General features: G+C 46.6%; 178 protein-coding genes and 1 tRNA gene (2 of these 179 running past the window's edge). 116 read left to right on the top strand and 63 right to left on the bottom strand.

From position 1 onward, the window contains the following. Together B5Z18_RS03270 and B5Z18_RS03265 are read left to right on the top strand one after the other, a co-directional pair. On the top strand, window positions 1–310 hold the 3' portion of the coding sequence (locus B5Z18_RS03270) for a VOC family protein (protein ID WP_079467959.1). The gene continues 62 nt to the left of window position 1, outside the view; only the last 310 of its 372 coding nucleotides appear in the window; the start codon falls outside the window, past its left edge; the stop codon is at window positions 308–310. Window positions 311–391: 81 nt separating this feature from the next. Further along, the gene (locus tag B5Z18_RS03265) at window positions 392–991 is read left to right on the top strand and encodes a DNA alkylation repair protein (protein WP_200817190.1); all 600 of its coding nucleotides are present in this window, start codon (window positions 392–394) and stop codon (window positions 989–991) included. A gap of 35 nt (window positions 992–1,026) precedes the next feature. On the opposite strand, the gene B5Z18_RS03260 is transcribed toward B5Z18_RS03265, so the two are convergent. Beyond that, window positions 1,027–2,256, bottom strand: coding sequence for a thioredoxin family protein (locus B5Z18_RS03260; protein ID WP_143313480.1), 1,230 nt, complete (start codon window positions 2,254–2,256; stop codon window positions 1,027–1,029). Window positions 2,257–2,601: 345 nt separating this feature from the next. Between B5Z18_RS03260 and B5Z18_RS03255 the strand changes: the two genes are divergently transcribed. Further along, the gene (locus B5Z18_RS03255) at window positions 2,602–3,528 is read left to right on the top strand and encodes an AraC family transcriptional regulator (RefSeq protein ID WP_079467957.1); all 927 of its coding nucleotides are present in this window, start codon (window positions 2,602–2,604) and stop codon (window positions 3,526–3,528) included. A 75-nt stretch (window positions 3,529–3,603) separates the two neighbouring features. Here the strand turns inward: B5Z18_RS03255 and B5Z18_RS03250 are convergent, their stop codons facing one another. Further along, window positions 3,604–4,641, bottom strand: a complete 1,038-nt coding sequence (locus B5Z18_RS03250) for an aldo/keto reductase (RefSeq protein WP_079467956.1) — start codon at window positions 4,639–4,641, stop codon at window positions 3,604–3,606. 99 nt (window positions 4,642–4,740) lie between these two features. Here B5Z18_RS03250 and B5Z18_RS03245 point away from each other — a divergent pair, with 99 nt between their 5' ends. From B5Z18_RS03245 to cfa, 5 genes are all read left to right on the top strand, one after another. Further along, window positions 4,741–5,583 carry an AraC family transcriptional regulator gene (locus tag B5Z18_RS03245; RefSeq protein WP_079467955.1) on the top strand — a complete coding sequence of 281 codons (843 nt, stop codon included), beginning with the start codon at window positions 4,741–4,743 and terminating at the stop codon, window positions 5,581–5,583. A gap of 126 nt (window positions 5,584–5,709) precedes the next feature. Continuing rightward, the gene (locus B5Z18_RS03240; RefSeq protein ID WP_079467954.1) at window positions 5,710–6,666 is read left to right on the top strand and encodes a bifunctional helix-turn-helix transcriptional regulator/GNAT family N-acetyltransferase; all 957 of its coding nucleotides are present in this window, start codon (window positions 5,710–5,712) and stop codon (window positions 6,664–6,666) included. Window positions 6,667–6,776: 110 nt separating this feature from the next. Beyond that, entirely contained in the window at window positions 6,777–8,057 is a 1,281-nt protein-coding gene (fucP, locus tag B5Z18_RS03235) for an L-fucose:H+ symporter permease (RefSeq protein WP_079469954.1), read from the top strand. Window positions 8,058–8,075: 18 nt separating this feature from the next. Next, entirely contained in the window at window positions 8,076–8,528 is a 453-nt protein-coding gene (locus B5Z18_RS03230; protein ID WP_079467953.1) for a family 43 glycosylhydrolase, read from the top strand. Between the two features lie 177 nt (window positions 8,529–8,705). Next, window positions 8,706–9,830: a cyclopropane fatty acyl phospholipid synthase gene (gene cfa / locus B5Z18_RS03225; protein WP_079467952.1), complete on the top strand. Its 1,125-nt coding sequence runs from the start codon at window positions 8,706–8,708 to the stop codon at window positions 9,828–9,830. A 3-nt stretch (window positions 9,831–9,833) separates the two neighbouring features. Here the strand turns inward: cfa and B5Z18_RS03220 are convergent, their stop codons facing one another. The 6 genes from B5Z18_RS03220 to B5Z18_RS03195 all read right to left on the bottom strand — a co-directional run bounded on the left by B5Z18_RS03220 (window position 9,834) and on the right by B5Z18_RS03195 (window position 18,260). Next, entirely contained in the window at window positions 9,834–10,289 is a 456-nt protein-coding gene (locus tag B5Z18_RS03220; protein ID WP_079467951.1) for an SRPBCC domain-containing protein, read from the bottom strand. Between the two features lie 96 nt (window positions 10,290–10,385). Then, window positions 10,386–11,654 carry a DUF5689 domain-containing protein gene (locus B5Z18_RS03215; protein WP_079467950.1) on the bottom strand — a complete coding sequence of 423 codons (1,269 nt, stop codon included), beginning with the start codon at window positions 11,652–11,654 and terminating at the stop codon, window positions 10,386–10,388. Window positions 11,655–11,682: 28 nt separating this feature from the next. After that, the gene (locus B5Z18_RS03210; protein WP_079467949.1) at window positions 11,683–13,134 is read right to left on the bottom strand and encodes a SusD/RagB family nutrient-binding outer membrane lipoprotein; all 1,452 of its coding nucleotides are present in this window, start codon (window positions 13,132–13,134) and stop codon (window positions 11,683–11,685) included. A gap of 24 nt (window positions 13,135–13,158) precedes the next feature. Then, window positions 13,159–16,572 (bottom strand): SusC/RagA family TonB-linked outer membrane protein, encoded by a 3,414-nt coding sequence (locus B5Z18_RS03205; protein ID WP_079467948.1) that lies wholly within the window; start codon window positions 16,570–16,572, stop codon window positions 13,159–13,161. Window positions 16,573–16,581: 9 nt separating this feature from the next. Next, window positions 16,582–17,553, bottom strand: a complete 972-nt coding sequence (locus B5Z18_RS03200) for a FecR family protein (protein WP_079467947.1) — start codon at window positions 17,551–17,553, stop codon at window positions 16,582–16,584. 116 nt (window positions 17,554–17,669) lie between these two features. Then, window positions 17,670–18,260 carry an RNA polymerase sigma factor gene (locus tag B5Z18_RS03195; RefSeq protein WP_079467946.1) on the bottom strand — a complete coding sequence of 197 codons (591 nt, stop codon included), beginning with the start codon at window positions 18,258–18,260 and terminating at the stop codon, window positions 17,670–17,672. Window positions 18,261–18,657: 397 nt separating this feature from the next. Between B5Z18_RS03195 and B5Z18_RS03190 the strand changes: the two genes are divergently transcribed. After that, window positions 18,658–19,605 (top strand): terpene synthase family protein, encoded by a 948-nt coding sequence (locus B5Z18_RS03190; RefSeq protein WP_079467945.1) that lies wholly within the window; start codon window positions 18,658–18,660, stop codon window positions 19,603–19,605. On the opposite strand, the gene B5Z18_RS03185 is transcribed toward B5Z18_RS03190, so the two are convergent. Beyond that, the gene (locus tag B5Z18_RS03185; protein ID WP_079467944.1) at window positions 19,590–21,350 is read right to left on the bottom strand and encodes a hybrid sensor histidine kinase/response regulator; all 1,761 of its coding nucleotides are present in this window, start codon (window positions 21,348–21,350) and stop codon (window positions 19,590–19,592) included. The genes B5Z18_RS03190 and B5Z18_RS03185 overlap by 16 nt on opposite strands. Window positions 21,351–21,652: 302 nt before the next feature. Continuing rightward, entirely contained in the window at window positions 21,653–22,402 is a 750-nt protein-coding gene (locus B5Z18_RS03180; RefSeq protein ID WP_079467943.1) for a GNAT family N-acetyltransferase, read from the bottom strand. Between the two features lie 240 nt (window positions 22,403–22,642). Between B5Z18_RS03180 and B5Z18_RS03175 the strand changes: the two genes are divergently transcribed. Continuing rightward, the gene (locus B5Z18_RS03175) at window positions 22,643–23,596 is read left to right on the top strand and encodes a terpene synthase family protein (protein ID WP_079467942.1); all 954 of its coding nucleotides are present in this window, start codon (window positions 22,643–22,645) and stop codon (window positions 23,594–23,596) included. Here the strand turns inward: B5Z18_RS03175 and B5Z18_RS03170 are convergent. Continuing rightward, window positions 23,593–25,329: a hybrid sensor histidine kinase/response regulator gene (locus tag B5Z18_RS03170; RefSeq protein WP_079467941.1), complete on the bottom strand. Its 1,737-nt coding sequence runs from the start codon at window positions 25,327–25,329 to the stop codon at window positions 23,593–23,595. The two genes, B5Z18_RS03175 and B5Z18_RS03170, sit on opposite strands and share 4 nt — an antisense overlap. 224 nt (window positions 25,330–25,553) lie before the next feature. Between B5Z18_RS03170 and B5Z18_RS03165 the strand changes: the two genes are divergently transcribed. The 3 genes from B5Z18_RS03165 to B5Z18_RS03155 all read left to right on the top strand — a co-directional run bounded on the left by B5Z18_RS03165 (window position 25,554) and on the right by B5Z18_RS03155 (window position 27,541). Beyond that, window positions 25,554–26,057 carry a low affinity iron permease family protein gene (locus B5Z18_RS03165; RefSeq protein WP_079467940.1) on the top strand — a complete coding sequence of 168 codons (504 nt, stop codon included), beginning with the start codon at window positions 25,554–25,556 and terminating at the stop codon, window positions 26,055–26,057. A 49-nt stretch (window positions 26,058–26,106) separates the two neighbouring features. Further along, complete coding sequence (locus B5Z18_RS03160; RefSeq protein ID WP_079467939.1) at window positions 26,107–26,364, top strand: hypothetical protein; 258 nt, start codon at window positions 26,107–26,109, stop codon at window positions 26,362–26,364. 97 nt (window positions 26,365–26,461) lie between these two features. Continuing rightward, the gene (locus tag B5Z18_RS03155; RefSeq protein ID WP_143313479.1) at window positions 26,462–27,541 is read left to right on the top strand and encodes a glycosyltransferase family 9 protein; all 1,080 of its coding nucleotides are present in this window, start codon (window positions 26,462–26,464) and stop codon (window positions 27,539–27,541) included. Window positions 27,542–27,567: 26 nt separating this feature from the next. On the opposite strand, the gene ligD is transcribed toward B5Z18_RS03155, so the two are convergent. Both ligD and B5Z18_RS03145 read right to left on the bottom strand, forming a co-directional pair. Further along, window positions 27,568–30,165 carry a DNA ligase D gene (gene ligD, locus B5Z18_RS03150; RefSeq protein ID WP_079467937.1) on the bottom strand — a complete coding sequence of 866 codons (2,598 nt, stop codon included), beginning with the start codon at window positions 30,163–30,165 and terminating at the stop codon, window positions 27,568–27,570. Between the two features lie 33 nt (window positions 30,166–30,198). Then, window positions 30,199–31,719 (bottom strand): FAD-dependent oxidoreductase, encoded by a 1,521-nt coding sequence (locus B5Z18_RS03145; RefSeq protein WP_079467936.1) that lies wholly within the window; start codon window positions 31,717–31,719, stop codon window positions 30,199–30,201. A 220-nt stretch (window positions 31,720–31,939) separates the two neighbouring features. On the opposite strand from B5Z18_RS03145, the gene B5Z18_RS03140 reads away from it, so the two are divergent. Next, complete coding sequence (locus B5Z18_RS03140; protein WP_079467935.1) at window positions 31,940–32,140, top strand: hypothetical protein; 201 nt, start codon at window positions 31,940–31,942, stop codon at window positions 32,138–32,140. A 68-nt stretch (window positions 32,141–32,208) separates the two neighbouring features. Here B5Z18_RS03140 and B5Z18_RS03135 read toward each other — a convergent pair whose 3' ends face one another. Next, the gene (locus B5Z18_RS03135; protein WP_079467934.1) at window positions 32,209–32,682 is read right to left on the bottom strand and encodes an RDD family protein; all 474 of its coding nucleotides are present in this window, start codon (window positions 32,680–32,682) and stop codon (window positions 32,209–32,211) included. 167 nt (window positions 32,683–32,849) lie between these two features. Here B5Z18_RS03135 and B5Z18_RS03130 point away from each other — a divergent pair, with 167 nt between their 5' ends. The 4 genes from B5Z18_RS03130 (at window position 32,850) to B5Z18_RS03115 (ending at window position 36,132) form a co-directional block, all read left to right on the top strand. Next, the gene (locus B5Z18_RS03130; RefSeq protein ID WP_143313478.1) at window positions 32,850–33,245 is read left to right on the top strand and encodes a hypothetical protein; all 396 of its coding nucleotides are present in this window, start codon (window positions 32,850–32,852) and stop codon (window positions 33,243–33,245) included. Between the two features lie 77 nt (window positions 33,246–33,322). Continuing rightward, window positions 33,323–34,141 carry an MbnP family protein gene (locus B5Z18_RS03125; protein ID WP_079467932.1) on the top strand — a complete coding sequence of 273 codons (819 nt, stop codon included), beginning with the start codon at window positions 33,323–33,325 and terminating at the stop codon, window positions 34,139–34,141. Between the two features lie 11 nt (window positions 34,142–34,152). After that, complete coding sequence (locus tag B5Z18_RS03120) at window positions 34,153–35,193, top strand: cytochrome-c peroxidase (RefSeq protein WP_079467931.1); 1,041 nt, start codon at window positions 34,153–34,155, stop codon at window positions 35,191–35,193. Window positions 35,194–35,205: 12 nt separating this feature from the next. Then, window positions 35,206–36,132, top strand: a complete 927-nt coding sequence (locus B5Z18_RS03115) for a transporter family protein (RefSeq protein ID WP_200817189.1) — start codon at window positions 35,206–35,208, stop codon at window positions 36,130–36,132. 11 nt (window positions 36,133–36,143) lie between these two features. Here the strand turns inward: B5Z18_RS03115 and B5Z18_RS03110 are convergent, their stop codons facing one another. Both B5Z18_RS03110 and B5Z18_RS03105 read right to left on the bottom strand, forming a co-directional pair. After that, entirely contained in the window at window positions 36,144–37,427 is a 1,284-nt protein-coding gene (locus tag B5Z18_RS03110) for a sensor histidine kinase (RefSeq protein ID WP_079467929.1), read from the bottom strand. Window positions 37,428–37,462: 35 nt separating this feature from the next. Next, window positions 37,463–38,137, bottom strand: coding sequence for a response regulator transcription factor (locus tag B5Z18_RS03105; RefSeq protein ID WP_079467928.1), 675 nt, complete (start codon window positions 38,135–38,137; stop codon window positions 37,463–37,465). Window positions 38,138–38,426: 289 nt separating this feature from the next. Between B5Z18_RS03105 and B5Z18_RS03100 the strand changes: the two genes are divergently transcribed. From B5Z18_RS03100 to B5Z18_RS03065, 7 genes are all read left to right on the top strand, one after another. Next, entirely contained in the window at window positions 38,427–40,820 is a 2,394-nt protein-coding gene (locus tag B5Z18_RS03100; protein WP_235015866.1) for a TonB-dependent receptor, read from the top strand. Between the two features lie 164 nt (window positions 40,821–40,984). Beyond that, a complete protein-coding gene (locus B5Z18_RS03095) occupies window positions 40,985–42,415 on the top strand; it encodes a hypothetical protein (RefSeq protein WP_159454172.1) in 1,431 nt (476 codons plus the stop codon). 98 nt (window positions 42,416–42,513) lie between these two features. After that, window positions 42,514–43,044 (top strand): GNAT family N-acetyltransferase, encoded by a 531-nt coding sequence (locus tag B5Z18_RS03090; RefSeq protein ID WP_079467925.1) that lies wholly within the window; start codon window positions 42,514–42,516, stop codon window positions 43,042–43,044. Continuing rightward, entirely contained in the window at window positions 43,041–43,568 is a 528-nt protein-coding gene (locus B5Z18_RS03085) for a GNAT family N-acetyltransferase (RefSeq protein WP_079467924.1), read from the top strand. The genes B5Z18_RS03090 and B5Z18_RS03085 overlap by 4 nt, the downstream gene beginning before the upstream one ends. Before the next feature lie 268 nt (window positions 43,569–43,836). Further along, complete coding sequence (locus B5Z18_RS03075; protein ID WP_079467923.1) at window positions 43,837–44,352, top strand: hypothetical protein; 516 nt, start codon at window positions 43,837–43,839, stop codon at window positions 44,350–44,352. Window positions 44,353–44,422: 70 nt separating this feature from the next. Beyond that, complete coding sequence (locus tag B5Z18_RS03070; protein WP_079467922.1) at window positions 44,423–45,196, top strand: hypothetical protein; 774 nt, start codon at window positions 44,423–44,425, stop codon at window positions 45,194–45,196. 363 nt (window positions 45,197–45,559) lie between these two features. Next, window positions 45,560–46,279 (top strand): DUF4386 domain-containing protein, encoded by a 720-nt coding sequence (locus B5Z18_RS03065; protein WP_079467921.1) that lies wholly within the window; start codon window positions 45,560–45,562, stop codon window positions 46,277–46,279. Between the two features lie 57 nt (window positions 46,280–46,336). Here the strand turns inward: B5Z18_RS03065 and B5Z18_RS03060 are convergent, their stop codons facing one another. Continuing rightward, entirely contained in the window at window positions 46,337–46,708 is a 372-nt protein-coding gene (locus tag B5Z18_RS03060; protein WP_079467920.1) for a response regulator, read from the bottom strand. Between the two features lie 152 nt (window positions 46,709–46,860). After that, the gene (locus B5Z18_RS03055; protein ID WP_079467919.1) at window positions 46,861–47,529 is read right to left on the bottom strand and encodes a 4'-phosphopantetheinyl transferase family protein; all 669 of its coding nucleotides are present in this window, start codon (window positions 47,527–47,529) and stop codon (window positions 46,861–46,863) included. Window positions 47,530–47,742: 213 nt separating this feature from the next. On the opposite strand from B5Z18_RS03055, the gene B5Z18_RS03050 reads away from it, so the two are divergent. From B5Z18_RS03050 to B5Z18_RS03000, 11 genes are all read left to right on the top strand, one after another. Further along, window positions 47,743–48,600, top strand: a complete 858-nt coding sequence (locus tag B5Z18_RS03050; RefSeq protein WP_143313476.1) for a COG1470 family protein — start codon at window positions 47,743–47,745, stop codon at window positions 48,598–48,600. A 6-nt stretch (window positions 48,601–48,606) separates the two neighbouring features. Continuing rightward, window positions 48,607–49,626: an ABC transporter ATP-binding protein gene (locus B5Z18_RS03045; protein WP_079467917.1), complete on the top strand. Its 1,020-nt coding sequence runs from the start codon at window positions 48,607–48,609 to the stop codon at window positions 49,624–49,626. Beyond that, entirely contained in the window at window positions 49,568–50,593 is a 1,026-nt protein-coding gene (locus B5Z18_RS03040) for an ABC transporter permease (RefSeq protein ID WP_079467916.1), read from the top strand. Before B5Z18_RS03045 ends, B5Z18_RS03040 begins: the two co-directional genes overlap by 59 nt. A gap of 126 nt (window positions 50,594–50,719) precedes the next feature. Then, complete coding sequence (locus B5Z18_RS03035; protein ID WP_079467915.1) at window positions 50,720–51,049, top strand: ArsR/SmtB family transcription factor; 330 nt, start codon at window positions 50,720–50,722, stop codon at window positions 51,047–51,049. A gap of 90 nt (window positions 51,050–51,139) precedes the next feature. Further along, a complete protein-coding gene (locus tag B5Z18_RS03030) occupies window positions 51,140–51,628 on the top strand; it encodes a GNAT family N-acetyltransferase (protein WP_079467914.1) in 489 nt (162 codons plus the stop codon). 24 nt (window positions 51,629–51,652) lie between these two features. Further along, a complete protein-coding gene (gene arsB, locus B5Z18_RS03025) occupies window positions 51,653–52,747 on the top strand; it encodes an ACR3 family arsenite efflux transporter (RefSeq protein WP_079467913.1) in 1,095 nt (364 codons plus the stop codon). An 11-nt stretch (window positions 52,748–52,758) separates the two neighbouring features. After that, the gene (locus B5Z18_RS03020; protein ID WP_079467912.1) at window positions 52,759–53,286 is read left to right on the top strand and encodes a DUF6428 family protein; all 528 of its coding nucleotides are present in this window, start codon (window positions 52,759–52,761) and stop codon (window positions 53,284–53,286) included. A gap of 16 nt (window positions 53,287–53,302) precedes the next feature. Further along, on the top strand, window positions 53,303–53,716 hold the full coding sequence (locus B5Z18_RS03015; RefSeq protein WP_079467911.1) for an arsenate reductase ArsC: 414 nt from the start codon (window positions 53,303–53,305) through the stop codon (window positions 53,714–53,716). 120 nt (window positions 53,717–53,836) lie between these two features. Continuing rightward, on the top strand, window positions 53,837–54,526 hold the full coding sequence (locus tag B5Z18_RS03010) for a potassium channel family protein (protein ID WP_079467910.1): 690 nt from the start codon (window positions 53,837–53,839) through the stop codon (window positions 54,524–54,526). Beyond that, entirely contained in the window at window positions 54,504–55,520 is a 1,017-nt protein-coding gene (locus B5Z18_RS03005; protein ID WP_079467909.1) for a bestrophin family protein, read from the top strand. The genes B5Z18_RS03010 and B5Z18_RS03005 overlap by 23 nt, the downstream gene beginning before the upstream one ends. A 5-nt stretch (window positions 55,521–55,525) precedes the next feature. Continuing rightward, window positions 55,526–56,269: a hypothetical protein gene (locus tag B5Z18_RS03000; RefSeq protein ID WP_079467908.1), complete on the top strand. Its 744-nt coding sequence runs from the start codon at window positions 55,526–55,528 to the stop codon at window positions 56,267–56,269. Between the two features lie 9 nt (window positions 56,270–56,278). On the opposite strand, the gene B5Z18_RS02995 is transcribed toward B5Z18_RS03000, so the two are convergent. From B5Z18_RS02995 to B5Z18_RS02980, 5 genes are all read right to left on the bottom strand, one after another. Further along, window positions 56,279–58,198 carry a sialate O-acetylesterase gene (locus tag B5Z18_RS02995; RefSeq protein ID WP_079467907.1) on the bottom strand — a complete coding sequence of 640 codons (1,920 nt, stop codon included), beginning with the start codon at window positions 58,196–58,198 and terminating at the stop codon, window positions 56,279–56,281. 10 nt (window positions 58,199–58,208) lie between these two features. After that, window positions 58,209–58,328, bottom strand: a complete 120-nt coding sequence (locus B5Z18_RS33030; RefSeq protein WP_394333861.1) for a hypothetical protein — start codon at window positions 58,326–58,328, stop codon at window positions 58,209–58,211. Between the two features lie 32 nt (window positions 58,329–58,360). Then, on the bottom strand, window positions 58,361–59,110 hold the full coding sequence (locus B5Z18_RS02990) for an SDR family NAD(P)-dependent oxidoreductase (protein ID WP_079467906.1): 750 nt from the start codon (window positions 59,108–59,110) through the stop codon (window positions 58,361–58,363). A gap of 28 nt (window positions 59,111–59,138) precedes the next feature. Continuing rightward, on the bottom strand, window positions 59,139–61,289 hold the full coding sequence (locus B5Z18_RS02985; protein WP_079467905.1) for an alpha-glucuronidase family glycosyl hydrolase: 2,151 nt from the start codon (window positions 61,287–61,289) through the stop codon (window positions 59,139–59,141). Window positions 61,290–61,456: 167 nt separating this feature from the next. Continuing rightward, a complete protein-coding gene (locus B5Z18_RS02980) occupies window positions 61,457–62,518 on the bottom strand; it encodes a LacI family DNA-binding transcriptional regulator (RefSeq protein WP_235015865.1) in 1,062 nt (353 codons plus the stop codon). A 324-nt stretch (window positions 62,519–62,842) separates the two neighbouring features. Here B5Z18_RS02980 and uxuA point away from each other — a divergent pair, with 324 nt between their 5' ends. Further along, entirely contained in the window at window positions 62,843–64,000 is a 1,158-nt protein-coding gene (gene uxuA / locus B5Z18_RS02975; protein ID WP_079469952.1) for a mannonate dehydratase, read from the top strand. Between the two features lie 139 nt (window positions 64,001–64,139). Next, entirely contained in the window at window positions 64,140–65,105 is a 966-nt protein-coding gene (locus B5Z18_RS02970) for a pectinesterase family protein (protein WP_079467904.1), read from the top strand. A 285-nt stretch (window positions 65,106–65,390) separates the two neighbouring features. On the opposite strand, the gene B5Z18_RS02965 is transcribed toward B5Z18_RS02970, so the two are convergent. The 5 genes from B5Z18_RS02965 to B5Z18_RS02945 all read right to left on the bottom strand — a co-directional run bounded on the left by B5Z18_RS02965 (window position 65,391) and on the right by B5Z18_RS02945 (window position 72,810). Then, the gene (locus B5Z18_RS02965; RefSeq protein WP_079467903.1) at window positions 65,391–66,776 is read right to left on the bottom strand and encodes a RagB/SusD family nutrient uptake outer membrane protein; all 1,386 of its coding nucleotides are present in this window, start codon (window positions 66,774–66,776) and stop codon (window positions 65,391–65,393) included. An 11-nt stretch (window positions 66,777–66,787) separates the two neighbouring features. Further along, window positions 66,788–69,979 (bottom strand): SusC/RagA family TonB-linked outer membrane protein, encoded by a 3,192-nt coding sequence (locus B5Z18_RS02960; protein WP_159454170.1) that lies wholly within the window; start codon window positions 69,977–69,979, stop codon window positions 66,788–66,790. A gap of 126 nt (window positions 69,980–70,105) precedes the next feature. Next, window positions 70,106–71,152 carry a FecR family protein gene (locus tag B5Z18_RS02955; RefSeq protein WP_079467901.1) on the bottom strand — a complete coding sequence of 349 codons (1,047 nt, stop codon included), beginning with the start codon at window positions 71,150–71,152 and terminating at the stop codon, window positions 70,106–70,108. Between the two features lie 88 nt (window positions 71,153–71,240). After that, on the bottom strand, window positions 71,241–71,801 hold the full coding sequence (locus B5Z18_RS02950; RefSeq protein ID WP_079467900.1) for an RNA polymerase sigma factor: 561 nt from the start codon (window positions 71,799–71,801) through the stop codon (window positions 71,241–71,243). A 40-nt stretch (window positions 71,802–71,841) separates the two neighbouring features. Further along, complete coding sequence (locus tag B5Z18_RS02945) at window positions 71,842–72,810, bottom strand: hypothetical protein (protein ID WP_079467899.1); 969 nt, start codon at window positions 72,808–72,810, stop codon at window positions 71,842–71,844. A 722-nt stretch (window positions 72,811–73,532) separates the two neighbouring features. Between B5Z18_RS02945 and B5Z18_RS02940 the strand changes: the two genes are divergently transcribed. The 8 genes from B5Z18_RS02940 (at window position 73,533) to B5Z18_RS02905 (ending at window position 86,549) form a co-directional block, all read left to right on the top strand. Then, window positions 73,533–74,138: an RNA polymerase sigma factor gene (locus B5Z18_RS02940; RefSeq protein ID WP_079467898.1), complete on the top strand. Its 606-nt coding sequence runs from the start codon at window positions 73,533–73,535 to the stop codon at window positions 74,136–74,138. Window positions 74,139–74,204: 66 nt separating this feature from the next. Then, window positions 74,205–75,422: a FecR family protein gene (locus tag B5Z18_RS02935; RefSeq protein ID WP_079467897.1), complete on the top strand. Its 1,218-nt coding sequence runs from the start codon at window positions 74,205–74,207 to the stop codon at window positions 75,420–75,422. A gap of 211 nt (window positions 75,423–75,633) precedes the next feature. Continuing rightward, window positions 75,634–79,170 carry a SusC/RagA family TonB-linked outer membrane protein gene (locus B5Z18_RS02930; RefSeq protein WP_159454169.1) on the top strand — a complete coding sequence of 1,179 codons (3,537 nt, stop codon included), beginning with the start codon at window positions 75,634–75,636 and terminating at the stop codon, window positions 79,168–79,170. A gap of 18 nt (window positions 79,171–79,188) precedes the next feature. Further along, entirely contained in the window at window positions 79,189–80,571 is a 1,383-nt protein-coding gene (locus tag B5Z18_RS02925; protein WP_079467895.1) for a RagB/SusD family nutrient uptake outer membrane protein, read from the top strand. A gap of 33 nt (window positions 80,572–80,604) precedes the next feature. Then, the gene (locus B5Z18_RS02920) at window positions 80,605–81,537 is read left to right on the top strand and encodes an ABC transporter ATP-binding protein (RefSeq protein ID WP_079467894.1); all 933 of its coding nucleotides are present in this window, start codon (window positions 80,605–80,607) and stop codon (window positions 81,535–81,537) included. A 7-nt stretch (window positions 81,538–81,544) separates the two neighbouring features. Further along, window positions 81,545–83,845, top strand: a complete 2,301-nt coding sequence (locus tag B5Z18_RS02915; RefSeq protein WP_079467893.1) for a Gldg family protein — start codon at window positions 81,545–81,547, stop codon at window positions 83,843–83,845. 26 nt (window positions 83,846–83,871) lie between these two features. Next, window positions 83,872–85,221 (top strand): MutS-related protein, encoded by a 1,350-nt coding sequence (locus B5Z18_RS02910; protein ID WP_079467892.1) that lies wholly within the window; start codon window positions 83,872–83,874, stop codon window positions 85,219–85,221. Then, entirely contained in the window at window positions 85,218–86,549 is a 1,332-nt protein-coding gene (locus tag B5Z18_RS02905; RefSeq protein ID WP_079467891.1) for a MutS-related protein, read from the top strand. The genes B5Z18_RS02910 and B5Z18_RS02905 overlap by 4 nt, the downstream gene beginning before the upstream one ends. A 56-nt stretch (window positions 86,550–86,605) precedes the next feature. Here B5Z18_RS02905 and B5Z18_RS02900 read toward each other — a convergent pair whose 3' ends face one another. Beyond that, complete coding sequence (locus B5Z18_RS02900) at window positions 86,606–87,052, bottom strand: hypothetical protein (RefSeq protein ID WP_079467890.1); 447 nt, start codon at window positions 87,050–87,052, stop codon at window positions 86,606–86,608. A gap of 225 nt (window positions 87,053–87,277) precedes the next feature. On the opposite strand from B5Z18_RS02900, the gene B5Z18_RS02895 reads away from it, so the two are divergent. The 12 genes from B5Z18_RS02895 to B5Z18_RS02840 all read left to right on the top strand — a co-directional run bounded on the left by B5Z18_RS02895 (window position 87,278) and on the right by B5Z18_RS02840 (window position 99,891). After that, the gene (locus B5Z18_RS02895; protein WP_079467889.1) at window positions 87,278–88,345 is read left to right on the top strand and encodes a sensor histidine kinase; all 1,068 of its coding nucleotides are present in this window, start codon (window positions 87,278–87,280) and stop codon (window positions 88,343–88,345) included. A gap of 9 nt (window positions 88,346–88,354) precedes the next feature. Continuing rightward, window positions 88,355–89,068 (top strand): LytR/AlgR family response regulator transcription factor, encoded by a 714-nt coding sequence (locus B5Z18_RS02890; RefSeq protein ID WP_079467888.1) that lies wholly within the window; start codon window positions 88,355–88,357, stop codon window positions 89,066–89,068. Window positions 89,069–89,222: 154 nt separating this feature from the next. Beyond that, entirely contained in the window at window positions 89,223–89,855 is a 633-nt protein-coding gene (locus B5Z18_RS02885; RefSeq protein WP_079467887.1) for a hydrolase, read from the top strand. Between the two features lie 67 nt (window positions 89,856–89,922). Beyond that, window positions 89,923–91,272 carry an alginate export family protein gene (locus tag B5Z18_RS02880; RefSeq protein ID WP_079467886.1) on the top strand — a complete coding sequence of 450 codons (1,350 nt, stop codon included), beginning with the start codon at window positions 89,923–89,925 and terminating at the stop codon, window positions 91,270–91,272. 21 nt (window positions 91,273–91,293) lie between these two features. Further along, on the top strand, window positions 91,294–92,058 hold the full coding sequence (locus tag B5Z18_RS02875) for a M17 family peptidase N-terminal domain-containing protein (RefSeq protein WP_235015864.1): 765 nt from the start codon (window positions 91,294–91,296) through the stop codon (window positions 92,056–92,058). 11 nt (window positions 92,059–92,069) lie between these two features. Continuing rightward, on the top strand, window positions 92,070–93,950 hold the full coding sequence (locus B5Z18_RS02870) for an amidohydrolase (protein ID WP_079467885.1): 1,881 nt from the start codon (window positions 92,070–92,072) through the stop codon (window positions 93,948–93,950). Window positions 93,951–93,960: 10 nt separating this feature from the next. Then, window positions 93,961–94,395: a DoxX family protein gene (locus B5Z18_RS02865; RefSeq protein ID WP_079467884.1), complete on the top strand. Its 435-nt coding sequence runs from the start codon at window positions 93,961–93,963 to the stop codon at window positions 94,393–94,395. A 5-nt stretch (window positions 94,396–94,400) separates the two neighbouring features. Continuing rightward, window positions 94,401–94,874, top strand: a complete 474-nt coding sequence (locus B5Z18_RS02860) for a Dps family protein (protein ID WP_079467883.1) — start codon at window positions 94,401–94,403, stop codon at window positions 94,872–94,874. A gap of 43 nt (window positions 94,875–94,917) precedes the next feature. Beyond that, window positions 94,918–95,613 (top strand): YoaK family protein, encoded by a 696-nt coding sequence (locus B5Z18_RS02855; protein WP_079467882.1) that lies wholly within the window; start codon window positions 94,918–94,920, stop codon window positions 95,611–95,613. Further along, window positions 95,610–97,889 (top strand): histidine kinase dimerization/phosphoacceptor domain -containing protein, encoded by a 2,280-nt coding sequence (locus tag B5Z18_RS02850; RefSeq protein ID WP_079467881.1) that lies wholly within the window; start codon window positions 95,610–95,612, stop codon window positions 97,887–97,889. The genes B5Z18_RS02855 and B5Z18_RS02850 overlap by 4 nt, the downstream gene beginning before the upstream one ends. Then, window positions 97,886–99,250: a sigma-54-dependent transcriptional regulator gene (locus B5Z18_RS02845; protein ID WP_079467880.1), complete on the top strand. Its 1,365-nt coding sequence runs from the start codon at window positions 97,886–97,888 to the stop codon at window positions 99,248–99,250. The genes B5Z18_RS02850 and B5Z18_RS02845 overlap by 4 nt, the downstream gene beginning before the upstream one ends. Before the next feature lie 23 nt (window positions 99,251–99,273). Further along, window positions 99,274–99,891 (top strand): TMEM175 family protein, encoded by a 618-nt coding sequence (locus tag B5Z18_RS02840; RefSeq protein ID WP_079467879.1) that lies wholly within the window; start codon window positions 99,274–99,276, stop codon window positions 99,889–99,891. 2 nt (window positions 99,892–99,893) lie between these two features. On the opposite strand, the gene B5Z18_RS02835 is transcribed toward B5Z18_RS02840, so the two are convergent. Continuing rightward, the gene (locus B5Z18_RS02835) at window positions 99,894–101,573 is read right to left on the bottom strand and encodes a sigma-54-dependent Fis family transcriptional regulator (protein ID WP_079467878.1); all 1,680 of its coding nucleotides are present in this window, start codon (window positions 101,571–101,573) and stop codon (window positions 99,894–99,896) included. Window positions 101,574–101,736: 163 nt separating this feature from the next. On the opposite strand from B5Z18_RS02835, the gene B5Z18_RS02830 reads away from it, so the two are divergent. The 12 genes from B5Z18_RS02830 (at window position 101,737) to B5Z18_RS02775 (ending at window position 117,136) form a co-directional block, all read left to right on the top strand. Further along, the gene (locus tag B5Z18_RS02830; protein WP_079467877.1) at window positions 101,737–102,735 is read left to right on the top strand and encodes an alpha/beta hydrolase; all 999 of its coding nucleotides are present in this window, start codon (window positions 101,737–101,739) and stop codon (window positions 102,733–102,735) included. Between the two features lie 44 nt (window positions 102,736–102,779). Beyond that, a complete protein-coding gene (locus tag B5Z18_RS02825) occupies window positions 102,780–103,472 on the top strand; it encodes an alpha/beta hydrolase (protein ID WP_079467876.1) in 693 nt (230 codons plus the stop codon). 38 nt (window positions 103,473–103,510) lie between these two features. After that, window positions 103,511–104,410 (top strand): alpha/beta fold hydrolase, encoded by a 900-nt coding sequence (locus B5Z18_RS02820; protein WP_079467875.1) that lies wholly within the window; start codon window positions 103,511–103,513, stop codon window positions 104,408–104,410. A 137-nt stretch (window positions 104,411–104,547) separates the two neighbouring features. Then, window positions 104,548–105,132: an RNA polymerase sigma factor gene (locus tag B5Z18_RS02815; RefSeq protein ID WP_079467874.1), complete on the top strand. Its 585-nt coding sequence runs from the start codon at window positions 104,548–104,550 to the stop codon at window positions 105,130–105,132. 107 nt (window positions 105,133–105,239) lie between these two features. Further along, window positions 105,240–106,166, top strand: a complete 927-nt coding sequence (locus B5Z18_RS02810; RefSeq protein ID WP_079467873.1) for an ABC transporter ATP-binding protein — start codon at window positions 105,240–105,242, stop codon at window positions 106,164–106,166. Between the two features lie 7 nt (window positions 106,167–106,173). Then, complete coding sequence (locus B5Z18_RS02805) at window positions 106,174–108,450, top strand: Gldg family protein (protein WP_079467872.1); 2,277 nt, start codon at window positions 106,174–106,176, stop codon at window positions 108,448–108,450. A gap of 55 nt (window positions 108,451–108,505) precedes the next feature. Then, window positions 108,506–109,621: a FecR family protein gene (locus B5Z18_RS02800; RefSeq protein ID WP_079467871.1), complete on the top strand. Its 1,116-nt coding sequence runs from the start codon at window positions 108,506–108,508 to the stop codon at window positions 109,619–109,621. Between the two features lie 31 nt (window positions 109,622–109,652). Continuing rightward, entirely contained in the window at window positions 109,653–113,423 is a 3,771-nt protein-coding gene (locus B5Z18_RS02795) for a SusC/RagA family TonB-linked outer membrane protein (RefSeq protein ID WP_235015863.1), read from the top strand. 11 nt (window positions 113,424–113,434) lie between these two features. Beyond that, entirely contained in the window at window positions 113,435–114,823 is a 1,389-nt protein-coding gene (locus tag B5Z18_RS02790; protein ID WP_079467870.1) for a RagB/SusD family nutrient uptake outer membrane protein, read from the top strand. A 142-nt stretch (window positions 114,824–114,965) separates the two neighbouring features. Further along, on the top strand, window positions 114,966–115,901 hold the full coding sequence (locus B5Z18_RS02785; RefSeq protein WP_079467869.1) for a ring-cleaving dioxygenase: 936 nt from the start codon (window positions 114,966–114,968) through the stop codon (window positions 115,899–115,901). A gap of 10 nt (window positions 115,902–115,911) precedes the next feature. Then, on the top strand, window positions 115,912–116,526 hold the full coding sequence (locus tag B5Z18_RS02780; RefSeq protein ID WP_079467868.1) for an alpha/beta hydrolase: 615 nt from the start codon (window positions 115,912–115,914) through the stop codon (window positions 116,524–116,526). 133 nt (window positions 116,527–116,659) lie between these two features. Further along, window positions 116,660–117,136 (top strand): hypothetical protein, encoded by a 477-nt coding sequence (locus B5Z18_RS02775; RefSeq protein ID WP_079467867.1) that lies wholly within the window; start codon window positions 116,660–116,662, stop codon window positions 117,134–117,136. A 69-nt stretch (window positions 117,137–117,205) separates the two neighbouring features. Here B5Z18_RS02775 and B5Z18_RS02770 read toward each other — a convergent pair whose 3' ends face one another. The 6 genes from B5Z18_RS02770 to B5Z18_RS02745 all read right to left on the bottom strand — a co-directional run bounded on the left by B5Z18_RS02770 (window position 117,206) and on the right by B5Z18_RS02745 (window position 126,332). Beyond that, window positions 117,206–118,618 carry a TlpA family protein disulfide reductase gene (locus B5Z18_RS02770; RefSeq protein ID WP_079467866.1) on the bottom strand — a complete coding sequence of 471 codons (1,413 nt, stop codon included), beginning with the start codon at window positions 118,616–118,618 and terminating at the stop codon, window positions 117,206–117,208. Between the two features lie 15 nt (window positions 118,619–118,633). Then, entirely contained in the window at window positions 118,634–119,668 is a 1,035-nt protein-coding gene (locus B5Z18_RS02765) for a TlpA disulfide reductase family protein (RefSeq protein WP_079467865.1), read from the bottom strand. Between the two features lie 10 nt (window positions 119,669–119,678). After that, the gene (locus tag B5Z18_RS02760) at window positions 119,679–121,067 is read right to left on the bottom strand and encodes a RagB/SusD family nutrient uptake outer membrane protein (protein WP_159454168.1); all 1,389 of its coding nucleotides are present in this window, start codon (window positions 121,065–121,067) and stop codon (window positions 119,679–119,681) included. A 19-nt stretch (window positions 121,068–121,086) separates the two neighbouring features. Beyond that, the gene (locus tag B5Z18_RS02755; RefSeq protein WP_159454167.1) at window positions 121,087–124,344 is read right to left on the bottom strand and encodes a SusC/RagA family TonB-linked outer membrane protein; all 3,258 of its coding nucleotides are present in this window, start codon (window positions 124,342–124,344) and stop codon (window positions 121,087–121,089) included. A 304-nt stretch (window positions 124,345–124,648) separates the two neighbouring features. Further along, complete coding sequence (locus B5Z18_RS02750; RefSeq protein ID WP_079467862.1) at window positions 124,649–125,647, bottom strand: FecR family protein; 999 nt, start codon at window positions 125,645–125,647, stop codon at window positions 124,649–124,651. A gap of 88 nt (window positions 125,648–125,735) precedes the next feature. Then, on the bottom strand, window positions 125,736–126,332 hold the full coding sequence (locus B5Z18_RS02745) for an RNA polymerase sigma factor (RefSeq protein ID WP_159454166.1): 597 nt from the start codon (window positions 126,330–126,332) through the stop codon (window positions 125,736–125,738). A gap of 119 nt (window positions 126,333–126,451) precedes the next feature. Here B5Z18_RS02745 and B5Z18_RS02740 point away from each other — a divergent pair, with 119 nt between their 5' ends. Further along, window positions 126,452–128,512: a tetratricopeptide repeat-containing sensor histidine kinase gene (locus tag B5Z18_RS02740; RefSeq protein WP_079467860.1), complete on the top strand. Its 2,061-nt coding sequence runs from the start codon at window positions 126,452–126,454 to the stop codon at window positions 128,510–128,512. A gap of 39 nt (window positions 128,513–128,551) precedes the next feature. Here B5Z18_RS02740 and B5Z18_RS32430 read toward each other — a convergent pair whose 3' ends face one another. Together B5Z18_RS32430 and B5Z18_RS02735 are read right to left on the bottom strand one after the other, a co-directional pair. After that, entirely contained in the window at window positions 128,552–128,719 is a 168-nt protein-coding gene (locus B5Z18_RS32430) for a hypothetical protein (protein ID WP_159454165.1), read from the bottom strand. A 238-nt stretch (window positions 128,720–128,957) separates the two neighbouring features. After that, window positions 128,958–130,445: a hypothetical protein gene (locus tag B5Z18_RS02735; RefSeq protein ID WP_079467859.1), complete on the bottom strand. Its 1,488-nt coding sequence runs from the start codon at window positions 130,443–130,445 to the stop codon at window positions 128,958–128,960. 126 nt (window positions 130,446–130,571) lie between these two features. Between B5Z18_RS02735 and B5Z18_RS02730 the strand changes: the two genes are divergently transcribed. Then, complete coding sequence (locus B5Z18_RS02730; protein ID WP_079467858.1) at window positions 130,572–130,952, top strand: helix-turn-helix domain-containing protein; 381 nt, start codon at window positions 130,572–130,574, stop codon at window positions 130,950–130,952. 70 nt (window positions 130,953–131,022) lie between these two features. Continuing rightward, a complete protein-coding gene (locus B5Z18_RS02725; RefSeq protein ID WP_079467857.1) occupies window positions 131,023–131,778 on the top strand; it encodes an SDR family oxidoreductase in 756 nt (251 codons plus the stop codon). 245 nt (window positions 131,779–132,023) lie between these two features. Here B5Z18_RS02725 and B5Z18_RS02720 read toward each other — a convergent pair whose 3' ends face one another. The 3 genes from B5Z18_RS02720 to B5Z18_RS02710 are packed head-to-tail and all read right to left on the bottom strand — an operon-like array spanning window position 132,024 to window position 133,998. Next, a complete protein-coding gene (locus tag B5Z18_RS02720; protein ID WP_079467856.1) occupies window positions 132,024–132,614 on the bottom strand; it encodes a hypothetical protein in 591 nt (196 codons plus the stop codon). Further along, complete coding sequence (locus B5Z18_RS02715) at window positions 132,614–133,147, bottom strand: RNA polymerase sigma factor (protein WP_079467855.1); 534 nt, start codon at window positions 133,145–133,147, stop codon at window positions 132,614–132,616. The genes B5Z18_RS02720 and B5Z18_RS02715 overlap by 1 nt, the downstream gene beginning before the upstream one ends. 29 nt (window positions 133,148–133,176) lie before the next feature. Continuing rightward, a complete protein-coding gene (locus B5Z18_RS02710; RefSeq protein ID WP_079467854.1) occupies window positions 133,177–133,998 on the bottom strand; it encodes a hypothetical protein in 822 nt (273 codons plus the stop codon). Window positions 133,999–134,157: 159 nt separating this feature from the next. Between B5Z18_RS02710 and B5Z18_RS02705 the strand changes: the two genes are divergently transcribed. After that, window positions 134,158–134,583: a lipocalin-like domain-containing protein gene (locus tag B5Z18_RS02705; protein ID WP_159454164.1), complete on the top strand. Its 426-nt coding sequence runs from the start codon at window positions 134,158–134,160 to the stop codon at window positions 134,581–134,583. Window positions 134,584–134,685: 102 nt separating this feature from the next. On the opposite strand, the gene B5Z18_RS02700 is transcribed toward B5Z18_RS02705, so the two are convergent. Further along, the gene (locus B5Z18_RS02700; protein WP_079467852.1) at window positions 134,686–136,047 is read right to left on the bottom strand and encodes a DNA/RNA non-specific endonuclease; all 1,362 of its coding nucleotides are present in this window, start codon (window positions 136,045–136,047) and stop codon (window positions 134,686–134,688) included. A gap of 30 nt (window positions 136,048–136,077) precedes the next feature. Then, complete coding sequence (locus tag B5Z18_RS02695) at window positions 136,078–136,479, bottom strand: nuclease A inhibitor family protein (RefSeq protein ID WP_079467851.1); 402 nt, start codon at window positions 136,477–136,479, stop codon at window positions 136,078–136,080. A 230-nt stretch (window positions 136,480–136,709) separates the two neighbouring features. Between B5Z18_RS02695 and B5Z18_RS02690 the strand changes: the two genes are divergently transcribed. Then, window positions 136,710–137,372 (top strand): 3-keto-alpha-glucoside-1,2-lyase-like domain-containing protein, encoded by a 663-nt coding sequence (locus B5Z18_RS02690; RefSeq protein WP_143313474.1) that lies wholly within the window; start codon window positions 136,710–136,712, stop codon window positions 137,370–137,372. Between the two features lie 72 nt (window positions 137,373–137,444). Here the strand turns inward: B5Z18_RS02690 and B5Z18_RS02685 are convergent, their stop codons facing one another. Together B5Z18_RS02685 and B5Z18_RS02680 are read right to left on the bottom strand one after the other, a co-directional pair. Then, the gene (locus B5Z18_RS02685) at window positions 137,445–138,170 is read right to left on the bottom strand and encodes a LytR/AlgR family response regulator transcription factor (protein WP_079467849.1); all 726 of its coding nucleotides are present in this window, start codon (window positions 138,168–138,170) and stop codon (window positions 137,445–137,447) included. Next, window positions 138,167–139,246, bottom strand: a complete 1,080-nt coding sequence (locus B5Z18_RS02680; protein WP_079467848.1) for a sensor histidine kinase — start codon at window positions 139,244–139,246, stop codon at window positions 138,167–138,169. Before B5Z18_RS02680 ends, B5Z18_RS02685 begins: the two co-directional genes overlap by 4 nt. A 238-nt stretch (window positions 139,247–139,484) precedes the next feature. Here B5Z18_RS02680 and B5Z18_RS02675 point away from each other — a divergent pair, with 238 nt between their 5' ends. Together B5Z18_RS02675 and B5Z18_RS02670 are read left to right on the top strand one after the other, a co-directional pair. Beyond that, window positions 139,485–140,510, top strand: a complete 1,026-nt coding sequence (locus B5Z18_RS02675) for a hypothetical protein (RefSeq protein WP_079467847.1) — start codon at window positions 139,485–139,487, stop codon at window positions 140,508–140,510. Window positions 140,511–140,519: 9 nt separating this feature from the next. Further along, on the top strand, window positions 140,520–140,744 hold the full coding sequence (locus B5Z18_RS02670) for a hypothetical protein (RefSeq protein WP_079467846.1): 225 nt from the start codon (window positions 140,520–140,522) through the stop codon (window positions 140,742–140,744). A gap of 2 nt (window positions 140,745–140,746) precedes the next feature. On the opposite strand, the gene B5Z18_RS02665 is transcribed toward B5Z18_RS02670, so the two are convergent. Further along, window positions 140,747–141,589 carry an AraC family transcriptional regulator gene (locus B5Z18_RS02665; protein ID WP_079467845.1) on the bottom strand — a complete coding sequence of 281 codons (843 nt, stop codon included), beginning with the start codon at window positions 141,587–141,589 and terminating at the stop codon, window positions 140,747–140,749. A gap of 138 nt (window positions 141,590–141,727) precedes the next feature. Between B5Z18_RS02665 and xylA the strand changes: the two genes are divergently transcribed. The 8 genes from xylA (at window position 141,728) to B5Z18_RS02625 (ending at window position 158,499) form a co-directional block, all read left to right on the top strand. Beyond that, window positions 141,728–143,056, top strand: coding sequence for a xylose isomerase (xylA, locus tag B5Z18_RS02660; protein ID WP_079467844.1), 1,329 nt, complete (start codon window positions 141,728–141,730; stop codon window positions 143,054–143,056). Window positions 143,057–143,284: 228 nt separating this feature from the next. Next, window positions 143,285–145,210, top strand: a complete 1,926-nt coding sequence (locus B5Z18_RS02655; protein WP_143313473.1) for a family 43 glycosylhydrolase — start codon at window positions 143,285–143,287, stop codon at window positions 145,208–145,210. 404 nt (window positions 145,211–145,614) lie between these two features. Continuing rightward, on the top strand, window positions 145,615–148,752 hold the full coding sequence (locus B5Z18_RS02650; RefSeq protein WP_200817188.1) for a SusC/RagA family TonB-linked outer membrane protein: 3,138 nt from the start codon (window positions 145,615–145,617) through the stop codon (window positions 148,750–148,752). An 11-nt stretch (window positions 148,753–148,763) separates the two neighbouring features. Beyond that, entirely contained in the window at window positions 148,764–150,641 is a 1,878-nt protein-coding gene (locus B5Z18_RS02645) for a RagB/SusD family nutrient uptake outer membrane protein (RefSeq protein WP_079467842.1), read from the top strand. A 47-nt stretch (window positions 150,642–150,688) separates the two neighbouring features. Next, window positions 150,689–153,508, top strand: a complete 2,820-nt coding sequence (locus B5Z18_RS02640) for a SusC/RagA family TonB-linked outer membrane protein (RefSeq protein WP_079467841.1) — start codon at window positions 150,689–150,691, stop codon at window positions 153,506–153,508. 21 nt (window positions 153,509–153,529) lie between these two features. Next, window positions 153,530–155,302, top strand: coding sequence for a RagB/SusD family nutrient uptake outer membrane protein (locus B5Z18_RS02635; protein WP_079467840.1), 1,773 nt, complete (start codon window positions 153,530–153,532; stop codon window positions 155,300–155,302). Between the two features lie 54 nt (window positions 155,303–155,356). Beyond that, complete coding sequence (locus B5Z18_RS02630) at window positions 155,357–156,310, top strand: DUF5627 domain-containing protein (protein WP_079467839.1); 954 nt, start codon at window positions 155,357–155,359, stop codon at window positions 156,308–156,310. Between the two features lie 32 nt (window positions 156,311–156,342). Beyond that, the gene (locus B5Z18_RS02625; protein ID WP_079467838.1) at window positions 156,343–158,499 is read left to right on the top strand and encodes an endo-1,4-beta-xylanase; all 2,157 of its coding nucleotides are present in this window, start codon (window positions 156,343–156,345) and stop codon (window positions 158,497–158,499) included. 61 nt (window positions 158,500–158,560) lie between these two features. On the opposite strand, the gene B5Z18_RS02620 is transcribed toward B5Z18_RS02625, so the two are convergent. Further along, window positions 158,561–162,664 carry a two-component regulator propeller domain-containing protein gene (locus tag B5Z18_RS02620; RefSeq protein WP_079467837.1) on the bottom strand — a complete coding sequence of 1,368 codons (4,104 nt, stop codon included), beginning with the start codon at window positions 162,662–162,664 and terminating at the stop codon, window positions 158,561–158,563. Window positions 162,665–162,983: 319 nt separating this feature from the next. Here B5Z18_RS02620 and B5Z18_RS02615 point away from each other — a divergent pair, with 319 nt between their 5' ends. From B5Z18_RS02615 to B5Z18_RS02565, 11 genes are all read left to right on the top strand, one after another. Next, a complete protein-coding gene (locus B5Z18_RS02615; RefSeq protein WP_079467836.1) occupies window positions 162,984–164,960 on the top strand; it encodes a family 43 glycosylhydrolase in 1,977 nt (658 codons plus the stop codon). 30 nt (window positions 164,961–164,990) lie between these two features. Then, entirely contained in the window at window positions 164,991–166,064 is a 1,074-nt protein-coding gene (locus B5Z18_RS02610) for a glycoside hydrolase family 43 protein (protein ID WP_143313472.1), read from the top strand. A gap of 23 nt (window positions 166,065–166,087) precedes the next feature. Continuing rightward, window positions 166,088–167,188, top strand: coding sequence for an endo-1,4-beta-xylanase (locus B5Z18_RS02605; protein WP_079467835.1), 1,101 nt, complete (start codon window positions 166,088–166,090; stop codon window positions 167,186–167,188). A 355-nt stretch (window positions 167,189–167,543) separates the two neighbouring features. Continuing rightward, window positions 167,544–168,881, top strand: a complete 1,338-nt coding sequence (locus B5Z18_RS02600; RefSeq protein ID WP_079467834.1) for a hypothetical protein — start codon at window positions 167,544–167,546, stop codon at window positions 168,879–168,881. Further along, window positions 168,880–168,952 (top strand) — tRNA-Thr (locus B5Z18_RS02595). Before B5Z18_RS02600 ends, B5Z18_RS02595 begins: the two co-directional genes overlap by 2 nt. A gap of 156 nt (window positions 168,953–169,108) precedes the next feature. Beyond that, the gene (locus tag B5Z18_RS02590; protein ID WP_143313471.1) at window positions 169,109–169,726 is read left to right on the top strand and encodes an RNA polymerase sigma factor; all 618 of its coding nucleotides are present in this window, start codon (window positions 169,109–169,111) and stop codon (window positions 169,724–169,726) included. A 48-nt stretch (window positions 169,727–169,774) separates the two neighbouring features. After that, the gene (locus B5Z18_RS02585) at window positions 169,775–170,743 is read left to right on the top strand and encodes a FecR family protein (protein WP_079467832.1); all 969 of its coding nucleotides are present in this window, start codon (window positions 169,775–169,777) and stop codon (window positions 170,741–170,743) included. A gap of 165 nt (window positions 170,744–170,908) precedes the next feature. Next, window positions 170,909–174,046, top strand: coding sequence for a TonB-dependent receptor domain-containing protein (locus B5Z18_RS02580; RefSeq protein WP_200817187.1), 3,138 nt, complete (start codon window positions 170,909–170,911; stop codon window positions 174,044–174,046). Between the two features lie 11 nt (window positions 174,047–174,057). Beyond that, the gene (locus B5Z18_RS02575) at window positions 174,058–175,473 is read left to right on the top strand and encodes a helix-turn-helix domain-containing protein (RefSeq protein ID WP_079469947.1); all 1,416 of its coding nucleotides are present in this window, start codon (window positions 174,058–174,060) and stop codon (window positions 175,471–175,473) included. Window positions 175,474–175,490: 17 nt separating this feature from the next. Next, entirely contained in the window at window positions 175,491–176,831 is a 1,341-nt protein-coding gene (locus tag B5Z18_RS02570) for an alkaline phosphatase family protein (RefSeq protein WP_079467830.1), read from the top strand. Window positions 176,832–176,994: 163 nt separating this feature from the next. After that, window positions 176,995–177,375 (top strand): hypothetical protein, encoded by a 381-nt coding sequence (locus tag B5Z18_RS02565; protein ID WP_079467829.1) that lies wholly within the window; start codon window positions 176,995–176,997, stop codon window positions 177,373–177,375. Between the two features lie 47 nt (window positions 177,376–177,422). Here the strand turns inward: B5Z18_RS02565 and B5Z18_RS02560 are convergent, their stop codons facing one another. The 4 genes from B5Z18_RS02560 to B5Z18_RS33025 form a co-directional block, all read right to left on the bottom strand. Further along, window positions 177,423–177,767 carry a carboxymuconolactone decarboxylase family protein gene (locus tag B5Z18_RS02560; protein ID WP_079467828.1) on the bottom strand — a complete coding sequence of 115 codons (345 nt, stop codon included), beginning with the start codon at window positions 177,765–177,767 and terminating at the stop codon, window positions 177,423–177,425. Between the two features lie 150 nt (window positions 177,768–177,917). After that, window positions 177,918–178,610 (bottom strand): hypothetical protein, encoded by a 693-nt coding sequence (locus B5Z18_RS02555; protein WP_079467827.1) that lies wholly within the window; start codon window positions 178,608–178,610, stop codon window positions 177,918–177,920. Window positions 178,611–178,660: 50 nt separating this feature from the next. Further along, entirely contained in the window at window positions 178,661–179,806 is a 1,146-nt protein-coding gene (locus B5Z18_RS02550) for a serine hydrolase domain-containing protein (protein ID WP_159454163.1), read from the bottom strand. Between the two features lie 156 nt (window positions 179,807–179,962). Further along, window positions 179,963–180,166 carry a serine hydrolase gene (locus tag B5Z18_RS33025; RefSeq protein WP_394333860.1) on the bottom strand — a complete coding sequence of 68 codons (204 nt, stop codon included), beginning with the start codon at window positions 180,164–180,166 and terminating at the stop codon, window positions 179,963–179,965. Window positions 180,167–180,313: 147 nt separating this feature from the next. On the opposite strand from B5Z18_RS33025, the gene B5Z18_RS02540 reads away from it, so the two are divergent. Beyond that, window positions 180,314–180,901, top strand: coding sequence for a class I SAM-dependent methyltransferase (locus B5Z18_RS02540; RefSeq protein ID WP_079467824.1), 588 nt, complete (start codon window positions 180,314–180,316; stop codon window positions 180,899–180,901). Window positions 180,902–180,979: 78 nt separating this feature from the next. Here B5Z18_RS02540 and B5Z18_RS02535 read toward each other — a convergent pair whose 3' ends face one another. From B5Z18_RS02535 to B5Z18_RS02515, 5 genes are all read right to left on the bottom strand, one after another. Next, entirely contained in the window at window positions 180,980–181,594 is a 615-nt protein-coding gene (locus B5Z18_RS02535) for a DUF7151 family protein (protein ID WP_143313470.1), read from the bottom strand. A gap of 110 nt (window positions 181,595–181,704) precedes the next feature. After that, window positions 181,705–183,792: a xanthine dehydrogenase family protein molybdopterin-binding subunit gene (locus B5Z18_RS02530; RefSeq protein ID WP_079467822.1), complete on the bottom strand. Its 2,088-nt coding sequence runs from the start codon at window positions 183,790–183,792 to the stop codon at window positions 181,705–181,707. 18 nt (window positions 183,793–183,810) lie between these two features. After that, a complete protein-coding gene (locus B5Z18_RS02525; RefSeq protein WP_079467821.1) occupies window positions 183,811–184,251 on the bottom strand; it encodes a (2Fe-2S)-binding protein in 441 nt (146 codons plus the stop codon). 229 nt (window positions 184,252–184,480) lie between these two features. Further along, window positions 184,481–185,518 carry a LacI family DNA-binding transcriptional regulator gene (locus tag B5Z18_RS02520; RefSeq protein WP_079467820.1) on the bottom strand — a complete coding sequence of 346 codons (1,038 nt, stop codon included), beginning with the start codon at window positions 185,516–185,518 and terminating at the stop codon, window positions 184,481–184,483. A 286-nt stretch (window positions 185,519–185,804) separates the two neighbouring features. Beyond that, entirely contained in the window at window positions 185,805–186,272 is a 468-nt protein-coding gene (locus B5Z18_RS02515; RefSeq protein WP_143313469.1) for a hypothetical protein, read from the bottom strand. A 381-nt stretch (window positions 186,273–186,653) separates the two neighbouring features. On the opposite strand from B5Z18_RS02515, the gene B5Z18_RS02510 reads away from it, so the two are divergent. The 17 genes from B5Z18_RS02510 (at window position 186,654) to B5Z18_RS02430 (ending at window position 212,754) form a co-directional block, all read left to right on the top strand. Then, a complete protein-coding gene (locus B5Z18_RS02510) occupies window positions 186,654–187,268 on the top strand; it encodes an RNA polymerase sigma factor (RefSeq protein WP_159454162.1) in 615 nt (204 codons plus the stop codon). Window positions 187,269–187,511: 243 nt separating this feature from the next. Then, window positions 187,512–188,717 carry a FecR family protein gene (locus tag B5Z18_RS02505; RefSeq protein ID WP_079467817.1) on the top strand — a complete coding sequence of 402 codons (1,206 nt, stop codon included), beginning with the start codon at window positions 187,512–187,514 and terminating at the stop codon, window positions 188,715–188,717. Between the two features lie 132 nt (window positions 188,718–188,849). Beyond that, entirely contained in the window at window positions 188,850–192,488 is a 3,639-nt protein-coding gene (locus tag B5Z18_RS02500; protein WP_079467816.1) for a SusC/RagA family TonB-linked outer membrane protein, read from the top strand. 17 nt (window positions 192,489–192,505) lie between these two features. Next, window positions 192,506–193,957 carry a RagB/SusD family nutrient uptake outer membrane protein gene (locus tag B5Z18_RS02495; RefSeq protein WP_079467815.1) on the top strand — a complete coding sequence of 484 codons (1,452 nt, stop codon included), beginning with the start codon at window positions 192,506–192,508 and terminating at the stop codon, window positions 193,955–193,957. A gap of 24 nt (window positions 193,958–193,981) precedes the next feature. Further along, window positions 193,982–195,148 (top strand): DUF4369 domain-containing protein, encoded by a 1,167-nt coding sequence (locus B5Z18_RS02490; protein WP_079467814.1) that lies wholly within the window; start codon window positions 193,982–193,984, stop codon window positions 195,146–195,148. A gap of 2 nt (window positions 195,149–195,150) precedes the next feature. Beyond that, window positions 195,151–195,717 carry a TlpA disulfide reductase family protein gene (locus B5Z18_RS02485; RefSeq protein WP_079467813.1) on the top strand — a complete coding sequence of 189 codons (567 nt, stop codon included), beginning with the start codon at window positions 195,151–195,153 and terminating at the stop codon, window positions 195,715–195,717. Continuing rightward, entirely contained in the window at window positions 195,714–197,273 is a 1,560-nt protein-coding gene (locus B5Z18_RS02480) for a S8 family peptidase (protein ID WP_079467812.1), read from the top strand. Before B5Z18_RS02485 ends, B5Z18_RS02480 begins: the two co-directional genes overlap by 4 nt. 331 nt (window positions 197,274–197,604) lie before the next feature. Further along, window positions 197,605–198,183 (top strand): Crp/Fnr family transcriptional regulator, encoded by a 579-nt coding sequence (locus B5Z18_RS02475; protein ID WP_079467811.1) that lies wholly within the window; start codon window positions 197,605–197,607, stop codon window positions 198,181–198,183. Window positions 198,184–198,330: 147 nt separating this feature from the next. Continuing rightward, window positions 198,331–199,491, top strand: a complete 1,161-nt coding sequence (locus B5Z18_RS02470; protein WP_079467810.1) for an iron-containing alcohol dehydrogenase — start codon at window positions 198,331–198,333, stop codon at window positions 199,489–199,491. Window positions 199,492–199,535: 44 nt separating this feature from the next. Then, entirely contained in the window at window positions 199,536–200,459 is a 924-nt protein-coding gene (locus tag B5Z18_RS02465; RefSeq protein WP_079467809.1) for an NAD-dependent epimerase/dehydratase family protein, read from the top strand. Further along, a complete protein-coding gene (locus tag B5Z18_RS02460) occupies window positions 200,459–201,583 on the top strand; it encodes an L-dopachrome tautomerase-related protein (RefSeq protein ID WP_079467808.1) in 1,125 nt (374 codons plus the stop codon). Before B5Z18_RS02465 ends, B5Z18_RS02460 begins: the two co-directional genes overlap by 1 nt. A gap of 289 nt (window positions 201,584–201,872) precedes the next feature. After that, window positions 201,873–202,454: an RNA polymerase sigma factor gene (locus B5Z18_RS02455; protein ID WP_159454161.1), complete on the top strand. Its 582-nt coding sequence runs from the start codon at window positions 201,873–201,875 to the stop codon at window positions 202,452–202,454. Between the two features lie 103 nt (window positions 202,455–202,557). Beyond that, window positions 202,558–203,760 (top strand): FecR family protein, encoded by a 1,203-nt coding sequence (locus tag B5Z18_RS02450; protein ID WP_079467806.1) that lies wholly within the window; start codon window positions 202,558–202,560, stop codon window positions 203,758–203,760. 161 nt (window positions 203,761–203,921) lie between these two features. Further along, the gene (locus B5Z18_RS02445; protein WP_079467805.1) at window positions 203,922–207,566 is read left to right on the top strand and encodes a SusC/RagA family TonB-linked outer membrane protein; all 3,645 of its coding nucleotides are present in this window, start codon (window positions 203,922–203,924) and stop codon (window positions 207,564–207,566) included. Between the two features lie 24 nt (window positions 207,567–207,590). Continuing rightward, the gene (locus B5Z18_RS02440; protein ID WP_079467804.1) at window positions 207,591–209,021 is read left to right on the top strand and encodes a RagB/SusD family nutrient uptake outer membrane protein; all 1,431 of its coding nucleotides are present in this window, start codon (window positions 207,591–207,593) and stop codon (window positions 209,019–209,021) included. A 138-nt stretch (window positions 209,022–209,159) separates the two neighbouring features. Next, entirely contained in the window at window positions 209,160–210,329 is a 1,170-nt protein-coding gene (locus B5Z18_RS02435) for an AhpC/TSA family protein (protein WP_079467803.1), read from the top strand. A 49-nt stretch (window positions 210,330–210,378) separates the two neighbouring features. Continuing rightward, complete coding sequence (locus B5Z18_RS02430) at window positions 210,379–212,754, top strand: redoxin domain-containing protein (RefSeq protein ID WP_159454160.1); 2,376 nt, start codon at window positions 210,379–210,381, stop codon at window positions 212,752–212,754. A 108-nt stretch (window positions 212,755–212,862) separates the two neighbouring features. Here B5Z18_RS02430 and B5Z18_RS02425 read toward each other — a convergent pair whose 3' ends face one another. The 6 genes from B5Z18_RS02425 to B5Z18_RS02400 form a co-directional block, all read right to left on the bottom strand. After that, window positions 212,863–216,996 carry an insulinase family protein gene (locus B5Z18_RS02425; RefSeq protein WP_079467801.1) on the bottom strand — a complete coding sequence of 1,378 codons (4,134 nt, stop codon included), beginning with the start codon at window positions 216,994–216,996 and terminating at the stop codon, window positions 212,863–212,865. Then, complete coding sequence (locus B5Z18_RS02420; RefSeq protein WP_079467800.1) at window positions 216,993–218,174, bottom strand: TlpA disulfide reductase family protein; 1,182 nt, start codon at window positions 218,172–218,174, stop codon at window positions 216,993–216,995. The genes B5Z18_RS02425 and B5Z18_RS02420 overlap by 4 nt, the downstream gene beginning before the upstream one ends. 22 nt (window positions 218,175–218,196) lie before the next feature. Further along, the gene (locus B5Z18_RS02415; protein ID WP_079467799.1) at window positions 218,197–219,651 is read right to left on the bottom strand and encodes a RagB/SusD family nutrient uptake outer membrane protein; all 1,455 of its coding nucleotides are present in this window, start codon (window positions 219,649–219,651) and stop codon (window positions 218,197–218,199) included. Between the two features lie 19 nt (window positions 219,652–219,670). After that, on the bottom strand, window positions 219,671–223,264 hold the full coding sequence (locus tag B5Z18_RS02410; RefSeq protein ID WP_159454159.1) for a SusC/RagA family TonB-linked outer membrane protein: 3,594 nt from the start codon (window positions 223,262–223,264) through the stop codon (window positions 219,671–219,673). A 116-nt stretch (window positions 223,265–223,380) separates the two neighbouring features. Next, window positions 223,381–224,586: a FecR family protein gene (locus tag B5Z18_RS02405; RefSeq protein ID WP_079467797.1), complete on the bottom strand. Its 1,206-nt coding sequence runs from the start codon at window positions 224,584–224,586 to the stop codon at window positions 223,381–223,383. Between the two features lie 63 nt (window positions 224,587–224,649). Then, the gene (locus tag B5Z18_RS02400; RefSeq protein WP_159454158.1) at window positions 224,650–225,258 is read right to left on the bottom strand and encodes an RNA polymerase sigma factor; all 609 of its coding nucleotides are present in this window, start codon (window positions 225,256–225,258) and stop codon (window positions 224,650–224,652) included. A 289-nt stretch (window positions 225,259–225,547) separates the two neighbouring features. On the opposite strand from B5Z18_RS02400, the gene B5Z18_RS02395 reads away from it, so the two are divergent. Together B5Z18_RS02395 and B5Z18_RS02390 are read left to right on the top strand one after the other, a co-directional pair. Beyond that, window positions 225,548–228,733 carry a ligand-binding sensor domain-containing protein gene (locus tag B5Z18_RS02395; protein WP_079469946.1) on the top strand — a complete coding sequence of 1,062 codons (3,186 nt, stop codon included), beginning with the start codon at window positions 225,548–225,550 and terminating at the stop codon, window positions 228,731–228,733. Between the two features lies 1 nt (window position 228,734). Then, window positions 228,735–229,499 (top strand): response regulator transcription factor, encoded by a 765-nt coding sequence (locus tag B5Z18_RS02390; RefSeq protein ID WP_079467795.1) that lies wholly within the window; start codon window positions 228,735–228,737, stop codon window positions 229,497–229,499. 20 nt (window positions 229,500–229,519) lie between these two features. On the opposite strand, the gene B5Z18_RS02385 is transcribed toward B5Z18_RS02390, so the two are convergent. Beyond that, on the bottom strand, window positions 229,520–230,686 hold the 3' portion of the coding sequence (locus tag B5Z18_RS02385) for a RagB/SusD family nutrient uptake outer membrane protein (protein ID WP_079467794.1). Its footprint extends 756 nt past the window's final position; 1,167 of the gene's 1,923 nt are visible here — the last part of the coding sequence; the start codon falls outside the window, past its right edge; it ends in the stop codon at window positions 229,520–229,522.

Here is a 230,686-nt window from a genome sequence, read left to right as displayed (position 1 = left end):
TTTTTTTGATTTTACCGGTAAGGTATTTGGCGCAAAGGAGAATCACCGCAGCTACAGAGAGGGTACCAAAGAACTCATGCATGGCGAAATCAGTATCGGTGGCAATGTTATTATGTTTGGCCAGTCGAACCCCAATTGGGGTACTGACAATGCAGGATTGTTCATTTACGTGGAAGATGCAGATGCTACTTTTAAAAAGGCCCTGGCAGAAGGCGCTACAGAAGTAATGCCGGTAACAAAGCAGTCGTACGGTAAATCCGGCGGTGTAAAAGATCCGTTTGGAAACACCTGGTGGATTACCACGCCATAAAGGATAATTTTTTACATGGAAAGGACTGGCGTTATGCCGGTCCTTTTTATATTTGGTATCAGAACACAAATCATTTCAATCATGTTATCTGCTGTTATTACAGAAATAAAAAAAGTAGAACATGGCTTTAAGCATATCCTGGAAGCAGGTGATAGCTTACTAAAAGACACCAGCCAGGATCACCTGAAAACAGCCGCCACACTGATAGCCGGGGAAAGCTACCAGGAACGTATGCTGGGCACCTGGTTGCTCGGACTCCTCTCTCCGGCAAATAATAAGGCATTAACATGGCTGAAAACAAAAGTAGTGGCAGATGATAACTGGCGTGTACAGGAAATGCTGGCCAAAGCCTTTGATCACTATTGCAGCAGCATCGGCTATGAAAAAGCACTCCCGGAAATCAGGCTGTGGCTGAATGATCCGCATCCCAACCTGAACAGGGCCGTAGTGGAGGGGCTCCGTATCTGGACGGCACGTCCTTATTTTAAGGAACATCCGGAAACGGCCATCCGCATGATCAGTAAACTGAAGTCAAAGGAAAGTGAATACCTGCGTAAATCTGTGGGAAATGCTTTAAGGGATATCAGCAAAAAGCACCGGGAGCTGGTGCGGGAAGAAGTGGGAGGGTGGAACCTGGAGCAACCGCGTATCGCATTTGTTTATAAACTTGTTATGAAGTGAATAAGCGGAGGGAATTCCCTCCGCTTATGTTTTTGCTATTCCCAGTATTTTTCACCCTTCTTCATTTTCTCCAGGGTAGTTTCGTAGTTTTTCTTTTCGTCGCCGCTGGCTTTGTTCAGGGCTTTTTCTTCCCATGCAAGGGCGTCTTCTTTTTTACCGGCTTTATACAGCAGGTTGGCGTAAGTGTCCATGAATGCAGGCACTTCGTTGTCTTTGAATGAGCGTTTGCTCCATTCCAGGGCCTGTTCAATGCATTGCATGTCGTTGCATTTTTCGAAGATGGTCCATGCATATTCGTTTAATGACTGGGGATCAGCTTTGTGGCCATATTTTTTCATATAGGCAACAATGTTAGCCACCGCATTATCAGCATCTTTTACATAGCTGAAGTATTGTACTTTGGTTTTCAGGAGCAGTTCTTCCGCGAAGGCAGGATATTTTTTGGTCAGGCTGCTTTCAAGGGTAGCCCAGTCGGGTTTGCTGCCGTCTTTCTTCATCAGCTGCGGATACACTTCTTCCTGCGCTACGATGCCCATTACTTTTTCTTCTGCCTTACCGGGTCCCAGTACTTTATTTACTTTATCGGCATGGTGCAGGAACATATCAAATCCTACATCTTTGCTGCTGTTGGTAAATTTAGCGATGAAGTTGAGGTTTACAGGAGTGTAAAGATCTTTCTGCTGGGCAAGATATTCTTTGGAAATGATGGAGGCATTTTCCTGGTCATATTTATTCAATGCCAGCAGTGCCATCTGGCGAAGGAAGGCGGTATCTTTCTTTCCTTTTTTATAAAGGTCCAGCTGTGTGTAATATTGTGTGGCCGGATTCAGGGATGCAGCGCATCTTTCAATGAACTGATCTGCTTCGGCGCCGCCTACCTGGCGGTCAACAATGTGCCCGTCGGGTGCAAACACCAGGAAGGTGGGATATGCACGGATGGCGTAGTCTGTCTCAATTTGTTTGGCGGCAGCGTACCAGCTTTTTACTTCTTCATTGTCTTTGTCTGTTTGATCCATCTGTACCTTTACGCTGATGTATTTATCATTCATAAAGCTGCCTACTTTTTCCTGCGGGAAAATATTGGCCGACATAAACTTGCAGGGACCACACCAGGTAGTGAAACAGTCCATGAAAATGTATTTGTTTTCAGCTTTGGCTTTGGCCTGCACATCGGCCCAGCTGCTGCCATGCTCGAAATGGATGCCTTTGTCCTGCGCTGCTGCCAGTAACGGCAACAGGAAGGCGAGGAGGAGTAGTTTTTTCATAATGCTGTTTGTTGGTTTTGATTTGTAGGCCACTAATTTAACGTAGTTCAGGAAGAAAACCGGGAGGGAAGCCAATTAATTTGACAGGATAAGTTGGCGTACGGTTGTTAACCGGCGGCGTTTGCACCAAAAAGTCATCCGGCAGGACGACTTTTTGGTGCAAACCAATATTACCCCCGGTGGATGTTATTTGAGGAAAAAAAGATGGTTTCCGTCCATGTACGCTCAATATGAGGAAGATTTGACATTCAATTGCAAAATTTCGTACTTATCTTTAGCACATTCGTACCCTTTTTCTGAGTTCGGTTAAATTAAACTAACTTGTTGTAGCTAAAAACATTAGCCATGCCGGTAAAACATTTTGTGCAGCCGATAGACCTGACACATCCCAAGCAACTGCAACGCCTGGTCGAGAACAGGCGGGTCTATAATCTGAATAATTGTGAACTGAATATATTTGAAAGTTATCAGCAGGATTACCGGGTGCCGCTTACTTTTGGAGATTTTGTCATTACAAGCATGGTGCAGGGCAAAAAGATCATGCATCTTTTCGATCAGCCTTCATTTGAATATCAGCCGGGAGAAACCGTGATTGTACCGGCCAACGAAACAATGGTGATTGATTTCCCGGAAGCCTCGGCAGAAAATCCTACGCAGTGTATTGCCCTTTCGGTGGATGAAGCCTATATCCGCAGCACCCTGCAATATCTCAACGAATATTATAACGGCGAGTATGCCGACAAAAACGACTGGCGCCTGCAATTCAACCAGTATCACTTTAATAATGATGTGGACCTTACAGACCTGATCAATAAATTAGTCCGTATTTGCAGCAGCTCCGACCTGTCCAGGGATATTTACGCCGATCTCAATATGAAAGAACTGCTGATCCGTATCCTGCAGAGCCAGCACCTGCAGCTGATTTCAGATGAAAGAGATACCAGCAGCAACAACAGCAGGCTCCATTTTGTGCTGCATTATATCAATGAACATCTCACAGAAAACATCTCTGTAGATACGCTTTGCCGGAAGGCTTACCTGAGCCGCAATGTCTTTTTCAAATGGTTTAAAGACCAGTTCGGAATTACTCCCCTTCAGTACATCAACAGGGAAAGACTAAAGCTGGCAAAACAACTGCTGGCCGACCGCAACAACAGCGTGGGCCAGGTAAGTATGCTGTGCGGTTTTAATGATACCAACTACTTCATCCGCCTCTTCAGAAGTGCGGAAGGTATTACGCCCGGCACCTATCAGCTGATCTGCACCCGCTGATATTTCCCCTTTTTATGTAAAGGATTCTCTCTGCGTATTAAATGCGGAGGGAAACACTCCCTCCGCTGAAAAATATTAGTAGAAAACCGGCGGCGGATTCAGCGTAAGGTTTTGCCGCTGATGCCAGTAAGGATAAATGGTAGGTACTTCACTGGCCGCATCCAGTTTTTTAAGCTGGTCAGTAGTCAGGTTCCAGCCGGTGGCGCCGAGGTTTTGGATCAGTTGCTCTTCATTACGCGCTCCAATAATAATGCTGGATACAGTAGGGCGCTGCAGCAACCAGTTCAGCGAGATCTGTGCTACCGTTTTGCCTGTTTCCGCAGCTATTTCATCGAGTGCATCAATGATGTTGTAAAAAACTTCTTCATTTACTACGGCCTCCGGTACAGGGCTGCCTCCCTGTGCTATGCGGCCGTTCTGTGGCGGCGGACTGTTACGGCGGTATTTACCTCCCAGTCTGCCTGCAGCCAGCGGCGACCATACAATGGCGCCCACCTGCTGGTCGAGGCCCAGCGGCATCAGCTCCCATTCGTATTCGCGGTTGGCAAGTGAATAGTACACCTGGTGTGCCACATAACGGTTCCATCCATACTTTTCCGCGATGGCCTGCGATTTCATCAGGTGCCAGCCGGAGAAGTTGGATGCGGCAATGTAACGTACCTTGCCGCTCTGCACGAGGTCGTCCAATGTGCGCATGGTTTCCTCCACAGGCGTGTTGCCGTCAAATCCATGCATGTGGTAAATATCGATATAGTCTGTTTGCAGCCGCTTCAAACTTCCTTCAATCTGCCGCAGCAAATGAAACCGCGATGAACCCTGGTTATTGGGCCCCTTTCCGAAAGTGAAGGTGGCCTTGGTAGAGATCAGCAGCTGATCCCTTTTGCCGGCAATGGCTTTGCCCAGGATCTCTTCCGAAAGCCCATCGGAGTAGATGTCGGCGGTGTCGAAGAGGTTTACGCCTGCATCAAGACAAAGATTCACCATGCGGGTCGCTTCATCCGCCAGCGTGCTGCCCCAGGCTTTGAAGAAATCATTACCGCCGCCAAAAGTGGCAGTGCCGAAACTCAGCACCGGTACCTGTAAACCGGATGCGCCTAATTGTCTGTATTCCATCAGATACGTTTTATTATAGGTGTTATGAAAGTGTAAATATCGGGGAAAAGCAGCAGGACTGATTTGTATATTCAGAGTATAAAATTGTATTTTTGTGAGATGAGGAAGTTGAAACAGTTTGACACACTGGTTATTCATGAATTTGAAGAAAAGGTGTTTCACCTGCCGGTGCATAGTCACACTTATTACGAGATCATCTACATCTTTAAAGGTGCCGGTATTCATCACCTGAATAATAATCAGCTGTCTTATAAGGCGGGCGACCTGTTTCTGATTTGCCCGGAAGATGAGCACTATTTTGAAATTAAGAAGACCACCCGCTTTGTCTTCATCAAGTTCACCGACAGCTATTTCACCAACAAAAGCCACCTGGCGCCCGATGCTTTCCTGATGAGCAAACCGGAAACCATGATGCGCCATAAACTACTGAAAGAAGTAAAGCTGGTGCTGGATGAACCCTGCAAAACAATCCTGCGCAATACGATGGAAAACATTGTTGCCTACAATTGCCGCAAGGATGCCGCTACTTCCCCGCTGGTGTATTACCAGGTGTTGTCGGTATTCGGACTGGTCAAAGAAGCCGTAGCCAAACTGGATATCCGGATCGACAATGGCGCTCCCGATAAAGAAGCGCTGATCTCCTTTATTCATCAGCATATTTATGAACCCGACAAGATCCAGGTAAAACAGATTGCCGAACATTTCAATATCGCCGCCAATTATTTCAGCGCCTACTTTAAAAGGAATTTCAATATCAGCTACCGCGAATATGTAAACAGTTATCGCACCAAGCTCATCGAAAAAAGGATCACCACCGGGCAACTGACCCTCAAACAGATCTCCGCGGAGTTTGGCTTCACCGACGAAAGCCACCTGTCGCACTTTTTCAGGAAACGTCACCAGGTAAGTCCTACTTCTTTCCGTAACCGTCCGGCTGAATAATTATAGACTGTGGCGTAACCCATCGCCACAACCCCCCCTTTAGCTATACCCCGTCCCAAATAAAAAATTTGCTGCTTTTAAACTACTTCCTATATTTGCGTAACTGATTACGTAATTTATTACAATATGGAATTCTTCAACAAAACAGGCAAGGTAGCGCTCGGAAGCCGGCTACGTATGCTCACAGAAAAGATCACAGAAGATGCCGCACAGATCTACCAGTTGTATAATATCGAAATGCAGCCGAAATGGTTCCCGGTATTTTATGTACTATCGGTAGGAGAAGAAAAAACAATCACCGCTATTGCAAAAGAAATTGGCCATTCCCACCCGTCGGTGAGCAAAATTATCGGCGAAATGGGGAAGAAGGGACTGGTAGTGGAAAAGAAAGATAAAACAGATGGCCGGCGTAATATGGTAAGTCTTACCAAAAAAGGACTGGAAATCACCGTCAAAATACAGGACCAGCTCACAGACGTAAACACCGCGATAGAAGCCATTTCCGCCCAAACCACGTACGACCTGTGGAAGGCAATGGAAGAATGGGAATACCTGCTGGAGCAGCAATCGCTACTCAGCCGCGTAGCGGAAGCACACAAAAAAAGAGAAGCGGGTAAAGTAACGATAGTAGACTATCAACCTAAATACAAAGCAGCCTTCAAAGCACTGAATGAAGAATGGATTGCCAGGTGGTTTAAGCTGGAAGCGGCAGACCATAAATCACTCGATCACCCCGAAGAAAATATCCTTAAAAAAGGCGGACATATTTTTGTGGCGCTTTATAACGATGAACCGGTAGGGGTTTGTGCATTAGTAAAAATGGACGACCCGGACTACGATTACGAACTGGCTAAAATGGCGGTATCTCCCAAAGCCCAGGGAAAAAGCATTGGATTCTTACTAGGACAGGCGATCATCGCAAAAGCAACAGCACTCGGGGCCAGGAATATTTACCTCGAAAGTAATACCATCCTGAAACCGGCTATCAGCCTGTATAATAAGCTGGGCTTTAAAAAGATAGCCGGCAGAGCTACGCCATATGAGCGTTGCAATATCCAGATGGAACTGATATTGCCGGTTTGATTTTACCGGCAGATGATTGGAGTTTATAAAAATGGAAATGTATATTAGAGCTTCGGATGCATGCTCAAACCATCATTCCACGTTATAAAAAAAAATTAAAAACTCTGATCATGATATCACCCGACTCCCTGGAACAGGAAGCCTTAGAAACCGCTAAAAATTCCAAATCATCTGCCGCGTCCTTACCCGCAAAATTCACGGAGAATAAATATGTCATCACCCTCATATTCGTTACCTCCCTGTTCATGTGCTGGGGAATCGCATTAACAATGGGAGATGTACTGAATAAACATTTCCAGAATGTGCTCGGATTATCCAAATCCCAGTCCGGCCTCGTGCAGTTTTCTATCTTCGGCGCCTACGCGCTGATGGGCATCCCGGCAGGATTGTTTATTAAAAAGATGGGATATAAAAACGGCGTGCTACTCGGGCTCACACTTTATGCCCTGGGCGCCTTCCTGTTTGTGCCCGCAGCCAATGCAGCCTCGTTTGGTATTTTCCGCGTAGCCCTCTTTGTGCTGGCCTGTGGAATGGCCACACTGGAAACCGTAGCTCATCCCTTTATGGCTGCTTTGGGCGATCAGCGCACCAGCGATCAGCGTATCAACTTTGCACAATCGTTTAACGCAGTAGGCGCTATAGTAGGACCAACGCTCGGTTCCTATTTTCTCCTCAGCGCAGGACACAATGCCGGTGAGGAATTGCTGTCTGTAAAACAATTATACATCTATATCGGGGCAGTTATCGCAGCCATTGCCATTGCGTTTGCAATGGTGAAAGTACCGGCACTTACAGATCCGCACGACGGCCCTTCAGATGCAGGCGGTGTAACAGGCGTGCGCAAAAAATTATTCCAGCAGAAACATTTTGTATTTGCAGTCATCGCACAGTTCTTTAATGTGGCTGCACAGGCAGGCACCTGGGCCTTCTTCATCAACTACGGACATGAAGTGATGCGGTTTTCTGATCAGAAAGCCGGTTATTTTATGACGGTATTTATGGGCATGATGCTGGCCGGAAGATTTGTAGGCACTGCACTGATGCGTTACATCGCACCTAATAAACTGCTCGCCGCTTTTGCACTTGGCAACATCCTCATGTGCATCCTTGTGGCGCAGGGCTGGGGCTGGACTTCCTTCATCGCTTTGCTGATGATCAACTTCTTCTTCAGTATTATGTATCCCACAATTTTCAGTCTTGGTTTAAAAGACCTGGGGCCGCAAACACAACAGGCTTCCTCTTTTATCGTAATGGGAATGTTTGGCGGCGCCATTTTCCCTTTTATCATGGGACGTATTGCAGATACCAATATCGCTACTGCCTATTACCTGCCCATTGTATGCTACCTCGTTATTTTCCTGTTTGGTTATAAATTATATAAACTCAGATAATGGGTATCCGTTACCGTTATACCTACCAAACGCAAAGGTTATTCCGAAGGGCCGGTAGCGTTTAAACGTAAAGGTGTGTATTATTATCTCTATACCTTATCAGGTCATGAGCATTATGAATACGCCTATGGCTACAGCCGTCAATCGCCGCTGGGGCCGTACACCTGGCCGGAGCAGGATATTATCCTCATCACCGATAAGGAGGCAAAAATTTATGGTCCAGGGCACGGTAACGTGTTCCATGAACCGGGTACAGATAATTATTATTTCATCTACCTGGAATTTGGTAACGGAGGCACCACCCGGCAGATATGGGTGGATAAAATGGAGTTTAATGAAGATGGAACCATCCGGCAGGTAAAGCTTACCGCCTGGAGTCTTCTGCAGATGGCAGGCAGTGGACGCCATGCTGAGGTCACAAAAACAGCATCATGCAATCACCACATACAGATCATCTCTCCGGAAAAATAAGATACCTGCGGGTAACAATACTAAGCGGTACCCCCGGACTATGGGAGTTTAAAATATACTGATAAACGCGGGTGGCTCCATATAAGAGCCACCTTTTTTATATTATTACCGGACCCGGAATCTGCTAAACAATGGCATGCCATTGGGTGTTAAATCTCTGGACCAAAACCGGTTGCGATGTTCCGTAAACCTGAATATATGGTCACCCGTTTGCTGGCAGCCGCAGGTGTTGCAGTAAACGGCCCTCATTCGTGGGATATAACGGTTTATGATCCTTCCTTTTACGCAGATGTATTGGGCCGCGGCTCATTAGGACTGGGAGAATCATACATGCAGGGATGCTGGGACAGCCCGCAGCTGGATGAGTTTTTCTACCGCGTATTGCGCGCGGGCATCGACCACCAGCTCCCTGAAAGCATTGGTTTTAAAACAGATGTCCTGCTGGCACGCCTGCTCAATTTCCAGTCGCGGAAAAAAGCGTATCACAACTGCCATAGTCATTATGATACCGGCAACGACCTGTTTGAGGCGATGCTCGACAAAAGAATGACATACACCTGCGCCTTCTGGGAAAATGCCGCTACACTTGATCAGGCACAGGAAGATAAACTGGACCTTACCTGCCGCAAATTAAACCTGCAGCCAGGCATGCAGGTGCTCGACATTGGCTGTGGCTGGGGAAGCTTTGCAAAATTTGCCGCAGAAAAATACGGGGTGCAGGTAACCGGTATTACTATTTCCATCGAACAAGCGGAGCTGGCGCGGGAACGCTGTAAGGGGTGGCCAATAGAAATCAGGCTGGCAGATTACCGCACACTGAATGAACAGTATGATGCCATCGTTTCACTGGGTATGTTTGAACACGTTGGGTATAAAAACTACCGGTGCTATATGCAGGTGGTGCATCGCTGCCTGAACGAAAAAGGGCTGTTTCTCCTGCATACCATTGGTGGCAACAGCGCTCACGCCTTTACCGACCGGTGGCTGAATAAATATATCTTCCCCGGCGCCATGATCCCAACCATACAGTTGATAGGGAAGTATATAGAAAGATTGTTTGTGATGGAACACTGGCAGAATTTCAGCGTTGATTACGACAAAACGCTAATGGCCTGGTACAGTAATATCTTCAAAAATTATGATCAGCTGAAAGCAAAATATGACAACACCTTTTTCCGCATGTGGAAATATTACCTGTTGTCCTGCGCAGGGTCTTTCCGCGCCAGACAAAGCCAGTTGTGGCAGGTAGTGTTGTCTAAAAATGGTGTGCCGGGCGGTTATCACATTGCTAAACCAGCCTGATTATTATTCCGCTTTCATATAATCAAACGCTCCCTTTCTCAGGTTAATATTATACTCGAGGTAAGCCTTCAAACAGGCAAGAAAATTAGCCCAGCCTTCGGTATTTCCCTTCAGCCACTTAATCCCTTCTTCATTATTTTCCATACTACCTTCGGTAACCTTTACCAGGGTGGCGTTTCCAAATCTTTCGGAAAACAGGATGTCTACCTGCAGCTGATGATCTTTAGCCCCTTCCCACTGAAAGGAGATGAGTGCATCCTTCTTCACCTGCAATACCTGCACCGGAACAATCACATCAAATTCGGGAAATTTCCAGATCACCTGCTTTCCTTCTTCCATTGGTCCCGATCCGTTGGCAATAAAATAGTTGGACATCTTTTTAGGATCTATAACAGCATCAAAAACTTCGGAGATGGGTTTGGCAATCTGTATCGTTGCAGTCGTTTGTAATGGTGCCATAAAATACAGTTTTTGAGTGAACGGAATGAATGATAAATATACAAAAAAAAGAGGCCACCAGGGGCCTCTTCTCTCATGATCTGTAACCTGTGCCGGTTAGTAATTCAATTGCTGGAATACGGCAATATCTTCAATGCTCAGGCGGCCATTCAGAATATCCACGCCATTGGTAGTACCTAAGCCGAGCTTGCAAACGCGGAAGCGTACCGGCCCTTTGATATCCATTAAAAAAGTAGCGGTTTTTGCCGATGGCCCTGCATCTTTAATGTTATTACCAATCACAGTCCAGCTTGCTCCCTGGTTGGTGGAATACTGTAAATTCCAGGTGCTGCTGGCATCTGTATAATACGAGCCATACGACAACGTTACTTTGGAAGCGCCATTGGGCAAATCATAATTCATCTGCACATACGCGGGCTTAGCCAGGTTTTGCTGCATACGGATACATTGTTTGCCGGTAGGATTAAAACGGTCACGGTCTTTGGTAGTGGCCAGTATGGCCTGGTCCAGCAGCCATAAACCTGTTTTCAGGTTCACGGTGGCGGCGGCATAACTGCCCTTCGCTGCTGCATCCGGTGATTCAAAATCTTCCGGGTAACCATTGTATAACGGACCGCTGGCATTGCTTACATCACTGCTGTTGCGCAGGTATAACTGTTTAACAACGGCCGCACCGTTGCCGCTGTTGTATAACGGTATGCCGGTAAAGGTAGCGCTGGCGGGCATTTTATCGTTCGCAAAGGTGGCGCTGGTTTCGGTATGCAATACAATGGAAGAATCCAGCCCGTCGTACAACAACTTATCGCCGGCATACACATCGGTAGGGGCAGGCAATTGTTTAAAGTCGGCGTTTACCTTTACCAGCGTGCCTTCATAGCTGGCAAAGTTAGCCGAGAGATCGGAGAGGGAAGTAGATTTTACTACTATCTTAACGCCTTTCTTTAACAGCGTAATTTTATCAGTTCCAATGCCTGTAAGCTGAAGCGAACCTTTATTGCTCAACAGCGTACTACCGATAACGTTAACCGCCACAGAATCGCCTGCACTCACCGGTACCGCCGCATTCCCGCTCAGCGCAATGGTAATACCCCGTATATTTCCCCTGCCAATATCCTGTATCACAAAATTGCCCGCCGGCAGGTTATGGGAGCTGGTATCAGAAATCACCACACCGGTGATCCGTTCTGCCCCCATCAGCTCACTGGTGGTAAGCTGTAAAGCTGCTCCGCGGTAGGTGCTGCGCAATACTTCCACGGAAGCTACCGGACTAGGAGTGCCATGCGCATAGTCAATATCTTTTTTTAAACAACCACCCAGGGCCAGGCATGCTAACAATGCCACCACCGGAAAATGTATATGTTTCATTCGTTGTTATACTTATCTGCTTAAAAAATCAGTTCTTGTTCCACCACACTTTTATATTCAGATCATCACCACCCATCGCTTCTACCGCTTTCTGGTAGTTGGTGCGGTTCAGCGACTGCACATATACCGGGTATTTGAAGCGGGAAGGCATCTCCCCGTTATTCTGCAGGCCCGGGCCTTTGGGCAGCACAGGATGGCCGGTACGGCGGTATTCATGCCACTGCTGGAAATCGGTAAAGAAGAGGGCATAATATTTCTGCAGCATAATCATCTCCATCTTATTGTCTGCTGTGAGCGCATTATTCCATTTGATACCGTCTTTATCAAGATAGCCTGCCGGCATAGCCACGCCCCATAGTGTAATACCTGCTTCCACGCCTTTGTCGTAATAGGTTTTAGGATCTGTGGAGATATAACCCTTCATCGCTGCTTCTGCCAGTATAAACTGTAATTCTGCGTAGTTGATGATGTTACCCAGCAACGGTTCATTTTTCAAAGCGGCCAGGTAAAAGGACTGGCGTACCGGGATATCGCCGGGCGCATAGCCACTGGGGATGCCTTCATAGGTACCATTAACCGTGGAGGCCCATTTGGCAATACGTGGATCACCCCATTCTTTCAGGTTGTTGATGAAAAAAGTAGACAGGCCATTGTCGCCGTTAAAGTCAAAGTCGCGGTAAGAATTGAAAGCCGAAGTATACGGCGGCACCGTTGTAAACCGCAGTATCGCCGACTCCTCATTGTTGCTGAAGATGGGATAGTTGGCGGCGTTGGTTTCTACGATCTCTTTGATTTTGGCGGCTGCATTCATTTCCGTTTTACCGGATACGCGCATTAACAAACGCAGGTAGAGCGAGTTGCCAAATTTTCTCCATTTAGCCGGATCGCCATTGTACAGCGGGTCCATCGGCTTGTCGTCGGCATTCACTGCCTGGCCGGCAGCCAGCAGTGTATTGGCATCTTCCAGTTTACGGAACAGGTCTGTATAGATATCTTTTTGCGGATCAAATTTAGGCTGATAGATAGTGTCGCGTCCACGGTTGGCTTCCGAGTAAGGCACATCGCCAAACATATCGGTGAGCAGCGAGATGGTCCATACATCCAGTATCTCACCAATACCCATATACGTAGATGACTTTATCACCTGTCCGCCTTTATACATATCCAGGAAGTTGGTGCGCTCCTGGTACCAGTTGTTCCACATGTTATCGGATTCACCCGGACGGATCACATAGCGGTGAATTTCATCCGAGTTGGTAGTGGTAACATGATCCTGCATCAGCTCATTGGTGAGGCGCAGGGCACGTGTCTGGTTATTGTTCACTACATTATACAAGGCAGGTGCCAGCAAGGTTTCAGGTGTTGCCACCGGCGCTGTATTGGGATTGTCGTTGATTTTTATGAAATCTTTTTTACAGGCAACAGTGCTTATACTGATGGCTGCAAGAAGAGAAAAAGTATTGATCCGGATATTTTTCATGATACATCTTTTTGCGGTGAAATATTAGAACGAAGCAGTGAGGTTAATCCCAAAGCTTCGGGTGGAGGGGAACTGACCGATTTCAAAACCGGCGCTGATATCTCCATCTCCCAGGGTACCAAATTCCGGATCAAACGATGGCCAGTTGGTAATTACCAGCAGGTCGCGTCCATAAATACCGATGGTGCCTTTGGTGAATCCTATCTTCCGCAGGAAGGCAGGCGTCAGCGAGTAGTCGAACCGCGCTTCCCGCAATTTGATAAAGTCGGTGCTGAAAAGATTGGACTCAATATTATCACGCTTGAAATGCTCTGAATAATAGGTTTGAATATTGGCTGCTACTACATCGTTCGGGCGATAGGTGCCATCTTTGTTCACCTGTACGCCATCACCGATAATACCGTTGTAACGGCCGGGGATGGTCTTTTTCAGCTTGCCTTCTTCTGCCAGCACGGAGTGCGTGAGGGAATAGGCCTTACCACCTGTTTGACCGTCAAACAAAAAGCTGAAGCGGAATTGCTTGTACTGGAAAGCATTGTTGATGCTGGCCTTCCAGTCGGGGTTGGTATTTCCCAGGTATTGGGCTGTTTCTGTCAGCAACGGGTATCCCTGCGAATTGTAGATGATCTGACCATCCGGGGAGCGTTGGTAGCCAAGTCCGTAGATATCGCCCATGCGGCCGCCGGGACGTGCTTCAATAGAGCCACGGCCCGCAGGACCGGTAGACATCACAAATGTTTCAATACCATCCGGCAGGGAGCTGATACGGCTGCGGTTAGCAGCAAATGTACCGGTGGCAATCCAGGTAAGCCCGTTGGCCTTTTTCACCGGGGTACCGTTGGCTTCAATTTCAATACCCTTGTTAATAACCGTACCCGCGTTCACGATAGTGCCCTTAAAGCCGGTAGCTTTATCTAATGGCGCCTGGATGATCTGGTTATTGGTGTTGTTCTGATACAGGGTAACGCCAAAGCCTATACGGTTTCTGAAGAAGCTCGCATCCACGCCGGCTTCTACGCTGACGGTTTTCATTGGCTTCAGATCCGGGTTGGCAATATAGTCCGGGTTGGAAAGACCACTCAGGAACAATTCTTTCAGGTAACCAAAACGGGTAAAGTAAGGCGTAGTGCCGCCACTGCCTACACCGGAAACGGATGTACGAAGTTTCAGCAGGGAAACTTCTGCGGGCAGCTTCAACATATCCGACAGGATGGCGGAAGCATTCACAGAAGGATAGAAGAAAGAGGTATTATCGGTAGATGTTTCTGAGGCCAATGTACTGCTCCAGTCGTTACGCGCCGTGATATCCAGGAACAGGTAGTTATTGTAGCTGAACTGTGCCAGGCCATAGAAGCTGTTCACGGCATATTGAGAACTGTAGGGAAGTGTGATCAGCGTGTTCTTACTGTTGGCAAAATTATATACGCCAGGGTATCTCAGCTTATCCGCGCGCACTTCATCACGGTTGTAAAAGTTGCGCATCTGGCTGCCACCTACGGATACGGTAGCATTAAATTTACTACCCAGTGTACGGTTGTAGCGTAACAGGAAATCACTGTTCAGCTCACGGGAATAAATGTTCTGGGTTCTGTACATCCCGTCTATAAATTTCTGTGTATTTTTCGGACGTTGCTGCGAACGGCTTTCAGTGCTGTAATCCAGGGAGGTACGCACCATCAGGCTGAGGTCTTTTGTGAAATTATAAGTAGCGGAAACATTACCTATCACACCATTGCGGTTCACTTTATTCAGCATTTCATACGCCTGCAGGTAAGGGTTGTCGAGCAAGCTGCTGAAGGGCCGGTTCTGCGCCAGCTGCTCCTGTCCGGGCAGCCAGTATTCCTTGAACCAGTCGAGGTTGGCGTTAGGCACCATTCCCCGGATAAAATACATGATGGTTTGGTTATTATAACCGGAAGAAGGCAGGTTATCGCTTTTTTTGTTGGTGTAGTTCACCTTTGTGGAAATCTGCAGCTTATCGGATACTTTATGATTTACGGATAGCGCTACGGTATTCCTGTTGTAACCGGTATTGGGGACAATCCAGTTGTTATTAAGATTGGTATAAGATAAACGTATATTGGTTTTATCATTGCCGCCTTCCAGCGTTACGCTGTTGGTAAATGTTTTGGCGGTTTCAAAGAAGTCTTTACGGTTGTTTTTATAGGGAACCCATGGTGTTCTTTCCGTGCCGCCGGTATGTGTAACCGGGTCGTATTGATAGTACATTTGCCCGTTGAACTTTGGTCCCCAGGCGGAGCTGGTGCTCCGGGTGCTGCTGCCGTCGGCGGTGGCGCCATAGGAATACCAGGTATCCTGACCGGAGGCTCCCTGGCCGTATTCATACTGGTAATCGGGCCAGCGGTTAATGGTTTCAAAGGTAGCATTGGAGTTAACGGTAACGCCTAAACCCTTTTTAATTTTACCGGTTTTGGTGGTAATGATGATAGCGCCATTAGCGCCGCGTGCACCGTACAATGCTGCTGCCCCCGGGCCTTTCAGCACCGACACACTTTCAATATCATCGGGGTTAATATCATTGAGGCTGGTACCGAAGTCGGTAGGGGAGTCGCTGTCCAGGTACGAACCGCTGCCGTTGCCCGTTTGCTTACCGCTGCTGCCGTTGATGATTACGCCATCCACTACAATCAGCGCTTCGCTGCTGCCGGTGATTGTGTTTTCACCACGCAGGATAATTTTGGTAGAACCTGCCGGTCCGCCATTGGATTTCAGCATATTCAAACCGGCTACTTTACCAGTGAGAGCATTGGTCCAGTTATTACTCATAGCATCTGTGAGCTGTTCATTGCTCACTTTGCTCACAGCATAACCCAGTGCTTTTTCATCGCGTTTAATGCCCAGCGCTGTTACCACTACGCCTTCCAGCTGGGTAACATTCTGCTGCATATTAACTTTCAGGTTAGTGGCGTTGCCGGCTACCGGGAGTGTATAAGGATCAAGACCGATGGCGCGGAAAACCACTTTACTGCCGGTGGGTACTTTCAGGTCAAAAAGACCGTCTTCCGCCGTCACTGCTACCATCCTGCCATTTACGCTGATGCTCACACCGGGTAAAGCACCATCGTTGCCGGCGCCCATTACTACGCCTTTTACGGTGACCGTTTCTGCTGCGGTGGTATTTTTATTTCTTATGTAGATGTTATTATTCTGCCACTTTACTTCCAGGCCGGTTTGCGCTGCGATGAGCGACAGCAGCTTTTCGAGCGGTACATTTTCTTCCGGCAACTGTAACGGGTGTGGTTCCCCGAGGATGTTATCGTCGTACATCACAGCAATCTTTTCTTTTTGCTGTAGTGTGGTGATCAGTTCTTTCAGGGAAATGTTTTTCCTGTTTAACCGGATCATGCGGGTGGCCGTTTGTGCCCAGAGGGAACCGGTTAGTAACAGGCAGCAAAGTCCGCCAATAATTTTTTTCATATTGGTTGTTTATTTTTTGTGATTGCGTTTTAAAGAGAGAATGATAGTATCTGCCGTAATTTTATATTCCACGCCAGCCAGGAAACTTAAACCTTCCAGTACAGGCTGGATGCCGTTATCCTGTACACTACCGGTAAAGGATACACGATGCGGTGTTCCGTGGATAATCACGTCGCGGTTGTACCATTGTGATAGTTTGCGGGCGATGCTGGGCAGGTCATCGTTTTCAAATACCAGCAGGTTATCTCTCACCGCAGTTATACGATCCAGTGAGGTGCTGTCGCTTAGCAACGCATGCGTTACCGGGTCATATTTAATCCGCTGCATCGGCAGCAGGTTGATGTTGAGTTGTGCTGCCTGCACATTGATTTTCCCGGAGGCCACGGCTATTTCCTGCATTTCATGTTCGCGTGCATGGATACTGAAAGAGGTGCCAAGTACGGTTACTGTGGTTTGATGGGTACTGACCCGGAAAGGCTTATCCGGACTGCCGTTTACATTAAAGAAGGCCGCCCCGTTCAGGATCACCTGCCTGTTGGAATTATTAAAAGCGCGTGCATCATACTCCAGGGAAGAGTTGTATTGCAGCCACACCCGGGTGCCGTCGGGCAGCGTGATTACCTGTTTGTTTTTGCCGGTGGTAGATAATTTTACCGGTTGCGCGGCAGGCGTATGTTGGTGTTGCCACAGCCAGCCTATACCCATGGACACTGTTACCAATGCTGCGGCAGCACTGTACAGCCACCACGGGCGGATATTTTTTACAGCAGGCACTTCTTCATTCATCGCTGCCTGTACCCGTTCCCAATGGGTATCTGCCGCCTGCTGATCAGCAGCGCCTTCCAGCTGTTGCTTTCTTTTTACCAAAGCTACCAGGATGTCCCGGTTCCTTTCCGATTGCTGCAGCCAGGCAGTTACCATCTCCCGCTCTGCGGCGTTTGATAACTCATAGATGTAGCGGAATAATATTTTTTCGTTCAATGTGGGCCGTTTATTACAGAGGAGGCGGCCGCCCGGGGAAATTCCTGTGAATGTGTGTTAAGGAATTATTAACAAGGGGAAATGCAGGCTGGGTAAGTTTTTCAGGGGAGATGTGATTATGCAGGCAGCATCAGTACCAGGGTGCCTATTATCAAACCCGCTTCGCAGTCGTGTACCGTTAACCGCCGGGTTTTAATTTCTTCCTGTAATAAGCGGATCGCGGTGTTCAGCTGGTATTCCACTTTTTTGGGTGTGATGTGTAAGATATGGGCTATCTCTTTATTGGTGAGCCCCAGCAGTTTCAGGTCTATAATTTCCTTCTTTACCGGGTCCAGCAGGGATAAGAGCTGATGCAGCTTTTCCCTGGATTCCTTCCCTGCCAGGGCGGCATCGGGCGTATGGGTGGAGAGCGCCTGGTCCAGGTGGTCGTCGCTGATAGTGAAGGTACGTTGTAGTTTATCGGTGTGTTTTTTACAGCTTCGCCGGGCGGCTACCAGCAGGTAGTTCTTCATACTGGTATTAACCCGGATGCCTGCACGCTGCCGCCACAGGTTGGCAAACAGTTCAGCCGCGATGTCCCGTGCGGCTTCATAATCTCCCGTAAATGAATAACAATAGCGGCTCACCAATACAAAATACTCATCATACAGCACCTTAAAGGTTTGCTGATCCCATGCCGCGCCATTTATTACAGATACCGGTTCCATATAAGGCCGCAAAACTAGAGAAGCTCCTTTTGAATTACGAAGGAACGGCGGGAAATTAATATAAACTTCACATAGCACCCCGCCCGTTTTCCCACTTCTTCCCGGCACATGTCCCGCTGCGCCGGACTACCCCCATTTGTGCTATTCCTCCCGTCCCAAAATCCAATCTGCCAAATGGGTGCTTTTTTCGTAATATTAGTTTGTCCAATTTAGCTTTTTTGGATAATCTTCAATATCAGATAACATTATTATTCTATATAATACAGTTCTGAGCTTTGTCTGTAGGATCAGGTGCACAGGAATATCAGCAAATAGATCGTTGCATCCGCACTGAATAACCATTACTACATCTATACATTAGTTATCAATCTTTTATTCACTTTAAAAATTAACATTTATGTCAAATGCTTTAACTTCCTGCGTCACTATCCCGGGAAAGTCTAAGATTAATTCCTGTTATCAGGATACTCAGAATGATACCTTGAAGTGGGTACAAAAATTTGATATTGCCCCAAAATTCAAACCTCTCAGTTGGTACTCCAAAGCCCGTTTCGGGTTCCAGGCAGCCAGGGAATACCCTGATGCCACCTATGCACAGGTAAGCCTCGCCGGAGATTTGCTATCCTGGCTATTCACAGTAGATGACAGCTGCGACCGCGGTTCCTCCGACGCAGTAACCGCATTGGAAATGAGACGTCAGCTGGAAATATTTATTTCCATTCTCGATGATAAATATATCGAGGACGATCATAGCCTCAGTATCGCCCTGAAAGATATCCTGCGTCGTTTCAGCGCCATCAGCAGTCCCTTTTTATACCGCAAATACTGCATGCATATGACCGACTATCTCAATGAGTGTTTCTTTGAGATCGACATGCAGATCGATGGCCTCATGCCCTCTATCGACCGGTATTACAAGGAAAGGCCCTACACCGGGTTTTATATCATGTTCCCGCTGGTGGCCATTTTTGAAAAACTGAACCTGCCGGATGAAGTGTATGACCACAGCAGCATCCAGGAAATAGAGCTTATCTTAAACCTGCTCGGCTGCCTTTCCAATGATTTGCATTCGATTGTCCGCGAAGCAAAACTGGAGAAGCCAGGTTTTAACCTGATCTTTATTGCGCAAAAGGAACTGGATCTGGCCAGGGATGAGGCGGTGCAATATGTGATCAATGAGCACAGGACACACCTGCGCCGGTTTAAACAACTCCGTAAGGAACTTCCTTATTGGGGCAAGGCTGTTAATATGCAGGTAGACCGCTACATACAGGGCTTATATACCATCGTGAGAGGGTATGATGACTGGGCGGTAATTGATACCGGTCGTTACGAAAATATATGATGAGGTAAATATTTTGCTAATTCAAGGTGTAAGTCGCTGATGAAAACCGGTTTCGTTATGAAGCCGCAGGCGCCTGTCGCCAATAGCTCATCTTTCAAAAAGGCATCTCCTGAAATGATCAGTACGGGGGTGCCTTTTAATTCAGGATCATTTTTTACGTACTGCAATAAATCCCTGCCGTTAAAGCCGGGCATATTCAGATCTGAAATGATCAGGTTGGGTTTTTCTGTATGGATCACATCAATTATCGATGCATGGTCCTTGCATAATACCGGGTCTATCCCCATTTCTTTCAGGAACTTTATCAGTAACTCAGCACTCAGCAGGTCATCTTCTATGATCACTACTTTTCCGCCCATAAAGCAACCCTTCATAAATTTAGGCGGTAACTGCTGCCTGGTTTTTCCTACGCCCGCTTCATAAGGAATATTAAAGGTAATGGTAGTGGTAAAAGGAGAGGAGGGATCCACCGGGTCCAGTGCAATTTGTCCGCCGAAAAGGCCGATCAGGTGTTTGGTAATAGATAAGCCCAATCCCGTTCCTTCAAACTGCTCACGCTTTGATACAAACCGGTCGAACATCTTGGTAGCAATATCCGGATCTACCACTCCCTGGTTCTTTACCTTAAAAATGATCTGGTCCGCTTCTTTTATGCAGCTGAGAGAGATCATGGAATTACCACTGGCAAACTTCACCGCATTGGACAGGATATTATTCAGGATCTTGGTTAACAGTAAACTGTCGCTGTTGATGGGTTCACCCAGCTGCCTGTCGAACTGCAGGTCAATTTTTATACCCCTGGATGCCGCCAGGTAACTGTTAACCGCTATGCAATGGGATACGCAATCCTTTAAACTGATGGACTCCTTCATCACAGGATAAAAATTCCCCGACTCAATCCTCGACATTTCCAGCACATGATTAATGATGTTGCGGGCCAGGTAACAGGAGGCAAACAACTGGTTAATTTCCTTTCTTTCTGCCACCGAATATTTGGACTTCCGTAATTCAAACAACTGGCCAATAGAAAAAATAGCATTCATCGGCGTCCGGATCTCGTGAAATACCTCCCGCAAAAAAATACTTTTCTTTTCAGATGCCTCCCGGAGTTTCTGGGCGGAAGCAAGCAAACTTCTGATCTGCGCCACATAGGACATCATCACACATAATATAAATACCAGCAGCGCAATAGTAGTAGACCATTTCATGGTTAACGATATATCAGGCGAAAGCTCTATCGGCTGGATAAAATTATAATGGGCGTTGGCTACCATCCACGCGGCAAATACCACTGTTGCCCCTATGCAGGCCAGCAGGGCCCCGCTTCTTTTGTACAGGAAAAAAGCAGAACTTAAATGGAATATGATGATGGTATTGAATGCCAGCAGTAACTCCAGGGAAATACTTGATCCCAGTACGGTGGACCAGTAAGCAATAAAAATAGCATTGGTACTCAGCATGAGTAAGTTTGCATTAAAATATTGCCTCACCTGGTTTAACCGGATAACAGTAAAAAAACTAAGCGTTTCCAGTGGAATACCGATTAAAAAAAATACCGAATTCTTAAGAAAATAAAAATAGCTGCCAACCCCAATCACCAGGGCGCTTAACACAAGGGCCATCGCATTGATAATAATAACAGGACGTTTTTCTTCCGCTTTTTCAAAATGCTGGGTTCCGGCAAAAATAGGTTTGATGAGTGTGGTTGTAATGGCCGCAGTTGTAGGATAGTTACCAGTTCTCATGTAATAATTATTTAGAGGGTTAGGCAAGTTCGGGCTGTAAAAAGATCATAGTTAATTTGCTTTACCGTCATCCGATCCGCCACCCGCAGAAATACTGTTATGGAATCCGGATATGTATTCGGGCATGGTCTGCAGGTTCTTCGAATCATATCAGGCATGTAGATTTTCTTTGGGCTCGGGTAAATCTAACCAGATATGCATCGGCATGAGTTAATTGAATGTTAATATAAGCATATTTTTTTTTGAAAAAAAGAATATTACATGATTTAAAATGAAAATATGTTAGGTGTGCACCCTAACTTTTACAGCTTCCCTGTTAAGATATATCCGCACACCTTCATCCCCGCTTTTAGCAATGTTGCCTTCGATGCGGCATTGTCGATATTACACCTCGCACCCGGCACCCGGCCCATCAGGTAACAAGCTTTTTTTAATTCCTGGATCATAAAACTTCCCAACCCCTGTTTCCGGAAACCATCTTTTACTTCCATATACAAATCAGCAAAGGGCTCATTGTAATTTAGCATTAACCCGCCAGTTGCTACCACTACTTCCTCTTCTTCATCTTCATCCTCCTGTTTCAGGTAATATTTAAACTCATCGCGGCGGTCATTTTCTTTTGCTTCCTGTTGATGGAAAGAGATGCCTGGTAAAATGATTTGGGTTTGAAAGTGATCGTCGAAAAGAAGGTTCTCCGCATTAATGTTTTTGGAATACTGGTACAGCATGGCCGTCAATAACACATCGTTGCTCTGGCACTCCACGCAAACAGCCCCCGATGCCTCCCATAGTTTTAAAAAACATTCACCGGCAAATTTCCGGTAAGGCTTCACTACATAAAACTCAAAAATAGCATCCCGGTCGCTGCGGTTATTTTGCCCCCATACCGCCCCATAGCCCACAGCCGTCCCATCCAGCATGAAGAGGTAGGTATCTGCCCAGCCATAGGCATGACACTTGTTGTAAACAAACTGAAAGTTGCTTTCCTGGAGAAACAGGGAACGGAAAGCCCGGATCTTCCTTAACGTCGTTTTTATTGCCTGCACTTTCATAGCCTTATTTGAATACCCGGTATGAAGGTATATAAAATGTAAAGCCCCATAAACTCTTCCCGGCTAAAACATTTTTATAGACTTTTGTTGAAGTGTATTTCGCTCATCCTTGCCGGCTGACCAGCGTATTATGCTCAATGTCTGAATGTCAACCATTTATCCATTTTGATGCCCTTTATCCCGGTAAAACCCGGCTGATCCCTTATGCAGATTCTTTTCACTTAATAAACACTAAAAAACATGGAAACACAAACCCTTCACATTCCAGCCCTGGAATTTCCAACCCCTTCTGCCATAAGCCCGCTTGCAGAAGAGGTACAGGTACACACTTTTAAATGGGCCCATGAGTTCCGTCTGGAGTCGCCCGAAAAACTCAAACGGTTTAACAAAGGCAAATTTGGCTGGTACGCCGCCCGGGAATATCCCGCCGCAAACTATGAAGAACTATGCCTGGTGGGCGACCTGATCACCTGGCTGTTTACCATCGACGACAAATGCGACCGTTTTTCCTCCGGTACCCTGGAAGGCGCCTGGCTGCGCAATATGCTGAACGGCTTTATCGCTATCATGGAACACCGGGAAAGCGCCGTGGAAACACCCCTGAATGATGCGCTGATCAACATCCGCTCCCGCTTTCAACGCCTCAGCCCCCCGTTCCTGTATTCCCTGTTCTGTAAAGAAATGGTGTCTTATTTTGAAGAATGCCTATGGGAAACAGAAATGCAGGAAGGAGAGTATAGCCCCAGCATCCGGGAATATCTCCAATGGAGGCCCAAAACCGGCTTCTATATTATGTTCCCGCTGGTAAGCATCTTCGGGAAAATTGACCTGCCGGAAGAAGTATACGAACACTGGCTGGTGAAGAAAATAGAACTGTTGCTGAACCTGACGGCCAACCTGGCCAACGACCTCCACTCCCTGGAGCGGGAAAGGGAACTGAAAACGAAAGGACTAAACCTGGTACTGATCTATGAACAGGAACTGGGCATTTCCCTGGAAGAAGCCATTCAGCAGATCTCGGACGAATACCACCGCAATTTGCTCACGCTGGAAGAACACCGCGCCAGCCTTCCCTTCTGGAGCCCGGACATCAATGCACAGCTGGATGTGTATATCGACGGACTGTACATCGCTATCAAGGCTTATTTCGACTGGGCGCTCATCGATACCGAGCGATACAAAAGTAAAGTTTAGGCTTTTATAGATTTAGACGGGAGATGCTTTATCATTTCAGTATACAGATCCTCAAAAGAAAAAGGCTTATTAAAGAAAGCGTTCGCACCTGCCTTTAAAAGCTCCTCGGATTCATTACTGTATTTGTTGAAAGCATCTCCCGATATAACGATAAACGGGGTATCGGAAAACGCAGGAATAGCCCGCAACTGCAGCAGAAATTCCCGGCCATTCATCACCGGCATCTGCGAATCAGTAATAATGATATCCGGCTTCTCCGCCAGCACGGCTTCCATTGCCTCCTGACCGTTACTGCACAACAGGGCCGTTGCGCCGCCTTTGGTCACAAATTTTTCTATCACGTACCGGTTCATCTGGTTATCATCCACAATCAATACCTTCATCCCCTCAAACTCATCTTTCCTGATCTCAAATTTCTTTTCGGCTGTAGTTTCCGGATGCGCGGACCGGTAGGGAATAAAAAACTCAAAAATGGTATGATGATCTTCATTGATCACCCGGATCCTGCCCTCCAGCAATGTAACCAACTGCTGCGTCAGATGCAGGCCGATGCCCGTGCCGGATGTAATATGGTTCCGTTCCGATTCATAGGGAAGAAATAGTTTCTCCTGCCGCTCAGGCGCTATTTCACCTTCATTTTTAACACGGAAATAAATGTGGCTGCCCTCCCGGTAAACACTGATCACCACCTGGCCGCCCGCAGGAGAAAATTTAACGGCATTGGATGTCAGGTTATTGATGATTTTAATGAGAACGATTTCATCACTTTCTATAAATTGCTGGGGCAACTGGTAGTTCAATACGATGCTAACGTTCTGCAAAGCGCCGGTATACTGGTTCATCGCCATACACTGCTCAATACAGTTCCGCAGGTGAACAGTACCCATCCTGATTTCGAAGAACTTGCCGGCCTCAATCCGTTTCAGATCCAGTACGTTGTTTACAATTTCCCGCGATAGCTGGGCGGCGCCCGATAAGTTCTTCAGGTCTGCGCTTATTTCCTGCATGAGAGGCGCCTGCTTATTTTCCTTCCGCACCATATCCAGCAGCTGTGCGATGCCGTAAATACTGTTCAAAGGCGTTTTCAACTCGTGAAATGTTTCCCGCAGGAAAGCAGCATTGGTAGATAATACCTTGTTCGATTTGCTAAGATCATCCATCAGCCGGGTGATCTCCTTTATAAACTCGAAGATGACGAACAATATAAAAGTAAGCATACCACCGGTGGTGCAAAGCCGCATAATATAAGCAGAAGTAGGGTGGATGTCTATCGGTTTGATAAAACCAAAAAAGGTATTCAGCTGTGTTGCCACCAGCAATAAGGCAATGGCCAGCAATAATCCTATTCTTGCCTTGTGCCGTTTATATACCAGGAAAGAGCCGCAAATGAGGAAGATCAGTAAAAAGACAATAACCACTTCAATAGGGATGGCATTGCCCAATAAAATTGTCCAGTAACCCGCGGCTACATAGTGTATGGCAAACATGCTGAAATTGGCGCTGTCCTTCTTACCCAAACCATTTAAAACAATCACGCCAAGCATCCCGATACCCTCCAGTAATAACGGTAACAGGATCAGTAAACTGTGTACCAGCAGGTAAAAAACTCCTCCAAGGATGAAAACGAGCATACTGGTCAGAAATGCCAGGGAATTGATAATAATGATGGTACGTTTCTCTGACTCCGTGGAATATTGGGTGCCAGCGTTTTTAATAATATTCAAAATATGCATGCGTCATTTTTGAGGGCTGTAGGCGTAGAAAACGTATACATTCTGGTGTGTCTTTCCTGATAAATTAAAACCAATATACGAATTCCTGATAACATACGGGAAAGCGGGGTGTATCCTGTGGCGCACCCGGGTCAGATTGGGGAGGAAACACCGTTTTATCCCCCCGGAAAGCGCTGGTGTAAAAGTTGTATGAGAGAAAGTAAAAAAACAAACAGCCCGATGTTATGAAAGCGCTAACCGACAGTAAACCCAAAAGCAACTTCTTTGAATTAATGGCCACAAAAGTTATCGCCGCCACCGGCAGTCCCTGGGCTTTTTTTGTAGCCCTGGCGGTGATCATTATATGGGCTGTCACCGGCCCGGTTTTCGGCTACTCCGATACCTGGCAGCTCGTTATCAACACCGGTACTACTATCATCACTTTCCTCATGGTGTTCATTATCCAGAAGTCACAGAACAAGGACGCCAAATCAGTTCAACTGAAACTCAATGAACTCATTGCCGCCAACAAAGCGGCCAGCAACCGGCTGATAGACGTGGAAAATTTATCGGAAGAAGAACTGGATGTGCTGCATAAATACTATGCGGTGATGGTGGAAGAAACAAAGAAAAGAATGAGCATGACAGAATCCCACTCCGTGGAAGAAGCCATAGGAGATGCGATGAGTAAACATGAGGAAGACCTGCTGACCCGTAAAACGCCAAAAGAGAAAGGCCAGCGGAAATAACCGCTGTTTTGGTGTTATTCTTGATGCCTTTCCTGAAAAACCTTCTGTTATGATACAGCACCTGAATGCCAATGTGAATGGTCAGTCGTACTCCCTGGATATCCAGCCGGATACCTACAACGGCCGTTCTGTGTATTATTTACTGAACAATAACATAGGAGAACTGTTCCATCATGCAGTACCTGATAACCTTATGCTGATGGAGAACGGTGATGGATTTACCTGCTCCCCGCGGCTTACGGAAATGGAAGGCGGCTACATTGTGCAACAGATCTGGGAGGCCATTCAACACAGTAAGAAACCGTAGTTCAACGGTAAAGAAAAATGGATGCATCAACATGTATCCATTTTTTATGAACGTAAAGTATTGTAGAGATTAATACTTGTTGTGTGAATTTTATTCTATGAATATACTTTGGAACGATTGCAGGAAAATACTTTGTGTCCGCCTGGATAATATGGGCGATCTGCTGATGAGTACACCGGCTTTCCGGGCATTGAAAGAATCCTTTCAATGCCACCTTACCCTCCTGACCTCTGCCGCTGCCGCACCGGTAGCAGCGGATATTCCGGAAATAGATGAGGTGATTATATTTAATGCGCCCTGGGTAAAGCATGATCACGTAGTGATGCCGGAAACCTACCAGCAACTGGTGGAAACCCTGCGTAAAGAACACTTCGATGCGGCTATTATATTCACCGTATACAGCCAGAACCCGTTGCCCACCGCCATGTTGGCTTTCGAGGCGGGCATCCCCCTGCGGCTTGCCTATTGCCGGGAAAATCCTTACCAGCTGCTTACCCACTGGATTCCGGATGAAGAGCCGCTGCATGCCACGCATCACCAGGTGGAAAGGGATATCAACCTGGTGGCGTACACCGGCGCCAAAGCAGGGAGTACAAAGCTTTCGCTGCGAACGCATGAAACGCATTGGCCGGGTATCATTAAAAAAATGAGACTGTACGGCGCCGATCACCAGCGTCCCTGGATCGTTATGCATCCGATGGTGCAGGACGTTAAACGGCAGTACAACTTTCATAAATGGGTGGAAATCGGTCAGCAGGTGATTGCACATCACCGCTGCCAGTTGCTGATCACCGGCAACACCGGCGAAGAAGCCGCCGCAGAAACCCTGAAAGAAGCGATCGGCCCCGGCGCTATCAATCTTGCGGGGGCTTTATCTGTTGCGGAGTTCGCCCTGCTGATCCGCAAAAGCCCGTTGGTGATTTCAGTGAATACCGGCACCATTCATATTGCCGCTGCTACGGCTACACCGGTAGTGGTGTTATACGCACTAACAAATATACGGCACACCCCGTGGCGGGTAAGGAGCGAAGTATTATATTTTGATATTCCCCCTGCACTCCAGAGCAAAAATGTATTGCTACAATATTCCTATCACCAGATCCCTAAAAATCAACTGAAGAAAGCCACCGTGGAAAACGTACTGAAAGCCGTGGACAAACTGATGCAGCCTGTGTAGACGCCCCTGTGCAAGGCCACCTTATCTTATAACAAATGCTGCAGTTTGTTCAGCACCGTTTTCATGTTAATACCTTTTCCCAGCAAACCTTTCAGCAGGTCGCCTTCCTCCGCGATCCGCTGCGGCATGTTGTAAATATTGAAGTCAGTTGCCTTTAATCCCTTCTTCACTTCTTCCCACCGCAAGGGTGCGGACACGGTTGCTCCCGGCTTTGGCCGCAGGGAGTAAGCCACCGCCATCGTTTGTATTTGCCGGTTCTGCATAAAATCGAGATAGATCCGGCCTTTCCTTTTGGCCGGTGTTCTCAGCACGCTGGTGCTGTCCGGTAATCGTTTATTGGCAATGTTTACAATCAGCTCGGCCAGCATTCTCGATTGCGCGAAGCTGTATTTCGCTCCCAGCGGAATGAGTATATGCATGCCCGTAGCCCCGGAGGTTTTTACAAAAGAGGACGCGCCAATCTCATCTAAAATATCTTTGATCACCAATGCGGTTTCAATCACTTCGTTAAAAGAGTTGGTGTCAGGATCAAGGTCTATCAGGCAATAATCCGGTTCATCGGGATGCTGTATCCTGCTGTGCCAGGGATTTAATTCAATACATCCCAGGTTGGCCATGTACAACAGGGTAGCCCTGTCTTTACAAACAAGAAATGATTTTGTTTCCCCATCCGATTCGCTGGTATAAGGAAAGGTCGGGATCCACGGAGCCACCTTGTCTTCCACATTCTTCTGATAAAAATTAAAACCCCTGATGCCTTCCGGGAACCTGTTGAGCGACTGTGGCCGGTCTTTCAGATAAGGCAGTATATAATCGGCAATGGCCGCGTAGTAGTTGATCATATCCCGCTTGGTAATGCCTTCATCTGGCCAGTATAATTTATCAAGATTGGTAAATTTCAGCAGCTTCCCGTCTACCTTTATTTCTACCTGTTTCTCTTCCTCCGGTAAAAATATGCCCGGCTCTTTTTTCCGGGAAGATGCTTTTTTACCGGCGGGAGGGGAAACAACTTTTATTCCCTTTTCATCTGCTGCTTTTTTATCTTCCCGTAATCCCATAAATACCGGCTGACGAAGAATTCCTTCCCGCGTTACCTCCGCAAACTTCACTTCGCACACCAGTACCGGCTTTAGCCAGGTAGCCGGCATGTTTGTCTGCGGCTTTGTTTTAAACGGATGCTCTGGCGCGAGGAGCGACTGGAACTTTGCAAAAAGTTCTTTTAGCAGTTTATCATTAAACCCGCCACCGGTATGACCAATATATTTCAGTTCTTTCCCTTCATACCTGCCCAGTATAATTGCCCCGAAATGCTTGCGGCTGTTCCTGCCGGCGGTATATCCGCAGATGATGGCTTCCATCCGGTGGCTGTTTTTTATTTTCAGCCAGCTCTCTGTTCTGCGGCCCATAATGTAGTGGCTGCCGGCTGCTTTGGCCATTATACCTTCCAGTCCTTTATTAATGGCGGCGTTATAAAACGCAGTGCCTTGTCCGCTGATATGGTTGCTGTACCGGATGATATCATGATCCGCCGGTATGATCTCCGCCAGGATAGCCTTTCGTTCTTCCAGTGGCAAATGCGTAAGGTCTTTACCATTGTACCAGGGCAAATCGAAAAGGTAGTAAACAAGATGCGCACTTTTGCCGTGTTTGAAATAGTTTTGCAAAGCCTGGAAGTCGGGGTTGCCTTTTTCATCTATTGCCACAATTTCACCGTCTGTTACGGCCTTTACTTTCCATTGCTGCAACGCTGCTGTGATCACACTGAATTTTTCATTGAAGGAAAGCTGGTTACGGGAAAACAGGTCTGCTTTACCGTTGTTAAGATACCCGATGGCGCGGTAACCATCCCACTTTATTTCATAGAGCCAGTCTTCTTTATCAAATGGCCTGGAAGTAACCGCTGCCAGCATAGGTTTTATGCCTTTAGGCATCGGAGCAGTTTTGCCCTTTTTCAACAGCGCAGTATGATTATCTGCTGGTGCAGCTGCTTTTTTTGCAGTGGTTTTAGTAACGGTTTGTTTCCGGTTGCTTTTCCAAACCTTCTCCGGATTTTTTGCTATCTGTTCAATTGTTTTTCCTGAAATGACCGATTTGTTTTTAGTGGTGATATCTGTTTTCAAGGCGTAACGGTCTTTTACTTTCATCAGCAGCCAGGCATTGTCGCCTCTGCCGGCAGCTTTTACCAATGCAAACGCGCCTTTGAGTTTTTTCCCTTTGAGTATCAGTTTCAACTTGCCGCTGTGCAGCTGGTGCAGCAGGTTTTTTGTTTGCTGTTTTTTATCGGCGCCACCGGCATCTGCCATTTCATAGGCGCCTTCATCCCATACGATTACAGTGCCGGCGCCATAGTTGCCTTCCGGAATAATACCTTCAAAACCCTTGTAGTTATACGGATGATCTTCTACCATCATGGCCAGCCGTTTTACTTCCGGGTCCATAGAAGGCCCTTTGGGCACTGCCCAGCTTTTCAGTACCCCCCGCATTTCCAGGCGGAAATCGTAGTGCAGGTGGGAAGCATCGTGCTTTTGTACAACAAAGTGTAGCAGCTGATCCTCACCTTTCCCGCCGGTGGGTTCAGGTGTTTTACTAAAGGTTCTTTTCTGCCGGTATTTTTCCAGGCTCATAGCCAGCATATTTTAGATACTATATATACGCTTTCAGGAGATATCCAGTTGTTCCAGTCCCTGATCTGCCGGGGTATTCAGCACCCGGCCTTCGATATCATAACGGGCGCCGTGACAGGGGCAGTCCCACGACCGCTCCGCATTATTCCAACTCACATCACATTTCAGATGGGTGCAGGTGGGTTTCAACGCATATAACTTACCCGCTTCATCTTTATACAAAGCTATTTTCTGATCTTCATATTCCACTACTTTACCTTCACCGGGAGCTATACCTGCCAGCACTTCCAGCTGTTCGCCGGAAAAGAATTTCCCCATAAATTGTTTCACTGCATCCGCATTATGGGAAACAAACTGGCTGAATCCTGCCACAGGTTTAATCCGGTTGGGATCAAACAGCGCTTCGTTTCTGGGCTTCTGTCCCAACAGGATCCGCTTTAGTAACAAAGCCGCCACACTGCTGTATACCATGCCGTTTCCACCATAACCTGCTGCCACAAAAATATTATCTTCCACACCGGGAAGATGCCCGATATAAGGTAGCCCGTCAACCGGTTCATAATACTGCGATGACCACTGGTATTTTATTGCTTTCACTTTAAAGTGCTGTCTGATATAGCTTTCCAGCCGGAGAAAACACTGTGCGGTATTTTCTTCCTGCCCGGTTTTATGATCTTCCCCGCCTGCAATCAGGTATTTTTGTCCGTCTACTTCCTGTGTCCGGTAATAGTGATAGGGATCATACATATCATAGATCAGTTCTTCGGGGTACTTGTCATCTTCGAGGACAACGGCCATTGCATAGCTGCGGTAAGGGGTGCATCGCAGGTGCAACAGGTTGATGCCGGGCGGAATATGTGTGGCATAGATCACCGACCTGGCCCTAAAGGTGCCGGCATTGGTGGTAACCGTAACGATATCGTTATTATCTACACCCGTTACGCGGCATTGCTGCCGGATGGTACCGCCTGCTGTTTCAAAGGCACGGGCCAGGCCCTGTATATATTGCAGGGGATTGAACTTTGCCTGTTCGCCGGCTTTCATGGCTTTGGTAAAAGGAATGGATACCGGGATGGTATCAATGGGCGTCATTTCCAGCCCGGCTTCGGCAGAGGCGTCTGCAATCTGCTGCAGTTCTTTTTCCTGTTCCTCATTTTGTGCAAACAGGATAGCATTTGCGTCATTGAATCCACACTCAATTTCCCATCTGCTGATATTATGTTTTATCAGCGCAATGGCTTCTGTAACGCTGGCATACACCTGTTGGGCGGCTTCCCTGCCAAAGTTTTTCCGGATCACATAATAGGGTACATCCAGTAACGTGTTCAGATGCGCGGTAGTACCGCCGGAGGTGCCATAGCCGATATTCTCTGCCTCCAGCAACAGGCAGTTTTTTCCTTCATCCTGTAAGAGAAAGGCCGTGCTGACGCCGGTAATGCCTCCGCCGATAATGATTACATCATATAATGCTGCGGGTTCAGCGGTGTTAGTTCCTGCAAAGGGCGTTATGTGGTCCTGCCAGAGGCTGATGGAATAAGTATCTCGTGCTATCATAGCTATTGGTTTAATATTGCATACACATGTAAATACTATGCCACGGAAGAGAAGACGGCTTGTTTACGGTTCATGTTGCTGTTCATACTGGCATGATTTTGCCGAAATTTTCAGAGGAAGCATTTCTTTTTTATTGTTTTAAAAAGATGTGTTATGGAACAGCATGATCAAAATATAGCCGCTAAGTAATTAATTTTCTAAACTTTTAAAACGGAATGTTATGCCACTAAAAGATAAAACGATCGGCGGACATGGAGAAACCAGTCCGGATCTGGGAAATGACTACAGCCGCGATATTACCCGCGAAGTAACATCGGACGACACACTGAAAAATGTAATACCCGATAAAGACAAAAAAAAAGAAGAAAAGTTGAAGGAAGAAGAAAAGCATACAAAAGACACGGATAACGTATCAGAGTAGTTACATGGTAAAGAAAAGCCCCGGTACGTCGATGCGTACCAGGGCTTTTCTTGGTATAAGCGCGAAAATTATTTCCCCAACGGTAAAATCGATTTCTTCACATCAACTACATACGTATCTGTCCACCGGTCGTGCCACGGATGACACCAGGCGCCAAATGCACTGAAGGCATTGAACGGAACCGCACGGCTCAATCCCCGCAGGAAAGCAGTTTTAGCCGATATCTCCGTACCATCTTCGTTTACTGCACGGGTGCCTGTGATAAGTTTGCCGAGCGACTTCCCCTTGAATACCGCTTCCACTACACCCATATAGATACCATATGCCAGCATGGCGAACAACCGGTCCAGTAAGTTTCCGCCAGGTGAATCTGCATAGTCCAGCAGGTCCGGGTATACAATAGTAATAGGTACCGTTACAGCTATCAGAACAATATAAAAGCTAATCAGGTCTATGACATAATTAGCAAGACGCCGGCCATGACCAGCCATTTCAAGCGATGTTTCATCGGTGAATATGGATTCTTGTGTTTGTAATTCCATAGGTTAAAAGGATTTGACAGTAAAATATGAAATAATAATCTGATTTTATTTCTCCGGAAGACGTTTTTATTTAAAAAGTCCCTTTATCTAAATGATTGTCCCGTTCATTTTCAGGCAAACATTTATGAAAGAAATAACTTTGCCCCGGAATTTAACCCACGTAAGGAATGCGGAAACAAATAATAACGGTACTTCTAATGCTGATCTGGCTTTGCCAGCTATCAGGCCGTTATGTGGTAATGCTTGGGTTTTATGTAAACCAGGAATACATCGCCAAAAATTTATGCGTTAACCGCAATCAACCACAACTGCATTGTAACGGTAAATGCCACCTTACCAAACAACTCCGCGAAGAAGACAGGAAAGAACACGAAAGCCCCTGGAGTAAAACAGATAACAAGAGCGAAATATTCTATGCCCATCTCCCTGATAATAATATTTTCAAACCCGCATTCACTGCTGTGCGTACAAACTATCCGCTGTGTTTTAATATAGGCGTTCCCGTTGACCAGCCATCAGCCGTTTTCCGCCCACCCATCGCGGGAGTTCCGCATATGCTTTAAAAGCCCTGTATTCCTTACAGGCAGGGCCATCTATTGCCCGCACCATTCATAATTATTTCTTCCTAACACCATTTAACATGTATCGTATCCCGCAAATTATACTCACTATCCTGGTGATCAGCAGCGGCATATCCGCCTGCAAAAAAGACGACACCACGCCAGTAGCAGATGAAACCGTGAAAGCCACGTTATCCATTCAGTTTGATAATATCGCCGGCGATAAAAACCTCCAGCTCAATACCGGCACTTATGTCAACGCGGCAGGAGAGGCTTTTAAAGTAGACCGCCTGAAATATTTCATCACCAATATTAAAGTGAGAAATGCAGGCGGACAGGAATATATTGTTCCCAAAGACAGCAGCTATTTCCTCGTATCAGAATCAGAAGCAGCGTCACAGTTTGTAAAGGTGCGCGTACCGGAAGGAGAATATACGTCCCTGAGTTTTATCCTGGGGGTAGACAGCCTGAGCAGCGTAATGGACGTGAGTAAGCGCACCGGCGTGCTGGACCCTTCCGCCGGAATGGACGACGGCATGTACTGGGGCTGGAACATGGGATACATCTTCTTTAAAATGGAAGGCATCTCAGATGCGGCGCCAACAGATCCCAGCGGGCAACATAAATTCCGCTACCACATCGGCGGCTTCGGCGGATACAGCGCGCCTACCTTAAACAATAACAGGACCATTACCATCAACCTCAGCGCCGGCGGCGCAGCAAAGGTGCGGCGGGGCAGGGAAGCGAACATCCATCTCATGGTAGACATCCTGAAAATGTTCAACGGCGCTACTACCGTCAGTATTTTAACCAATCCCACGGTGATGTTTGGCGACTTCAGCGCAAAGATCGCGGATAACTATACCCACATGTTCCACCACGATCATACGGAGAACTAAAACTAACGGTCATGACTAAACTAAGATGGAGTATCTTTCTGATACTCCTTTTACCGGCATGCAGTAAAAGCAATGAATTAAAAGATGAGATGGATGCCTTTACCGGTTTTCAACAGCCCGCAGGGTTCCCGGCGCCGGTGTATAAACTGGTCAGCAACCCCGTCACCAAAGAAGGATTTGAACTGGGGCGCAAGCTGTTCTACGAACCACGGCTTTCCCGTAATAACACCATCTCATGCGGCAGCTGTCATATCCAAACCGCGGCCTTCACCCATCACGGGCATGATGTAAGTCATGGTATCGACGACCGCCTGGGCAGCCGCAATTCCCCGCCCATCATGAACCTGGCGTGGAATACCACCTTCATGTGGGATGGCGGTGTTTTTGACCTTGACCTGCAACCGGTAGCGCCCATTACCAACTTCGTGGAAATGGATGAAACGGTGGGCAACGTGCTGAATAAACTGCGTCAAACATCGCCTTACCCGGCGCTGTTTAAAAAAGTATTCGGCACAGAAGAAATCACCACTGCCCGGATGATGAAAGCACTCTCGCAATTTATGGTAATGGTGGTGAGCGATCAGTCGAAATACGATAGCGTATCCCGTAAACAGGCCACCTTCACACCGGCGGAACAACAAGGCTATGCCTTGTTTCAACAGAAATGCAGCAGCTGCCACCAGGAGCCGCTGTTCACCGATCATTCCTTCCGGAATAATGGTATCGGCGCCGGTCCCAACAACGACGAAGGCCGGTACCCGATCACGCTGAACCCTGCCGACCGGTATAAGTTCAAAGTGCCCAGTTTGCGTAACCTCGCTTACACCGCCCCTTATATGCATGATGGCCGCTTTTATACGCTCCAGGGCGTATTAAATCACTACGCATTAGAAGTACAGGACGGTCCAACGCTTGATCCGTTACTGAAAATAAACGCGAAGCCGGGCATCCCGCTCAGTGCAGCAGAACAGCAATTACTGCTGGTATTCCTCAACACACTGAACGACCGGGTTTTTGTTAAAGACAAACGCTTCTCGGAAGAATCACAATAAAATATGCAACGAATGAAAAAGATACTACTGTTGCTGATGGGTATCATCACGGGCATCTATGAAGCCAGGGCCTGTGATATCTGCGGCTGTGGCGTAGGAAGCTACTATATCGGCCTGCTGCCGGATTTTAAAAAGAAGTTCATCGGTGTGCGGTACCAGTATAAAACACTGCGTTCCCACCTGGGTCCTGGCGGTACAACTTCCTATCTTACTACCAACGAAACCTACCAAACAGCGGAGCTCTGGGGAGGATGGAACATCGGCAAACGCTTCCGCGTGCTGGGGTTCATACCGGTTAATTTCAACAGCCGCGAAAACCAGGGCGCTACCCTGCGTAAATCCGGTATCGGCGATATCGCGCTGGTGGGCTACTACCAGTTGCTGGATAAACAACACACCACCGGCAACGGTAAGCTGTTGGTACAATCGCTATGGATAGGAGGGGGCATAAAAGCACCCACCGGGAAATATGAGCCCACAGAGCATAAGGAAAATGAAGACACACCCAATAATTTCCAGCTCGGCACCGCCAGCACCGACTTCACTTTAAATGCCATGTACGATGTGCGGCTGATGGACTTCGGTGTAAATGCCAACGTTAGCTATAAGATCAACACCGCTAATAAATACGACTACCAGTATGGAAATAAATTCACGGCAAACATACTGGGTTATTATAAAATAAGAGCAGCGGAAAAAGTAACGCTGGCGCCCAATGCAGGCATACTGTACGAGACAGCGGAAAAGGATACAGAAGCAAAAAAGTATACAGTGGATATTTCCGGAGGGCACTCGCTGTTGACCACCGTGGGACTGGAAGCCACGATGGGCGTTGTTTCCGTGGGAGGTAATTTCCAACCCGTTATTTCACAGCAGCTGGCCGATAGCAAGATTAAAGCCGGAAATCGTGTAATGGTACACGTTACTTATCTGTTTTAGTCCGCATACTGTTATGCCCATGCGATGCTAAACAGGTGAAAGCCATTTTCAAAACGATAGCTTTCCTGCCAGCCATGCAACTGACAGATCTGGCGCACAATAGCCAGCCCCAAACCGGTGCCGGTTGTATTGGGGGAGGAAGTGCCGAAACGCCGGAAAAGCATTTTCTCCTCCAGTGGCATGGCGCCTGTATTGGATATCTCCAGCAGGTGTGTCTTCAGCGTAATGGTAACCGTATCTTTCGGCTGACTGTGCCGCACCGCATTCATGATCAGGTTGGTGAGCAGGATCTCTGTCAGTGTTTTATTGCCTGATAACACCACGTCCGGTGCAATATGTTTTATTACCTGCAGTTGCTTGTCTTCCAGGAAATCGTCCAGTAGCGAAATATGTTTTTCCAGCAACGCAGATAAATTGATGGCTTCTTTCCCCGAAAACTGGCTGTTCTCAATTTTAGCCAGCAGCAGCAGGTTTTTATTGATCCGCGTTACTTTCGACAACGACTGATGCGCTTCATCAATGAGTGCAGATTGTTCGTCGGTAATCGGTTTGCTCTGGTGCAGCAGGTCCAGCTTAAACCTCACAATAGATAGCGGTGTTTGCAATTCATGTGAAGCATTTTGGGTAAACTCCTTTTGTTGTTTATACACTGCAATATTACCAGCAATAAGTTTCTCGAGATGATGATTGAGCGTCTCAAATTCTTCAATCCCGGTTTTTTCAAATTCAATGGCGTATTGCCTGTGCAGGTCAAAGGCCTGGATCTTTTGCAGGCTGCTGTAAAAAGGACGCCACAGTTTTTCCGATGTTCGTTTGTTGATAAAAATAAGACCACCCAACAGGATCAGGAAGAAAAGGAATGCCACGCCAGCAATGGCGATAATGGTTTCATGCGATTCTTCCATATTAACTTCCTGCGTAAGCCGGAATACTTTGCCGTTGATCGTAAAGTAGGTAACCAGCCCCTGGAACCTGTCCCAACCCTTGGCGGGGATGTATTTATTTTTCCGGTAGATGTTATACGTGGAGTCTGGCCGTAGCGCAGCAACAGGTTGTAATTGTGTTTCCGGCTGCAGTTTATTCCAGAGTGCTACAGTTTCGGAAAGTTCTTTATCAGTAAGAGAAAGGGCTTGTAAGTTTTGCCGCGTGGTAGCGCTTACAATGCGGTTATGTTCTTTTAATTCATGTGCCCATATGAAATCTATAATGGCGTAATAGGCGGGAATGCTGCATGCCAGCACAATTCCGGCGTATAGCACAAATGCCCTCATCGATTTATTAAGCAACTTATTCATAGCCTTACAGGATGCTTTAAGGCTGCTAAGATAAACTATACTTCCCACCTGTAACCGGTGCCGTAAATAGTTTTCAGGTAATGACCGCACCCGGCCTCACCCAGTTTCTTTTTCAGGTTTTTGATGTGGGCGTAAATGAAGTTGTGATCATCGAGCATCCCGGCAATATCGCCCGACAGGTGTTCTGCCAGTGCATTTTTAGAGATGACCTTATTTTTGTTGCCGATGAAATAGAGTAAGAGATCAAATTCTTTTTTGGTGAGAATTACCGGCGCATTATTGATGAGCACTGTTTTCGACAACAGGTTAATGGTGAGTTCATTTTGCCGGATAATATTGCTGTTATTGAATTTTCTTCTTCTGATAATAGAAAAGATCCTGGCCGATAGTTCCGGTAAATGAAAGGGTTTGGCCAGGTAATCATCTGCCCCGGTTTGTAGTCCCAGTATTTTATCTTCATAGGAGTCTTTCGCAGAAATGATAATAATGCCTTCTTCTTTATCCCTTTTCTTTATTTCTTCCAGCAACCTGATACCATCGCCGCCGGGCAACATCAGGTCCAGCAGGATACATTCGTATTCAAACATTTCTATTTTTGCCAATGCCTGTTGGTAGGTACCGGCATATTCACATACATAATTTTCGCCTGACAAATAAGAGATAATGCTTTGTGCCAGCTGTATCTCGTCTTCTATAATCAGTAATTTCATGGCACTAAATTATACTTCAATTCTGAATAAATTCTGAATTTATCTGCTGCCAGCAAGGGTTTAATGTGGGGTAGTCATCTCGTTTGTCTTTCTTTGTAATTCTTAATTAGCTGTGTAATAGTTGTTTATGAATTATATTGTGTTTTCATTTAGCTTTCAGGAGATGAATAACGGCTGGATCACCGCGGTTATAGGAACAAAGCACGGTACACAAGGGGGAATGGAACTTTTCCCGATCCGTCTTAGCTAATCGATGGGATTGATTTTTCTTTGCACAAAAGAAATCTCGTTGAAACATTTATACTTTATTCTCGGCCTCATTTTTATCAACCTTACTGTACTGGCACAAACCGGTGTTATCAAAGGAAAGATCAGCTCCGCCGACGGGCAGCCTGCAGCATTTGTAACTATTGGATTGAAAGATACAAAAAAGGGTACCCTGACAGATGAAGCGGGTCAGTTTACATTGAAGAATGTAAAGCCCGGTAACTACACACTGGTTATCTCTTACACCGGTGCTAAAACATTGCACCAATCAGTAACTATCGGCGCAGATGAAGTAACCGCCGTAAACATAGCACTGGAAGCTACCGCCAGCCAGTTGAACGAGGTAGTGGTAGATGGTACTAAAACAAGAACGATTAATAAAAGACCGGTAAGCATCGGGAAATTACCGGTGCCGGTAATGGACCTCCCGCAAAGCGTGGCGATTATCGGTCATGAAGTATTGGAAAACCAGCAGGCGCAACGCCTCAGCGATGTGGTAAAAAACATCAACGGCGTATACATGGCCTCCATGAGAGCCGGTACACAGGAAACATTTAACGCCCGTGGCTACGGATTTTCCAGCACCAATACCTTCAAGAACGGCGCCCGCGTTAACTCCGGCGCTATGCCCGAAATGAGCTCCCTCGAAAGGGTAGAAGTGCTGAAAGGCAGCGCTGCCATCCTGTATGGCAACGTATCTCCCGGCGCTGTTATGAACATGGTAACGAAACAACCCAAATTCAATTTCGGTGGGGAAGTAAATCTCCGTGCCGGCAGCTACGGACTGCTGAAACCCGCCTTTGACATTTACGGTCCCTTGTCGTCCAAAGTAGCCTACCGCGTAAACGGCACGTTCGAAACCGCCGACAGCTACCGCGACCAGGTACACTCCAAACGCTACTATGTAAATCCCTCCCTGTTGTTCAAACTGAGCGACCGCACGGAATTAGTGGTGCAGGCAGATTACCTGAAACACGACTTCACACCGGACTTCGGTACCGGTTCTATCGGCGATACAGCATTGATCAAAACATCACGCAATACTTTCTATGGCGCACCGTGGCAGTATGCACATACACAACAAACCACTGCATCTGCCAACATCAAACATAAACTGAACGATAACTGGGCAATCACCGGCAACGTTGCTTACTCTAAATATTACAGGGACTATTATTCCATAGAAAGGATCCAGGCAAAAGGCGACAGCACCTGGGCCCGCCCGCTGGGAAGAAATGGCACCAATGAAGACTACTACGCCGCACAGGTGGATTTAACCGGTAAAGTAAGAACCGGCGCTATAGAGCATACAGTCCTCGCCGGTGTGGATGCCGACAGGTACCTCACAGGTACTTATGGATACACCGTACCATCTATCAACAAAACCACCGGTATCTATGATATCATCAATGTATACGAACCCAATAAGTTCCCACGCCGTACCGATATGCCGGTAGATACGCTGAAAACGATTCTCAATGCACCGGTTAACAGGTTAGGCGCTTATGTACAGGATCTGATCAGCATCTCTGAAAAGATCAAAGTACTGGCGGGTGTGCGTTTCTCTTACCTGCAAACAGAAGCTCCGGTTACCTACGACTTCAAAGGCGGTAAAACCTCCGGTAAATCTAAATACGATCACGCATTTTCGCCCCGCTTCGGCCTGGTGTATAAGCCTATCGCTTCCACAGCTGTATTTGCAAGCTACTCCACTTCGTTTACCCCTAACAGTGGTCAGGATATCTATGGTGCAAACCTGGAACCATCCATCATTGAACAGTACGAGCTGGGCGTGAAAAATGATATCCTGAAAGGTCGTTTGTCCGTTAACGTTACAGGCTACCGCATCCGGAATAATAACTACGCACAAATGGCCGCGTTTAAGAGCGATGGAACAGTTAACAGCAACACCAACGTAAAAACCCTGATCGGTGAAACCCTCAGCCAGGGCGTGGAACTGGATATCGCAGGTCATCCTGTAGCAGGCCTGGATCTCGTGGCAGGTTATAGCTATAACAGCATGACAATCGAAAAAACACCTGGTCTTACCGGCAGCTCCATAGCAGGAGAACGCCTGGTAGGTAACCCGAACCATACCGCCAATGCAAGCGCATTCTATACTTTACAGGAAACAAAACTAAAGGGACTGAAAGTGGGCGTTGGTTATTACTACCTCGGTCAGCGCTACGCAGGCTGGAACAACACCGTCAATCAAACACAAAAATACAACCGCCTGATTTCTGTTCCCGGCTTCTCTACCCTCGACCTGAGCGCGGGATATGCTTTCAAACGTTTCGCAGTAATGGGTAAAGTATCCAACGTTACCAATACTTACAGCTACTACGTACACGAAAACTACAGCATCAACCCAATACCGCCTACCCAGTTTACCGGAACGGTATCTTACAAATTCTAGTGTAATAAATTATATATACTAAAAAGGGGCTTTCTCGTTAAGAGAGAGCCCCTTTTTTATGAAGAAAAACCACCCCTAAACAATTTCCCCCTTTAATTGTTCAGTAAAATATCTTTTGTAGCTCAACCTAAGTCAAACCGTCTTATTCACCCATTAAGTGCAACATGATGATCAGAGTAATACTCACGTCTATTCTTTTTTTATGTATAAGCCAATTGTTGTTTGCCCAGGATGCCAATTATTGGTCCGGTAACTATGGTCCCGGTGGCTTTTTTACACCCGGCGCCGTTATTGCCAACAACAAGGACAGTGGCGTTCTTTTTTATAATCCCGCGTTGCAGGCGCTTACCAAAAAGAAAACTGCCTCTATTTCAGGAACAGTGTACCAGGTGGAGTCCATCAAGATTAAGAATGGCGCCGGTACCGGGAAAAACCTGCATTCACGTATTACCTCCAGTGTACCGCAGATGTTATCCGGCATCGTATCAGTGGGCCGCCGGAAACCCATTTATGTCGGCTACGCGCTTACCCACACTTCTGTGCTGAATTACAATGTATCCCAGCAACAGGATACAAAGCTCAATGTGGTTGGCGGCAATGGCAACCCTGCGTTGGAATATTATATCGGCCAGTATAATTTTCAGAACGTTACCCGGGAAACATCTGCCCTTATCAGCTCGGGATTTAAACTTTCCAACCGCTGGGCAATTGGCTTTATGGCAGAAGGACAATCCCGCTCCCAGCACTACAGCGAAAGTTTCACCGCACGTGCGCTGGTGGGCGACAATACCTCCAGCACCATGCCGCTGGCCAGTAACGAAGGCGCCTACCAGGTGGATTATCATCACATCGGTTTGAAATTAAAGATGGGTTTCAGCTATGAAGTAACGAAACATCATTTCGGACTATTGCTATCTTCCCCCCTTATTCACCTGCGCGGAAAAGGAACTTTACTGAGTAATAACGCTATCGCAAATGTCCGTTTCCTGGATCAGGAAGCCATTAACCTGCTGGCAAGCACCCGGCAAACAGGCCTGAAAACAAACTATAAAACGCCCGCCAGCGTGGCGTTGGGCTATGCATACGACTATCACAAGGGCCAGGTGTATATGGCAGCAGAATACTTCCTCAAAATAAAAGATTATAATATCCTTACCCCGCGCCCTGAAATTTTTGAAAGACCCGATACCGGGAGTAACAATTCATCTACCATCGCATTACTGGAAATGCGGGAAGGCAGAAAAGCTATTTTTAATATGTCCGTTGGCGTTAGCTACCAGCTGAAACCGCAATTAACGGGCTATTGCTCCATTAGAACCGATTTCAATTATGCGGATAGAAAAGATACCGATGGATTTTTACCCAATACATCTACCTGGGATAACTACTATTGCCAGCTGGGCGTAAACATCAAAAGACGCCAATACAATCTCCGCACAGGCATCTTATTAGGCTATGGCCATACCGGCAACTACCAGCAACCTATTAACTTCGATGATCCGAAAGAGTCTAACCTGCTGACTGGTACCATTGGTACGGTGCCGGCTACACGAATGACCGCCGCTTTGATGATCGCCTTTATTCATAACCTGTAAAAAAGCTGCGCTAAAACTGGACTACCCATTTTATTTAAACTGGACTACAAGTGTAATCCAATTTAAAAGTAATTTCGACGCCAAAATGAACAGGTAATATGGGAGATATAGTAATCAAAAAAGTAACGCTGAACGACATTGCGGCATTACAGGAAATAGGCCGGCGAACTTTTTACGAAACATTTTCGGCAGGAAACACCGAAGAAAATATGACTAAATATTTGGAAGAAGGTTTTACCTCAGAAAAACTGACTGCCGAATTGAATAATGAAGGCTCCTCCTTTTATTTTGCCATATTTGATAATAACGTAATCGGGTATTTGAAACTGAATGCAGGACAATCACAAACAGAACTACAGGACGATAAAGCGCTTGAAATTGAACGGATTTATGTGTTACAGGCGTTTCATGGTAAAAAAGTCGGACAATTACTTTATGAAAAGGCGATGCAAATTGCCACGCAGATAAATGCGCACTATGTTTGGTTAGGTGTTTGGGAAGAAAATCAAAGAGCAATAAATTTTTACACGAAAAATGGTTTCGTGGAGTTTGATAAGCATATTTTCAAACTGGGAGATGATGAGCAGACAGATATCATGATGAAAAAAATTCTAAATTCCGACAAATGATTTTCAATACACAGCCCATACTTGAAAACGACAAAGTAATTCTTTACCCGTTGGAAGAAAAAGATTTTGAAGCTTTATATGCCGTAGCATCGGACCCGGAAATATGGCGGCAGCACCCTAATCAGGATCGTTGGAAAAGAGAAGTATTCCAGGTATTCTTTGATGGGGCAATGCAAAGCAAAGGAGCATTTAAAATAGTGGACAAAGCCACCGGGAACATTATAGGAAGTACACGGATTTATAACTATAATGAACAGGATAACAGCTTATTTATAGGTTATACGTTTTACGCTACCTCATGTTGGGGAAAGGGGATTAACCAATCAGTAAAAGCGATCATGCTGGATTATGTTTTTCAATTCGTATCAAAGGTTTATTTCCATATCGGCGCAAACAACATCCGTTCACAAATTGCCATTGGCCGTATTGGTGCAGAAAAAATTGCCGAGGAAGAGGTGACTTATTTTGGAGAAGCACCCAGGCTAAATTTTGTCTATGAAATCAGTAAAGAGAATTGGAGATGAAGTGAATTAAAAAAATACCCGATAGAAGGAAACAGTAAGTCATATATTGTTAATGTTAATCATATAGCTTCATCTGATAATAATACCGTATATACCGGCAAACACGAAATCCCTATTGGCAACGCCTTCAGAGACCACTTCTTCAAAGAATTTGTAAACAAAAAACGCTTCCGGCGATAGCCGCTTCATCCGTAAAAACCGCCTGTGAATAGCGGATTCTGCAAATTGGCATTCCATTTGGACCTACACGGTTATAAATAACAAGGTCATGAAAAAGATATTAATAGTCACTTGTTTGGCCATAGCTGGTTTGTTCTTCGGAAATAACAGCTATGCGCAGGTAAGGGTAAATGTAAACGTTAACATCGGCAACCAGCCTTTGTGGGGCCCTGTAGGTTACGATTATGCAGAATACTACTATCTGCCCGATGTGGATGCCTATTATTATGTGCCTGAACGACGCTTTATATACCTCAACGGCGGACGATGGATCTTTGCGCCATCATTACCCGCCAGCTACCATTACGATTTAAACAGGGGGTATAAAGTGGTAGTCAATGAACCTAAGCCATACCTTCATCCGGATGTGTACCGCAGCAAATACGGAAAGTATAAAGGTAACTATGGCAAGCAAGAGATCATCCGTTACAGCAACGATGAAAAATATTACGTGGTAAAAGGACACCCAAAGAATGGTAAATACAAAGAAGGAAAAGATAACAAGGGCTATAAAGACAAAGGCAACAAGGGCAATAACGGGAAAGGACATGGCAGGAAAGACTAATTTTTCTGCATTCCTCCCGCATCCATTGTTGTTGTTTATTTCATCATTTTAAAAACAAAAGTTAACCCCTATGGCAAAACAAATCGGGTTGCTCCGCTTTACCGGTAAGCTGGGCAATATCATCGGATACCGGAGGAACGGAAATTATTTCGTTCGCACCATGCCGGAAGCAGTAAGGCAAACCGCCGCTACCCGGCAGGCTTCAAGGAATTTTGGCGTCGCCAGCAGGAAAGGAAAACTGATCCGGCGGGCCATCGTCCCGGAGTTGCATATTCACCACGACGGTTCGCTCGTTAACCGCCTGAACAAAGCGCTGATCCAAACAAACAGCGAATCGCTCCGCGGCATAGAAGGGTTCCGCATAAACCGCTATACCGGTACAGAGCAGTTCTTCTGTCAGCAGCCGGTGGTGTCACAACGGGGAGTGGTACGCATACCGGCGCAAACGTTGCCGTCGCAGGAAAATTTCTCCCACCTGGAAATCACGGTTACGGCAGTACGCATTAGTTTCAAAGAGCGCCGGATCACAGGCCGCAGCAGCACAACAGCCACTATCAACTTAAACCAGCCTTTCAGTGGCATGGAGCTGGATACCGCCACCCCGGGAAAAGGAATGCTGCTCATCATCTTACAGGTAAGAAGCATTAAAGGAACAGATGCAACAGCAAACCGCCGTTTCTTCGCCGCGGATATAATGGCAGTGTTGCCGCCGGCTTCCACCAAACAAAAGCGTTTGAAGAAAAACAGCGTTCCGGATGTAAGAAAGCTGTTGTCTCTTCAGCCGGAAACACACAACGGTATTCCCCGCCCCAAACACCCGGAGGTTCAACGGCAGCGGGAGTGAGGCAGCTTTTTCTCCTGATTGAAAATGATTTTTTTTGACAACGAAGTATCTTTCTTCGTGAACCGTTATGCGCATAAGTGCCAAATCACCCGGTTCCCCATAAACGAATGCACTATATCTGCATAAATTCTCCCCGGAAACTACATTTTAAGTCTTCTTTTTACCGTTTTATCGAAAGCATCTTATCTAAAACACAACTCCTGATCAAGTCCACCTTGAAGGCACGGTAAAGCTATGCCTACTGCCATCGTACCGCCATCTCCCGGTATATCCCCGGTTATTCCAATAAAGAGTTATCCTCAATTGGCAGGATTTTGTATATTTATTTACCAGTGGAAATCCCGCTGAATATTCTCTGACCTGATGAACAAACAAGCATCCTTTTCTAATAAGAAAACCGCAAGAATAGCCGGCTTACTGTATTTGGTCGTTGTATTGACCGGGATCTTCAGTTTAGCCTATGTTCCCTCCAAACTCATTGTATGGGATAATGCGCCTGCTACGGTCCTGAATATAAAGACCGCTGAATTTTTATTCCGGCTTGGTATAGTAAGCAGCCTGGTTTGCTACACCTTCTTCCTGTTTTTACCACTGGCCCTGTACCGGTTACTCAAAACGGTTAACGGCAACTGGGCCAAACTGATGGTTATCCTGGCAGTGATAAGTGTACCGGTGTCTTTTGTCAATGTCCTGAACAAATTTGCGGTCCTCAACCTGGTAGGGGACGACAGCTACCTGAAGGTGTTTACCAATGATCAGTTGCAGGCACAGGTCATGTTTTACCTCAACCTGTACAACTCCGGAATTCTGATTCTGAAGATCTTCTGGGGGCTTTGGCTGTTTCCTTTTGGTTACCTGGTATTTAAATCGGGTTTTCTGCCTAAAATACTGGGAATACTGCTGATGGCCGGTTGCGTGGGGTACCTGCTGGATTTTTCCGGAGCGATGCTTTTGCCTCATTATGATGCAATGGGTATCTCCTCTTTTATAAGATTACCCGCCAGTATTGCTGAAATAGGAACTTGTTTCTGGCTGCTGATAATGGGTGCAAAGGAAAGTCCCACCGGAAAGATCAGCGCATAAAAAAGAGCTATAAAGCTAATGGTTCGTTAGCTTTATAGCTCATACAAAACAGCGCAATTATTTGCTGGTAATATTTGTATTAATAGCACTGTGTACCTTCGCCAGTAATTCAGACCCTGAAAATGGTTTCCTGATAAAATCATCGCCCGGACATGCTTCCATAAGAGAGTCAATATCTTCTGATGCGGAAATGATCAGTATCGGTATTTCTTTGGTGTTAATATCTGATTTCAGGCGTCTGCATACTTCCAGTATATTATGGTCCGGTAGCTGACTGTTTAAAATAAACAGGTCTGGTTTCTCAAATGCTCCTTCCAATAATAGCTTTGCATCATTCACAAAGGATATCTGGTAATGCTTTTTAAGCAATGATGATAAAAGCAGTTTTATATCAACTTCGCTTTCTGTGATGAGGATTTTCCTGGTCATAGTAATACGATTTGATGTGCAGGTGTGGAAACCAATACCGCACCAAAAAAAGCGGCCTGTTCCCTTGTCGCTTGAATATCAATTATTTAAAGGGGGTGATAAAGGAATGTCTTTAAGTGTTTTATGGAGATGATACGCTACACACCGGGGTGTTATACGTACATCGATACCAGTTCACTGATACTCACGGCATGGGTATTAATAACGGTATCCATTTCGTTCGATGCCAGGTGACATATATAGCCGGGAATGATGGTTACCGGGTTCAGTTGCCAGGTGTGCTGATGATAGGAAACGGTATCATCTATGGTATTCAGCTCATGCAGCGCTTCATTCAAACCGGTGCCGGCAGCTTTTAATACCGCCTCTTTCCGGGTCCAGTACCGGTAGAATATTTCAGGCGCCGCCGGATCATTACGGATGGCGTCCCATTCTTCCGGGGTAAACTGCTGGCGGAAATCTTCAACATGCAGTGGAACGGGCTTTTCAATATCAATACCCACATATCCTTTGCCGGCAATGGCACATACTGCAATATTACCGGAATGGGAAATATTGAAATCGGGCGCCCCCTTAATATACGGGCGTTTATAAGGAGTGTATCGGATATCAGCAAGTGTATAGTCAAGGTGCAGGCGCCGGAATGCGTATAGCAACAAATGTTTTCCCAGCAAAGCGGCATGCGCATCTTCCCAACGTCTGTACCTGTATATACCGGGCCTTGCATCTTCAGGCAGCACGGACACCAGCCGGCTGAAAGTGTCTGCGGGCAAGGGGGTATCATAACAACTGTAATAAACAGAGATGTGGGTCTTCGGCATTTTTTTATCAGGTTTAAAAAGAAGGCCTGCAGGTGCAGCACCCGCAATCTACCCCGGAATTTTCACATTTTTTTTGCAATTGCATTTAATATTTCTTGTTAAATTGGCCGCCGTTTAGAAACATCGGATCATTATTCTCCACAGCTGTATGGGGAAGTAAATAGCTATTATTTCATCAGAATATAATTATTATTTATTAATCTAATGTTAGCAATGTCAGCACGGAACAACCACCATCGCAGGCGGATTAAGCTGAATCCGCATTCTCTCTTTTGTTTTCTTCTTGTATCCATGTTATGCAGTAAACAGGGATCTGCCCAGGTAAACAATCATTCGTCGCCACCTTTTACGGCAAGGCTCATCAACATGGAAGCTGCCACCAACACCACGTTTACCTACAACACCAGGCTTCATAACGGAGCTGCTGCATCCCGTGTCTATCAACTTTCTGCAAGCCTGCCCCCGGGATGGAGTTCCTCCTTCAAAGTGGAAGGCGTACAGGTAACATCACTGAATATCGATTCAGAAAAGACCCAGGACATCTCCCTGGAAATTAATCCTGCTATAGAAACAAAACCCGGTAAATACAATATCCCGGTGCTGGCTGTTACCGGAACAGATTCTGCCCGGTTAAACCTCGAGGCAGTAGTGAAGGGCACCTACACGGTTACACTCACCACGCCATCCGGGCGGCTCAGCGACGAAGTGACCGAAGGAAACCGGAAAGAGATTCACCTGCTGGTGAAGAATACGGGCACTATTACGCTCGATAATCTGGACCTCTCCGGGCAGGCGCCCCCGCAATGGGAAGCCGCTTTTGTTCCTTCCACTATTACCCGCCTGGAACCCGGAAAAGATGCAGAGGTAATCGCCACACTGAGCGTACCCGATAAAACGCTGGCAGGAGATTATGTTACAAACTTCTCTGTTAAAAACCCGAATGCCTCTTCTACGGCAGCTTTCCGCATGACGGTAAAAACATCTGCACTCACAGGATGGCTGGGTATACTGGTGATAGTAGCTGCGCTTGGCGCCGTTTATTACCTTATCCGTAAATATGGCAGGAGATAGCAGCTTATGGAACATCCAATTATTGAAATGAATGGGCTGACCAAATACTACGGCTCTTTAAAAGCAGTGGACAACCTGCATCTGTCCATCGGGAAAGGCGAAATATTCGGGCTGCTCGGACCCAATGGTGCGGGCAAGTCAACCACCATATTAATGCTCCTCGGCCTCACAGAACCCTCGGCCGGAGAGGCGCGTATCTGCGGTATCAATGCCTCCAGGAATCCGATCCCGGTAAAACGCAAAGTTGGCTATATGCCGGACAGCGTTGGTTTTTACAATGAATTAACCGCATTGGAAAACCTTACCTACATAGGGCGGCTCAATGGTATTCCTGAAACAACAGTGGCAGACGTTGCGCGGAATATGCTGGAGGAAGTGGGCCTCGGTGCAGCCATACATAAAAAAACAGGCGTCTTCTCCCGCGGTATGAAACAGCGGCTCGGCCTGGCGGAAGTACTGATCAAACAGCCCGAAGTGATTATCCTCGATGAACCCACGCTGGGTATTGATCCTACCGGCGTGAGGGATTTCCTGGAACTCATCAGGCAATTAAACGAACGTCAGGGCCTCACCATATTGCTGTCGTCCCACCATCTCCACCAGGTGCAACAGGTGTGTAATCGTGTAGGCATCTTCGTTGGTGGACGGCTACTGGCAGAAGGCAATATTGAAACGCTGGCGGCCAACTTATTCCAGGCAGCGCCCTATGTGGTGCAGGTAACCGTAAAAACACCGGTGGGCGATACCGGCGCATTGGAAAAGGATCTCCTGCAAATGCAGGCGGTGAGTAAAGTAACCGTCGATGGGGCAGTAGTGGAGATCTCCGGCCAGGAAGATATCACGCCCGGCATTGTACGTTTCTTTGTAGGCAAAGGCTTTGATGTTACCGGTGTGCAACAGAAAAGCTATGGCCTCGATGAAATCTATCAACAATATTTTGAAAATAATTTAAAGGAAAATACATCCAATGAAAAGTCAGGTGGCTTATTTCAACGGTCTTTTTTCGGCAGGTTCAAAAAGCGTTGAGAAAAAACAAAGCAGCGTACCCAATCCATTTTCTGTGATGGTGCGCAAGGAAGTAGCCGACCAGGTACGCAGCTGGCGGTTTATCATTTTAGCTTTGCTGATACTGCTTACTTTCCTGGGCTCCATGTATGTGTCTATGACCAATATCAGCAAGGCGGTGGCCAATGCGGGCGATCCCGACAGGTTGTTTTTATACCTGAAGCTACTCACCACAACGGATGGCACACTTCCTCCTTTCCACGTATTTATTGGTTTCCTGGGACCGTTGCTGGGTATCAGTCTTGGCTTCGACGCCATTAACTCCGAGCAATCCAACGGTACCCTCATCCGGCTGATGGCGCAACCGGTTTACCGCGATTCGGTGATCAATGCAAAATTTGTGGCCTCGCTGATTGTTGTCAGCACCCTTTTCCTGTCGCTGAACTTACTGATGATAGGCGGCGGCCTCATTATTACCGGGGTAAGGATAGAACCTTCGGAAGTGATGCGTATCCTGTGTTTTGTGGTGTTAAGTGTTATCTATGTATCGTTCTGGCTTAACCTTTCCATCCTGTTGTCTGTAAAGTTCCGGCAAACGGCTACTTCCGCATTAACGGCTATCGCCATCTGGCTGTTCTTTACGGTCTTTTACCAGGTGTTGCTGAATATCATCGTAAAAGCATTCCTGCCCGATCCCGATGTGCTGAGCCAGGATCAGTTGCTGGCCTACAACAGGATTATTTTAACCTTCCTGCGCTTTATACCAAGCCAGCTTTATACCGATGCCACCACCACGTTGCTGATGCCTTCCGTCCGCAGCCTGGGGCCTCTCACGATGGAGCAGATGGCCGGCGCCATTCCTTCGCCGCTTTCTGTGCGGGAAAGCCTGCTGGTAGTATGGCCGCAGGTAAGCGGTTTAATTGCCGCCACCGTGGTGTGCTTTGCGCTTTCCTACTATCTTTTTATGCGAAGGGAAATACGTACCTGAGTACAGTAAAGGGCTACCGCTCTATTTTTGAGAGGTAGCCCTTTACGTATTTTTTTTAAGACAACAACTTTTTTTGGAGAATCAGAAAGTAATCGTAATATTGCGATGTGCTAATGAGATAATATTATGGGAGCTACCAAATCGGATTTATTCACCAAACAGCAGAACGACGTTGCCAACATGGCTAAAGCACTGGCGCATCCCGCCAGGATAGCCATTTTGCAATACCTCGTGAAAAAGAATGCCTGCGTGTGCGGCGACCTGGTAGAGGAACTTGGCCTCGCACAGGCTACCACTTCCCAGCATCTGAAGGAGCTGAAAACTGCAGGATTGATCCAGGGAACCATTGAAGGAGCCAGCGTATGCTATTGTATCAATCCAAAAGTATGGAACCAGTATCGTGAAATATTTGGCGCCTTTTTCAAAGAAGTAGCGGAACTGAAATCCTGCTGCTAAAAAAATTTGCTTATATATATCGCAATATTGCAATGATACAATGAGTTGCCTGCAAACAACCGTTTCGTAAAAATCAATGCACAAATAGCTATGACCATTTACCCAATGACAGCCGATCATGCAGCAAGTGTACTCGCTATTTACCAGGAAGGAATATCCACTGGTAACGCCACCTTTCAGACTGCAGCTCCCACCTGGGAAGAGTGGGATAAATCCCATCTTTCCAAGTGCCGCCTCGTTGCAATGGAAAACGACCAGGTGATCGGATGGGCGGCGCTTACACCGGTTTCAGGCAGGTGCGTTTACGCAGGCGTAGCCGAAGTAAGTGTATACGTTGCTTTAAACGCAGGAGGCAAAGGTGTTGGGAAAGCCCTCCTGAAAAAGCTGGTGGAAGTAAGTGAAGAGAATGGCATCTGGACATTGCAGGCAGGCATCTTCCCGGAAAATACCGCCAGCATACAGATCCACGAAGCAAATGGTTTCCGCCTGGTAGGCCGGCGGGAAAAGATCGGCAAAATGGGCGACCGGTGGCGCGATACCCTGCTGCTGGAAAAGCGAAGCACCAAAACCGGTATTTAACAAACGAACTTATTTCTTATTGATATGCAAAACTGTAATCCGGCACAACGCAAAAAACTGGGCTTTTTAGACAGGTATCTTACCTTATGGATCTTCCTGGCAATGGCCATTGGCGTGGGCATAGGATATTTCTTTCCTTCTTCATCCGGCTTCATCAACTCCTTTTCAACCGGCACCACCAACATTCCGCTGGCAATAGGATTAATACTGATGATGTACCCGCCCCTGGCAAAAGTGAAGTACGATAAAATGAACGAGGTATTCCGCAATACAAAGGTACTATCCCTGTCGCTGTTGCTCAACTGGGTGATTGGCCCGGTGCTGATGTTTGGCCTCGCAGTATTGTTCCTGCACGGATACCCGGAATATATGACCGGACTTATCCTGATCGGTCTTGCCCGGTGTATCGCCATGGTGATCGTTTGGAACGAACTGGCAGACGGGAGCCGTGAGTACGCAGCCGGACTGGTAGCACTCAACAGTATTTTCCAGGTGCTGCTCTACAGCGTTTATGCATATGTATTTATTACCTGGCTGCCAACGGTTTTTGGTATGAAAGGCATAACGGTAGCCGTTTCCATCGGTGAAATTGCAAAAAGCGTTGGCATCTATCTCGGCATTCCATTCGCCGCAGGCGTAATCAGCAGGTACGGCCTGATCGCGTTAAAAGGCGAAGCATGGTTCCGGGAAAAATTCATTCCGTTCATATCGCCCATTACCCTGATTGCGCTGCTGTTTACCATTGTGGTTATGTTCAGCCTGAAAGGAGAACTCATCGTACAAATCCCGATGGACGTGGTACGAATAGCCATCCCGCTGATGATCTATTTTGCCATCATGTTCCTGGTGAGCTTTGCATTAGGAAAAGCCGCCGGTGCCGATTATGCTAAAAATGCTTCTATTGCCTTCACCGCTGCCGGCAACAATTTTGAACTGGCCATCGCGGTAGCCATCGGCGTATTTGGCATCAACTCCGGGCAAGCCTTTGTAGGCGTAATCGGACCGCTGGTGGAAGTGCCGGCGCTCATTGCCCTCGTAAATGTTGCCTTCTGGCTCCGTAAACGCTGGTATGGCGGCGGAGTAGAAGCGCCCGTTAATACAATATCAACAACTACTTAAATTTTTATACCATGAGTAATTCAAAAATGACCTGGCAAAGTTTTAAGGACCAGTTGCAACAACATCCTGAACAAATCCTGCAGTTTCAATATGCAGCCAACAAACTGGTAGCTCCTTCTTACCATATTACCGAAATTAAACAGGCGCCCATTACTTCTGTTGATTGCGGCGGTAAGGTAAATGCCTGGACAGAGATCATCGTGCAGTTATGGGAACCGGAAGAAGCACAAACAGACCGCGCAATGGCAGTTAACAAAGCCATGAAAATAGTGGATCTCGTGGAACGGAACCTCGATCTGAATCCTAAAGCCATCGTAAAGATTGAATTTGGCAACGCTGCATTTGATACCCGCCAGATGTATCCGAAAGAATTGCTGCTGGAAGGAGAGAACCTGGTCGTAAACCTGCAACCGGATGCCACCCAATGCAAAGCAACGGATCGTGGCGCCACCTGCGGATCACCAAAAACAAAAACGCTGGAAATACCGGTAACAATGGAAGCCGGCCAATCCTGCACACCAGGAAGCGGTTGCTGCTAATTTATAAAATGTACCCATGAAAAAAGTATTAGTGCTTTGCACCGGCAACAGTTGCCGCAGCCAGATAGCAGAAGGCTACCTGAGACATTTTGCAGGAGATAAAGCGGAGATCTACAGCGCAGGCGTGGAAACGCATGGCGTAAATCCCCGCGCAATAGCCACTATGGCGGAAGATGGAATTGATATCTCCACACATACTTCCAATAACATCAATGAATACAAGGGCATCGATTTCGATTACGTGATCACCGTATGCGATAATGCAAAAGAAAGATGCCCGTTCTTCCCATCCTCTGCCATCAAGCTACACGAGAACTTTCCTGATCCGGCCAAAGCTACCGGCAGCGAAGACCAGATCATGTCTGAGTTCAGAAGCGTGCGCCAAATAATCAAGGATTATACAAAAGGTTTTGTAGAGCAGTACCTGTAATATCTCTTCTTCAATTCCCCCGGCTGTTAAATAAGTTGGGGGACTTTGATTTTTAATTTATATTTATCATCAGTAGCAAGTAAACAGCCGTCATCCGGACATTAGACAAGCATCACGCTGATGATCGTAAAACAATTCTTACAGCAATATAAATATGAAGTGTTGCTCATTGCCCTGATGCAGCATTTGTTTATCGGGATCTTTTTAAAAGATCTGCCTTTTTACACAGAAGTAATCTGGCCAATCAATATGCTTATCCTGGGCCTGGCAAGCGTGGGTGTTTTTATTGGAAAAGGCGAATGGAAAAACATCACCCGGAACGCCCTGTTCCTGCTTGTACTGGCCTTACCCATCGGCCTGCGTTTTTGGGGGCGCTATCCCGGCTATTTCCTTTTTCTGAATGTGGCCTATGTGGTATTCTTTATTTTTATCTTCTGGCAGATAGTAGGATTTCTGATCAGGCCGGGCTATATCAATGCCGACATCATTTCTGCTTCCGCCTGCGGTTACCTGTTGCTGATTGAAATATCTACTTTCCTGTTGCAGTATTTCCTCTATCAGAACCCTGCTTCGTTCAAGGGCATTGATATGTCAAACCCCGCTGCCACCTATGTGGACCTGGTATATTTCAGCAGTATTACATTAACCAGTATAGGTTTTGGCGACATCACACCCAGTGCGCATTACACAAAGCTGATCACCTCCGTTTTTGGTATTGCCGGACAGTTTTATACCGTGGTACTGGTAGGAATCATCATCAGTAAATTTTCTTCAAAAAACAGCACAGATGAACACAGCAAGCCGTTATAGATTACAACACTTCATTCCGTGGACGCAAACGAAGATTTACACCATGCTGGTTTTAAGCATGGTTCCTACGCTGTTGTTTTATTTTTTTAACTGGAAATGGCTCGCTATTCCCTGGGTGCCGGTGGCATTGCTGGGTACCGCCGCAGCCTTCATCTCCGGATTCAGAAACACACAAACCTATAACCGTACCTGGGAAGCCCGGCAAATCTACGGCGCTATCATAAACAGCAGCCGCGCGTTTGGCATTATGGTCAGGGATTTTATAAGAGTAACAGATAAAAACCAGGAGGCCGCATTACATCAGCAAATCATCTATCGCCACTTTGCATGGCTTACAGCGCTTCGTTTCCAGTTACGGGAAATAAAAAGCTGGGAGAATGTAAAAACAAGAAGTTACAACCGTGCATACCTGAAATACTATAAAGTACCCGAATGGGAAAGTAGTTTGGAAGAAGAACTGAAAGCGTTTTTACCGGAAGAAGAGCGGCAGCAGATACTATCTGCCAAAAACAGGGCCACCCAGCTCATTGCCCTTCAGTCAGCACAATTAAGAAGTTTGAATGAAGCCGCCAATATATCGGATTATAATTATGTAGCGCTGGAAAATCAGTTGAAGGACTTATACGACAACCAGGGTAAAGCAGAACGCATCAAAAACTTCCCCTATCCACGGCAGTTTTCCAGCATCAACCTCTACTTTACGTTTGCCTTTTGTGCCCTGTTGCCTTTAGGTTTTATCGGTGAGTTTTCCAAGCTGGGAGAGAAGTTTGGAGATGGTATCATCTGGCTCACCATCCCCTTCAGTATATTGATTGGCTGGGTATTCCTGGTATTGGAACAGATAGGAGAAAGCACAGAAAATCCTTTTGAAGGAAATGCCAACGACGTCCCCATTACACAGATCAGCCGGAATATTGAAATAGATGTAAGAGAGATATTAGGCCAGAAAGATTTACCCGCACCCATCACTGCTATTAACAACATCTTAATGTAATAAACATGAGTAACGAGCATCTTACTACCGTGAGAAAATGGTATCCCCGGGCGCTGACTTCCATTGATACAGTTAACCGTTTACTGGATACCATTGAAAAGCACCTGGACTTAAAGCCGCATCAGCTGATGCATGCCGATAGTATGTGTTGCGATGATGTGAATGCGATACAATATCCCCCACGGGCATACGAAATGCTTGGGCCCTTTCACCTCGGCGGATTGAATGGCTTTCCTTTTGCAGGCATCACAGGAATGAACGCATTTGCCCACCATGTACCGGAAAACGGCGCCGTCATCATCTTCTACGCGCCGCACATCGGCATCACCAAAGATGGCACCATTGGTGAAATCAGCCGTATCGGCCAATCCGGCAACTCCGCCTGCTGCGGCGCGGCCAAAGGAGCGCTGAACAAACTGTTAAACAACGAAATCATCGATGGCAATATCAGTTCCCTGGATTTCCAGATGAACACCATTGAACAGATTTTTCTGCATAACAAATACCGCATCACAGCTGCAAAGAACCAGATATTTGAGGCCACGGAAGTAATGTACGAAGCCATCGACCGGCGCATGGAAGTGCTGGTGAAAGAAACGAGCTATCCATGTAAATACGTGATACTCGCAGGCGCTATCTTTATTAATGGCGACAAAGAGATGGGCTCCTTCTGTCAATACAAAAGATTTGACTACATCAACCTTGAAACAAAAGAAAGAAAAAGCCTGCTGAAAGAATACTACGAATAATCCCCGCCCTTACTCATCCGTTCTGAAGGGTGATGCGGGCAGCAGCTCCCGGTTATACAAATTAGGGTTCACCGGGTTGTCGGACCACGCATAACGAACGTACCTGGGTACACTGATTTCATCGCTCCACACTATCACTTTGTTCCCTTCTACTTTCGCACTGGCGCATACAAATTTCTTATCAGCGCCCGCAATCTCAAAGGTGGCGGGCATTTCGCCATCATTGGTGATCAATCCACTGCCGGCATCGGTGAAGCTGACAACGATTTTATTCCCTTCCACTACAGATGATTGATAAAGCGGACCGCTGGAAGTAATATTTTCTTTATAAGCTACTTTCATAGCAGCAAGGGCCAGGCGTTCGCCTGCTTCTTTTTTATTATCCGGATGAATGTCGTTCCACTCGCCGAGGTCAATCGCTACCGCCATTCCCGTATTTGGAACAGACAACGCTTTGAATTGCGATTCCCTGAACATGGCCCAGCTGCTTTCAGTTGGCAGATAGGTATAATCCATAAACCCCGGCAGCTGTACATAGAGAAAGGGGAGCGGCCCCTGGTTCCATTTAGCTCTCCAGTCGCTGATCAGGGCCGGTAGCAGCTTAGCATACTGTTTGGGTTCACCGGCATTGCTCTCGCCCTGGTACCAGCAAAATCCTTTTATGGTATAATTGAGTTCCGGAAACACCATCGCGTTATACAACGCCGCCGGTTGATTTTGCAGGTTGATGCCCGCAGTAAAGTTTTCGCGGGGCAATGGAGGAAAAGCCGCGCCCACTTTATAGTGCCAGTCGCCTTTTAAATCAATGGTATCTGTGCCTGAAAAAATACAGTAAGGTTTATCCGGTACAAAACCGCCTTTGCCGCTGTTATTGGTAACCCTTACCACAAACAGGTTTTTACCCGCTTTCAGCAGCTCCGCAGGCACCTGGTACCTGCGTTGCGGATACAGGTAAGTAGTGCGCCCCACCTGTTGACCGTTGATGTAAAGTTCATCTGCATCTACGATCCGCCCGAGGAACACTTTGGCGGGTTTGCCGGCCATCGCAGCGGGGATCTCTATTTCCCTGCGGTACCACACCACACCATTCAGGTCTTTGATGCCCTGGTCTTCCCAGTAACCGGGAATATTGATCCTGCGCCATCCTTTGGGGATATAGGCGGCATCGTACCATTTGTAGCTTCCCGTCAATCCTGCGTCTGCCGGAGGTTTGATGGTGTTTGCCGGGGCTCGTTTGAAGCTATTGAGATAAGCGGTGTCTTTATTTTTTTGGATCGTTGCAGTTGGCGCCGGGAAGGCTTTCAAACCTTCTTCACTCATCCATGCTTCAATTGGCGTGCCGCCCACGCTGGCATTAATGATGCCTATAGGTACTTTATATTTTTCGTAGAGTTTTTTTGCAAAGAAATAAGCTACCGCTGAAAACGGCCTGACATCTTCCCCGATAGCAGGTTTCCAGGAACCGCCAGGCAGGTCGGACTGAGGACCGGATAAGCTGGTACCTCCGGGTACCAGGAACTGCCGGATCTCCGGGTAATTCGCGGCGGCAATTTCGCTGGCATAGGTGACGTCGTGAATATTCAATTGATGCACCATGTTCGACTGCCCGCTGCAAAACCATACATCTCCAAACAAAATATCATGCAGGGTAATTTTATTACCTGCAGTAATCTCCATGTTGTACGGGCCGCCGGCTTTGGTAGGTGGTAAATGCACCGCCCAGTTACCGTCTGCATCCGCTTTGGTCTGGTATGTTTTACCATTGAAACGGATCTGCACCTTTTCATTGCCGGTGGCCCATCCCCACAATTTTATTTTTTCATCCCTTTGAAGGATCATACTGTCGCGGATAAGCCGGGGTAACTTCAACTGTGCGGACCCGCTGAATACAGCGAGAAGGAATAACTGGAGGAGTATTAATTTTTTCATATCAGGAACTTTATAAAAAAAAAAGGGAGATGCTGATCATTTGCGGCGCTTCATCGTCAACGGATATCGCATACTGCAAGCCGTTTTCCAGGCCGTGGAAATTCAATGTTGGAGAGCAATAAGTATGGATGGTGAAATCTCCTTTTCATCGGTGAAGGGTTACTAAAAACCAATACTGTTTCCGCCATCTACAGGCAATACTACGCCCGTAACAAATTTGGCCGCATCACTGGCAAGGAACCAGGCCGCCTCGCCGATGTCGGCAGGTTGCCCCATTGTTCCCATCGGTGTTCTGCCAAATACTTTTGCTTTTCTTTCCGGGTCACTGTCCAATGCCTTTGCGGTCATATCGGAATAAATAAACCCCGGGGCAATGGCATTTACGCGTATACCTTTGGGCGACAGCTCCACGGCCATCGCCCGGGTCATCCCGTCAATAGCAGATTTGCTGGCGGAATAGGCAATCACTTTTGGGATGCCATACTGCGCAGCCATAGAGCTGATATGGATGATGCAACCCGCCTGTTGCTGCAGCATGTTTTTTACCACTTCACGGCTCATCGCAAAAACGGCCGTAAGATTGGTAAGGATTATCTGCTGAAAATCTTCGTCCGTTACTTCCGTAAAATCCTTTTTCATATTGGCGCCGGCGTTGTTCACCAGTATATCTACAGGACCGTAGCGGTCAATTACTCCCTGTACAAAACCCGGGATGGCGGCAAGATCAGTTACGTCACACGCTATCGCATGACACAGCGCTCCCAGCTTTTGTTGGGCCGCATCCAGTCTTTCCTGGTTTCTTCCGGCAATCACCACTTCAATACCCTGCTCCACAAACTTTTCAGCGATGGCCAGGCCAATGCCTGAACCGCCGCCTGTTACAATAGCTAATTTTCTTTTTGTTGCTGTCATCGTCCTTCGTTGGTTTAATATGCTGTGGTTAAATACCCGGTGCAAACGGGAACCGCAGACTTTTATAGTACTCCAATGTTTTGCCTGGTTGTTCGTATGATGCCGGAATAGGCATTTTGCTGAAAGTCTGGAAATACAAGATACATGCATTTCTCCACCAGATGGCTTCTGTATGTTGAATTTTCAGCAGCATGTTTACCTGTTCAAATCTTTGTTTATCTACAAAGGGCTGTAAGCTTTTCCAGGTATCCTGCATCTTTCCTGCACGTTCAGCGCCTGTGTAATATTGATAACATAATTCTTCCCATAAGCTCTTCCCGCTTTTCATCCGGAAATTCCAGGGCACATGATGAAACCACAACAAGTATTTTTCGTCGCAGGTCTGCATGTTTTCCCATTGTTCTCTTGCAGCCGGCTGGTATTGCGCCAGCGCATTGCTGCCGGTTGCGGTGCGGTTAAAGCCGATGCCGCCGCTGTCGGCTTTGTGATAATAAACCGGATTCCATTCAGGGCGTTGCTGGTTATTTACCCAGGGCGCGGGGCCGTAGTGGTGACTGGTACCCATGATATGATGCAACCCTATTGGGTTGGAATATTGTACAATGATATCGCGGCTTTCCAGCATTAGCCGGGAGGCCGCTTTCAGGAACCGGGGGTTGTTGGAATACGTCATCCGCAGCCATTCATCCGCGATTTGTTCACTGGAAATAGTGTGGTCCCACGCAAGGCGGCCAAGCGCATACCAGTTTGCCTGCGCAAATGGATGGCCGCACCAGTTGATGTCGTTGCCAATATTAGCCACGCCGGCCATGCCGGTTAAAGGATGATGCTCCAAACTTCCATCGATTACTTTTGCTACGGTGCTGCCTTTGCCTTTGCTGTATGTATCGCTTTCCAGCGTTTCTTTAAACAACGGCGCGAGGAATACAAGGCTTGTACCCTGACCGAGATATTCCTGCGTTACCTGGAACTCCATCATCAGCGGTGTTTTAGGCATGGCGCCAAACAACGGGTGAAAGGGTTCTCTTGGCATGAAGTCAATGGCCCCGTTTTTCACCTGTACCAATACGTTCGGTCTGAATGTACCATCAAGGGGAACAAAGTCGTCGTAGGCTTGCTTATGGCGGTCCAGCGGGTTCTCGTTGCTGTAAACAAATGCCCGCCATATCACTATGCCTTTAAAAGGAGCAATAGCATCTGCGAGCATATTGGCGCCATCGGCATGTGTGCGTTTATAGTCCTGCGGGCCGGGTTGCCCTTCGCTATTGGCTTTCACCAGGAAGCCGCCGAAGTCAGGCACATAGGTATATATTTCTTTTATTTTTTCCTGCCACCAGTGCTGTACGGAGGCATCCAGCGGGTCAGCGGTTTTTAGTCCGCCTATTTCCATAGGAGCGCTGAACCTTGCGGTGAGATAGATTTTGATCCCGTAGGGTCGCAGCACATCCGCCAGTGCTTTTACTTTTTCCAGGTAGGGTTGGGTGAGCACAACAGCGTTTGCATTTACATTGGTTACTACCGTGCCGTTGATGCCTATAGATGCATTCGCCCTTGCGTAGTCGATATAGCGCTGATCAATATAACCGGGCAGCGTATGCCAGTTCCAGATAGAAAAGCCGGCGTAGCCTCTTTCTACGGTTCTGTCGGGGTTATCCCAGTGATCCAGCATCCGGAGGCGGATCTTTGGCGCGGAAATAATATTTAGCTGTTGAATGGATTGCTCCGTTTGCAGGAGCCGCAGAAAATGGAAGGTACCATACAGCACACCTTTTTCTGTGTTACCGCTGATGAGGATACACCGTTTGCCGTTGAGTATTTTAGAAAGAATAACAAACCCTTCTTCACCGGCTTGTTGCAGTGGTATGGCTATCCCGGCGTTGCTGATCAGTGGGGAGGAGCGGGGAGTGCCTGCAATGATGGCGCCGTGGCGGTTAACAGCGGCGCCGTGATCTATGGTTGTTTGCAATAAACCCTGCAGGCCTGTTGATAGTTCATTCTTTACAATATCCATCGTTGCAGATGATCCGCTTGTAATGATCGTGGTAATATTTTCGCGGTAGGATTGCAGAAGTGTTTTATTTCCTACGGGTTTATATCTCAGCCAGAGATCATAACCGTTTTCTCCTTTTGCTATCAGCACGCAGCAGAGGCATAAAATCAATAACGTGTGTTTTTTCATACAGACAACAAACTATTTTATGGAATTAGTGTCTTTCTGACAATGATGCCGGAACAAGGTATTATAATCGTGGAATAATTCTTTAGTGCCGGGCTCCGAAAGGTGGCAAATTGCCTCATTTTACGCATTATTTTCGCAATCGGTTGCGTAAATATCGCAAAAAAAACCTATTCCGGTAATTTTTTCAGGGAAGAAGCCCTGATCACCATTTCCGCACGGAGCGTAATGGCATCGGTGGTATACAGGTTGCTGATCCCTTTAAGATGATTGATTAAATTGGTAGCGGCGGTATCGCCTATACTGTTGCCGGAATAGTCCATCGTAGTAAGATTGGGCTCAATCACCCTGCTGATGGGGTCATTGTTAAAACCGGCAAAGGCAATATCCTCCGGAATGCGCAGGCCTGCCGCTTTAAGCGCCAGCATGCAATACACGGCGGCCGTGTCGTTGGCAGAAAATACGGCATCCGGGCGCTCACCGGGAGCTAAGTCCAGGATATACCTGGCGGCATCTGTGCCGGCCTGCTCAGAAAGCGTACTGGATAAATAAAGCTTTTTGGAAAAGGACAGGTGATGGTCCTGCAGCGCTTTCTTGTAGCCGTTAAGCCTTTCCTGGTATACATTCCGCAGTAAATTTCCTCCCAGGTGCATGATCCGTTTGCAGCCTTGCCCTATCAGGTGTTTGGTAATATTATAGGCCGCCTCGTGGTTATTGATGCCAACAGAAGTGCTTTCCTCATGGGGAAACACGCGGTCGAAGAATACTACGGGTATTTTCCGTTTAAAGAAAGGTTCCAGGTGGTTGATGTCCTGCGCATTGGACGACAGGGAGATGAGGAGTCCGTCTACTCTTTTATTAAACATGGTGGCCGCGTTGCGCTTTTCCTTCTCCACATCTTCGAGCGATTGCGCAATAATCAGGTTGTAACCATGCCGGTTGGCGGCATTTTCCATGCCGGCCAGGGCGGACGACATAAAGTGACTGTTCAATCGCGGCACCAGCACACCCAGTGTGTGGGTATGCCTGCTCCTTAAACTACTGGCAAATGTATTGGATTGATAACCAAGCGTTTTTGCAGCCTCCACAATCTTTTTCCGGGTGTTTTTGCTGATCATAGGGTTGTTTTTCAACCCCCTGCTCACCGTGGCGGCCGAAACATTCAGGTATTTGGCTATGTCGTATATCGTGGCTTCCCGGTCTTCTGGCATTTTAGTACAGCTGTTTCTCAAAGGAAATGAACTTTTTCTGAATAAAAAAATGCAATCGGTTACGTAAATCTGATTTTTTCTTATATTCGTTTCACAGGACGAGCCCTGACCCATCAGCCAGCAATCCATTTTTTCACGTAAAAAGCCCGTTATGAAACAACTTATTGATCAACCAAAATCCGGTAGCGCTCATCTTTTTACGGCGTCTCTGACCCGGGCATTGTCAGGCTGTCCATCAGCCGGATATTGACCATGGCTTTTTACAGCCTTCTTTTCCTGGCGCAGATCGTATTAAAGATGCCATAGTATTCAAAGCATCTTCAGAAAAATATAACATTTATGTTAATGCATGAAACCATGCGCTGGTTTGGGCCGCATGATATTGTTAGTTTAAAGGACATCCGCCAATCCGGTTGCGCAGGTGTGGTTACTGCGCTGCATCATATCCCGGTGGGAGACGTTTGGCCCGTAGCGGAAATTCAACAACGGAAGTCCCTCATAGAAGCCGAAGGTATGAGCTGGACAGTAGTAGAGAGCCTGCCCGTAAGCGAGGATATAAAACGGCGCAGTGGTAATTACCCCGCGCATATAGAAAATTACAAGAAGAGTTTGCAACACCTCGCCGCCTGCGGCATAAAGGTGGTTACGTATAATTTCATGCCGGTGCTGGATTGGGTCCGCACGGATATTAGTCACACCATGCCCGACGGCAGTAAGGCGCTCTATTATGAACGCGCCGCCTTTGTAGCGTTTGATCTCTTCATGCTAAAAAGACCGCATGCAGAGAAGGACTATAGTACAGCTGAAATTGAAACAGCAGAAAAATGGCTGCATACACATACGGACGAACAAAAAAACGAAGTATTCCGGAACGCGCTGCTGGGGCTGCCAGGCAGCACTGGTCGCTTTACGCCGGAAGAAATTCTGGCAGCACTGGAAACATATAAAGGGATAGATGCTTCAACATTAAGGGAGCACTTATTTTATTTTTTGAAAGAAGTGGTGCCCGTGGCGGAACAACTGGGGTTGAAAATGGCCATACACCCTGATGATCCGCCTTATGCGGTGTTGGGATTGCCCCGTGTTGTCAGTTCAGAATCCGACTTGTTTGCAATCGTGAACGCCGTTCCTTCGCCGGCAAACGGACTGTGTTACTGTACCGGTTCACTGGGCGTACGGCCCGGTAATGATCTTACCGGCATCATTCAGCGATTGGGTGCGCACATTCATTTTCTTCACCTGCGCAACACCCGGCGCGATGCATCCGGGAACTTTTTTGAGGCCGGTCATTTAGATGGAGATGCAGATATGGTGGCTATCGTACGTGCGTTACTGTTACTGATGAAACAACGGAATGTTTCCCTGCCGGTACGGCCGGATCATGGTCACCAGATGCTCGATGATTTGGCTAAAACCACTTACCCGGGCTATTCCTGTATAGGGCGGCTGAAGGGACTTGCTGAACTCCGGGGACTGCAAATTGGTCTTGCCAGCGTGCTATAGGATAAAGTTGCAGTGCATTTCCTGTAATGCTATGCCACGGCGTTCCGGCAACGATTGCGTAAAAAAATACTTTTTTGCATGTATATTTCTGTAGCTTGATTCTGCTAACGGAGACCCAGAATTCCATATCAGCATCAACATGAAGCAACTATTTTACCTGTTACTCGTTATATTCTCTGCCACAGGCGTAATGGCACAGCAAACATATCCCTCGCGCTTAACAGTGGCTAAAGATGGCAGCGGGGATTATACCACCATCCAGGAAGCAGTGAATGCCGTAAGGGCCTATTCTCCCGTACCACTTACCATTACTGTTAAGAATGGGATATATCCTGAAAAACTGGTGATCCCTTCATGGGTAACGAATATCACCTTCATTGGCGAAAGCCGTGATAGTACTATTATTACCAACGATGATTATTCCGGTAAGCTGGTGGGTGATAAGAAGCTCAGCACTTTTAATTCCTACACCGTATGGGTACAAGGCAACGACGTGAAAATAGAAAACCTGACTATACGGAATACGGCAGGACGTGTAGGCCAGGCCGTTGCCCTGCATGTGGACGGCGATCATTTCGTGATCCGCAACTGTAAGCTGCTTGGCAACCAGGATACGCTGCTAACAGCCAACAGTAATAGCCGCCAGTATTATGAGAATTGCGTCATTGAAGGGACTACCGATTTCATTTTTGGTCCTGCTACGGCGTTGTTCCATCATTGTACTATCCGGAGTCTTTCGGATTCCTATATCACTGCTGCTGCTACCACAAAAGAGCAGGCATATGGATATGTGTTCCTGGAATGTAACATCACCGCAAACAAAGAAGCGGGTAAGGTATACCTCGGCAGACCGTGGCGCGCCTATGCCCGTACCGTTTTTATCCGTTGCGAATTGGGAAAGCATATCCTGCCGGTTGGCTGGCACAACTGGGATAAAACAGAGAATGAACAAACTGCTTTTTACGCAGAATATAATAACAGGGGAGAAGGGGCTGTTGTTACAGGAAGGGTGCCGTGGAGCAAACAGCTGAGCGGCAAACAGGCAAAAGAATATACGCCGGTAAAAATATTAGGTGGATGGAATCCCGTTTACAACGAAAAATAACTGGTATGAATATACGAAAGATAGGCATTGTATTGACTGTAGGCATGGGAGTGGCTGTACAGGCCTTTTCGCAGTATTCCTGGAAGCGGTTACCTGAAATAAGCCCATGAGCTGCCGGATACGCCGCACCCCGTTCTGGTTTTTCGACCCGTGGTTTGATAAAACGATGGACTACTCCAGCGCCTTCTTACAAAAAGTTTTCAGGTAAACCGGTGCTAAAAAATACGACACCGGTTACTTCTCCAGGAAATAACCGGTGCCGCTTATAAAAACTCTTCTGCTTTATCAATCATATCCCGGGTTCTGCGGGAAGGTAGCTTTGTTATTCATGATATCTAGTTCCTGCTGTGGTATGGGGTAAATGAGACGGAAGGCCGGCAGACTTACCTTTTTATTAGCCAGTATTTCGGAAACGGCGCGGTTGGTACGTAGCAGGTCAAACCAGCGGTCGCATTCAAATGACAGCTCCAGGCGGCGTTGCCGGTATATTTCATTCCGGAAGCTGGCCTGGTCCGGCAGGTTGGCGGCCGTTAGCTGCGGAAGACCAGCGCGGGTACGTATCATATTCAGGTAAGTAAACGCATTGCCCGCGGCGCTGTATCCCTGCTCATTGAGGATCTCTGCCTGCATCAGCAGCACATCTGCAAAGCGTAATACCGGGAAGTCGTTGCCAGCGTTTCCGTTAATGGGTTCGTCCACGAACTTACGCGGCATCATGTTGGCATTGCCGCTTGGCTTAACGGATTCCGACAGCGGTTTGCGCAGATCTGCGTCGTCATAGGCTTTCAGCAGTGTGGTATCTACTGTGATCGTTTGTGAATTGGCGTACCAGAAGCCATGATCCTGGCCGGCTACACCTTTTGCATAGCGTACGGCGAACAGTATTTCCGCATTGTACTTATTGGTAGTGCTGAATACATCCGCTACTTTAGGCAGCAGTGTAAATACGTTACTGTTTATTACATCCTGCAGTACGGTTTGAGCAGCGGCATATTTTTTCTGGTAGAGATATACCTTGCCCAGTAATCCTTTTGCTGCGCCGCTTGTAACACGCCCTGACTCTGTAGCAGCGTATGTTGCAGGTAAGTTGGCGGCGGCGAAAGTAAGATCTTCTTCTACCTGTTTGTAGATGGAGACTACATCATCGCGTTTAAGGTTTACAGCATTAACCGGATCTGTGGTAGTAGTCAGCAACGGTACTGCTCCCCACAACCTTACCAGGTTAAAATAATCCAGCGCCCTGATAAAACGCGCTTCCCCCTTAATACGGTTTTTCAATGTTTCATCCATGCTGATGCCATCAATAGCAGCCAACAGCGTGTTGCACCGGAAGATGCCGTTATATACGCCTACCCATGCATTGTAAAAGTTGGTATTGCCGGGATTATCTGAATAGCGGTTGATCTGGTAGTTTTGACCGGCATTGGAAGAAGGGTCCTGGTCTGTAAAATTGTCCGCGCGGGCTTCCATCAGTATTTCAAAGGTGGCGCCGTATTGACTGCTCTGCGCAAGTGAAGCATAACAGCCATTTACCGCAGTTACCGCATCGCCGGCGGTTTTAAAGAACTGGCCGGGTGCTATGGTAGACACGGGGTTGAGATCCAGGAACTCTTTATTACAGGAGGCAAAAGTTAATACCAGTACCGGAAGATAAAGTTTATATTTTTTCATGGTTTGCTGTATTAAAAAGTGACGTTAAGACCAATCATGTAAGTACGTGCCAGCGGGTAGGAACCATAGTCCTCTCCGGCTGTAAGTGCGTTTTCCGTACGGTTGCTGATCTCTGGGTTAAATAAAGAATATTTGGAGAAGGTGAACGGGTTTTGAACGGCGCCATAGATCCTCGCAGATGAAATGCCTGCCCTGCCCAGCATAGCGGTGGGGAAGTTATAGCCAAGCGCAATGTTCCTGATCCGTACATACGATCCGTCTTCCACATGCCAGGATGAAGTGATACCGTTACCGCCTGTAGCCAGCCTGTTGGCGCGGTTTACTTTACCATTCCCCGGATCTTCCGGAGAAACATAATGATCCTTTACCTCGCTGAGGTTATTGAAATTACCCTCTACATTGGCGATATAACGTCTGAAGAGATTGAGGATCTTGTTACCCTGGCTGCCCTGGATAGAAATACTCAGATCTACATTCTTATAACGCACCGTATTGCTGAATCCAAAAATGTATTTCGGCTGGAAACTGCCCACAATAGCCCTGTCGTTGGCATCTATCTTACCATCGCCGTTGATATCCTTAAATTTCAGATCGCCTACGTGTGTAGGATTGCTGGTTTTAGCGGATGTGTCCAGGTCGCGCTGATCCTTGTAAATACCATCTGCCACGTAGAGGTAGTAAGAACCGATGGTTTCACCAATTTTAGTAATGAAGTAAGTATTGCCGGTGCCGCCTGTGGCAATGATCGGAGCGCCTGAAGCACCTAACCTGGTTACCTTATTGGTGTTAAAGGCAATGTTGGCATTTCCTTCGAGTTGCCAGTCTTTCCCGATTTTTTTGTTATAAGACAGTGATATTTCCAGCCCTTTATTGTTTACTGCGCCGATATTCTGCAGATAGGTACTAAACCCGGATGCGCCGGGAACAGGCAGGTTGAGCAGCAGCTTGGTGGTTTTCGCATTATAGTAGTCAACCGTAAAGTTCAACATCTCGTTAAACAAACCTATTTCCAACCCGAGGTCAAAGCTGGCCATACTTTCCCAGGTGAGGTTGGGGTTAGCCGGACTGGTAACAGACACGCCGTTTACCAGCGTCTGGTTCCCCAGGATGTAGTTACTGTTAGCATTACTCATCTGTGCCAGCGATCCATAGTTCGGGATCTGGAAGTTACCGGTAAGACCATAGCTGCTCCTGATCTTTAAAGAACTGATTTGTTTTATGCTGCGGAAAAATGGTTCGTTGGAAACCTGCCATGCGCCTGATACCGCGGGGAAAGATGCCCACTTACGGTTGATACCGAAACGGGAAGATCCGTCGCGCCTGATAGAGGCAGTCAGGTAATATTTGTTGGCGTAGCTGTATTGCGCCCTGCCCAGCCAGGAGTTAAGGCTCCATTGTTCCAGGCTGGAACCGCCTGCATTTACCTGTCCCGCGTTCAGGGTAGTAACGATGTCCGTGGGAAAGTTGTTGGCAGTAAGGGTATTGTGTTCCTGGTTTTCTTTCTGCACCGTAAACCCGGTGAGTACATCTAATTTATGTTTACCAAAAGTTTTATTGTAGGTAAGCGTATGCTCGGTAAGCCAGTTGGTGTACATATCCGTGTTGGAGAAACCTGTGGCTACAGATGGCAGCGTACCGGAAGGAAGCGGTAAGTTGGACGGCCGGTAATAATCCCTGCGGAAACTGTTCAGGTCTGTGCCTGCAACAATGCGGTACTTCAGATTTTTAATGAATTCATATTCCATATAGGCATTCGCCGTTAAACGGAAGTTTTTGATCCGGTCTTTCACCAGGGAAGCTACTGCTACGGGATTCAGCTGGTTGGTTTGTCCGTATCCCCATACATTCACCGAGTCCGCAAAGGTACCATCAGGGTTACGCACCGGGAAAATAGGAGCATAGCCCAGTGCCAGTGCAATTACGCCGGAATTAGGCGCAAACCAGGGGCCTTCCGCATTCACCAAACGGTTGTCGGTATAGGAAGGCGTCATGTTCACACCAAAGTGGAATTTACCGGAGCCGCCATCAACACGGAAGCGGCTGGAATAGCGCTTGTAGTTGTTGTTGATCACGATACCATCCTGGTTAAAGTAGTTGGCGGAGAAATAGTAGGAAAGATCTTCGTTGCCGCCGGATACGCTAACCGTATGACTTTGCATGGGTGCCTGCCGGAAAATTTCTTTTTGCCAGTCGGTATTGGTGAGCCCGGGTTTACCTTCCAGGTAAGGAAGTATCTGTGGCGGAATCCGGGTAGAAGGATTTTGTGGTCTTACACTGTTTGGATCTGTTGGTTTGCCGGTAGGCACAGCATCCAGGTAAGCGTTATTATGGCCTTCATACACGAGCTTTGCATAATCATATGCGTCCAGTACATCCACATGCTTGTTTACTTCCTGCAGGCCATAACTGCCGTCGTAGTTGACAGTCATTTTACCGGCTTCTCCTTTTTTGGTACGGATCAGTACCACGCCGTTGGAGCCCCTGGAACCGTAAATGGCGGCAGATGCAGCATCTTTCAGCACATCGATGGACGCAATATCATTCACATTGATAGATGCCAGCGGGTTAAAAGGCTGCTGATAATTATTTACACCGGGAGAAGCGCTGCGGGTATCGTTGGTAATAGGCAGGCCATCTATAACAAACAACGGATTATTGCCGGCACTGATAGAACCTACGCCACGCACGCGGATAGAAACATTCCCGCCGGGTGCGCCATTGGTTTGCATCACCTGGATACCGGCCATTTTACCGGCCAGCGCCTGGTCAAAAGAGGTAACTGCCTGCTGTTTCAGGTCAGACGAACGGAGCGAAGATACGGAGCCTGTCAGCTCTTTTTTTGTACGTGTACCATAACCCACTACCACCAGTTCATTCAGTCCTTTGCTGGCCTCTTTCATACGGATCAGCAACAGGTTGCTGTTCCCGTCTTTTACCTGGAACCCGTTTAACAGGTTGTTTTCATAACCAATAAAACTAAACGTAAAATCATACAGGGCACCGGTTTTCATTCCCTGTAATCTGAAAACCCCTTTTTCATCTGTGGTGGTGTTTATCTTATCGCTGCCATTACGCTGTTTAACCATTACAGACACGCCGGGCAGTGGTTCGCCACCTTCACTCATAACACTACCTTTAATAGTTACGGCGATGTCTGTGTCCTGCGCATGGGCATGCAGTACACAGCTGAACACTAAAAGCACACAGAGGTACCTTTTTAAAAGTCTGATCATTTTTTGACAGGTGTTAGTTAAAGTTTAAAAATAGATAGCCTGGCACGTGCACATGCTGCAGGTGTTAATGCATTATATAGCTGTAGATGAATGATGTTATCTGATCTTCCTGATTGACATATTTCCCTCTCCTGGTGTAAGTTCCAGGTTGTTTAGCTGACAAATAACTTGCAGGATATTCTGTAATGAATCTGTTTTTAATATCTGGCCGGTGAAATAGGCGCCGTCAACATCGCTTTGCTCATAACGGATGTTGATGCCAAAAGCAGTTTCAAGTTTACCGAGTACACTGTCCAGTGGCGCATTATTGAATGCCATCAGTACCGCATGTTTTGTGTCAGCATTTCCTTTGGCAGAACGTGCTGCACCGGCCGCTGCTTTCGCTACTGAATACTGATGCAGGGCGCTGTCGAAATGAAATTCCTCGCCAGGTTGTAAATAAATATCTTCTCTAGTAGTGCCATCTTTTGTACGTACCAGTACTTTACCCGTTTCCAGTTTTACAGTTACCATCTGCGGATGCTGCGCATCTACCGTAAACAAGGTTCCCAATGCCATCGTAACAGTATTGCCGGCAGATACTGTAAACGGATTATTCCTGTTTGCTTTCACATTAAAAACGGCCTTACCCTGCAGCGTGATATTGCGTACAGCGCTATCTGCATACAACAAAGCGGCGCCCGGTTCCATTGTTACCAGGGAACCCTCCGGCAAAGTGATGGTCACTGTTTTGAGGGTAGTATTGCGGATGAACTTCACATGCTGCTGCACCACAGCAATATTGCCGGACCCTTTTTTCTGCAGGTTGCTGTAATACATGGCAACGAGGCCCGCCAGCAATATCAATCCGGCAACAGCTGCGGCATATGGCAGTAACCTGCTGTGCCAGCTCCGTGTTGGCAAACGCTGTATTTGTGCCTCCTGCGCTTCCATCCTGTTATGGAGCTGCATTAATATAGAAGCAGTTTTTTCAGGTGTCAGCGTTTGCTCGCCGGTGATCACTGCGCGGTCAAAGGCTTCCCGCAGCGACTGCCGCAGCACTGCGTCTTCTTCCTGCTCCAGCATTGTTTCCAGGAGCACCACGTCGGACGCGGTAGCCTTTCCGTCTTTTATTTTCTGTATCAGCGCAATAATCTGTTTCATATCTTTCAGGTATAAAAAGTAAGAAGAGGGGAAAAAGAGGGGATAGGTATAGGTTACGGAATTGTTAACAAAAAAACAGGCGTTCCTGTTACAGGTAAATAGTAAGGAAAATAGCCCCCAAAACCGGTACAGTAGGCTGGTTGGAGGCAATGTAAGAGCGGATGGACTCAGAAGAGGACTGGAGATATTCTTTTACGGTATGATGTGAAATGCCGAGAATACGGGCGGCCTCATTGGCAGTTTTACCTTCCAGACGGCATAGCTGGAACACTTTCTTTTTACGGGGAGAAAGATTTTCGATCGCCTCGTCGATCAGCGTCAGCCGGCTTTCCCGGAGGCCCGGACTATCCTCTTCCATTGTATCCCGGATAGCAGGATATACGGACAGTTTTGATTTTTCGAGGGCCAGCTTCTTTAAATACTGCAATGATTTATTATAGCTAACTGCAAATAACCAGTTGCCGGCTCCCTGTGTAAGGTCCAGCTGGTGGCGACTGTCCCAGAAGCTGAGAAATACTTCCTGCAGGATGTCTTCCGCAATATCATGCCGGTCAACCAACCGGCAGATGTTCTTAAAAACTGCATGGTGATACTGATGATAGATGCTATCAAATGCCATCACGTCTACTGGATTCAAAAAGGAAGTCAAAGCGGTGATTATTTATTTTATCGAAAGTAGCAGGACAATGTTACTCCAACGTTAAATCCGTGAAAGCAGCAGTTTCTATAATAACATTAACGTCGCCTACACTTTTATTGTCAGTGGATGTGGCGGTACAACGCAGCTTAAACCGGTTATTGGTATAAGCTTCCTGTTTAACATGCAACACTACTATTTCTCCTGAAAACCCCAGGTTATCTGCCAGTAAAGTCATTTCCCTGACATACATTTTTAATGACTTATCGTCAGTGATGTGATGAATATAGGCAGCAGCCAGGTCCAGCAGTGTATTCATTAGGATGGCTACCGGCATCGCGGGAAAGTGAGGGAAGTGTCCTGCGCAATAATCATCCTGTATTTTGCCTAACGAAGCAGACGCTGAGAGGGCGGAAAACTGTACATCAAAAAGCTGCTTCTTTTGATGATACGGATTCTTTAATCCGAAATCCGGTATTTCTTTATGAAAATTGTAATACAGCCGTTCGAATATTGCATGAGGAACTACATGGAAACTGTTTTCTATTCCACAGATAAGTTGATTGTCTTCATCAAGCAAACAGGCTTTTATATTTGCCATTCTTTTACTGAAAAAAGTACAGGTTGCTGTTGCCACTAATTTCTTTCCCGTGTAATGTGTTTTTTCAATGGCCCTTTTGTATGTTCCGCGATGGGCAAGATAGTAGTGCTTTTGTTTTACGGGGTTGCTCAATGCACAGCATACCGATCCCAGGATAGCAAGATGCCTGCATGCCTCCGCCGCACCGATGGGGAAGATCTCATCTCCCAAAGGTTGTTCTACTTCTATACTGGCGGTCGCAAAATTGCCGGCATAAACAATTACATCCTTCAGGGCATAATAAGGTTCATGAACATCTATCAGTTTAAAGATCTCTTCCTTTGATAATATTTTGATTGAATTTCCGGTATGGTTTAACGCAATGGCTTGGGATTGGATCTCCACCATCTCTTTACTTTGGATTGTTTGCAGGCTTTCCATAGTTTGTGTATTTCGGTTTTAAATGGTTATTTGAGGACATAAAAGTATACTACCGCCACAGGATGCGGACCGTTTTGTCTGATACAAAAATATGCATGGTAGTTTACCTGCATAGCAGGAACTATTCACTTGTGCGGTAATGCCGCCTGTAAGATAATCTGTGGAAACCGGTTAGGCGTCCGTGGTTATTGATTGAGTAAATGAATGCAAACAACTGGCCTTCGGGTAACGGTAAATGTTATATAGTGTTGATATTTTTACAGCGTGGTAAGCATACTGTATAATGCAGCCGGTGAAGGATGCAGGGTTCTTAGGATTTGTTATTTACTATCGCTACGCACGAATCAGCTGTTCTTTAAAATTAATTAGTTTTGCTAATAATACAAAATGTAATATTCCTTTATACAGAACTTTCCCGGATGCTATTGCCTGAATAACCGGTACCATTTATTTTTGTCGAAATGACAATAATTTGTGAAATTGGCCGGTAAAATAGTATTTTACGGCTTATCCCGGAACAGTGGCAGTATAAAGCAGATGGATAGTTTATAGCGGCAACCATTATAACATAATAAAGGGAATCCATTTTTAAGCGTCAACCAACAATGCCGGTTATGATCCGGTTGTTCCTTTCATGATGAATAATCCTAATTAAAAGCAGGCACGGATTGATTGCCGGCTTCATGATTATTCATTTTTTAAAGTATATCATATAAGCGGGGATGGAGCTGATTAAATCGTTTGAACGTAGCCAACCATACGGAGAAGCTGAACTGCTGCAACGGCTTGCTGTTGCTGATGAAGCGGCGTTTTCTGTTGTTTTCAGAGAGTACTATGCCGTTTTGTGTGCTTTCGCACAAAAGATTATCCGGGAAGCTGCTGATCCGGAAGATCTGGTAAATGAAGTGTTTTTAAAATTATGGAACAGGCGCCAGGTATTTGAAGATATCAGGCACCTCAAGGATTTTTTGTATAAATCTACCCGCAATGCCTGCTTTGATACCATCAAGGGTTCTATCCACAGTAAAGAGCGGCAGGCCGTATTTCTTGGAACCCAGGCGGAGTGGGAAACCGCGGCAGATCTTGAAATGATTCGCCTGGAAGTATTCAATGAACTCCATCATGAAATCAACCAGCTACCGGAACAATGCGGTAAAATTATACGTATGGGTTATATCGATGGCCTGAAAAACGATGAAATTGCCCGTGAGCTGGGACTGTCTGTACAAACCGTAAAAAACCAGAAATCGAGAGGCGTGATGTTGTTAAAACGCCGGCTCCCACCGGAAGTTTTTGTTCTTCTCCTGCTGATATCTGCCCATTCATAATTTTTTTCAGATTGCTTTGGTACTACCAGGTTATCACGTCGTATTAATGGAAAGCGCAGTGCCAACATGGATGAACCAAAATCAAATGCCCTTTTTATAGCGGGCCTTCTCAGCAAGCATCTAAAGGGAAACCTGACCCCGGAAGAGGCGTCGGAGTTACAGGCGTGGATCGCTGATAATGAGCAGCGCCGGCAGTTATGGGATGATATTAATGACGCAGGCGTTCAACAGGTGGCGCTAAAGCTGATTGCACAGTATAATGAAAACGAAGCACTGGAACATTTTCTGGCCAGGCATTCACCGCATACACAACCAGCACCGGAGCAACGGATTCCTTTCCTGCAACGATGGAAATGGGCAGCAGCAGCTGCGGCTATTATATTTATGGCCGGCGCCTTATACTGGTTCCAGTCCCAACGGCAGGCTCCCACCGGTTTTACAAATAATGCACCGGTAACGGATATCTCACCCGGTAAAAATGGCGCTATACTGAAATTAGCAGACGGTTCCAGCATTGCACTGGACAGCCTCGCTAATGGGGTGGTAGCCACGCAGAATGGCACTCCCATCGTACTCGATAATGGCGCGCTGGTATACGGCCGGGGCGGAAACAAAAACAATGAAATTGCCTATAATATAATTACGACCCCAAATGGTCGCCAATTCCGGGTAGCCTTACCGGATGGTACGCAGGTGTGGTTGAATGCCGCCAGCTCTATCCGCTATCCTACGGTATTTGACGGTAAGCACCGGAATGTGGAGATCACCGGAGAAGTATATTTTGAAGTGGCGCCGGATGCCCGCACACCATTCCAGGTAACCGTGTTGAACAACGCCCGTATTGAAGTACTGGGCACCCATTTCAACGTAAATGCCTATGCAAATGAAGAAAGTCAGCATACCACCCTGCTGGAAGGCGCGGTGAAAGTGATATCGCTGAAAGAACACGCATCAGATCTCTCCCGCAAGGGCATAGTACTCCGTCCCGGACAACAACTGCAATTGTCGGAAATACCCAGGGTTATCGATAATGCAGACATCGATAAAATCATGGCCTGGAAAAACGGTCTTTTCGATTTCGACGGAATGGACCTGAAGTATGCCATGAAACAGATTGCACGGTGGTACGATGTGGAAATCGTATACAGGGGCACTGTACCCGATATTAAATTTTATGGAAAAATCAGCAGGAATATAAGCCTGGCGGGCCTCATCAAAGGTCTGAACAGCACAGGAGTACATTTAAATATTGAAGAGGGCAAACGACTGGTAGTCACACAATAATCATCATCATAAAAAAGATTGTCAAACAGGATTAGCCGGAAAAACAAAAAGCCGGAAGCAGTAGGAGCGCTTCCGGCAGGTAGCCGGCTAAACTAAAATTTCGGTGTAACGAATTTTTTATCAACCAAACCACAACAAATTTATGCAAAAAATCGCTCATGTAGATCGAAAGGGATTCCTATTGCCGGTCCCCATACAAATATTGCGGATTATGAGAATTACTACCTTCTTCCTCTTCGCGTCCTTACTGCATGTTTCCGCAAAAAGTTCATCACAGGCGGTCACTATTTCCGGGAAGGATATTCCTTTGAAAAAGATCTTTGCAGCCGTTTATAAACAAACCGGCTTCGTGGTATTCAGCAACGACCGGTTAATGGAACGCGCTACCCCTATCACCATTAACGCCAGGGAAATTCCTTTACAGGAGTTCCTGGAAAACGTATTTAAAAACCAGCCATTAACTTTTTCTATCGACAGTAAAACTATTTTTCTTGCTGAAAAACCAATCCAGCAGGAGCATATCACGTTTTCAGATTCTACCGTGATCCCTTTGCTGAAAGGTAAGATCCTGGATTCGGCAGGACTTCCTGTACCGGATGTAACGGTAGCCGTGCGGAATACAAAACTGATGGCGGTTACAGACATCCAGGGGGATTTTTCTTTTGTAAACGTACCCCGGAATGCCACGTTGGTAGCCACTAATATTGCTTATCAGCGAAAAGAATTAAAGCTGGAGGGGCGAAGCACGGTCACATTCCGGCTCTTTGCGGAAATCAGGAAACTCGGGGAAGTACAGGTAGTAGTGAATACCGGCTATCAGGCGCTCCCGAAAGAAAGGGCTACCGGGTCATTCGGCGTGGTTACCGGGAAACAGCTGGCGCAGGTACCGGTAGTGAGTATCCTGGAGCGTTTGCAGGGCATGGTGCCCGGCGTGGATATTTCTACCAAAACCACCGCGGGCAAAAGCCGTAACGGGTCGGTGAGAATCCGCGGTTTGTCCACTATTGTAAGTCAATACACCAAAGTAAGTTTAGATCCACTGCTCGTAATAGACGGATTCCCCTCACAGGTGTCCATCGCCAATGGTGCACTGGATCTGCTCAACCCGGATGATATCGACCAGATCACTTTCCTGAAAGATGCGGCAGCGGCCTCTATCTGGGGTATCCAGGCAGCCAATGGCGTAGTTGTAGTGGTTACAAAGAAAGGTATGCGTAACAGCAAACCGGTTTTCAGTTTCTCCACCACGATGGGTACCAGTAGCAGACCCAGTCTTGGTTATGGAGAAATGATGTCGGTATCACAGTATGTCGACCTGGAAAAAGAACTGCTGGAGAAAGGACGATACAATGATCCGGTTCCGCGCAGTACGCCGGGAAGCTATTACCCGGAAAATAACAGCCAGGTACAGGCGATCTTTTTCAAGCAAAAACGTGGTGAAATAACAGAAGCTGAAATGAACGCACAGCTGGCGGCATTGGGCGCTACGGATAACCGTTCGCAGATGGAGAAATACATGATCCAGTCGCCCACCACGCAACAATATAATCTTTCCATTTCCGGCGGGGGAGTAAACAGCTCTTACTTTTTGTCCGGTTATTTTTATAAGGAAGACCGTGTTTATAAAAGTAATATGAACAAGGGATATTCCCTGAGAGCAGGCAATACCTCCAGTTTATTGAACGGGCGTGTTACCGTAAGCACTGACCTGACTTTTGGAAATACCAGGGATAAAATAAATAATGCTGCTGTAACGGCAATGAGCACGGTATCCGGTGGTATGCGGCCTTATGATATGCTCAAAGATGCAGCGGGTAATAACATCCGTTACGATCTGCTTACTATTCCATCAACCGCCAGGTATCTTGAAGGTAAAGGATATCTTCCGTTTGGTTATTCTCCCATCGAAGAACTGCAGTATTCCAATACCCATAATACCGCCAATAGTCTGGCATTGAATGTGGCCGTAAATGGCAACATCACTTCCTGGCTGGGAGTGGGCGTTTCGGGTAATGTGGGCAGAATGTTTACGGAATATGAGCAGTACTGGGAACCAGATAGCTACGACGCCAGAATACTGGTGAATAAGGGAACCAGTCTGAGTCCTACCGGCGCCCGCGTGTATGGCGTGCCTCCGGGCGGAAGACTGGATCTTGGCAGTGGCCTGGGGAAAAGTTATAACCTGCGCGGACAGATCAATGTAAATAAGAACTGGAACGACAGGCACCAGCTGAATTTAGTGATAGGTAACGAGATCAGGGAATCCTATAATAAAGGCAGCGGGGAAATGCGTTATGGTTATGATAAGTCCATCAATACTTTCCGTAGTGTGAATCCTTTTGTTGGATTTAAAGACATCTATGGCATAACGCAGTCTATCGGCGCCACTTCCAGGCCAGTCACAGAAAAAACCACCCGGTCGCTGTCGTACTATGCGAACGGATCTTACACCTTTGATAATAAATATACTGTTTCAGGAAGTGCGCGTTTTGACGATTATAATCTGTTGGGGGTTGAACGGCGTAAAAGAGCCATCCCATTATGGTCAGGTGGCCTGAAGTGGAATATTGGCAAGGAAGAATGGTTCAGTAATATCAGATGGATGGATCAGCTGGCAGCACGCTTCACCTATGGCTTCAGCGGGAATGCACCGCAGGGTTATGCGCCGGTTACCACTATCAGTTTGCTGGGAGCAGATTATTACACCAACTATCCCTACGGTGTGATTGCCAATCCTGCAATGGAAAACCTGGGATGGGAAAAAACCAGGATGATTAACTGGGGTCTTGATTTTTCCTTCTTTAAAAACCGGGTATTTGGTTCGGCAGAATATTATAAAAAACATACTACAGATATCATCTGGCAGATGCCTATTAACGGTACTTATGGTTTTACGTCTACTTTATTTAATACGGCTAACCTGGAAGGACACGGGGTGGATCTGGGCGTCAATGTAGTGCCTGTGTTGAATAAAAACTGGAGGTGGACGGCTACTATCAATATGTCTTACAATACGAACATCATCAAAGATCCACGCTTCGAAAAACCCACTACTTATTTTGCACCGGAGATGTTGTACTCGGGTTACCCCACGGATTACCTGTTTACCTATGCCTGGGCAGGACTGGATAATACCGGCCAGTCGCAGATCTATAACGGCAATGACCGTTCCAAGAAGTATTCTGTAATGGAGTCGCCATATGAGAACGTCCGTGTTTATTCCGGACGTACCACCTCTCCGTGGTTTGGAAGCTTCAGTCACTCGGTACAATACAAAGGCTTCGACCTGAACGTGCAATTCCAGTGCGCTTTCGGCGGTGTTTTCCTGAAGCCGTCTATCCAGGACGTAGGCTATAGTAATAATGTTTTTGTAGGAAGAACCGGTGATCTGGCGAATCGTTGGAGAAAGCCGGGCGATGAGGCTTCTACCAATGTTCCCGGGCTGATATTTGGCGCCAATACCAATTTTTATGCGAGCGTTAACCGGTATATAGAATCGGACCTGCTGGTAAGAAGCCGCAGCAATATCAAATTGCAACAGGTGATGTTGTCTTATAACATCCCTGCTGCTTTGCTCGGAAAGGTAGCAATGAAGAGCATGACCGTTTCTGCAGTGGCCCGCAACCTGGGTATGATCTGGGCGGCCAATAAGGAAAAGCTGGATCCCGATTACCTGTACAAAACAGGGAATAACTACCAGCTTCCTCCATTAACCAATTATTCTTTCAGAGTTGCACTGAGTTTCTAATTCATTAAACCGAAAAGTATGCGTCACTATAAAATAATTATTGCGTTTTTATTGTTGAGTGCCGGCATGATTTCCTGCCGTAAATATGTGGAAGATGTGCCCATACAGGGGCAGCGTGTGCTGGTATATACAGAAGATTACCGTTTTTTACTGAATAACCGGGATCAGCAGGAAGCGGCGTTCGGGTCGGCTCCGCTGGTGAGTTGTGACGATGTGGATTTCATCGCACCGGAGATCCAGAATAATATTAAAGCCAATAATACTCAAAAGGCTATTTATACCTGGCGTAAACCGGTTTATACGGATCTTGCCCAGGACTATGACTGGAATACGCTGTATGCTACCATGTATACCTATAACATTGTGATTGATGGAGTAATGGACAGTAAAGGGGGAGATATGTTATTAAAACAAACGCTCCTCGGGGAAGCGCTGTTACACCGGGCCTTTAATTATTTTAATCTGGTTAACCTGTATGGCAAACAATATGATGCAGCCACCGCTGAAACAGATCCGGGAGTGCCCGTTTTATTAAAGGCAGCCCTTTTCGTGGATTTAAAAAGAGCATCGGTGAAACAGGTGTATGCGCAGGTGCTGAAAGATATCACGGCTGCGATTCCGATCCTGCCGCTCCAACAGGATATTAATTTCAGACCCAACAAGGCGGCAGCTTATGCGCTGTTATCCAAAGTATATCTTAACATGCGCGACTTTGCCAATGCTGCTGCTTTTGCCGATAGTACGCTGGCTTTATCCAGCACCCTGTACGACTATAACATAGCGGTAGCCGGAAGCAGTTACATTTTTCCTTCGCAGCTTGAAGATAAGCAGATCCTGTTGCGCAAAGTTCCCCGTCAAACGTTTAGCGCCCCGCAGTTAAGTCAGGCGATACTCGATTTACTCGGAACAAAAGATTTGCGCTATCAACTTTTTGTAAAACAAGGTGCTTCGTTTTACCCTTCATTTACCGGGCTGGGTTTCTGGTCGCGTGAAAAATATTCAGGCTCGCCGGATAAGCCGGCAGCGGGCCTCTCTGTCAACGAAACCTGGCTGATTAAAGCGGAATGCCTCGCCCGTGCAGGTAAAAAAGACGACGCCGTGAATATGCTGAACACCCTCCGCAAGCTGCGTTTCCTGCCCGCGGATTATGCCGGCCTCACTGCTGCCACTGCTGCAGAAGCATTGCAACTGGTAGTGGATGAACGCCGCCGTGAATTTTTTGGCAGCGGGCTGCGTTGGTTTGATCAGCGCCGGCTGAACAAAGATCCGCAATTCGCTAAAACTGTTACCAGGTCGTTTGATGGAGCCACCTATACATTGGAACCCAATAGTACTGGTTATGTGTTTCCGCTGGCGAATATACTCATCGCCCAGAATCCGGAAATGGAACAAAATCCATAGACTGTACATCTGCAAAAAAAAATTATAAAATAAATGGAATCAAGTATTCTGAGAATTGAAAAGTTATCCCACCGGTACAGTACTTCCTGGGCCATCCGCGATATCAATATGGAGATCGGCCCAACAGGTATTGTAGGGTTACTGGGCTCAAACGGCGCAGGAAAATCTACTACCATGAATATTGTATGCGGCGCGTTGAACCAGACCGAAGGCGATGTGTACATCAACGGTGTTAATATGAAAGAAGATCCGCAGCAGGCTAAAAGAGATATTGGCTTTCTGCCGCAACAGCCGCCGCTTTACATGGATCTTACGGTAGACGAATACCTCAGGTATTGCGCCGGCCTGCGGCATCTGCCAAAGGATAAAATGAAATCCGCCGTAAAGGAAGCCAAAGAGCGCTGCGGGGTGGATCATTTCAGCAAACGACTGATCCGGAACCTCTCAGGAGGTTACCGGCAGCGCGTAGGCATTGCACAGGCCATTGTACACCGGCCTAAACTGGTAGTGCTGGACGAGCCCACCAACGGGCTGGACCCCAACCAGATCATAGAGGTACGGTCGCTGATCAAAGAGATTGCGCGCGACAGAGCCGTGATTTTTTCTTCTCACATCCTGTCGGAAGTACAGATACTATGTAAAGAAATCAGGATGATCGAAAACGGGAAAATCGTTTTCTCCGATACAATGGACACCTTTAACAACTACGTAGAGCCACACAGTGTGCTCGTACACCTGGAGAACCCACCGGTGGAAGCAGAGCTGCTAAAAATTAACGGCGTTACCCAGGTAGAGTTTCTTACCGAACGGCAGCTGCGCATTTACTTCAACGGGGAACAGGATATTACAGAAAGGATCGTTGCAGCATCGGTACATAATGGCTGGAGACTGCGGGAGATCAGCCTTGATAAAAGTGCGCTTGACGAAATATTTAAGCAGTTATCCCATCCATCATCAAAACAATAACCTATTAATGAAGACGATATTAAGAATAGCCAAAACAGAGTTACGAACCCTGTTTTACTCACCTATTGCATGGTTTTTAATGATTGTATTCCTCATCCAATGCGGAGTAACCTACCTGGATGCTTTAGAGGGAATAGCAAGAGAGCAGGATGCAGGCGGAAAGTTTTTCGGCAGCGTAACAGAATATGTTTTCCTCAGCAACCGGGGCGTATTAGGTGGCGTGCTGCGGAATTTATATTTATATATTCCACTGCTCACGATGGGGTTGGTAAGCCGTGAAACCAGCAGCGGAACAATTAAGCTGTTGTATACATCGCCTATCCGCGTAAGGGAAATTGTGTTCGGGAAATTCCTGGCCATGATGATCTATAGCGGGTTGCTGGTGATGATTTTTACTGTTTTTGTTGTTTCCGGTATGTTCCAGATCAAATCGCCCGATTCCGGTATGCTGATCAGCGCTATGCTGGGACTGTACCTGTTGCTTTGCGCCTACTCGGCCATCGGGTTGTTTATGTCGTGCCTTACCACTTACCAGGTGGTAGCAGCGGTATGCACTTTTGTAATGATAGGGTTGCTATCCTACGTTGGCACGCTCTGGCAGGATATTGCATTTGTGCGGACGCTGACCTATTTCCTGTCTATTTCCGGCCGCACAGGAAACATGCTGGTAGGACTTATTACGTCAAAGGATGTCATCTATTTTGTGGCCATCGTGTACCTTTTTCTCGGGCTTAGTATCTATAAGCTGAAAGCCGGCATGGAATCCAAACCGGCGCTCGTAAAAGCAGGGCGATACACTTTTGTGATAGTATCCACACTGGTTATTGGCTATTTCAGTTCTATTCCTTCACTGGTGGGCTATTATGATGCCACCCGCGCAAAAGAAAGAACGCTGACGCCCAATGCACAGAAAATTATAAAAGAACTGGGAGATGCCCCCCTGGAAGTTACCGCGTATAATAACCTGCTGGGCCGTTACTGGGATCTGGGCCGCCCCGACTCCTACAACCGGAACCTGGCCCGTTGGGAACCATATACCCGGTTCAAACACAACATTGAACTTAAAACGGTTTTATATTATGATACGGCCTTTGAAAGCCCTGGTATGTTGCGGTACTACAAGGATAAAACATTGGAACAGATAGCCAAACAGTATGCAGACAGTAAGGATCTTACGATGGACCAGTTCAAAACGCCCGCTGAAATACGCAAGATGATTGACCTGAAACCAGAATTGAACCGGTACGTGATGCAGCTGAAGTACAAAGGCAGAACTACTTTCCTGCGGGTGTTTGATGACAACATGCAGTGGCCGAGTGAAACAGAAGTATCAGCAGCATTCAAGCGGTTGCTGCAGGCGAAGATGCCCAAAATAATTTTCCTGACGGGGCACCTGGAGCGGAGTATAAATAAGCTGGGAGACAGGGAGTACAAAGTACTCACTAACCTCACTACTTTTCGTAATTCACTCCTGAACCAGGGATTTGATGTAGATACGCTATCCCTGGATTCACAGGATATTCCTGCTGATATTTCAGCCCTGGTACTGGCAGATCCGAAGGTGGCTATGACTGCCGCCAGTATTGAAAAACTGAAGCAATATGTAAACAGGGGAGGGAATTTGCTGGTGGCCGGAGAGCCTGGCAAACAGGCGATCCTGAATCCATTTCTCCAACATCTGGGTGTGCAGTTGATGGATGGTATATTGGTGCAAACCAGTAAAGATCTGCAACCGGAGCTGATCACACCTTATCTCACCGAAACCGTCTCGTCGTTTTATCCTGCGTTGGCCCACAGTCACCACGATAGCGCAATGGCTACCATGCCACGGGCAACAGCCCTCGCTTATGCTGATACCGGTATATTCACCATCAAACCATTGCTGATAACGAGTGAGAAAAACTGCTGGCTGAAAAAAGATAACCTCGTGACAGATTCCGCGGAAGTTGTTTTTTCGCCGGAAAATGGAGATGTACGTAAATCCTTTGCCACAGCGCTTTCCCTGACCCGTAAGGTCAATAATAAAGAGCAGCGTATTATCGTAACGGGTGATGCCGACTTTATGGGCAACGCGGAATTGCAGCGTTTTAATTTAAGGAATGCAAATTTTGTTTTTAACACCGCCTTATTCAGCTGGCTGAGTTACGGCGAATTCCCGATCGATAGCACCCGCCCTAAACCGGAAGACACAGCGGTGCTGTTAACAAAGGGGCAGGTGAAATTCCTGCGGATCATTTACCTGTGGGTGCTGCCCGGTATCCTGCTTGCATTTGGAGCCATATTGCTTATCAGACGGAAAAGAAAATAGCAGGGATTGTTTAAACTTTTTATAAGATGATTTTTAATACAGATAAGCAAACCCTTACTGATCTTAATATACTGGGGAAACCAGGCGCTGATTCTATCTACACTGTTTTTAATCATACCAGTACGCGTGGTGGCGCAGCGGTGCTGGAAAATATGTTCAGGTACCCGCTTGCGGAGAAGGCTGCCATCAATAACCGGAGCGGGAAGATCAGGTTTTTTCAGTCTGTTAATGCCGGTTTCCCTTTCAGCAGCGGTTTGTTTGATGTAATAGAAGGCTACCTGGCTATACAGGACGACCGGACCCGTTTATCGCCGGAAGGGAATACGCTGGCGAGGAAATTCAACAACCTGATCGCGGCGGATAATAACTTTAAAGCGGTCAGCGACGGGATCCGGTCGGTGATAGAGATGCTGCATATGCTGCAGGGCTTTTTCGTTTATATGGCAACGTTGCCCACCGATAACCCCTACGGGGCGGATATGGCGGAAATGAAAAAGCTCCTGCAGGACCCGGCATTGGAGCAGGTATTGCAGGAACCCGCAGGTAGTAAGCTGGCTTATGCCAAAGTAGTGGAATATGACCAGCTGCTCAGGTTCCGGCTCAGCAAAGAGCTGAGCAAAATGTTATCCCTGATCTATCATTTGGACGTGTATATTACCGTAGCCAGGGTGGCTACGGAAAGGAAGCTGGTATTCCCTGTTGCCTTAGATGCGGGGAGCCATCATATACGGCTGGAGGGCGTTTACCATCCGCAGGTAGCAAACGCGGTACCCAATACGATACATATTACACCGGAGAACAACGTTGTTTTTTTAACCGGCGCCAATATGGCGGGCAAATCTACCTTTATGAAATCCTTAGGTATCGCTATGTTCCTGGCGCATATGGGCTTTCCCGTTGCCGCGGAGAAAATGGAGTTTGCCGTGAGGGATGGCATTTATACGACCATTAATTTACCGGATGATCTTTCTTCCGGCAGTAGTCATTTCTATACAGAAGTATTGCGGATAAAAAAGATCGCCAGGGAACTATCCAAAGCAAAGAACCTGTTCCTCATCTTTGATGAACTTTTCAGAGGCACCAACGTAAAAGATGCTTATGAAGGCACCGTGGCAGTTACCGCTGCTTTTGCAGAAAGAGAGAATTGTATTTTTGTGATTTCAACACATATAACAGAGGCGGGAGAAGTGCTGAAAGAACGATGCAGGAACATCCATTTTATTTTTCTTCCTACAAAAATGGAAAATAACAAACCCGTTTATACGTACAGGTTAGCTGCCGGTATCACCACCGACAGGCATGGGATGCTTATTATCAATAACGAAGGTATCCTGGATATCATCAGCAAAAAAAAAGATAAAAACAAGGACGCATGAGTTTTCTCGCAGACAAACAGACGCTTGATGATCTGAACATTCCCGGCAGGTACAACAACAAATCCATATATCGTATATTCGATAGCGTTATAACCAATGGTGGCAGGAAATTGCTGGATGATATGTTCCGGCAGCCACTGACAGATCCTGTTGCCATCAATGAACGCAGTAGTATCTTTCAGTACTTTGGACAGAATCCGGTGGCCTTCCCGTTCAGTGGTGAAGCATTCCATGTTGTAGAAAATTATCTTACCACCGGAGCGGCCACCAATATGCCGGCGGCCGCGTGGAATATAGTGTCCAGGAAGTTGCTTAAAACGGTGATACGCGATACTGGTTATGACCTGCTTGTGGCAGGGTTGGGTAACACTATCGCCTTGTTAACTGCTTTCAGGGACTTCGTTTACAAACTGGAGCAGCAGGGCGCCTACAGCCCCGTTCAGGAACACTTCGAAAAAGTCCGGCAGATCTTTAATGACAGGCGGTTGCAATGGCTCTGGGAAGAAACTGATGTGAAGCAGCTATCGCTGCTGAAACTGATAAAATATGATTACCAGCTGAGAACAGGATGCCTCGGGGAGATGAAGACCCTGATAGATATTATTTATCAGTTTGATGTATATATAGCCGTATCCACTGTTGCGCGGACAAAGCATTTTTGTTATGCGAAGGCTTTACCAAAACATAAAAATGTACTCAACATCAGTGGTTTGTTCCATCCGTCAGTGGAACATGCGGTATCTAACAATATTTCATTTGATCCGGGGTCCAATGTTGCTTTTCTTACCGGTGCGAATATGGCGGGGAAGTCTACATTTATGAAGTCGTTTGGCATTGCCGTTTACCTGTCGCACATGGGATTTCCGGTACCGGCAACAGAAATGGAATTTTCTGTAAAAGACGGTCTTTTCTCTACTATTAATGTACCCGACAGCCTGGAGCATGGCTATAGTCACTTTTATGCGGAAGTATTACGGGTGAAAAGTGTAGCGGAGCAGGTAGGAGAGTCAAAAGACCTGGTGGTGATATTCGACGAGTTGTTTAAAGGCACGAATGTAAAGGATGCCTTTGACGCCACACTGGCTATTACGGCTGCTTTTTCAGAGAATAAACATTGCTTTTTTATTATTTCCTCTCACATTATTGAAGTAGGAGAGGCGTTAAAAGAGCGGGGAGGCAGCTTCCGGTTTTTATACCTGCCAACAGTGATGGAAGGCAATGTGCCCAGGTATACTTATCAGTTGAAAGAAGGCATCACGGCAGATCGGCATGGAATGATCATTATTGAGAATGAAGGGTTGATAGAACTGATCCGTAAGCGGGACTGAAGATATTAAAAAGAAGAAAGCCTTGCAGTAAAACTGTAAGGCTTTTTTTATTCCTTTTATTTAAGATGAAGAAATGCCAGCGTTTCTCCTTTTGGAAGCTCCCGTGCGGCGTAATGAAGACTTAGATTATGATCTGCATTACTCTTTTCCAGCTGCAACAATTCTTTCACTGGTATCGTCATACTTACATCAGACCCGGTGGCATTGGCAAACGTCCATTTCTTCAGTGTATTTCCTTTCTCATCTTTCAATACAATACTCCTGTCTGTACCCGTTACGGGTGAACCGCAATGCTTATAATTGATACGCAGCTGATCGCGGGAACTTGCCTGACTTAGTTGTAGTACTCTTAAACTCAGCGGCTGGTTCACTGATTGTTTCAGGATGAGTTTGTTGTTGAGATAGATCTCGTAACTATCCAGTCCTACCTTTGTGGTGAAACTGAATACGGTAAAGGCTAACGCCATCAGCGTAAATAGCCGGATAAATGTTGTACGTTTCATAATATAAAGTTTTAGGTGAAAGATGTTTAACGGATCTCTGATAACAATATTAAGAGAAAAGGAAGGGGCGCAGAAAAATAGTAGACCAGTAAACAAAATAGTAGATGAATGAGCGCTATGATGAACGTCCCCGGTTTTATTATTATCTTCCTCTACTATTTACGCCGTTTGTCGATATTATTTTGTAGGATTAACGCTTTTAGTTTCTTTTATGATGAATGATATATGAAAATGGAGTTGCTGGATAAACAGATAACGCTGCCGTTTTCGAAACGCAGCGTTTCACTAAAGTATGCCCTGGCACATAGTGCTTATTGGATCCTGGTTACCGGGTTCTTCATCTATGAGAAAAGGTATCTCATCTACAAAGCCAGCATGCCGTATTTTGCAGCCTGTGTATCGGTGAGAATATTGCTGCTCATGGTAATCGCTTATCTTAACCTGCACTACTTCTTACCGCGATACCTGTTAAAGAAACGCTATGTTGCCTATTTTACGTCGCTTATCGTTTCTGTGATAGTTTACCTGATCGCCCAAAGCCTGTTTGATTATTACCTGTATGGTTACGTAATAGGCCCGATGCGCAACAGTGATTTAATGGAAGCTTTGTCGTACAATTTTTTCAGCACGTTGTGGTATATCGGTTTAATGCTGGCGCTTAAATTAAGTATGGACTGGTACGGGCAACAGCTCCTCATTCAGAAGATCACTGTAGAGAAACTGCATGCAGAAGTGAATTTTCTCCGTGCCCAGGTAAATCCGCATTTCTTATTTAACGCATTAAACAACCTGTATGCGCTAACGCTTAAGCAATCAGCGCTGGCGCCGGATGTGGTATTGAAGTTGTCAGAGATGATGGAGTATATGTTGTACGACAGTACCGATACAAAGGTATTGTTAGAGAAAGAAGTTACGTATCTCAACAATTACATGGAACTGGAGCGGCTAAGATTTAATGCCGATGCCACTATCGTATTAAATATTAACGGCGAACTGAATGGACATGAAATTGCGCCGTTGCTGTTATTGCCTTTAGTGGAAAACGCATTCAAACACGGGGTTAGCAAACAGGTGGAGAATAGTTGGTTGAGGGCAGACATTGTACTGAAGGAGAAAGTATTAAGAGTTATTATAGAGAACTCCAAACCGCTTTCAGGGAGCCGTAAAAGTAAAGGTGGGATAGGACTTGATAATTTACGAAAACGACTGGAACTGCTTTATCCGGGCAGGTATCAGTTTGAGTTGGAAGATAGAAAGCATACTTTTCAGGCCAAACTGGTAATTGAATTATAATAGAACATCATGCTGAAGTTTGTTATTGTAGATGATGAGCCGCTTGCGCTGGAAGTACTGGACGGCCACCTGAAAAGGCTGGACGATGTGGCTTCCGTGTTTCTGTTCACTAACGCGGGCGAGGCATTGCGTCACCTGGAAAACCATCCCGCGGATGTATTGTTACTGGACATTGAGATGCCTGAAATGACCGGCATTGAATTCCTCAAAGCCTTATCAAATCCACCACTCACTGTTTTTACCACCGCCTACCGCAACTATGCTTTTGAAGGATATGAACTTGGGGTCATTGACTTCTTATTAAAACCGGTGTCTTTTAACCGTTTCCATCAGGCCATTACAAAGATCAGGGAGTTCCTGGCGTTGAAATCGCAGAGTACAAATATTGAAGATATTCCCACGGGTGGTAATACCGATTTTATTTTTGTTAAAAGCGGCGTACAACGTATAAAGCTGGAGTTTAACGACGTTACGCATATCCAGGGCTTAAAGGATTATGCCATCATTTATACGCATGCAGGAAAGATCCTGCTGAAAGGTTCTATTAAAGCGATGCTCAATATTTTTCCTCAGCGCCGTTTTATCCGGGTGCATAAATCCTTCATTGTATCTGTTCAGAAGATCGTGCGCCTTGAAAGGAACCGCATTGTGCTGAACGGACACCAGGTTCCTATCGGGAGAAACTTTAAGGATGATTTGGAGAAGATATTGAATGCGCGGTGAACAGAAATACTTCTTTCCCCTGTATTTATGTACGATCATAAATTTACGATATGTCGTATATTTTTAATTAAATAGATGTGCTTATAATATTGATTATGAGTTATTTATGAGATGGCACTTTTGTTGTCTTACCGGGCGCAAAACTATTTAATTTATGAAACCATCTCCCAATCTATTATCTCCGGAAAACCATGCGTTAGTATTAATTGATTTTGAAGGCCAGATGGCTTTTGCTACCAAAAGCATTCCGCTCAGCGAACTACGAACCAACACCGCTATTGTTGCAGGCGCTTCCAAAATCTTTAATATCCCTACGATTGTAACAACAGTGGCTGAAGAGAGTTTTTCAGGCCCGGTATTTCCTGAGATAGAAGAATTTTACCCACAGGCTACTTCAGGATATATTGACCGTACCTCCATGAATACCTGGGAAGATGAAGCCGCGTATAAAGCCATCACCGGCACCGGAAAAAAGAAACTGGTACTTGCGGGCCTTTGGACAGGCGTTTGTATCGTAGGCCCTGCGCTGTCGGCTATAGAAGAAGGTTACACAGTATATGTTATTACCGATGCCTGTGGCGATGTTAGCCCCGAAGCGCATGAGCGGTCCGTACAACGCATGGTACATGCAGGTGTTAAACCTATTACCTCCATTCAATACCTGCTGGAATTACAAAGGGATTGGGCAAGACAAGAAACTTATGTAGCAGTTACTGATCTGATGAAAAAGTATGGTGGCTCTTACGGCATCGGCATTCATTATGCCCACCACATGCTCAAACACTAATTCATCTCTGTAAAATCCTTTACCAGCTTTGCGAGTTTCCAATTTCTATTTATTGCAAAAGTCAGCGATGCTGATCATGCTCTTGCTGATCGGCCATGCAGGTTATGCGCAATCGTTTAAACTGATGCGTTTTGATGAGAATTATGCCTACCTGCGTGATTCTGCTTCTACTTTTTATCATAAGATAAAGTATACCTCACTCTCTGCTAAAAGTAACGTGTACGTTTCTTTTGGCGGATCGGCGAGGTTGGAATATGTTGATTTTCATAATGAAGATTGGGGACGGCTGGGAATAGGCCACAATAATTTCTTATTGCAGCGCTACGACCTTCATGCCGATGTTCACTTTGGAGAAAAGATCCGGGTGTTCACGCAGCTGCGAAGCGCCTGGGAAGGAGGTCGTAAGAACGGTCCCAGGCCTATTGATGAAGATCACCTGAATATCCAGAACTTCTTTATCGATGCGCAGTTGTATAAACAGAATGAAAAAAGTCTCACTGTCCGCGCCGGCCGCCAGGAGCTGGACTATGGCAGCGGGCGGCTGATCTCTGTCCGTGAAGGACCCAACCTGCGGCTTTACTTTGATGGTCTTAAACTGATGTATGCTGCCGCCGGTTTTACCGCAGACGCATTCGCAATGGCGGCCGACACGGTGAACACTGGCGCATTCGACAACAAGACCAGCAAACAGGTGAACCTGTGGGGACTATATGCCAAACGCATTTTCCCCCGGGCAGGTAACCTCGATATTTATTACCTGGGCATCCGGAGGGATCTCGCAGTTTTTGAAGAAGGGGCTGCAAAGGAAGTAAGACATACACTGGGCACCAGGCTTTGGAAATACGGCGGTGGTTTCATTTACAACTTTGAGGCGGCCTGGCAGTTCGGGAAGTTTGGCACTGCCGATATCAACGCCTGGACCGCATCCGCAGATATCGGTTATATGTTTGAATCTCTAAAAGCCAGGCCAACAATCAATTTGCGCAATGACTACATCTCCGGCGACAACAACAAAGGAGATGGCAAACTGGGAACCTTTAACCCGCTGTATCCCAAAGGTGGATATTTTGGATTTAGTCCGCAGATAGGACCCGTAAATCTCATTGATATCCATCCTTACGCCACGGTCAATCCGGGCTCCCGGCTGGTGTTGCAGGCAGATGTGGTGTTCAACTGGCGTTACTCCCTGCAGGATGGCGTATATCGCCCCAGCGGCAATTTTAACCTCGCAGGTTCATCTTCTAAAAAAAGATATATCGGCACCGCTTACCTGGCAAGTGCAGTATACACGCTGAACAGGTTTATCTCACTGAATGCCGGTGTACAATATTTTAAGACAGGCGCTTTTATAGATGATCTGATCAAAGATCATAAGGACGGTTTATTCATTAACACCAGGGTTGCGTTCAAATTTTAACAGGAAAAAAAACTATTCATCATGAGAAACTATAAGAACAATCGTGTTTTGCGGGCCATAAAAATAAGAAGCCTGTTGCCGGTACTGTTTATGTTGCTGCTGGGAACTGCCGGTTATGCCCAACAGGCTGTAACCGCAGATACCACCGTGAAAACGACGCCGGTGGGCACTTCAAAGATCTGGGGGAAAGTAGACGGCATCGCCATTGAAGGGCTGGTACAGGGTCCCTCAGCCGCCGAATCCCCTTTGCAGGTGGCCTGTGTATTTGAGTACACGGAAGGAGATATTTTTAATCCACCTGCATTGCCGGCAGCACTGAATGGCATGGTGCATCTCGACGAGGCGCTGCACGGACAAATTACAGAACTGCGCAAAACCGGGAAGTTTGCCGGGCATGCGCTGGAAACCATATTGATTACCCCCGCCAAAGGCGCGCTGAAAGCGCCCCGGTTATTACTGATCGGCCTGGGCAACCGCAATAATTTTACCCCGGACCTTATGACCTCAGTGGCAAGTGTAGCCACGCGTGAAGCACTGAATTTGGGCGTAAGCAGTTTTTCTTTTGCCAGCGATATCAAAGATGGCGGCATCGATTCTCCCACCGCCCTGGTTGCGGGTAATGTCACTAAAGGCATCATTGAAGCATACAGAACGCAGCTTTATCTCCATAAAAATAATTTAGCGGCCCCCAAAAAAATAACCAAAGTAATACTGCTTGCAGGCCCCGCATTTTTCGTCACAGCCGGCGAAGGAATCAAAGAAGCCATTGCTTCATTTCATAACTAAAACAGACGACGATGAAAAAGGCCGATTTAATTCTTTATAACGGTAAGGTCCATACCGTAGACCGGCACCAGCCTGCGGCAACAGCAGTGGCTATCAAAGAAGGTAAATTCATAGCTGTTGGAGATGACGCTACAGTGCTGAACGGGTTCCAGGACCAGGACACAGTACTGATTAACCTGGAAAACAAAAGGGTGATCCCGGGATTGAATGATTCACATATTCATTTAATCCGGGGCGGACTAAACTATAATCTTGAATTAAGATGGGATGGCGTTCCTTCCCTGGCAGATGCACTGCGGATGCTGAAAGTACAGGTTGCGCTAACGCCGTCACCGCAATGGGTAAGAGTGGTAGGAGGATGGACGGAATTTCAGTTCGCGGAAAAAAGAATGCCCACCCTGGATGAGATTAATGACATAGCGCCGGATACGCCGGTGTTTATCATGCACCTGTACGACAGGGCATTGTTAAACCGTGCGGCGTTGCGCGCAGTTGGATTTACAAAAGATACGCCGGCGCCGCCGGGAAGCAGGTTGGAGAAAGATGCGAAAGGTAATCCCACCGGGCTGCTGATTGCAACACCCAATGCCCTGATCCTGTATTCCACACTCGCCAAAGGACCGCGGCTATCGTACGAACACCAGGTAAATTCCACGCGGCACTTCATGACGGAGTTAAACCGCTTTGGTATCACCAGTGTGATAGATGCTGGTGGTGGCTTTCAGAATTTCCCCGACGACTATAAAGTTATCAGTGACCTGAATGAGAAAAAGCAACTGACCGTTCGTATTGCCTACAACCTGTTCACACAAAGGCCCAAACAGGAACGCGAAGATTTTGAAAACTGGACCAACTCCGTAACCCTTCACCAGGGAGACGACATGTACCGTCATAACGGCGCCGGTGAAATGCTGGTGTTTTCTGCCGCCGACTTTGAAGATTTTCTTCAGCCGCGGCCGGAGCTGGCTGATACGATGGAAGAGGAGCTGGAACGGGTAGTGAGGTTGCTGGTTGAAAAACGCTGGCCTTTCCGTTTGCACGCCACGTATAACGAAAGCATCACCCGGTTTTTAAATGTATTTGAGAAGATAAACCGCGAGATTCCTTTCGATGGGCTCCCCTGGATCTTCGATCATGCTGAAACCATTGATGAGCGCAACATCGAACGGGTAAGGGAACTTGGCGGCGGCATTGCCATTCAGAGCCGGATGGCTTTCCAGGGCGAATACTTTACGGATCGTTATGGAGCCGCCGCAGCTGCACATACCCCACCTGTTAAACAAATGCTTCAGGCAGGCGTACCGGTGGGCGCAGGCACGGATGCCACGCGGGTGAGCAGCTATAACCCCTGGGTGGCCTTGTATTGGCTCACAGCGGGTAAAACCCTGGGCGGCCTGCAACTGTATGGCGACGCCAATAAACTGAGCCGGGAAACGGCACTGGAACTGTATACAAAGGGGAGCGCATGGTTTTCCGGGGAGCAGCAAAAGAAAGGCAGTATCACGGTGGGACAGTTTGCCGACCTGGCTGTACTGGACAGCGACTTTTTTGAAGTAGCCGATGAAGAGATTAAATCCATTGAGTCTATCCTTACCATTGTTGGTGGGAAGATTGTATACGCCAAAGATGATTTTGCCACGCATGCTCCGCCAACGATACCAGTTTTGCCTGATTGGTCGCCCGTAAAAAACTACCCGGGTTACTATAAAGATGCAGCCATTGTTACTAAAGCATCAGGTGCTGAAACAGTGGCGGCTGCCGGGGTACATAGCTGCAAAGGCAGTTGTGATGTTCACGGCCATCATCATGATATTGCCCGTAAAAGCAACATCCCGGTTAATAATTACACCGCATTCTGGGGCGCGTTTGGTTGCTCCTGTTTTGCATTTTAACGCGCATACTATGAACGATATTATCATATCCATTCTTTACTCCGACCTGGGCAGCACCTGGAATAATGCCGCCATACTGGTGTTTCGCTGCCTGCTGGCGCTGGAGCTGTTCAGGGTACACGGCATGAAAAAGTTTCGCGTAGTGAACGGGCAAAAAGAGCATGTGCCTAACTCGCTCCACTTACCGGAGAAACTCAACGCATTGGTGGCCACATTTTCAGATACCGTGGTGCCTTTCCTGTTGATGCTCGGCATTGGCACCCGGTTGGTGATCCTGCCAACAATTGGGGTTACTGCCATCGGTTACTTTGTGGTACACCGTAACGACAACCTGGAAGTGCGTGATGTACCCTATATGTACACACTCTCTTTACTTTTTTTACTGGCGCTGGGCGCCGGTACTTATTCTTTGGATAACTTTTTATTGCTTCAACTATTTAATTAAAAAAAATGATCACACGCATTGGCATTAAACCGGAACACCTTTCCGGCGTAGCCCATTCACTGGGAAAAATTATGGCAGATGAATTCGTTCTCTATACCAAAACGCTCAAAGCACATTGGTGTGTAACAGGACCGGATTTTCACAGTAAGCACCTGTTTTTTGAATCCCAGTACGGGCAGATGGAAGAAATTGTGGATGATGTGGCAGAAAGGATCCGGTCTTTAGGCCATTTCCCACCGGCCACCCTGAAGGAATTTTTAAGTCTGACACACCTTACGGAGCAGTCGAGAGAAAAAAATGATGCGACCGGGCATATCAAAGAACTGCTGGCGGATCATGAAAGTATATTGATCCACCTGCGGGAGAATATAGACGGGTATGTAACCGCATTTCATGATGCCGGAACCAGTGACTACATCACCGGGTTAATGGAAAAGCATGAAAAAATGGCCTGGATGCTCAGAGCGCACCTTGAGTAGGCGCTGCTGATCAAAAAGGATTTAAACATCACAAAATTAAAACATGACAGAAGCTACACACAATATCAACTGGGTAACATTTTTACTCGCATGGGTAGCGGGCTTTTGTGATACAGCCACCTTTGTATCGGGGGATAGTATTTTTTCTGCACACGTAACCGGGAATTTTATTGTGTTTGCTGCGCAGATTGCTGCGGGCGGCGATAACATGGATTCGTGGATAAAATTAGTAACATTCCCCGTGTTTGTACTCGCTGTAATGGCCGGTGGCTGGGTGGTTGAGAAAACGCAGAGAAAGTACAAAATACTCCTCGCAGAGGGCATTATACTGGTGATTTGCGGAATTGGCGCTATCTTGCTGCCCATGTTAACGGGAGGGGAAGAAAAAGTAATGACCTATTCAATTGTAATGACTACCGTGGCCGCGATGGGGTTGCAAAACGCTTTTGGAAAATTATTTGCGAAAGAAACACACGGACCAACCACTATGATGACCGGGAATGTTACCCAGGCATCACTGGATCTGGGAAGCCTGATCCGGAAAGGCCGGAGTGGCGATGCATTGGCATGGAAGGATTTCCAGGGCCAGTTGTTTACCATCGGTGGATTTTTAGCCGGTTGTGTAATAGGCGCCATCATGGCTAAATGGCTGGGCCTCAGTGCCATTCTGCTGCCGGGCGTGGCAATTGTTGTTTGTTATTTGCAGGGGGAAGCGATGGCGCGTAAATTTGAGCAATGAGGAAAGGTGTTCCGGGAAAAATATGGATATGGATGGCCATCGGACTGGCAGTGATACTCCCGGTAATGGCAGGCGCACAATCAGCCGGCCCCGAAAGAATAGGCCGGTTGGTGCAGGGCAGTAAAGGAGATACATCTACCATCACAGCATGGATGAAGATGGGAGAGTCGTTCCTGGACAGACCGGAATCACTGGACTCCGATATGAAAATGGCTTTTCATATCGCCGGTCAAATGGAAACATTAAGTAATGAACTAAAATACCCGGTGGGACTTGGGCTCAGTAAACTACTACTGGCAAAAGCCTACCGGGAATCCGGACGTGCGGCGGAGGGGAGAAAGGTAAGTGAAGAAGCGGTCCGTCTTTTAAGCGCTTACGGCACGCCCGCGTTAAAGGCACAGGCGATACTGGAGCTAGGAGGTACCTATTCCAATTCAACAGAAGATCTTCCAACAAAAATCAGCTTATACAGGCAGGGTATAGGTATTTATCAAAGCCTGGGCGACAGTCTTTCTGCAGCAAAACTCAATGAATTTGTAGGAGAGCTGTTACAGCTGAACGGACAGTTTACACAGTCGCTGGAGGTGTTAACCGGAGCTTTGGCCGTGTACCGGCAAACGGGTTTTCCGCGCTTACAGGGAATTTATTCACTTATAGGGGAAACTCATCATGAGCTAAACAATTTCGCCCAATCACTCCAGTATAATTTGCTGGCGGTAGAAGCCGGGGAGAAGCTGAAGGATACAGGGCCACTGATGTCTACCGTATATAACCGTGTTGGCCTGAATTATTACAGCATCAAATATTATGATCAGGCAATTGATTATTTCAATAAAGCCCTGGTGCTGGCCCGGAGCAACCGGGATACGCCGACTATCAAAAACATGCTTATCAATATTGCAGATGCCTGCCGCAATAAGGGCATGTACAGAAGAAGCCTTGACACATTGTTTGTCAGTGCGCAATACGGGCTGCTTGCCAATGAGAAGGAACGGATGCTGGAACCAATGATCTACATGAAGGACTATGTAGCACTCATGGAATTCGACAAAGCGGACCATCACTTCAGAAAGCTGGTAAGCGCCTATCAGCACTACCAGGTGCCCGACCGGAACAGCCAGCTTTTGCGCCTGGCGATTGTTTATTACCTGCAGGCTGTTGGCCGCTTTACCGAAACTATTCCCTATCTCAGGACTTATACCCACTATAACAACAGTGTACCATTGGCGCTGGTACGGCAGGTAGAAGGCGAGTACCTGTTGTACAGAACGGATTCTGCGATGGGCAATCTTTCTTCAGCTATCAGCCATTTCAGACAATATAAGGTGCTTTCCGATTCCCTGACCAGTGTTGCCCAGGCCAAACAACTGGCAATGCTGCAATTGCAGTTTGAAACGAGGCAGAAAGATAAAAATATAGAATTTCTTACGCAGAAAAGTGAGCTGCAGGAAGTGTTGCTGCAGAACGAAAAAGTATCCCGGAATGCTTTCGCCGCGGGCGTTGCCATGCTGGTGCTTTTCTCCGCGTTAATGTATAACCGCTACAGGCTGAAGAAACGCTCCAACCTGGAACTGGAAGGCAAACAAAAGGAAATAAACGATCAGAATGAAGTATTGAAAAAAGTGGTGGAAGAAAAGGAATGGCTGTTGAAAGAAGTACATCACCGCGTTAAAAATAATCTGCAGATTGTAATCAGCCTGCTCAATACACAATCTGAATTTCTTGATAACGTAGACGCAATAACCGCCATCCGCAACAGTCAGCACCGCATGTACGCCATGTCGCTGATTCATCAGCGGCTTTACCAGGTTGATAATCTGGGGAAGATTGATATGAAATGGTACATCGGGGAATTGATCGGATATATGAAAGAATCGTTTGAGAAAACAGACAGGATTTCCTTCACAACAGAAACAGACCCATTGTTGCTCGATGCCGTTCAGGCGGTGCCCATTGGGCTGATCATCAATGAGGCCGTGAGTAACTCAATCAAATATGCATTTCCGGCAGATCACCGGGGCAACATTCGTGTTTCACTGAAAAGCGCAGGCGAAGCGGGTTGCCTGCTGCTGATTTCAGATGATGGCATCGGCTTTTCACAGGAGCAGGACCCGCAGCACACGCAGTCGCTGGGAATGAGCCTGATGCACGGACTTTCCGGCCAGCTCGATGGCAGCTTTAACATATCCTCTGCCGCCGGCAGGGGAGTGAATATCAGGTTATTCTTTCAATGCAGGACCTTGGGGGCCATAACAGTTAAAACGTCCGCAGGATGAGTTTAAAGGAAAAAATATTGATCGTGGAAGACGAGTTTATCGTTGCCAACGATCTGCGTATTATGCTGGCCAAAGCCGGTTATACCATGTGTGGCATTGCGTCTTCTGTTGAGCAGGCACGGGAACTGATTGCGCTGAAAGATCCCGATTGGGTGCTGCTCGATATTACGTTGAAAACACCCGTGTCAGGGATTGAACTGGCCAAAGAATTGTTTCTGCAGAAAAAACCATTTTTATTTATCTCCGCAAATACAAACCAGGCTACGCTGGAAGCCGCGAAAACAACACAGCCATATGGATTCCTGGTGAAGCCATTCCGTGAGCGTGACCTGCTGGTGATGCTGGACATTGCCCGGTACCGTTATAGCGCAGAACATAGTGCTGTTCAAAACAACCAGGCTGTTGTAAGCGATGATGAAAATAATTTCCCTGATATTATTGGCAAGGGCCCTGCATTGAAAAAAGCCCTTGAAAAAATCCGGGCTGTGGCACGCAGTAACAGCTCCGTATTGCTGCTGGGAGAAAGCGGAACAGGGAAGGAAAGGTTTGCGCAGGCTGTTCACAGGGCTTCCAACCGGAAAAATAAACCCCTGGTAACGGTGAATTGTGCGGCGTTGCCATTGTCTCTTTTGGAGTCGGAACTATTTGGTCATGAGCGGGGAGCCTTTACCGGCGCTAATCAGAAACGGATTGGTAAGTTTGAACAGGCAAACGGAGGTACTATCTTCCTGGATGAAATCGGCGAATTGCCTTTGGATGCACAGATGAAACTGCTGCGCGTATTACAGGAAAGGGAAGTGCCGCGCCTCGGCGGCGATATGCCCGTACCGGTTGATGTGCGGGTAATTGCGGCAACAAACCGTAATCTTGAAAAGGAAGTGGCCGAAGGAAAATTCCGGCTGGACCTCTATTACCGGCTGAATGTTTTCCCTATAGAGCTGCCGCCTTTACGTGAAAGAACGGAAGACATCCCTTCGCTGGTGGCCTATTTTCTCAAAAAGTTTGCGCTGATGTTGGGAAAACCCGTACCTGAAATCAGTAAGGAAGCCATGCAATCGCTGATGGAATACCGTTGGCCGGGCAATATCAGGGAACTTGAACATATCATTGAACGGCAGGTTATTTTGGCCATAAGCAATGAGATCACCGATTTTGATCTGCCGGTACATCTCGAAAAAAATACCGGCTCCACTTCTTTTGAAACAATGGAACAGATGGAGCGAAACCATATCATGAATGCGTTAAAGCTATGCAAGGGCCGGGTTTCTGGCGCTAATGGCGCTGCTGAAATACTTGGCTTACCTGCGCAGACAGTATATTCCAAAATGAAGAAACATGGAATTGAATCCGGTTACAAATAGCATTACTTTTTGAATCCTGCAACATGGAAAAAGAAACAACGAGGATAGAAGCTTTCAGTGATGGGGTTTTCGCCATTGCCATCACTTTACTGGTATTGGAACTGCATGTACCGTTGATAGAAGAAACCGGGGGAGGAAATTCGCTTCTGAAAAAGCTGGTGGCGCAATGGCCTTCTTTCCTGGCTTTCTGCCTGTCTTTTTTCAGTATTTTTATTATGTGGGTCAATCATCACAAAATCTTCAAACAGATCTACCGGCGTAATACCCCGCTGATGTTTGCCAACGGGCTTATCTTATTCCTTGCCACCTGCGTTTCCTATCCTACAGCATTACTTTCCAGTTACTATCATACCGCATCGGCTCATGTTGCAGTGGCCATCTACACCGCTTTATTTGTATGCATTAACCTGGCGTTTAACCTGCTTTGGTGGATTGCGAGCCAGGACCGGCAGCTACTAAGACCTGAAATAACCGATGAAGGTATTAAGCGCATAAAAAGAAATTACCTGTACGGCATCCCGGTGCATACACTGGCTTTTATTCTTTCCTTTGTGGCACCCACTGCCGCTTTATTTCTATGTGTTGCCTTATGGATTTACTGGGCTTATACTTCCGGTAAACTTGATCTTAAAAGTAAATAGCCTCAGGCTTCTTCATCATCTTTCCCGGTAACGAAATGTTCTTTTTTGATCCCTAATCGCTGCATTTTTGAAATCAGGGTGGTGGCCGGCATCTTTAATTTTGTAGCAGCGCCATTGGGGCCAGAAATCCTTCCCCTGCATACTTTAAGCACCTTCAGGATATACTCCCGTTCTATTTCTTCCAGTGGCCGGATCTGAAAAGCTTTGTCGTTTGAGCCGCCATCAACCCCAATTTGTTCCGGCAGCTGGATCATTTTAATGATGCTTTTATTAGTCAGTAGTACCGCACGTTCTATCAGGTGTTCGAGTTCACGGATATTACCCGGCCAGGCGTAGGAAATTAATTTTGCCATCGCTTTTTGAGAGATGCCCGAAATTTTTTTCCCGGAATTCCTGGCGAAGCGTTCTATAAAATAAGAGGTGAGTGCGGGAATATCTTCTTTACGTTTCCGCAATGGAGGTAAGGTAATAGGGAATACATTTAGTCTGTAGTATAAGTCGCTCCGGAAGCGGTTTTGCGACACTTCCTTTTCCAGGTTTCTGTTTGTTGCTGCGATGATCCTTACATTCACACTAATCGTTTTTCCACCGCCGACACGCTCTATTTCTTTTTCCTGCAACGCCCTTAATAATTTCACCTGGAGTTCCGGCGGCAGTTCTCCTATTTCATCAAGAAACAAGGTGCTGTTATTGGCCAGTTCAAACTTCCCGATACGGCGATCGGCTGCGCCGGTAAAACTTCCTTTCTCATGTCCGAATAATTCACTTTCGATCAGGTTTGCGGGCAGGGCGGCGCAATTTACTTTGATCATGAGCTTTCCCCGGCGGGGAGATGCCTCATGTATGGCGCGGGCAACCAGTTCCTTTCCAGTACCGGTTTCCCCGAGTAAAAGTACGGTAGCATCTGAAGGAGCCACTTGTGAAATCAGGCGAAAGGTTTTCTGAATTTCCTGGGAATGACCAATGAATCCGGAAAAACGGTTGCCCGATTGTTCTTCTATCAGGTAAGCCTTTTCTTCTTCCAGCTGTTGCCGGTACCGGTTTATTTCTTCGATCTGTTGTTCTATTTTTTCATTTGCCAGCACATTGCACATACCTGTTCCCAAAAGATCTGCCACACCGGAAAGCAGGTTGAATTTTTCCGGTGAAAATGCGCCTGCTTTGTTTGAATAAAGAAATAACACGCCCCTGTCCTGGTTGGCATTTGTGATTTTAACCAGCATCATTTCTTTGATGCCGAGTTTGAACCAATAGTGAACATAGGGAGCGATATCTTTTTGTTTGGTGAGTTCAGCCAGTTGAAAGATCACCGGTTGCCCGGCCGACAGTGCGATGTCGAAAACCCCGTCATTTACAGGATGCTGGCGGTGAATGATGGGACTGTCCACCTTATCATTCTCCAGTCTTTTATCCCGGCTATGTAAAAAAGGATAGTGCGTGTCTGCATCTTCAGACAATAAGCATAAGGTGTAATACTGGCTGCCAAACAGATCCAGTATTTCGTTATTGATAATGTTCCAGAGGTCGGCGCGGCTGCGCACAGCAGCGATTCTGCCTGCTACGCAGAGCAAACTTACCTGTTCGTTTTCTTTTTGAATGAGTTGATTTTCAAAGATGGCATTTTTGTCCGCATGATTGCCTTCGTCTATACCTGTTGGACCAGTGTGATTGGTTTTCTGCATGACCGAAATTACTGAATTTCATAGAGCCGGACAAGGAAGCGGTATCATAATATTACGACATGTCGTATTTTCTGAAATTAAATAATTTCATAAGTTTTTGATTATTAGTTAGTTGAAGGTGGGCACACGGTTTGACTTGCCTGAGCAAAACAAATCAGAAACTATGAATACAAAAGAACCTACACTGCAGGTACCTGCCGTAGAAAATGATCCGGCCATTTCAAAAGACACCAAAGCTTTTTTAAGCGTGTTGAATGTACCGGGAGCGCCGGGATTGGAAACCCTTTCTGTAAAAGATGCCCGCCAGGTGTTAGTCAATGCGCAGGCATCTGTGGATGTTGACTATTCCGGTATTGAAGAAAGTGAGCAAACCATCAGCGCCGGTGGTTTTTCGATCAAATTAAATATCGTAAAGCCGGCGGGAAGCAAAGAGCAACTCCCTGTTTTTCTCTTCATTCATGGCGGCGGCTGGGTACTGGGCGATTATCCTACGCATAAAAGAATGGTGAGAGACCTGGTTGTATTATCCGGGGCAGCAGGTGTTTTTGTGAATTACACGCCTTCGCCTGAAGCGCGCTATCCCCAGGCGGTTAATGAAATTTATGCAGCTACCAAATGGGTGGCGGAGCATGGAGCTGAAATTGGAGTGGATGGTAGCCGCCTGGCTGTTGTGGGCAACAGCGTGGGGGGCAATATGGCCGCTGTAACAGCCATCAAAGCCAAAGAAAACAAAGGGCCTGAAATCCGTGTACAGGTGCTGTTCTGGCCGATCGTTGATGCCGGCTTTGAGCATGATACCTATAAACGATTTGGACAGGACCGCTTCCTCACCACGCCTTTAATGAAATGGATGTACAATCAGTACACTACCGATCAGGCGGAGCGCGAACAGGTGTACGCATCTCCGCTCAACGCTACTATCGACCAGTTAAAGGGACTTCCTCCTGCTTTAATACAGGTGGCTGAAGCAGATGTGCTCCGCGATGGCGGCGAGGCATATGGCCGCAAACTTGATGAAGCCGGTGTAGTGGTAACCACCGTTAGATACAATGGAATGATCCATGATTTCGGACTATTGAATGCTTTGGCTAACACTCCCCAAACAAAATCACTTTTTGTTCAGGCCGCAGCAGAACTCAAAAAATACCTGGGGCTGAAGTAACTGGCCGCCTTTTATCCATTCAATCATCTTTATAACATCATAACATGAGTGCTTCTTCTGTGAAAAATATCGTTATTGTTCATGGCGCCTTTGCAGATGCTTCCGGCTGGGAAGCCGCTTACAACATCCTGAAATCAAAAGGATATAATGTTACCCTCGTACAAAATCCTACCTCTACCCTGAAAGACGATGTACAGGCTACCAACGTAGCCCTGGACCGGCAGGATGGACCCACCGTGCTGGTAGGTCACTCCTGGGGCGGTACGGTGATCACCGAAGCGGGAGTACATCCCAAAGTGGTGAGCCTGGTGTACGTGGCTGCTTTTGTTCCTGATGTGGATGAATCAACATTGGCGCTTGTTCAGTCGGCCCCGATCCTCGAAGTGAATGGTATTCTTCCTCCTGATGAAAAAGGGCTGGTGTACCTGGATAAGGACAAGTTTAACCAAACATTTGCTACTGGGCAAAGCAAGGAAAAATCAGACTTCATGTATGATTCGCAGATTCCTTTAACCGTAACGGCTTTCGTTGATAAAGTAACTGCCGCAGCATGGAAAAGCAAACCTTCCTATGCTATTCTTCCAACCGACGATGGAACGATCAACCCGGTTCTGGAAAGAACCATGTATAAAAGAGCAGGCAGCACGGTAGTAGAAATGAAAGGCGGTCACACGCTGTTCATGACCCATCCTGAAGAAGTGGCTGACGTTATTATAGCGGCTTCTATTCTCCGGTAAATCCGTTGAAATCATCTCTGGTAATTCAAAAAAATATCATGAAATTATTTTTCTCAGTAGTTACTTCCCTCGCGTTTTCGCTGGTGGTTACCGTTAGTTCCGGTCAGAATAAACCTGCGGCCCGGGCCGAGTATATTGAAGTGGAGCCCAATGTAAGATTGCATGTTACCGATCTTGGAGAGGGAACGCCGGTTGTGCTCATTCACGGATATCCTTTAAGCGACGCCTGCTGGGAATACCAGTACCACGCCCTGGTGAAAGCCGGCTACCGGGTTATTGGCATTACTTTGCGGGGATTTGGTTTGTCCGATAAGCCTTATGGCAAGTATAACTATGATCAGTTTGCAACGGATATCAAAACCGTACTCGACAAGCTAAACATTAAGGATGCCATTCTTGGTGGGCACTCAATGGGTGGAGCGATATCACTGCACTATGTGGCCAAATTCAATGCGGCACATGTGAAGAAACTGGTATTGTTTGACGCGGCAGCTCCCTGTCACACAAAGAAACCGGACTATCCTTATCCGTTGTTTACGAAAGACCAGATTTCCAGCTGGATTGAGTTACATAACAACAACCGCCCGGCCTTATTTGATGCGGTAGCGGCAAAGTTCACCCTGTCGCCAACTTCGCTGACACCTGGCCTGGGCAACTGGCTGGGAGGCATTGAGGCACAGTCTTCTCCATACGCCACTGAGCAGGCGCTTATTGCACTCAGGGACGAGGATCTGCGGTCGGATCTGCCCAAAATAAAGATACCCACCCTCATCTTACATGCCACGCAGGACAGCATCGTGTCTTACGCATTGGCAGAGCAGATGAAGGCCGGTATAAAGAACTCCACACTGGTACCTTTTGAAAAAAGTGGCCATGCTGCATTTGTGGAAGAAAAAGATAAGACCAATGCTGAGTTGATCAAATTTATCAAACAATAGCAGGGGTATTTTCAGGAAATGTAACGGGGACGGCCATCTGGCAGGGTCCCCGTTATATTAATCCGTTCTTTTATTGCGGGAAACCAAGCCGGGTTTACGATATATTTATTATAATTGCAGGACTGGTCTATACGCATATGGTTAATTACAGCAATTATTCCGATCCTGATCTGGTCTTATTACTTAAGGAAGGAGACCGGAATGCTTTTGCCGAAATTTATCACAGGTATAAACTTATACTGCACCACCACGCCTGGAACAAAACCCGGAACGACGTGGAAGCCCAGGATGTGATCCAGGAGATTTTCTCTAATCTCTGGGTAAAAAGAGAAGCCATACAAATTGAGAGCAACTTATCCGGTTACCTGTACAGCAGCGTAAGGAATCATATCCTTAACCTGTTTGCGAGAAAGCAACTCCAGCAAAAATATATTGACTCTATCAGGGATTATTCCCAAAACGGGACTTCTATTACTGATCATAAAGTACGCGAGTCTATGCTGGTGGAGGTGATCGAGAAAGAAATTGCAACACTTCCGCCAAGAGTAAGGGAAGTGTTTGAGTTAAGCCGGAAACAGCACCTGAGCCATAAGCAGATCGCTGAAATCATGGGCACTACCGAGCAAACCGTGAAGAAACAAATGTCTAATGCGCTAAAACATCTCCGTAAAAAAATAGGTTTCCTCCCTTACCTTTACCTGCTCTGGATGCTGAAGCACTAGTGGCTGACGGTCTGCCTGAAAAGATTTTTTACCTGCCTATACCACTTATAGTCTGCTAACCTGTCTTATGATATATAAAGCACTTTTTAAAAGCTAATCGTAAGAAATTGGACAACAGCATTGTAAAAGTATCACACCTGTCTCACAGATACAGCCGGGACTGGGCCATCCGGGATATTAATCTTGAAATCAGCCAGCTGGGCGTACTCGGCCTGCTTGGCTCCAATGGCGCCGGCAAATCCACCACAATGAACATCCTGTGCGGGGTATTGAGTCAAACTGAAGGTACGGTTCAGATAGACGGCATCGATATCAGGAAACATCCGGAAGAAGCTAAAATGAGAATAGGCTTCCTTCCTCAGAACGCCCCGCTGCACCTTGATTTAACCGTTGGTGAATACTTAACGTATTGCGCTTACCTCCGCAACATAGATCGAAGGCAGGTAAAGGCGGCCGTAGCTTCGGCTATGGACAAATGCGGCGTTGCCCATTTCCGCACCCGGCTTATTAAGAACCTCAGCGGCGGCTACCGGCAGCGGGTAGGGATCGCACAAAGCATTATACACCGGCCCAAACTGGTAGTACTGGATGAGCCCACAAACGGGCTGGATCCTAACCAGATCCTTGAAGTACGCAAGCTGATCAAAGAGATTGCCGCTGAAAGGGCCGTTATTTTTTCGTCTCATATTTTATCTGAAGTGCAGGCCACCTGTGATGATGTACGCATGATTGAAGGAGGAAGAATGGTATTTGCAGATACGATGAAGGCTTTCAATAATTACATTTTGCCTAACTCCCTGCGCGTTTATATGCACAATCCGCCGTCAATGGAAAGGATGGCGGCCATACCCGGGATAACCAGTGTGGAACTCTTAAATGACGGTGGTTTCCGGATGCATTTCGATACAACTTCCCTGGTGTCTTCTACCATCATTCAACTGGCCGTTGATGATAACTGGCAGCTTACCGAAATTATGCTGGAGAAAAGCAGCCTGGACGAAATTTTTGCACAGTTATCAAATAAAACTTCCTGAACCTGTTATGATTAAAATATTTAAAATCGCTAAGCTGGAACTTAGCATACTTTTTTATTCCCCGGTTGCCTGGCTGGTGCTGGTGATTTTTATGGTACAATCCGGGATGGGCTTTTTTGGAATGCTGGGCAGCTTTCAGGAATTGTTTATGATGGGAGAGAAAGCGGATAATTTAACGCAGCTCCTCTTTCCCGCTACTAACGGGCTGTTCGACAAAGTGCTGCAAAATCTTTATTTATATATCCCGCTGCTTACGATGGGACTGATAAGCCGTGAAATCAGCAGCGGGTCCATCAAGTTATTACTCTCGTCCCCGGTAAAGATCAGCGAAATCATTTTGGGTAAATACCTGGCCATGATCTATTATGCGCTGATGCTGATGGCTATCCTGGGTATTTACTGCCTGATTGGTGTGTGGGTGATTAAAGATGCTGATACCGGTTTGATAGGCGCGGGGTTATTGTCTTTATTCCTGTTAACGGCCACCTATGCGGCTATCGGCCTGTTCATGTCGAGCCTTACAGGCTACCAGGTGGTTGCCGCCATCAGCACCCTTGCTGTGTTTGCGGCCCTGAAGTATATTGGAACGGTTGGTCAGAGTATTGATTTTGTAAGAGATCTTACCTATTTCCTGTCGTTATCAGGACGAACAGAAAGTATGTTGAACGGATTGATCACCTCTCGTGATGTCATTTATTACCTGCTGATTATTTTACTTTTCCTGGGCCTCACCATTTTGCGGTTTAAAGCCAGCCGTGAGTCCAAACCCTTTGCCATACAGGCTGGCAGGTATGTGGCGCTCATGGCATTTGTGTTGCTGGCAGGATATTTAAGTGCAAGACCTGCTGCTATCCTGTACCGGGATGTTACCGCGCAAAAATCGCAAACGCTGACTCCGGCCAGTCAGGCTGTTGCCAAACAAATTGAAGGCCCCCTGGTGATCACTACTTATGTAAATCTCCTGGACCAGCATGTATACGCGGGGTTGCCGGTGTCACGAAATACGGACCTGTCGCGCTTTGAGGATTTCCGCAGGTTTATACCCGGTATCAAAATGAACTATGTGTATTATTATGATGCTACTGATCTTGCCAATAATCCCAATATGATTTACCAGGGAAATATTACCGGTTTGAATACCAGGCAGGTGGCCGAAAAAGTAGCGGATAATCTTGAAGTGGATCTTGACAAATTTTTAACTCCTGATCAGATTCATCAGATCATCGACCTGGCGCCGGAGGAAAATACTTTTGTCCGCCAGCTCAGCTACCAGGGCCATACAAGCTTTCTCCGGCTGTATAATGAACAGAACCAGTTCCCGGAGGAAGCGGAGATTACCGCCGCTATAAAAAAGCTGGTTGTGCCACATCAGAAAATAGTTTTTATAGAGGGAGATGATGAACGTAGTATCCGTGTAAAAGGAGACAGGAGTTATGATTTGTTCAGCAGCGCCCGGAAAACGAGGAAGTCGCTGATCAACCAGGGCTTTGATGTGGTGGGCGTAAACCTGGATGCAGCAGATGTGCCTCCCGGCACAACCCTGCTGATACTGGCAGATCCGGCCAAACCATTCAGCAGCCAGGCTGCAGCCAGGATACGCGGTTATATAGATGCAGGAGGTGATATGCTGATTACAGCAGAACCTTCGCACCGTGAGGTGATCAATCCTTTTTTGAGCCGGTTTGGTGTTCAGCTATCACCGGGGATGATGGTGAACCCCGATAAAAATGCGCCTGCAGATCTTATCCAGGGCCGCATTGCTGCGGAAAATAACGAATACCTGGATCAGCTGATGTACATGAATGCCACGGTGGCTATGCCTTCTGCGGCTATGCTGGAGCTAACGGGGAGCGACTTCACCGCCGACACGGTGCTGCAAAGCAGCGCCCTGGGCTGGAATAAGAAGAATGGGTTTGATCCTTCCTCGTCTTCGGTATCCTATCAGCCTGAACAGGGCGATCAGAAAGGGAGCAAACCGTTAATCGTTCTGCTCAAACGTAAAGTGGCCGGCAAAGAGCAAAAGATCTTTATCAGCGGGGACGCTGATTTTATGAGTGATCATGCTATTCCGCAAGCCTATAATTTCTCATTTATTAGTGGCATCTTTAGATGGTTCAGCAATGGCCTGTTTCCTGTAAGGGTAAGTCGCCCGGCGCCGCAGGATGATGCCATTTTAACCAGCAGAAAGGAATTGTCGGCTTACCGGTCAGCTGTGCTATGGGGAGTGCCGGCATTGATGATAGCGGGTGCTGCGGGGCTTTTGATCAGCAGAAAAAGAAAATAAAAAAAGATATACCTCCTGTGGGGATGTTGATTGTCTTACATAATATACGCAAGTTATGAGCGAACTAACCGAACAACAAATCCGGACCATGCTGGAGCATTACAGGCTTGGAAAAGCCACCCCGGAGGAATTGGCGTTGTTGGAATCATGGTACTTAACCTATCAGGAGGAAGGCGCTGCGGCGCCTGATATGATAGCGCGGCTTGCCTCCGTTGACCAGGTATGGGAACGGCTGGAAAATGAATACCGGCCTGTGAAACGCCTGTCCGGCCGGCGGCGCAACCTGGTGGCTGCGGCGGCTGTTGCTGCATTAGTGATTGGTATCGGCGCTTATTTTCTTTACCGGCCTGCACAGTCACCGGCAATTTCTGTTGGCCAGCTGGCGGAGAGTAAAAAGGACATCCCCCCGGGCACCAACAAAGCAACGTTATCTATCGCCGGCAGTGGTATGATGGTGCTGGATTCTTCCAGAACGGGTATTGCGGTGAACGGCGACGATTTGAGATATGATGATAATACAAAGATAGATGCCGCTTTAAGTGAAAGCATCCGGATGCTAACCCTGCAAACACCCAAAGGAGGCACCTACCGGCTGATATTGCCCGATAGCTCCATCGTTTGGCTCAATGCTGCTTCGCGTTTGGTGTTTCCTTCCAGCTTCAGGGGGCAACAGCAACGGGAGGTGGAGCTGCAGGGAGAAGGATACTTTGAGGTGGCAAAAAATAAGGCACAACCCTTTATCGTAAAAAGCCACAGACAAAAAGTAGAAGTGCTCGGAACACATTTCAATATCAACAGCTATGCCGATGAAGCGCTTACCAAAACAACCCTGCTGGAAGGCAGTATACGTATCGGTAACATAGTGCTGAAGCCCGGAGAGCAGGCGCAACGAAGCGATGCAGGGATTAAAACCATCCAGGTAGATACAGAGGAGGCCATCGGCTGGAAAAACAATTATATCGTTTTCCAGGATGAAAAGATCCAGTCGATCATGCGCAAAATAAGCCGCTGGTATGATATGGAAGTAGTGTATGAAGGAGAGCTGCCAACAGATGATTTTGGCGGAAGAGTAAGCAGCCGTGCCTATGTTTCACAGGTATTAAGAAAACTGGAACTGACCAATAAGGTACATTTTAAAATTGTGGGAAGAAAAATTATCGTCACTAAATAATAAACCGCTGCGGGGTTAAAAAAATAGCCAGATGTGGTTGCACACAACTGGCTGGCGCCTGGCAGTATTGTCAATAAAATTCCTGATTGTATCAACTATCAACCAAACACGACAAATGTATAAAAATTATGCGATGAAATCCGGCATGCATCATCTGTATGCCCGTAAACTCCGGCTGCCTATGCGATTGACGTCATGCTTACTGTTTATTATGCTCTTTAGTGCATCGGCCAGCTTTGCGCAACAGATATCACTCAGGGAAAAAGAAGTAGCTCTCCGGGTGATCATTGCAAAAATTCAGCAGCAGAGCAATTATGATTTTGTGTATACTACCCAGCTATTGAAAAATACGGGTAAAGTAAGTATCAACATACAGGCTGCTGATATCAGAACGGTATTGGATCTTGTATTAAAAGACCAGCCGCTGTCCTACACCATTGATGACAACACCATCATACTGAGAGAAAAGCCGGTAGCCACTCCGGCTCAGGCCATCAATTTTGTGGATGTAACCGGGTTCGTTTCCAACAGCCAGGGTGTGGGTCTTCCCGGGGCAACCATCCGGCTTACAGGTACGCAGGTATCCGTGGCAACTGACCAGGGTGGGCTTTACAAAATACTAAGGGTACCCGATGATGGCCGCCTGATATTTTCTTACATCGGTTACCAGTCCGATACCATCGCCGTAAAAGGCAGAACAGCCATCAATGTACTGTTAAAACAATCTTCCATTGAAATGAAAGGCGTGGCCATCGTTTCAACAGGTTTGCAGGAGCTGCCCAGGGAGCGGGCCACAGGATCTTTTGAAGTTATTTCCAAAGAGCAGCTGCAACACAGTAATGATCCAAACCTGATCCGGCGCCTGGAAGGGATTACCACGTCACTTGATTTCCGTAACGACCTTCGTCCCATCAATTCGGCCTCACCCAATGCGAGGCAATCTCCGCTGGCTAACCTCACCATTCGTGGTAAAAATACCCTGAATGATGCAGTAAGCGCAGACCTGAACGGCAACTACAGCGGCCAGGTACTGGTGGTGATCGATGGTATTGCCAGCCCGTATTCTATCGACCGGGTAAACCCTAATGATGTGGAGAGCGTAACCATCCTGAAAGATGCCGCCGCTGCCTCTATCTGGGGCTCCCGTGCAGCCAACGGCGTTATTGTTATTAAAACGAAGCGCGGGTCGTATAACCGCGCACCACGGGTTAGCTTCAACAGCAACATTAACATCACGGAGAAGGTAGACCTGTTCTATAATAAAACGATGAGCGTTTCTGATTATATAGATGCGCAGGCGGCTTATTTTGAACAGCAGAACAGGCCATTGCCTGACCTGAGTATCTCCCACTTATATGGCCAGGAAATAAAATCACCCGTAGCAGAGATTGTGGATGCCTGGAAGTTTAAACACACACTTACCGATGCGCAGGCAAATGCACAACTGGATGCTTTAAGAAAGAATGATATCAGGAAGGACTATGATAAATATTTTCTGCGCAATGCCGTTACCCAAAGTTATTCCCTGGCAGTGGACGGCGGCGCTGAACGCTTTAACTACCGCTTATCCGGCGGATGGGACAAGACGATCAACAATACAAAAAATTCTGATTACGACCGGATCGCACTCGGTTATTCCATGTCCGTTAAACCTCTCAAAAAACTCGAACTGCAGGGCAATATTTCTTATAATGTTCAGAACTACCATGAACAAGCCCCACAGAACAGGATAACAGGAGCCACTGACGCTACCTTTTATCCCTACTCACGCTTAGCCGATGACCAGGGCAATTACCTGGAACTGGCCAAGATTTACCGCCAGGGCTTTGCCGCCGCAGTGGAAAAGGAGTATGGCGATAAATTTTTAAGCTATCGCTATGTGCCGCTTAACGATATCAATGAAGGATACAACAAGCTGAAATCGCAGAACCTGAATCTGGGCATCAACGCCAATTACAGGATAGCAAACGGTCTTACCGCACAGCTCACCTATAATTATAACACCGGCAGAAATAATGATAATACCCTCTATCGCCAAAACTCATTTTATATGAGGAATATGATCAATTATTTCACCACTTCACCTGCCTCTGTAGACCCGAGGACGCTGGAACCGGTGGAGCCCTATAACCGCCAGCTGCCTTTAGGCGGCCAATACACCATCCTGCAAACAACTTCCAGCAATCATACCTTCAGGGGACAGTTAAATTTTGACCATACCTGGAAAGAAAAGCACCAGTTGTCGGCCATTGCAGGTTTCGATATGGCCCAGTCCTACAGCCTTGCCGGCACCAACGGTTACTACGGCTATGATGAAGGCACTTTATACACCAATAATAAACTGGATTTTAAAACCATGATACCGATCGCTTTTGCAGAAGACTTCAGCGGGTATAATGGTGAATATATTCCCAATCTTTCCACCGGGTTTATTGACAATAAAGTGCGTACCCTTAGTTATTACGCCAATGCAGCCTATACGTTTGATGCCAGGTATACCTTTTCAGCAAGTGTACGTAAAGATCTCTCCAGTGAGTTTGGCCGCGGCACCAATCAGAAAGGAACACCATTTTATTCTGTAGGCGGCGCCTGGAATATTCACAATGAAAGTTTTTACCACTGGGAGCTGGTGCCTTCGCTGACCCTGAGAACAACTTATGGTTATAATGGAAACGTGAACCCATTAATTATTGCAAGGCCATTGATTACCTATTCTACACTTAATGGCACCAATAATCTTCCGTATGCATATACCTCCTTTGGCACCGGCATCACCAACAGCCAGTTGCGTCCGGAGCGGACAGGCGTGCTCAATATCGGTGTAGACTTTCAGTTCAAAGGCAACAGGCTTTCCGGTAATATCCAGTACTACAGCAAAAAAACAACCGACCTGATTGCCGGTGGCGCGCTGGACCCGAGCACCGGATATACCAATATCAATTACAACACCGGCAACCTGCAGGGGCATGGCGTGGAGCTTACACTCAATTCACTGAACGTGAGCGCAGGCTCATTCAAATGGAACAGCAACCTGTTGTTTGCCTACAACCGGGTTAAAGTAACGAAGCTGTTTGCAACGGCTACCAGTCAGGCTGGTGCCGCGGTAAGCAACAGTACTGGTTCCTATAACGAAGGCTATGATTTATCGCGGTTGTTTGGTTATCAGTGGGCAGGGCTGGACCCCAAAACCGGTGACCCGCGCGGATACCTGGATGGTAACATAGTAACTATATCCAATTCTATCGAAGGCGACAACAATTATAAAGCTATTCAAAATGCGCCGCTGGGCACCCTGAAATATTTTGGCAGTGCCGTTCCGGTGTACTATGGTTCTTTCAGAAATACTTTTAGTTACGCTTCTTTCGCTTTATCTGCCAACCTGCTTTACAAGCTGGGTTATTACGTACGCCGGCCTTTAGCGCAGGTGATTAACTATGGCAACCTGTATTCCGGTAATAGTTTGCAGGGAGAAGAATATAACCACAGGTGGCAGCGTCCGGGCGATGAAACGGTTACCAATGTACCGTCGGCTGTTATGTCGACCGGTAACCCTAACCGGGACAATTTTTACTATTATTCGGCCATCAATGTAGTGAAAGGGGATCATATAAGATTACAGGAGATCAACCTGTCTTACACCCTGAAAGTAAAGCCCGGCAGCCGTATCAAAGATCCGAGGGTGTATACCAATATCAGCAACCTGGGTATCATCTGGCGCGCCAATGATAAAGGAGTGGACCCGGAAGTATTCGATTATCCTTTACCGCGTACCTACAGCCTGGGATTTTCAACTAACTTTTAACTGTACGAGTCATGAAAAAATATATTCTTCTTATTGTGTGTGTGCTGACTGTTACCGCTTGTGAAAAGTATGTAGACATCAAGAAAAGCGGGTCCCAGTCTTTTATCGAAACAACAAAAGATTGTCAGCTGATACTGGATAATTATGATCTGTTCAACATCAACTACCCGGTAGACGGGGAGATTGCTGCAGATGATTATTACCTGGATGATAACCGTTATAATTCAGATGTGATCACACTGGAAGATAAAGCGCTGTATACGTGGCAGCCTAACGCGATCCGTGCTGCGTCAACACAGTGGGTAGCATCTTACAACAAGATCTATCACTGTAACCTGGTGCTGGAAGCGCTGGAGAAAATTAAGGGAACAGATCAGCCGGCAGTGATCAGCAACCTGCAGGGCAGCGCCTTATTTCTGCGTGCCTATGCTTTATGGCCGCTGGCACAAATGTATATTAAGCCCTATGGCGCCGCTACTATGCAGGAACCGGGCTTGCCTATCCATACCCGGTCAGATATCAACGATGTGCCGGGCAGGGGAACGGTCAAAGAAACATATGACGCCATTGTAAATGATCTGACCCAGGCAGCCGGTTTGCTCAGCAATACCTCCAGTATCTCTTCCCGGCCCAACAAAGCGGCCGCACTGGCCATGCTCGCCCGTGTTTATTTGTCGATGGAAGATTATCCCAATGCCTTATCCGCTGCAGATGCCGCGCTGAAGCTCAAAAGCGACCTGCTTGATTATAACACGCTCGAATTGGGCAGCTATAATCCTTTCCCGCGTTTCAATAAGGAAGTAATATTCCATGCGGTTATTGATCACCAAAACAGTGTACTCGAAGTGGGCTTTGGCGACGAAAATAAAGCATTGATTGACCCGGTGATAATCAGTGCCTACCAAAACGATGACCTGCGGAAGCAATTGCTCGTTAAGGAAAACCTGGACGTGCCCGTGCCTTCAGGTACTTATCGCTTTATTGGCAACTACGAGGGCGCAGTGGGTTCATCTGCTTTGTTTAACGGGCTTGCTGTAGATGAGTTATACCTGGTACGGGCAGAATGTTATGCCCGCGCGGGGCAAACCGCCAACGCCGTAAACGACATGAATACTTTACTTGCCACCCGTTGGGTGAGTGGAACATACCCCGGCTTTACCGTGAGTAACGCAACCGATGCCCTTACTAAGATTCTTCTGGAACGTCGTAAGGAATTACTGATGCGAGGACTCAGGTGGACGGATTTGCGAAGGCTGAATAAAGACAGCCGTTTTGCAAAGAATCTTTCCCGCGTGGTAAATGGAACGGTGTATACGCTGCCTGCCAATGATCCCCGTTATACGCTGCTGATACCGCAGGAAGTGATCACCAATTCTAAACTGCCGCAAAACAGCCGGTAGCCTGATACACAATAACAGCCTGCTTCACGTGAATTCATAAATTTACGATATATAGTATTTTTTTTAAAAGCTCATTTGTATTAAAGTGCTGATTTAAAGAGGAATATGTGATGGTATGCTTCTTGAATACAACCGTGTCATTATGAACAACAGCATTTTAGGATTGCACCATATTACCGCCATTGCTGGTAGTGCACAGGAGAACTTAAATTTTTATACCCGGACCATTGGCCTGAGGTTAGTGAAGAAGACAGTTAACTTCGACGACCCCGGAACTTATCATCTTTATTACGGCGACGAAAGCGGATCTGCCGGAACCATCCTTACATTTTTTCCGTGGGAAGGAATCGGGCAGGGACGCGAAGGTGTGGGGATGGCTACTGAAATAGGGTATGCTGTTCCGGCCGGAAGCCTGGAGTTTTGGTTAGACCGATTTGCAAAGAAGCAGGTAAAGACCAGCGAAATCGCGGAGCGTTTTGGAGAGCAGTTTTTTTCTTTCCGCGATCCGGATGGCTTGTCGCTAAGCCTTATTGTTCCTAAAACCGAAGATAACAGGGTGCCCTGGGAAACCGATGAGATTAAGAAAGATACAGCTACCAAAGGGTTCCACAGTACCACGCTGACGTTACGGAAAATTGACGAAACCGCGAAAGTGCTCACCGATATCCTGGGCTACCGTTTTCTTTCACAGGAAGGCAACAGGTACCGTTTCATTACAGACGCCGTGGATACCGCAGCTATCATAGATTTATTGGAAGTTCCGGATGGCCAGAGAGGCATAGGCGCGGCAGGAACGAACCACCACGTGGCCTTCCGCGTAAAAGATGAACAGGTGCAGATGGAAGTCCGGGAGAAAGTATTAAGCAGGAACCTGCAGATTACGCCAAAAATCGACCGGGATTATTTCTTCTCTTTGTATTTCCGGGAGCCGGGTGGGGTGCTTTTTGAAATCGCTACCGAGAACCCGGGTTTCACAGTGGATGAACCCTTAAATGAGCTGGGGACCCATTTGATGTTGCCTCACCAACATGCGCATCTGAGAGAGGATTTAGAAAAAGTGCTTCCAAAATTGAGTTAAAGCAAAAGTTATGCAGGAAATACTGAAAGCCGGAAAGCCCCTGGAGGCGGCAGAAAAGGTTTTGATCATGGTACATGGCCGCGGGGGCTCAGCGGAGGATATTTTATCGTTGGCGACGGAATTAAATACAGCAGCATTTGCCCTTATTGCTCCACAGGCGAAAGGCAATAGCTGGTACCCGCAATCGTTTTTGGCGCCCAGGGCAGCAAATGAGCCGTTTCTCTCTGGTTCCCTGAGTTTTTTGGAAGATATCGTACAGGATCTTGAAGAAAAAGGTTTCTCAAAATCACAGATCTTCCTGTTGGGATTTTCGCAGGGAGCCTGTCTTACACTGGAGTTTGCCGCATCCAATGCCGCCAGATTCGGTGGCATAGTTGCTTTTACCGGTGGGCTTATAGGCGATCACGTTGACCACAACAATTATAAGGGTGATTTTGATGGTACGCCGATTTTTATTGGAAGCAGTGATCCGGATTTTCATGTACCGGTGAACCGGGTGAAAGAAAGTACTATATTGCTGGAGGGAATGGGTGCAAAAGTAACTGAAGTCATTTACAAAAATATGGGTCATACGATCAGCCGCCAGGAAATAGCGCAGGTAAACAAATTAATTTTTGGCGAATAACCGGGTGCGCTAAGGGTGTAGCTACTTATTTAAGTAGGGGAGGTCAGTGAATGAACCAGGACATCTATAAAACTGTTATTAAAAATCCAGAAATAGAAGTTTACCATTTTATTGACCTTTAGATCTTTTTCCTATGAGTATTTTAGGTATTGTACACACCATTATCGCTGTTATTGCTTTATTATTTGCCATAGCGGCATTGATAAAAGAGGGTATTATCAATCCTTTTTCCGGCACAGGCAAAATATACAGTATACTTACTGTCATCGCCAGTGTCACATCCTTTGGGCTTTCCAAAGAAGGGGGCTTTAATCCCGGGCATGGTATCGGGATACTGATCCTTATTTTACTTGGGGTTGCCTATTTGCTGGGGCGCCAGGCGTCCAGGAAAAGGGGGTTGTTGCTGATACAGGTGCTTTGTATGACGCTTACCCTGTTCCTTTCCCTGATACCGGCGATCAACGAAACATTATTGCGTGTGCCGGTCGGGCATCCGCTATCCGACGGACCTACTTCTCCCATTGTACAGACCTGCATTAAGGTTTTGCTTGGGCTGCTGGTGGTAGGGCTGGTGTTGCAGTTTTTTAAAATAAGGCAACCGGCGAAGTAGACACAAGCTATTAAAAGAAAGAGGGACTGATTTTTTCAGTCCCTCTTTCTTCATTTATAACCGTTTATGCTACCCGTGCTTTGCCAAATCAATCATCGTACTCATCTCTTCTACAAAAGCATCGCTCCCCGCAGAAGTTCCACCAAGGGAACGGAAACGGATCATACCATTTTTATCAATCACAAACTTTGCCGGGATGCCCTGTAACTTGTATCCTGCGGCCGCTTTATTGGTTTTAGCCACCGGGTCTTTTAGATCCATCAGCAAATTAAAAGTGTATTTGTTGGTTCGCAGGTAGTTGTCTGCACTCTTTACCGGATCAGCATCTGTTTCCCAGGTATGAATAAAAAGAAACACTACACTGCTGTCATCTTTAAATTTATTCACTGCGGCCTGCATGTTGGGAAAGGAAGCTTTACAGGGGCCGCACCAGGTAGCCCAAAAATCCAGGACAACTGTTTTTCCCTTGTAATCGGAGAGGGAAACCGTTTTCCCGTTTACATCCGTTACCGAAAAGTCGAAGGCCGGTTCTTTAATCATTTTTTTTGCCAGGTCAGCGTTAATCTTTTCTTTCAGTGCGTCATAAAGCGCACGCTCATAGGCCACAAATCCCTGGTCACTTCCTTTTACCGTGATATAGGCGTTTTTAAACTGCGCCTTTACTTCCTGTGCAGCCCTTCCGTTTTTGATGCTTTCCTCCATTAAGGGGAAGGCTTCGGTAAACTCCCGGTTGGCTACCAATAAATTTAAATAGGTGTCATTGAACGTCTTATCTTTTTTATCGTCCTGCGCGTACACCTGGCGGGCATATTTCAAGCCATCTTTATACTTTTTATTGGCATACAGGATAGCTGCGTATTGCCTCGCGTAAGTATAGTAATCAGCCGACTTTTCGGCGGATCTCCGCATTTCATCGCCAATAGATTTTTTGATCAGGGTTTCTGCCAGCACGTACTCTTTCCGTGCATAGGTTTCCCTTGCCGCATAGGAGAATGCTTTGGTTTTATAAACAGTGTCCCGGATCTGGTTCAGGTATTGCATCACTTTCCCGGGATTGTTTCTGAAAGAAACCGCTACATAATATTTAGCCGCATCGAAAAAGAAATGTCCTTTAAGCGTTGGGTTTGATCCAAACCGGGACACAAACAGCTTATACTTTTTTTCATTCTCAGCCCCGTTGGTTTCATTATAGATCTCTCCCAAAGCTTCATCAAAAGCGGCAAAGCCGTTAGGGAATTTCCGTATAGAAAGCCGTGCAATGGAATCTCTCTTATTTTGATTGCGTGTAGTATTGTAATAAGAAACCAATAAATTCAGATCTTCTTCTACATCGCTTTTAGAAAGTGCTTCCAGTTTTTTTCCCAGCTGGACGGAATCTTTCTGGTTTAACAGTTCCGTGAGTTTAGGATCAACGGAGCCACGGTTCTGCGAAAATGCAGCCGTGGTGATCAGCAATAAGAAACATATTTTCAGATACTTCATTTTCTACGAATTAAATTAATGATCTGTTTTTTTGACTTCCGTAGAATCAGCCTTCTTCAGCAGTTCAGCCGCCTTCTCTTTGTTCCCTGCTTTTACATACAGCTCCGCCATTTTTTTGTAAGTGGCCGGAAAGTCCATACTCCAGGGGTAAAGATCGAGCTGCGACTGATAACAGTCGGCTGCCAGTATATACAGAGATGCCGGCAGGTTGTCTTTTCCTGTGACCGCGTCTGTAACAGTTGAAAATCGAGGATAGTCATTGTGTTTGAGCCATTCCTTTCCAAATTCCACCGCCTTTTCAGGGTTTGTTTTAGTCAAAGCATAAAAAGTATAATGGCCGGTATAAGGATAGTATTTGAGTTCCGGATTTTTGGCAAGAATTGAATCAATTCTTTTTAAGGCGCCAATAGGATTTCCCGGGTTCCCCATGAGAGAATTCATAATTGGTACAAGGTTGTTGTCGATGACTGACAGCCGTTGCCATTCCTTTCTTTTTTCGGCGGCGTCTTTAATATCCCAGGTGCCTGAAATGATCTGTGGTAGCACTTTGTCCAGATTTTTGGGTGGGCCGGCCCAGGCAATCCTTCCTTGCTGGTCCACCACAAATGAATAGGGGATTCCCCGCTCGCCGTATGCTTTCATCCAGTTCTCCGCCATCAGGGTACCCTGTTCGGTGGCTACGTTGTAGTCCATCTTTTCACCCATCCCGGCAACAAATTTTTCTATGATAGGCAAAGTGGTTTCTTTGCGTTCATGGATGCTTACGCCCAGCACGGTCACTTCTTTTTTATATTTCTCTGCCAGCTCCGACAGATGGGGCATCCCGGCGATACAGGGTTGGCACCAGGTAGCCCAGAATTCAACCACATATACTTTGTTCTTTTCAAAGGCGGTTATCTTATCTCCCTTGAGCCAGTTGGAAATGTACAGGGGAGGGGCGGGCTCTCCAAGCATTTTAACTTTCGTATCACTTTGCTGTGCCTGTACTCCTATGGTGCAGCAAATGATTGCTGTCAGCAAACGTAGTTGCCTGTTTATTTTTGTTAGCATGCCTGTCGGATTAGTTGTAACCTTGATTTTGAGTAAGATTTTTATTGTATAAAATCTGATTGGCCGGTACCGGGAACAACACAGCGGTGGACTTCCAGGTTGGTTTTTGCGGACCAAGAACAGCGTCAGCCCTGCCTGTTCTTCTTAAATCGAACAGGCGGTGGCCCAGTTCAGCAAACAGTTCATGCGCCCGTTCTTTTTCAATTGCCAGCAGCATGGTGCTTTGGGTGTTGGCTGTTGTACCGGTAAGACCTGCACGGGTTCTTACTATATTCAAATCTTCTGCTGCACTACCTGCCCCGGTTACTTTACCGAGTTGCGCCCTGGCTTCTGCCCGGATCAGGTATTGTTCTGCCAAACGAAGCAGTACATTAAATTCATTTCCGGCAGTGGCGTCACGTAGCTTATACTTATAAGGATAGTAATAAGTAATATTACCTATCGGAAGTGGTTTAAGCCACTTAGCCATGCGCTGATCGTCAGATTCAAAGCTGGCCGCCAGCGAGGGATAAATCACATAGTTAGGCGTGGTGCCTGACGGAACAAAATTACGGCCGAAAATAGAGTAGCCGTAAAAAGTAAAACGTTGCCAGATCACTTCGTTGCTGGTATTCAGGAAAGCACTGTCCAGGCTTTCCAGTTTATAAGCGCTGTTATTGATCACTGTTGTTGCCTGCGCCTCCGCATTTGCGTAATCTTTGATGTATAAATACACCCGGGAAAGAAGCGCAGTGGCGGCGGCTTTGTTGGCCCTGGCCCGTTGTGCGGACGGATATGCATCTGCTAGGTTGTTTTGCGCGATTTTCAGGTCGCTGATGATCATCTCATATATTTCTGCCTGTGGCGCCCTGGGCAATGTTAAATTCACGCTATTTGCAGTGCTGGTTACCTTTGGTACGTCTCCATATAAATTAGTGAGATAGAAATAAGTGAAGGCGCGCATAAAATACGTTTCACCAAGCAATTGCTGCTTCACCGCAGGAGATACACCAGTAGAGCTGTTGAGTCCTTCAATAGCTGAATTAGCCGCAAAAATAACCGCATAGGCGTAGTTCCAGGTGTTGTTTACATATCCGCTGGAGGTAGAGATGGTATTGGTTTTAAACTCGTCCAGGTAAGTAGCGGAACTCAGGTAGATATCATCCGCCGCTGCGCCACCGAGGGCGGTGGCAGCACCCAGTAAAGAGTTTTCCGTGCTTCCGCTGGCGGGCAGCAGGTTACCGTTGGCGTACAGGCCCAGAACAGAACTCAGCGCTGTTGCATCATTGAGGAAAGCTTTATCAGCGCTCACCTGGTCAATCGGTACATCTACCTCAATAAATTTTTTACAGGAAGCGGTGGAGAGCAACACTCCCGGTATTACAACCAGGCAGATCTTATGTATGGAAAGTAATTTCATGTTGATGTCAGGTTTAGTGTTAGAAAGAAGCATTCAAACCAAAAACAATAGTACGCAGTGCCGGCATTCCTGGTCCCCCTTGACCAGCTCCCATTTCAGGATCAAATACATTTTTGTATTTCGATATCGTAAAAACATTTTGTGCCTGGGCATATACTCTCAGATTAGCCAGTTTTGCAGCCGTAATCCAACGTTTTGGGAAATTATAAGCCAGGTTCACATTCTTCAGCTTCAGCCAGGACGCATCGCCATAAAATGCGGTGGAGCTGTTATAATAGAAGCTGTAAGCATTATATGCCGGATTGCTTGAATTGGCCGTTGGTGCGCCAAACTGCGTATTGTCTTTCGGCTGTTTCCAATGGTCCAGTGTAGTGGTGTTCTGGTTGTTCATAGAGCCGAGAGATCCTGCTACGCCATTGATATATCCATTCTGATGTTTGAACTGGAAGAAGAAGCCTAATTCAAAGCGCTTATAGGTAAAATTATTACTTAAACCGCCATAGTATGGATTACCAATAGGCGTTGGCTGCTGATCCACCAGGTAAGAGGGGATGCCATTTGGATTGGCAGTTTGATAGGTAACTATCCCGGTATTGGGATCTATCCCGTTAAAAATGTATTGCCTGCTAAACGGCACGGGATAGCCTACCATAAACTGATTGGCATAGAAGCTCAAACTGGCGAGGTTATCGAATTTGGAGATCTTTGATTTGTTGATGGTGAAATTGAATGAAGTGGACCACCTGAAATCATTTCTTTCAATGTTCTTTGTATTCAGCTCAAACTCGAGTCCCTGCGCCTGGATGGTGGCAGGGAAGTTCCCCAGATAGCTTGTAAAGCCGACCTGTCCGGGCGTTGAAATATACAGCAGCTGGTTACCTACTGTATTCCGGTATGCGGCAGCAGTGAACTGTATCCTGTCTTTCAGGAAACCCAGTTCCAGTGCCAGTTCTGCTTTTTTGTTACTTTCCCATTTGATATCCGGGTTGGCGAGCCTTGACGGATTTTGTACCGTTATTCCCTGATATCCGCTGGTAGATCCGCTGGCCGTATAGGTAGACAGGTTCTGATAATTGGGGATTTGATCATTGCCTGTAACACCATAACTGCCGCGTAATTTACCAAAGCTTAAAAAGGAGAACTGATCTTTCACAAACGGCTCTTCTGAGAATACCCACGCGGCGCCTATTGCACCGAAGTTTCCAAATTCATTGTTCAGGCCAAAACGGGAGGAACCATCTCTTCTCATGGTGGCGTTCAGGATATATTTACCCTGCCAGTTGTAAGTGATTCTTCCAAAAACAGAGCTGAAATTATAATTATCGTAGGCGGTTCTTGCAGAAAGTGTTCCTGCTGCCGCCATACTACCCAATAAGGCATCGTTGCTGTAGTTGTTACCGGTAGTGGTGTTGGTGATGCTGGTATTGGATTGAAAAGTGCTACCCAGTAGCGCCGTCAGTTTACCTTTTCCAAGATCTTTAATGTATTCCAGCTGGGGTTCTGCAATATAGGACCTTGCGGAAGTGGCGCCAAACACAGCATTGCTTACAGCCGCAAAGTACGACGGATTAAGTGTGGAAGATGGGAACTGCGCATTCTGGTCAAAATTAAGAGAAGTATAGCCCAGGTTTGCTTTCAGGCTCAATCCCGGAAGAATCCTGTATCTCAGGCTCATGTTGCCGATCAGGTTTGCTGTGGCCGCCTTGTATTTCTGTGCCAACAGGGCATATGGATTATACTGTATAAGCGGAGAGAAGTTGAATGCCCCGGTAGAAGTATAAGGATCATAGTTAGGAGGAAGATTATAATAACTGCTTAGATCTCTTGTTGGCAAATTGTTTTTATCATAAGAATAGGCGGCAGATATTAACGCATAAAATCTTCTGTCTTTTGAAGTATGGTCAATGTTCAGTCTTGCTGAGATCCTGTCTTCCGCAAAACTTCCGGGGAAAACAGTGCCCTCATGATGATAACCGGTACTAAAGGCAAAATGGGTATCCTCGTTGCCGCCGCTCAATGTCCCCTGTGCATCCGTGTAGCGCGCGGTGCCGCCCAGCAGGTCATCCTGCCAGTTTCTGAACTTAGTCTGGCTCCAGGTGGTTAAATCAGGGGCATTGGCCGTAGTGGGTGTTACCTTGTCATTGGCAAAGGCTTCTTTACGGAGGGCTAAATACTGTTCGCCATTCAGCATGTCTATTTTATTGCCTACTTTCCCGATGCCGGAACTCAGGTTGAGATCCAGTTTGGTTTTACCGGCTTTCCCTTTTTTAGTAGTGATCAGAATAACGCCGTTGCCTCCTCTTGCGCCGTAAATGGCCGTAGCATCTCCGTCTTTCAATACATCTATACTCTCAATATCACCGGGATTCAGGCTGTTCAGCGGGTTTACGGTACCATTGGAGCCTGTTTGGTAAACGCTTAAACTAAAATTGAAAGGAACACCATCTATCACGTACAGTGGTTCCACACCACTATTGATAGAGTACTGTCCGCGTATTTTGATGGAAGTGCCCGAACCAGGTAATCCGTTGGACTGGGATACTTCAACGCCGGCCATCCTGCCTTGCAGGGCATTGATCACATTGCCAACAGGCTGGTCCTGTATGGTTTTTGAGTTCACCCTTGCGATGGAGCCGGTCAGGTCTTTACGGGTAGAGGTGCCGTAACCGATCACTACTACCTCATTCAAACTGCCTGCAAGCGGTGAAAGCACTACTCTTACAGAAGTTTGGCTCCCCAGGTCAATTTCCTGGGTTTTATAACCGATATAGCTAAAAAGAAGTGACCTGCTGCCGGTTTCCGGAATCGTGATATTAAAATGGCCATTCTGATCGGTAGCTGTACTAAGGCTGTTGTTGTTTTTTACCCGCACGGTAACACCGGGTATCGGGTCTCCGCTTTCATCCATCACAATTCCCATCACCCGGATATCCTGTGCAGTTCCGGCGGGGTTTTTCTCTGCCGGGGAAATCAGGATCTTGTTGTTTAGCTCTGTTATCCGGAAATCTTTAGCATCAAAGAGCAGGTCTAATAGCTCTCTGACAGAGCGTTTCCCGAGTGGAAGATTAAAGTCTTTAAGGCCGGCCAGATCTTTATCGCGGTATACAAACCGGAAATCAGTTTGCTGTTCTATCTTTTTAATGGCTGAAAAAACGGACTCGTTATGGAGTTCTACCATCACTTCTACCCTGGAGGTGCCCTGCCCGTTGCCAGGCGTCGCCGATATCAGTTGAACCGTTGCAAAAGTGATAATAGCTGTAATCAAGCTTAAACGCATAATCTGACGAATTATGTATCGTGAGTTATTAAAAGTAGAAAGGTCAGGACAGACTTTTCCTCCCTCTGCTGGTTGTGCAGAAAATTTCATAATTTTAAATGTTTAAATGATTCTCCAAATTGTTTAACAATTTGCTCCAATTAGCGTTGAAGCAAAACAATTACAGCTCCCTGTTTAGCGACAGGGAGTTTCTATCAAATGCGCAGGTGATATAATTCTTTCCTCATCTTTTGGTTAATAATGATTAATTGCCGACTGGCAGCCTGATAATTGGTTGATTCGTGAGTTGGTTGGTTATTGATTGTTAGTTATTGCAATTTTTTCCGGAGATTATAATTTCCCCTGGCAAAGTTTTATATTCTGCATCGTTAAAGGATGTAATGACTTTAATGATTTCATCAAGACTTTCCCCTTTCAGGAAGGTGGCTGTAAAGCGGCAGTTTTTTCCCTGGTCATTTAAGAAGGTGATCCTGGTATTGAACCTTTGAGAAAGTACCGCGGCTGCTTCTTCCATCGTAATATTCTCAAAAAACAGGTCGTTTTGCTGCCATTGCACTATTTCTTTCGCCTGCACTTTAACCAGGTCGGGCTTCTTGTCGCCGGTATGAAAAACCATTTGTTCATTGGGTTCCAGGATTCCCAATACTTTATGCTCATCGGCCACGCTGACCCTGCCCCTGGTCACTGTTACGATAATCTCATCGTTGCCATTCAGCGCTTTTATGTTAAAGGCGGTGCCTAATACGGTTGTTTTCAGTTTTCCTGATTGTACAATAAACGGGCTGGCCGGATTGTGCAGAATATCAAAGTAGCCTTCGCCTTTCAGCGTCACTGTTCTGGTGGGCCCGGTAAATTTTTCAGGATATTCGAGTGTACTATTGTTGTTCAGTATAACAGTGCTTCCGTCTGGTAGTATGATCTTTTTATGTTCTGATCTGGCAATGGCATTTACCACGGGGAAACGATCAGCGGTGTTTTGTTGGCCGGAATACTTTGGATAAAAGAAAGTGGTTCCGAAACAGAGCAGGATAAATGCTGCCGCCCAGCCCATCCAGGGCCGGAGCCATCGCATCCGGGAGGGCTGGTCTGATTTTATTACCTGTTCAAAAATCCGGTCGGCCGCCTGATTATCCAACACTAATGGCTCTGTGCCGTCATCCCAGGTTTCCTCCATCAAAGCCCTTATTTCATTAAGATCATTGTCCTTATGCCCTATGAATTGCATAAGTTCGGCCTCTTCAGCACTGGTGATGGTGTTGCCGGCATATTTCTTAATCAAATATTCGATTCGCTCTTTTTTCATAAAACTCTTGTTGAACAGGTTGTTCAAAGCCCTTTATAATATCTGACGAACCAAAATTGGAAAAGGAGTAGGGGGAGAAAAAAAATAATTATTTACATATCCCGAGCAGCACCAGCGAGATCAGGGGCAGGGAATTACCATCCTTAAGATGTGCTTTTAATGTTTTTACAGCTTCCCTGAGATGCACCTTTACGGTTAAAGGGGAGATATTAAGTTTTTTTGCTACATCTTTTTGTTTTAGTCCTTCTATGTAGCACATTTGATAAACGAGTTTCTGCTGTTTGGGCAGCTGATCTATTGCCATAGCCATATAAGCCCGGGAGTCTTTGAGCATGATATCCTCTTCGGTGGCATTGTCCTGGTCAGACCATTTGTGTTTACCTTCATTGATGGTTTTGTAATCCAGGGCCCGTTTTCTCAGGGCGTCTAAGGTGAGATTATTGGTAACGGTTCTGATAAATCCCCCAAAATTGCCTATTTCAGGTAAGCCATCTCTTTTTACCCAGATCTTTACAAATACTTCCTGTACAATTTCTTCAGAAAGTTCTTTTGATTTCAGGTACCTGAAGGCGTAAGTAAACACCCGGTTGCTATAGGCATCGAAAATTAGGCGAAATGCTCGTTGATCACCACCAGCTACTTTTAATAACAGCGATTTATCCTCCCCTAATTCTCTGTTTTGCATACACAAAGTTAACATATTAACCATAAATTTTCGGGGTATAAAGGGCTCATTTCCCGGTAGTGATCTTATTTCCCGTCAATTTGTTAAATTGTAGGAAGCATCACCCTTTAAATCGTCCCATGTCCGTAAAAACCACCGGTTGTTATTCCCTGTTGCTGCAGGTGTCGGTCCTGGTTACCTGCTGGCTGAGTTCCTGCAGGGAGGAGCCTGCCCGGGAAGTCCCGGATCATCCAAAACTGGTGGAGGCCATTCTCGACAGCACAAATGACCTGTTAAATGTGGGCAAAGTCCAGGAGTCCATCCATTACCTTGACTCTGCTTTTCAGCAAATTCCTGCCCCCGGGCCCATTGATCAGTGGGAGAAGTATAACCATAAGGTCAATTTCTACCTGAACTATGATTTTAACCTGAAAAAAGCCCGGTTGAATGCAGATAGCATGACTTTTATCTTAAAAGGTAATGAAGAAAGATATAAAACTGAATATGCCAATGCCATTTTCGCCAAAGGCCATGTGTTGTTGGCAGAAAGAAGATATGCAGAGGCCTTTAAATACTATTATGATGGGAGAACCTTCGCGCATCAGCACCTGGACAGCTGCAGTTATTTTGAATTTACGAGCAAGCTGGGGCTGGTCAGGTATAGCCAGGGACAATATTTAAAAGCCATTCCCTATCTGATACAGGCGCTTAGTGAAAATGCGACCTGTAAAACCGATGACAGGTTTAATAAGTACTTCTCATTCAGGCAAAGCACATTAACCGCCATTGCACTGGCGTATGAACTGGCGGGCATGCCTGATAGTGCGATTTATTATTATCAAAAAGGACTGGCATTTATTGACCAGAATGCCCATAAATATCCTGAGAGAAAAAACTTTATTGAAACCTCCCGTGGGGTGATCTACGGCAACCTTGGTGGTGTTTATGCCGAACAGCATCAGGACAAGGAAGCGGAACACTATTTAAAAGAGAGTATCACCGTTAACAGTAACCCGGATCATGATTTCCAGGATGCCCAAACGGCAAAGCTGAAGCTGGCAGGGCTTTACGTGAAGCAGAAACGCTTCAACGAGGCGGGCGAACTGCTGGATCAGCTGGAAGCATACCTGGGCAAAGAGGGGAACAACCCGACAAATGAAAATCTTCGCCAGAGATGGTATAAAGTAAAATGGAATTATTTTGATAAAACCGGGCAGTATCAACTGGCCTATCCATTTATAAAGAAATTTCAAAGGGCGCAGGACTCTGTTAGCAAGGTCAGTGCCGGGTTAAGGGATATTGACATGGATGCTATCTTCAAAGACACGGAGCAGCAATATAAACTGGCCCTGTTAAAAAAAGATAATGAGCTGAAAACCGGCTATCTGACCGGGTTTGTGGTTTTTTCTATCATGGTGGTTGTTATCCTCGCAGGGGTATGGTATAGCCTGAGACGTTCCAAAGAGCTCAACAATAAGCTGGCTCAGAAAAATGAACAGTTGCAAATGGCGCTTGGATCGCTGGAACAAAGTCAGCAGGAAAACACCCGTATCATGAAGATCGTTGCACACGACCTGAGAAATCCAATAGCCGCCGCCGTCAGCATCGCCACGCTGCTACTTGAAAATGACGAGTTGCAGCCGGCAGACAGGGAAATGCTTGGGCTGATGAAAACTTCCAGTCTTCATTCCCTGGACATGATAGCCGACCTGCTGAATATGAATATCACCGCAGAAGGCCTGACAAAAGAGCCTGTTGAAATACACACCCTGCTTCGTTATTGTATTGACCTGTTAAAGTTCAAGTCAAGTGAGAAGAACCAAATGATCACATTGCATACCGAAGAAATAGTGATCCCTATAAACAGGGAAAAGATCTGGAGGGTGATCAGCAATATAGTTGTAAATGCAATGAAATTCAGCCCCGAAGGATCTGTAATCAATGTAGCCCTGGTCGACCAGCAGGATGCTGTTCTGATCAGCGTAGCCGATCATGGCATAGGAATACCTGAGAATTTAAGGAACAAGGTTTTCAGTATGTTTACAGATGCCAAGAGGCAGGGGACTTCGGGAGAGCAGTCTTTTGGTTTAGGACTAGCTATTTCCCGGCAGATTGTAGAAGCGCATGAAGGTAAGATCTGGTTTGAAAGTAATGCCGGCGCCGGTACCACTTTTTATGTGGAGCTACCGAAAAGAAGATAAAAAAAGCCCTACAGTGTTAATTGCAGGGCGTTAGTGGTTTTACCAGCCGTACTGGATCAGCAGGCTGCCATCGGGCCTGGTCGTACGGTTTTCCAGGAATCTTTTTTTCATCCACTGTTTCTTGTTTTTTGAAACAATTTTCCAGTTGGGATGATTTTTAAATCTGGATGCGTAAGGCTTGTTGGTTCCATCATCTTTATATGTCATGCAGATAAAGGGATTGTCCCCGCACCATCGCCAAAAAGTGGGATGCCAGTGGCATCTTGGGCAAATGGCGTACGTTTCTTTTCTAACCAGGTTATAAGTTCTGCGATGGGTTGTCTCTTTCAGACATTTGTTTTTTTTCACTTGTAAACACAATTGGTGCTACAAGGCGTCGAATTCTTTTTTCATGGGTGCATTTATCAAAAGATGTTGGCAAAGATAACCAAAATGATCTTTTGCCCTAATACGCTCTATACATCACCTTACAATCCGTTAACTCTTTCAGATGAGACTGCCCGATGGTATAAGTATAAGTTCCGTTTTGCCTGGTTTCTTTTACAATCTGCCCCGGCTCTTTTTGTCGGTAACTTTCAAATAAACGGCTGTAGTCCGCGCGATTGGCATCATAATCGAAGATGGTTAAGGGCAGCTCCCATTTGGTGTTGGAATAGCGGCGCTTAAATATGGCGCGGTCTTTTTCAGTCTGATAGCAGGAATAATATACATTTCCGTCTTTTTCCTCCAGTGTAAATTTATGTCCCGTATTTAATTTTTTGTTCCGGTAACTTTCGGGTGAAAGATGGTATTCTTCAATCAGGAAAAAGGTTTTGTTGAGCATTTTATAGACCCTTAACCAGTTAGGGCTGTATGCGATAACAGTGTCCATGTTATAATCCAGGGAAACATTGCCTGCTTTAACAGGAATGGTTTGTTCGTATGCTATGGCATGCGTCCGGGTATCAAAACCAAAATCTGCAGGTTTGTTATCGATAGTAACCAGTGAATACGCCTCTGCATCGAAAGGAATATATTGTTCCCAATCTCTTTCAGAGGAAGGTTGCTGTCTTTTTAACAGAACAGCCGTCAGTTGCCCGGCAGTATTAAATTGATATTCCAATGAACGTTGTTTTTCATTGTTGGGGCTTATGAAAATTGATTGCACCCCGGAGTAATCCAGGAATTGAAGCGGCAGGTAATGATCATTAAAAATATGTTGAAGAATGAATTCATTCATCTGGCCGGGTACACCGGGAGCAATAGGGTTGATTTTGGTGGGATGTATATACCGGTCCACTTTAAGTGAATCGATCTGGAAACGGTCATACTCATAGGAGCTGATCTCCGGCGGCCGGTTCTGTTGATTCGACATTTCCACTATGTCGCCTGCGTTTACTGTTGTTTTTGTTTGCAAGAAATGAATAGTGTACTGTTTTTTTTCATTTCCTTCAGATGGGTTGGTAAAACAAAAAACAAACCTTACATCCGGATAAGGTGGCGGAGGAGTAAGAGATGTTGGCGTATTCCGTTTTTCCAGGTAAGCATATCTTTTCTGGAAGAATGTTTTGGCATCAGGGCCCTTAGCCAGTTCTACGCTGTCGGCCAACTGGTAGCGGGGCGGCGCACTGCTCAACACTTTTTTGGCTGTTGATAGAGCACTAGTTTGGAAAAGTAACATCGTGACACGACCGTAATAATAAACCAGGAGGATCTTATCGCCTTTTCCGTTGCTGGTTACGACAGTGTCTTCGTTGTAATCATTATTGTTCAGGATACGGTCTGTTTTAAAACCCTTTTTTACCAGGTATTCTTTTACCTTCTCACCGGCATAGAAAGCATTTTCCAGGTCTTTTATAGAAAGAGACTGGGTGGGAGCCATTTTGGGTTGCTGTGCTGCGACCACTGAAGACAAGGAAAGTATGCCAAGTAAAATAACCAGATGTTTTTTCATAACTGTCAAACTATTAAGTATCGCCGATGGACTATTGACCTAAACTAGTTTAATAGTTGCGATTACCCAAAAAATGTTTGGTATGGATATCTAATCTTTAGATATTAAATTTGTAAAAAAGTGATAATGGCTGATACTGGTAATAAGCGGATAAAAAGGAGTGAGGAAATAACCAGTCAGTACTTTGTGTTTTTAGACAAACACATTGATGATCTGGTACAGGGGAGAGTAACAGAAATGATGGAGCTGAATGAAATCGCTTCTGAATTATGTGTTTCACACAAGCACCTGACTGATACCATCAAGCAAACAATGGGCGCTCATCCCTGTCATTTCTATGATCAGAAAATTATAGAAAAGGCCAAACAACTTTTGCAGGAAACAGACGCTTCTATTGCACATATTGCTATGACCCTGACTTACGATCCTTCCAATTTCTCAAAATTCTTCAAAAAATATGTACGGTTGACACCGGATCAATGGCGGAAAAATAATCTGCCAGGTTGAAACTTCCGAAAAGTTCACCACGATAAACCTATTTAGCATACAGACCTTTGCCGTAATTAAAACAATTAATATGGCAAGAAACGATTTAAATGGAAAAGTGGTTTTGATCGCGGGTGGAGCGAAAAACCTGGGAGGACTATTAAGCCGTAATTTTGCAGCGAAAGGAGCAAAACTGGCAATCCACTACAACAGCGGGAGTACCAAAGCTGATGCAGAAAAAACACTGGCTGATGTAGAAGCTTTAGGAGCTGAAGCATTCCTGTTTCAGGCTGACCTCACTGATGTTAAAAACATTGCTAAATTCTTTGATGAAGCCATTGATAAATTTGGCGGAATAGACATTGCCATCAACACCGTTGGTAAGGTTTTGAAGAAGCCGTATGTAGACACCACCGAAGCGGAGTACGACAGTATGTCGGACATTAACTCCAAAGTAGCATATTTCTTTATTCAGGAAGCCGGGAAAAAATTGAATGGTAATGGTAAGATATGTACCATCGTTACCTCTCTGCTGGCGGCATTTACCGGGTACTATTCTACTTATGCCGGAATGAAAGCACCGGTGGAAGACTTTACCCGTGCCGCATCCAAAGAGTTTGGTGTTCGTGGTATTTCGGTATCGGCTGTAGCACCAGGACCAATGGATACCCCGTTTTTTTACGGGCAGGAAAGCACAGAGGCAGTGGCTTATCATAAAGCGGCTTCCGCATTGGGCGGACTTACGGATATCAAAGATATCGCTCCGCTGGTTGAGTTTTTAGTTACAGATGGCTGGTGGATTACCGGGCAAACCATTTTTGCCAATGGAGGATATACGACGCGTTAGTAGAGTAGGTAAGGGGTTAAGGGCAATAGGAGCTTGAGTCTTCTGTTGCCTTTTTTTATTACAGGGATGTTGATGTAATTTATTCAAGTTCCCGGAGTAACCCTTTGTGAGGGAATGGATGGCTGCTTTTGAAATAAATTACCTCTCTGCATCTGAATATTCATTAGCCTTGAAATAGAGGGAGGTCGTAGTTGCAGCCCTGATGACGTTGCAGACATCCGGAAAGGTTTATGTGAGTACCATCTTTAATATTTCCTGCCATCATCTTTTTCCGCTGATATTTTGTAATCATCACTGCTGATACCTTTTACGCCTTTGGCTTTTTTTACGGATGGAGGGATAGATATGGAATCAACAAACGGGTTGGCGTTGTTATGAGATGAGGAATCCAGTTTAATCAGCGGCAATACCCGCTCCGCCATCGAATCCATGTTGGTATGGTTTCCGGGTGTTTCTTCCAGTGATATACTATCTGTTTTTACCGGCGCCGGCATAACCGGTATGATTTTCTTTTCGGGACAGTCAATCCATATGGGGATGTTTTTAGCAGGGGAGGGCGTTTCCGTTACAGATGAATCCTTTTGTGGCGTTACAATTTTCTGCGTAGGATTTGTATAGCTGGAATACCACCACAGCGCTGTAACGGCTACTGTTAATCCGGCAAAACCATACCAGCCTTTTCCTTTAAATTTAGGCGTAGTTTTTTTATCCGGTACTTCAGTAACCGCATCCAGCTGCATTTCAATGCTGGCCCAGATACTATCTGCCATATCCGGCACAGGAACCTGGTTCAGCTTTGTTGCTATTAAATGCTCATATGGAGTGTTTGTATTCACTAAGTTCTGATTGCTGCTAGTTTCTGTTGAAGAATTTTCCTTGCTTCACTTAAATGCCATTTGCTGGTACCTTCGCTGATATTTAGTTGCCCGGCGATTTCTTTATGGGTGTAGCCATCGATAGCATATAAGACAAACACGGCGTGGGTAGCTGGCGGCAACTGTTTTACCAGCTGCAGTATGGCGGCTGCATCCGTTTTCTCAATGATATCATTATTAATAATTGGCTCTTCTGCAGCATCCAGTTGCAGGCTGGTGAAACGGCTCCTTTGTTTTATATGATCTAATGATTCATTGATGATGATCTTTTTCAACCAACCGTGAAAATTTCCTTTCGTAGCGTCAAAAGTTTGTATGCTCCGGAACATTTTTACAAATGCGTGTCCCAGGATGTCGGCGGCCTCATGTTCATCTATGGCGTAACGCATGGCAATGGTCATGGCAAATCCATAAAGCAGCCGGTATAGTTGCTCTTGTGCCTTTCTTGTTCCATTGCGGCACTCAATGATGATATTGTTTAATTCCTGTTCCAGCGGATTATATTATCAGGTTCACCAACGGGTTACCACTTTGCATCGTGTACTTTCCTTGCCAGAATAGCGGTTGCAATGGCACTGATATTTAATTTCCCGGTAGCATCCAGCTCATTGTAAAACCAGATATTGCGGTCGATCATATCAATAATGGCTACCACGCCGTCGCTGGTACTTAGTTCATAACCTGACAGCAGTTTAAACGGCAGCTTGCCGGTTTTGCCATCGGGGAGGGCCGTATTTTTGATGCTCAATGGTTTGATGAAAATAGTATCAATACCGTTTGTGGCCAGTCCATTATCTTCCTGCCTGATATAAGTAAACGGGTTTTTATCATTTTCTGCTTTCCTGTCATAGATGTTTGTCATCAGTAATTCCCAGTTTTTACTCTCCTGTGTGGTATCAACGCCGATGAGCGCTGAAAATACATATTTATACTGCTGGAGTTGCTCGAAACCGCTGAAGGGCCCCTGGCCATTAATAACTTCATATTCGAGCTTTTTTGTTACTTCTTTTTCATCTGCATATACTTCTACGCTATGGTTCCCATCGGACAAGGTATAACTGAATTTTGCCTTTTCCTTTGTTACACTTTCGCTTTTCTGGATACCAATTTTATTCCATAATAGATTTTCCAGGAAGAAACCTCGTCCGCCCCACCCGGGATAACTTAAATGAATGCCTCTTTTTATTCTGGAAGTCATAAAATGATCGAACGACATTTTATTCCCTCTTGCGCCGTTCACATGCTGCATGGTAGCCTGTTGTCTGAAGGCGTCCGGGATAGTCAGCCTGATGGAAGTACAACCGGTTAAACAGGCCGCAGCTATTATTAATATAGTGTTTTTCATTTGTTTCTTTTAACATCCGGGATAATTCCATTAACAGTACCCTCTTTTTTGCCGCAAAGGTTGGGTAGCCGTCAAAAAAAATATTTTTTTCGCTTTAGCCAACCATCGGCAGGGGGAAAGAGGTACTATCAATAAACAAAATAAATGAAAATAATTACTATGAAATGGGTTTTAGTGGCCATCGCCACAAGCTGTATCCTTTCCTGTCAGAAAGAAGAAAGTAACGCACCTGAGTGCAGTATAAGTATGACGGGGTTATCGGGAACCTACAAACTGACGGCTTTGAAGTACCAGGCAAGTGCGGCTGCGGCGCCTGTAGACTACCTGGCGTCTATGGACGCCTGCGAAAAAGACGATATTATCACTTTAAAAAGCGATGGTACGTACGAATACAACGACGCAGGCACCGTTTGCACCCCGGCAGAAAGTAAACACGGCGCCTGGCAGGTGAAGGGGAATACACTAACCAGCGATGGTACTTTAAATGGTACGGTGGCCGGTTTTGATTGTAAAACACTGGTTTATTATACGGAAAATTCAATTGTGGCGGGCGATAAACTGACATTTACAATGGTAAAGCAATAGCAGTGACCTGATAAGCAGTTTTACTACCAGAGAATATCAATTACCCATAAACCTTCCAGGCCAGGCTGGTTTATGAGTAATTGATATGGATGGCTAATATTTTTATTGCTGGTTATCGATCTTCGTTTCCAGGCTATCCTGTAAGCTTACGCGCAGACTTGATAAGAGGTTGTAACCAGTGGCATTTTCAATATCACGTACAGTTGTCCTGTATTGGGTCCAGTCGGAGTTAATACTGTTGGTGTTGGGTGTATTCACGGCAATCACCCGGGTTGATCCGTTAATCCTGCTCAGGTCATTGTTGCCTGCAGGCAGTACCACTACAACCTTCCAGATATTGGCCGGAACTGTTACATTCCCGTTGTTGATGGTATTGGTAACACCGCCCAGGGAGCCGGTGCCGCCCTGGCCATAATTACCATCGATCACGTATACCTCATTGCCGGCGTTAACAAGGCTGCGGGTATAGTTTTCCAGGTTGGCCCATGTCTGCTGGTTGTTATTAGGCGCCTGCGGCATCATATTCGTCATGAGGAAGGTCGCGGAGTTGGCTTCGGTGGTGGATGTCCTGTCACCGGAAGGGCAGTTGTGGCCACGGTCAAATCCTGAGCCGCTGTAGCTGCTGTTCTGTACCTGGTACCATCCGGCGGGCAACGTGTTGTCTGCCCTGAAATCATCGCTGCGGGAAACAGAACCCAGATCGGATGATTGTATGTGCCAGCTTACCCAATTGGGGGTACCACGGCTACGGCTATATGATAGCGCATAGTAAGTTTTTACCATCAGGTAATTATTTTCTGAAGAGATATCTGCCAGCGCGTTGCTTGGGTTGCCCAGTAACATATTGTCGTTGTCACCCGCTGCAGGAGGCGGACTGCTGCCGCCATCGCCGGTCGTAATGGAAATATCATCGATGTTAATCCTGTTTGAGCCACCGGAAACTTTCCGGATGCTGATCCGCAGACTGGCGCCAGCGGTAAAAGTAAAAGTAGCTGCCTGCAGGTTACCGGAAGTAGTAACGTTGCTGCCCTGCTGTTGCCAGCTTCCGCCATTATCACCGGAAGTCCATAACTGCCAGTCGCTGCTACCATCCGACCCATAGCTGCCGTGATGAACCGTAACGGTAACGGTACCTGCTCCGCCGGCGATATTAAAGTTGGTCGTTAATGTACCGGTGTTCCTGATACGTACTGATTTGGTACCATTTTTCAGATCGGCCGACAGCGTGCCAATCAGGGCGTCGTCCAGTGTCCAGGAGCCGCTGGACAAGGTTACCGTACCACTTGCATACGCCGTTTTACTGCCGGATTCGAAATTTTCTGTCAGCAGGGTAGTCAGTTCTGTGGTCGCCTTACGTTGTGAAGGAAGAGTTTCCTGGGGTTGGATAGTTGCTTCCTTTTTACAGGAAGTGAACAATACACCGCCAAAGCATATAACAAGGATATGCCTGATGAAGGGTTTCATAATGCAGGTTTTTATGGATTATCGGATTGCTTAGGATTCTATCGCTGTTGTAGTCAATGCTATGCAGGTGCCGTCTGCCTGGTGTCCGGTGATGTAAACAGGAATACTGGCTCCTGCTTCTACACGGGTTATCTGGATATTCGTAAGGTTTTCCCGGAGGAATTGCCGGAGTGCTTTAAACTTTTGTGCGTTGGCAACAATCGGTGCGTCATTTGGATCAGCGGCAGTGGTGATATGGCTAAAAAATGCTTCTTCTTCCACGGACTTCAGAGCATCCGGTGAAACATGGTGCAATGCCGCTATTTTACCATGCACTTCAGCAGGTGGTAAAACGCCCCACTGCTCAATGGTTAGCGGATACTCTGACTCACTAAAGTATAAAATGCCGGCTGTTTTATCGGTTAGCTGTTTTAACAAAGCAATGTTTTCCATGGAATGAAATTAGAAATTATCTCCGCATATTTTTATCATGAGGGCAATGATAATAATACGTTAATAATAAACTTCTTCTACATTGGAAAAGGGGCTCTGCAATAAAGTATACAAGTTGACAGTAATGATTATGGAAAGTAAAGATGTTTGCATCTGTTATGGTATATTGGGATCTGATTGCCTGTTTTTCCGGGAAGCCCTCCGGTGATTTCTAAATTAATACTAACGAAATGAAATACATCTTCTCATTACTTGCAAGTGGTATACTACTTATGTCCGGGAACGCCCGCGGACAGACGGCAACATTGAATGTAAACACATTGGAGGCCGTAAGTGTACAAATGTCAATTGAAAAAAACGGCGTAAAGGTTATCAAAGACTCTTCTGTAAAAGACGCTGACGAGCCTACTTTTGCAAAATTGAAAAACAGCGATTTCAGAAACGGAACGATCACCGTAAAAGTGCTCAGCAAACTTTTGAAAGACGCCTCGAAGACTTCGCGTGGCTTTATTGGCATTGCCTTTAGAATTAACCCGGAAAATAATAAGTTTGAAGCTATCTACATACGGCCCACTAACGGACGAGCGGAGGATCAGTTAAGGAGGAATCACGCCATACAGTATTTTTCCTATCCCAATTATACGTATGACCGCCTTCGTAACGAATCGCCAGGCGTTTATGAGTCATATGCCGACATGGGCCTCAATGAATGGATCACCATGAAAATAGTGGTAAAAGAAAACCAGGCGAAGCTTTTTCTGAATGGAAACAAACAACCATCTCTCATTGTCAGCGACCTGAAACATGGACCTGATGCATCGGGTGGTATTGGTTTATGGGTGGATGTGGGCACAGAGGGATACTTTAAAGACCTCAAAATTGTTAAAGAATAAAGGGCAGCACAGTTGCTTTATTGATCTTGTAGTATTCACTGTTTAAATATAAAGGGTCTCAGTATAAACAGCTCACTCCTCCGGATTGAGTGAGCCACCTGAGAAAACCGAAAAGAAATCCTTTTTATATACCTCGCCGAGGGGGATCTCAAATTCGCTGAGGTAAATATTGCGGTGATCAAAGGAATCTATATATTTTGTATTCACTACATAGGACTTGCTGACCCGCAGGAAAAGGTGCTGGGGCAGCTTCTGGTGAATGGTTTTTAAATTCATGGCAGTAATAAGCTTCTGGTTACCAACATACATGACCACATAATCCTTCAGTCCCTCTATAAACCTGATATCGGCAAAATTGACCCTATGGAATTTCCGCTCTGACTTAATCAGTAAGAAGTCAACTGTATTGGACTCAATAATACTCTTTTCGGTATCATCTGAAAGCAATTTTCTATATACCTCCGCTTTATTGATTGCTTTCTCCAACCTCGACTTTTCTATGGGTTTAAGGAGGTAGTCGATGGCATCCAGCTCGTAACTCTTTAATGCGTATTGCGGATAAGCGGTTGTAAAAATGGTAAGCGTTTGCCTGGGCAGTTGTGCAGCAAACTGTAATCCCGTTACCATCGGCATTTCAATATCGAGAAAAATAAGATCTACATCATTTTCCTTTAAGAAGTCCAGGGCAGTGAGAGCATTGGTGAACTTTCCCAATATCTCCAGCCGGGATACTTCTTTGATCAATGTCTGCATTTGTTCTCTTGCCAGTGGCTCATCATCTACAATGATACAGTTCATAACGGTATTGTTAGTTTTACATTATACTCATTTTCCGAAGAAGTGATCTCAAGATTACAATTATCGCCATATAAAAGTTCAAGCCGTCTTTTTATGTTTGCTAAGCCTAATCCACTGTTTTTTTCATCGGAGGGTATATATCCGGGGTCTGTCGAATTAACACATTGGAAGTAAAGTTTATCATCGCTAACGGTTGTGCTTATCCTGATGTAGGATTCCGCCCCGCTTATGTTTACACTGTGCTTTATAGCATTTTCAACAAAGGTAGTGAAAAGGTTAGGTGGTAAAAAGATACGATTCAGGGCTGAAGCAGCCGTATGATTTTCGATACTGACCGACAGGTTATCTCTTCTGATTTTTTCCAGATCAAGGAAATTGGACAGGAAATTGATCTCGGACCTCAGCAGTGTTTTTTCTTCATTGTTCTCATAAAGCTGGTAGCGAAGAAATTCGGATAGTTTCATAATAACAATATCGGCTTTCTCCGGATCGCTGCGCATAAGCGCCCTGATTCCATTGAGCATGTTAAACAGGAAATGCGGATTGATCTGGTTCCGCAATTCGTTTAGTTCCATCGTCAGGGTGATATTCCTTAGCTCCGTAATTCTTTCATTGTCCCTCATCCACCGCTGGAACAGCTTGATCATAGTAGTGACCAGGATAATCGGTGTTAAGAGGATTGTTCCTTCATAGAATCCCATTTTATTGGCAGGGGCATACAGGTTCGCCGGCAATTGTGCATACGAGGAAAACATATTTAATAATACAAACATCAGTACCATAAACACCAATACCAGTAAAACCAGGAGTGCCAGGTAGCTTATGTACCAACCCTTGAAGAAAAACCTGGGCACCAGTACATTCATGTTGATGTAGCACATCGTTATCAGCGCTCCGTACACGCAGAACAACTTGAAATACCTGTAGGTTCCGGAGTATTGTAAAACCGGGTTGGTATTGTAAATGATAGCCAGAGATCCAAGTAACAACACCGCATGACGTAAAAACTTGTACCGGTCGTCAACGATCAGCTGTATAATCTTCCTTTCCTTTAACTCCGGGTGTTCGTGTTTCATGATATTCCAGGGTTTCTTAAACCTGCACAAAGATAAAACGATATATCCGGCAGTTACCGGATATTATACAAACCACCCTTGTTCTTATACCAAATTCCGGCCCGAAAGGATTTAATATAAAATCTAACCGGCTTGGTATAAAAAAGGAAAACTGCTATGGTATTAATCCTTTCTTTGTTCCACTTCGCCAACAATAATTTTTTCCCTGGTCTATAATTAAAAGTATAAAATAAAGAAGATGGATGTTTTGAAAAATGCAGTACCATTAGTATTAGGTTTGCTGACTTTATCGGCAGAAAGTTTTTCACAGACGCGGGACAGTATTCCCGGCGCTGCTAAGGATAGCGTGAATATATCCAAACGGGTAGTGGCCTATGCGGCCGACAAATTCGCCATTACACGGCCCTTCAATATAGAATTTACCCATGTTGCTCCGTATAACTTTTCTTCAGAAAGAGGAGGGAAGTCGTTGCCGGATAGTAAGGTTAACAGTTTCTCGCAGGCTAAAGTGAGCGCCAATATCAACTTTATAAAAAGAAAAAACTGGCTATTGGGTGCTACTGTGGGCTACAGGTATACCGCTGCGGAAGCCGGTTTAGTGTCCTCTGTTGGAGGAACAGTCAAAACTGTTGACGGCGATTTTCATTATCTTTTTTCATCTGTCAACTTTACTTTTTTTTCAACTTTGTTTAATAAACGCACCATCTATACTTCCAGTATTTTGGTAGATGGGAGTGAGAAATATCTTGAAAGGGTGAAAGGAATGGCCACAGGTACCATGATCCTGAAAGCCAATCAACGCACAAAAATGACGGCGGGCATACTCATTAGTATTGATCCGAGTGCCCAAAGTCCCATCATACCAACTTTCTCCTATGAGCATAAATTCAATAATGGGCTGATCGCAGATGTTGTTCTCCCAAGAAGTGTTTACCTGAGAAAACCCGTATTCACCAATGGCAGGGTATCATTGGGGGCAGAGATGGATAGAACCTCCTTTTACCTGTACAATATAGATGGCACCTCTCAAAAGTATGAATACAGGCAGTTGGATATCAACTCCGGGTTAACTTACGAACATCTCATTGCAAAATATTTTGTGTTCACGGCAAAAACAGGGATGAGGATAATCCCATCCGGCAGGATCTTCCGTAAAGAAGATTCATTCGGCTCGCCGGTATTCAAAACCACCCCGGATCCAACTTTTTATTTCAACGTAGGAGTATCATTCAATCCTTTTTCCCTGATAGGGAAGAAGAAATAATATGCATTTATGGTAAATGTTTTCAAAACAGATGTTCAGTCAGCAGATGTAGCCAAAGAGATCATCAATGATCTCTTGCAGATGTATCCATGCCTGAGGATAACTTTTGATCTGGAAGATGAAGACAAGATCATGAGGGTAGAGGGAGTTTTCTTTGAGACAGCAGATATCATCAGCTGTCTTAAAGAAAACGCTCATTGCTGTATTTATTTACCTATGGATATTGATAAATAGATTCATTCGTACAAATACGTTCTCCGGTACTCACTCGGCGTTTGCTGTTTTACTTCTTTGAATTGTTTACTGAAGTGCGCCCAGCTTTTATAACCACTTTCATAACAGATATCCAGTATCGGCTGCGTAGTGGCAGTAAGCAGTTTACAGGCATGACTGATGCGCAGATCTCTCAGGAAATCGAAATATGTTTTTTTGATATTTTTTTTGAAGAACCTGCAAAAATTGGGCACGCTCATGTTTGCAATAGCAGCCACTTCTTCAAGGGTCACTTTTTCGAGATAGTGTTTAAAAGAGAAATCAATAATTTTCTCGATGACGGGGTTGAGCACATTGCCTGTATCGGTGAAATCTTCTGCCAGTATTTTATATTGGGTTGAATGACCAATTCTATGCAGGCATTGCAGTAAAAGGATCAGTTTATCAAAGCCTTTTTCGTGGTGTATCTGCTGCATGCTTTCCGACACCTCCTTTTTCAGGGCGTGTTCCAGCTGGATGCCGTTGTTCTTTTGCAACAGGGATTGTATGGTTTTCATTTCCGCCATTTGCAGCAGCCCATCTCCCCAGCAATCCCGGGTGAAGTGTATAACCAGGGCGGCCCCCTTCATTTTAGGATGACTTTTTCTGAACCAATGCGGAAGATTACCAGCCATAAAGAATACATCGTTCACCGTGTAGTCGCTTACATAGTCGCCGATCATGGCGGTTCCATTGCCTTTTAATATCAGGATCAATTCGTATTCAGGATGCTTATGCCAGTTGGTTTCAAACTGCGGCGTTTCATAAATACGGCAGGCGAAGCTCTGACTGGAATCATTAGTGATTTTCTGAAGAATCGTTTTCATGTAAACTTAAGATAACCCATCTTATCATATAAATGGATAAAATTATCAAATTATTGATAAGATAGCATATTTTCTTTCAAAAATAACGGTTGCCAGCCCTTTAAATTCCCGTCATATTTGCGTTATTAAAACACGGATATGAAAATAATTACAGGAAAGAAAGAATTTTTTGCAGGCATTGATGCCATTAAATTTGAAGGACCACGTACCGATAATCCTTTAGCTTACCGCTGGTATGATGAGAACAAAGTAGTGGCCGGCAAACCAATGAAAGAATGGTTACGCTTCGCTGTTGCTTACTGGCACTCCTTTAACGGAACCGGCGCCGATCCCTTTGGCGAAGCAACACACATCTTTGAATGGGATAAGAACGCAGATCCTGTTGCCCGCGCAAAAGACAAAGCGGATGCCGCTTTTGAACTGATTACCAAACTCAATCTTCCTTATTACTGCTTCCATGATGTAGATGTGGTTGACTACACAAACGACATCGCGGAAAATGAAAAGCGCCTGCAAACGCTTACGCAGTACCTGAAGCAAAAACAGGAGGAGAGTGGCGTTAAGTTATTATGGGGTACCGCCAACCTGTTCAGTCACCGCCGTTATATGAATGGCGCGGCCACCAATCCTGACTTCCACGTATTAAGCCATGCAGCAGCCCAGGTAAAAGCGGCGCTCGATGCCACGATTGCACTTGGCGGAGAGAACTATGTTTTCTGGGGCGGCCGTGAAGGATATATGAGCCTGTTAAATACAGATATGAAGCGGGAAAAGGAACACCTGGCCAGGTTCCTGCAGGCATCAAGGGATTATGCCCGCAAAAATGGCTTTACCGGTACATTCTTTATTGAACCCAAGCCCTGCGAGCCTACCAAACACCAATATGATTATGATGCAGAAACGGTGATCGGGTTCCTTCGTCAGTACGACCTGCTGAACGACTTTAAGCTTAACCTCGAAGTGAACCACGCAACACTGGCTGGCCATACTTTCCAGCATGAGCTGCAGGTAGCTATAGACGCCGGCTTGCTCGGAAGCATGGACGCCAACAGGGGCGACTACCAGAATGGCTGGGATACCGACCAGTTCCCCACCAACCTCAACGAGCTTACTGAGGCCATGCTGATCATCCTCGAAGGCGGTGGCTTTAAAGGTGGAGGCATTAACTTCGATGCGAAGATCAGGAGAAACTCTACCGATCCTGCGGATATATTCTACGCTCATATCGGTGGTGTCGACAGCTTTGCCCGCGCCCTGATCACTGCGGATGAAATCCTGGAGAAAAGCGACTACCGCAAAATCCGCCAGGAACGTTATGCCTCTTTCAGCGTTGATACAGCAAAAGCCTTTGAATCAGGAAAGGCCGGCCTGGAAGAACTGCGCGCCTTTGCTATCGCCCAGGGAGAACCGGCGGTAAGAAGCGGCAGACAGGAGTACCTGGAGAATATCATCAATAATTACCTGTAAGGCGTTTTTATAAAAAAATATTCCTGACTCCGCCGGTACTTAACCGGTGGAGTTTTTTTTTGTAAGAAATGAGTGGCAGACTGCCGGATAAAACATTTTTACCCTTCATTTCAACATTTGTACCCGCCGGTTGGAGGAGCGTGGAATTATCTTACCGCTACAAAAAACCACGTTTACGAAATGTTACTAAAACCGATTGTCTTTGTCATTTTATTTTTTAGCCTGACGATGCAAAACGGGCTGGCCCAACAAAGTGGCCCTGGCAGGAAGCCGCCCGCTGAAACAGATCCCACACATTTTTATTCGGCAGTGAATACCTATATCAATCCTGTTCTGCCAGGAGATCATCCCGATCCAACCCTGCTGAAGGTGGGAAACGACTTCTATCACTGTGGCTCTTCTTTTCATTTCAATCCCTACCTGCCCATTTATCATTCCAAAGACCTGGTACATTGGAAAGTGATCAGCCGTGTATTGCCGCCGGCAAATACAGGTATGGTGGCAGACCGCCCCGGTGCCGGCGTATGGCAGGGCGCCATCACGTATTTTTATGGCTCCTATTGGATCTATTTTTCTTCCGGCGGACAATGGTTTTCCAAAGCAGCTGCGCCACAGGGTCCGTGGTCAGCCCCGGTGCGGGTGAAGGATAATCCTCAGACCGGACCACTCGGCTACGATAACTCCATTTTTGTAGATGACGACGGAAAGCCATACATGGTAATTAAAAATGGCCAGAAAGTAAACCGCTTGCAGGCGCTTGGGCAGGACGGCCAGCTCACGGATTCAGTGATCAACCTGGATTGGATGAATGCAAACCTGCAATACAGCTGGGCAGAAGGCCCCGTAATGTGTAAACGCAATGGATATTACTACTACTTCCCGGCCGGCGACGTATCCGGTGGTCAGTATGTTTTGCGGGCAACAGCCCTCACGGCCGATTCCACTAAATGGGAACGGCTGGGCAATTTTTTCAAACCAAGCCCTGACCCGCACAATACTTTTGCCCGTCCCAATCATATTTCAGCACCCGTTCAACTGGCGGATGGCACCTGGTGGACGATCGGGCAGAGTTATCAGAAAAGAGATCAGGATGATTGGTCTGGTATGGGACGACAAACTTCTTTATACCAGGTACTATGGGAGGGCGACCGTCCATGGGGAGCGCCACCGGTTAGCGGACCGGTAGTGAAGCCCGCACTGGAAAACGACAACACTCCCTGGCGCAGTGTGCGTACCGATCATTTTGATACAGACAGCCTGGGCGCCTGGTGGCATTTCCTGACAAAACCCGCAGCAGCACAGTATTCCCTGGCGCACCGGAAAGGTTGGATCCGTTTATCTCCCGACAGCGGGAGAACCCACCTCCTGCAAAAGGAAACAGATCATTTCTATTCAGCCGTTACCCGTCTCGACGCCGATGCGCTGGCAGCGAATGGCGGCATTTACCTTACCAATGGCAACCAAACTGTATATGCCCGCCTTTACTATGCGCAGGGGAGAATTGTTTTTCAGTTGAACTCCACGTTGCGGGACATACCTTATAATAAAGGAGGAAACGTTTGGCTTAAACTGGAAAGGTGGGAACATCAGCTGAGTGGCTTTTTCAGTACGGATGGTAAAAACTGGACCTCAGTGGGTGCACCTCTCAGTGCCGTGGCTTTGGATAAAGCCCAGCCTAATTTTAACAGTTGGGTAGGTACCAGCATTGGTTTGTTTGCGGAACATGGCCCGGTTGATTTCGATTTTTTTGTTTGTAAAGATGGATTTTCCGCCTTGCCTGCCATTGGAAGCAGCAATCAATATGGAACACATAAAATAAAGAGAGGGGATGATTGGGTAGTCACTAATTTTTCGACGCACGGTGGCTGGCTGATGATATCAGGAGTAGATTTCGGTACCGCCGGAGAAGCCCGGGCAATTGAGATAATGGCTGCTGCTACTAAAAGTGGTGAACTGAAAGTGCTGGTTGACGACCTGGAGAACGGTAAACAAATTGCCGGCGTTCCGGTTAAACCCGGCCAACTTTCCGGGCGGGCTCTTTTGCGGAATAAAGATCTTTCTGGTCAGCATGACCTCTTTATCAGGTTCCCGGCAGGCGCCTCACAGGAGATATTTATTAAGAGTATCCGCTTGTTAAGAACGGGGAAAAAATAGTCCGGATTTTAAGGACCGTACTGGTTGCTAACCAGCATCTGTACGTTATTTAGACATTATTGCCATCCTTTTGGAGATTCGTACCATTCATATAAACAGGGCTATTGTAGATTCGTCTGTTGTTTTTTGTTTCAGCTCCACCTGAACGGCTACAACGATACCGTTATGAAAAATTGTCAATTTAACACTAAATGATTACTTATGAAATTTGAATGTCCCCCGGGGTACCACGTCCCGTTATAATCATTTTCAGTTCCATCACTTAATGGGTAGCATCCGATAAATCACTTTAGGGGTCCTGCTTTTTATCACATCTCATTGTTCCCGCCGGGTATGCCGGTGTGATAGTTCTGTATTGGCTGTCAGAACCCCTTATTGCCCTAACATTAAATATTTTGAATTCCATGTTTAAAATGATTCTTTCTCCAAAGTCATGGAAATGGCTTGTTGTGACAGCAGTAATGCTGTCCGCTACACTCCCCTGGTCTTCCTTACAGGCTCAGGATACACGGGTGGTACAGGGAGTGGTGCTGGATGAAAAAAAGACGCCCATTCCCGGTACAACGGTACAGATAAAAGAAACAAAAATCAGTACCAGCACAGGTAATGATGGGAAATTTCTCCTGCGCGTTCCTGCCGATAAACACGTGCTTATTTTCAGTTTTATAGGAAAGACACCGCAGGAAGTAAACATCCGTAACCAGTCAAATATTTCGGTCACCATGAAAGACAATGTTTTTGGTCTGGAAGATGTGGTGATCGTAGGTTATGGCCGGCAGAAAAAGGAGAGCGTTGTGGCCGCCGTTTCACAAACCAATGGTAAAACGTTGGAACGGGCCGGTGGTGTGTCGAATATCGGCGCTGCACTCACCGGAAATGTACCCGGTCTTATTACGGCCCAAAGCACCGGTTTACCCGGCGAAGAAGATCCTCAACTGATCATCCGCGGACTTAGCACCTGGAATAACAGTAATCCTTTAATATTGGTGGACGGTGTGGAGCGGCCAATGTCCAGTGTCGATATCGGTTCTGTAGAAACCGTAACGGTTTTAAAAGATGCTTCGGCTACGGCGGTATTTGGTTCGCGGGGCGCCAACGGCGTTATCCTCATCACTACTAAAAGAGGAAAGCTGGGCAAAGCTTCCATCCGTGCTACCATAAATAATATTGTGAAAGCGCCTTCTAAATTGCCTGGAAAGGCAGATTCGTACGACGCTTTGCGTACTGTTAATGAGGCCATAGAATACGAACTCGCATTAAAGCCTGAAAGCTGGAACAACTTTTACCCGCAGGCTATTTTGGATAAATACCGGAACCCCGCCAACCTGGAAGAGGCCGAACGTTATCCTAATGTGGACTGGGCAAAAACCTTATTCAAGGATTATGCAACGTCACAAAATGCAAACCTGAACATCAGCGGGGGAACCCGTTTTGTAAAATATTTCACCAGTGCGGATTTTCTGCATGAAGCCGATCTTTTTAAAATATACGATAACAGGCGTGGGTATAAACCCGGTTTCGGTTTTACAAGATTAAATGTCCGTTCCAACCTGGATTTTCAATTAACACCCTCTACACTTTTTAAAGTAAATCTCTCCGGATCATATGGCGTGCGGAAAAGTCCGTGGGGATTTTCGGGTAATCAATACGGCTCCTGGATCGACGCGTATACTACGGCGCCGGATGTATTCCTGCCGGTATATGCGGATGGCTCCTGGGGCTACTATGCGCCAAATGAAGGACGCGCAGAAAACTCGGCAAGGAGCCTCGCAGTGGGTGGTATTCAATACCAGACCACTACACGCATCACTACCGACTTCACGGTGGAACAGAACCTGGATAAGCTTGTGGACGGATTGAAATTCAATGCCACTGTTTCAATGGATAATACTTTCGTTGAAAGCGACAGGGGGGTGAATGACCTTTACCACGACGTACAACGCAAATGGATAGACCCCGCCACCGGAAATGTATATTACAAGAGCGCTTTCGATGGCGTAACCAATTTCGATTTCCAGGAAGGCATCAAGTGGTCGCCGGCAGCAGGCGCCGTTACGGATAATCAACGGAGGTTGTTTTACCAGCTGCAATTGAATTATGCAAAGACGATTGCAGATGACCATAATGTAACTGCCATGGGACTGCTGAACCGCAATGTTACGGCCAGTGGCAGCATGATACCCTCGTACCGCGAAGATTGGGTATTCCGTGCTACCTACAACTACAAGAATAAATACACGATCGAATACAATGGCGCCTATAATGGTTCGGAAAAATTCGCACCTGATTACCGCTTTGCCTTCTTTTCTTCAGGGGGTGTGAACTGGATCTTATCCAATGAGCATTTCATGGAAAACGTAAAATTCCTGGACCTGTTGAAGTTCCGCGCCTCATACGGACAAACGGGTTTTGATAACGTGGCGGGTCGTTTCTTATACCTCACCGAGTGGGCTTATGGCGGGCTGTCGCGGTTGGGTACCACCGGCGAAGGAGCTGAGCAAAGTCCGTTCAACTGGTACCGCGAATCTACCGTGGGTAACCCGAATGTGCAATGGGAACAGGCCGAGAAAATTAATGTGGGAGCCGATTTTGAATTATTCAAAGGGTTCATAAAAGGTAAGGTGGATTTCTTCGAAGACAAACGTTCCAAAATATTGCTTGCCAACAGGTCGTCTGTTCCGTCTTATTACGGCACTACTCCTCCGGTGGCTAATCTTGGCCGCGTAACGTCGCGGGGATATGAGCTGGAACTGCACTTCAGCTATCCCATCAGGAAACAACTCAGGCTTTGGTCTGACCTGAACATGACCCATACCAAAAATAAAATCATCGAAGCCGACAACCCCGAACTGCTGCCGGCTTATCAGAAATCAGAAGGCATGCAGATTGGCCAGGCGTATTCTTATGTCAGCCAGGGCTACTACAACACATGGGACGAGCTTTATGGCAGCACCATGCACAATACCAACGACAACCAGAAACTACCGGGCAACTATTACATCGTTGATTACAACGGCGATGGCGTGATTGACGCAAGGGACAACATCCCCTATGGGCATAGCGGATGGCCCACAAATACCTACAACGCCACCTTTGGCGTGGACTGGAAAGGGCTGAGTGCTTTTGTACAATTCTACGGCGTGAATAACGTAACCCGCCAGGTGGTATTTAACAGTTTGGGTTCCCAGGGACACACGGTTTATAACGAAGGCAGTTACTGGTCGAAGAATAATACCAACGGAGATGTACCGATGCCACGCTGGCTGTCCACGCCCGCAGGTTATTACCGCGGTACCCAATATATGTATGATGGTTCCTATCTGCGGTTAAAGAACGCTGAAATCGCCTACACAATCGATAAAGGATTTATAAAACGGGCGGGTCTTGAATCACTGAGAATATATCTTAACGGCAATAACCTGGCGGCATGGAGCAAGATGCCGGACGACCGCGAATCAAATTTCGCAGGTACCGGCTGGGCATCACAGGGAGCTTATCCTACGGTGAAGCGTTACAATCTCGGAGCCAATTTTACTTTCTAAACATAATCTTTATGAATAAGTATACAAAGATACTGCTTGCATTTGCCGGGATAGTGATGGTACTTGGCCTGGCATCCTGCAAGAAGTTCCTGGATAAGGAACCACAATCTATCGTGTCTGAGGAAAATGCATTTAAAACCTTTATCAGTTTTCAGGGCTTTACCGAAGAACTCTATCATTGCATACCGGATTTTACCAATGCTTACTGGACAAATTCCTGGAACTGGGGAGAAGATGAAATTCAATCTACCGCACGCGATTTTCACTTTATAGTAAAAATAGACAATGGCGATTTCTGGGGCTGGCAATCGCAGTTCGACGGCTGGCAGGCCGGTTGGATGGACCGGAATAATACCAGTACCAACGACGACCGCTTTGCAAAATCGATGTGGAAACTGGGATGGTACGGTATCCGGAAAGCCAATATGGGCCTGGCAAATATTGATAAACTAACAGATGCCACCCAGGAAGAGAAGGACCTGATTAAAGGACAATTGCTGTTTTTCAGGGGATGGTTTCATTTTATGTTCATCCAGTATTTTGGTGGTTTACCTTACATTGACCAGGTACTTCCCGGCGATCAGAAGCTGACCTTACCACGTCTCAAATACAGCGAGTGTGCAGATAAAGCCGCGGCCGACTTCAGAGAGGCGGCAAACCTGCTGCCCGTAAACTGGGATAATACTACCGCAGGAAAAAGAACGCTGGGGAAAAATCAGCTGCGTATTAATAAGATTATGGCGCTGGGCTACCTGGGTAAAAACTATTTGTGGGCGGGTAGTCCGTTGATGAATTATGTATCCACCGGCAGCAAAACATATAACCTGGAATATTGCAAAAAAGCGGCCACCGCATTTGGTGAGTTGTTGCAGCTGTGCGAGTCGGGAGATGCGCCTTATAAGCTGGTAGAATTCTCCAAGTACTATACAAATTTCTACAGCACCGGTCAGAACTGGTTAATGCCCGGCGGTACAGAAGCTATTTTCCGTAGTCCTTATTATGGCGCGCATGGTTCTACCTATGGTACCGCCAAACAATACGGCCCGGCTTTGATCACAGAAGAAGCCATCACCTTCGTTCCTACAGCTAACTATGTTGATTATTACGGCATGGCTAACGGCCTGCCTATTAAAGACATTACACAGGCCGATCCGGAATCGGGATATGACCCGGCTTACCCATGGAGAGGCAGGGACCCGCGTTTCTACAACGATATTGTTTTCGACGGGGTTAAATGTGTGCAGGGCGCCACTACCGACGAAAGAAACCGTTATGCAAATCTTCATACCGGTGGAACTTACCGCGACGTCAGCAGCGGCAGTCGTTCCGGTTACCTGCTTTATAAGTTTATTCCGATAACTGCTAACCGCTTTGATAATGGCTGGACTTACGACAAGGCGCTTAACATTCACCTGCCTTATATGCGTTTGGCAGATATATACATCATGTACGCAGAAGCAGCCGCGCAGGGCTACGGCTCCGCCACCGGCAAAGCCGGTAACTATGCTAAAACAGCAGTAGACGCCATTAATGTGATCCGCGACCGGGCCGGTGTTGGACGCGTGGCTGCCCGCTTCACTGCTTCCCTGGATGGCTTCATGAGCGAAGTACGCCGCGAACGTGCGGTGGAACTGTCTTTCGAAGGCCATCGTTTCAATGACCTGAGAAGATGGATGTTGCTGATCCAAAGTCCTTACACACTGAAAAAATCTGTGGAGTTTGACCGGTCGCCATCGTTCAGTACTGCAGATCCAAAGAACAACCGGGTACTCAATTTACGCGAAGCCGTGATCCTGGAGCGCAGGTATACCGAAAAACATTACTGGCTGCCGTTAAAAAATTCGGATGCCAATATGTACCTGGAATTCCCACAGAACCCGGGTTGGTAAAACGTGCAACCCTTACATGTATCGTTTACTGTTAATTTCAAAAATTCATGAATCAGATAAAAGCATTAATAGTATCTGCGGCGCTGATAAGCGGGACACCGGTTTTACAGGCGCAGGATACCACGGCAAAAACTATCTCCAATATGCCTGACGAGCGGGTACAGGTGGCATTCCGGAAGGTGGATAGAAAAGACCTGCCAGGAGGCGTTTCGGCGGTAGACGTGGCATCACAAATGAAACTAAACTATATGACTTACAGCCTGGAAAATATGGATGGCTGGGTAAATGGTTTTAATGGAAATAGTATGTGGGGCATGGGTAGCTATCTGCTCGTCATTGATGGCGTACCCCGTGAAGCAGGAAATGTAATGCCCACAGAAATTGAACAGATCTCTTTTCTCAAAGGAGTGAATGCCGTAGCGCTTTATGGCAGCAGGGCTGCAAAAGGAGTAGTGTACATTACTACTAAAAGAGGGAACCCGGGCAATCAGCGGATCGACATCCGGGCAAACGCTGGCGTAAATGTTCCCAAAGCCTATCCCCACTACCTGGGATCAGCAGAGTACATGACGCTTTACAATGAAGCGCGCCGCAACGACGGACTGGCTGAGCTTTATAGCCCCGAAACGATTTATAATTATGCCGCAGGTAAAAATCCATACAGGTATCCTAATGTGGATTATTACTCCGACAAATATCTTAAAAACGCCTTTGGCAGATATGATGTAACAGCAGAAATTTCCGGGGGAAATGATAAGGCACGGTATTACACCAATATCGGTTACCAGACCAACGGTTCGTTGCTCAACTTTGGCGAGGCGGTGGACAATGGCAAATCCGATCGCCTTAATTTGCGTGGTAACGTGGATGTTAATCTCAACCAGTATATTTCCTGTAATGTGGATGCTGCCGCCATTTTCTATACCGGCAGGGGTGTAAATACCAATTACTGGGAAAGCGCGGCTACCTTGCGTCCGCATCGTTTTGCCCCGCTCATTCCTTTGGATATGATTGAAACAACGGATGAAGCTTCCAACGTATTTGTGAAGAACAGTAACCATATTATTGATGGGAAATATTTGCTGGGTGGAACGCAGCTGGATCAAACTAATCCGTTTGCCGCCATCTATGCAGGTGGAAACAACCGCTATATCAGCAGGCAATTCCAGTTCAACACAGGCGTGAATGCAGACCTGAGAAATTTATTGAAAGGGCTTTCCTTCCGGTCTACCTTTGCTGTTGACTATAACACGTCCTATAACCTGGCATTCAATAATACTTATGCCGTGTATGCACCCACCTGGAACAACTATTCCGGCGTGGATCTGATCAGCAGTCTCACGCAGTACGGACAGGATGCCACTTCCGGCGTACAGAATGTAAGCAACAGCTGGTACCGCCAAACTATTGCAGCTTCCGGGCAGTTCAACTATGTGAACACTATCGGCAACAGGCATCATCTTTCCGCAGTATTATTGGTGAATGGCTTTCAGCAATCTGAATCTGCCGTGTACCACCGTGTCAGCAATGCTAATCTCGGGTTACAGCTGGGCTACAACCTGAGTCGTACTTACTATATTGATTTCAGCGGCGCCGTAGTCCATAGCGCGAAGCTGCCTGAAGGCAACCGCACCGCTTTTTCACCCACCGTGTCGCTGGGCTGGCGGTTGAGTAACGAACCCTTTATGCGTGGAGTAAGGGGAGTGGATGATCTTCGTTTGACCGCTTCTGCCGGTGTGCTGCATACTGATCTGGATATTGACAATTACTATTTATACCAGGGTGTTTATACCAACACACAGGGAAGCTGGTTTGGCTGGAAGGATGGTACCGGTGTACAAGCCACAGAATCCAGGCGGGGAGCCAATCCGGATATGCGTTTTCCGAAAAGGGAAGAGATCAGTATCGGTTTGGAGGGTTCTTTCTTTCATAACTTAATAAAACTGGATGGTAATTTCTTCCTCAACAAAATTACCGGTAATATCATCCAGCCCAACGTGTTGTTTCCTTCTTATTTCACCACCGGATGGCCGGTATCTTCTTTCATCCCCTATATAAATTATAATGATGATAAACGGATGGGGGTTGATTTCAACCTTAGTCTGAATAAGAAACTATCTGCCATCAATTATTCCATCGGGCTGGTAGGTACTTATTATAAAACAACCGCAACAAAACGCGCGGAAACTTATGAAGACAATTACCAATACAGACAAGGCAGGCCTTTGGATGCGATATGGGGGCTGCAACACCAGGGCTTCTTCCAGGATGCAGATGATATTAAAAATTCTCCCTCCCAAACTTTCGGCCAGGTAAAACCGGGTGATATCAAGTATAAGGATCAGAATGGAGATGGGGTGATTGATACACGTGATGAAGTGTACCTGGGCCGTGGGGGCTGGTTTGGTTCACCGCTTACCTTAGGCGTAAACGTGAGTGTGAAATGGAAACAGTTCTCCTTCTTTGCGCTGGGCCAGGGCCGCTTCGGTTCCTACGGCATGAAGAACAGCTCCTGGTTCTGGGTAGATGGAGAAGACAAATATTCCGAAGTGGTAAGAGACCGCTGGACACCAGAAACAGCCGGGTCAGCGAAATACCCGCGCCTGACCACTTTCAACAGCGACAACAATTTCCGCAATTCGGATTTCTGGCTGTATAAGGCTAACCGTATCGACCTGGCTAAAGTGCAGATCTCTTATGATATGAGCGATCTGATTGGCAATAAAAAAATAGTGAAGGAAATGGGTGTGTACGTGAGTGGCTTCAATTTACTGACGCTTTCTGCCGAACGTAAATTGATGGAGATGAACATCGGCAGTGCACCTCAAACCCGCTTATATAACCTGGGAGTAAAAGCTATGTTCTAATCTAAATCAAGATTCCACTTTATGAAAAGATATACCATCATGCTGCTGGCGTCCGTTCTTTTGCTGACCAGTTGCAAGGATCTGCTGACACCGGAAATTGAAAATAACCCGGAGCTGAATCCGGGAAATTATAACCCCAATGATGCAGGGCTTCCGTTTGGCGTGCTGCTCAACGGTTATAACCGTATCCCTACAAATTCATGGTCGTTCAATGATGTAGCTACCGACGATGCCGTAACCAATGATCAGAACAATACATTCCTGAAAATGGCAAACGGACAATGGACCGCCAATAATAATCCGCTTAATCAGTGGACCAACGCTTATGCCGCTATTCAGTATCTTAACATCACGCTGCGGGATGTTGACACCGTGAAATGGGCGGCTGATCCTGCCGTGAGCAAATTGTTTGCTATGCGGGTAAAAGGGGAAGCACATGGCTTACGCGCCCTTTTCTATTATCACCTGCTGCAGGCGCACGCCGGCATGTCTGAAAGTGGCGCTGTACTTGGCGTACCCATTAATCTTGAAGTGCAGGGGCCAAATGCTGATTTCAACAAGCCCAGGAGTAATTTTGACGCTTGTATGAAGCAGATTTACAGCGACCTCGCCCAGGCCGATCAGCTGCTTCCAACAGATTACGAAAACATTGCCAGTGCCGCGCTTATTCCCGCAAAGTATGGTACTGTAACGAAGGAACAATATGACCGCGCCTTTGGTTCCGCTTTCCGTGGATTCCTCACAGGCCGTATTGCGAAAGCCATCCGGTCGAAAGCGGCATTACTGGCTGCCAGTCCGGCTTTCAGCGGTGAGGGCAACTCCACCACCTGGGCAGACGCGGCAAACTACGCCGGTGAAGTAATTGCCCTGAAAGGGGGGCTGGGGGCTTTATCTGCAAATGGTCTTAACTGGTATTCCAATGCTTCCGAAATTGCCGGGTTGGCCGATGGGGCAAATCCTTCCGAAATACTTTGGAGAAATAACTACGGCGACAACCGTGATCTGGAGCAGGCTAATTTCCCACCGAGCTTATTTGGCAATGGCCGCATCAATCCAACACAAAACCTGGTGGATGCTTTCCCAATGGCGAACGGGCTTCCGATTACGGATGCAGCCAGCGGTTATGATCCTGCCAATCCCTATGTAGGCCGCGATCCCCGGCTGCGGATGTTTATCCTGGTTAACGGCGGCACCGCTGGCCCGAATAATACAGTGATCAACACTGCGGCAGATGGGCCCACCAACGATGCGCTGAATAAAGTAGAAACTTCTTCCCGGACCGGCTACTACCTGCGCAAGTTGTTGCGCCAGGATGTTAACCTGAATCCTAACTCTGCGAACAATCAACGGCATTACAAACCACACATCCGGTATACCGAAATTTTTCTCAACTACGCAGAAGCTGCCAATGAAGCCTGGGGGCCAACAGGCACCGGCGCCTTCGGATTCTCCGCTTATGATGTTATCAAAGCGATCCGTAACAGGGCCGGGGTAGGAACTACTAACGGAGACGCCTATCTCGAAGAAATGAGAGGCAGTAAAGAGCAGATGAGGGCGCTGATCAGGAATGAGCGGCGAATAGAACTGTGCTTTGAAGGCTTTCGCTTTTGGGACCTTCGCCGTTGGAAGGCGCCTCTCAGCGAAACCGCCAAAGGGGTGAGTATCCGCAATAATAATTACTCCTTTATTAACGTGGAAAACCGGCAGTTCCAGCCATTCATGATCTATGGTCCCATCCCGTACGGGGAGATCCTCAAGTTTGGATCTTTGGAACAGAACAAAGGCTGGCGCTAACAGGATGCTCCTGATACTTAAATAATTTTTCTTTGATTTTTGAAATTAACAAAGATGAAAAAGTTCTTAATACCCATCATGCTGCTCTTTGTTGCAGCAGCATGCAACAAAGAGGTAGTATTCCCGGATTATGAATACCAGACGGTGTATTTCGCTTACCAGTACCCGGTGCGGACGATTACTTTCGGGGAAGATGTGTTCAGTACAGAACTGGACAACCAGGGCAAATGTAAGATCATGGCCACAACCGGCGGTGTTTACTACAGCAAAAAGGACCTGCATGTTGGCATTGCGGTAGATAATTCCCTGTTGGGAAACGGGTTGCTGTTTGGCGCCGGTAAAGACGAAATCTTACCCATGCCCGCCAGCTACTATTCACTGGCAGCAAACGAAATTGTTATCCCGGAAGGCGGCCTCGCAGGAGGAGTAGAGGTACAGCTGACAGATGCTTTTTTTAATGATCCCAAATCGATCCGGAATACCTATGTGATCCCGCTGCGTATCACCAACAAATCAGGTGCGGACTCCATCTTGAGCGGAAAAGACTTTATCCTTTACGCTATCAAATATGTGAACACCTGGCACGGGAACTATCTGCGCAGGGGAAAAGATGTGGTGTCCGGAAGCGTAAATCAAACGATCGTGAGGCATAAAGAATATGTTGAATCGGATGAGGTAAATATGCTGAACACCAGATCCCGGAAGGAACTGGAGTTCCCGGTTGTATATAAAGACAAAGACGGCGTTAATATTTATTGTACACTGCTGCTTACGTTCGACGACAGTGGTAAATGTACCATCTCCGCGGCCAATGGGAGTTTCACGGCCACCGGAAGCGGCCAGTTTGTAAAAAAAGGAGAGAAGAACAGCTGGGGCAGCAAAGACCGTGATGCGCTTTATCTCAATTACCAGGTTACGTTGCCGGGTATGCAGGTGGCTAGCACAGATACGTTGGTATCAAGGGACCGGGCTGTAACAATGGAAACATTTACACCGGTAAGTAAATAATTATTCTGTCCGATACAATTAAAGTAATTAATATGAATCAACTTCATAAAATAGCCGCCAGCTTTATTACGTTTGTTGTCATTACTTCCTGCAGTAAATATAAAGCGCTCGACTTCAACGTGGATAAGCCTGAAAGCATCGCTGCCCAGGAAGATATCGACGCTTACCCTGCGTTGAAAAGCTACATTAACCGCGTGGCGCAGCCTGGATTTAAGTTAGGCGTGGCACTTGGTTTACAGGATTATCTCGATAAAGGAGTGATGTACCGCCTGGCCAACAGGAACTTCGATGAAATTGTTTTGGGTTATGAAATGAAACATGGCGCCGTAGTGCAGGCCGATGGCAGTTTAAACCTGGTGAAAGTAAAATCACTGCTTCAAACTGCCGCCGAATCAGGGATGCAGGTATACGGTCATACCCTGATGTGGCATGCCAATCAGAATGCCAGCTATCTGAAGGGATTGCTCAGTCCTTTGCTGGTAACATCTCCGGCTTATCAGAACGACTTAAACCTTGCAGGGCTGAAAGACAAAAGCCTTGCCGGCTGGACCCTGGCAAATCCCGGAGCCGGTATTTTAGTAGCAGATGGCGAAGGTATGGGTACCGGAAACAAAGCTATTAAACTGGTATCAAAAGGAGGCTCGTCGGCAGCTACAGACTTACAGTTAATCACTCCGCATGTTGCAATAAACAAAACACATAAGTATGAAGTAGTGATGTATATAAAGTCAGATGTGCCCGGCGAAGGAAGGATCTCTTTTGAAGGATTGAATAATAATACGCCTTCGGTAGACTGGACCAAATCAGGTGCGCCCACAGCCACCTTTACCACGGGGATTTCATGGAAAGAGATCCGCTTTACGATAGATGATTTCTCGACAGACAATATTAAGCTGCATTTCGACCTCGGATACAAAGCCGGCGTAACTTATTACATCGATGTAAATAATTTGTATGTATACGATACGCAAGGCGCACCGGTAGTGAACAACCTCGTTGCCAATGGTGATTTTGAATCCGGAAGCGGCTGGGGAGGCTGGGGTGGCAGCTCCTCCCGTGGCGTAACCGCCGATGGCATGGGTGTTGGCAACAAAGGCAAAGCCTTTTATGTAACCAATCCCGCAAAAGCTGCCAACTACTGGGATGTGCAAACCAGCTATGACTTTGCAGCCCCGCTGGATAACGGGGAAACTTACGAATTGAGCTTTTGGGTAAAAGGAACCGCCGAAGGGGTAATCCGCCCGGAGCTGCAAAGCGCCAACTATTCCTCCAATGGATATGGCCAGGTGACGGTTACTACCGAATGGAAGCAGGTGAGTGTTGCCACTACGGCTACTGCTGCCGACAGAACACGACTGGTTTTCAGCTATGGTGAATTTGCCGGTACTGTTTACATCGATGATGTGGTACTGAAAAACGCAAAAGCTACAGGCGGCACTACCACCATTGTGGAAAAAACCGCAGCAGAAAAAAAGTACATCCTCACAGCCGCACTTGATAAATGGATGAATGGCATGGTAGAAGCGGGAAAATCCACCGTGAAAGCATGGGATGTTGTAAATGAACCAATGGATGATAATAACCCTTATGAGTTAAAAACAGCTGCTGGCCGGCCGAGTACAGCAGCTGACGACTTCTTCTGGCAGGATTATCTGGGTAAGGACTATGCCGTAACCGCGTTCAAAATGGCCAGGCAATATGGCAACGCCACGGATATCCATTTTATCAATGACTACAATTTGGAGTACAGCCTCGACAAATGCCGTGGCCTGATTGCATATGTGAACTACATAGAAAGCAAAGGCGCCAAAGTAGATGGTATTGGTACACAAATGCATATCAACACCACTACCAGTAAGGAAAATATAGCCGAAATGTTTAAGCTGCTGGCTGCTACAGGTAAACTGATAAAAGTATCTGAACTGGATCTTGGCGTAGGCGTAAAAACAACGGAGGCTACTGCTGAACATTATAAAGCACAGGCAGACATGTACAAGTACGTAATTGATAAATATTTTGAACTCATTCCTGCTAAGCAACGCTATGGCATTACCATCTGGAGCCCTTTAGACAGCCGGGCGAATTCCTCCTGGCGGCCAGGTGAGCCAATAGGGCTTTGGACAGAGGCTTTTGTACGGAAGCTCTCCTACGCCGCAGTGGCGAAGGCGCTTGAGGCAAACGCAAAATAACAGCAAAACCCTATAGTATTTTTGATAACAAGTCCCCGGCTTACATAGCCGGGGACTTGTTTTATTCACCGGTATCGCCTTTTTTAACCCGTGCTATAAATTCAGAGGGGAGCATGTTGTATTTATTCTTAAACGACTTGGCGAAATAGTTAGGCGTGGAAAATCCCACCTGGTAGGCAATTTCGGCAATAGTCATGTCGCTTTTTTGCATCAGGGTCATTGCTTTTTCGAGCCGGTAGGAGCGGATGTATTCAACAGGTGTTTGGCCGGTCAGTTCCAGCAATTTATTGTATAAGGAGCTCCGGCTCATTCCTACTTCTTTACTAAGGCTCTCCACGGAGAGCTGCGAGTCGGTTAGCTTCTCTTCAAGGTGGCAAACGATTTTGTTTAGTAGTTTCTCGTCTGTCGACTCCTTCTGCACTTCGGGGGCGTGTATTTTTATTTGTTTGGTATAGGTATTTTTTAAGGTATGGTTCAAATGCAGCAGGTTCCGGATCTTCGCGTGGAGTATCTCAAAATTAAACGGTTTAATGAGGTAATCGTTGGCGCCGGTTTCCAGTCCTGATATCTGTTGCGCTTCATTGGTAAGTGCGGTAAGCAATATTACCGGTATGTGGCTGGTTCTTTTGTCTGATTTCAGTTTTTGCAGCAGACTGATACCATCCATTTGCGGCATGGTAATATCACTGACAATCAGATGCGGATGCAGCGCCAGTGCCTTTTGCCAGCCATCTTTTCCGTTGATGGCTTCTATTACCTTGTAGCTGTTGCGGAGGTTATCTTTAAGATAGAATCTGAAGTCTTCATTATCTTCCACCAGTAAGATGGTGGACATCTCTGAGAAACTTTGCACCGCGGGAGATACACCGGATAACTCCTGTTGCTCCGGTATTCCGGGCTGCGTTTCTTCCGGATGGGATGCAGAAGGAATATGTTGTTCAGCTATTTGTAACGGAAGTTGTATAAAGAATGCAGCGCCTTGCCCGGATTCGCTTTCCACTTCAATGTTGCCTCCATGCATTTTTACAAATTCCTTTGTAATGGATAGCCCTATACCTGTGCCCTGGTTAAGAATGGCAGAACTGGTGTTGGTTTGGAAGAAGTGGTCGAATACCTTCTCTCTTTTATCTTTGGGGATACCGATACCGGTATCTTTCACCGTGATGAGCACCCATTGCAGACCAGGATCAGCGGGCTTTTCCAGCAGTTGTAATTCAACCGTTACCGCATCTTCTTCCAGGGTAAATTTGAATGCGTTTGAAAGTAGATTAAAGAGAATACGTTCCATTTTATCATGGTCGAAGAAAGCATACAGGGATTTTGGACCGCTGGTGAAGGTGAAGCGGATCTTTTTCCTTTCGGCAAAATCGCTGAAGGAATCGGTCACTTCCTTTATGAATGTTACGAGTTCTCCTTTGGTCAGTTGCAGCTTTAGTTCGTGTTCTTCCATCTTCCTGAAATCCAGCAGTTGATTAACGAGGTTGAGCAGCCGCCTGGAATTCCGTTTGATCATGTTCAGTTTTTCAAGCCTGTTCCCGGTTTTTTCATCGGCAATTAGCTGTTCCACCGGCCCCAGGATCAATGAAATAGGGGTTCTGAAATCATGACTGAGATTGGTGAGGAATTTAATTTTCATCCGGTCCAGCTCACGGACACGTTTTACCTCCTGTTTCTCCTGTTCTGCCAGGAACTTCTTCCTTATCCTGGTAATTCCCCGGTACCGGCTATACAATAGCAGTGCGCAGATAACGGATAAATAAAACAGGTAAGCATAAATGGTTCGCCAGAAAGGCGGCCGTACATAGATCTTTATCGTAGTATCTTTTGTATTCCATACGCCGTCGTTATTACTTGCTTTTACATGAAAGATATACTCTCCCGGATCGAGGTTCGTGTAAGAAGCAGTGTTGATGGTGCCGGTATAGTTCCAGTCTTTATCAAATCCTTCCAGTTTGTAGGCGTAGTAATTTTTCCTGGGGATGGTATAATTCAGTGCTACGAAGCTGAGCGCAAAATTCTGTTTGTATTCAAGCCTGATCTCACTGGCAACAGAAATGTGATCTTTAATAGGACTGTCTTCCCCAGGGATCACTGATTTATTGGATACTTTTAAGTCCGTGAGGAGAATAACAGGTACATTCCTGTTAACCGTTAAGCCGGAAGGGGTAAAATAATTAAAGCCTTCGAGTCCGCCGAACATAACATCTCCGTCAGACAACCGTAACCCGGATGTATGTACGAAATTATTATTTTGCACCCCATTGTAATGGGCATAGTTCCGGAATTCTTTTGTGGCGAAATTAAAGCTGCTGATACCGGTGTTAGTACTCAGCCAGAGGATACCGGCTTTATCTTCAATAATCTGGTAGATGGTGGTGTTCTGAAGCCCGTCTTTTTCCCCGTAGTTGATAAACCGCCCGGTGGTTTTGTCGAAAAGGCTCAGCCCTCCGCCATAGGTGCCCACCCACATATTTCCGCGGCTGTCGCGTAATATCACCTGTACTTTATCGCCCGACAGCTGGCTGTTGCCTTGGGTATAGATATTCCATTTGCCGGTAGCGGGTTGATACACGCCAACGCCGCCACCGTGTGAACCAATCCAGATGTTTCCTGCTGCATCTTCTTCAATGGTTCTGATGTATCCATTAAACGGGAGCTTTTTTTCTTCCGGTATGCCGGGTCTTGGGTGCGGACTAAACCTGGCAACCACTTCTTCATTTCTTAATATATTCACTCCTTCGCCATTGGTGCCTACCCAAACATTACCTTTACTATCTTCCTTTATACAAAAAACATCACTGGCATTCAGGTTATCAGGGCCGGTTCCTTTTACCAGGTGCTTATAATTACGGCCGTTGGAGATAAGCAGGCCATGAGCATAAGTGCCGATGTATAGTTTTTTGTTCCGTGTATACTGAAGCGCCATGATAGACACGTTATTGTTTGCCGGCAGCGGGATATTAACCGGCTGGGCTTTCCCGGTAGCACGGTTGAATTCGAACAAACCTCCGCCATCGGTGCCAATCAGGATTTCTTCTGCGCTTTTTTCTGCAAAAGCACTTACTATCGACGATTTGCGGTCGGATGTATGAAAGATAGTACCGGGTTTGAAATTGAAGAGGTTCAGGTTTTTATCGTATTTATCGATACCGCCGCGAAAGGTGCCAATCCAGTAAATTCCCTGCCTGTCGATATAGGTGCATCTTATAGCCTGACTGGTAAGACTGTAAATATTTCCATTATCCGGAAGATAGCGATCAACGGCTTTTGTCCGGGTATTCAGCACGATCAGCCCTTCCTGTGTGCCAATCCATAACTGGCCATCATCGTCGGGCTCAATACAGTTCACCTGCACATTGTTGATGAAAGCATTCCCGGTTGATGGAGTGTAGGGAGTAAACCCGGAGCCATCGGGTTGCATAACGCATAGCCCAGTGGAGGTGCCCACCCAGATCTGGCCGCTTTTATCGGCCGCAATAGCATTTACGTCATTGTCCAGGGGACTGAACTTCGCAGTATTAAATATCAGCTTTAAACTACCTGTTGACGGGGAATACCGGTAGAGGCCAATCGTGGTACCAATCCAGATTTGTTGTTTACTATCTGCCAAAACACAACCGAGCGTTTTGGTGGCTTCCTGGCTGTCTTTCCCCGTATCAAGTTTAACCCTGGAAATATGACGGGTGGCAGGGTCGAGCAGGAACAGGTTTTCGAACTGCGCTATCCACACCCTGCCTGTCGTATCGCTGCAGAGGTCTATGATAACTGCGTTCGGTGGGAGTTCGGGGCTGTTGGCGTTTACGGGAAAGTGAATAAAAGCGTCCTTTTTGCGGTCGTACAGGCTAAGACCGCCATCACTGGTACCTATCCAGAGGTTACCGTTTTTGTCTTCGTGGAGCGCCAATACCTCGTTTGCCCTCAGGCTGGAAGAATCACCGGGATTATGCCGGTAGACGGTAAAGTTGGTACCGTCAAATTTGTTCAGACCATCGTCGGTGGCAAACCACATAAGGCCGTAGTGGTCTTTGATGATGCAGTTCACCGCATTGGACACTAATCCGTCTTTTGCGGCCAGTGAGGTGAAATTTATCTTCTTTGTTTGAGCCCGACTTATCTGCACCAGGAATAGTAACAAACAGAGAAACGTGAATTTATATTTAGACATATTTGGCAGTCGTTAAAAACAAGATGTTGGTTGAACTTTTCGTACATGGAACTTTTGCCGGAACTATTTCATCTCCCAATTTAAGTATTGTAAAGCAATCTTAAAAGTGTTCCTGGTGTTATATATGCGTTGTCCTTATCCCTTAAGTGTTTCTTCCACTAAAAATGATTGTCTGTAAGACAATTGTGCTATCAATTTCAACAAATGAGCTATTGGCGGAAGGGTAGTCCGGGTATTTTTGTTTTGCTGAATGTAATGTAAGTGACGAAATGTCTAGTGTGGACAAAACGGCAGAAGATGATAGTATAATTCTTTGAAGATGCTTAAAGATCTAACCACGAACGGTTTGAAAAAATTCCTCGTTATGGCCCTCTTGTTTATTGGTACTTCTCTTCAGGCGCAGCAGTCTGATAATGGAGACGGTACCTTTACAAATCCGATCATTTGGGCTGATTTTCCGGACAATGATGTTATCCGTGTTGGAGACACTTATTACATGGTAACCACCACCATGTATTTTTTCCCGGGTGTTCCTGTTCTTAAATCAACGGACCTGGTGAACTGGGAGTATGCTTCCAATGCGGTGCAGCAGTTTAAACAACATCCTTTCTATGATTTAAATGGCGGTAACCGGTATGGGAAAGGCCAGTGGGCCAGTAGTATCCGTTATCACAATGGAAAATTCCACATCCTTTTTCTTACCCTGAATGAAGGCGGCTTTTTATGTACTGCCACAAAAGCCGAAGGCCCCTGGGAAATACGAAAGCTGGCCAGGCCGTATTACGATGCAGGGCTCTTTTTTGATGACGATGGGCGCACCTATGTGGCGCATGGCTATTCTAAGATATCGGTAACAGAAGTGGATGCCAATCTCGCTCCAATAGGCAGGGATAGCGTTGTATTTGACAAAGTGCAACGGCCCGGGCTGGAGGGTGCGCATGTTTACAAGATAAACGGGTACTACTACATTTACGCCACTTATGGCGGTGGAGATGGTTACCAGTGCTGTCTGCGGTCAAAAAACATTTATGGTCCCTATGAAGAGAAGATTGTATTGAAAGACGATATGAACCTTCATGGCAGGGGCGTTCACCAGGGGGCATTGATTGAAACACAGCAAGGAGAATGGTGGAGTGTTATCTTCCAGGACAGGGGCGGCGTTGGAAGAGTGCCCACGCTGCAGCCGGTTCAGTGGATAGATGGCTGGCCAATGGTAGGAAAGGATGGCAGGGCAGTAGTTACCCACGCCAAACCCAATACAGGTATAGTTTCGCCGGTACATGTGCTCCCCACCAGCGACGAATTTAATACGGAGAGCTTAGCCATTCAGTGGGCGTGGAATCATAATCCGGACGACAGCGCCTGGTCGCTCACTAAACGCAAAGGTTACCTGCGGCTCACTACCAGCGGTATTGCCGGTGATCTTCCCCAGGCAAGAAATTCTTTAACGCAACGGATGTTTGGCCCGTTTTCCGACGCTACCACGGAGTTGGATGTGAGCCACATGCAGGTGGGAGATATGGCGGGTCTTGCTGTATTGCAGATTCCTTATGCCTCAATAGGGGTTACGGCTGCGGAAGGTGCAAAGTTTATTGTAATGAAGCATGCCGGGAAAACCATTGATAGCGTTGCTTTAGGGAAAAGGAATAAGATCTTCTTTAAAGCATCAGTAAACACAATCAAGGACCAGGCTCATTTTTATTATAGTTTTGATAACCGCGCATTTATTCCGGTCGGGGACACGCTGAACATGAAATTTGACCTGAAGATGTTTACGGGAAACAGGTTTGTGCTGTTTAATTATGCCACCGTCCGGCCAGGCGGTTATGTTGATTTTAACTGGTTCCGGATGAATACCCGTCAGGGTCCGCCCAATCTCTTTAAAGCCTCCTCATTGGTTCAGGCAGAGATGTATGATGATATCCATCTCGCGCGTGTAACTGCCAGCAAGGATTTGAGTCATCCCGGCGATCAGGATATCACCCATTTAACCGATGGCGCGTGGATCAGGTTTAACCAGGTAGATTTTGAGAATGGGTATCAATATCTCCTGTTACGGATGGCTCCCGGGCAGGGGCGGGTTGTGGTGTATGCTGATAAAGATACATTGAACCCCTATGCGTCTGTAACGCTGCCTGCTGCGTTGACTAAGGAATACACCACTGTCAGCATACCTGTTAAAAAGCTCACGGGGAAACATCAGCTGACATTTAAGTTTACTGAGGGAGCGACAGCTGTTAACTGGTTTTCTTTTACCAATGAGATCTCCGGAAGAAAGGAGCATGCAGGTTTATAAGCTACTTATTATTCATCTAAACCAAAGAATATGTATAGAATATCGTTTAAGTACCTGTTGTCAGCGGGCGTTGTTTTCTATATGGCTGCCTGTAGCCCGCCCAATGCCGGACGCGCGGTCACTGAAGGAGCTGCCGGTAAATATGCATCCCAGCCGCTGGTGTCTCATATCTATACTGCCGATCCTTCTGCCCATTATTTTAACGGCAAAATATTTATCTATCCATCTCACGATACTGCTACCAAAACCGTGGAGAATGATAATGGCGATCACTTCAGGATGGCCGACTATCATATCCTTTCTATGGATTCCATCGGGGGGAAGGTAACAGATCATGGTGTTGCCTTGCGGGTGGAAGATGTGCCCTGGGCTTCACAGCAGCTGTGGGCGCCGGATGCGGCTTTTTCACAGGGTACTTACTATCTCTATTTCCCTGCAAAAGATAAACAGGGGCTTTTTAAAATAGGGGTGGCTACTTCTCCGCAGCCTGAGGGGCCGTTTAAAGCAGAAAAAGATCCGGTTAAAGGCACCTACAGTATTGATCCGAGTGTATTCAGGGATGATGACGGCACGTTTTATTTGTACTTCGGAGGTATCTGGGGCGGGCAGTTGCAAAACTGGAACAACAACCGGTACGATTCTTCCGCGAAGCTGCGCGATAAAAATGAGGTAGCCATTCTTCCCCGTGTGGCAAAGCTTTCCCCTGGAATGAAAAGCCTGGAGAGTGATCCGGTAGAAGTGAGCATAACGGATAGCAGTGGTCACCAGTTCCTGGAAAAAGACAATGACAAACGTTTTTTTGAAGCCGCCTGGATGCATAAGTACAAAGGCAAATACTATTTCTCTTACTCAACAGGCGATACCCATAATATCGTGTATGCGATCGGGGATAGTCCGTATGGGCCGTTTAAATACCAGGGGATAATACTGAAGCCTGTCGACGGCTGGACCAATCATCACTCCATTGTTCAGATCGGCGATAAATGGTATTTGTTTTACCATGATACGCAACTGTCGGGCAAAACGCATTTGAGGAATGTGAAGGTAACAGAGCTGAAGTATAACAGCGACGGTACTATTCAGCCTTTGAGTGCATTTAAATAACTATTTAATGAAACAATTTTCATATGAAATATACCAGCTATGCCGCCATTACTCTGATCGTTATTTCGGTGAGTTTTTGCTGCTTCGCCTATCGTACACACCAGGCAGCTGTTCCTGAAACAGCGGGACTAAAAGATTACTACAAAGATTATTTTCCTATAGGCGTGGCTGTTTCGGCCCGTGCCCTGCGAACAGATGAAGCAGGTTTACTTGTCCGCCAGTTTAATAGCCTGACAGCTGAAAATGCCATGAAAATGAGCGCTATTCATCCCGAGGAGCAACGCTATAACTGGCGGGATGCCGATTCCATTGCGGCCTTTGCCCGTCGGAACGGGATGAAGTTACGCGGGCATACTTTAGTGTGGCATAAGCAGGTTGCCGATTGGATTTTTAAGGATGCCAACGGGCAACAGGTATCTAAAGAAGTATTACTGCAGCGGATGAAAGATCATATCACTACGGTTGTAAAAAGATACAAAGGCACGGTGTATGCATGGGATGTTGTGAATGAGGCAATCAGTGACCATAAAGATGAGTTTTACCGGAACTCCACGTGGTACCGGATCTGTGGAGAAGAATTTATTGAGAAGGCATTTCAATGGGCGCATGAAGCCGACCCGGAGGCATTGTTGTTTTACAACGACTACAATGAAATTAACCCCGTAAAGCGGAAAAAAATAATACAGCTGCTGCAAGGTTTGATGAGCAAAGGAGTGCCGGTTCATGGTGTTGGCCTGCAAGGCCACTGGGCAATCAATGAGCCTTCAAAAGGTCAGCTGGAAAAAACATTTGAAGATTTCCTCACCCTGGGTCTGAAATTACAGATTACAGAATTCGATATCTCCGTTTATCCAAAAGAGCATGAGATGCGGGAAAGGCAACCGGAAGACAGCGCAGCCGGTTTCACTGCTGCCAAAGAACAACAGCAGATAGAGCAATTCAGGATGTGTTTTGATATTTTCCGGAAGCATAGTAATGTGTTGACCGGCGTAACATTCTGGAATATTTCTGACAGATACAGCTGGCTGGATAATTTCCCGGTACGTGGCCGGAAAGACTATCCACTTTTATTTGACAAGGATCTGCAGCCAAAGAAAGCGTTTTGGTCTGTTGTCCGGTTTTAGCGACCGGCCTTGATTTAGTATGCGGATATTGAGCTGTGCGCATACGATACCTGCCACCCAGGCAGGGGTTTTAGCCTCTCTATTACAGGCAAACCCTGATTATACGTGGTAATAAAACGACTATGAGGCGCAGATAAGCCGTATCTGTATAGGTACGGCTTATCTACGGCTTAAATACGGCTTATATACGGGTTATCTACGGCTTATCCTATATTGGCGTATGCCTGGGCCTGGTATAGGGGATACCGTTGTTATAGGCCACATGAAAAGAAAAAGCACTGTATTCGGAAAAAAAAACGAGTACGCAGTTCAGTTGCGCAGAAGAGTATGCATATTTGCATAAACACTATTTGCCTTGACACTGGAAGCACTATACGAAACAATTCATTTACGGAAAAGGCCGGAGGATGTGGCAGCCCTGGTGCAGGATGTGCTTGGGGAACGCCTGAACGGGAAAGACGCGAAGCTACTGGGCAAGGCCGTGGCGGCGGCTTTGCGTAATACGGTATGGCAGTATACAGCTATGCTGGAGCAGTTTGCGAAAGTAGTAGGTGCGGAGAAGCAGGTGCATAAGGCTATTCAGTTATTCAAACTGGATAAACAGTTACAGGTGGGGGCTTATGATGATCCGGATGCTATAGAAGCATTTGTAGCCAATGTTAGTCCGCTGATACACAAAACACCCGGTTACAGTAATTATCAAACGGACCGGCTGAACCGGGAAGGGCGGGCTGCTGCAGGTCTTGATATTTCCAGGCGGCAGTACAATAAATTATTCCGCTCGCTACGTCATCTGGAAAAGAAACTGGGGATTCTCATCCGCGAGCGGCAGAAGAATTTCTTCCAGCGGGTAGGTAAGCATGGCTTTGCGGAGGATATTACGCGGGAAGAATTTATGGCAGATGTAAACAGCGCTTGTTTTATTGCTTATTATACGGCCCGTTGTAACCTGCGTAGCGAGTTTACTGTGAGCGGGCAGCAGCGGCCTTATGATGAAATTGCCGATATGCTTTTCCAGCGTTGCCGGCAGGGGGCAAAGCATACCAACTGGTGGGCGATTGCACAGGTATATGTTAAGCCAGCGGTGTTGGAGAAACTCCGCAACGATCAGCAGGGAATCTTACTCGGCAAGTGGACCAGCCTGCTGGAGCAGGTGGCAGTTTTTTTAGGAGAACTGTGGACGCAAAATGATTTTAACCGGCAAACGATGGTGGTGCAATCGGGAAACGATTCCACCACCTGGAACAATACAGCAGGAGCCTGGAACAAGGCGAGAGACAGCTGGATCAACCTGCTTTATGGCCTGGGGATGGAGTTTGTGCTGGAGGAGATGTGCCCGGGCAAGGTGATGCGGTTAATCGCAGCCGATGTGGCGGCCTGGCATTACTTAAACGGCAACAGTGGAGATCCGGATCTGCTGGTATGGAACAAGGTCCCGCTGCCCTGGAAAGTATTGTCCGGAAAGGCAACGTGTAGGCGCAGTGAGGTGGAAGCAGCCTGCAAGACGGCAGGACTGGATGCGGAAAAATCCGGGTGGATAGCGCCACGGCCGCATGGAGTAGTGGCTTTTAAGCCCACGCCGGAACTGGTGCATGGCGTTGCAGTTTCTAATCCCTATCTTGCAAAAATATTGAAGCAACATCAATACTTTTCGGGAAAAGATGTAAAGCCATTATTTCCCGGGCAAAATTAACGGAGTAGTTCAGTGGAAGAACTTCCGGCACGTTATCCGGATAGACGCAGGTTCGAGCCCTGCCTCCGTTACAATGGTTGTTTGGTGAGGTTCATAAACAGGAAGAACCATGACCGGACGGCACTCATAGCTTTTCTGCTTAAGACCATAATATTACTGCTTTCTCTCCTTACCCGTGGCTTTCTTAATATTCAGTTCACATCATCTCTCTATGTTTGTCTACGGATATGGAAAAGCTATCAGATCACAGGTTGCTCTTATTGATTCAGAAAGGAAATCATGCTGCTTTCACTATGCTGGTCAGGCGGTATTGGGAGTGTATTTACGACTATACAAGGTCCAGGATCAAGCAGCAGGTAGATGCACAGGATATTGTACAGGATATTTTCGTCGGTTGCTGGAGTAACCGGGAAAAGTTGTATGTCGGGGAAAGTGGCCGTTTCAGCAGCTACCTTTATCAGGCAGCCAGGTATGCCATAATAGATTACTTTTCAAAACCAGGCATTACTATTTATAATGATATACTGCTGGAATCGGCCACAGACCAGCAAATGGAGAGTAATTCCGAGACGCGGCTATATATGAAAGAACTGGAACTTCACCTGCGTCAGGAAGTAGAGCAGTTACCCGATCGCCTTAAAATGCCTTACCTGCTTAGCCGGGAGGGAAATCTCAGTATGAAAGATATTGCAGGAAAATTGTCGCTTTCAGAGCAAACGGTAAAGAATAATATTACGCTTGCTCTTCGGATTCTACGCAAGCGCCTGCACGAAAATGAGCATTACCTCGGATGCATGATGATGCTGCTGGCCATGCCATCTTATACCGACTTAATAATTCCATAACATACTTTTGCGGTACCTGCATATGCTCAGGGAGATTATACTCTCTGTATGGAGCATCAACAACAGCAAAGTAATGATATAAAGGCGCTGCTGAAGCGTTACCTGGAGGGTACCGCATCTCCCGCAGAAAAAGAACGGGTGGCTTACTGGTATAGTACGCTCAACGACCAGTCACCTGTATCCCTCTCGCCCGCGGAGCGGGAAGCGCTTGGGCAAACAATCCTTCTCAACATACACCGGAAAACGATAGTCCCATCGGGACAGGTAAAAAGAAAATGGATTTCTTATGCCGCTGCGGCAGTGTTGCTGTTTGCCGGTACCGGAGGTTTTATGTATGCCAGGTATCATCGTACAGCGCCGTTGATGTTTGTTCATACGGAAGTGGGAAGTACCAGGCAGGTGGTATTACCCGATAGCAGTACCGTGGTGCTGAATGCAGGCAGTACCCTGGAGATCCCTGCCGGGTTTGGGCGTCATGAAAGAAACGTTGCACTCACGGGGGAAGCCTATTTTGATATCCGGCCAGATCCGGCGCATCCTTTCCGGGTGCATCATGGGAAATTAACCACTACCGTGCTGGGAACAGCGTTTAACGTACGCGCTTATCCCGGGGATGAAAATACTAAAGTGGCCGTGGTTAGCGGGAGGGTACAGGTAGAAATAAATGGAACGGCTATACGTCGTTTTTTCCTGGAACACCACGAATCGCTTCAGTATGACATACCAGGTGGTATTGCATTGAAAGGCAGGGAAGACACCGCCCGGATAGGACAGTGGCAAAGGAAGGTCCTGGATTTTAATGGCTATACCCTGGCGGAAATGGTAGCCGAGCTGCAACGTCAATACGCTGTTGTGATACAACTAAATGCTACACCGGACGATACCACACATTACAACATCATTTTCCGTCAGGAAAAAATGGATAATATGCTGAAAGTACTCACCGGTCTTACCGGTATCACTTATAAAAATGAGAAAGGGAAAATAATCATTTACAGCAAAACCTATGCAAAGTAACATGTAATCAAAAAAACCGGAAGTGCTACCAACACCTCCGGTCTGCACCTGTGCCGGTTAGGGCGCAGCATTTTTAACAGCTTAAGTAACATTAAAAACAGTACAAAAATGAGAAAAATTTACACTGGTTGCATCAAACCGGTCAAAACTCTTTTTTCTTTAAAAATGAGACTAGCATTTTTTTTCGCATTTCTTTCCACTTCTATGGCATCGGCCACTCACATAGAAGGGCAGACGATGGAAAAGATCCGGGTAGATATCAACGCCAGGAATCTACCGATGAAAAAGGTATTACAGATGGTAGAGCAACAATCTGCTCTCACAATCGGTTATGACCTTAGTATTATTCCTGCCGACAGTAAGATCACCTACATGGCTTCGGGCAAAACCGTAGCAACGGTATTAAAGGAGTTGTTAAGCGCTTTCCCGGTTGATATTGTAGCGGTGAATGATAAATACCTGTTGATACAATCCAATGGGCAGCAGCAGGCCGTAAGGATTACCGGCCGGGTAACAGACAATACCACCGGAGAACCATTGCCGGGTGTGAGCATCAGCATTAAAGGAAGTTCTTCCGGCACACAGTCGGATGTGGATGGCCGTTTTTCACTGGGCTTTCCTGCCAATAAAGAAGAAGCAACCCTTGTAGTGTATTTCCTGGGCTTTAAAAAGAAGGAACTGTTGCTGAAAAAAGCAAACAGCAGTGGGCTCAATATTCAACTGGAGGAAGACAGGCTGGGGCTTGATGAAGTGGTGGTAACCGGGCAGGGTGTGGATATCGCCAAACGCCGCCTGTCGTCCAATATCGTCAGCATCGGCGCCCGCGACATTGCAGATTTACCGGTGTCCCGTTTGGACCAGCTGTTGCAATCCCGCCTGCCTAATGCGCAGATAAAGCTTACAGGAGGCCAGGCAGGCGCTACTTCCCTCATCCGCGCAAGAGGCGTTAATTCCGCTTTTGTAAATTCTACGCCAATAATTTATGTGGATGGGGTAAGGATGGATAACCTCAATACAGCGTCGGCGCTCGGCGGCGGAAGTACGCAGGGAGCAGCCATCAGCGCTATTGCGGATATACCTATGGACAATATTGATAAGATAGAGTACATCAATGGGGGCGCCGCTACTACGATGTACGGGTCTGACGCCGCCAATGGCGTTATCCAGATCTTTACCAAAAAAGGAGGCGCCGGCGCCGCTTCCATTAATGCGGAAACCCAAATGGGTGTGGAAACGCCAACAGCAGATTTCCTGCGTTTCAAACGCACCAAAGAATTGTTGATGCAAAATGGATTCTACCAGAAGCATCATCTTGGCATCAATGGTGGCCAGGATAAATTTGGTTACAGCTTCTCCGGTAATTATCTCAACTCCCAGGGTACAGAAATATTTAACCAGAACAGGAACCGTAAAATCGATTTCAGCACCGGGTTCCGGGCAGGATTGGGAGAGAAGGTAACGTACGAAAGTTCATTCACGTTTGTAAACAACAAATATAAACGCAACCGCAATGGTAACCAGGGAGGTTATACAGGACTATGGTTTACAGAAAGCGGTGCTTCTGCTATTACCGGCCCTAAGTTTAATCCCGATATAGATAACCTGTCTGATGATGATTTTCAGAAGATGAAAACTTATGTACGGGAAGCAGAGCGTCTCCAGGATAATGATATTACGGTGAACAGGTTTCAGACTTCCCAGTCGTTTAAATACCGGCCGTTGAAGAACCTGGTGTTTAAGGCTACCGGTGGTATCGACTACCGGGTGCAGAAGAACCAGGTGATCACCACCAACCAGTACCTGTCATTTACTACCGGCAACCCCGTAAAAGACCAGGGAAGCATCACTAACAATGATCGTAAATACCTCGGCATAACGCTCGAACTGAACGGACAACATGAATGGAAAACCGGGCAGTTTTCATTTGTTACAACAGCGGGAACGCAGTTCTTCCGCAACGAAGACCAGCAGATCGCTTATAATGGCGCCAACATCCGGGATGGAGCCAGGAATATTAAGGATGCTGCCTCTAAAACGAGCGACGAATTTTATCTGGAAGTAGTGAACTATGGTATTTATCTGCAGGAAAATATCGGGTTTAAAAACAAGCTGTTTATTGACCTGGGGATCCGCGGTGATGGTAATCCTGCTTTTGGCCGTAACATAGGCATACAGTATTATCCCAAAGTTGGATTTTCCTATGTACCAAGTGCGGAGCCGTGGTTTGCGGGTATGACACGGGTGATTTCTTCCGCTAAAATTCGTGGTGGATACGGTATTGCGGGTAACCTGCCTACTGCCTTTGCCAACGAAAGAACCATTGCTTTTCAGGGTTATAACAGCGATCAGGCTGCGTTCTTTGGTCAACCAGGCAACGACAACCTGAAACCTGAAAAAACACATACGCTGGAAGCCGGAGTGGATCTGGGTTTTATAAAAGACCGTTTATTGGTTTCTGCCGGTTATTACAATGCGAAAACGCATGATGCACTCTTTTATGTGCCGCCAACGCCTTCTACCGGTCAGTCGATGTCGCAGTTATATAATGTTGGAAGGATATTGAACCGTGGATGGGAGTTGAGTATTACCGCCATCCCGGTAGAGACAAAGAATTTTTCACTGCGCCTGAATGCCTCACTGAACACGTTGTATAACAATGTTGAAAGTTCAGGCGGCGTAGCGCCCTTTAATATTAATGGTTTCAGCGCCAGAACTATACAAACGGTTGTACAGGAAGGTTTTCCGGTTGGTTTCCTGAGAGGGAACGTTGGCGTGTTCGGCCCGGATGGTGTATTGCAGTCGACTACCGCACAACAAAATCTCGGCACCACTATTCCCGACTTATTCGGAAGCCTCGGCCTGAACCTGCGGTACAAACAATTTACTTTTTTTGCTAACGGCGATTACCAGAAGGGCGCCTATGCCAATTCTTTCGACCGTCAGTTCAGGTTCAACTATGGTGCGGATAATGAAGGAATCCCTCAGGCGGAGATCGACAAGAACAAGCGTACCAACTGGCTGAATTTTACCAATATGTTTACCGAGAAAACAGACTATATCAAGATCCGGCTGATTGGCTGCACCTATACCTGGAAGCCGGCCATGTTCAACCGGGTGGTTAAATCCGCAACAGTAGGTTTCTCTGCTGTAAATCCGCTGAATTTTGCCACTTCTTCATTTGATCCTGAAGCAACTATCAGCGGCAGTGCGCAGGGGCAGGGAGGCGCTACTACAGGCGGTATTTCCTATGCTACCTATTCCGCACCAAGACAATTCTTAGGCACCTTACGTTTAAACTTCTAAAAATGGCAATCATGAAAAGATATATAACCGCCATCCTGTTGTCAGGAATCGTGGCACTGGACAGCTGTTCCGTACTCAATCCGAATGTTACAGAGCCGGGTTTCCTGGCTAATCCGAACGCTGCAAGCAGCTGGGTAACCGGGTTACGCAGGCAGTTGGCATTGACGATGAACCAGGTAGTGGTGTCTTCAGAACTGGTGTCCGATAACTATTATAACAATCGCACATTAAGCAGTAAAGTATTCGATATCCCACAAATTGATTTCATTGACCTGGATGTAAACAATATGCAGGTGCATGTACAGCGTTTGCGGGAGATGTCGGAATATGGACTGGAGAAAGTATTGCCTGCTGACCCGGCGGCTACCGCTGCTGATTCTGCAGAAGTATATTTCAGTTGTGCCTTTGCACATATACTCAGCGGGGAATTGTTTGTAGGACTTCCCGGCAGCAACACCGGTCCTGTATTATCTCCTGATGAGCATTTAAGAATAGCGATCAGCCAGTTGGATAAGGCAATTGCACTCACGAAGAACATCACGGAAACCGGTGCTTATACGCTGCTCAAAGCCAGGGCTTATTATGCCATGGGAGATGCGGTCAATGCTGCCAGGTTTGCCACCGCCGCTTTGAGCAACAACAGCCTGCTAAGGCAGGTGAAATATGATGGGGTAAATAATGTGCCGAATGATATGCAAACGTACATTTTCTCCTCAACCAACAATGAGTTTGCACCTTTGCCGCGTTTAGACTTCCTGGACCCGAAATATTTCCATACCGGTCTTGCTGCCAATGATCAGAAGCCTGTTACCATTGTAAAAGCGGAAGAGGCATGGCTGATTCTGGCCGAAACCCTGATCGCCGCCGGGAAGCTGACAGAAGGACGCAATACCCTTAAGGAATTATTAGCGCTGGTATCCTCCCGGCCGGTTGTGATGGTGGATGATAAGAAGGAAACCCGCAACGGCGGTAACCGTAAGGATTACCCGCTTACTGCCGTAAAAGTGATGTTTGACGCCACTGATTCGTTGCGCAGCAATTATGTGCTGGATCGTCAGGCTGGTAACGTGAAGGTATATACGGTTTCAGGTACGCTCGTCACCGTAAATGATCTGGATGCAGCCATTACAGAAGATCAGTTATTGTATATACTCTACCGGTTGCGCCAGGAGATCTTTATGGCAGAGGGAAGACGTATGACGGATCTTGGAATCAGGTTCCCGGTTTCACAAACAGAGCAACTGAATAATCCCAATGTGAAATCAGAACATATAAAAGCACAGCTACCCTCATTTATACCACTGAACCGTGGGATGGATGATTTTACCTACGACAAGGCAAATGGCGTGGTAACAATGAAGTATGATATGAATGCGGTGCTGGTAAAAAACAAACATGCAAAGGAAATTTTCCCTTTTATCAATTAACAAAGCAATTAAATTATATGAGAGGATTTATTTTATTCGTTAGTACGTTGCTGGTATTGGCAACGGGTACAATGGCGCAGAAAGCGAAATATGTAGTGATGATCAGTATAGACGGGTTCCGCCCGGACTTTTATCTCGACAAATCCTGGCCGGCGCCCAATATGCAGCTGTTAAAGGAAAAAGGCGTGCATGCCACCGGCGTGAGAGGCGTTTTTCCCACCATCACCTATCCATCCCATACTACACTGATTACCGGTGTGGCTCCTGCAAAGCATGGTATTTATTACAACACGCCTTTCGAGCCGGAAGGCGCCAGCGGACGTTGGTATTCAGAATCATCCGCTATCAAAACAGAAACCCTGTGGGATGCTGTGGGGAAAGCGGGGATGATATCAGCGGCTGTTTCCTGGCCAGTATCAGTAGGGGCGCCGGTGACCTACAACATACCTGAAACATTTTCCCTGAAGAATCCCGGCGACCGCCGGGCTCCAACCAGCGAGCAATCCACGCCGAAGGGACTGTTTGAAGAGGTACAGCGATATGCCACCGGCGAGTTGCAGTCGACCGATCTGAATCTCCACTACCTGGGTATGAACGAAACACTGAGCAGGATGGCCGCTTATCTTATTGGCCGTTACAAGCCTAATCTTTTAACGGTACACCTGCCATGTACTGATGAGGTACAGCACCGGGAAGGGAGAGAAGGCATGAACGTGCCCGCGGCAGTAGCTTCGGCAGATCACGGTATCGGCACTATACTGGAAGCAATAGAGAAAGCGGGTATCGGCGATAGCACTGCTATAATTATAACAGGAGATCATGGTTTTGTGGATATCCATACTTCCCTGGCGCCGAATGTGTGGCTTGCACAGAAAGGGCTGACTGGTAGTAAAAACAATCCCGGCAGCTGGAAGGCTATGTTCCACAGTGGCGGTGGTTCAACTTTCCTTAAACTGAAAGATAAAAATGATCAGAAAACATTGCAGCAGGTGAAAGACATGCTCAATGAATTACCGGCAGGTATCCGCAAACAGTTTACAATCATTGAACAACCTGCGCTGTCAAAATCCGGTGCAGACCCGGATGCAGTCCTGGCACTTACTGCCGTGCAGGGAATTTCTTTCTCTTCCGGCATGAACGGAGAGGCGGTTAAGAAAGCCAATGGTGGCGCCCACGGCTATTTTCCTGATTTCCGGGAGATACAGACCGGCTTTATAGGGTATGGTGCAGGTCTTGAAGAAAAGGTAACCGTGCCTGTACTTGGCCTGGAAGATATAGCCCCGTTAGTAGCAAAACTATTGGGTATAACTCTTAAAGAGGCGGACGGCGTGCTTTATCCGGGTATGCTGAAGAAATAGTACAAAATATGGAGAGAAGAATTATCGGTTCTTCTCTCCGTATTTAAAGAACACAGGAAATACAACAGATAACCTCTCGATTACGCCAATGCTACCAGATAAAAAACGGTGTTAAAAGTTTATAATTATTTTATCGCCTCATAATTTTTTTTTAGATTGATTTATGAAGAAGAAACTCCTTTGCTGTTTTTTATTTCCCCTGATTATTGCCTGTAAAAAGGATAGTGCTAAAACCACATCCAATTTGCCTGAACCGGATACTGCTGTTATTGGAAATTCCTATGCGATTGTGACGGCAGCCAGTAGTATAGCGTTGGACGCTGGTTCCGTATACAGGTTGGGTTTGGCGCCTTATGCGTCTTTCTTTAAATTTGACCGGAGCGTAAAAAATGGCGACTTGTACTTCGAAGCAATTGGAGAAAGTGCAAAGCAATTCAGGCCGTTAAAGTTTTTCATTTTAAATAACGGAACGGGAAAGGTGGTTGCCATTGCCACTCCCTCCGAAGCGGAACTGGAAAAGTTTAATGAAGAATGGCAGCGGTGAGTAAATGATCTGTATGTACCGGCAGCCATCAACTGCAAAGAGCAGCCTTAGATTTGTGGCGTGCCTGCCTCTTCAAAAAGGCGCATTGCAAGCAAGCCGTTTCCAACGGCACCACCCGCACGAAGCGCTGCCGCAATAAACACCGTTTCCGCGATCTCTTCGCGGGTTGCTCCCGCTTCAACAGCATTTTTGATGTGTGATTCAATGCAGTATGCGCATTGGGTTGTGAGAGCAACAGCCACGGACATCAGTTCCCGGTATTTTATGGGAATAACGCCATCCTTTCTTTCAGCAGTATGTTTAAGGTTAAAGAATGCTGCTGCTTCTTTGGAAGCTGCATTAACAAGGGTGTCAACATACGCGCGGTCTTTCGGAGATTGATATTCAGACATGTGAGCTTGATAAGGGTTTATAAAAACGGTGTACTGTGTCAACCAGGAGTTAACATAAACAAAATAGGGAAAAATGTGATAAGGTGTATGCAGCAACAGTGGACTACACAGAAAATCAATGAACGTTGAAAATCGGAATAGCAAAGTATTTCAGGGATTATGCTGTCTCCAGCTCACAAATTCTTCCAACCTTTGCCGGTTGATGACCTGGTTATTCCATAGCCAGGTATCCGGCTCGTTTACGCGGGACAAGCTGGCGTCTGACTGTACGGCCAGCCATTGCACAAATGCCTGCCGGGAATTGAAGGTGTGCACGGGTTCCAGCCATCCATCCCATACAGCTGCGTACACGTAATTTCCATCCGTATTCTTTTCCAGCCCCATACCACAGTAATCACGATGACTATAACAGAGCGCGCCATGCGACAGTGCTGCAGCCACCTGCTCTGCCAGTTCCAGGCCATAGGGAATATTCCGGCTCAGTAACATTTGTTTGAGCTCCTGCAGGCGGTGGGCTTCTTCTGCTTTTTGGTCACGCGCCTCTTTATCCTTTTGCGCAGCGGCCTGCTGGTGGGAGACCGTGTTATAGACAAAACTGTTACGCCCCAGGTCTATATCTATGGTGAAGGCTGCGGCATCCGTAGCCGCTGTCGACTGGTAGCTGTCCAGCAGTTTATTGATGTCGCGTTCCAGTTCCCAGAAAAAGATGTTTTTTCCATCTGCTCTTTGTCCGCGCATGGTAAGGAGGAAGGAGGGGACCATGCGGCATTCCAGGCGGCCGGTGATGCATTGAGCGGCTTCCAGCTTGTTTCTCAGGGCTTTGTTGAGCTGTTCCGTGATCATAGAAAGTAGTTGTATATGGCTTACGTTGGTGTAAAAAATACGGAGAATTTTTATGGCAGCGTTTGGGCTTGTGCAATTACGATAGCGGCCAGTTCTTTTTCCAGCTTATTACGATTAGCAAGGCTGTTGGTAAGAATAACAAATCCTGAATGAAGAACAGGGAAACATTCCAGGGAACTACGTGAACCTCCGGTGCCCCCGCCGTGTTCAAGTACCTGGTATCCTTCCGGCGTTGTATGTTTAAACCAGTTCATCCCCATACCTTCCTGGTTTGTTCCATAGGTAAGTTGATGAGAAAGGGCAATAGCAGGTGAAGCATCCGTGTTGTTGGCTTTGATAAAGCGGATAAGGTCGCGTGTCGTTGACCGCAATGCGCCCATCGCAGGCAGGTAAGGCAGGTCCCATAAAGGTACTACCTGACGGTTTTCATTATGCGGCCAGGCAATGGCGTCTGCCGGCAATGCGGCTATATCTACCCGGGTGTCCGTCATAGAAAACGGTTCCAGGATATTTTTTGAAACGAGCGAAAAATAGGGCTGACCATACACGTCTTCCAGCAGGGTACCAAGTAAAGCCACCGCCATATTGGAATAGGATGATATCTTTCCGGGAAATGTGTCCATCTTCATGTTGTGCAAACCTTCATACAACAATTGCCGGGTGTAGTCATGCAGCGGATTGAGCGAGTCGTACTCCGGTCGCTCCCACATATTCGGGAAGATACGGGTGATCCTTGAAGTATGGTTTGCCAGGTCTTTTACCCGGATAGGAACCCCTTTATATTCGAGATTTGGATAGGCTTCTTTCAGATATTTACGTATATCATCATCCAGTCCTATTTTTTTATCCAGTACCGTCTGCCCAAGTAAAATGCCTGTAAAAGCTTTGGTGGTAGAGCCAATTTCGTAAAACGTGCTGTTGCCGGGAAGTTTGTTGTTACCTGCTTTTGTTTCACCATAGTTATAAAAACAGGTCTTGTCTTTTATAAGGATGCCCACGGAAATTCCTACCGCCCGCTTATCTTGTAAATATCGTTGCACACTTTGATCAATCAATGAATCCAGCCTGGTGCGCAGTGGGTTATCGTTTGCAAACCGTGTAGTATTTACAACGGCCTGTCCATAGCAGGCAGAGACACCGAGGATTATAGCCACGGTGAAAAGCGACCGCCTTATCTGTGTGACGGGTTTTATCATTGCGCTACCCATTGTTTTTATAGATATGTTATCTCCAAAATAGTTCATTATTTCTTATAAAAAGGTATCGTGAAAATGATTTTGCAGTCAGCAATAGGCATGTTATTTTCGGGCAGAGGCACTGCCGGACTTGCTGCGATATAGAGAGAAGTGTTGCTATTGTTTAGCGGTAGACAGTATCTGATCAACCATTTCCTGGATTTCATCTTCTGCAAGGTCTGACCGGTTGGAAAGCCAGATTATCCCCATCTTTTTATCCGGCACAACCGCGCAGTAACTGCGGAAGCCCAAGGCACCTCCGCTTTTCCATAGGCGGGTGCCATTGATGGTATTCCTGGAAATCTGCCAGCCCAGGCCCATCATAAAATCACCATCAGTAAAGGTTTGTTTATGAGAAAGCCGGATCGCAGGCAGTATCTCATCAATTAATGTATGCTTTTACGAAGTATTAAAGATGAATTTTTGAAAAATTAAACAGACACAGTATTTTTAGTTTAAACCTGGTTTATGATTGACGAATCAAATGGCTACGAAGGCATTGCAGAAACATATATTAAAGGGCGAGGGCAGGCAGTAAATGGAATAGGTTCGTCAACTGTCCGGGCCTGGGCCCGAACCTTTAATAGCGGCTCCGTAGTACTGGATGTTGGATGTGGAACTGGTATTCCAGTCACGAAAATATTGCTTGATGAAGGGTTAACCGCGTATGCATTGGATGCATCCCCGACAATGATTGAAGCCTTTCGCCGGAACTTTCCAAGTGTACCTGTTTCCTGCGAATCTGTTGAGAGGTCTCCTTTCTTTAATCGCTCCTTCGATGGCATTATCGCCGTGGGGCTGATCTTTCTGCTCTCCGAAGCAACCCAACGGGCGCTAATCCCCAAAATGGCTGCAGCATTAAATCCTGGCGGAAGATTATTATTCACCGCTCCTCTTTACAAAGTGGAATGGAAGGATGCAATGACCGAACAACTCTCTGTATCACTTGGGGCTGAGCAATACAGAGAGTTAATTTCTGCCTCAGGATTATCTATCGTTGATGAGTTCGATGATGAAGGAGAGAATCACTATTTCAATGCAATCCGGCAAGCTTAGATAAAAATGGCCGGGGCGACTGACCCCGAACCTATAACCTCTTGTATCCATACAGATATTACATCATGCTGGCTGCCCTTACCTTTTGTATATAATCAGGTATACCATAGAAACAGCCGCTGCTGAACCTCCCTGATTACGCACTCTGATACCAAGATTGATTTTCCCCGAAGGTATCTTGTCCGATAAGTTTTCTGTTCTTTTTATAACGCTGTTAGCGAATGATTCAGTCGCTTCAATCAAGCTATTATCGATTACAGATTTATTAGTGATATTATATAATTCTACCTGTGCTTTGCCGCCATAGCTATAGGCATTTGCCAGGAAAATAATAGAGTCAACATCTTTGTAGGCATTCTTATCGAAATCAGGAAATGCGTACAATATAGCTTCTCCCGATGTAGTACTGGTGTGACCATAAGTAAACGCAGAAAGTACTGTTTGTTTATCAGATGCGGCATTGTTGCCATTACAGATGTACTTCTTGTTTTCAATCTCGGAAGAATCAAGAATATTATTATTGTTCTTGTCTATCCCGCTTTTGATAAGAATTCCACCGTTCAAACAATTGCTGTTGGGAGGAGTTTCCTGGAGATCAATCAGGCTTTTAGGTCCAGGGATTTGTTCTTTAGCACAGGAAAGAAAAAGGAAGAAAGAAGATACAATCAGTAGGGAGATTTTAGGTGTTGTCATTGCCAGGTACAAATAGGTGAAAAATAAATGGGCAAAATATGAAATAATTTATAGTGTTTTTTACAATTTCTTTCTCTGCCGGGGCGACTGAATGACACCTCTCATCATTTTCAGGTTTTTAATGTCATGCCATGCGGCAGCAACGGCAGCGTATACAGCTTTACACCAGTAACATCCGCAATCGCGTTACGGATGGCAGGTGCAACGCCAACAATCGGCGCTTCACCAGCTCCTGCGGAAGGGATATCCTTCCTGTTGAGGAGTACGATGTCCAGTCCGGGAATATCCCCGAACCTGGGCACCCGGTAGCTGGAAAGAGATGGATTTAAAATGCGCCCATCCTTAAAATCGACGGCTTCAAACAAAGCGCCGCCGAGTCCTTGCAGCACGCAGCCCATCACCTGGTTTTCCAGGTGCATGGGATTCACAATGGCGCCGCATTCAAAAGCCACCACGAGCCGGAGCACCCGCAGCTGCCCGTTGGATTTATTGTAGATCACTTCCGCACAGGTTCCCACATAGGCGTTTTTTATAAATGCCCCCGCAATGCCATAACCATGCCCGGCTTCCTTTGGTCGCGTCCAGCCAAACTTAGATGCTGCGGCTTGTAGCACCTGCTTTAACCGTTCATCTTTTAAATTATTAAGCCGGAATTGTAACGGATCCTGTTTTAATTGCCGGGCCAGATCGTCCATCACACTTTCTATGGAAAAGACATTGGCCGTGGCTGCAAGGCCCCGGTAAGAGCCCTGTTTCAAGGGGGTATCAGATGGATGGTATTGGATATGCCGGTGTGCTACTTCATAAGGGACTTCTATGCCCGCGCCTCCGGAGTTGTAATTATGAAACTCCCAGGAAGTAAGAAGGCCTTCGTTGCTGGCGCCTGCGGCTACTTCTATGAGTCCTCCCGGTCTGAAGTAAGCCCATTTGAATTCTTCTTCGCGGGTCCACATTACTTTTACCGGTTTACCAACAGCCCTGGAAAGGCGCGCTGCTTCTACCGCAGCTTCGCCGCTGTGTTTTCCGCCATAAGCGGAGCCGGTGTCCGGCATCATTACACGGATATCATTTTTCGGGATGGACAATATCTCCGCCAACTCTTCCTGTACACCAAAAGGCCGCTGTGTGCCCGTCCATACCGTTAGCTTTTCATTTTCCCATACTGCCAGCGCTGCCCGGGGCTCCAATGGCACATGGGCAATATATTGCACTTCAAAATGTTGTTGTACCTGCACCGGGGCAGCCTGGAAGGCTTTGTCAACGCCTTCTCCGGCTTTTTCTTCCTTGTCTTGCGAATGCGTTTTCAGATAAGTGAAAATTTCCGCCCTGGAAGGCTGCGCTGTAGTTTTCCATCGGGCTTCTATCCTGGCGAGTGCATTGGCGGCTGTTTGAGGATCAGGAGCGGTTACGCCGATGAAGTTATCTTCTTTGACAACATGTACATCCGGAGAGATCTTCGCATTTTTAATATCCGCTGCGATCAGGGATGCGCCATAAGACGGCGCACGGAGTATTTTCCCGTACACCATGCCTGGCATTGTCATATCCGATACGTATTTATGTTTTCCCGAAACAAAGCTTTTTGCATTCACCTTTGCCACCGGAGTACCGGCCACACTCCACTTTTCGGCAGGAGTGAGCTGCACCTGGTTATTTACGGCCAGGAGGATCTTTTTCCCTTTAGTGAGGTCGCCAAAGCTCATCGTTTTGCCGGAGGCGGCGTGGATAACCTGGCCGTTTTTAGCTTCCACTGTTTGTTTGGCTACGTTCCATTGTTTAGCGGCCATGTCGGTCAATACCTCTTTTAATGAAGCGGCGGCTTTCCGCAACTGTAGCGCCATAACAGGTGTAGTGAGGCTTCCGTATGTGCCACGGTCGTAGGGGGTAAGAAGGGTATCGCCCATAATCATTTCAATGCTGTTTACGGGGACAGACAGTTCTTCCGCTACCGCCTGCGATAAAGAAGTACGGATGTTTTGTCCTACTTCTACCTTGCCGGTGTAAACGGTTACTGTTCCGTTTTCCAGGATGTGTATCCAGGCGGCGATAGCGTCGTCGCCGGCGAAAGCGGTGTGCTTTGATAATGCGTTCAGATCAGAATAGGTGAGGGCTACTGCAATGCCGCCGCCCAGCAGTTTCAGGAAATTCCGCCTGTTGAGCCCTTCTACGGGAGTTTGCGCTGTGCCTGGATTTTTCATGACCTTGGGTTTTGAACGTTAAGCTTTGCTGATGGCATTTATAATTCGCGGATAAACGCAGCAGCGGCAAATATTTCCCTGCATTGCTTCTATGATCTCCTGTCTGCCGGGGTTGGGATTTTTTGCTTTTAAAGCCACTGCCGAAATGATCATGCCTGAGCTGCAATAGGCGCATTGGAAAGCATCTTCATCAAGGAACGCCTGTTGTAAAGGATGCAGCTGGCCATCTTTTTCCAATCCTTCTATAGTGATAACAATTTTGTTCTCTACGCTTGCTACGGGGGTGATACAGGAAGGCGTAGCGTGACCGTCTATCAGCACCTTGCATGCACCGCAGGCGCCTTCTCCACAGCCGTATTTACTACCGGTGAGGTTTAAATTTACTCTTAAGGCATCAAGAAGGCTGGTGTTAGCCGGCACGTTCAGGGTATAATCTGTGCCATTTACATTGATTTTCATAAGAGATGATTTAGTATGATGGGAAAACCATTTTTATTCTGTCACTAAACTTAATCAAAATAGAGTACTTCTGCAAGCCAATTCAATTTGTTAGCGGAAAGGATCTTACAAACTGCTGCAGGATAAGATGGTGATTGATAAATCAGGATTTCTGTAGGTATATACCAGTAAATACATAATATTTCCGGTAATTTTCATGGCTCCAGTTGCGCTTGATTGCCTGCCTGGATTATCGCTTCAGTGGGGAAGAATAATGATGTAAAGAAGATTTTTTAACTACCAGTTCAGGAGAGAGATTGACCTGGGACACCGCCTTATTATGGGAAATATTATCAAGTAGTATCCTGGTTGCCGTTTGTCCCATTTCCTGCAGCGGTTGTCTGATAAAAGTAAGTGGCGCATAAAAGAACTCAAAGGCTTCGGTTTCGTCAATAACAATAATAGCAATGTCTTTTGGCACTTTCAGGCGTTTTTCAATGATATAGCGAAGAGCATGTATTGCAATCATATTGGAGGCCAATAGTAAGGTGTCTACCGGTTCCTGTTGGGAGAGAAGGCTGTTTACTGTTTTTTGAACTTCGGATTCCAGGTGATGTTCTCTAACAAGTCTAAGCTGTTTTTTGCCACCGGGGATTTTATGTTCCCTTAGCGCGGACAACCAACCACGGGTTCTTTCTTCAAGATGAAAATGAGTGCTTCGAAAATTGATCATGCCGATTCGTTTTCCGCCGGACTCGATAGCATGTTCTGTTGCCATGTAACCGGCCTGAAAATTATCGAGCGCAACATAACTTGATCGGAATTGAGGAAAATACCTGTCAAGTAAAACAAAGGGTACCTCTGTTTCCTTCAATTCCAACAACAGTTCTATTGCGTTCTCGGTAGGAGCCAATATCAATCCGTCCACGCCCCGGTTAATCATCTCATGGGCCAGTTTCCTCAGCTTTATATCATTTTCATCAGAACTGCCAAACAATACCGTATAGCCATTTTTATCAGCTTCGTCTTCAATAATCCTGGCAAGGGAGGCGGAAAAGGAGTTGGAAATATCGGCCACAATTAGGCCAATGGTAAAGGTTTTGCTCGTCTTTAAGCCTTTGGCGATTTGGTTAGTTCTGTAATTAAGTTCTTTAGCCACGGCTTTGATTCTTGCCGCTACCTCCTTGCTGATTCTGTCTTCTTTCTGATTATTGAGCACATAAGATACCAGGGCAGTGGAAACACCCACGCGTGTGGCAATATCTTTAAGTGAGGTTCTTTTTTTCATAAAACAGCAAAGTTCAGAAAGGTAAAATACCAAAGATAAAATCTTTTCATCTTTATTTAAACGTTTAAACGATTCGTGTCATTTTTATAACGATCTGTTTAGCGGTGAACCAACAGATGTTGTGGAATTTTTCTTTGATGATTATGGAATCTGATGCCGTGCTATCTTGTTTAACGATGGATTTTATTAAAAACAAAACGGTCCTGATTGCAGGACCGTTCGTTTAACAGGCGGATAAAAAACTTAAAAAATAATCAACAGCGCTTTTTCTCCATTGGTTCCTGACTCAATGCTGAATGTCATCTGATGTACCAGATATCTTAGCCTGCAAACTCATAATTTTTTCCTCTACTTTAGCTATTTTCTCGGTCAGATGTGTAAGCTTTTGCCGTTCTTTTTGAAGCTTCCCCTCATATTCTTCTGCCTCTACGGTTGCCTGCTTGGCCGAACGGGCATCTTTTTCCGATCTTTTGTTTTCGCTTATGGTGCCGCCGACAGCCTTTCTGGCAGAATTTCGACTTTTTATTTGCCAATCATGGGAGGCCTCTATTGCCTTCTCCAACCCGATGGAATCCCTGGGAATTTGCAGCAGCAATTTTTCACGCTGTTGTTTAAGGTCAGCCAAATCCTCATGTAAATCGCGTACTTGCTTTTGAATTCTGATTGAGTCTGTTTGATCCATTTTGTTCTGTGCAACGCACATTGTTGCAGGAAATACAATGGACAATACTAGCGAAGTAGTTAGTTTTTTCATTGGTTTAATTGTGGTATACATACTATATATATTGAATTTGGTCTGAAGGTCCCTACTCCGGGAAAGCCTGGAAACCTGTCTCTACATAATGCCTGGACAATGGAGTCTCAGGTTTGTTTAATCGTTTAAACAAAATATGGGCCATTTTTGCTATATTGCATAATCAACATAAAAAAGGTGCAATAAAATGCTGCGCACATGAGCTGATCGTGCTATCAGGATCTTTTTTTAATATTATCATATATATAGTGGAGTGAGGGCTGATTCTTCCCGAAAGGTGATGAAGTTCCAGCCGAAGTGAATATGTGATATTTTTAAACTGGAAATACTTTTCCGCTTTTTTGTATCTTTAATGCGGGAGTAAATCGACTAAACGTATTGTTGGAACTATTACCTAATACCGAAAAGGAACTGCTGCAACAGGTGGCATCCGGGAGCGAACAGGCATTTGGAACCCTGTTCAATGCGTACCGGAAAAAACTCTACACTAATATTTACCGGCTTACAGAATCCCGGGAGACAGCTGAAGATACTGTACATGAGGTGTTTCTTAAGGTATGGCTCAACAGGGCTACCCTTGGCACTATTGACAATTTTGGCGCCTACCTGCAACGGATGGCCCGGAATTATGCAGTCAGTGGATTTCGTCGCATGGCCAAAGAAGCGCTCATTTTGTCTGAACTGAAAAAGGAGGAGGCCAACCAATCCTTCAGTGAACAGCCCGCACAACCTGAGCATCAGCTCATGAGTAAAGAGGTGCGCGATTTCATCCGGCAGGCGGTTGATAATCTCACTCCTCAGCAAAAGACAGTGTATCTGCTCAATCGTGAAGGAGGCTTGAAGACTGATGAAATTGCCCAACAGCTGGGGATATCAGTAAACACTGCCAAAAAACATTTGGCCGATGCCTTGCTTAATTTGCGCCGGTCTGTCAACGACGCTTATGGTCCTTATGCCATTGCGCTATTTGTGTTTTTCGATATTTACCGGGCCTGATGTGGCCTTATCGTGCAATGCCTTTATTCTTCCCGTATTTCTTTTAATGTTTTTGATTTAATAAGTCTCTGACCAGGTAATTCCTGTTTCACATAGCAATACTTTCATCGTTGGATAGAGTCGGGACAACTCAATGATATATGTTAATTAAAAAAATATAAATCCTGTCTAATCCGAATTGCTTTTCCGTGCGTCAATAATACAGAACGGCATATCTGTGATTTATTAAATAAAACCTGTGTTATGGCAGCAGATCGATTGAGCGAATTGTTTGAACGTTATCTTGCCAGAACCGCCAACCCCGCAGAGAAAGAAGCGCTGGCGGCGCTGGCACTCGAGGCAGAAAATGAAGAAAAATTAAAAGAACTGATAAGCCAGTCATGGGAACTGACCGGTGTAGAGGAGGATATGCCCGAAGCAGTGGCAGAACAGGTATTGTCGCGTATCCTGCATTATGAGGATACGCAGGTTCCTGCACGGCACGAAGTCGCGTCAGGCAGACCTGCAGGCCGTCGAATCTTCCTGCGTCGCTGGGAGCGTGCAGGAGTAGCGGCTACTATTTTCTTAATCGCAGGCATTGCCCTGTGGATGCTGGCAGTACGGCCATCCGGTTCACACCGTCATCAAAATGCTCAGCTGTCTGATCTGGCGGCGCCCAGTGCGGTGAAGGCGATGATCACCCTGGCAGATGGGAAGCAGATCGCGCTCGACAGTGCCGCTAAGGGGCTGTTGGCCATGCAGGGAGATGTTGAAGTGGTACGGGAAGCCAATGGAGACATCCGCTATGCAGATAGCCAGCCTGCCGGAGGGGAGGTCACCTACAATACACTTTTCAATCCAAGAGGCAGCAAGGTGGCAGTCATTACCCTGGCGGACGGTACGCGGGTGTGGTTAAACAGTGAGTCGAGCCTCCGTTTCTACAGTGCAGTAGGGAAGGACGCGCGAAGAGTTGAGTTGAGTGGTGAGGCATACTTTGAAGTTGCCAAAGATCCAGGGCATGGCTTCATTGTATCTGCTGATGGAGTGAGCACGGAAGTGCTGGGTACGCATTTCAACGTGAACCGCTACAGCGATGAGTCAACCGCCCGTATTACCCTGCTGGAAGGAGCTATCAAAGTGAAGCAGGGAATCGCCACTGCAGTATTGAAACCAGGGCAGCAGGCGAATGTGACCAGTAAGATTGAAGTGTTACCGCAAGTAGATACCGATGCCGCTGTTGCCTGGAAGAATGGGTTATTTAATTTCCAGGATCAGCCCCTGTCAACCGTATTGAAGCAGGTGGCCCGCTGGTATGATATCAACATTATCTATGAAAAGCAGGTGCCTGATATCATGTTCTTTGGAGAGATAGAAAGTAATGTGAGCCTGGCGCAGATGCTCCACTTCCTCGAACGTTCGGGAGTAAGGTTTACGATGGATAGTCAAAAGAAACAACTCATCATACACTAGACAGAGAATGCCTGCCATGACCAATAAAAAAAGCCGGAAGTGGGTCGAAACACTGCCGGCGGGAACCTGGTCATGACATAATACGTAAGTCCGCGAAGACTACTTATTTATCAACCAAATCATTGCAAAAGTATGGAAAGAAACGCTTTTTCTGAAGGCTATATTTTTTATGGCCTTAACCAACCAAAACGAATGGGAGACTGGCCACGCCTGGCCGCAATCCGTATTACAACCAAAGTGATGAAACGCGCTGCTTACCTTTTATTGGTATTGGGCCTGTTGGCCGCTGCAAGAGCAAAGGGTCAAACTGTTACACTTAAGGGCAGTGATCTCTCACTCCAAAAGGTGCTGAGTGCGGTCAAATCGCAAACCGGCTTCCGTGCATCCGGTAACAAGGAAGTATTTGCTATTGCGAAACCTGTCACCATTGATGTGAAAAAAATGGCGCTGGCAGATTTTCTCGAACTCATATTCAAAAACCAACCATTAACGTATGAGATGCTGGGTCGCAGCATTATTGTTTCCAGGAAGAATGTCGGCGTAACACCGGTTGGGCCACCGGCAATATACAAGGCTTCTGTAGAAATTAGGGGGCGGGTAATCAACGAAAGGAATGAACCTGTCCCCGGGGCTACCGTAGGAATTAAGGATGGCCCCTTTACGGTTGCTACTGACGACATCGGCGCCTTTAGCATCTTTACCGACAGGCCTGATGCCATGTTGGTCATCTCAGCCATTGGCTATCAACGCCGGGAAGTAAAGAGTAATCCTTCTCAGCCGCTGAATACAATTGTATTAAAAGTGCAGATTACTCAACTCAAAGGAGTAGTTGTTGAGCAGGTTAATACCGGTTACCAGCTGCTTTCCAAAGAAAGAGCGACAGGTGCATTCAGTAAGCCCGATATGGAAGTGGTGAAGAACCGTACCAGCACGATGGATATCATTTCGCGCCTCGACGGCCTGGTGCCCGGGTTGGTATTATCTCCCACCGGACAGTCCAACACCAGCCGCTATAATCATAGCACCACCCGCAAAAGCACGATCCGCGGTGAGTCGTCGGTTACGCTCCCCGGAGATCCGCTCTATGTGGTAAACGGGGTGATTGTGACCGATTTCAGTGCTTTGAATCCGGATGATATTGAAGATATTACTATCCTCAAGGATGCCGCTGCAGCGGCCATCTGGGGCGCGAGAGCATCTAACGGGGTAATCGTGGTAACCACTAAATCGGGAAATAAAAACAAGCGGCTGGCTGTAACCTACAGTGGCTTTATTAATTATTCCGGCAGACCCAACTACGGGAAGATCCCGATGATGAACAGCCGCCAATACATCCAGGCAGCCCGGGAGACATTCGACCCGGTAGAATATCCCTGGGCCAGCCTTACCTATGAGGTCATTGCCCCGCATGAACAGATTTTATACAATCAATATAACGGGCTTATTTCTGCAGATCAGGCCAATAAAAGCCTCGACAGCCTCGCATCTCTTAGCAATACCGGTCAAATCGAAGACCTCTGGCAAAGACCGGCCTTTACGACCAACCATACCGTATCAATTGGTGGCGGCAATAATACTTACAGCTTTTACGCCTCCCTCGGTTATACGGGTGTCAATAACAACAGCCCAGGTGACCAGGACCATTCTTATAAATTAAACTTTTCCCAGCAGCTCCATGTTGGCAAGCGGATAGATATCAGCCTGACTACCTCACTGGTCAACAAGGTTACCAGCAATAAAAACAACATTACCATTGGCAATGACTTTTTGCCCTATCAGTTGTTTAAAGATGCAGCGGGTAATCCACTTCCCATGAATTTCCTCAGCGGGTATTCAGATTCCCTGCGACGGGATTACCAGGACAGGAGCCAGATCAACCTCGACTACTATCCGCTTAGCGAAGTCGACAAAGGTAACGCAAAGCGAAACACCCTTTTTGCGAATGTAACAGCTAATATTGCCGTATCGATCTGGAAGGGACTGCGCTTCAGTGGCTCCTATGGCTATCAGACATCGCCTGGTACAAACACCAGCTATTGGGACAACAGCACGTATTCCCTCCGTCAGACTGCCCTGAGCCTAACCGAAGATGCAGGCCCCGGTGGGACGCCCATCTACCATTTTCCAAAGAATGGCGGGGTTTACATGACCGGAGAGAACAATAATCGTAACTGGACGGTGCGCAATCAACTTATCTATGAAGCAAAACCGCGTAATAACCAGGATAACCTGTTAGTGCACCTCGGCCAGGAAACACAGGAAATGAGTGCCCATTCCAATACTTCAACGTTACTCGGATATGACGAAGCTCTGGGCACTTATGCTTCCATTGATTGGGCGAGAATGCAAAACGGAATTCCGGGGACCATCACCGGTTATGGCTTTATACCTTATCAACCTTTCTTTCCATTGAAAGAAAAGTCCCGCTTTATCTCTTACTTTGGCCTTGCCAGTTATACCTTCAATCAGAAATACAGCGTGGATGCCAGTTGGCGGCAGGACTACAGCAGCCAGTTCGGTAGTGATCTGGCCAGCCAGGACAAGCCCGTTTGGAGCATCGGTGGTAAATGGCAGATCGGCAAAGAAGGTTTTATGCAGCCACTGACCTGGCTCAATGAACTCGGTTTGCGCGGCACCTATGGGATCACGGGTAACTCGCCTTACATCGGTTCCGCTTCGACTTATGATGTGCTTAGGGTAATATCTGCAGCATCCCAAACAGGGCTGATTGCAGGGGACGCTCTTACGTTGGGGCAACCCGCCAACCGCGGTCTTGCCTGGGAAAGCACCCGTACTATCAATCTGGGCATTGACTTTAGTGTGCTTAACCGCCGGCTTGGCGGTAGTATCAATGTCTATCACCGCAAAACAAGCGACATGCTCGGATCTACATCCGTTAATCCCTTTAGTGGTCAACCCTCGATCATGGGCAACCTGGGTGAGATGACCAACAGGGGCATTGAAATATCCCTCACATCGAGCAATATTGCCACCAGGGATTTCCGGTGGACCAGCAGTCTCCAGTTTGGCTATAACCGTAACAAGCTAAACTCTTATACCAAGTTGCTTCCATTTATGAACACGGCATCTTTCAGGATGGGAGCGAGTTACCTGGTAGGGTATCCCATGAACCCGTTGTTTGCGTACCGTTTCGCTGGCCTTGATAATATGGGCGATCCGCAGATTTATACTGCTAAAAACGGTGTTACCAAGCAGCCTGGCCTCGCAGAGGCTGATGATTTGGTATACATGGGAACACGTCAGGCGCCCATAAATGGAAGTATCAGTAACGTTATCGGATATAAAAACTTCAGCTTAACTGGCAATATCGTTTACAGCTTTGGCGCCAAAATGCGCGGCCCGGTCAATAGCCTGTACAGTGGCAGACTCGCCACCCGCAACAACTTTGGCGCCGCCAACTATTCAGTGCTCTTTATGGACCGCTGGAAGAAACCAGGTGATGAAGCCTTTACCAATGTACCGTCTTACGTAGCCAGTGCATCAACCAACTGGGGACGGCGTGATATTCAATATTATACAAATGGTGATATCAATGTAGTGAGCGCGTCCTATATCAAACTCCGTGACATAACGCTGAACTACAGCCTTTCTGCTGAAGTGCTTGAGATATTGAAAATACAGGCCCTTAACGTCTATCTCCAAACCAGCAATTTCCTGATTTGGACAGCCAATAAAGATGGAATAGATCCCAGCTGGCAAACCAGCACACCGTTGCACAGCTATTCGCTGGGAGTAAACCTTTCTTTCTAACAGTTAAATACAATACGATGAAAAAATCGATTCTATATATAATCATTCTCATCACATTCATCTCCTGCAAAAAGAGCTGGCTGGAAATAGTGCCTATGGGGCAGCGGGTGGCATCCAACATGAACGACTATGAGCTGCTGATGAATGATCCCGGTCTCTATTTATATGCCTCGTCCGGCGGCTGGCAGGAACCCATGTTTATGGGAGACGAAATCGCTGCTGAAGGCACCTTCTTTTTGAACCGTAGCTTCATTAAGGAAAGATTATTCCAGTGGGCCGATACCATTTATCTTACTACCAATGAGACCGGACCTGCTATCACCGTTCATAACAGTCAGATGTATAACCTCAATAAGGTTATCCTTGAAGTTATGGAGGCTGATGGAGGAACACTGCAACAGAAAAGTATCATCCGGGCCGAAGCACTGGCAACACGTGCCTGGAGTCACTTCAACATGGTAAACTATTATTGCAGGCCATATATAGCCTCAACGGCTGGAACTGATCCCGGCTTTCCGATGATCGATAAGGCTGATATCAATACGCCGGCTTATCCCCGGGGCACCCTGCAACAATCGTATGATTTTATTATCAATGACCTGAAGGAAGCGATTAAAACCCTGCCTATCAAACGTGCCATCGCTACACGTATGAGTAAACCTGCTGCCGAAGGACTACTGGGGAAAGTATATCTTTTTATGGGCAAGCCGGCAGAGGCCCTGCCTTACCTGCAAAGTGCCCTTAACCAGGTAGCTGCAAGTGGCAGCCCGTTGCTCTACAACTTCAATGAGACGCTGGCGCCTGGAGGGGCATTTCTGCCAATAGATCCGATGAATGGGCCGCGCTCTCCCGGGCAGAATCCCAGTGACATTCAGGAGGCGGTGTTATCTAAAGTCTGGAATTGCGGGCCCTACACCCAGCTGAGCAACAGTGGCTTAGTGCTGGCGCCACAAGCGGTTGCACTGTACGGTGCAAATGACCTACGTCTGAAACTCTATACCAGCCGCAATCCTGACAATACGCCCAATGCGGCCGGCAGGCTGCGTAAGTATGGTGTACAATATGCGCGATTTGGCTTGCAGTTGCCAGAACTTTATTTACTCAGCGCTGAGTGCAAAGCACGGAACGGTGACCTGACCGGTGCTGTAGCCGATGTTGAAACCCTGCGCAGAAACAGGATGCCTGTGGCCGATGCAACAGTGCCTGCAGCTACTGCCACTAACCAGACAGCACTGGTAAAATTCATCATCGACGAACGTATCCGTGAATTTGCTATGGAAGGCTATCGCTGGTTTGATATGCGCCGCCTGTCGGTAGACCCTTTATTTACCGGCATCGGCTTTAAGCATAGCCTTTACAATGCCAATGGATCAACCACTGAATACACACTTTCATTACCTAACCGCCTTGTGTTAAAGTTTCCAAGGAACATCATGGATGCAAATCCGGATATGGCAAACAATCCTTAAAAAAAAACTAAAATAGAATAAATCATGATGACACTCAGACACGTGTTAGCAGGCAGCGCCATGCTTACACTGACCGTTGTATCCTGCACTTTGTATGCACAGCAACTTCCGTTCAAAATTGAAGGACAAATGGGCAAAGACCAGCAAGGGATGCTCTCCATCCGTTATGAGAGCATGCATACGCTTGTCCAGGACTCTGTAAAAGTTAGCAATGGCGCTTTCCAGTTCAGTGGACAACTCCAGGAACCTGCAGCCGCCTCACTCACTTTCATCCCGGAGAATAAGTCGGTCAGGGGGCAGTTCAAGGAGATTTTCCTGGATCCGGCTACCACCATTTCCATGAAAGGAGACTCTAACCTGCTGAGCACGCAGGTGAAAGGCGGTCCATCGCAAACAGATCTCGATGCGCTTTTCGTTCAGTACAAGCCTTTGCAGGAAAAAGGACCTGTTTTAGAAAAGCAGTTTAAAGAATATCAGGAAGCAGGGGATGAGGAAAATATGAAGCGCGTGGGCCAGGAATTACAGGCCTTGCGGGTAAGGCGCCGCGAGATCCAGATAGCATTTGCAAAAAGTCATCTTAACAGCTTTGTAGGTTTCAGCCTCTGGGCGAGGCAGGTAGATGGCTTTATTAAAGATCCCGTTAAGCTGGAAGCAGAATTTAACACCTATTCTCCAGCCGTCCGCAATACGCCCAGTGGCAAGCGGGTGGCCGCCAGCCTTGCTATCGCGGGGAAGTTGCTTACAGGAATACAGGCACCGGACTTTACACTGAACGATATCAGTGGAAAGCCCGTTACACTTTCTTCCCTGAAGGGAAAAAATGTTCTGCTTTGGTTTTGGAGCCGCAATTTTATTCCTTTCGAGCCTTTTAGCTTCGCCATCAATAAAATAAGCAGGCAGTGCAAAGATGATAACCTGGTGATCGTGTCTGTGTACTGTGATAGCGACCAACAGCGGTGGTTAACCGAGGTGGAGGAAGCCAGCTTCCAAACACCCAATATCATTAACCTCATCCACCCGGTAAGATTGACAGCAGAAGCTGATACCACCACTGTGGGAAAGGCATATGACCTTTCGATGGGCATGATTCCTCACAGCTTTCTTATCGGCACCGATGGAAAGATCCTGGTGCGGGATGTCAATTTTCTTTCCGAACCAGAACTCGAGATAAAAAAAATCATAAATAAATAATCATGAAAAAAATCCTATTGACCGGTGTGGTGATCATAGCGCTTGCTCAAATCCTCAGTGCGCAGAAGCTGTATTCCTTCCTCGACAACGGTGAACCAGTTAATAAGTATCCGGCGGTAACCTGGCTTAAAGAAAGTGGCATTACCAAATTTGAGCAGGATAAGATCTATGTAATTGAGCTATGGGCAACGTGGTGCAAGCCCTGTATCAAATCCATGCCGCACATGAGTGAACTGGCCACTAAGTTTAAAGGTAAGATCACCTTTATCTCCCAGGGAGTTTGGGAAAGTGATACAGCCAAAGTGCGGCAGTTTATCACGGACCACGCTGCCTTTTTCACTAACAGCATGGTTGCCTTCGATGGAGGAAAAGATAAAGCAGACTTTGATAGAAACTGGCTGAAACCTTCCGGCACCATCGGTATACCACGCACATTCCTGATCCGCAATAATAAAATTGCATGGATCACCGATCCTTTCGTGTTGACGGACGAGCATCTGCAAATGCTCGTGGAGGGTAAACTGACAGCTGAAACAGCCAAGGCGATCGTTCAAAAAAACAAGCAATGAAAAAAATCATACTGACACTGTTGCCGGGCTTTTGCCTGGCAACAGCTTCCGCTCAGCAAGGCTGGCAGCATAAAGATCTATCGGCAGACAGCCTTTTTGGCGTCAGCACTGCCAAAACTTATGAGCTGTTGAAAGGAAAGAAAAGTAAGACCGTGCTGGTGGCAGTTATAGACTCCGGCATTGATTCCACCCATACCGACCTGAAGGCCGTTTTGTGGCAAAATCCCCGGGAGAAAAGGAACGGAAGGGATGATGATAAAAATGGGTATGCCGATGATACCTATGGATGGAGCTTCCTGGGTTCTGCCAAAGGCAATGTGCAATATGACAATTCGGAGCTGACCCGCCTGGTCCGCGAAGGCCAGCAGCAGTTTCCTGACCTGAACAACCTGCCAGCCGACACCAACGGCCTGGCCTTGTATAAAACACGGCGCCAGCTATGGCAAACACGAATGGTAAAGGCTAAACAGCAGTTAAGAGGCATTACCTATGCAAGGCAGGTGATCGACAGCATCCTGCACACCATCGGTAAACCAGAGCCCACCAGGGAAGATATCCTGGCCATACAAACCAATACGATGGAGCAGTCTTCCTTAAAGTCGATGCTGCTGGCCAGAAGCCGGGAATACCCCAGCATTTCTGCCTTCCTGAGCAAAGAGATCTATGGCGCATTGGAGCACAGTAAAGCTGAAGTAAACTATACATTGAACCCGGACTACGACCCACGCGGGATAGTGGGCGACAACATTACCGACCTTACCGAAACGCGGTACGGTACTGCTGACGCTATGGGACCCGGTGCCAGTCATGGTACACACGTAGCCGGCATCATTGGCGCGGTGCGTAATAACGGCGTTGGACTGGACGGGGTGGCCGATAATGTCCGGATCATGAGTATCAGGGCAGTACCAGACGGAGATGAGCGCGATAAGGACGTAGCGAATGCTATTCGATACGCTGTGGACAATGGCGCCCGTGTTATCAACATGAGCTTTGGAAAACATTTTTCACCGCACAAGCCCCTGGTAGACGAAGCAGTTAAATATGCCATGAAAAAAGATGTGCTCCTCGTTCATGCTGCCGGCAATGATGCCCTGGACCTTGACATTGAGGAGAACTATCCCAATCGCGTGTATGCCGACGGTAGCGGACAGGCTGCAGCGTGGCTGGAAGTGGGCGCTTCGGGTCCCAGATTAGGAGAGAGCCTGCCCGCCAGATTCTCTAATTACGGACATCACACCGTGGATGTATTCGCACCAGGCGTAGGCATTTGGTCATCTGTTCCCGGCAGTAAATATGATAATATGGACGGGACCAGTATGGCGGCGCCGGTAGTAGCTGGCATTGCCGCCCTTATCCGATCCTATTATCCTGCGTTCTCAGCTTTGGAAGTAAAGGAAATCATCATGGAATCGGTAGTAAAATACAACGGGCCCGTACTTTCCCGCAAGAATGGACTTCAAAAAATTGCTTTCAGCGAATTGTCTATTAGTGGTGGTGTTGTCAATGCCGCCAGGGCAATTGAACTGGCCGCTGCCCGGGCTGCAAAGCAGTAATGGACTAACCCGGAATATTTTGTCATCAGGCGGCCCTGCGCAGTACTCAGCGGGCGGCCTCAAATTCTGGTTGAAGTAGCCGGACATATTTCCAATGCCCGGATAAAAAAAGCAGCCCATCAGGAGCTGCTTTTTTTATCCGGGTTCTTCAGCGCTTATAGCGCTTTAAACAGCAACTTTGTCAAGGGTGCTGCCGAAGACTGCTGCTGATTTTTTGTTATTATTTTCATACTTTATTTTCTTTGTGTAAAGTTCATTTCGGGTGGCCAATGGTGTAATAAGCCCGATCACAGTTATCCTGTGAGGCACATCACATTCAAATAACGTCTTTATGGAATATACCTTTCGCAAGCAGATAGAAAGAATTGTATCGCTTACTGACACAGAGTTTGAGTATGTACTTTCATTTTTTGTCAGAAAAAAATATAAAAGACATCAATTTGTAATACAAGAGGGAGACCCGGCGAATTATGAATATTTTGTGCTTTCAGGATTATTAAAATCCTATATCCTGGATGAAGGCGGAAAAATGCATATTCTGCAATTTGCGATGGAAGACTGGTGGTTATCTGATTACACAGCGTATCTGACTGGTATGCCTGCTACTACTTTTGCAGACTGTCTGGAAAACAGTGAGCTGCTGGGTATCACCAAGGAGAATAAGGATAAACTATGCAGTGAAATGCATAAGATGGAACATTTTTTCAGGGTGAAGTCCAACTACGGCTATGTTGCTTTGCAGCGCCGTATATTATCGCTGCTCTGCAATGATGCGCAGGCAAAATACAGGCAGTTGTTTGAGTTATACCCTTCCCTTTTTCAGCGTGTACCCAAAGCATTGCTGGCATCTTATATCGGCGTGTCCAGGGAAACCTTAAGCAGGCTAACAATATCTCCCGATCAGGATTGAGACGGAAGTCCGCCGTACCGCCACATCCCGCCCGGATGTGCGCTATGTCACATTTAATTAGTGAGTTGAAACATTTTATAAAGATTAGCAGCGGTCTACTTTTGTGGACTTAAGATAAAACACATATCGCTGCTAAATCATTATATCATGTTAAACTTTGAATATTTCAATCCTACCAAATTGATTTTTGGTAAAGGGCAGATAGTAAGGCTGGCAGAATTGGTTCCCGCGAAAGCCCGTGTACTGCTGATTTACGGTGGTGGCAGCATTTTCAGGAATGGTGTGTATGAGCAGGTGAAAGAAGCTCTGAAGCACCATGAGATAATTGAATTCGGCGGGGTGGAGCCCAATCCGCATTTTGAAACACTCATGAAAGCCGTGATGGTGGCGCGGGAACAACAACTGGATTTTATCCTGGCTGTAGGAGGAGGTTCCGTTATCGATGGCGCCAAGTTTGTTTCAGCCGCCATAAAATTTGAAGATGATCCGGTAAACCTGTTGCGTGGACAAATACAGATAACGGATAACGTGGTGCCGCTGGGAACCGTGCTCACTTTGCCCGCAACCGGTAGTGAGATGAATGCCGGTTCTGTGGTGACAATTGCTGCTACACAGGAAAAACTTTTTTTCGCAGGACCTGCTCTTTTCCCTCAATTTTCTATCTGTGATCCTGGCGTGGTAGCATCCCTTCCTCCAGCACAAATACAGAACGGTGTGGTGGATGCCTTTACACATGTCATGGAACAATATCTTACGTATCCCACTTCTGCTTTTTTACAGGACAGGATTTCTGAAGGCATTTTACAAACCCTGATCGAAACCGGACCTGAAGTTGTGAAACATCCCGGTGACTATGAACTGGCTGCTAACCTGATGTGGTGTTGTACAATGGCCTTAAATGGCCTTATACAGAATGGAGTTCCCACCGATTGGGTAACTCATCTTATCGGTCACGAACTTACAGCGCTCTATGGCATTGATCATGCCCGTACGCTGGCAGTGATCGGTCCCAATCTTTACCGGGTGATGTTTACAGATAAGAAAGAAAAACTGGCCCAGTATGGCCGGCGTGTTTGGGGACTTAAAGGGGATGATATCAATACCCTGGCCCAACTGGCCATTATTAAAACGATAGATTTTTTCCATGAAATGGGTGTGGATACGCAGCTTTCGGGTTATACCAGCGACTATGCAAAATCTGCGGATATCATCGTTGAACGTTTTGAACAGCGCGGGTGGATAGCCATTGGTGAAAGGCAGCATGTTACGCCTGATAAAGTGAGAGAGATTGTGGAGGCAAGTTATTAAAAACAGTTTTCTTCTATAACCAACCATTAAGAATTAAGAGAGAGATGAATATCTTTTTAACGGGTGCTAATGGTTACATCGGCAGCTCCGTAGGCAAATTATTGACAGATAAAGGACATACTATTTATGGTCTTGTCCGTGATAAGGCAAAAGCAACAGACATCAGACAACTGGGATTTATACCTGTAGTAGGCACGCTGGAAGACGATGAGCTGCTGACCAGGTATGCGGCATTAGCAGATGGGGTGATCCATACAGCCGACTCCGAGCATTTTATGGCGGTACAAACCCTGCTGGATGCCCTGGCTGGCACAGGAAAATTGTTTATTCATACTTCCGGCTCCAGCATAGTTGCTGATGATGTACTGGGTGATGTGGAAAATCCACAGGTGTTTGAAGAAATCACATCTTACACTCCCCTGGAAGCCAGGCAGGCAGGTGTAACCATCAATGAATTGGTGCTTGAAGCAGGTGCCGGCCGGAATATCCGCAGCGTGGTAATTGTCCCTTCCATGATATATGGCGACAGCCTGGGGCTTGATGTAGAGAGTGTGCAATTGCCCTGCATCTATCGTAAATCAATTAAAACCGGCAAAGGTGTATTTATCGGGAGAGGTATCAACAGGTGGTCTAATGTGCATATTGCCGATGTAGCGGATCTGTACCTGATGGCACTGGAACGGGCACCCGCAGGTACCTGTCTGTTTGCGGAAAACGGAGAAGAATCCTACAAAGACCTGGCTGCCTATATCAGTAACGCACTTGGATTTGGCGGCGCAACCGAAAGCTGGAATGCAGCAGATGCGCTGGCGGAAGTCGGCGGACTTGCGCGTTATGGCCTGGGGTCCAATAGTCGTATCAAAGCGGTGAATGCCCGCAGGCTGGGTTGGGAACCCAAAGGAATCTCTGTGAAAGATTGGATTGCTTCCAACAAATATGCTAAGAAAACCTACAATAAGAACGCTTAATGATAAAACAATTCGTATATGGGTTGCTGTTAGCAGCCCTATTGCAATCCGGTATACAGCCCGCAGCTGCACAGTCAACCGGTAAACTGGAAGTAGCCGCCTCCTTTGACCGGGAACGTCCGGGCAATGTGGCTGTGTCACCTTCGGGAAGGGTCTTTATTACAATGAGTGATGCCACAGTATCTCCCTATAAAGTGAAAGAGGTTTTGCCGGACGGCAGTGTAGCAGACTTCCCGGATACCACCTGGACCAGAAATCCGCAAGGGTATTCCTATAAGGGCATTAACGCCACTATCGGTATCCAGGTAACTGCAGATAATGTGTTATGGGTGTTGGACCTGGGGAACCGTAAAGCCATACCTGCCCAGGCGCCCAAGCTGGTTGCCTGGGATATTGAGACCAGGAAGTTGTTGCATGTATATCCCATACCCGATGCCGTGCTCAAACCCTCTTCATTTCTGCAGGATTTTGTCATTGATGAAAAGCGTCACACAGCAGTGATTGCGGATATGTCGATGGGAGGACTGATATTGCCGGCGGCACCTGCCTTTGTGGTGGTAGACCTGCAAACAGGTTACGCAAGGCGTATATTGGAAAATCATCCCAGTTTTCAGCCGGTAGATGAAGATGTGGTGATTAACGGCCATGCTGTTAGCCATGTTTTTCCGGACGGCAGCGTGCTTAATCCCAGGTATCCTCTTAACCCCATCTCCATCGACCCGAAAATGGAATGGATATATTTTGGAGCGCTTGGAGGACGCAGCATTTACCGGATTGCGGCAGCAGCACTATCGAACCAGGCATTGAGTGATAGCGCGTTGTCGGGTAAGATCACCTACTATGCCCCCAAGCCAAAATCGGATGGCTTCAAGGTGGGAGATGGCGGCATTTTATTTGTGACTGATGTTGAAAACAGTGCTGTAGTAATGGCGACGCCGGCGGGTTATTCTACTTTGGTAAAGGACACTATACTGATCTCCTGGCCCGATGGGCTGGCCATTGCGCCAAACGGTTACCTGTACCTTGTCTCCGATCAACTTCATAAAAGACCTTTCTGGAACCAGGGAAAAGAGGAGAGTAAGCCTCCTTTCTACCTGTTGCGCATTAAGATAGATAAACCCTGATGGATACACAGGGATGTGTTATGTGAAAAATATTCTTAAAATAGAAACTCCCTGGAAAAGAGCATATTATTATCCTACCTATTGGTTTCTTTTTTTGCTACATTTATCCCGGGGAATGCAATGCAGCCATTAAACAGGGGAATCAATAATAGCTTGTCCGCTTACAACCAACCAGCCCGACGACTAAACCGTTACCGCCTGCATCCTGTGCTGACTGCCGGCAACTTGTTATATTTCGGACATTTGCATAACCTTTCATTTATCCTTGTAATGCATTGAAATTTTCATATTGTCTACCACCCGGTCATACGATGAAAAGGAACTTCTACTGCTTGTAGCAGAAGGAAACGAGAAGGCTTTTGGAGAATTGATCGCCCGGCATGCCGGGCTTCTTCATGTATTTCTTCTTAAAATTACCCGCGATCCTGCCTCGGTAGAGGAGCTGATTCAGGATACTTTTCTGAGGATCTGGATGGCCCGGGAGTGGCTTGGACAGGTGAATAATTTTAAGCCCTATATGTTCACGATCAGCAGGAATCTGGCTGTAAATCTGCTACGGAAATCAGTCCGGGTCAGGTTGCAACATTCACAGTGGGCTGCAGAGACGACGTCTGAAGCAGATGAGAACCCCGATGAATGGAAATGGAAACTGTTTGATGAGGCTATAGAGCGTCTGCCTCCCCAGCAAAAGAAAGTATGGATCATGGCCCGCCGGGATGGAAAAAAATACCAGCAGATAGCCGACGAATTGGGGCTGAGCCGCGAATCGGTTAAGAAATATCTGCAGTTTGCTTCGGCGGCTATAAACCGTTACATCAGTGAACATCCTGAAATGTATGCCCTGTTCATTATCGGCCTGGCTGAATTATAAGATCCCTGCCTTTTTTTCGTGCTGTCTGAAAAAATCAGATTTTTTCTGCTCCTGCCATATCCCCTTTTTTCATTTTTTATTGTTCTACTAAGCACGAAGCCAGATGAATACCGACGATAAACAATATAAGGAACTGATCAGACGATGGTTCAACGGGGAGGAATCTGAAGAAGATGCCTACACGTTGCATACCCTTCTGAAAGATAACAACCGCCTCCCGGAGCTTATTGCGGCGCTGGAAGAGGAGTATAACAACCTGTCTGCCACCGGTTATCCGGAAGAGCAGGCAAGGGGCCTGGCTGAAAAGATTGCAGGCATTAAACTTCCTGACCACGAAAGTGAGGTTAAAGGTAAGCTCCGGTTCCTGGGCAGATGGCGCGTAGCTGCGGCTTCTGTGCTCCTGGTACTGAGTATTACGGTTTATTTCCTGGCCACACACAAAAGAAATACAGGTACGCCGGCTACTGCCGGTAATGGAACTGAGATAAAGCCCGGCATGCAGGGTGCGGTGCTGACACTTGCCGATGGCTCGCAGGTATTGCTGGATACCATTCAGAATTCTGCAATTGCCATGCAGGGCGGTGTTTCAGCGAGGGTGACTAACGGTGTGCTGGTATATGAAGGAACGGGAAACGAAATCGTTTATAATACCATTTCAACGCCTAAAGGCAGGCAATACCATCTGACCTTACCCGACGGTTCCGGTATCTGGCTGAATGCAGCCAGTTCCATCCGGTTTCCGACAAGCTTTTCCGGACCGGAACGGCACACGGAAATTACGGGTGAGGTATATTTTGAAATAGCGGCAAGTAGTGGAAAGCCTTTTAGCGTAAGTGTAAGCAATAAGGCATTGGTGCAGGTTTTAGGTACCCATTTCAATATTAACTCCTATGAAAACGAGGAGAACATTGCAGCAACGCTGCTGGAAGGAAGTATCCTTGCTTCCCCTGGCCGGAATAAATCAGCTGCGGATGTGGTGCTCCGGGCCGGTCAGCAGGCGTTGATCGCAAGGATGCCGGCAGGGAATGGGCAGACCGGAATAAAGGTGGTGAACGATGCAGATATTGAAAAGGTTATGGCCTGGAAAAATGGGCTGTTCAATTTCAACGGTGCCTCGCTTGCCGAAGTAATGAAGGAGCTGGAACGTTGGTACGATATAGAAGTGGTGTATGAACAGGGGATTCCGGAGAAAAGAATGACCGGCAAGATGACAAAGGATATTTCGCTTGATGGTTTGCTGGTTGGGCTGAAGGAGCTGGGAATCAATTGCCGCCTGGAAGGACGAAAACTGATCGTATTGCCATAATCTGAAACAATAATATAAAAAGAAAGAAGATGATGAATTAAAAGAAAGGGATCTGCTGTAAATAAAAAGCCGGAAGTGGTTCGAAGCTCTTCCGGCAAAATGTCCGGCTGATTCAAATCGAGGTCTGAACTCCATTTTCAACAACCAAACTGTGCTAATTTATGCAAAAAATTGCATTTGGTTCCAGGTTTCCTATGCCCGGACGTTTCGTTGCTACCCTGTACGGAGAGCCGCGGATGTTGGGTAACGGTCTTCCCGGGATCGCAACCAAAATCCTGTTAGTCATGAAATTGACTATTTTTCTGCTAATCGTTTCTTTTTTTGCTGTGTATGGGAAGAGTAAGGCCCAGCAGGTAACGCTTTCAGGGAAAGATATTTCTCTGCAGCATATTTTTTCCGCTGTTGAAAAGCAAACGGGCTACGTAACTATGGCCAATGAGGGAATTTTCTCAGACAGCCGTTCCATTTCGCTGAATGTATCCGCGATGCCCCTGCGTTCACTGTTGGACCTGGTGTTGAAAGGCCAGCATATAAAATATGTTATCCAGGGCAAAACCATTTTTCTTTCCCAAAAATCTGTTCCTGATCCGGTTTCCTCTCCCGTTACTCCCACGGAGCCTGAAGCCGTACCTGTTCATGTTTACGGACGGGTATTGGATTCTATCGGTTATCCGATGGAAGGGGCTACTGTACAGATAAAAGGAAAATCTGGCGGAGTTACTACCAATAAAACAGGCTGGTTCTCACTGGAAGCACAGGAAGGCGATAAAATAATTGTTTCATTCGTGGGATATAAAAAAGTGGAGTTTGTTGCAGATGGAAAGCCGGAAGAAAAATTAATTGTATTACGGGTGATGCAGACAGGCATAAGCGAAGTGGCGATCGTTTCAACCGGATACCAACAGTTGCCGAAAGAAAGGGCTACAGGGTCTTTTACGCAAATAACCAGGGAAATGATAAACCGGAGCCCGGGGCCGGATATCCTGACCAGGCTCGAAGGTATAACCAACGGGCTCCTGTTCAACCGCACAAATGCAGAAGGTGAAAATGTAGGGGAGTTGCAGTTGGAGAGCAGGGGAAGGGCCACGATCATGTCGGAATCTTCGCCCCTGATCGTTGTCGATAATTTCCCTTTCGAAGGAAATATCCGCGACATAAACCCCAATGATGTGGAAAGCGTAACGATTCTAAAGGATGCCGCAGCGGCATCGATATGGGGAGCCCGCGCCGGAAACGGAGTGATCGTAATTACAACCAGGCAGGGAAGTTATAACCGGAAAGCCCAGGTGTCGTTTTCTGCAAATACAGCTGTTTCAGGAAAGCCGGATCTTTTTTATGACAAACGTTTTATGCCTTCGTCAATGGTTATGCAGATACAGAAAGAGAAATTTCTCCGCGGCGACTGGCAGACAGATGAAAATGGTATGATTGCTTTTTCTCCTTATGCAGAGCTACTCATTAAACAGCGTGATCACCTGATCAGTGAAGAAGCATTTCTGAAAGAGGAACAGCGGATGAAAAATACGGATATTCGCAATGATGCGCTGAAATACCTGTATCAGCAGTCGATTCAACAGCAATACGCATTAAACATTAATGGCGGAAGCAACGTTAACAAGTATTTCTTTTCTGTGGGATATGACAAGATGCGTTCCGCGATGGTGGGTGCCGATAACCAGCGGCTGACACTGAATGTGCAGAATGCGTTCAAACCAGTAAAAACACTTGAAATAAACACCCGGATAAGCTACAGCAGAACAAACGCAAATAACAACGCTTTCACAATGACAGACCTGGCGGGCAGTACTTCAGGTTTACAGCCGTATACTGCGCTTGTAGATGAGTATGGAAATCCGGCTAAAATCGAATATCGGATCCGCACCGCTATCGCAGACAGCGCAGAAAAAAGAGGCCTGCTGCCGTGGTATTATAACCCCCTGGAAGAAATCAGGCGTGCCGACAATACCTCATCATCTTCATTCCTGAATCTGTTGGGCAACCTCCGGTACCAGGTGGTTAAAGGTATGGATATTGATGCAACCTATCAGTATACCGAAGACAAATCATCGACCCGGTATATGTACGATAAGGAAACATACTACGTAAGAAATCTTGTCAACAATTATACCCAGCCAAACGGTGAAAGGCCGATTCCTTATGGAGGGATACTCAAACTGGGAAGCCCTGTACAACGTGTGCAGCATTCCGGAAGAATTCAGCTCAACGCGCGCAAAAGCATGGCTGAACATGAGCTGGCCTTCCTGGGTGGGGCGGAAGCGAGGCAGACGATAGAAGAGAGTTTCCCGGAAACCATCCTGTATAATTATGACCCGGACCGGGGTATCGGAACATCAAGGATGGACTTTGTCAAAAATTATAAATTGTATACTTCATGGGCCAGTGCGCCAATACCCGGCGCCACAGAAAATACTTTTTATAGAATTGACCGGTACTTATCTTACTTCGCAAACTCCTCGTATACTTTCAGATCGAAGTATATTCTGAGTGGAAGTGCTAGATGGGATGGTTCCAACTTATTTGGGGTGAAAACCAACCAGAAAGGTACGCTGCTATGGTCGGCCGGAGCCAGTTGGAATCTTTCTTCGGAACCATTCTTTAAAGCCGATTGGGTGGACCAGCTCAGATTCCGCGCAACATACGGCAGCAGCGGAAACGTAAACAAGTCGGTTTCCACTTTCCCGGTGATCGATTATGCATCTGCCATAGCGCTGAATCCGGATCTGGAGCCGTATGCCGGCATTACTTCGCCGGGTAATCCATCGCTTAGATGGGAGCAGGTGAATACACTTAATCTCGGGGTTGACTGGTCGGTATTTAATGAAAGGATAAGCGGAAGCCTGGAATTCTTTACAAAAAAATCGAATGATCTTATCGGGGATGCTTTTCTTCCGCCATCCACAGGTATAAATACCGCCAACTATCAGGTATCGCAATACCGGTATAACTATGCATCGCTGCAAACAAAAGGGGTGGATCTTCAAATAACTACAAAGAACCTGGAAGGGGCTGTAAACTGGCAGACAACGTGGTTATTTAATTTCGCCGCAGATAAGGTGAAGAATTATTACAATTCCGGTACATTGAATGGTAACGCCTATGTTGGTACGCTGGGGTATCAGATTCCGCTGGAAATTGGAAGATCGATATCCGGGATCTATGCTTATCCCTGGAGCGGATTGGATCCTTCAAACGGAAAGATGATTATTTATCAGGATGGTCAGAAGTCGACCGACTATGCCGGTTATATGGCCTCGCTGCGGCCGGAAGATATGGTGTATGCAGGTGTTACCAATCCGCCATACTATGGTTCCATATTAAATAATATTGAATGGAAACGGCTGCAATTGAGTGTGCTGCTTAGTTGGAAAGCAGGATATGTTTACCGCAGATCATCTTTATTTCCCGGTATGGAGTATACGGGATCGGGCTTATTTCATACCGATCTGCTTCATAAATGGAAGAAGCCCGGTGATGAGCTGGTTACCAATGTTCCCGCCGGCGGCGGTCTGAATGGATTTGATCAGAACGAATCTACCATTTATCTTTTTTCAGAGACGCTGATTTCAAAGGGGGATCATATTGCCATACAGGATATCAGTTTGAATTACTCGATTCCAACAGGGAAAAAAGCGCCTGCAGTTTTCAAGGCGGTAAGAATTTATCTGTATGTACGTAACCTGGGATTTTTGTGGAAGGCAGATCGCAATAATATCGATCCTGCTACGCCGAATGCGAGGTATCCGCAACCAATACAGTTCAATACAGGCATCCAGTTATCCATTTAACGCACAATTCAATTCCTGTTAAGCATGAAACTTTTATTAAAATATTATATAGGGTTTGTCTTTCTTCTGATGTTGGGAGGATGCAGCAACGATTTTCTTGAAGTAAAACAACTAAAAAGCCTTCAGGTTCCGCACACCATTGCCGATTTTCAGGCAATACTCGATTACAATTTTGCTCCGGGGAATACCGCCCATACTTTTGGTGCAAACGGGAGCGACGAGTTTATCATTACGGAGAAGCGGTGGAATCAACTGGCAACGGAAAGCAATGCTTACCTGCGGGATGTGTATGTGTGGTCGCAGAAAATCAACATGCTTCAGTATGAGCAAAATATGGACTGGAGCCGTTCTTATCTCTACATTTTTTATGCAAATCATGCCCTCTACGGGATTGAATCCATTCAGCCAACGCCCGATGAACAGATTGCATGGAACAATGTAAAAGGTAGCGCGCTTTTTTTCAGAGCCTTTCATTATTATAATCTTGCACAGCAATTTTCTTTTCCCTATGAAAGAAGTGACAATCCCAATGGGCTTCCACTCAGGCTGGAACCCGATGTTACGGTAAAAGTAAAGCGATCGTCTGTCCACGAAACTTACAAACAGATATTGGATGATGCACTGAAAAGTGCGGAGCTGCTTCCGGCGGAAACAAAAAGAACCAATTATATCAGGCCGGGAAAGGCTGCGGCTTATGCTCTTATTGCAAAAACGTATCTTTTGATGGAGGAATATGAAAAAGCGGCGCAATATGCAGAACGCTGTCTTTCGCTCCGCGGACAACTGATAGACTTCAATACATTAGGCGCCGATGATCCTGCCAATTTTTATGAATACGCTTTTGCCGCAGATTACGGCGCCAGCAATCCGGAAATGATCTATTATTCCGTGTCAGACAATGGTTATACTACTGCACTCAATTCCGTATTCAAAGACAGAGCTGAATTTCATCCTTCATTGCTGGCGCTGTACGAACCGGGAGATATCCGGTATAAAGTTTATTTCAGACCCTATATTGATGTTGATGGATACAGATTCCTGGTCTTTAAAGGATCATATGCTGCCTACTCTTATTTTTCCGGCCTGGCGGCCGACGAAATTTATCTGCTGAACGCCGAATGCAATGCCCGGACCAATAAGATAGACAAGGCGCTTGATGATTTGAACCTGCTGCTGAAAAACAGGATCGATCGTTCCTGGTTTTCTCCGGTAACGGAAAAAGATCCTGAAAAGCTGCTGAAGATAATCCTCCTGGAAAGGCGGAAAGAAATGGTCTTTCGCGGCACAAGGTGGCAGGATCTCAGAAGACTGAATAAGGAGCCCCGGTTCGCGCAAATACTTGTGCGGGAGATTGGGGGGAATCGCTATGAATTACCGCCCAACGATCCGCGATATACATGGCCTATACCACAGTCGGAAATTGACGCCGGCGGGCTGACGCAGAATCCCAGGTAAGGTTTTAACTGAAAAAGTGATAAGGTCCGTTTCCGGCCCTTCCCGACTGCTGACCACGGAACGGAACGAGGCCGGTCATACCCTTATTTTGTAAACGACCCGGGAATAAATAATTATCAGATCTGAAAATAGAAGAAAATGAAAAAAAAGTTAACCGGCGGATTGCTTGCTGCACTCGCATTTTCCCTGACAGCGGTCTGTCTTTTCGCGGCCCCTGTAAACAGAAACTACACCATCGAAGGCACTTTGCATCAGGTAAGGGAAAGTAAAGTGTTTCTTTTGAAACAATACCGCAGCGGGCAGGAGGCTGATAGTGCGGTACTTGTGAATGGCAGGTTCCGGTTTGAAGGAATACTGAAGGATGATATTGTTGCTGCGATGTTTACGATGCATGTCCCGGTAACGGAAGTACAGCTTGCTGAAAATCCCTTTGCTGGCATGAGCAGCCGTCATTTTTACCTGTCTCCCGGAAAGCTTGTCGTTTCCGGCAACCGTCTGGAAGACATCATGTTCGCGGGCACTGCAGAGGCTGACGATTTAATGCGCCTGGAAGGAATACTCGGGCCGATAAATGCAACCTTGTCCCGCATCGGATCGCAATATCGCCTCATCAGTGCGATGAATGGGTTTCCCGGCAAACAGGACTCGCTTGCAGCCTATTCGGTAGCATCAGAAAAACTTGCGGATAAATACCGTGAAGCCGAAAAGCTATTTATTAAAGATCATCCTGCATCATTGCTGAGTATGGCTATGTTCAGATCGATGACTGAGGTGGTGGACACGAAAGATGCTGAAGAGATGGAAGTGCTTTTGACCGGTTTGTCGCCGTTGTTGAGAAACAGGGAGGATATGCGCGTAATCAGAAAAAGATTATTGGTGCTTTCCCGGCTGGTACCGGGAAAGCCGGCATTGGAATTTAGTATGCCGGATTCAGCGGGCAATAGTGTGACGCTGTCTTCTTATCGGGGAAAATATGTACTCGTTGAGTTCTGGGCGAGTTGGTGTGGTCCCTGCAGGTCACAAACACCGTATCTGATGAAAAGTTATGAAACCTTCAAAGGCAGGAATTTCGATATTCTGGGTATTTCCCTGGATGACAACCGGCAGAAATGGCTGAAGGCCATTCATGAGGACAAGCTTCCCTGGACGCAGGTGTCGGAGCTGAAAGGGCATAGCAGCAAGATTGTATCAAAATATGCTGTTACTGGAATTCCGTTGAATTTCCTGATCGATCCAAATGGGATTATTGTAGCGACCAATCTTAGGAACGACGGGTTGTATGCAAAGTTGGCAGAACTGCTGAAGTGATATTATTACCTAATTAAATTTTGATGTGATGAAAACTATATGGTTGTACATGGTTATGATAAAATTGGCATTCCTTTTTTCCACCCTTCAAGTTTTTGCGGGTGAGGGAGAGAAGTCATTTTTTATCAGTGGTAACTTTAAAAAGGTGAAACAAGGGAAGATATTTCTGCTTCAGCAAGTTTCGCTGGTGGAGCGATCCAGGAATCCTGGAGCTTATCTGCGCGACAGCGCGGTGATTGTGAACGGGAAATTCAGTTTTAAAGGCACTATAAAAAGCGATATAGTTCCCGTGTACTTCACCATGCAGACAGCGGTGAGTGAGGCGGAGCGGGCGGCGGACCCACTTGCGGGAAATCAGACGCGCTACTTCTATCTCATGGAAGGGAAACTTCATGTGTCCGGCAACGATTTGGAGGATATGGTGATCTCGGGAAATGTTGAAATGGCTGCATTTATGAAGCTGGATAATAGCCTGAGACAGCAACGTACTGCATTTGGCAATGCATTCAGAAAGCAGTTGAAAGTTTCGCTGGCCAGTGAGTTTCCCGGAAAAGCTGATTCTATCGCTTTCTATGCTGCGCAGATGGATAGTCTGAAAAAGCTGCAGATAAGTATCGAGTCAGATTTTATCGTTCAGCATCCTTCGGCATTGATCAATGTCGCCATATTAAAAGGCCGGGCTGCTTTGGCAGAAACATCCGGTGCACGTGAAATCGGAAACCTGGTTGCCGCGTTAGCGCCGGAACTGAGGAACAGGGCGGATATGGTGGCAGTCAGCAACAGGATGAAAGGCCTTGCTTCACTGGTGGCTGGCAATCCTGCGCTGGCTTTCAGTTTGCCTGATACGGCCGGGAATGCGGTGGCATTATCTTCGTTTCGCGGGAAATATGTGTTGATTGAATTCTGGGCAAGCTGGTGTGGACCCTGCCGTATGCAGATCCCATATCTGAAAAAGAGTTACGCAGCTTTTCAGAACAAGGGCTTTGAAATTCTCGGCGTTTCCCTGGATGAAAACAGGGAGAAATGGATGAAAGCCATCCATGATGAGCAGCTTCCCTGGACGCAGGTTTCTGATGTGAAAGGGCTGGAAAGCCCGGTTGTAGCAATGTATGGTATTACCGGCATCCCACTGAACTTCCTCCTGGATACAAACGGCGTGATCATCGCCAGGGATCTCCGTGATAATGAACTTTCGGTCAGGTTGTCGGAATTGCTTTCTTCAAAAACAGCAACGGAAGGACCGGGTGTACATTTCGATCACGCACTGTCGTGGGAACAGGTAAAGGCAAAAGCAAAAGCTGAAAACAAGTATATTTTTATGGACTGTTATGCCACCTGGTGCGCACCCTGTGTTAAAATGATCAAAGAGCTGTTTCCGAGGAAAGAAATGGGAGATTTTTTCAACGACAAATTCATTTGCGTAAAGTTGCAGTTGGACAAGACTGATAAAGATGATGATTATGTAAAAATGTGGTATAAGGACGCTCAAATGATTCATAACACATATAAACTCCCGTCAATGCCGACATTCCTTTATTTTTCGCCGGATGGGGAGCTGGTACACCGGGTTCCGGGAAGTGAAGATGCTGACCGTCTTATTACTAAATCTACTGATGCCTTAGACCCGGAAAAACAATATTATACCCTTGTGAAAAAGTTCGGGCAGTCGGACAAAAAGAATACGGACATGATGAAGAAACTGGCTATTATGTCTCAGCAGGTTATGGAAAAAGACAATGCACTCAGGTATGCTGATATGTATGTAAATTCCCAGGACGACCTGCTTACAAAAGAAAATATACTGTTTCTGAATCGCTTTTCTTCTTCGGGTAAGCTGAAGGGGTTTGAAATTTTTATGAATTATGGAAACAGGGTAGACGAAGTGCTGGGTGCCGGGGTTGCGAATAACAGGGTGCAGGAGGTTATTTTTAATGAAGAGGTAATGCCGTTGTTGACGAATTCCGCAGGTTCGGTTCCCGATTGGAAAGCGATTCAAACATCCGTGGCAGCGAAGTATCCTGCCCACGCTGAACCTGTAGTCGGAAAATTCAAGGCCCAATATTATATGAGCAGAAATGACTGGCCGAATTTTCAGAAAAGCGTTATGGCATACATGAAAAAGTACGGGCCCGCTTTTACTGATAAAGAAACATTTAATGTGTTTGCCCGGGCTATTTTTGAGAACAGCCCTGACAGGGATTGTATTACCGCGGCACTGGGTTGGAGCAAACGTGCATTGGCTGAAGATGGCGCCAACCGGGAGTTTATGAATGTCTACGCTGGCCTCCTTCACAAGTCAGGAAAGACTAAGGAAGCGGTTGCGGTAATGGAAAAGGCGGTGGAACTGGCATCCGGCAGCGAAAAAGAAAACTATATGGTTACGCTGGGAAAGATGAAGAAGGGAGAGAAAACCTGGAAGAATTAATTTTCGTGCGGCTGTTTCGGAAGCTATATAATTATAAAAATGAAGGGTGGCCAGGACAAGCCACCCTTCTGGTTTTTATGGATGTTCGACATTCATTTCTCCTGGTGTTCAAATCTTTTCTGGCAATAACACGAATCGGATCATGTTTTTGCCACTCAGATAGTGGGCCGCCGCTTTTTTAAATGAGGCCGACGTCAGTTTATCAAGATATTCACGGTAATGATTGATTTGAGCTACATCTTCACCGTTTTCATATTGTGTACTCAAATAGCTTAACCAAAAATCATTGGTGTTCAGGGCGGCTTCTGTTTGTTTGATAAAGGCCGTCTTGAATTTTTGCAGATCTTCAGCACTGGTTCCGTCTTCTACAAGTTTTTTCATAGCTTTTTCTACCAATGATACCAGGTGATCGACATTGACAGGGGCGCAACCGAAAGAAATGGTGATACCAAATCGTGAAACGGGATATTTCACCGTTGAAGTACGCACAGAGGGGCTGTACACTTCTCCGGCTTCTTCGCGGAGACTTTCCAGTAAGCGATATTGCAAAACTTCGCCCATAGCATTTAACAATAACCTGTTCATCGGCGTGAGGTTGTCCTGGCCCCCCAACATTATCCTGACAGTTGCTTTTTCTTCACTGCCTTTAAATACCTGTTTCGTGATGCGGCCGGCAGGTACCGTTGCTTTGTAATCTATTGCCTTTTGTTTATGTTGCAGGGATGGCAGCGAACCCAGGTATTTTTCCAGTAATGGCCGGATCGTTATGCTATCGATATTGCCTGCAAATATGAAGGTGAAGCCATCAGCGTCTGCGAATCGGTCGCGGTAAATTGACACTATATCAGACAGCTTTACACGATTCACCTGTGTAATCGACGGAGTGGCGCTACGCGGACTATAACCACTCATGAAATTATTGATAGTATCGCTAAACACATTGGAGGGATCGGCATAGCGGTTTATCAGTGAGGCTTTCATACTGTTGATGGCATTGGTGAACAGCTGGCTGTCGGCCCGCGGACTGGTAAATTGCAGATAGGTTAACTGCAGTGCAGTTTCCAGGTCTTTGGTGGAAGCGCTGCCAAAGATGCCCTGGGAGCGGGGACCAATGTATATGCCTGCATTGACGATTTTATCGTTGAGGATGCGTGCCAGATCAGCCGGACTAAATTTGCCGATGCCAAAACCGCTTAGCAGGCGGGCCGACAAGGTTGCAGCCAGGTAGATGGAATCAGGGTAGCGGGAGGTACCACCGGGCGCAAATGCGTTGTAGCTGATCTCATCATTTTTAAACCGGGTAGGCTTTAGTACAACTTTGATCCCGTTACTTAAAGTAAGTTCCTCGGTTCCCATTTGTTTGTTGCGGCGGGACGAAACGATTTTTCCCGGCGTTGGGTCGTGGTCCAGTAATGATTTTACCGGAGATCCTGCCTCCTTAACTGGTTCCAGATTTTCTTCTGCCACTTCGTTCAGCCACCGGCGTACTGCTACTTCATCCGGCAACTGGTCTTTTTGTTTGTCCGGTGCCTGAATCAGGATATCCTGATTAGTGGACCCAATATAATAGGGAATGAGCGCATTGATATCGGCAACAGTAAGAGCGCCGATATTGGCTTTTGCAAACTGGTACTCCCAATCGAGGCCCGGGCTGGCTGTACCATGTAAGAAATGAGCCTGGTATTCGGATACATAACTACGGGATGGTGTTTTGCTTGCTTCCATCCTGGCATTTTCCAGGGAGCGGAGATAGGAGAGGCGAGCCAGGTCCAGTTCTGCAGGCGTAAAGCCATATTTGGTCACGCGGGTCAGTGAACGCCAGCCCTGTTGCACTGCCTGTTTTAACATTCCATCTTTGGCAGTCACATCATAGGAAAAAGCATCGAGCCCACCCATCAGCGGTTGAACGCTTGCTCTAATTGACGTGAATCCCGGATCTGGCAGGGGATTGAGTTCGTCCTGCATTCTTCTGCCAAGCATACTGTTAAACAGGGTCCGCTTCATGGAAGCAATAAAATCAGCTTCGGAGCTTATCTGCTGGCCCTTCTGTTTCACCAGGATTTGTAATTGTGTATTGGTGAGGTCCGGATCCGTTTGAGCCAAAAATTGATTTTTACCTGTCAGTGGTACCTCATAATGAGTTCGCGGAGGAGCACCGGGAGCGGAAAGCAAATCGGCAAACATGCTCCGCACGGTCTTTTCCATCTGATCAACATCGATATCACCCACCACGATCAGTGCCTGCAAGTCCGGACGGTACCAATTGCGATGAAATTGTACCAGGTCTTTGCGGGTGAAATTCTTCAGCACCATATCAGTACCAATGGGCAACCGCTCCGCATACCGGGACTGATTAGTCACTATCGGCAAAAAGTTATTTCTCAGCCGTTCTGTCGCCCCTTTTCCAAGGCGCTTTTCTTCGACTACTACCCCGCGTTCCTTTTCAATCTCCAACGAATCCAGTGTGGCGGCATTGGCCCAATCCCGCATGACATATAAACCTGAATCAACCAGGCTGGGATCAGTGGTGGAAAGTGGCAACTCGTATACCGTTTCGTCGAAGCTTGTATAGGCATTAAGGTCTGCACCAAAACGAACGCCTGCCTTTTGCAGGTAGGTCACCAGCCGGTTACCCGGAAAGTGGCGCGTACCATTGAAGTTCATATGCTCCATAAAGTGAGCCAGCCCGCGTTCATGCTCCTGCTCAAGAATGGACCCTACCTTATTGACCAGGTACATCAGTACCTGGTTTTTCGGTTGATCATTGCGACGAATATAGTAGGTGAAACCGTTAGGTAGCTTCCCGGTTCTAACGGCGGAGTCCAGCGGTACAGCTCCCGGCAATACCGGGTGGTCTTTGCGGTAGCGCAGGTATTTTTCATATTGGGGTTTATTGAACAGGTAACGCAGGTAACGGAGCTGTTTTGCTTCCAACTGGCCATATTCCCTGGATTTATCCGCTACCGGCGACCGGTACAGCTTCATAAGTTCCCTATAGTAATCCGGTAACGAGTAGAATAGTTTACCAGCCTGGAAACCTTTGAGATCAGCAGTTGCTTTGAGCTGGTCCGTGTATGCTTTCACAAAGGACTCCTGTGTACTTCCCTTGAGCGCGGTCTCGTATTCAGGCTGCAGATTGCGGGAAAGCACATCTGTAATCATCTTTTTTTCAACATCATCAGCCTCCAGTGAGCTGTATTCGGTTTGTGTGGCTGCTACCGGATCGGGAGGCCCCATCAATTCCAGGAATTTCTTTTCCAGTGCTTCGTGGCTAACATTGACGGTCACAATTTTGCCTTGCTGGTCAAAGAGCGCCAGGTAAGGGATGCCGCTGAAACGGTAGGTCTCCATCAGGTATACACCTTTGTCCAGTACCCGTCCCTGGCGCCACGTCATTTCCTCCTCCGCCAGCGCTTTTTTCCATTCTTCCTCTTTGGCATCCAGTGAAATAGCCAGCACGTCGAGCCCTTTGTTTTTATATTCGTCGTAGAGCTTTTTGATCCCGGGGATGCCGGAGCGACAGGGGCCGCACCAGGAAGCCCAGAAATCTACCAGCACGTATTTGGATCCGGTCAGCGCTGCGGAGAGTTTCTTTTTCTCGCCCGTTGGGGTCACGAAATCAAAGTCCGGCGCCGGCGAACCTTGCTGTAATCTCACGGCTGCAGCAGCATAAGCTTTCACTGCGGCGTTAGATGGATTTTTTCTTAACAGGGTTGGGAGGATCTCGCCAATAAGAGCGGAATCCGTTTCAAAACTGAAGAAACTTAGCGGATAGAGTACACCGGGGTGGGTAGCGTTGGCGCGGATCAGCACCGTCAGTTTTTCACTGAAAGATTGCAAGGCCTGTCGTGGATTGGTACCGTAGTCTTTTGTTCGTTGTGCGATGGCCAGATTCACCTGGTGCACAATCTGGTTATCGGTATCATTCGCAACAATGGGCATTTCCTGCTCATCAATATCCATCACCAGGTCTTTTCCCGTAGCCCAGAAAGCATATTGTCCGCCCATTCTGTCGCCCACCAGGTAAGCTCCTTCCCGTTTCAGGTGCAGGTTGGCTATGTATTGTCCGTCACTACTGATATTGGCTGAATCTATCAAAACAGGAATCTGGTTCCGTCTTTCAAAAAAATACAATTGCCGGGTGCCCGCCGGGTGCCTGACTTGTCCGTGTACACTCATCTTTACCTGGGCATGTGCTAAAGGCGGGCATAGCAATGCTGTGATCCACAAAAGCTTTTTCATTTATCTGTCTGTTTTTGTTTTATCAAGTACTGAATGGTGGCTGCGAGATGTTCGTCAAAAGCTAGTCCGCCGGCCAGGATTTTGCCTTCTGGTCCAATCAGGTAACCTTGCGGCAGCCGCATAATGCCCAGGTCAAACGCTTTGGCGGTTTCACTTTTCGCACCGGTGCCGGTAATCCCATCCAGATCAATGACATTGATCCAGGAAGATTTGTGGCGGGACAAGGTTTGCGTCCAGAAATTCCAGTCCGGCGAAATGCCAACAGCATAGATTTGAAGAGTGGAAGGATTTACCTGTAGCCGGATCTGCTCTAAAGATTGCATAAACGCAGGCGTCCCGCCGGAAAGCGTTGTCCAGAAACCGAGCAGAACATATTTGCCGCGCAAAGAGGACAGGGATATCTGCTGCCCGGTGGTATCGAGCAGGTTTATATCAGGAACCATTGTTCCCGGGGCAAGGTGCCGGGCTTTTGCGATCCTGGCTGCGAACAGCTTTCCCTGGTAAGACTCACGAATGGGAGCGGTAAACCGCTCGAACGCAGTTTGTGCTTCGGGCAGTTTCAGCGCCTGGGTTTCATACCTCAAAACAAAAAGATCGAACGCCACAAAACAATCCGGATAGCTGAGGATAAAGTTGCTGTCGGCCAGAGCGCTTTGTGTGCGCACCACCGTCATGGAATCCCTGACCAGTTGGACACCCATAGAGTCTTTGGCTTCATAATGTGCCTGGCCGGAGCGCATCAGCGCCTCGGTCAGGGATTCAAAATGCCGGTGCAGGCTGTCGAGAATCCTGAAAGATGCCTGCTCTTTGCCATTGGTAATCTTTGCTGTTTTGAGTCCTGCTTTGCCTTCGATGGTATTGACGCCCGGCGAGAGGTAAAACTCCTGTTGATCCAGTGCCATGTATTGGTCGTAGGTTATTCGTCCGTAAAGCGGGTTAATAACGACAACAGCCTGAGTGGGAGAGGTGATTTTACCGCTCAGGGTGAACCTGCCATCTTTAAAATTAACCGAGTCTTTCACCATTTCACCCCGGTTGGAATAAGTGATTCTTATCATTCCCTGTTGATCTTTTCCCAGCTCGCCGCGCACTGTAAATTCGTGTTGGGCAAATAAATGATTGCTGGTACAGAGCAATACAATAGCAGCCCGGCATGCGGGCATTAGCCACTTTTTCATTATAAATCGATTTTAGATGGTTCTATGGATTATTCTCCAGCCCCGGGTTTACGACCATGATATTGGATGGAATGCGAAGCGTCAGCCTGTCGGGTTGACGCAGGGTATATGTTTGCGTGCTCCCATTCTGCAGGTAGACGCTATGGGTAAATGTCTGTTTGGGAAACAGTGGATCCACGCTGAGTCTGCGCATATCGAACCAGCGATAGCCTTCTGCCGCAAATTCACGGATGCGCTCATCGAAGATGAATTTTATTAACGCAAATTTATCTGTCGCTGTAGCAGAAGGGACGGGAGCATCTGCTTCGGGCATCCGGTGTTTCCGCAGCATTTCCATATCGCCGCAGGCGCCAGTCAGATCATCCATCCGGGCCTTGCATTCTGCACGGAGCAGGTAAAGCTCGGCAAGGGTGACACCAAACCTGGAATACATGACGCCATAGCGGCGCAGGCGGCCGGACGGGTTAGGCGACCAGTCAGGATAATCGGCTGAATAGAATAATAACCGAAGGTCTGTTGGGCCAAACAGGGCTGCTGTTTCCGGCTTGATGATAATACCCATGCCACCGGATGCGAATTGATTGCTGAAGGTTTTTGCCAGTACAGATTCCGTATAATCGTTCAGATTTACATAGTCAGAATTAGGACCACTCATGCCAATAGGAAGAAAGGATCCACCCGGCGCCAGCTCTTTGTTGTAATCGTAAAGCCTGGTTTGAATGGGAGAGGCGTTGGCGTCATCGATAGCTGTATTAAACAGCGGCAGGGCATCAACGCTTTTCCCCATGAAAAGATATATTTTCCCGAGGATGGCTGCTGCAGCGGCGCCAGACATCCGGCTTTTGACTTTGGAACGCAGCGGCAGCACCGCGATGGCAGCGTTCAGATCAGCAATCATAAAGTCGTACACCGCCTGGACCGTGCTGCGGGAAAAAGAGTTCTGCATTACGTCCGCGGTAGTAATGATGGGAAATCCCGGATCGGTGGTTGCTGTAGAAGCCTGGTAGGGCTTTGCATAAAAATTGATGAGCTGGAAATAGATCCAGGCGCGGGTAGCTTTGGCTTCGGCCTGGATATATTGTTTTTCAAGGCTGGTTCCGCCATCCGCGTTCATCACTTCATTGATGACTTTATTACAGGTATAGAGATTGGAAAGAAAACTTCTGAGATCACTCGCTACATCTGATTCCTCATAAATCACATCATCCCATCTGAATAACCGCTGTACATAAGGGTAAGCATTGGCGTAATAATTCTCTTCCGCGGCTATTTCATCGCCCATCAGCAGTGGTACCTGCCATCCGCCTCCCTGCAAATAGTTGTAGAAATCGGGAGAATTCATCAAAAGTTCGTAGTCTGTTATTGTTGAAGCTACCTGCTTTCCTTTAGGTATCACATCCAGGAACTTGTTGCAGGAAACGGTCAATACAGCAACTGTGCAAATAAGAAGACTATATAAGAAGAATTGCTTTTTCATTTTTTTCATTTTAATCTTATCAGAATGAAATATTGGCGCCCAAATTATATGCATGGCTAAAACCGGGCAGCAGGCGGATGCCTTCGGCCAGCATATGATACTCCGGGTCAATGTTGTCTTTGTTGGCCTTCCAGAGCATATAATTGGTTGTTTGCACAAAGACCCGGGCGCTGCCGAGACGCATCGCCTGAGCAATGCGGGCTGGCATGTTCCAGGCCAGCGTGATATCCCGGAGCTTGATATAAGAGGCGCTGACCACATTCACATCTCCAAGCGCGTAATATTGGATATCGCGGCGGAAGAAACTTTCATTTTCATTGGAGACGTAGGAGGGAATTGAAGTAAACTGTTCGTCACCCGGTTTTTTCCACCTGTTTTCGAAATCAGTACGGATGTTGCCGTTGAATAATCCTTGTGCGCCTGTAAGTCTGCCGGTATAAAACGTATTGACATCCCGCCGCATCACATGACCCAGATTGAAGACAATGTTGGCGTCCAGGGAAAAAGCTCCATAGGTAAACATGTTGCTGATGCTGCCGTTGAAGGGTGGGATGACAGTGCCCATGTATTGTACATCTTCTACTGTTGCCACATTCCTGGATTTGGTTTTCGTTTTGTCGGAGAGCCAGATCATCGGGTCGCCCATATTATCAAGGCCGGCAAACCGGTAAGCCCAGAGGGACTGCATGCTATAGCCGATGATGTAGTTGGCCCTTACACGTGAAGAGGCAGAGTTGGCAAAAACCGAGGGCGGGGTATAGTCCACCAGTTTGTTCTTATTATAGCTGAAAATCAGGTTGGATTGCCATCTGAATTTTGCTGCGTTGATATTAACTGTTTTCAGGCTGAGTTCTACCCCTTTGTTTTCCATTTCTCCGATATTACCACTGATACTGATAAACCCGGTTAAAGGATTGGTGCTATAGCCGCCAAGTAAGTCGGTTGTTTTCTTTTGGTAAAGATCCACTCCAACATTGATACGTTGTTTGAGCAGGCTAAAGTCCAGGCCGATATTGGTAGTGCGGCTCATCTCCCAGGCCAGCCTGCGGTTGGCAGGCGTGATGATATTGAGAGAGGGCCCTCCGTAGCTTGGCCAGGAATCACCCATCAGGATATCATAAGAAGAGGCGCCTCCGCTATAGGGAGAGTTGCCCGTGATGCCATATGTTGCGCGTAGTGCCAGATCGCTTACCCAGGCTACATTCTCCATGAATGGCTCCCTGCCAACCCGCCATTTGCTGCCTACGCTCCATACCGGCCTGTTTTGTGTAGCCCGGTCGGTTCCAAACAGGTTGCTGTGATCCATGCGCCAGCTCATATCCAGGTTGTACTTATGATCAAATTCATAGTTCACCAGTGTGAAATAGGAAACAATGCGCCTTACATCTTCTGTTTTATTGAAAGGCAGCTCCTGGAGCCGGCTGGCCCAGGGAATCATTGTACCCATTACTCCATTGCTAAGCATTTTATAATCCAGGGCTGAATAGGTTTGCAGTGCATTGTTGTAGCCACGTACTTTCGTACCGGTCATAATCATAGCCTGTTCCTGGATATCCTGTCCTGCCTGTACGCCCAATTGGTGATTGCCAGTTTGGTCTTTGAAACTATACACCAGCTGATTTCTTACCGTCCAGTTACGAAGTTGTTGGTTAGCGGTGCTATAGGAGCCTCCTGTGGTAGGCAGATAATACACGGGTGTTGATGCAGCTGTGGGGGCTACTGTAAACCCTAACAACTCTTTACGGAGTGCAAAACCTGCGATATCATCATAGTTGCTGCTGTTCACCTGGTTGCGGATATAGCCGTAATTTCCCTGGAAGCTGAGACCTTTTATAGGCAATGCAATCTCCAGGGTACCGGATACATTGATATTAACGGCTGTTGAATTGGAATTGCCCTGACTCATTTCTCCCAGTGGGTTATAGTCTAAATTAAGCCTGCTACGGGTAGCGTAGTCGTTGCGCAATGAATCAGACCAGCCTTGTACATAGGGCATCGACAGGGGCTGTCCTTTGGAATCACGGAACAGCTGGTAGGGAATAAAAGAATTATCTACCTGGATGGGTCGCTTGCTGCTCACCTCATTTTGGCTTAGTGCGGTAATCAGCGTAGCCTTGATGATTTTATTGGGAGTAAACTGCTGATTAAAGTTGATCCGGTAGGTATTGTTGCGCTCACCCGGGCGATTGCTGGTTACATTGGTGTAGGCCAAAGATCCATAGAATGAATAGTTGCTGGTACCGGCAGAAAGGGAGAGGGTATGATTGGTGGTGCTGGCATTGCGGTACCAGATGTCGCTGATCTGGCTGGCATTATTAAGTGCAGCAAGGCTATCAAGTGAGGCATTTTCCTGGGCGCTGCTGATATGTCCACGGTAACGGTCGTACATGATCTTTTCATGCGGCGTAATGACGCCATTCGACAAGGTGTTCCAGGGATAATTCACCGGGTCGAACAGTTGCCGGGCCACTCCGATATACTGGCTGCTGTTCATCATGGGCATATAATTAAAATCAGGCCGCCCCTGGATGTTAACCATCCCGCTGTAATTGAATTTTAGCCTGTTGTTTTTTGTACCCGTTTTGGTGGTGATGACAACCACGCCATTTGCAGCACGCGCCCCCCAGATGGCAGCCGCGGCTGCATCTTTGAGTACGGTTATATCGGCAATGTCATCGGGGTTAATGCTTTCGATATCGGGCACCTGTATACCGTTGACCACATACAACGGATCGGGATTGAGCTCAATGCTGGCCCTGCCGCGTATCAGGCTTTGCTGGCCGCTGGTGCCGCCGTCCCGGGTGGTATTGATTACCCGCGCTCCGGGAATCACCGTCATACCCGGTACCAGACCTTCAAGCCGGGCGATAACATTCATTGTGCCTGCCCGTTGGGAGAAAATATTCATGTCGGGTTTGGCAAAAGAGCCGGTTGCCCGTTCCCTGGACAGGGTTTGGTAGCCGGTATTTACTGTTACGGTCACTCCCTGCAGGGCAAATTCTTTTTTGCGTGCAATAATGGTGACGGATAACCTGCCGTCCAGGGCAAATTCCATCGGCTCCATATTTACTGCGGTAATGACCAGTATTGCATTGACAAACGCGCCAGGCAGAGTAAAATCGCCGGACCTATCGGTTACCGTTCCATAATTGACATTTTTGATCTTGATGCTGACGCCGGGCATTGGCTCACCTGCCTCGTTAATAATATTGCCATGAACGTTCTGTTGAACTTCTACAGTTTGATTGGTGGTATACTGCACTTTTTCGCGCACGAATATGGTTCGTGCGCTGGTAATCTCCCAGGCCAGATCCTGGTTGTGAAAAATTGCCTGCATGGCTTGCTGAACAGACACATTTTTCAAATCTACAGCTACCGGTTTACCTTTCTGACGTACCATTTTTACATCATACACCAGGTTATATCCACTTTGTTTACGAACCTGTTGTAATACATTATCCAGCTGTTCATTTTTTACCTTCATCGAAATCTGTGCCCGTGCGGACATACAGAAGAGAAGCATAGTGAATGTAAGCAGGACGGCCATGTGAATAGGCGTTCGCAATAAACTCTTTACGATAGGTAACGGATGCTCGTCACAAAATTTCCTCATAATTTTGGTTGTTGGGCATTTGAATAAATGATTCTTCCCTGTATTATCCGCATAACTTCTCAGATGCGCCCGGGACAAGCCCGGAGCGATACGCATATGGTTGGTTAACTGGATAGTCAGGGAGTGATTGTTAGTCTCCGGTTCTTCGCGTCCAGCGAATAGTTGATTTTATAAACCTCCAGGAAGTGTAATACTTCCGATAGAGGAGCGTTTCTATTGACAGAGAAATAAAATGTCTGGTCCTGCAGGGAACCTCTTATATCTACAGTAATATTATACCATCTTTCCAGCGCGCGCATGATCGTTGCTACATCTGCATCATGAAAGGCTATGTTGCCGTGGATCCAGGCAAATGTCTCTTCCATATCGGCATTTTTAACCAACCGGATTTGTGACTGCCCCTTTAGTAATAATGCCTGCTGGCCGGGCGTAAGGCGTTGTGTTTGTCCGGTGCTGATCAAATGTACTTTTACAGCGCCTTCCTCAAGGGTAGTGGCTACAGCAGGTTCGTTATCATAGGCGCTGATGTTGAAATGAGTGCCTAATACTTCCACCTCAGTATTGGCTGCTTTCACTTTAAAAGGTCTTCCGGCATCTTTGGCAACCTGGAAATACGCTTCTCCGGTTACGGTTACCATGCGGGCGCCCTGGGCAAAGGATGTCGGATAGGTGATAGACGAGGCGGCATTGAGCCACACTTTGGTGCCATCCGGCAGCGAAAGTTGATACTGACCTCCTTTGGGAGTAGTCAGCGTGTTGAGTGAAGCCTGACCAGCGCCTTCAGAAGATCCGTTTTCATAACGGATCTGTCCTCCTGCTGACTTTATCACCTTTACATTGCCTTGCTGTGTTAACTTGCCAATTGCCACGCTATCCAGCAGAATCGTAGAGCCATCGGCAAGGGTGAGCCTGGCCGTATTGCCGCCCGGAGCCACGTCGCTGATAGCCATTTGATCCGTTATACGCTGGTGGCTATTCCGCCATAGGAGGAGTGAGGCCGATCCTATCAGTAGTAAGGATGCAGCGGCTGCATACATCCATTTGCGGTAGTTATTCCTGTTGAATTTAACAACGGGTGGCTGGTCTGCTATTTTTTGCTGTACCCGTTCCCATAACGGATCTGCGGAAACCTGTTCCCATATGGCCATATTATCTGTGAACCAACCGTCATCCATTATCTCTGTCATCGCCTCGCGGTTCCACGACGATGCGGCCAGCCAGTCTTCTAACCGGCGTTCGTCTTCCGTCGTCAGTTCCTGACCTGCGCATTTTTTATATAGTATGCGTAAAATTGCTCTATCGACCTGTATTGCTGGCTGCATATAATACTAAAACAACCATGTTGGCAAAACGCAACAAAAATTTATTTTTTTTTAGTAAAGACCTCAGAAATTATGTTTCCCGGATTGAATTAAAGGGAAGAGGGCCATAAACAGACCCAGTAGTTTGCGTTCGCGGAGCATATGGCGAAGCTGGGACATGGCCCTGGATTTTTCCATGCGGACATGCGCAGGGCTCATCTGAAGCTGTTGGGCGATCTCCGCAGCCGGTAGCCCATCCCTGTAAGTCCATTCCAGTATTAGTCTTTGCCGCTCAGGAAGTTTGCTCATCTCAGCAAAAATTATTTGCAGCAACTCTGCCTGCAACACCTGGGTTTCGATATAGTTATCCATTTCCTGTGGCTCGGATTGGAGAATTTTAGCCGCATTGGAAACTACTTCCTGGTGCTTGAGGATATTAAGGCATTGATTTCTGACGGTTGTATATAAGAAAGATTGTATAGCGGGGAACGCTACGAAATGGGAATGACGGTCCCAAAGCCTGGCAAAGGCGGTACTGACAACATCCTCCGCTTCTTCTGCGCTTCCGGTAATCTTCCGGGCAAAAAAGCAAAGGGGTTGATACAATAAATCGAATAATTTCCTGAATGCCTGTTGGTCGCCGGCCTGTAAAAGCCGCACCAGTTCCTCCTGTTGTAAATCTCCCCCGAACAATATTACAGATTTTAGATCTCCGCTAAAATTAATCAAAAAATGCGGCTGCATACTAACTTTTTGTGCAGGCGATGTTAATGACCATTAACATCGCCCAGGTATATGATGCTTTGTGGCTTTGATAACAGTTAGTTGAATGACAGCTTATCGAAGTTTTACTGATCAGGTATTATGTTCAATCTTTTGACGAATCGTACCAAATATCCGGTATACACTGCAACAAGTGATACGATTTTATTTTAAAACCCATAGTATCTTGATATCATTATTTATATTTGAATTCAGTATTATGAAATTGTCCGGTTATATTGCTTTGCTGAATTTACTATTCCATGTTACCATTTCTTCCTGTTATGGGCAATATTATTTTAGGCACTACCAGGTGGATGATGGGTTAGTGCATAATGCGGCAACCGCTGTAATACAGGATAGTAAAGGTTTTATATGGGTGGGAACACGTGGGGGAGTGAACCGTTTTGACGGGTACTCTTTTAAGGCCTACAAAAACAACAATGATAAATTCGGTAGCCTGGGAAATGATGTTATTAATTGTATTGCAGAGGATAAAAACAGGATGATTTGGATAGCTACCGGTAAAGGCATTTTTAAATATGACCCGTACAAAGAAGTGCTCACCGAACTGGAAACCGTCCCAAAAGAATATACCAATAACCTTGTAATAGACAATGATAATAACCTGTGGTTCCTCATCCAGTTTTCCCTATATAAATACATACAGGCAGAGAACAGGGTGGAGGACTTAAAAACAAAGGCATCCTGTATTGCACTGGATTCAAATATGAATTTATGGATGGGTGATAATGATGGTAATATCCGCATTTACAACCCCAAAACAAAGCCTGGTTCCCGGATAAGGATCGTTAATAAAAGTTTGCCTGCAAATGCCCGGTCTGTTAGCAAAATATACCCTATCCGTAATAACGAACTATTGATAGGTTGTTTTAAGCAGGGCTTAAAAAGCTACCATACTAAAACCGGCATTGTCAAATCCCTATCACTGGATGCTGATAAAAATACGGACATATTTGTCCGCGATATTGCAGCAGGTAATGATGGGCAATACTGGATCGCTACCGAATCAGGAATTTACATTTACGACTTAGCCGCCAACAACAGCATAAGCCTGAGAAAACGGCCAGGCGACCCTTATGCCCTGGCAGACAATGCTGTGTATGCAGTATGCAGGGATAACCAGGGTGGTATGTGGGCCGGTACTTTTTTTGGCGGGTTAAATTATTATTCAAAAGTCAATGCGAGATTTGAAAAATATTATCCGCTGCCAGGTGCTAATGCTATTTCAGGAAATGCGGTAAGAGAGATATGCGCTGACAGCAGTGGCCACCTATGGATCGGCACGGAAGATGCCGGTATTAACAAATTGGATTTAAAAACAGGGTTATTTACAAACTATACAGCTACAGGTCAAAAGGGGAGCCTCTCTTACGCTAACATACATGGCCTGCTTTCCTGGGGGAACGGGTTATTTATCGGCCCTTTTTTACAGGGCATGGAAATAATGGATATGCGTACAGGGTTGGTTACAGACCGGTTTAAACTTATTGGTGATAAGAACGGACCAGTGAGTGATTTTGTAATTTCCATCTACCGGACAAAAAATAATAAACTGCTGGTGGGTACTGCATACCGTAACGCCGGACTATTTGAGTACGATACACAACACAAAACATTTAAGCGTATCAGCGAGATACCATACAACACTTATGTGTACGATATATTTGAAGACTCAGAAGGAAATATCTGGACAGGCAGTGTAAAGGAAGGCGCATTTTATTATAATCCTGCAACCGGCCTGCGCGGGAATCTACGTTTTGGTGATACCACCAGGGGAAAGACCATTAACGAATTTCCTGTGTACAATATTTTTGAAGACAGTAACCATGCTTTATGGTTTGCCACAACCGGCAGCGGGCTTATAAAACTAAGCCATGACCGGAAAACCATCAAAAGATATACAACCGCAAACGGCCTGCCGGGCAATGTATTGTACAGCATCCTGGAAGACAATTCAAAACATTTGTGGATCAGCTCGTCCAAAGGTCTTATTTGTTTTGACCTGCGTACAGAACAGGTAAAAGTGTACACACAGGCCAACGGGCTGATAACAGATCAATTCAATTACAACTCGGCTTATAAACATACCGATGGTAAAATGTACTTTGGCTCCGTTAAAGGTATGATTGGTTTTGACCCGGCTTTATTTAATCAAAAAGAGCCCAGTCCACCTACCTATATTACAGGTTTCCAGATTAATAATACAGAAGCAGCACCAGGTGGGCATAGCAGCCCCCTTTCCCAATCTATTTTATACACAGACACGGTTATATTGAAATATGACCAGAACAATTTCAGTATTGAATTTGCAGCGTTAAACTTTTCGTCCCCCGAAGCAACGCGGTATAAATACCTGATGAAAGGCATTGACCAACCCTGGACCTACCTCAATACAAATCGTAAAGCCTATTTTACCGATCTTACCCACGGCACCTATGAATTTATTGTTCAGGCTGAAAGCAACACCGGAAGCTGGACCGGCAGGGAACAGCGGCTGTTCATCAAAATTCTCCCGCCTTTTTGGAAAAGCAACCTCGCTTATATTTTATACCTGCTGCTCTTAGGTACTGTTATATTCATCACAGACCGTTTGTATCGTCAATACCTTGAACGTAAAAATCTGCGGAAGCAACAGCTGTTTGAACACGAAAAGGAAAAAGAAATTTACCAGGCAAAAATCGAATTTTTCACCAATATTACACATGAAATACAAACGCCGCTTACGCTTATAGCGGGGCCTATAGAATGGTTGAGCAAAAAATTTGATAAAGATCCGGATGTTAAGAAAAGTCTCTCGATAGCTGAAAGAAACACCCGGCGCCTGATAGAGCTGGCCAGCCAGCTACTCGACTTTAGAAAAACGGAAGCAGACCAGTTCAGCCTTAATTTTGTAAAAACAGATATCGTTGGACTCATAACCGATCTGGTAACCGGCTTTAAAGGACAGGCTGCCGGTAACAATATTGCCCTGGATATAGTATTACCGGAAAAACACTTTACGGCTTTTGTAGACAGGGAGGCGCTCATTAAAATATTCACCAACCTCATGTCAAATGCTGTTAAATACGCGGCTACCAGGGCCACCGTTAATATACATACTGTAAACGATTCCGATGAATATTTTAAGATTAGCTTTCACAACGATGGCAAAGGCATACCAGGAGAGTTTAAAGACCAGATATTTGAACCCTTTGTAAGGGGACGTGGAAATGATAAGCCGGGAACCGGTATAGGGCTATCGCTTGCCAGATCGCTTACCGAGCTGCACAACGGATCGTTGCGATTGATTTCCGGCGAAACTGATTTAGTTATATTTGAACTGCAACTGCCCATACATCAAAAATTTGAATTTCAATTAAGCAGTTGGAAAAAGATAAAATAGTATGACCGAAAGTATTCTTATTATTGACGATAATGAAGATATCCTGGAGTTTTTATCTGTTGTTTTGGGAGATGCCTACCGGCTGCATCTTGCCACCAATGGAGAAATTGCACAAACCATTTTAGATAAAGAAATTATTCATCTCATCATATCAGATATTATGATGCCGGGAATTGACGGGTTTGAGCTGTGCCGGCTAATTAAATCCAATGTTGAATACTGCCATATCCCCATCATTTTATTAACGTCTAAAAACACGTATAAGGCCCACATCGAAGGACTGGAGGTAGGAGCAGACGCTTACATACAAAAGCCATTCTCATCAGAATTGCTGCAGGTACAGATTGCCAACCTGCTTAAAAACCGCCGTAAAATAAAGGACCACTTTGCCAGTTCGCCTTTTGAGGATGTAAGGGTAATGGCGCATTCAAAAACTGATGAAGCCTTTCTAAAGAAACTGGATGAATATATCAGGGCAAATATTAAAGACTCCAATATTGATATTGATATGCTTGCCGGACACATGTTCATGAGCCGCACTACACTATATCGCAAAATCAAATCTTTATCCTCGCTATCCCCAAAAGAGCTAATTGATATCACGCGCCTTAAAACAGCCGCTAATTTAATTGCCAGGAATGAATTTTCATTTTACGAAATTTCAAAGATGATAGGTTATAGCTCGCAAAGCCTTTTCAGCCGCAATTTTCAGAAGTATTTTAAAATGTCGCCCAACGAATACTTTGATTCATTGCCAAGAGAGTAAGCAAAGCTTACTCTCTCTTCTTAATTTTTGGTTTCATCATTCACTGCATCTTCCCATTTCGTCCACATCTCCACATTCTGGCCATAACCGTTATAACCAGGGTTTTGGCGCAGTTTTCCGTACAGGTTTGCATCGATCGCTGATTGAGGAATTGGCCAATAGATATTATGTGGTGCTATGGTATAAGATCTGCCCTTTACAGTTACTTTGTTTTTGTTGTAGTAATTGCTGTAATGCTGTATGCGTTGGTACCAATAATTGTTGTCTGAAAGGGTATTCACGTTATAGGTATTTCCCCATTCATCTGGTTTACCACTTAAAGCCAGGCTATACGACATGCGGCTTAGCTCCATGTGCCGCCATTCTTCCATCCATAATTCACGGGCGCGTTCGTTGGCAATGTCACCAATAGTAATGGTAGTGTATAGCTGCTGGCATTTAGCCCGTTGTCTTACAATATTAACGTCTGCCACCGCTGCGCCTATATTCCCTTTGTAGAATTCGGCTTCGGCACGAAGCAGATAGGTTTCTGCAAGACGGTAGCAGTACCAGTCGGCAGCGCCTCCTCTGTTGTTATTACTTGCAGCGTTGCCAATATGATCCGGATCATTTACAAAAACTTTGTAATGCGGCCAATCGAACCAGTTGCGTATCGTATCGCTGCACAAAAGTTTGGTGCCATTATAAAGTCGAAGGTTTTTACCGAAATACAACGCATCTGAAGGATCATTATATTTCATGGAATCCATTCTTGCCCAATTGCCTACGCTACTGTTGTGTCGCAGATCCCCGGCATCATTAATCCCGTTTACATTCCAAAGGTCATGCTGTGCAAAATAGGTAGGGCTTATCATGGCAATACCGCGACCCAAAGCCGAGTTATAATCGAGGTTAGCCCGGTAAGAATTGCTTGATGAAGCGTAGCATTGCATAAATTTTCCGCCAGGAGAAACTAATGTAGAAATATTCCACATCGGCCCCCAATTCCGCATTGTACGCATTTTTATTGCGGCGTCCGTATTATCGCGGTTGGGCATCGCGAGAATGGCTTCTTTATTTGTCATGATACATTTATTCACCGGGCGGTGCAGATCCCATATCACGTTACGCGTAATATGCCAGGTGCCTTCCAGCGGGCTTTCAAACGTACCAAATGTAGATGTCATTAATGAGTAGCCTGAATTATT

It is taken from the genome of Chitinophaga ginsengisegetis (assembly GCF_900168065.1).
In the GTDB taxonomy this organism is placed as follows: domain Bacteria; phylum Bacteroidota; class Bacteroidia; order Chitinophagales; family Chitinophagaceae; genus Chitinophaga; species Chitinophaga ginsengisegetis.
This window is presented reverse-complemented; position numbering and strand designations above follow the sequence as displayed.

What these genes read in the sequence shown, in the direction of transcription:
- B5Z18_RS03265 (WP_200817190.1), top strand. Translation starts at nt 392, where the DNA reads ATGTTATCTGCTGTTATTACAGAAATAAAAAAAGTAGAACATGGCTTT.
- B5Z18_RS03260 (WP_143313480.1), bottom strand. Translation starts at nt 2,256, where the DNA reads ATGAAAAAACTACTCCTCCTCGCCTTCCTGTTGCCGTTACTGGCAGCA.
- B5Z18_RS03255 (WP_079467957.1), top strand. Translation starts at nt 2,602, where the DNA reads ATGCCGGTAAAACATTTTGTGCAGCCGATAGACCTGACACATCCCAAG.
- B5Z18_RS03250 (WP_079467956.1), bottom strand. Translation starts at nt 4,641, where the DNA reads ATGGAATACAGACAATTAGGCGCATCCGGTTTACAGGTACCGGTGCTG.
- B5Z18_RS03245 (WP_079467955.1), top strand. Translation starts at nt 4,741, where the DNA reads ATGAGGAAGTTGAAACAGTTTGACACACTGGTTATTCATGAATTTGAA.
- B5Z18_RS03240 (WP_079467954.1), top strand. Translation starts at nt 5,710, where the DNA reads ATGGAATTCTTCAACAAAACAGGCAAGGTAGCGCTCGGAAGCCGGCTA.
- fucP (WP_079469954.1), top strand. Translation starts at nt 6,777, where the DNA reads ATGATATCACCCGACTCCCTGGAACAGGAAGCCTTAGAAACCGCTAAA.
- cfa (WP_079467952.1), top strand. Translation starts at nt 8,706, where the DNA reads ATGTTCCGTAAACCTGAATATATGGTCACCCGTTTGCTGGCAGCCGCA.
- B5Z18_RS03220 (WP_079467951.1), bottom strand. Translation starts at nt 10,289, where the DNA reads ATGGCACCATTACAAACGACTGCAACGATACAGATTGCCAAACCCATC.
- B5Z18_RS03215 (WP_079467950.1), bottom strand. Translation starts at nt 11,654, where the DNA reads ATGAAACATATACATTTTCCGGTGGTGGCATTGTTAGCATGCCTGGCC.
- B5Z18_RS03210 (WP_079467949.1), bottom strand. Translation starts at nt 13,134, where the DNA reads ATGAAAAATATCCGGATCAATACTTTTTCTCTTCTTGCAGCCATCAGT.
- B5Z18_RS03205 (WP_079467948.1), bottom strand. Translation starts at nt 16,572, where the DNA reads ATGAAAAAAATTATTGGCGGACTTTGCTGCCTGTTACTAACCGGTTCC.
- B5Z18_RS03195 (WP_079467946.1), bottom strand. Translation starts at nt 18,260, where the DNA reads ATGGAACCGGTATCTGTAATAAATGGCGCGGCATGGGATCAGCAAACC.
- B5Z18_RS03190 (WP_079467945.1), top strand. Translation starts at nt 18,658, where the DNA reads ATGTCAAATGCTTTAACTTCCTGCGTCACTATCCCGGGAAAGTCTAAG.
- B5Z18_RS03185 (WP_079467944.1), bottom strand. Translation starts at nt 21,350, where the DNA reads ATGAGAACTGGTAACTATCCTACAACTGCGGCCATTACAACCACACTC.
- B5Z18_RS03180 (WP_079467943.1), bottom strand. Translation starts at nt 22,402, where the DNA reads ATGAAAGTGCAGGCAATAAAAACGACGTTAAGGAAGATCCGGGCTTTC.
- B5Z18_RS03175 (WP_079467942.1), top strand. Translation starts at nt 22,643, where the DNA reads ATGGAAACACAAACCCTTCACATTCCAGCCCTGGAATTTCCAACCCCT.
- B5Z18_RS03170 (WP_079467941.1), bottom strand. Translation starts at nt 25,329, where the DNA reads ATGCATATTTTGAATATTATTAAAAACGCTGGCACCCAATATTCCACG.
- B5Z18_RS03165 (WP_079467940.1), top strand. Translation starts at nt 25,554, where the DNA reads ATGAAAGCGCTAACCGACAGTAAACCCAAAAGCAACTTCTTTGAATTA.
- B5Z18_RS03160 (WP_079467939.1), top strand. Translation starts at nt 26,107, where the DNA reads ATGATACAGCACCTGAATGCCAATGTGAATGGTCAGTCGTACTCCCTG.
- B5Z18_RS03155 (WP_143313479.1), top strand. Translation starts at nt 26,462, where the DNA reads ATGAATATACTTTGGAACGATTGCAGGAAAATACTTTGTGTCCGCCTG.
- ligD (WP_079467937.1), bottom strand. Translation starts at nt 30,165, where the DNA reads ATGAGCCTGGAAAAATACCGGCAGAAAAGAACCTTTAGTAAAACACCT.
- B5Z18_RS03145 (WP_079467936.1), bottom strand. Translation starts at nt 31,719, where the DNA reads ATGATAGCACGAGATACTTATTCCATCAGCCTCTGGCAGGACCACATA.
- B5Z18_RS03140 (WP_079467935.1), top strand. Translation starts at nt 31,940, where the DNA reads ATGCCACTAAAAGATAAAACGATCGGCGGACATGGAGAAACCAGTCCG.
- B5Z18_RS03135 (WP_079467934.1), bottom strand. Translation starts at nt 32,682, where the DNA reads ATGGAATTACAAACACAAGAATCCATATTCACCGATGAAACATCGCTT.
- B5Z18_RS03130 (WP_143313478.1), top strand. Translation starts at nt 32,850, where the DNA reads ATGCGGAAACAAATAATAACGGTACTTCTAATGCTGATCTGGCTTTGC.
- B5Z18_RS03125 (WP_079467932.1), top strand. Translation starts at nt 33,323, where the DNA reads ATGTATCGTATCCCGCAAATTATACTCACTATCCTGGTGATCAGCAGC.
- B5Z18_RS03120 (WP_079467931.1), top strand. Translation starts at nt 34,153, where the DNA reads ATGACTAAACTAAGATGGAGTATCTTTCTGATACTCCTTTTACCGGCA.
- B5Z18_RS03115 (WP_200817189.1), top strand. Translation starts at nt 35,206, where the DNA reads ATGAAAAAGATACTACTGTTGCTGATGGGTATCATCACGGGCATCTAT.
- B5Z18_RS03110 (WP_079467929.1), bottom strand. Translation starts at nt 37,427, where the DNA reads ATGAATAAGTTGCTTAATAAATCGATGAGGGCATTTGTGCTATACGCC.
- B5Z18_RS03105 (WP_079467928.1), bottom strand. Translation starts at nt 38,137, where the DNA reads ATGAAATTACTGATTATAGAAGACGAGATACAGCTGGCACAAAGCATT.
- B5Z18_RS03095 (WP_159454172.1), top strand. Translation starts at nt 40,985, where the DNA reads ATGATGATCAGAGTAATACTCACGTCTATTCTTTTTTTATGTATAAGC.
- B5Z18_RS03090 (WP_079467925.1), top strand. Translation starts at nt 42,514, where the DNA reads ATGGGAGATATAGTAATCAAAAAAGTAACGCTGAACGACATTGCGGCA.
- B5Z18_RS03085 (WP_079467924.1), top strand. Translation starts at nt 43,041, where the DNA reads ATGATTTTCAATACACAGCCCATACTTGAAAACGACAAAGTAATTCTT.
- B5Z18_RS03075 (WP_079467923.1), top strand. Translation starts at nt 43,837, where the DNA reads ATGAAAAAGATATTAATAGTCACTTGTTTGGCCATAGCTGGTTTGTTC.
- B5Z18_RS03070 (WP_079467922.1), top strand. Translation starts at nt 44,423, where the DNA reads ATGGCAAAACAAATCGGGTTGCTCCGCTTTACCGGTAAGCTGGGCAAT.
- B5Z18_RS03065 (WP_079467921.1), top strand. Translation starts at nt 45,560, where the DNA reads ATGAACAAACAAGCATCCTTTTCTAATAAGAAAACCGCAAGAATAGCC.
- B5Z18_RS03060 (WP_079467920.1), bottom strand. Translation starts at nt 46,708, where the DNA reads ATGACCAGGAAAATCCTCATCACAGAAAGCGAAGTTGATATAAAACTG.
- B5Z18_RS03055 (WP_079467919.1), bottom strand. Translation starts at nt 47,529, where the DNA reads ATGCCGAAGACCCACATCTCTGTTTATTACAGTTGTTATGATACCCCC.
- B5Z18_RS03050 (WP_143313476.1), top strand. Translation starts at nt 47,743, where the DNA reads ATGTCAGCACGGAACAACCACCATCGCAGGCGGATTAAGCTGAATCCG.
- B5Z18_RS03045 (WP_079467917.1), top strand. Translation starts at nt 48,607, where the DNA reads ATGGAACATCCAATTATTGAAATGAATGGGCTGACCAAATACTACGGC.
- B5Z18_RS03040 (WP_079467916.1), top strand. Translation starts at nt 49,568, where the DNA reads ATGAAAAGTCAGGTGGCTTATTTCAACGGTCTTTTTTCGGCAGGTTCA.
- B5Z18_RS03035 (WP_079467915.1), top strand. Translation starts at nt 50,720, where the DNA reads ATGGGAGCTACCAAATCGGATTTATTCACCAAACAGCAGAACGACGTT.
- B5Z18_RS03030 (WP_079467914.1), top strand. Translation starts at nt 51,140, where the DNA reads ATGACCATTTACCCAATGACAGCCGATCATGCAGCAAGTGTACTCGCT.
- arsB (WP_079467913.1), top strand. Translation starts at nt 51,653, where the DNA reads ATGCAAAACTGTAATCCGGCACAACGCAAAAAACTGGGCTTTTTAGAC.
- B5Z18_RS03020 (WP_079467912.1), top strand. Translation starts at nt 52,759, where the DNA reads ATGAGTAATTCAAAAATGACCTGGCAAAGTTTTAAGGACCAGTTGCAA.
- B5Z18_RS03015 (WP_079467911.1), top strand. Translation starts at nt 53,303, where the DNA reads ATGAAAAAAGTATTAGTGCTTTGCACCGGCAACAGTTGCCGCAGCCAG.
- B5Z18_RS03010 (WP_079467910.1), top strand. Translation starts at nt 53,837, where the DNA reads ATGATCGTAAAACAATTCTTACAGCAATATAAATATGAAGTGTTGCTC.
- B5Z18_RS03005 (WP_079467909.1), top strand. Translation starts at nt 54,504, where the DNA reads ATGAACACAGCAAGCCGTTATAGATTACAACACTTCATTCCGTGGACG.
- B5Z18_RS03000 (WP_079467908.1), top strand. Translation starts at nt 55,526, where the DNA reads ATGAGTAACGAGCATCTTACTACCGTGAGAAAATGGTATCCCCGGGCG.
- B5Z18_RS02995 (WP_079467907.1), bottom strand. Translation starts at nt 58,198, where the DNA reads ATGAAAAAATTAATACTCCTCCAGTTATTCCTTCTCGCTGTATTCAGC.
- B5Z18_RS02990 (WP_079467906.1), bottom strand. Translation starts at nt 59,110, where the DNA reads ATGACAGCAACAAAAAGAAAATTAGCTATTGTAACAGGCGGCGGTTCA.
- B5Z18_RS02985 (WP_079467905.1), bottom strand. Translation starts at nt 61,289, where the DNA reads ATGAAAAAACACACGTTATTGATTTTATGCCTCTGCTGCGTGCTGATA.
- uxuA (WP_079469952.1), top strand. Translation starts at nt 62,843, where the DNA reads ATGCATGAAACCATGCGCTGGTTTGGGCCGCATGATATTGTTAGTTTA.
- B5Z18_RS02970 (WP_079467904.1), top strand. Translation starts at nt 64,140, where the DNA reads ATGAAGCAACTATTTTACCTGTTACTCGTTATATTCTCTGCCACAGGC.
- B5Z18_RS02965 (WP_079467903.1), bottom strand. Translation starts at nt 66,776, where the DNA reads ATGAAAAAATATAAACTTTATCTTCCGGTACTGGTATTAACTTTTGCC.
- B5Z18_RS02955 (WP_079467901.1), bottom strand. Translation starts at nt 71,152, where the DNA reads ATGAAACAGATTATTGCGCTGATACAGAAAATAAAAGACGGAAAGGCT.
- B5Z18_RS02945 (WP_079467899.1), bottom strand. Translation starts at nt 72,810, where the DNA reads ATGGAAAGCCTGCAAACAATCCAAAGTAAAGAGATGGTGGAGATCCAA.
- B5Z18_RS02940 (WP_079467898.1), top strand. Translation starts at nt 73,533, where the DNA reads ATGGAGCTGATTAAATCGTTTGAACGTAGCCAACCATACGGAGAAGCT.
- B5Z18_RS02935 (WP_079467897.1), top strand. Translation starts at nt 74,205, where the DNA reads ATGGATGAACCAAAATCAAATGCCCTTTTTATAGCGGGCCTTCTCAGC.
- B5Z18_RS02930 (WP_159454169.1), top strand. Translation starts at nt 75,634, where the DNA reads ATGAGAATTACTACCTTCTTCCTCTTCGCGTCCTTACTGCATGTTTCC.
- B5Z18_RS02925 (WP_079467895.1), top strand. Translation starts at nt 79,189, where the DNA reads ATGCGTCACTATAAAATAATTATTGCGTTTTTATTGTTGAGTGCCGGC.
- B5Z18_RS02920 (WP_079467894.1), top strand. Translation starts at nt 80,605, where the DNA reads ATGGAATCAAGTATTCTGAGAATTGAAAAGTTATCCCACCGGTACAGT.
- B5Z18_RS02915 (WP_079467893.1), top strand. Translation starts at nt 81,545, where the DNA reads ATGAAGACGATATTAAGAATAGCCAAAACAGAGTTACGAACCCTGTTT.
- B5Z18_RS02910 (WP_079467892.1), top strand. Translation starts at nt 83,872, where the DNA reads ATGATTTTTAATACAGATAAGCAAACCCTTACTGATCTTAATATACTG.
- B5Z18_RS02905 (WP_079467891.1), top strand. Translation starts at nt 85,218, where the DNA reads ATGAGTTTTCTCGCAGACAAACAGACGCTTGATGATCTGAACATTCCC.
- B5Z18_RS02900 (WP_079467890.1), bottom strand. Translation starts at nt 87,052, where the DNA reads ATGAAACGTACAACATTTATCCGGCTATTTACGCTGATGGCGTTAGCC.
- B5Z18_RS02895 (WP_079467889.1), top strand. Translation starts at nt 87,278, where the DNA reads ATGAAAATGGAGTTGCTGGATAAACAGATAACGCTGCCGTTTTCGAAA.
- B5Z18_RS02890 (WP_079467888.1), top strand. Translation starts at nt 88,355, where the DNA reads ATGCTGAAGTTTGTTATTGTAGATGATGAGCCGCTTGCGCTGGAAGTA.
- B5Z18_RS02885 (WP_079467887.1), top strand. Translation starts at nt 89,223, where the DNA reads ATGAAACCATCTCCCAATCTATTATCTCCGGAAAACCATGCGTTAGTA.
- B5Z18_RS02880 (WP_079467886.1), top strand. Translation starts at nt 89,923, where the DNA reads ATGCTGATCATGCTCTTGCTGATCGGCCATGCAGGTTATGCGCAATCG.
- B5Z18_RS02875 (WP_235015864.1), top strand. Translation starts at nt 91,294, where the DNA reads ATGAGAAACTATAAGAACAATCGTGTTTTGCGGGCCATAAAAATAAGA.
- B5Z18_RS02870 (WP_079467885.1), top strand. Translation starts at nt 92,070, where the DNA reads ATGAAAAAGGCCGATTTAATTCTTTATAACGGTAAGGTCCATACCGTA.
- B5Z18_RS02865 (WP_079467884.1), top strand. Translation starts at nt 93,961, where the DNA reads ATGAACGATATTATCATATCCATTCTTTACTCCGACCTGGGCAGCACC.
- B5Z18_RS02860 (WP_079467883.1), top strand. Translation starts at nt 94,401, where the DNA reads ATGATCACACGCATTGGCATTAAACCGGAACACCTTTCCGGCGTAGCC.
- B5Z18_RS02855 (WP_079467882.1), top strand. Translation starts at nt 94,918, where the DNA reads ATGACAGAAGCTACACACAATATCAACTGGGTAACATTTTTACTCGCA.
- B5Z18_RS02850 (WP_079467881.1), top strand. Translation starts at nt 95,610, where the DNA reads ATGAGGAAAGGTGTTCCGGGAAAAATATGGATATGGATGGCCATCGGA.
- B5Z18_RS02845 (WP_079467880.1), top strand. Translation starts at nt 97,886, where the DNA reads ATGAGTTTAAAGGAAAAAATATTGATCGTGGAAGACGAGTTTATCGTT.
- B5Z18_RS02840 (WP_079467879.1), top strand. Translation starts at nt 99,274, where the DNA reads ATGGAAAAAGAAACAACGAGGATAGAAGCTTTCAGTGATGGGGTTTTC.
- B5Z18_RS02835 (WP_079467878.1), bottom strand. Translation starts at nt 101,573, where the DNA reads ATGCAGAAAACCAATCACACTGGTCCAACAGGTATAGACGAAGGCAAT.
- B5Z18_RS02830 (WP_079467877.1), top strand. Translation starts at nt 101,737, where the DNA reads ATGAATACAAAAGAACCTACACTGCAGGTACCTGCCGTAGAAAATGAT.
- B5Z18_RS02825 (WP_079467876.1), top strand. Translation starts at nt 102,780, where the DNA reads ATGAGTGCTTCTTCTGTGAAAAATATCGTTATTGTTCATGGCGCCTTT.
- B5Z18_RS02820 (WP_079467875.1), top strand. Translation starts at nt 103,511, where the DNA reads ATGAAATTATTTTTCTCAGTAGTTACTTCCCTCGCGTTTTCGCTGGTG.
- B5Z18_RS02815 (WP_079467874.1), top strand. Translation starts at nt 104,548, where the DNA reads ATGGTTAATTACAGCAATTATTCCGATCCTGATCTGGTCTTATTACTT.
- B5Z18_RS02805 (WP_079467872.1), top strand. Translation starts at nt 106,174, where the DNA reads ATGATTAAAATATTTAAAATCGCTAAGCTGGAACTTAGCATACTTTTT.
- B5Z18_RS02800 (WP_079467871.1), top strand. Translation starts at nt 108,506, where the DNA reads ATGAGCGAACTAACCGAACAACAAATCCGGACCATGCTGGAGCATTAC.
- B5Z18_RS02795 (WP_235015863.1), top strand. Translation starts at nt 109,653, where the DNA reads ATGTGGTTGCACACAACTGGCTGGCGCCTGGCAGTATTGTCAATAAAA.
- B5Z18_RS02790 (WP_079467870.1), top strand. Translation starts at nt 113,435, where the DNA reads ATGAAAAAATATATTCTTCTTATTGTGTGTGTGCTGACTGTTACCGCT.
- B5Z18_RS02785 (WP_079467869.1), top strand. Translation starts at nt 114,966, where the DNA reads ATGAACAACAGCATTTTAGGATTGCACCATATTACCGCCATTGCTGGT.
- B5Z18_RS02780 (WP_079467868.1), top strand. Translation starts at nt 115,912, where the DNA reads ATGCAGGAAATACTGAAAGCCGGAAAGCCCCTGGAGGCGGCAGAAAAG.
- B5Z18_RS02775 (WP_079467867.1), top strand. Translation starts at nt 116,660, where the DNA reads ATGAGTATTTTAGGTATTGTACACACCATTATCGCTGTTATTGCTTTA.
- B5Z18_RS02770 (WP_079467866.1), bottom strand. Translation starts at nt 118,618, where the DNA reads ATGAAGTATCTGAAAATATGTTTCTTATTGCTGATCACCACGGCTGCA.
- B5Z18_RS02765 (WP_079467865.1), bottom strand. Translation starts at nt 119,668, where the DNA reads ATGCTAACAAAAATAAACAGGCAACTACGTTTGCTGACAGCAATCATT.
- B5Z18_RS02760 (WP_159454168.1), bottom strand. Translation starts at nt 121,067, where the DNA reads ATGAAATTACTTTCCATACATAAGATCTGCCTGGTTGTAATACCGGGA.
- B5Z18_RS02755 (WP_159454167.1), bottom strand. Translation starts at nt 124,344, where the DNA reads ATGCGTTTAAGCTTGATTACAGCTATTATCACTTTTGCAACGGTTCAA.
- B5Z18_RS02750 (WP_079467862.1), bottom strand. Translation starts at nt 125,647, where the DNA reads ATGAAAAAAGAGCGAATCGAATATTTGATTAAGAAATATGCCGGCAAC.
- B5Z18_RS02745 (WP_159454166.1), bottom strand. Translation starts at nt 126,332, where the DNA reads ATGCAAAACAGAGAATTAGGGGAGGATAAATCGCTGTTATTAAAAGTA.
- B5Z18_RS02740 (WP_079467860.1), top strand. Translation starts at nt 126,452, where the DNA reads ATGTCCGTAAAAACCACCGGTTGTTATTCCCTGTTGCTGCAGGTGTCG.
- B5Z18_RS32430 (WP_159454165.1), bottom strand. Translation starts at nt 128,719, where the DNA reads ATGACATATAAAGATGATGGAACCAACAAGCCTTACGCATCCAGATTT.
- B5Z18_RS02735 (WP_079467859.1), bottom strand. Translation starts at nt 130,445, where the DNA reads ATGAAAAAACATCTGGTTATTTTACTTGGCATACTTTCCTTGTCTTCA.
- B5Z18_RS02730 (WP_079467858.1), top strand. Translation starts at nt 130,572, where the DNA reads ATGGCTGATACTGGTAATAAGCGGATAAAAAGGAGTGAGGAAATAACC.
- B5Z18_RS02725 (WP_079467857.1), top strand. Translation starts at nt 131,023, where the DNA reads ATGGCAAGAAACGATTTAAATGGAAAAGTGGTTTTGATCGCGGGTGGA.
- B5Z18_RS02710 (WP_079467854.1), bottom strand. Translation starts at nt 133,998, where the DNA reads ATGAAAAACACTATATTAATAATAGCTGCGGCCTGTTTAACCGGTTGT.
- B5Z18_RS02705 (WP_159454164.1), top strand. Translation starts at nt 134,158, where the DNA reads ATGAAATGGGTTTTAGTGGCCATCGCCACAAGCTGTATCCTTTCCTGT.
- B5Z18_RS02700 (WP_079467852.1), bottom strand. Translation starts at nt 136,047, where the DNA reads ATGAAACCCTTCATCAGGCATATCCTTGTTATATGCTTTGGCGGTGTA.
- B5Z18_RS02695 (WP_079467851.1), bottom strand. Translation starts at nt 136,479, where the DNA reads ATGGAAAACATTGCTTTGTTAAAACAGCTAACCGATAAAACAGCCGGC.
- B5Z18_RS02690 (WP_143313474.1), top strand. Translation starts at nt 136,710, where the DNA reads ATGAAATACATCTTCTCATTACTTGCAAGTGGTATACTACTTATGTCC.
- B5Z18_RS02685 (WP_079467849.1), bottom strand. Translation starts at nt 138,170, where the DNA reads ATGAACTGTATCATTGTAGATGATGAGCCACTGGCAAGAGAACAAATG.
- B5Z18_RS02680 (WP_079467848.1), bottom strand. Translation starts at nt 139,246, where the DNA reads ATGAAACACGAACACCCGGAGTTAAAGGAAAGGAAGATTATACAGCTG.
- B5Z18_RS02675 (WP_079467847.1), top strand. Translation starts at nt 139,485, where the DNA reads ATGGATGTTTTGAAAAATGCAGTACCATTAGTATTAGGTTTGCTGACT.
- B5Z18_RS02670 (WP_079467846.1), top strand. Translation starts at nt 140,520, where the DNA reads ATGGTAAATGTTTTCAAAACAGATGTTCAGTCAGCAGATGTAGCCAAA.
- B5Z18_RS02665 (WP_079467845.1), bottom strand. Translation starts at nt 141,589, where the DNA reads ATGAAAACGATTCTTCAGAAAATCACTAATGATTCCAGTCAGAGCTTC.
- xylA (WP_079467844.1), top strand. Translation starts at nt 141,728, where the DNA reads ATGAAAATAATTACAGGAAAGAAAGAATTTTTTGCAGGCATTGATGCC.
- B5Z18_RS02655 (WP_143313473.1), top strand. Translation starts at nt 143,285, where the DNA reads ATGCAAAACGGGCTGGCCCAACAAAGTGGCCCTGGCAGGAAGCCGCCC.
- B5Z18_RS02650 (WP_200817188.1), top strand. Translation starts at nt 145,615, where the DNA reads ATGTTTAAAATGATTCTTTCTCCAAAGTCATGGAAATGGCTTGTTGTG.
- B5Z18_RS02645 (WP_079467842.1), top strand. Translation starts at nt 148,764, where the DNA reads ATGAATAAGTATACAAAGATACTGCTTGCATTTGCCGGGATAGTGATG.
- B5Z18_RS02640 (WP_079467841.1), top strand. Translation starts at nt 150,689, where the DNA reads ATGAATCAGATAAAAGCATTAATAGTATCTGCGGCGCTGATAAGCGGG.
- B5Z18_RS02635 (WP_079467840.1), top strand. Translation starts at nt 153,530, where the DNA reads ATGAAAAGATATACCATCATGCTGCTGGCGTCCGTTCTTTTGCTGACC.
- B5Z18_RS02630 (WP_079467839.1), top strand. Translation starts at nt 155,357, where the DNA reads ATGAAAAAGTTCTTAATACCCATCATGCTGCTCTTTGTTGCAGCAGCA.
- B5Z18_RS02625 (WP_079467838.1), top strand. Translation starts at nt 156,343, where the DNA reads ATGAATCAACTTCATAAAATAGCCGCCAGCTTTATTACGTTTGTTGTC.
- B5Z18_RS02620 (WP_079467837.1), bottom strand. Translation starts at nt 162,664, where the DNA reads ATGTCTAAATATAAATTCACGTTTCTCTGTTTGTTACTATTCCTGGTG.
- B5Z18_RS02615 (WP_079467836.1), top strand. Translation starts at nt 162,984, where the DNA reads ATGCTTAAAGATCTAACCACGAACGGTTTGAAAAAATTCCTCGTTATG.
- B5Z18_RS02610 (WP_143313472.1), top strand. Translation starts at nt 164,991, where the DNA reads ATGTATAGAATATCGTTTAAGTACCTGTTGTCAGCGGGCGTTGTTTTC.
- B5Z18_RS02605 (WP_079467835.1), top strand. Translation starts at nt 166,088, where the DNA reads ATGAAATATACCAGCTATGCCGCCATTACTCTGATCGTTATTTCGGTG.
- B5Z18_RS02590 (WP_143313471.1), top strand. Translation starts at nt 169,109, where the DNA reads ATGGAAAAGCTATCAGATCACAGGTTGCTCTTATTGATTCAGAAAGGA.
- B5Z18_RS02585 (WP_079467832.1), top strand. Translation starts at nt 169,775, where the DNA reads ATGGAGCATCAACAACAGCAAAGTAATGATATAAAGGCGCTGCTGAAG.
- B5Z18_RS02580 (WP_200817187.1), top strand. Translation starts at nt 170,909, where the DNA reads ATGAGACTAGCATTTTTTTTCGCATTTCTTTCCACTTCTATGGCATCG.
- B5Z18_RS02575 (WP_079469947.1), top strand. Translation starts at nt 174,058, where the DNA reads ATGAAAAGATATATAACCGCCATCCTGTTGTCAGGAATCGTGGCACTG.
- B5Z18_RS02570 (WP_079467830.1), top strand. Translation starts at nt 175,491, where the DNA reads ATGAGAGGATTTATTTTATTCGTTAGTACGTTGCTGGTATTGGCAACG.
- B5Z18_RS02565 (WP_079467829.1), top strand. Translation starts at nt 176,995, where the DNA reads ATGAAGAAGAAACTCCTTTGCTGTTTTTTATTTCCCCTGATTATTGCC.
- B5Z18_RS02560 (WP_079467828.1), bottom strand. Translation starts at nt 177,767, where the DNA reads ATGTCTGAATATCAATCTCCGAAAGACCGCGCGTATGTTGACACCCTT.
- B5Z18_RS02555 (WP_079467827.1), bottom strand. Translation starts at nt 178,610, where the DNA reads ATGATCACGGAACAGCTCAACAAAGCCCTGAGAAACAAGCTGGAAGCC.
- B5Z18_RS02550 (WP_159454163.1), bottom strand. Translation starts at nt 179,806, where the DNA reads ATGATAAAACCCGTCACACAGATAAGGCGGTCGCTTTTCACCGTGGCT.
- B5Z18_RS33025 (WP_394333860.1), bottom strand. Translation starts at nt 180,166, where the DNA reads ATGGGCCTGGGCTGGCAGATTTCCAGGAATACCATCAATGGCACCCGC.
- B5Z18_RS02540 (WP_079467824.1), top strand. Translation starts at nt 180,314, where the DNA reads ATGATTGACGAATCAAATGGCTACGAAGGCATTGCAGAAACATATATT.
- B5Z18_RS02535 (WP_143313470.1), bottom strand. Translation starts at nt 181,594, where the DNA reads ATGACAACACCTAAAATCTCCCTACTGATTGTATCTTCTTTCTTCCTT.
- B5Z18_RS02530 (WP_079467822.1), bottom strand. Translation starts at nt 183,792, where the DNA reads ATGAAAAATCCAGGCACAGCGCAAACTCCCGTAGAAGGGCTCAACAGG.
- B5Z18_RS02525 (WP_079467821.1), bottom strand. Translation starts at nt 184,251, where the DNA reads ATGAAAATCAATGTAAATGGCACAGATTATACCCTGAACGTGCCGGCT.
- B5Z18_RS02520 (WP_079467820.1), bottom strand. Translation starts at nt 185,518, where the DNA reads ATGAAAAAAAGAACCTCACTTAAAGATATTGCCACACGCGTGGGTGTT.
- B5Z18_RS02515 (WP_143313469.1), bottom strand. Translation starts at nt 186,272, where the DNA reads ATGAAAAAACTAACTACTTCGCTAGTATTGTCCATTGTATTTCCTGCA.
- B5Z18_RS02505 (WP_079467817.1), top strand. Translation starts at nt 187,512, where the DNA reads ATGGCAGCAGATCGATTGAGCGAATTGTTTGAACGTTATCTTGCCAGA.
- B5Z18_RS02500 (WP_079467816.1), top strand. Translation starts at nt 188,850, where the DNA reads ATGGAAAGAAACGCTTTTTCTGAAGGCTATATTTTTTATGGCCTTAAC.
- B5Z18_RS02495 (WP_079467815.1), top strand. Translation starts at nt 192,506, where the DNA reads ATGAAAAAATCGATTCTATATATAATCATTCTCATCACATTCATCTCC.
- B5Z18_RS02490 (WP_079467814.1), top strand. Translation starts at nt 193,982, where the DNA reads ATGATGACACTCAGACACGTGTTAGCAGGCAGCGCCATGCTTACACTG.
- B5Z18_RS02485 (WP_079467813.1), top strand. Translation starts at nt 195,151, where the DNA reads ATGAAAAAAATCCTATTGACCGGTGTGGTGATCATAGCGCTTGCTCAA.
- B5Z18_RS02480 (WP_079467812.1), top strand. Translation starts at nt 195,714, where the DNA reads ATGAAAAAAATCATACTGACACTGTTGCCGGGCTTTTGCCTGGCAACA.
- B5Z18_RS02475 (WP_079467811.1), top strand. Translation starts at nt 197,605, where the DNA reads ATGGAATATACCTTTCGCAAGCAGATAGAAAGAATTGTATCGCTTACT.
- B5Z18_RS02470 (WP_079467810.1), top strand. Translation starts at nt 198,331, where the DNA reads ATGTTAAACTTTGAATATTTCAATCCTACCAAATTGATTTTTGGTAAA.
- B5Z18_RS02465 (WP_079467809.1), top strand. Translation starts at nt 199,536, where the DNA reads ATGAATATCTTTTTAACGGGTGCTAATGGTTACATCGGCAGCTCCGTA.
- B5Z18_RS02460 (WP_079467808.1), top strand. Translation starts at nt 200,459, where the DNA reads ATGATAAAACAATTCGTATATGGGTTGCTGTTAGCAGCCCTATTGCAA.
- B5Z18_RS02450 (WP_079467806.1), top strand. Translation starts at nt 202,558, where the DNA reads ATGAATACCGACGATAAACAATATAAGGAACTGATCAGACGATGGTTC.
- B5Z18_RS02445 (WP_079467805.1), top strand. Translation starts at nt 203,922, where the DNA reads ATGCAAAAAATTGCATTTGGTTCCAGGTTTCCTATGCCCGGACGTTTC.
- B5Z18_RS02440 (WP_079467804.1), top strand. Translation starts at nt 207,591, where the DNA reads ATGAAACTTTTATTAAAATATTATATAGGGTTTGTCTTTCTTCTGATG.
- B5Z18_RS02435 (WP_079467803.1), top strand. Translation starts at nt 209,160, where the DNA reads ATGAAAAAAAAGTTAACCGGCGGATTGCTTGCTGCACTCGCATTTTCC.
- B5Z18_RS02430 (WP_159454160.1), top strand. Translation starts at nt 210,379, where the DNA reads ATGGTTATGATAAAATTGGCATTCCTTTTTTCCACCCTTCAAGTTTTT.
- B5Z18_RS02425 (WP_079467801.1), bottom strand. Translation starts at nt 216,996, where the DNA reads ATGAAAAAGCTTTTGTGGATCACAGCATTGCTATGCCCGCCTTTAGCA.
- B5Z18_RS02420 (WP_079467800.1), bottom strand. Translation starts at nt 218,174, where the DNA reads ATGAAAAAGTGGCTAATGCCCGCATGCCGGGCTGCTATTGTATTGCTC.
- B5Z18_RS02415 (WP_079467799.1), bottom strand. Translation starts at nt 219,651, where the DNA reads ATGAAAAAGCAATTCTTCTTATATAGTCTTCTTATTTGCACAGTTGCT.
- B5Z18_RS02410 (WP_159454159.1), bottom strand. Translation starts at nt 223,264, where the DNA reads ATGAGGAAATTTTGTGACGAGCATCCGTTACCTATCGTAAAGAGTTTA.
- B5Z18_RS02405 (WP_079467797.1), bottom strand. Translation starts at nt 224,586, where the DNA reads ATGCAGCCAGCAATACAGGTCGATAGAGCAATTTTACGCATACTATAT.
- B5Z18_RS02395 (WP_079469946.1), top strand. Translation starts at nt 225,548, where the DNA reads ATGAAATTGTCCGGTTATATTGCTTTGCTGAATTTACTATTCCATGTT.
- B5Z18_RS02390 (WP_079467795.1), top strand. Translation starts at nt 228,735, where the DNA reads ATGACCGAAAGTATTCTTATTATTGACGATAATGAAGATATCCTGGAG.